We start from the raw sequence: 200,968 nt of genomic DNA on the forward strand, positions 1-200,968 counted from the left end.
AATTCTGCCGGGCAAAGAAAAGGTTGTGAAAGAACTCAAAGCCTTAGCCGAAAAAGCCGACACTGTTTATCTGGCAACGGACTTGGACCGCGAAGGAGAAGCTATTGCATGGCATTTGCAACAGATCATCGGCGGTGAAGAGCAAAAATTTAAACGGGTGGTGTTTAACGAGATCACTCAAAATGCCATTAAAAATGCTTTTGTTGAACCAGGTCAGGTGAATGTAGACCGGGTAAACGCCCAGCAAGCCCGCCGGTTTTTAGACCGGGTGGTGGGTTTTATGGTATCCCCGCTGCTCTGGAAAAAAGTGGCCCGTGGTTTATCAGCAGGCCGGGTGCAATCTGTTGCAGTACGGTTAGTGGTTGAGCGAGAACGTGAAATTAAAGCTTTTGTGCCGGAAGAATACTGGACAGTGGATGCACAAACGCTGTCGGCGTCCAAAGCTGCGTTAAACCTCGAAGTGGTGCGGCAAAACGGTAAAACCTTCAGACCGGAAAATAAAGCACAAACTGATGCTGCGGTTGCGCTTTTGCAACGCGCCAGTTATCAGGTGACAGAGCGCGAAGACAAACCGTCCAGCAGCAAACCACAGGCGCCATTTATTACGTCAACCTTGCAGCAGGCCGCCAGTACCAGGCTGGGTTATGGCGTGAAAAAAACCATGATGCTGGCGCAGCGTTTGTACGAAGCCGGTTACATCACTTATATGCGTACCGACTCGACCAACCTGTCGACCGAAGCTGTTGCTGCAGTGCGCGATTTTATTGAACAGCAATTTGGCAAAAAATATCTGCCGCCAGAGCCTTTAAGCTACGGCAGCAAAGCCAATGCTCAGGAAGCGCACGAAGCTATTCGTCCTTCAGATGTGAACATTCAGGCCAGCATGCTGGGGGATATGGAAGCTGACGCCAAAAAGCTGTACGAGCTGATTTGGCGCCAGTTTGTCGCTTGCCAGATGCCAAATGCTTTGTATGATGTCACCAATATTACAGTACAAGCCGGCGACTTTGAGCTTAAAGCCAAAGGCCGGGTATTGCGTTTTGACGGTTGGACCCGGGTGCAACCGGCGCAAAAACGCAAAGATGAAGAAGAAAAAGAATTACCTGATTTAAAAGTGGGTGAGCAGCTGTCGCTGGAACAGTTATTACCTGCGCAGCACTTTACCAAACCGCCGGCCCGTTTTAGCGAAGCCAGTCTGGTTAAGGAACTGGAAAAACGAGGTATTGGTCGTCCTTCCACTTATGCAGCCATTATTTCCACTATTCAGGAACGTGGTTATGTCAAGGTAGAGAACAAAAGGTTCTACGCCGAAAAAATGGGTGAAATAGTGACGGACCGGCTGGTGGAAAACTTCAGCGATCTGATGAACTACGATTTCACCGCCAATATGGAATTAAAACTGGATGATATTGCCCATGGCGAATTGTCCTGGCGTCAGGTGCTGGACCAGTTTTATGGCGATTTTTCCAGAAAGTTAAAAACAGCCGAAGCTGATGTTGAACATGGCGGCATGCGCACCAATCAGTTTGTGTTAACGGACATAGACTGCCCAAGCTGTGGCCGCAAAATGGGGATCCGCACCGCCAGTACAGGCGTGTTTTTAGGCTGTTCCGGTTATAACCTGCCACCCAAAGAACGTTGCACCACCACCATGAATTTAACGCCCGGTGATGAAGCAGTGTTAGTGGCCGACGAAGATGAGCTGGAAACCGAAGTATTGCGGCATAAAAAACGTTGTGCCAAATGTGGTACCGCCATGGATTCTTATCTGCTGGACGAGCAGCGCAAGCTGTATGTGTGTGGTAATAATCCGGGCTGTGATGGTTATCTGGTGGAAAGTGGCGCCTTTAAAATTAAAGGTTACGATGGCCCGCTGATCGAATGTGAAAAATGTGGCTCTGACATGCAGTTAAAGTCGGGGCGTTTTGGTAAGTATTTTGGCTGTACCAACAGCGACTGTAAAAATACCCGCAAACTGCTGAAAAACGGTGAAGCAGCGCCGCCAAAAGAAGATCCGGTACATTTACCTGAGCTGCCTTGTGAAAAGTCAGAAGCCTATTTTGTGCTGCGTGATGGTGCGGCCGGTTTGTTCCTGGCTGCCTCTACTTTCCCGCGCTCACGTGAAACCAGAGCTCCGTTAGTGGCTGAATTACAACGCTTTAAAGACAGATTAGTGCCGAAGTTTTTATATCTGACCCAGGCACCGGCCACAGATCCGGCCGGCAACCCAAGCATAGTGCGCTGGAGCCGCAAGACCAAACAGCAGTATGTGATGTCGGAAAAAGACGGCAAAGCAACAGGCTGGTCTTTATGGTTTAAAGACGGCAAATGGCAGGAAAGTAAAGCGGAAGCTTAAGCTGGCAAAGCACATAACAGCGACTTAAAAACAAAAAAACCACCTCCACAACAGGTGGTTTTTTTATTTGAGCAGCTTTTCTTTTGTGTTGCGAAGAACAGCCATAACGCCTTTTTGCTCAAATTGCCGATCATTTAAAGCAGAAAACGGCCTGCTGAACATCAGGCAGCAATATTCGTGAAAGTGCCGGGCTAACATAAAAAATGCCGCGTTAATTCAAATGAGCAGGGGGCAGAGGTGACGCAGAATAATAGGGCAGGTTTAGATTAAAACCGCCCTATGCTTGTTACCATTTGCGTTTAGGTGCAAATAACACATCGAGGTCGTTATTTTCCGCTTCGGCACGTTTTTGCCGGTCACGCAAATTACCTTCTTTGAGCTCTTCGGCAATTTCTGCTAATAACGAGGTCATTTCATTACGCCGTGCTGTGACATATTCATCAACATGACTGGCGTTGGATAAAGTGATCAGCGCTTTTTCATAACATTGACGTGCAGAACCGAGCATTTCACTGGCGCGGGCCTGATTGCCTCTTTTGATCTGGCTCTCAACATTAATCCGCAGTTGCAGGTTTTCCAGTCGTCTGTCTTCCTGCACCACCACCTGGGTATCAATATTGCCGCGGGCATGCTCAGCCCGCAAAATAGTCCTGAGCTTTTTAATGCCCTGGATCATGCCGATGATTTGTTTGTCGTTATCAGGCAGTGTGATATGTTCGCTGGGTGCTTGCATATTGCTGCCCATCTCTTCAAGCTTTTTTTCGGTGTCGGCCAGACGGCTTTTTAAATCGCGCGAACCTGGTTCCAGCTCCACCATGGCTTTGAGTGTGTAAGCAATACGTTTAAGCAGCATTTGAGAAGTGGCAGGGGTCAGAGGAACGTTTGCCGCGTTTAACAAAATTTCTTCGGTATCTTCCAGCATGCCACGCAACTTTGAGAACTCAGCACGTTTTAATGTAGCCAACCGCTCTTTATGTTGTTGTATGGCGTTCGAGATAACAGCAAAAACCACTAACGCTATTACCAGAACAATGATCATGGTCAAAACCATCTGAACCTCTGACTTGGTTTATCATCCGCATCTTAAACAGAAATTGGCAAAATTACCAATGTTCCGCTGCCCGTCAGGGCAGATACAACCGGAAAACTCCACCGCCAAACTGACCACCGTTGGCTAATTCAATCCGGCCGACCCGCCCTTGATTGCGGTGTGCTTTGGCAATTAAATGTGCAAAAAACAGGCCTAAACCCGTGCGTCCGGCCGATAAATTAAAGTGCATCATACTATTGTCGCTGTTTTCCAGCATATATTGCGGAAAACCTTCACCATCATCATGTAATTCAATACAAAGATAATCATCTACTACGCTGGCTTTGAGTAACAGCTGTGTGGTGCTGTAACGCAACGCATTGACAAACATATCATTAATCAGATTACCGACCAAATCGTTGTCAAAAAACCAACACAGATTGTGACTGGATTCCAGCTGCACCGCGATTTGTTTTTGTTGGCTGTACATCTCATTTTTGATCAGCACTTCTTCCAGTAAATCTTCAACAAAATATTCGTCCAGATGCAGTGGCAGTTGTTCTTTTTCAATACGGTATAACGACAATAACTGCATCAGGTTGCTGTTTAACCGCGAGGCTTCGTAGTGAATGCGTGCCAGTTCCTGACTGGCCGTTTCCGAGTGCGGAGCAAGATCCTGCTGTAATAAATCCATCGACTGGATCAGCATACAGAGTGAGTTTTTCATGTCATGTACGGCTGAAGCCAGCACAGTGGCAAAATCAATATCCGGTTGTTCCACGTTATTTAAAATCCTTCAGTGCTGCTTTGTCAGCATTGTCAGTAAAAAGAACTACTGCTTGGGCAGGTTTTTAGCTACTATTGGTTATACCAAACGCCAAAATTTGATTTGGCAGGAATAATCACATCATCCGCGCATATGGCTAATCATATGTCAATAACGGAAGCCTGACACATGAAATTACAACAGTTACGTTATATTGTCGAAGTGTTAAATCACAATCTTAACGTATCCGCGACAGCGGAAAGTTTGTACACCTCACAACCTGGCATCAGTAAACAAGTGCGGATGCTGGAGGATGAACTGGGTATTCAGGTGTTTGGCCGCAGTGGCAAACATTTAACCCACGTCACACCGGCCGGGCGGGATGTGATTGAAATAGCACAACAAATTCTGGCAAAAGTAGAAAGTATCAAAGCCGTTGCCAAAGAACACACCTTGCCGGATCAAGGTAAACTGAATATTGCCACCACCCATACCCAGGCCCGTTATGCACTGCCGGATGTGATTGGTGGTTTTATCAAGAAGTTTCCGAAAGTGTCGTTGCATATGCATCAGGGCACACCGCAACAAATTTCTGAAGCAGCGTCGCGTGGTGATGCTGACTTTGCCATTGCTACCGAAGCCATGCATTTGTTTTCTGATTTAGTGATGTTGCCTTGTTATCACTGGAACCGCAGTGTGATAGTGCGTCATGATCACCCGCTGGCGCAGCTGGATCACCGCATCGAAATTGAAGATGTGGCCAAACACCCGATAGTGACTTATGTATTTGGTTTTACCGGCCGTTCTGAGCTGGACCGCGCTTTTGGCGAAAAAGGCCTGGAGCCGAAAATTGTGTTTACCGCCACCGATGCCGACGTGATTAAAACCTATGTACGTCTGGGATTAGGTGTGGGTGTGATTGCGTCGATGGCGATGGATAAGGAGCTGGATAAAGATTTAGTGTCGATAGATGCCAGCCATTTATTTGCGGCCTCCACCACCAAAATCGGCTTTCGCAAAGGTTCATTCCTGCGTACTTATATGTATGATTTTATTGAACGTTTTGCACCTCACCTGACCAAGGAAGTGGTGGAAAAAGCCAATATGCTGCGAAATCAGGAAGAGATTGACCGGATGTTTGCCAAAATTGAATTGCCGGTTCGTTAAGCTGTTTTGCTGATAAAAAAAGACCGCCGCAGCGGTCTTTTTTTTGCGTATAAATAGAAGGGGCAACAGCCCGGACCTCTGCGAAGCAACAGGCTGCTGCAGTAACAGCCTGTGCCGGCAACAGACGCTTAAGCCAGTTCCTGCCTTAATTCACGGCAAGCCTGCACCATTTGGGCAAGAGCCGCTTCGGCTTCCTGCCAGCTGCGTGTTTTCAGGCCACAATCCGGATTCACCCACAACTGTTGTAGTGGCAGTTTGCCGGCCGCTTTATTAATCAACTGTTTGATCCAATCAAGCTGCGGCACATTGGGCGAGTGAATGTCATAAACACCGGGGCCTATCTGGTTTGGATAGGCAAAATCTTCAAAGGCCCCCAGCAGCTCCATGTTCGAACGTGAAGTTTCAATGGTGATCACATCAGCATCCATAGCGGCAATAGCGGCAATAATGTCGTTAAACTCGGAATAACACATATGGGTGTGAATTTGTGTACTGTGCTGCACTTTGCTGCTGCATCTTTTAAAGGCATCCACTGCCCAGTCAAGATACTGCTGCCACTGGCTTTGTTTTAACGGTAAACCTTCGCGAAAAGCCGGTTCGTCAATCTGAATGATCTGAATACCGGCCTGCTCCAGCGCTTTTACTTCATCCGCCAGTGCCAGACTAAGCTGTAGTGCAATATCAGCGCGGCTAAGATCTTCCCTTGGGAAAGACCAGGCCAGCATAGTGACAGGACCGGTCAGCATGCCTTTGACCGGCTTTTGGGTCAGCGACTGGGCGTAGCTTGTCCAGCTCACTGTCATATCCGCGCTGCGGCTGATATCCCCGATAATAATGGGCGGTTTGACACAGCGGCTGCCGTAACTTTGTACCCAGCCAAACTGACTGAACACATAACCTTGCAGTTGTTCGCCAAAATACTCCACCATGTCGTTGCGCTCAGCTTCACCATGCACCAGTACATCCAGCCCTAATTGTTCCTGCAGTGTGATGGCTTTGGCAATTTGCTGCTCGATCTGCTGCTGATACTGCTGCTCACTGATGCGGCCTGCTTTAAGGTCGAGCCTTAACTTCCTGATGTCGCTGCTTTGCGGGAAAGAGCCAATAGTGGTGGTGGGCAACAGGGGGAGTTGCAGCTGTTGTTGCTGTAGCTTAATACGTTTGGCAAAAGGCAAAGTCCGGTCCGCTTTTTCGGCTTTGGCGCGCTCACAGGCTTGTTGCACCGCTGAGTTATGCACCAAAGTCGAGTTTTTGCGATCTTTTAGCGGCAAGCAGTAGCTGGTAATGGCCTGGGTATCACCATTTTGCAGTGCTTGTTGTAATAACTTCAGCTCTTCACATTTTTGCCTGGCAAACGCGAACCAGCTTTTCACCTGCGGTTGCAGCTGTTGCTCCAGTGTTAAATCTACCGGGCAATGTAATAAAGAGCAGGAGGTGCCGAGCCAGAGTTTATCGCCTCTGCGATCAAACAAAGGTTTGAGCTGTTGATAGGCTTTGGTTAAATCGCCGCGCCAGATATTGCGGCCATTAATAATGCCGGCCGAAAGCACAAAGTGTGGTGGGATCAACAAATCAGCAGCTGCAAGGTCGCATGGCTCTGCGGATAAATCCAGATGAATACCATCCAGCGGTAAATCCACCAGCTGCGGTAAATAACCGGAAATATCGCCAAAATAGCTGGCAAGCAGTAGCTTGAGCTGGCCTTTTTGCAGGCTGCGGTAACTGGTCTGAATAGCCTTTTGCCAGGCTGGAGAAAGTTCCAGCGCCAGCACAGGTTCGTCGAGTTGCAACCACTGCACACCGGCGGCATTGAGCGCATCCAGCAGCTGCTGATACCCATTTAATAAAGCCGGCAGCAGGCTGAGTTTATCAACTCCTTCAGCCACTTTGCCACAATGCAGGTAAGTAACGGGGCCTGGCAGCACCAGTTTAAAATGAAGTCCCAGCGCTTTGGCTTCGTCAATCTGTTGGAACAAGCTCAGATCCGACAGTTGAAATTGCTGCTCTGCGTCAAATTCCGGCACCAGATAGTGATAATTGGTATTAAACCATTTGGTCATGTCGCTGGCAGCTGCCGCCGGGCCTGTAGGTGCGCGGCCGCGGCCAATGCGGAACTGACAGTCAAAATCTATCTTGCCATCGGCACTTTGATGCCGTTTTGGCACCACACCAAACAATAACGAGGTATTGAGGATATGATCGTAAAAAGCAAAGTCACCCACCGGCACTAAATCAATACCGGCTTGCTGTTGCAAGCGCCAATGTTCCGCTCTGAGTTTTTTGCCGGTTTGTTCAAGTTCTGACTGTGTGATATCTCCTTGCCAATATTGTTCTAAAGCACGTTTTAACTGGCGTTTATTGCCAATCCGCGGAAAACCAAGGCTATGTGTTGTTGACATATCTTCTCCTTATTTGGACGTCTGGATGTTGATATGTCTATTTTTGCCGGTTATGCTGTGGTGCCACAACTGAATAACGAGCCTCTGTTAATTGAGAAAAATTCATCATGATTGAGCTGAAACTACTGCGAACCCTCCAGGCATTACAACAAACCGGCTCCTTACAGGGCGCGGCCAGCCGGCTTTTTGTCACCCAATCTGCTTTGTCGCATCAACTCAAAGATGCCGAGCAGATGATGGGAGCCAGTTTGTTTGTGCGTAAGTCGCAGCCGGTGCAATTTAGCGCTCAGGGCAAATTATTGCTGGAATTAGCCGCCACTGTATTGCCGCAACTTGACGTGGCCTGGCAGCAGCTGAAAAGCGGTCAGTTACCGGCACAACAACTGCGTTTAACAGTGGAGTGTCATGCCTGCGTGCATTGGCTATTGCCAGCGTTAAAAGCATTTCGCCAGCAGTGGCCGCAGGTTCAGCTCAGCCTTGAAACCGATATTCAGCACCATGCTATTGAAGCCATGCTCCGGGATGAACTGGATTTAGTGCTGACCACTGACAGACGGCTGGAGCAGCAGGTGAGTTATCAGCCGTTATTTGAACTGGAGCTGTTTGCCTTTATGGCGCCTGAGCATTGTCTGGCGGCACGGCAGTTTGTGACTGCAGCTGATCTGGCCAAAGAAAAGTTGCTGGTTTACCCGATAGAACCTGAACGGCAGGATTTATTCCGCCATTTTTTGCAAAAAACGCCTTTTAGCGGTGAACTCAGGCAAGTGGCGCAGGCCAGTCAGATGTTGCAATTGGTGGCCGCTGGTGAGGGGATTGCAGTGCTGCCAGGCTGGCTGGCCGAGCCTTTTGTCAGCCAGGGGCTGATTGTAGTGAAAAAGCTCGGTGCCCATGGTTTGAAACGCCAGATGTATCTGGCAAGTCAACGTCATCAACACAGTTTGGCGCTCAAGGCTTTGTATCAGCAGCTGAGGCAGTATTCACCGGTCTCTGTGTCACAAACTCTGGCGGTGTAATGGTGCAGCAGGGGGGCAAGACGTTATCAAGAGGGTATCAAGCGTCGGCCAATAGTTCTGGCAGACGCTTAGGGCAGCAAGTACGGTTTTATTCGTAGGGCAGCGGATCTGTCACCTGATTTAATGCAAAAGCCTCCAGCCGTTCCTGACAGGAGCCACATTTGCCACAGGCTTTTTCGCGGCCGTTATAACAGGTCCAGGTTTTGCTGTAATCAAGACCCATCTGAAGACCGTCTTTGAGGATTTCAATTTTGGTCTGATGCAGGTAAGGGCTGATAATATCCACCGGCTCATAGTTGGCGATTTGGCAAACATCATGCATTTTTTGCACAAATTCAGGCCGGCAGTCCGGATAAATAAAGTGATCACCCGAATGTGCGCCGTAATACACCGCCTGTGCATCCAGCGACACCGCATAACCCACCGCCAGACTTAATAAAATCATATTGCGGTTTGGCACCACCGTTGATTTCATATTATCGGCAGCATAATGGCCTTCCGGTACTTCAATATCGTCGGTCAGAGATGAGCCGCCAATCAGTTGGTTAATGGCCGAGATATCAACAATTTTGTGATGAATGCCCAGCTCCTGACAGACGTTTTGTGCGCAAATCAGCTCTTTGACATGGCGCTGACCATAGTTAAAAGACAAGGCATACACTTGATGGCCGGCACGAATGGCATTGTGCAGCACGGTAAATGAATCCATGCCACCGGAATAAATCACAACAACTTTTTGCGGCATTCTTGCAGCTCCCGTTATAATGGTCAGCAATTTGGGGCGCGCATTGTACTGCATAATCGCCAAGGGCTAAAGGAAATCAACTCAGCGTGTATAAAGTTAACGAAATTTTTGAAACTATTCAGGGTGAAGGCAATTACACCGGCACACCATCCATTTTTCTGCGCTTGCAGGGTTGTCCTGTCGGTTGCTCCTGGTGTGATACCAAACATACCTGGGACATTCATCCTGATTTGTTAATACAGCTGGGCGAGACCACACAAAAAAAAGCCGATTCTGATCATTGGGCAAATACCGACGCCAAGGGCATTGTTGAGCTGTTTCGTGAGCGCGGTTACCGTGCGCGCCATGTGGTAATTACAGGCGGCGAGCCCTGTATGTATGACTTAAACCCGCTTTGCGAACTGTTGCATCAGCAAGGTTTCAGCACTCAGATTGAAACTTCCGGTACTTTTGAAATTCTGGCACCCGACAGCACCTGGGTGACTGTGTCACCCAAGGTGAATATGAAAGGGGGTTATCCGGTGTTAACCAGCTGCCTGGAGCGTGCCAACGAAATTAAACATCCTGTGGCGATGGAAAAACATGTCGAAGAGCTTAAAGAGCTGCTGCAGAACATCAACACCTCAGGCAAATATATTTATCTGCAGCCAATCAGCCAAAAAGCCAAAGCTACCAAACTCGCCATTGAAGCCTGTATGGCGAATAACTGGCGGTTAAGCGTGCAGGTGCATAAATACCTGGGTATTAACTAAGCACCTTTATTGTTTGCTGTGTAATCCTCAGCACAAGGTTCCAGCCATTGATGCAATGCCTCCAGTGTCGGGCTGGCATCCTCTGCAGCCATCAGCTGATATTTCAGTGGTGGTTGCATATTTAAAATTTCCAGCCAGCGCTGCGCCAGCCAGTTGCTGCAATGCCAGGCAGGTTCCGGGTATAAAGCTGCAAGTTGTGGGTTTTGCCGGAATACCGTTTGAAGCTCCGCAGCAATCAGGCTGTCTCTGTGCTGAAATGGCAACTCAGGCCAGACTGGCAATGTGCTGACTTTAGCCACATGCAGGCCATCCGGCTCCTGAAAACGCTGCTGGATCAACACGCGCTCTGTTCCAGTGATAGTGATCCCCAATAAACCATCTTCAAGCTGCTGAAAGTCGGTAACTTTCACTAAAGTTGCAACTTTAAAGATCCGATCCGGATGTTGCTGCGCCACATAAGGGTTTAGCAAAGCGCTGGCGAAGGGCCTGATGCCGGCACAAGCTTCTTTGACCAACCGGATATATCTGGCTTCAAATACCCGAAGTTGCATTTGCCCTTGCGGCAACACCACCTGACTTAATGGAAACAAGGCTATCTCAGACCACATTTTCAGACCACGTTGATTGTTCACGTTTTGATTGCTGTAACAGATTACGTGGCACCTTGCATTTCGGATTGAAAACTACTGTCACTGAAGGTGATTTTTGCTATGGTTAACCACAGGTTTGGCCTTTACAACAGCTGCCAGTGCTGGCTCCGTTGTGATGGTCTGTAGTCAGAGGTATATGCAGTTGATAAAAGCAATAGGGGTAAAAACAGCGTTGCTGTATGGTGCTGCATTGGCGCTGAGTTCATTGGCGCTGAGCCCACTGGTGCAGGCCAATGAAATTAAAGCCGTGGTGAGCGACACCAATCCTGTGCCCTATGCCATGTTTTCACAGGATGGCAAACTCAGTGGCGGTATCAGCAAACAACTGATTGATGAAGTTGGCAAAATCACCGCTCTGCCTGTGCTCTATCTGCCGTTAACCCGCGCCAGAGTAGAGCAGTGGATTGCATCAGGGAAGGCCGACCTTGGCTGTTTTATCAGCCCGGACTGGGTCAGCAAACCCGAAGATCTGCAGTGGGTTGGGCCTTTGTTTTATTCGGCGCAATATATAGTGCGGCGCAGCGACAGCAAACCCAACCGGCAACTCAGCGACTTATTTCACAAAAGAGTGGGTACCATCCGCGGTTTTGTCTATCCCGAGCTGGAACAGGCTTTTGCCGAAGAATTATTGGTGCGGGATGACGCCCATTCACTGGAAAGTAATTTAACCCGCCTGGCGCAGGGGCGGCTGGATGCAGTGATGACAGTGGATTTATCTTATGGTTATGTGATGGCGCGCCAGCAGTTTGGTGTGAGCTTAACCTACGATCCACTCTGGACCAAAGCTCCGGCTTTATATTGTGCGCTCAGTCCTAAATCCAGCCATTTGACGGCTATCAAACAAGCTTTTGAAAAGCTGCAACAGCAGCAGTTTATTGAAACTATTATGCGGCCCTACTTGCCTGCCGGCACATCGCCAAACGCATCATAAAACCAGCACAAGATTGATGTCAGAACAAAACGGCTTTATCAGCAATATAAAGTCGCTTAATAAAAAAGCTGTCCTACCTTGTTTTAAGCAGACTGTCAGACTGACATTTTACTGCATGCAACTGCACACAATCCCCATATGCCCGGCGGCAAGATGCAGACTGGGCTGATTATTGCCGTACCGGATCATCTTTCAGTTTCGGGATCTTTAACCCCAGTTCCTGACCACGATACTTAGCGTAATAGGTACAACCGGCAAACATCAGGCAGGCCGCCGCAAGCTCAGCAAGCGCCAGATAAAAAGTAGTGCCGCTGCTGATCCACAGGTGGGTCAGGCTGTGCACAAAATAAATCATCACAATAAAATTGGCCCAGGCAAAGGTGTAAGCCTTACCGCGTAAAATTCCCATCATGGGCAGCCATAATGGCCCCCATAACAGAGCTAACAATACTCTGCTACTGCCAAGTTCTGGCGGATCCAGCCATAACACCCAGGCGGGTATCAACAAAAATAACGCTAAAAAACCAGCTTGCCCTAACCGCAGATAACGGCGGGTGCGGGCGGCAAGCGGGATATGGGACGAAATCAACCAGGTCATTGTAATTTTCCGGCAACTAAAGCTAAACGTTTACCAAACTGAACAGCCAGTTGCTGTTCATGGGCTGTCAGGGCAGAGCTGTGTTCAGGGCCTGTAACATGGCTTGGGCCGTAGGGCGTACCGCCACTTTGGGTCTGATGCAACGCTGGTTGATCATAAGGCGTGCCGAGCAGCACCATGCCATGGTGTAACAGCGGCAGCATCATACCCAGTAAGGTGGCCTCATTGCCACCATGCATTGACGAAGAAGAGGTAAAAACGCCGGCAGCTTTGTCGATCAGCGTACCTTTTAACCAACAAGCGCTGGTGCTGTCCCAGAATGCTTTCATTTCGGCGCTCATCAGGCCAAACCGTACCGGGCTACCGACGGCCAGCGCATCCGCCTGTACCAGCTCTTCATTGCTGACCACCGGATGGCGGCTTAACTGAGGCGCAGGAGCAGCACCTTCCATTGCTGTGAAATGCAGCGCCGGTACTGTGCGCAGTAAGGCAGTGGCGCCTGCAGCTTCTACACCTATGGCAATTTTTTCAGCCAAAGCCGCCACAGAGCCGTGGCGGGAGTGATACAACACTAAAACAGTCACCGGCATTAAAACAGTTCCAGTAAACGGCTGGCCGGGCGGGCAATCACTGCTTTGTTGCCATGTACCACCACTGGGCGTTCAATCAGTTTTGGCTGGCTTAGCATCGCCTGAATAATGATATCGTCCGACAAATTTTCATTATCCAGCCCCATGCTTTTGTATTCGTCTTCTTTATTTCTGAGCAGTTCACGTGGTGACAATTGCAGCTGCTGCAACAAAGTGCGCAGTGCGGTTTCGTCCAGCGGTTCGTTCAGGTAATTCACCACCACAAAGGGGCGGCCCAGCTGTTCCAGCAGTGACAAGACTTCGCGGCTTTTGGAGCAACGGTTGTTGTGATAAATGGTCAGCATGGGCAAGTCCTCAGCTTAGTTTTAGTTTAATTTTTTCAATCGGCTAAATTCAGTGTGCAGCGCTTTTTTCTTGGCTTCAAGCCGGCGGTTTTCCAGTTGATCTTCCATTCCAAGCTCGTTGAGCGCCATATTAATATCGTCAATCGCTTTTTGATAATTGGCCATCTGGTAATACAGATCCGCACGGGCTTCATAATAACGCGCCATATCGCCCAAACCTTTGTAAGCCTGGGTCAGCATTTCATAGGCCAGAAAATTATCGTTTTTGTAATACAACAGGTTTTTCAGCAAGTGCAGCGCCAGCCGGTGGGAGTTGCCCTGCATCGCCGCGTTGGCGTAATTAAGGGTGATCACCTGATTATTGGGTCTGAGCAGGTATTGTTGCTCCAGCATTTCCAGCGCCTGTTTTACCCTGTTGGTGCTCAGATACACATCTGTCATGGCGTCTAAATAAAACAGGTTTTTGTCATCGCTGGCCCTGAGTTTGCTCAGCAACTGTTCGGCCCCCTGATAATCTTTACTGTCAAATAAAGCCAGTGCCAACCCATACTGATTGGCTTTGGTATTACCGCCAGGCTGTGCCAGTTTTTTCTGAAAATGGGCTATAGCAGCGGCGTTATCCAGTTGATATCTGGCCCAAATCCTTGCTTTGATATGGGCAAAGTCGGCGCTGTCCGGCACAAATTTTTGTTCAAACTGCTGCGCTCTGACTCTGGAATCGCTGATCCTTGCTCTGGACAACGGGTGGGTGTACAAAAACGCCAGCTGAGAGTTGGCAAATCGGGTTTTTTCACTGAGTTTATTAAAAAACTCCGGCATGGCATAAGGGTCATAACCTGCACTTGCCAAAAGCTGAATACCAATACGGTCGGCTTCCTGTTCATTACTGCGGGTAAAGTTAATGGCAGATTGTTGTGCCACCCCCTGTGACGCCATTAAACCCGCCATACCGGCCTCCGGATTGACCGCCGCCAGTAAAATAGAACCCAGTATTGATGCCATGGTCAGCGGTGCCGACTGTGAGCGGGCTTCAACAGAACGTGCAATATGACGTTGTGTCACGTGCACAATTTCATGCGACATCACGGAAGCAAATTCACTTTCGGTTTCGGCCACAGCCAGAGTACCGGTATTGGCCGCTATATGACCACCTAAAGTAGCAAAGGCGTTAATGTCCGGGTCATTGACCCAATAAAAATGGAATGGAAAACGAACACCTTCAGCTTTGGCAATCAGGCTCTGGCCAAGGTTGTTCAGGTATTCATCCAATAAAGGGTCGTTGACTATCGGCAATCTGGCGCGGGTCTGGCGCATCATCACATCGCCGATTTGTTTTTCTTTTTCCGGTGTTAAAGTTGAAAATGCGTTGCTGCCAAGATCAGGCAATTGAGTGTTATTGGCCAGGGCCGGAAAAGTTAACAGGGCTGTCAGGCTCAGAGCCTTCAGCCAACGGCAGTTTACACACATAAACTTCATTAATTCTCTGCTCTGATCGTACGGCTTTTTTCAGCCATTTTTACTGCATCTGTATCCGGTGCTGCTATCTGTTGTTGCGGCAAAAACCGGATGGATACGCCATTTACCTTGCACCTTTGCTGCTGTGGTTGCCACTTGACGGCAAAGGCAGCCCGCAACTGAAAGTTTCCCTGTCAGGCTTGGACAGGCCATGGCAGGGTAAATGTTGCCTTGGATCTGACCTGAATATCAAGCACAACCTTGTGATAGCCAGTTAACTGCTGCAAGTTACGGCAGCAGATTTATGGTGCAAGGTGTTTTCTTTGGCAGAGCTATGGTTGCGAAGTTCCATCTGAGAAGCAGAAGTCGGGAAAAAACAGTTTGATGGCTCAGGGGTGATTCAGACCGTACTTCACCCAGAGTGTGTCGAGCAGGCCTTGTCTGGCCTGTAATTGCAGTTCTGCCTCAAGCTGTTTTGCTATGGCAAAATTAGGCGACAATCTGGAAAACGCCAGGTAACCGTCAATATTCTGTTGCTGAAAATATGGTTGACGCTTCAGATCGGACACTTGTAAGCCTGCATCCTGAAAGGAGCCCAAGGCGGTTTTTTCCACGGTAATGGCATAATCCACCCGGCCCATTGCCACCATGTCCAAAGCCACACTTTCAGAGGGAACTTTCACCCTGGTAAAAATCTGGCTGTTATCAAAATCAGGGAAATACACAGCGTCACGCATCACGGCTACAGTCCGGCCTTTTAACTCAGCAAGTTGCGTCAGCTTAAATGGCGCTTGTGGGCGACTGTAAAACACAAAAGCCGAATGGAACTGCATCATAGGCGGAGATAAAAAATATAAAAACTTTTGCCGCTCCTGGTTATTGATTAAACCTGCCACTAAATCCAATTCCCCCTGTGCTGCCATTTTCAGGCAGCGCGGGAAAGGACAAGGCACCACTTCAAGCCGGTACCCCAGTGCGGCTACCACCGGCGTTAAAATATCCAGCGATAACCCTGCAGGCTTTTTCACATCTTCTGTGTGGTAATAAGGCGGTGAGTGGTACATACCAAGTTTGAGTACCCGCTGTTTCCGGGGTTGAGCGGGCGTGCTGCTGTTATCTGCCGCATAAGCAGGCGGCAGCAAGCAACAGAAGGTACTGAGCAACAACAAAAAAGAGGCTAACAACAATAAACTTTGTCTGAACTGCATTACAAAGCTCCGGCCGGAAGATGCCTTGGCTGCTGTTTATTCAGAGTCTGACTCAGCTGACTTAAAAAGCCAGCAGGCCATCACAACAGCAGCGCGCAGCATCACAACATCGCCCTAGTATAACGGGTACAGCTAATCTAACCTAGTCTGTCAGCAGTTGTACACGAAAACCGAGCTGAAATTGCCTTGGGGTACCGGGTTCAAAACTGCGGCCATTGGCCTGATTCACCACCACAGCGCCGGCATAATCCTGGTTGGTCAGGTTATCGATGGCCAGCCACCAGCTCCAGTTGCTTTGCCGCCAGTTGGTTTGCCAGCTGCTTTTGAGATCCAAAAGGGTGGTGCTGTCGGCCGCCATACTATTGTTATCATCAATCCAGAGTTTGCCACGGTAACTGAGTTGACTACTGAGCTGCCAGAAGGCGCTGGCAAAAGGGGCATAACTCAGACCAAGCTGATGTTGCACTCTGGCAACACCAGGCAGATTGTTACCTGCATTGCTGTCGGCTTTAAAACTGGCATCCAGTAAAGTGCTGCTCCATTGCAGTTCAAGCTTGTCACTAAAACGATGTAACAGCCAGACTTCAGCGCCTGTTCTTTGCATTTTGGCGGCATTACGATAACTGGTGCGCCCGCCCAGCGATTGCGCCACAACCAACTCGTCACGGCTTTGAATATAAAACCAGTCCAGTGATGCCTGGGTGTGTGGTTGCAGCCATTTCAGCCCCAAATCCAGCTGGCGGTTACGCGCCGGTTTTAACGCCAGATTTAAACCACTGCCATTGGGCTGATAGGCCATTTCGGTCAGGGTTGGTGTTTCAAAACCACGGCCGCTACTGACGTAAAAATGCAGCTGCTCAGTCAATGGATAAGAAGCGCCAAGCGCAAAAGCTGCCAGTTGTTCGCTGCTTTGGCCGCCATCATCCGGGTTGCCTGGCCGGATAAAATAATCGTCCACCTTAAACTTGATGCGGCTGAGTCTGGAACCCAGATGCAGTGCCCATAACAAGTCGGTCTGGTATTCACTTTGCCAGGCGATTTCGCTGTTTTGCACTTTACCGCTTTCGTCGCGGCGCAAGTCACCGGCAATGCCACGCAGATTGACATAACCCTGACGCTTGTCGGTATTTTCTTCCAGCTGGACCACAAACTGATGTTGCCAGTTGTTCCATTGCAGCAGCTGTTGGGCTTTGAGACCGCGATAGTGCCGGGTAAGCGCCACCACACCACCTGCCGCTGTCGGGCCATCCCCGCTAAAGGAAAGAAACTGGGTGATATCGCGCTCGCCTTGCCAGGCCGATAACTGCCAATTGTGATCATCAGGCGTTAACGTCATGCTGAGCTGGCGCTGTGCACTGCTTTTACGACTGTTAAACAAGGTGGCTACGGCTGCAGTCTGATTGGGATCCCGCTCAAACTCAGTTTTGGTCAGACCCAGTGGATCTTCCAGCAGCGGATCGTCGCTCCAGTCGTAACGCCAGTGCAGCACTATGTTGTCAAACTGGTAATTGCTGCGAAGAGCGGCCTGACGTTTTTCGGCGCTATTGTGCGCACGGTAACCGTCGTGATCCAGGGTTTTCAGATAAAGTTCGGTCTGACCGTCGCCGGCCTGCAGGCTGTGCTGGCGGTAATCACTGCTTTGCTGTGTCTGTAATGAAGCCCCCTCTATTGCGGCTTTGCTTTGCAGTGTTAACACCCCACCGGCGGCATTGCCATACAGCGCGGCAAAAGGGCCACGCAGCACTTCAACAGCGCTCAGTTGTTCAAATGGAATGCTGGAGGGTTGGCTTTGGCCATCGCTGGTTGACCAGGGAATGCCGTCAAACAACACTTCAATGCCGCGCACACCAAAGCTGCTGCGACTGCCAAACCCCCGCAGACTAATGCGGCTGTCCTGCGCAAAATTGGCGCGCTGATCGGCCTGCAGCCCCGGCATTTGTTTCAGTAAAGCCGCAATATCCAGTGCCGGGCTGGCGTCAAACTCAAGCCGGCTCACCGCAGCGACCGAACTTAACCAGGGTTTGGCCTGCTGCTGCACACTGACCACCAGCCGCTCCAGTTGCTCTTCCTCACTTGTTGTTGCAGTTTTGGCAGGCGCTTGCTGCTGGGCATGAAGCGTAAAACTGCAGCTTAGCGCGAGCAGAGGCAACAACGGCAACAAAATAGGGCAGCGCTTTGTGCGCGGGAACAGCGCCCTGGATAATGGGGTTTGGCGGGCAAGGTACATCAGATCCGTCCTCAATCAGGTTTTTAGGGTGTTGCAGCTGGAAGTTGGGTGCTGTCTGTTATTTTGGCGCTCTTTGCCGGCAAGGTGTTCACTCCACAACGGCTGCATAATAAAAAGCCGGTGCAGACACCGGCTTTTTAAAAGCCCCGCTTTATTATGGTTGCGGTGTCAGCCGTAAAATGGCACCGTTATCTTCATCCGTTAATAAATACACACTGCCATCAGGCGCCACTTCCACATCCCGTACTCTGCTGCCAATGCGGATACGCTCTTCGTGCACCACTTTGTCGTCTTTGATTTCAAGCCGTACCAGCTGACCAAATTTTAGTGAGCCCACCAGCAGGTTTTGCTGCCACTTGCTAAACAGAGGTTTGTGGTAAAAGGTCATGCCGCTTGGTGCAATGGAAGGCACCCAATAATGCAGCGGTTGCTCCAGCCCATCGGCTTTGGTTTTACCAATGACACCACCGCCATATTCTTCACCGTAAGTAATGAGCGGCCAGCCATAATTTTTAGCAGCCTGGGTGATATTTATTTCATCGCCGCCTTGTGGGCCATGTTCGTGGGTCCAGAGCCGGCCCTCTGTATCTAAAGTTGCGCCCTGAATATTACGGTGGCCGTTGGACCAAACTTCAGTTTTGGCGTTTTTATCCGCCAAAAACGGATTGCCAGGCGCTGCACTGCCATCCTGCATCACCCGCACCACTTTACCGATATGAGTGGACAGTGGCTGCACGTCTTCACGGCGACTGCCTCTGTCACCTAAAGTGATAAAAAGTGCACCACTGGCGTCTTGAACTAACCGGCCGCCAAAGTGGTATTTGCTGTTAAATTTCGGCTGCTGGCTAAACAATACTTTGCTGTCAGTCAGGCTGTTGCCCACCAGTTTGGCGCTCAGCACTGCAGTGCTGTTGGTGTCATCTTTGCCAGGTTCGGAAAAACTTAAATACAGTGTCTGGTTGCTGGCAAAATCTTTATCCAGCATCACGTCCAGCAAACCACCCTGGCCACCGACTGCCAGCGCCGGTAAACCTGTCACAGGCTCACCTAATTTGCCATTTGTGACGATACGCAGTTTGCCATCACGCTCAGTGACTAAGATGCGGCCATCGGGTAAAAACGCTATGCCCCAGGGGTGAGATAAACCTTCAGCCACAGTTTCAATTTTCAGATTGTGCTGCTCTGTTGGCAAAAATGACGGCTCAGCGCTCACCGCTGTAGTTGTGGTTAACAGCAAAGCCAGAGGTAAAGTTTGTCTGATTTTCATTGGTTATTCTCCATGCCTTAACAGGCCTTCTTCCTGCAATGCGTGACGCACCGCAGGGCGTTTGGCAATCCGCTCCAGATAAGCCTGAAGTTGGGGGTAAGGGGTTAAATCAAATTTCACCAGCCGTGCCCAGAGTGCCACGTTAAACAAATAGGCATCGGCCAGGGTAAATTGTTCACCGGTCAGAAACTGTGGGTTCACCAGCGTCTGCTCGAGCTGACCAAAACGCAGTTGCAGTTTTTGCACTGCCGATTGTTTGGTGGGCTCGGCTGCTGTTGGGTCGAATAAAGGTGAAAAGTTTTTATGCAGTTCAGTGGCAATAAAGTTCAGCATACTTTGTTGTTTATAACGGGCAAAACTACCATTGGCCGGCGCCAGATTGCTGGCAGGAGATTGATCGGCAATGTATTGCAAAATAGCCGGACATTCAGTCAGCACTTCGCCATTTTTTAACTGCAGCGCCGGCACATAACCCAGCGGGTTGATATCGGTAAAACTGCTGCCATCGGGCAATAGTTTGGTTTTTAAATCCACTTTAACGGGGGTGAATTTTAAACCTGCTTCAAACAAACAAATATGGGCGGCCAGTGAGCTGGCCCCCGGGGCATAATACAATTTCATCGGATAGAGCTCCTGACAGTTCGGCGGGTATACACCGGATTATGGCAGAGACTTTAGCACCACTTCATGATGATTGCTGGTTTTAAAGTCCTGATAAACCTGCACAATAACGCCATCTTGCCCAATGAGAAAACTGGTGCGATGAATACCATCGTACACTTTGCCCATAAACTTTTTTTCGCCCCATACACCAAAAGCTGCGGCAGTCTGATGTTCAGGATCGGACAGCAGGGTGAAATTCAGTGCATCACGCTCTGTAAATTTGGCCAGACTTTTTACCGCATCTGTACTGATGCCAACAATCTGCACCCCTTTGGCGGCGAAGTCTGCCTGATGGTCGCGCAGGTTGCAGGCCTGCACAGTGCAGCCTGGTGTCATGGCTTTAGGATAAAAATAAACCAGCACTGCGCCGGATTTTAATAGGTCAGACAGCACCACAGTGTTGCCATTCTGGTCCAGCAGTGAAAATTCAGGGGCCTTCTGGCCGGCAGTCAGCATATTCATCATGATTCCTTTTTATAAAAAACGTTTTCATAAAACCGGTTTATAAAAAAACCGGCGCAAAACAGAGTTGTGGCCGGTTTTTGCTGGATTGAACCTGAGTATGGGTTCACCAGAGCTTACCGCTGCTGCATAACAGCACGCAGGCATCGCTTGGGAAAGCTTAACTCTGCAATTCAAAACTACCTGTTAACGACATTTGCGCAAGCTTGTCCAGCACCAGACTGCGTACTGTCGCCGCATCAATAGAACCCGGCAGCTGCACTGTCATCTGGGTATGGGTGTGCGGTACACCGTCCAGCTGATGGGTTTCCGAGCGTAAAGCACCAATATAAATCTGATGGTCAGCCAATAAACTGGAAATCGCGCCCAGCGTGCCCACCTTATCGGGCCCTGTGTAAGAAAGCAGATAAGGCGCCGATAGCGGGGGCGGCTTGTGAGCAGATGTACGTTTGGTCATGGTGAGCAGATCAAGTTCAACACCGGAACTTGGCAGCAGATATTCGATTTTGCTGATGGCAGCCGCGTCGCCGGACAGCAACATAATAAAAGTAAATTCATTGCCAAAAATCGCCATTCTGCTGTCGACGATATTACAGTTGCAGTCACTGACCAGCCGGGACAGTTGACTGACGATACCGGTACGGTCGGCGCCTATTGCAGTCACCACCAGTTGTTGAGCCATCTTTACAAGCGACCTTGAACAGAAAAGGGGCGCCGAGTTTAGCACAGTTCGCCGAAAATTCATCAGCATAGTCAGCTGTTGCTTGTGTTTGTATGACGGCGTCATTACCATAGGCAGCCTGAAAATTACGGAGCAGTAGCCATGTTCAGAGGAAGTTACGTCGCCCTTATTACCCCGATGACAGAAACAGGTGAGGTGGATTACGCCAGCCTGCACACTCTGGTGGATTACCAGTTGCAAAACGGCACTGATGGTCTGGTCATTATGGGCACAACTGGCGAAGCAGCCACTATTCCTTTTAGCGAGCAGCTGGCCGTATTACAGGCCGTGATTGAACAGGTAGCCGGCCGTTGTCAGATTCTGGCGGGCAATGGCTCAAATTCAACAGCCGAAGCTATTGCCAAAACCGTGGCATTAAATGCTTATGCCATCGACGGTTTTTTGACCGTCACGCCTTATTACAACAAACCAACGCAAAAAGGCATGCTGGCACATTTTCAGGCCGTAGCTGCCGCCACCGACAAACCAGTGCTGCTTTACAATGTGCCGGGGCGCACCGGCGTTGACTTGCAAGCCGCTACAGTGGCTGAACTGAGTCAGGTGAAAAATATTGTCGGTATTAAAGAAGCGACTGGTTCGATGCTGCGGCTGGCAGAACTTAAAGCCAGCTGCAGTGCCGACTTTGATTTACTCAGTGGTGATGACGCCAGCGCCAAAGAATTTATTCTGCAGGGCGGCCATGGTGTGATTTCGGTCACCACCAATGTGGCGCCAGCAGGCATGACAGCAATGATAGCGGCGGCCCGTCAGGGTAATCGTCAGCAAGCGTCTGACATTGATGACTGCCTGCAAGCGCTGCATCGTGATTTATTTATTGAAAGTAACCCTATTCCAACTAAGTGGGCGCTCAAACGTATGGGGCTGATAGCCTCTGATTTTGCCCGTTTGCCGTTAACCCGGCTGGAACCAATTCATCAGGCTGTAATCGAACAAGCGCTACAACAAGCCAAAATTAATCTTTAGGAGTTTTTAGGTGCAATATTGGATCCCCGGCACTGTATTTGCCACCCTGCTGTTATCTGGCTGTTCGTTATGGACCGCACCCGAAACCACCAAGGCGCAAGCTGCGCCTACCGTTAAAGAACTGGCTGTTCCTGCCGGTTTAAAAGCGCCAAGAACACCGGCACAATATGATATTCCTGCCAGAGTGGCCGGTGGAGCCCGCGGCGAAGCCGTTGAGCTGCGCGCGCCTATGCAGGTGCTGGCGGTGGCTACCAACGCCCGGGTCGAAGAAGACGATAAAGAAGTGCGGGTGTTTTTTGAACGCACCGAATTTACCGGCGATCTGTTGCTGTTTTTAACCAGCAATATCACCGACTTTTTCACCGAACAGCAGATTGAACTGACAAAAACTTCAGACAACAGCTGGCAATCAGGCTGGGTGAGTGAATATGAGGAAACCGGCTGGTGGTGGTGGAAAGGGCAGAGTCTGACCCAACAAAGCCGTTTTAAAGTTGATTTTGAGCCGCGTCCCCATGGCCGTACCGTAGGGGTGAAGGTCCAGCTGACCGAGCATAAATATGCCGATTCTGCGGAAAGGATTACTCCTATAGCCCAGCGCCGTGAAGAAGTGCATTTTTTAAACCGCTTGATTGATAAAGTGGCCACTGTGGAGCTGGCGCGTATTCAGGAAGCCAAATCCAGACAGCCTGATGTGTTATTAACCCGTGCGACCAACGACAAAAACGAGGCTGTATTGTTAACCAGTCAACCTTTAGAAGTGGCATGGGCGCAGCTGGAATTATTGTTTGAACACTTATCTTTGGAAGTGACAGACTTAAACCGCACCGACTATGTGTATTACGTGACCTTCACTAAACCGGAAGCCGGCTTCTGGAGTGCGCTTTGGGGGGAAGAAGAGTTGCCGGTATTGCCTATCGCTGAAGGTGAATATCAGCTGGCGCTGAGTAAAACCGACAAAGGCACTGCGATTAAGTGGCGTGACAAAGAAGGCAATGCATTAGACCAGGCCACTATAGATGCGATTTACGAAGTGGTTGTTGCTGCTATCCGTAAGTCAAAAGTTGAGCTTTAATACCCGGCTCAGATAAAACCGGCACTTTGGCCTGATACCGTATGGCATTGGGTTAGAGCACGGCAGTACAAAGCCACCTGATGGTGGCTTTGTTATTTTGACAACCAGGATAAAAATCCTTGGCCATTCAGTAGGCCAAAGTCACTGATTAATAGTAGCAAGATGTTGAAATAAAACATTATTTTGTGATGATTGATTGCAGCTTTCAGGTTGTTGTTATTACACTAACCTCAGGTGAAATTATCAGCCTCTACAAAAGGCGGACAGCAAGGAAAACGCAGTGTTAGAAATCCAGGATTATCTGAAAATTTTTATCGGTATTCTCGCTATTCTGAACCCTTTGGGGGCGCTGCCGATGTATTTGTCACTGACGCAGCACCACAGCGAAACGGATAAAAAATATGTGGCCTTGACGGCAGCCAAAGGCGCCACTGTTATTTTGCTGGTGACGTTATTTTTTGGCGAAATGATCCTGAGTTTTTTTGGTATTTCGGTGAATTCATTCCGGGTGGGTGGTGGCATTCTGATTTTATTAATGGCCATTTCGATGTTACACGCCCAGACCAGTGGCGCTAAAAATACCGAAGCGGAAAGGTTAGAAGCCACCAAACGTGAGTCTATTGCCATAGTGCCACTGGCAATGCCGATGCTGGCAGGTCCTGGCGCCATTAGTTCTATTATTTTATACGGCAACAGAGCTGAAGGCTGGCAACATTATCTGATTGTTTCGGCAGAAATTATTGTTGTTGGCATAATTCTGGCCATTCTGATGCGGTTATCAGGTAAAATAGCCGGCAAACTTGGCCAAACCGGGATGAATATTATTACCCGGGTGATGGGCCTGATCCTGGCCGCCATTTCTATCGAATTTATTAGTCTCGGCCTTAAGGGCTTGTTCCCTGTGCTGGCCCGATGAGGACATAACCATGCGCTTTTTGCCTGCAGTTGTTTTGACTTTTATGATGTTGTTTCGCGGCGCGCCTCTGGCTGCAGCTGAATTAACGGATTTATATCAGGCCGAAGTGGACGCAAATCAAAGCCAGCAAGCCTGGCAGCAGGCGGCTTTTGCTGCAGTGCTACTGAAGCTGACCGGTAACGACGCTATTATGGCCAATGCTCAGGTACAGGCTGAGTTGAAACAGGCCGGCAACTATATCAAGCAGTATCAGATGGTGCAGCGTGAGGGCCGTCATCTGTTTGTGGTGAGTCTGGATCAGCAAAAAATCACCAGTTTATTGGCACAGCAACAAGTGCCAGTTTGGGGCAGTCGCCGTCCGGATGTGTTGTTATGGCTGAGCGAAAAAACGCTGTCAGAGCCTAAGTTTGTGCTGGAGCATCAACATCCGCTGCGTACAGCCCTGGCCGAGCAGGAGAAAAAGTACGGTTTAAGTTTTATTTATCCTTTTTATGATGTGGACGATTTGGCGCTGGTGAATGAAAGCAGCGTCTGGGCCGGTGACTGGACGTCACTTGGCAGTGCCTCGTTAAGATACAATGCCGAGCGTGTGCAAAACCTGCTGATTGAACAATTACAGGATGCCTCAGGCCAGTTGCAATACCGGCTGACCCGCCAGCAACAACAAAATGGCGAGATGGTGTTGCAGGAGTTTACTGCCGCTACCATGCCTGAACTGATGGCGCAATTTGCTAAAACCCTGGCGGGGGAGTTGTCGGCACAATATGCCATTAATTTACATCAGACCAGCAGCGCAGGCGGCGAAGCCGGACTGCAACTGACCATTTCCGGCGTGCAAAGCCTGACCGATCTGGTGCAGCTGCAGAAGATTTTTAGCTCTATGCTCACAGTACGCCAGCATCAGCTGGTGAGTTTTAGCCAGCAACAAGCGGTAATTGCGCTGCAACTGACTGCCACTGTGGATGATTTTTACCGGGCGCTGGCACTGGAAAAACAATTGCAGCCAGAACAGCCAGCAGATTTAAGTGCAACAAGCACAGCGCCTGCAGCGACGGATATTGCAGCGACAACGCCATCTGTTGCAGAGGTTACAGCGACAGAATCATCAGACAACGCAGACTCCGCCATCAGCGCTGCTGAGCTTGCGATGGAGCAAGCGCTGCAACAGGATGGTGCTGCCGCAGAGTTGCCAACAGATACAACCCTGGCGCTGCAAAATAACAGCGGCACTACATTGGCGCCCAAAAGCAGCCATTACCGTTATATCAAACCCTGATGCAGCCAACTCAATTTACCCTGGCGGTCACGCTGCCGGACGATGAAACATTGCAGAGTTTTTATGGTGCTGACAGCAGTCCGGCGGTGCAGTTTATTCGCCAGTATCTGAAGCCTCAGTCAGCAGCTTTGCCAGTGTATTTGTTCGGGGCCAGCGGCAGTGGTAAATCACATTTGTTATATGCAGCTTGCGTGCAGGCGCAGGAATTAGGCCTGACCAGTCAGCTGTTAGTACTGGATGATTTTCGCCAGTACAGCCCGCGTCTGTTTGATGGTTTAGAACAGCTGGATTTAGTCTGTCTTGATAATATTCAGGCCATTGCCGGGGACAGTCACTGGCAGGTTGCCTTGTTTGATTTATATAACCGTATGGTGGAGCAAGGCAAAAAACTGATTATTGTGGCCGATGAAGCGCCGACACAATTGGGCATCAGCTTGCCGGATCTGGTGTCGCGGCTGCAAGCCTGTACCAGTTTTCAGCTTAGGTTATTAAGCGACGACGATAAACAAAAGTTACTGCAACAAAAAGCCCGGCTGCGCGGCATAGAATTGCCGGATGAAGTGGCGCGTTATTTGTTTAACCGCCAGCAACGTGATTTACGTGCTTTGGTGGATATCCTCGATAAACTCGACAAAGCCTCGATGGTGCATCAGCGCAAACTGACCATTCCTTTTGTTAAAGATGTGCTGGCGGAATCGTCAGATTAATTTATTGTTGTCCTGCTGAGTCTGCACCTTGTCATCAACTTTGCCGGGCATTTTTTGTAGCCACCTGGCAAAAGCACGCCAAAGCTTCTGAAAAAGTCATTTCCCAAGAAAAAACCTCAGCAGAAACAGCCATTCTGCGCACTTTCTGGTGTATTATTGCCGGTTTAATCAAGTCACCATAATCAGGCTGGTCTGAGGATAACGATGAACCTAACTGCCATATTAGAAAACGCCTTAGCTGCCGTTGCTGCAGCGGCCGATGTACAAGCACTGGAAGATGTGCGTGTTGAATTTTTCGGTAAAAAAGGCAGCATTACTGAACTGTTAAAGTCGCTTGGCGCGATGGACGCTGAAACCCGCAAAGTGGCCGGTCAGCAAATTAACGATGTAAAACAACAGGTGCAGGATGCATTAAACGCCCGTCGTGATGCCATGCAACAAGCCGTGCTGGCGCAAAAGCTGGCGTCCGAGCAGATTGATATTTCTCTGCCCGGCCGCACGCTGGAAGCCGGCGGTTTACATCCGGTCACCCGCACTATCCGCCGTATTGAAAGCTTTTTTGGTGAACTTGGTTTTGAAGTCAAACATGGCCCGGAAATCGAAGATGATTTCCACAACTTTGATGCCCTGAACATTCCTGAGCATCATCCGGCCCGTGCTGATCACGACACTTTTTATTTTAACCCTAAGCTGATGCTACGCACCCAAACCTCTGGCGTGCAAATCCGCACTATGGAAACCCAACAACCGCCACTGCGGATTATTTCGCCGGGCCGGGTGTACCGTAATGACTACGATCAAACCCACACCCCGATGTTCCATCAGGTGGAAGGTTTGATGGTGGATAAAAACGTCAGCTTCACTGAACTTAAAGGTATTTTGCACGATTTTCTGAAAAACTATTTTGAAGAAGACTTGCAAATCCGTTTCCGCCCTTCGTTTTTCCCTTTTACCGAACCTTCAGCAGAAGTGGACGTGATGGGCAAAAACGGCAAATGGCTGGAAGTATTAGGTTGTGGCATGGTGCACCCGAACGTACTGCGCTCAGTGGGTATTGACCCTGAAGTGTACAGCGGTTTTGCATTTGGTATGGGCGTCGAGCGCTTAACCATGCTGCGTTACGGTGTGACAGATTTAAGATCATTTTTCGAGAACGACCTGCGTTTCTTGAAGCAATTTAAATAAGCGGGGAGTTTATTGATGAAATTCAGCGAATCCTGGTTACGTGAGTGGGTAAACCCACAATTATCCACATTGGAACTGTCTGAACAAATTTCGATGGCCGGTCTGGAAGTGGACGGCATCGACGCCATTGCTGGTGAGTTCAGCGGTGTGGTGGTGGGCCATGTGGTGGAATGTGGCCGCCATCCGGAAGCCGACAAATTACAAGTGACCAAAATAGACATTGGCACTGGCGAGTTACTGGACATCGTTTGTGGTGCTGCCAACTGCCGTCAGGGTTTAAAAGTGGCCGTTGCTACTGTTGGCGCTGTACTGCCGGGCGATTTTAAAATTAAAGCGGCCAAACTGCGCGGTCAGCCGTCCAATGGCATGCTCTGTTCTTTATCTGAGCTGGGTATGGCCGAAAGTTCTGATGGCATTATTGAATTGCCACAAGATGCACCACTCGGCGTCAATATCCGTGACTATTTAAAACTCGATGACAACGCCATTGAAGTGGATTTAACGCCAAACCGGGCTGACTGTTTAGGTTTAATGGGTCTGGCGCGTGAAGTAGGGGTGTTAAATCAACTGGACGTAAAAGTGCCGGTAATAAACCCTGTTGCCGCCACTATCAATGACAAACTGACGATTGAATTAGCAGCACCAAAAGCCTGTCCGCGTTATTTGGGTCGGGTCATTAAAAACATTAACCCGGCAGCCAGCACGCCGCTGTGGATGGTGGAAAAACTGCGTCGTAGTGGTATCCGCTCTATTGATCCTGTGGTTGATGTCACCAACTTTGTACTGCTCGAACTGGGTCATCCGATGCACGCCTTTGATTTAAGCAAAATTGAAGGTGGCATTGTGGTACGTCTGGCGAAACCTGAAGAAAAGCTGGTGCTGTTGGACGAAAGCGAAGTCACGCTGACGCCAGGCGCTTTAGTAATAGCCGACGAGAAAAAAGCACTGGCCATGGCCGGTATTTTTGGCGGCCTGCACAGTGGTGTGACCAATGCCAGCACCGATATTTTCCTGGAAAGTGCGTTTTTCTCTCCGGTGGAAATGGCGGGTAAAGCGCGTCAATACGGTTTACACACCGACGCCTCTCATCGCTACGAGCGTGGTGTTGACCCAGAGCTGCAACACAAAGCGATGGAGCGGGCAACCCAGTTACTGCTGGAGATTGTGGGGGGGGAAGCCGGCCCTGTGGTGGAAGCTAAGTCGGATGAACATTTACCAAAACCTGCCCATATCAGCCTGAGCCGGCAAAAGCTGGACCGTATTCTGGGTATTTCAATTGCCACTGAAACAGTGACAGAAATATTCCAGCGCCTGGGTTTTGCCGTGACTGCGGATAACAACAGCTGGCAGGTCACAGTGCCAACTTATCGTTTTGATATTCGTATTGGCGAAGATCTGATTGAAGAAGTGGCGCGGGTTTATGGTTACAACAACATCCCGAACGTGGCGCCCCAAGCCAGCTTAAAAATGCGCGACCATAAAGAAGCCGACATTTCAGTGCATAGCTTAAAAGATGTGCTGGTGGTGCGCGGTTATCAGGAAGCCATTACTTACAGTTTTGTTGACCCTAAAGTGCAACAGGCGTTATTCCCGGGTGTGGAAGCTTTAGTGCTGCCAAATCCAATTTCTGCCGATATGTCGGCGATGCGGTTAAATTTGTGGCCAGGCCTGTTACAGGCGGTGCAATACAATCAAAACCGTCAGCAAAACCGTATCCGTTTGTTCGAATTTGGTCTGAAGTTTGTACCTGATGCTGAAGCAGAAGGTGGCGTACGTCAGGTGCCGGTAATTGGTGGTGTGATTGTGGGTAGTTTTGGCAATGAACACTGGAGCATTGCCGAGCGTGCCGTTGATTTTTACGACATCAAAGGTGACGTTGAATCCTTAATTGCGATGACCTCAGCGAGCAGCGAATTCAACTTTGAAAAGGGCGAGCACAGTGCCTTACATCCGGGTCAGACTGCAGCTATCAGCCGCAATGGCCGTCAGGTGGGTCTGGTGGGTGCATTACACCCGGAAGCAGAGCGCAAACTCGGCATCAAAGGCAAAGCTTTCCTGTTTGAACTCGAACTTGAAGCTTTTGGCCCGAAACACATTGTTTTAGCTCAGGAAGTGTCAAAATATCCGGCAAACCGCCGCGATTTGGCAATAGTTGTAAAATCTGATGTGCGTTTTTCAGATATCCTTGCTACTATTAGAAAAGTTGGCGGAAATCAACTAGTTGACCTAAAGTTGTTTGATGTGTACACAGGGCAGGGCGTTGCTGAGGGCATGAAGTCTCTGGCAATTGCGCTGACGATGCAGGACAAGGCGCGGACGCTGGAAGATAAAGACATCCAACAGGTAGTTTCTTCAGTGGTGCAAGCGCTTGGTGATGAGTTCAACGCAACGTTGAGGGATTGAGAATGGCGCTTACCAAAGCCGATTTAGCAGAACGTTTATTTACCAAATTTGGCATCAGCAAACGCGACGCCAAAATGATAGTCGAAGCTTTTTTTGAAGAGATCCGAGTGGCTTTGGAAGCGGGCGACCAGGTGAAGCTGTCGGGCTTTGGTAATTTTGACCTGCGGGTTAAAAATCAGCGCCCGGGCCGTAACCCGAAAACCGGTGAAGATATTCCAATTTCCGCCCGTTGTGTGGTGACATTCCGCCCAGGCCAGAAACTCAAAAGCCGGGTTGAAGTAGGCACCGCCAAAAAATAAATTTCAGCCGATGCGCTGCAGCAGCTTGTTGCAGTGCTCTGCTGGCGCTGATGCCAATAGCCATGTCAGGCTGATTGCGTAAAGCAAAAAGGAGCAAACCTCAGGGAATGCTCCTTTTTTATTGGCTTATCGATTGACTTCCACAGCAGCTTATCTGCGAAAGCCAGACTCAGGCACGTTAACTTTGGTTTTACCCTGAGTTTTATTCAGACGTTTTATCTCAGTCTCAATGCAGCCAGATTCAGCATGTTTTTCTGCAATTCTCAGCTTCAGTATTTTTCAATAAATTTAATCAATCATTGATCCAAATTGCTGGTTAGACTGTAAAGCATTGTATCCGCGACAGTAATTAAAGAATCATTATGACTATTCAGATTGGCATCAGCGCCTGTGTACTGGGTGAAAAAGTGCGTTATGACGGCGGTCATAAAAATTCGCCATTTTGCTCCGATGTACTGGCCAACTTCGTATCTTATGTACCGGTATGTCCTGAGCTGGCGATAGGTCTTGGCTCACCAAGGCCAGCCATCCGCCTGATGCAAAAAGCGGATGGTGAAGTCCGCCTGGTGAACAATAAAGACAGCAGCATTGATTTTACTGAAAAAATGCACGCCTTCAGCGACGCTAAACTACCGTCTTTGCAGCAGCTGTCTGGTTATATTGTCTGTGCTAAGTCCCCCAGCTGTGGTATGGAGAGGGTGCGGTTGGTGAATGAAAAAGGTGAGTTACAGGGCAAAATTGCCACCGGATTATTTACCCGTCGTTTGATGCAGGCTTACCCCTGGTTGCCGGTGGAAGAAGATGGCAGGTTGCTGGACGTTGAGCTTAGAGAAAACTTTATCACCCGGGTTTATGCCATTCATGCCTGGCAACAGCAGATGCAGGATGGTTTTAGCATTGGTAAGCTGGTGAGTTTTCACAGCCAGTTTAAATTTTTGATCATGGCCCATCACCCGGGGGCTTACCGTGAGCTGGGCCGGTTGGTGGCCAATGCCAAACTATTCAGCCCGGATGAGCTGGCAAATCGTTATTTACTGGATTTTAGCCGGGCGCTGAAACAACAGGCTACGCGCAAACAACAAGCCAATGTACTAATGCACCTGCAGGGCTTTTTCAAACAGATGCTGTCAGCCGATGCCAAACAGGAATTGTTGCAGCTTATTCACCAGTACCGGCTGGGGCATGCACCTTTGCTGGCGCCACTGACTTTATTAAAACACCATCTGCGTCAGCATCCGCAGCCTTATCTGGCCGCGCAAAGATACCTGCAGCCGTTCCCGGCTGAGCTGGGTTTAAGAGCGTAACGTTATGTCTGGCTTTTCAATTTTATGGTTACGTAACGATTTACGTTGTTATGACAACGCCGCGCTGCACAGTGCTGTTGAGCTGGGACTACCGGTGCTTGCCGTTTTTATTGCCACGCCAAAAAGCTGGCAGCAACATCAGATGGCGCCGATCAAGCAGGATCTGATCCGACGCCGGGTAGAGGCGATGCAACAAGAGCTTGCCGCCTGTGGAGTGACTTTATGGGCGATTGAAGGCTCAGATTATCAGCACTGTGCCGGGCAGCTGGCCACTCTTGCCCGGCTTGGTGCTGTGGCTTTGTTTGCGCAAGCAGAATATGAACTGCGTGAACAGCAAAGAGATGCAGCTGTCAGTTCCAAACTGGCACAAATGGGGATCCCTTGTCATTTTGTTGATAGCCAGTGTTGTTTTGCGCCAGGCACAGTGCTGAGTAAAACTGCTGAAGTTTATAAAGTATTTACGCCTTTTAAGAAAACCTGGCTGCAAAAACTGCAGGCTGCGCCCGTGGTCTGTTTACCAAAACCCAAACACCTTGCCGCGCTGGCGCTGACTTTACCTTCCCCCCTTGCGCCTATGCTGCCTGGTGATAACAGCTCTGCTGCTTATCCGGTGCAGGAGCGGCAGGTGCTCGACATGCTCCGCAGTTTTTGTACTGAGCGGGTACAGGATTACCAGAAGCTTCGCGACTTTCCGGCTAAACCAGGCACTTCGGGTTTATCGCCTTATCTTGCTATTGGTGTGCTGTCGCCACGCCAGGCGGTCGCCAGATTGTTGCTGGAGCAAGGCGACAGCTGTTATCAGGAGGGCTCAGGTGCGGCTGTGTGGCTCAGTGAGTTGATTTGGCGCGAGTTTTATAAACATATTCTGGTCGCTTATCCAAAATTGATTAAACACCAGCCATTTCAGCAAGATACCGCAGCTATTGTTTGGGGCAACAATAAAAAATGGTTTCAGGCCTGGTGTGAGGGCCGCACTGGTTACCCTATTGTCGATGCGGCCATGCGCCAGTTGAATCAAACCGGCTGGATGCATAACAGGCTCAGGATGATAGTGGCCAGTTTTCTGGTAAAAGATTTACAAATCGACTGGCGCTGGGGCGAAGCTTATTTTATGTCCAGGCTGATTGATGGTGATTTTGCCGCTAATAATGGCGGCTGGCAGTGGGCCGCTTCCACCGGCACCGATGCTGCGCCTTATTTCCGTATTTTTAATCCGGTGACTCAAAGCGAAAAGTTTGATCCTAATGGCGATTTTATCCGTTGTTTTGTCCCTGAGCTGGCAAAGTGCAACAACAAAGAGGTGCACTGGCCTCATCCGTTGCCGAAGTCGGTCAATTACGTGAAACCTCTGGTGGACCATGCCAAAGCCAGGCTCAGAACCCTTGAGATCTTTAATGCGGTGAAAAAACCGGCAGGAGTGCTAAGCAGTGATTGATTTTGCCGAACATAACGCACAAAGCACGCAAACTTCGTTGCGTTTGCAGCAATTTGTCGATTTTTATAATGCGTTATCAGCCAATAATCTGAACCATTTAAGCCATTTGTATCATCAGGATGTAGTTTTTGTTGATCCTGTGCATCAGATTAAAGGGCTGCAGGGGCTGCGGAATTATTTTGAGCATGCTTATGAAAGGCTCAACAGCTGTCATTTTACGCCTGTGCAGCAAGCAGGCACGGTTGAGCATGGTTTTATCAGCTGGCGTATGAGTTTAAGTCATCCGGCTATCAATAAAGGCGAGCTGTTTGAAGTAGAAGGTTGCTCTCAGCTGCGCTGGCATCAGGATGGTCGCATTATTTACCATCGTGATTATTACGATTTAACCGACATGGTGTACCGGCATATTCCGCTGCTTGGCTGGCTGACAGCGAAAGTGAAACAAAAAATGGCGCAAGACTAAGGAACGAATTGATGCAAATTGCAGTAATAGGCGGCGGTATCGCCGGCATGATGAGTTGGTATTTATTAAAACCTGAGCATCAGGTGACCTTGTTTGAAGCCAATGATTACCTGGGCGGTCACACTGCCACTGTGGATGTGTGTGTTGGCGGAAGAGATTACGCGATAGACACTGGTTTTATCGTATTTAATAACTGGACTTACCCGCTATTTAACCGTTTCCTGGCAGCGCTGAAAGTACCGTTTCAGCCAACAGAAATGAGCTTTTCAGTAAAAAAACCAGCAGCAAATCTGGAATACAACGGCAATACCTTCTGGAGTTTATTTGCGCAAAAACGCAATCTGCTGCGCCCGTCGTTCTGGCGGATGCTCAGACATATTGTGCGTTTTAATAACACCTCCAAGCAGCTGCTGGCGGAAGATAGTCCGGATCTCGATTTAAAAATGGATGACTTTTTGCACAAATATGGTTTTGGTAAAGAGCTGAGGGATCATTATCTGTTACCGATGGGCGCAGCCATCTGGTCTTCAGGTCTGACCGAAATGCCGGAGTTTCCGCTCAGGTTTTTCCTGCAGTTCTTTAAAAACCATGGGCTACTGAATATCACAGACAGGCCACAGTGGGCGGTCATTAAAGGTGGTTCGCGCCGTTATGTCCAGGCCATGTTGCAGCAGCAAGGCTCGGACGGCATCAGGTTAAATAGCCCGGTGCGTGAAGTTCGTCGTTTTGAAGACAAAGTGGCTATTACGCTGGCAACGGGTGAAACCGAATATTTTGATCAGGTGATTTTTGCCTGTCACAGTGACCAGGCGTTAAAGCTGCTGGCAGATGCCAGCCTGGCTGAGCAGCAGGTACTGGGTGGCATTGCTTATCAGGACAATACTGTAGTGCTGCATACCGACAGCAGTATTTTGCCAAAACGCCGTGCCGCCTGGGCGTCTTGGAATTATCTGCTGGATGACAGTTCAAAGCAAAAAGCGACACTCAGCTACAATATGAATATATTGCAAGGCATTGAAAGTGAACATACTTTTGTTGTTTCACTGAATGCAGGCGATAAAATCGACGCAAAAAAAATACTGAGAACTTTCAGTTACGCCCATCCGGTGTATAACCATTTTACGATGCTGTCGCAGCAGCGCCGCCATGAAATCAATGGCCAGAACCGCAGTTATTTTTGTGGTGCTTATTGGTATAACGGTTTTCATGAAGATGGTGTGCGAAGTGCTGTCGATGTCGCTGCGATGCTCGGAGTGAAATTCTGATGCAGTCAGGGCACGCCTGGTATCAGGGCCGGGTTGGACATCAGCGTTATATGCCAAAATCACATGGTTTTGGCTATAACGTCAGCTATTTATGGCTTGATTTACAACAACTTGGCACATTGGCGGAGTTTGGGCGCTATTTAGGGCTGGAAAAGTTTGCGGCCTGGAGTTTCAGGCGCAGTGATTACCTGAAAGGTGCTGAGGATTTGGCGCAGGCGGTGAAGGACAAGGTGAAAGTGCTGGGCGGCGATAAAGAAGTGCAGCAGGTATTTTTGTTAAGTCCGCTGGCGAACTTTGGTGTTTTTTTTAGTCCTTTGACTTTGTATTACTGCTATGCTGATTCTAAGCCATTGTATTTACTTGCAGAAGTAAGTAATACCCCCTGGAACGAACGGCATTATTACCTGATCCCGTTAAATGATTCAGGTGATACCGAGTTTTGTCATGATAAAAACTTTCATGTGTCGCCCTTTAATCCGCTCGATATGCAGTACCAGTGGAAAATTGCCGCGCCTGATGTGGCCTGTCAGCTCGGTATCAGTAACTGGCGCCGCGGCGAGCGGGTGTTCAGTGCCTGGCTGGATTTGACCCGGCATGAGCTTAACCGCCGCAGTCTGCAACAGCAGCTGATCCGCACGCCATGGCAGAACGTACAAGTAGTGTTTCGAATATATTGGCATGCACTGAAGCTACTCGCAAAACGACTACCAGTGTATGACCACCCGCAGCCTAAGGAACCTTTGTTATGACATTATCAATTGCCGGATCCTCGGTACTGGCCAATCTGGGTATGCTGGATAAAATCTGCCGTAATCTGATGCTGAGTTATCTGGCCAGTCTGCAGCAGGGTTGTATTGAACTGGTTGAAGGCCACGACAAACAATTGCTGGGTGACCCTCATGCTGATTTACGCGTCACGCTCACTGTGGTTGATCCTGCTTTTTATCAAAAGCTGGTGCTGGGCGGCTCAGTAGGCGCAGGGGAATCTTATATTGAAGGGCACTGGCGCACCGATAATCTGACGGCGCTGGTGCAGATTTTTGCCCGCAATATGGCGTTGCTGGATAAGCTGGAGTCGGGCTGGGCCCGGCTCAGCAAACCGGCGCTGAAGTTATTAAACTGGCGTAACCGCAACTCAGTTGCGCAGTCAAAAAAGAATATTTCTGCCCATTATGATTTGGGTAACAGCATGTATCAGCTGTTTCTCGATAACAGCATGATGTATTCAAGCGCTGTGTACCCATCCCCTGAAGCCAGTCTGGCTGAAGCGCAGCAACACAAACTGAAGCTGATTTGCGACAAGTTACAGCTCAAAGCCTCGGATCATCTGATAGAAATTGGCACCGGCTGGGGCAGTCTGGCTATTTTTGCTGCCCGCAATTATGGCTGTAGGGTCACCACCACCACTATTTCACGTGAGCAGTTTGACTACGCCAAAAAACAAATTGAAGCGGCCGGTCTGTCTGAACAAATCACCTTGTTGTTTCAGGATTACCGTGAACTGAGTGGTCAGTACGACAAGCTGGTGTCGGTAGAAATGATTGAAGCCGTGGGCCACGAATACCTGGACGGTTATTTTGCCAAGTGTTCGTCTTTACTCAAACCAGAAGGTCTGATGGTACTGCAGGCCATTACCATTGCCGATCAGCGGTATGAGTTTTATCGTCGTGAAGTCGACTTTATTAAAAAGTTTGTGTTCCCGGGCGGATGTTTACCTTCGATGCTGCGGATGACTCAGGCCGCAGCTCAACATACCGATCTGGTGATCCGCCATGTGCAGGATATTGGTCTGGACTACGCCCGCACTTTAGCCGACTGGTGTAATAACTTTATGGCAGCCCGGGATGCAGTGCATCAGCTGGGCTATGACGACCGTTTTGTCAGGCTCTGGCACTTTTACCTGTGTTATTGTGAAGGTGGCTTTTTAGAGCGCGCCACCAGTGCAGTGCATCTGGTGTTGACCAAGCCGGGGCATCGTCAGCCGGTTTAAAACAGCTGATTTACCACTGGCGCTGAACTATGTTATAACTTTCTCAAGCTAAACAATTAGTTCGGTCCGGTGGGACCGTTACAGGTGGTTCTGTATTATGGATCCTGTACTATGACCCGCGCTATGGATGAGTGGTCTGCAGCCCAGCCTGCCGATGTAGCAGAGCTACAACAACAAAACAAAACCTTGTTGGCTCAACGCCATGAATTGTTGCAGCAAAACCTGCAGCTGCAACGTGAAACCTCTATTCTGCACCTGATCAACAAACTGGCGTTACAGCTCAATGAGTTGATGACTCCCGCCGATATTTATCCTTTTGTCGCGCAGCAAGTCGCCGCAGCCCTTGGTTTTGAAGATTGTGCTATTTTTGTCGCCGACGCCAAAAGCCGTACTCTGACCCGGGTGGCCGCTGTTGGGTCCAGAGACTTGCCGCATCATCAGGGCTTAGGCGTATTGTCTTATGGCCAGGGCATAGTCGGGCAGTGCGCGGTGCAGCAACAAAGTATTCTGGTGGCCGACACCAGACAGTGCCAGCATTATCTGAAGGATGTTTCAGAGCGGTTATCTGAGCTCGCCGTACCCGTACTGGAGCAAGGCGAATTATTGGCCGTGATTGACTGTGAGCAGTGGGACGCGCATTTTTTTAATGATCAGCATCAGCAGATCCTGGAGCATGTTGCCTCTATTCTCAGCAGCAGATTACGTAAATTGCAGGATTTGGCGGCCCTTGAGCTGTCCATTAAAAAGCTGGAATATGCTGAGCTGGTACAAAAGGCATTATTTAATATTGCCTCACTGAGTTACGACGCCGACGACTTTAATGCTTTTTACCAGCATATCCACCAGAACGTCAGTTCGTTAATTTACGCGCCAAATTTTTATATTGCTTTGTATGATGACAAAGACGAAGTGCTGCATTTTCCCTATTTTGTTGATACTACTGAACATATCAGCCCAACTACCATTTACCCCAAGGAAATTCTGGCCAATAGCCTGACCGGCTATGTGTTTCGCACCGATGAGCCGCTGTTGGCCGACAGGGCACTGCTGGAAGAGTTTGACCGCACTAAGGTGGTGACCGCCTATGGCTCAGCGCCCGAAAGTTGGCTGGGGGTGCCATTTCGCTCCGGCGACGCTGTGCGTGGTGTGGTGGTGGTACAAAGTTATGATCCCGGCATCAGTTATGATCAAAAAGATTTAGAGCTGCTGACCTTTGTGTCCCAGCATATTTCCAGTGCGCTGGAGCGGGCTTTTGTGCAGCAAAGACTGCGGCATCAGGCGCTGCATGACGCGCTGACTAATCTGCCAAACCGGCTGTTATTTATCGACAGAGTTAATCACGCTTTTAAACGGCGGTTTCGCTATCCGGATAAACTGGTGGCAGTGCTCTATCTGGATTTAGACAGATTTAAAATGGTCAACGACACTCTGGGTCATCAGGTTGGGGACGAGTTTTTAATCGCAGTGAGCGGAGCACTGAAAAGCTGTCTGCGGCAAAATGACACCCTGGCGCGCCTTGGCGGTGATGAGTTTGCCATTTTGCTGGAAGACGCCAAAACAGTGCCTGATGTGATTGAAGTGGCAGAGCGAATCGCAGCAAAATTGCAACAGCCCTTTGTGCTGAAGCAGCATCAGTTGCAAACCTCCACCAGCATTGGTATTGCGCTGGCGGATGTCACTACTGAGCAGATGGACACGGACGAGCTTATTCGCCGTGCGGACATTGCCATGTATCAGGCGAAACAGGATGGCCGGGGTATTTGGCGGCAATTTTGCAGTGAAATGGACTTTGCCACCACCGCCCACTATCAGCTGGAAACTGAACTCAAAGCTGCGCTGCAACAAAGCCAGTTTGTACTTTATTATCAGCCTATTATCGATTTATCCAGCGAAGAAACCTTAGGTTTTGAGGCGTTGATCCGCTGGCAACACCCGGAGCGGGGTCTGTTGTCGCCTGCCGACTTTGTGCCGCTGGCGGAAGAGCTTGGACTGTTAACCCAGATTGATTTATATGTTGTGCAGGCTGCGGTGAAACAGTTAAACGCATGGCGGCTTGATTTTGCCAACCCTTTTTATGTCAGTGTTAATGTGTCGGGTCGCAGTTTTTCCGATGCTGATTTTTCGCATAAGGTGCTGGATTTACTGGCGCAGGCAGGGGTGCAGCCGCATTATCTGGCGATTGAAATTACTGAAAGTGCGCTGATAGATAAAATGGCGCAGGCAAAAATCAGCATTGATTGTTTAAGAGAGGCCGGCGTGAAAGTGTTGCTGGATGACTTTGGCACCGGTTATTCCAGCTTAAGTTATCTGCACGAATTTCAGCTGGATGTGCTGAAAATTGACCGCAGTTTTATTGCCGGCATCCGCCCGAGAATTCAGGAAAATCCGGTCGTAAATACCATTATTACCCTGGCAAAAACCCTGTCACTGACCGTCATTGCCGAGGGCATTGAAACCAGCTTACAACGTAAATTGTTATCAGAACTTGGTTGTGACGCTGGTCAGGGTTATTGGTTTGCCAAAGCGCTGACGGCCAAAGAAGCCAGCAGCTGGCTGCGCTAATCAGTGGTTTCTGTTAAACATTTTTATCAATAAAAAAGGGCTGGGTTTTACCCGGCCCTTTTATGTAGATATTGCGCAAAACAGCCTTAAAAGCTTATTTTTTTCAATAGGATGCGGGTTGGCTCAATATCAATTTTGCCTTCTTTCATCAGGCCACCAATGGCTTGTTTAAACACTTTTTTACTAACGCCAAAAGCTGCATAAATGGCTTCAGGTTCACTTTTATCCGACAGGGGCAGTTCACCACCGGCGCTGCTCAGTTTTTCGATGATTTGCTCCGCAAAACTACTGGTTTTGGCATAACCGGGTTTGTCGAGCAACAAATCAATTTTGCCATCGTCCCGCACCTTGCCAATATAAGCTTTGCAGCGATAACCGCGGCGCAGTGGCTTAAACACCTGATCTTTATACAACACACCCCAATGAGCGTTATCCACCACGGCTTTGTAACCCAGATCTGTAGGTTCAGTGACGACAATCTCAACTTCATCACCACGCTGATAAGACGGCTGGGTTTTACCGATAAATTTATCCAGTTTGCTGGAGGCCACAATCCTGTTGCTGCGGTCGACATAACAGTACACCAGGTAGCTGTAATCCTGCTGCATCGGCACTGCCTGCTCGGAAAAAGGCACCAGTAAGTCTTTTTTCAGGCCCCAGTTTAAAAAGGCGCCCACTTTGGTGGTGGCCACGACTTTGAGCTGCGCCACCTGGCCCACCATCACCAGCGGTTTTTCAGTGGTGGCAATCAATTGATCTTCAGAGTCGAGGTATAAAAACACTTCCACTGAACTGCCTAAATCCAGATCTTTGGGCACATAACGGCGCGGCAGTAATATGTCGCCCCAGCTTTTGCCGTCCAGATACACGCCAAAATCAACCTGTTTTTTCATCACTAAGGTGTTGAGTTTGCCTAAAAACATAATTACTCCAGGGTAAAAAGAGGCGATGCTGCGGTTTTCAGCACGACGGGGTTGATCACCACAGATTGTTGATTGTCAGCAAACCACAGCTGACCTTCCTGAATGGTACATTGCAGCTGCATACTGCGCTGACAAAGTGTAGCAAGTGCGGCAGATTCATCCGCTTTGATGGCGACCACCGTCAGGTTACTGAGCTCCTGCGCACTTTTTTGTGCGTCTTTCCACCATTTATCCACCACAGTACCGCCATAAGCCAGCACCAAACCTTGTTTGGCTCTGTGGCTGGCGCGGCGCAGCAGTTTTTCATCCGGTAACCCGAGTTCAACCCAAAGCTCAATTTCGCCACTTAAGTTGTGCTGCCACAGATCCGGCTCGCTGTCCTCGGAAATGCCTTTGCCAAAGATCAGACGTTCATCAGCACAGAGGGTAAAAGCGACCAGCCGTAACATCATGCGCTCAATGGTTTCAGACGGATGTTGTGCCAGAGTCAGGCTGTGGGTTTGATAATAATGCCGTGTCATATCGGCAATCGCGAGTTCAGCTTTATAAATGGTTGCTTTGAGGGCCATGCGCCAGAAATCCTGCTTCCCGTGGCATCACGGGCTGGGTGTCGGAAAAAGGCGCTAGTGTAAACCTTTTTCAGCGCTGAAGGTATGGTATGTTGTAAATCAGAGCTGCGCGGCTGGCGTAAGTTTCTGTTGTTGCAGCCGCTGCCAGATTTTTTCGTGAAAAACATAACCTATGGTATTCACGGCAGGTTCCACCAACGCAATTAAACCGCCGATCAGCATGTCGCCGCTTAATAAATAAGCCACAGTGAAAGCAATGCTAAAGTGCATCAGGGCAAAAGTCAGGGTTTTTAGCATGGCAACAGCTCCGCTCAAAGTTGATAGGTAAATGCTAGTTATTCGCAATTAAAACCGCCAATGTGATTAATAACTTGTTGTTATCGGAAAAATTCATCAATGCCATTGGCGCGAGCGCTGTTAGTTATTAGTGCAGCTGCTTTGTTCTGTGCTGGCGTTCTAAGCGCAGGCTCGTGGCAAATAAAGCAGACAAAATCCGGGGCTTTGCCGAACGCCTGGGCATGGGCAGCAGCCTTTGCCGCAGGTAAACTAACGCAATAATGTGCAAGCAGGTGATAAATATGAGTATGGATTGCCGTGATTTTCTGGACGTAAAGCAGTATGAGTTTTTACTGAATTATTTTATGCGCCGGCAAAAAGAGCTGGGTCTGGCCGCTTTGGCGGAGCCTTTGTCGTATGATGGGGACAGTCAGTATGACCGGCTGGCGGCGCAGTTGATGGCTGAAGCAGCGCTGGCGTATAAAGAGCGTTTTGCCGAGGCTGCGCCGGCAATTGTATTTACCAATTTATTTCATCTGGCTGAGCTTGAATTAAGCGGCAAAAGGGTAGTCAGGCCCAAAGTCAGTAAAAACATGCAATAAAAAGCTGCAACTGCGGGCTGAGCCAACCTTTATTGCTGTTATTGTGAGGGCAAACGTTTCAGCGCATCAGTCAGCATCGGCACGTCGAGCCGCTGCTCCAGCCGCACAGCGGTACCGGCCGACCAGACGCTAAAACTGCCGTCTTCTTCTACCAGCAACATCTTGTCTTTACGGAAGCTATATAACTGATTATTGACAATATTCAGCTTGGTTTGGCTTTGTGGCTGCAACAAATTGTCGCCAGTCCAGTTTTGCTGGTTAAAACAGCCGAGTTCAGCCAGCAGGGTGGGTAAAATATCCAGATGCTGTGTCACGTCGCTGATGCGTTGATGCTGTAACTGTGGCCAGCGATACCAGAAAGCTGCTGCGCCCAACGCAAACTTGTCGCTGTGACCCGACAGCTCCAGCACCAACACTGTGCCTTCTGCTGCTTGCTGCACTCTGGTCGTCAGATCCGTGTCCTTATCCAGAAAATGCCAGTGTAACAGCGCCTTATTGTCTGAATAAGTGCTCAACCAGGGCAGCTGTTGTTGCCAGCTGGCCGTGGCTTCAAAGGCCACATAAGCCTCTGGTAACTGACTTAACCAGGTTGGTTGTTCTGCCGGTTTATTCGGAGCCATGTCGGCATATAACAAATTATTCAGTGCCTGGTCTGCGGCGACCGGAGCAAAATGAGTTTCCATCCTGCGCAGACCAAGCTGTTTCAGCTGCTGTTGTTGGACGCTGGTTAATGCGGGCAGCACCAACACATGCAACGGCGCTGTATTAGCCACTGCGGCGCAGCTTAATTGCACCGGCTTTTGACGCAGCGCGTCGGGTGCCAGCCAGTTTTGTTGTAACCCGCTGGCGGTAATTGCTGTGGCAGAATTATCCAGCAGATTATAACGCGCCAGCATAGTACGGGCTGTTGCCGGATAACTCAGCGGCAGAATATTGTCTTGCCGGGTAATGGTATCGTTCTGACTGGCATCTCCCCAGATATGCAACAGGTGGCTGAGCACAAAACAGCCAAGGAGGATCACCAGCGCCGGTTTGCCGCTACCCGAGTGGCTTAAGCGGGCGATTTTTTTCCAGCAAAAGTTACTGAGCACCAGTTGCACCGACAACAACAGCGTGCCCACTGCGGCTGTGATCAGCACAAAGTTGCGTAAATTAGTCACCACCTGCTGGCGTAATAAATCTAAGGTTTGTTCATAAGAGGCACTGCCTGCGTGATAACCCAGACTATGGTAGACGTAAGCATCAAAAATCAGAGCAACAAAACCACAGGTCGCCAGCACTGCGGCCAGGCCGCGGACATGGCGCTGATAAGGGAAAATCAGACTGACCGGAAAGATGGTGATAATAAAAAATAAAAAACATAAAAAGGCGGTATGACCCAGCCAGGTGACCAGCAGATAAGCCCAGCCTAACACCGACTGTGGCAGTGGATCGGCGAGGAAATAACTGCCGGTTACAACCAGCGCCAGCAATATATTAAAAAAGGTAAACCAGTGCCCCCAGCGTAACAAGCGGTCAATTTTATTGACGAGTGACAGGTTTTGCTCGAGCACCATAACGGCTTAGTGCGCCTTGCTGCTAACGGCGTCCTGTAACGCCTGGCTGAAGTGTCTGGCCACTTCACCCTGCTGCGCGGCAGGAACATTGGTTTTGATAATGTGGCTGATGGTATTGCCAAGGCACATCAGGCTTAATTCGGTGGTGGCGTTTTGTTGCCGCAAGGTTTCCAACAGAATGTTGACGAGGGTTTCGATTTGCTGGTTGGAATACTTGGATTGGATCGGCATGAATTACTCTGAAATTAACTGAATGAAACAGGTAGAATATTAACAGAAATCCATTTAAACAGGAAAACTTATGTCTGTCGATGTGCACTTGCTGGCCATTAATTATATCGAAGCCAATGAATCTGCTCAGTTAACCGCACATTTCCGTCAGGAACTGGTACCGGTCAGTCAGCATGTAGCTTTGTTAATTGAACAACTGCATTTGGCCTACAACGGCAAACCGGCCAAAGGTTATGCCGCCTTTAGCAGTGACAAAAATCCGGAGTTTTGTGAAGCCATTCATCAGTGGCAACAACAGGAACGAAATTTTGTCAGTCTGGCTGAACTGGCCACTGGTCAGCTGGTGGTTGAACTGACCAAACATCAAATTCCGGAAACCGGTTATTTTATGTTGTGCCATTACCGTTATCTGGCTAATGAGTATCTGTTTATTGCCCTGTTGGGTAGCAAAGAACATTTTTCGGTGTCGGCCGATTTACAACTGTCCAGTGCCAAACATCTGGATATTGCCCGCATGCAGCTGGCGGCACGGCTTGATTTAACGGAGTATCAACTGGCGCCTGAGCAGGGCAAATACATCAGTTTTATCCGCGGCAGAGCAGGACGCAAAGTTGCAGATTTTTTCCTCGACTTTTTAGGTTGTGAAGAAGGGGTGGACCCCAAACAAAGCAGCAAAATGGTGCTGGCGTCGGTGGAAGAGTATCTGGCCGAAGGCGACTATGACAGTGCGGAAAAACACGATGTACGCAAACAGGTGTACCAGTATTGTGAAGAACGCGCCAAACAAGGTCAGGATGTGACTTTGCAGGAGCTTTCTGCCACAGTTGACAGTTCAGACGACAACGCTTTTGCCCGTTATTGTGCTGAACGTGAACTGCCGGTGGCTGAGCAGTTCCCGGTGGATGTGAAAGAGTTAAAAACTCTGGTGAAATTCTCCGGTGCCGGTGCTGGTTTAAGTTTGAGTTTTGAGCAAAAACTGCTTGGCGACAGAGTGCAATATGACGCCGAACGTGATGTGCTGGTGATCAAAGGCACACCACCCAACCTGCGCGACCAGCTGCAGAAGTTTATCCGTGGTTATTCCAGTTTTGACCGCAATCAAAACCCATCTGAATAACAGAGGGGTTGAGCCTTGTAGCTGCTGTGGCTTTTTATCGCAGCAGCTTTACAACCTTTAGCTGTCGCCGCCGTCCGATCCGTCTGAGCTGTTCGCAGTGCTCTGCACGTCCTTGGATTTGGCCTCGTGATTTGTTTTGTCATTGTCATGGGTCACAGCAGGTGCCGTGCTGGCACTCGCCTGCACTTTTTGTTGCTGAGCCATGTTTTGCGCTTGTTTGGCGCGGGCTAACGGCCGTTGATTTTTTTTGCTGCCGTGTTTAAGTACAGCCAGATTGGCGGCGATTAATCCCACCACCAGCAATAACATGCCGATAAAAGTCCAGCTCACAGAGCCTCCTTATTGATGTTCAATACATAACGCTGAAAAATTTCCGGCAGATATTGCAGGACCAGCGCTTTTTCACAGAGTGAGCTGCCGGCAATAGCCTGCTGCAACATCTGTAGTTCAAATTGTTGCAGATACGCCTCTGCCAAAGGGCGGTAACTTAAATGCCAGGGTTCTGCGGCTACGCCACCCTGATAACTCCGGTAAGGCCGAAAAAAGCCAAAATCACCGGCATAACGGCTTAACCAGTGGCTCAGATGGGCAAAAGGGCCGCTGCTTTGATACTCAGTTTCCAACAGTTGCAGCTGATAATCAGCAGGCACAGCGGCGGCGTCAAACACATCCAGATCTGTACCCCAGTGATGCCGGCTGGCGCCTGGTAAAGCTGAATATAAAAGCACAGCTTCCAGTTTGGCAAAACCGCTGAGTTGTTTTATGTCGATCTGTTGTTGTGCCTGGTTATAAACGGCTCTTAAACCCTGCATTTTGCCATTCCAGATAACCGCCTGGCGGTCAAAATTGCGATAGGCCGAAACCGGCCTCAGTTCAATGCCATCCAGCCGTGCCGCCCGCTGCATCCTGATAAAAGCTGTGGCACTTTGCCGCTCGAGCTGCAGGCTATCAACAGCAACCAGATTTGGCTCAACGCGACCTGTCAGCAGCAGCGAGAGGTCCATCAGCACAACATCTCGTTGAGAATGGCTTCATACATATCCGTCAGAAGTTCCAGATCAGCCACGCTTACACATTCATTAATTTTATGAATGGTGCCGTTACAAGGGCCAAGTTCCAGCACCTGAGCACCTGTTGGCGCAATAAAACGCCCATCCGAAGTGCCGCCTGAAGTTTCCAGCGATGGGGTAAAACCCTGAATTTTCTCCACTGCATTGACGGTTGCAGCCACCAAAGCCCCGCTGTCGGTTAAAAACGGCAGGCCGTTCAGTACCCAGTCCAGTTGATAGCTCAGCTGGTGTTTATCCAGAATGGTCAACACTTGTTGTTGCAGCTGCTCCGCCGTCACTTCTGTGCTGTAGCGGAAGTTAAAAGTGAGGGTCATCTCACCAGGCACCACGTTTGTTGCCCCTGTACCGGCGTGAATATTCGAAATCTGAAAACTGGTAGCCGGGAAAAACGCATTACCATGATCCCAAACCTGCTGACTGAGTTCAGCCAGTGCCGGGGCGGCCAGATGAATAGGGTTTTTCACCAGATGCGGATAAGCCACATGGCCTTGCACACCTTTGATCGTCAGATAACCTGTTAATGAACCACGGCGACCGTTTTTAATCACATCACCCACAGCTTTGGTACTGGAAGGTTCACCGACCAGACACCAGCGGATTTTTTCCTGACGTGCTTCCAGCACTTCAATGACCCTTTTGGTGCCGTTGATAAAAGGACCTTCTTCATCACTGGTAATTAAAAAGGCGATATCGCCGCTAAGCTCTGGTTTTTTCGCCAGAAAGCGCTCAGTGGCCACTATCATGGCGGCCAGGCTGCCTTTCATATCAGCAGTGCCACGGCCATACATCATGCCGTCAATAATGGTGGGTTCAAATGGTGGGGTATGCCACTGCTCCAGCGGTCCTGTTGGCACTACATCAGTGTGGCCGGCAAAACAAAACAGCGGTTTGCCCTGGCCACGGCGTGCCCATAAATTTAAAGTGTCCTCAAAAAACATCGATTCAATCTGAAAACCGAGTTTGCTTAACCGCTGTGCCATCAGTTGCTGGCAGCCTTCGTCGGCGGGTGTGACTGAGGCACGGCGAATCAAATCGGCCGTCAGCGCCACGACCGGGCTCATTGTTGTTTCTGCTGTGCTCAAAGACGTCATTTTAAACCTGCCACAAGTTGCTGATATTGTTCGGCTTTAAAACCAAGATAAAAACGGCCATTGATATCCAGCAGCGGCCTTTTTATCAGTGCAGGCTGCGCCAGCATCAGCGCCATGGCTTTTTCAGCGGTCATATCGGCTTTTTGTTCATCCGGCAAAGCACGGTAGGTGGTGCCTTTGGTATTTAATAAAGCCTGCCAGCCAAGGTCAGCCACAAAATGTGCGAGTAGTTCCTGACTCAGACCATCGGCCCGGTAATCAATAAACTGATGCTCAACACCGGCCTGAGCTAAAAAAACGCGGGCTTTTTTCATGGTGTCGCAGTTTTTAATTCCATAAATTTTTATCATCGGTAGTCAGTATTCCGGGTTATACATCAACAAAAGCAGCTGCAGTAGCTTGCCCGCAGCGGGACGGTATGCAGCACAAGGTCAGGCGTTTTGGCCCTGACCTTGTACTGCCAGTTCAATAAAAAATAACGGGTCTTGCCCGGCCTGATGGTAACAACTGCGATACCAGATGGTGCCGAATCTGGCATGCTGTTTTAAGGTGATCAGGCAATACAAAGGTTGCACCCACTGACTAAGTAGCGCTGAGTCCACACAAAGCACGGGTTGTCCGGCTGCTACTTTGGCTATTTCATCAACAAGCCAATCAAATCCTTTGCCGTGCTGGTGGTAGCATTGTGGCGGAAAATGTATGTCCAGTTGCAGGCCATTGGCATGATGAAATCTCAGTTGTTGTCCGGCCTGATCCTGACGGCTACAAAGTCCGGCAAAGGGGGCAACCAGCTGATTTCCTTGCAAGTGCAGCAATACACCTTCACCAAGGTAACCGGCAGCAGCTGCAGGCTCCGGTGATTCGGACAATGGCAACACCAGACCGCTGGCCGGGCATTGGATCACAAGCCCTTTGCTGACAGGCAACACTGTGGTTTGTTGCATTCGGGAAAACGCCACCGGCATGTTGTTGTTTCTCCAACACAATAATGAAGCTGATAGTACCCAAACTCCGGGTGTAAAGGCTAGCGAACAATGGTGGTTTTTCGAAAGAAACAGCCACATAAAACAGCGCTGTAACTCAGACAAGCTGAGCATTGGCATTATTTTGCAGTTCTGAAAAAATGTAATTATGAGCATTTAGTGTGATTAATTCATGGTAGTCGGCATTTTTACCAGTCAACTTTCAGTGCCCTCCACTGTGGTGCCGGTTTTAATCAGAAAAAGTTGTCCACAGATTCTGTGGGTAACTTTGTGCATTTCTCTGTTTATGTTGTGTAAGTAATTGAAATTAAGGTATTAATGTGGATGGCATATTTTTTGTTATTTCGGCTCAGATGTAAAAGTGTGTGAAGAGGTTAAAAAATAACAATTTAGTCAGGTGTACAAAGGCAGCTGTGTATTTGTCCAGCTCTTTTCCGGCATGTAACCGCTGTTATTGTCGGGAAAACTTACATATCGTTGCAGTGCAGACTGTTTCCTTACAGCTTTTTTAGCCCTGAATGCACTGACAAACTGGCCGCAATCCCGGCAATTATGCTAAGGTAAAAGTCAGTACATCAGGTCGTGGGGTTCAGATGCAGCGCAGTTTAATTGCCACCCTGCAGCAGGGGGTTGTTTATAGTCAGACCTGGCCTTTGGTGAACGAGCTCAACAGTGTCTTTCCGGAAAATCAAATTATTCGTCTGACCAAAAGGGCGCAGCAGTTGTTGCCGGCCTTTAGTGTGATTTCGCTACTGGTACAGTTGCAATGGATGGGGCAAAGTTATCTGGCACCAGCCCTTGCCAGCACCTTATTTATGTTGTCATTACCGTTGCAAGGCTGGTACTGGCTGGGTAAAAGAGCCGATTCAGTGTTGCCGCCTGCCATGCTGCAATGGTATCTGGATATTGCCGATAAAATGCAGCAAAGCGGTGTTGCAGTGCCAAGACCTGCGGCCAAACCCTGTTATGCCGATCTGGCCACTTTGTTAAGCCTGGCTGTCAGGCAACTGGATAAAACTTTTATCCGTCAGTGTTTATAGTTACTTTAATCAGCAACTTGGTTTGTATAAAGAACCAGAGCGGTTTGCAGAACTGTCCGCTCTGTCAGCTGTGTTATTGTTCAGCATTCTGGCGATAAGTGGCTACCCATTCAGGGCGATATACCAGCAGCAGCGTGATGGCCATGCCATTTAAAATGGCTTCGGGCAGCGCCAATAAAGGCGATAACGCCAGATATTCACCAAGATCCAGTACAACATCTGGTTGCAATAGCCACAAAGCGCTGCTTTGCAGCAGCACAAAGCTGACTGTGCATAAAGCTGAGCCGATAAAAGCCGCGAGAAAAATATACACAAACAGGTGCTGACCAAATTGTCTGTGTACCAGATACAACTGCAGATAACTTTGTAAAGCAAGCACCGTCAGTACAGCCCAATCGGCCAGCCATAAAGTAGCTGAGCCCAGTTTAGCAGGGGCCACCAACCAGCTGGCGGCAACAGTGGTGAGTAATATTGCCGGGATCAGGCACAAACTAAGCCGAAGCCCAAGCAATAAGGTTACTGCTGTGATACCAAGAAAATGTAATGCCGGGCCTTGTGGCAGCTGAGCTTTCACCTGCCACAGTACCAGTAAACACAGGCCGCTCCCGGCAAACAGCTGACGCAAAAGCGGCTGTTGCCAGAGCTTCAGCAGCTTTTTATCCAGCGTTAAATAATAAAGCGGCAAAAGCCAGCACAACAGCCAAAGCATCCATCAGCTCCTGTAGTTATTTGCTGTGAAGCTGTGATCAGAATTCCGGCTGACGACACTGCGGTTGCAGTCACACTGGTGCACGTTGCTTGTCAGCGTTGCTTCAGAGGCTAAAGCTAGACCAAACCGGCGCATGATCCGAAGGTCTTTCCATGGCGCGCAGCTCATAATCAACATCCGACTCAACACATAAGGCGGCCAGCGGCGCTGTTGCCATCACCACGTCTATGCGCAGACCTCTGTTATCGTCAAAACCTTTGGAGCGGTAATCAAACCAGCTGTACCTTTCTGTACGCTCCGGGTGCAAAGCGCGGAAAGTATCCACCAGCCCCCAGTCTTTTAAACGTTGCAGCATGTCGCGCTCTTCTGGCAGGAATGAACATTTGCCTTCTTTTAACCAGCGTTTGCGGTTAGGTTCACCAATGCCGATATCCAGATCCAGCGGCGAAATGTTTATGTCACCTATCACTGCCAGTAGTTCGTCTGGTTTGTGGTTCTGTTCAAGATATTGCATTAAATCGGCATAAAACTTTTGCTTAGCCGGGAACTTGGTTGGGTGGTCGCGGTTTTCGCCCTGTGGGAAATAACCGTTTAATAACGTAAAGCTGCGGCCATCAGCCAGCGTCCAGCGACCAATCAGCATACGGCGCTGTGCGTCCGCTTCGTCGGTGGGAAAACCATACAACATAGTGTCGGCCGGAGATTTGCTCAGAATGGCCACGCCATAATGACCTTTCTGGCCAAAGTGATACACCGAATAACCCAGCGCTTTGACTTCATCCATTGGAAATTCATCGTCATGCACTTTAATTTCCTGCAGGCCAATAAAATCCGGCTGATGCGTTTGCACCAGAGCCGCCAATTGATGAGGGCGTGCACGTAGTCCGTTAATATTAAAAGAAATAATTTTCATAATGCCTGAGCCTGTCTGAAGTCAAAAATGCAATTGGCGCTCATCATAACATCAAGATTGCATGGCTGCTAAGGGGCAGTCTTGCCCGGATGAGGCTGCATCCGTTATGCTGCCGGGCCAAAAACAAGCCAGAGAATCCCATCCTTGTCTGAGATTTGCCAGTTTACCGCCATACCTTATCAGCTGAAGCCATCAGGGCGGCGGCGCAGTGTGGCACTTCAGATCCGCGATGGAAAACTGACAGTGCTGGCACCCACAGGTGTTGCCAAACAGCAGATCGATGGTTTTATATTACAAAAACAGCAATGGGTAGAGCGGCATTTACAGGTGCAGTTGCAGGCTGCTTTGCCGCCGGATTATTTATTGGCGGCTTTGTTACCGCTGCTTGATGAAAAACTGCAGTTAAAGGTGGTGAACGACAGCAGCAGTGCTGTGAGTCGTGATGGCCAGACCTTGTGGCTGCAATTATCTAACCGTGTGAGTACGGCAAGACGCCGGCAAAAACAGCTGGAGCTGCTAAGCGCCTGGTATCAGCAGCAGGCAGAGCTCTGGTTTGCAGCCAGAGTGACGTATTGGCAACAGCAAATGCAGGTTCAGGCCAGCGCAGTGCAAATCAAAAACTGGCAAAGTAAGTGGGGGAGTTGCACCAGCAAGGGGCAACTCAGTTTTAACTGGCGGCTGATGCTGGCACCTGGCTGGGTGGCCGATTATGTCGTGGTGCATGAACTGGCGCATTTAAGTCATATGGATCATTCCAGCGCCTTCTGGCAAAGGGTGGAGCGGTTTTACCCTGAGTTTAAACAGGCAAAACAATGGTTTAAACAGCATCAGCATTTGCTGCAGCTGGTGTAGCAACAAAAAAAGAGCTACAAAGGTTCATCCGTTTTATCTGCTGAAGTTTACTGCCTCCTTGGTGCCATCATGCAGTTGTCTGGGCTGTGGCGCAAATCTGGCGTGACGCCATCGCGCCATCCCTCCATCACGTCACCAAGCCGCCAGCAGGGTTATTTGTTGGTATTTCTGCGCTGCAGGGCTTTATTTGTGCCAACTATTTCTGCTTTAATCGCACACCCGACAAAGCGACTTAACAAGCCGGCACTCTTATAACAGCCAAAAGCCGGCCCGGATCCAGGACCTCTGCGATGACAAATCAACTCAAACTGCAGCAATTATTAAAGCTGCTCGATTTAACCCGTTTAACCGACAACGACAACAGCACTGAAATGGCCGCATGGTTGGCAGAGCACATGCTGAGCGCAAAATTGCCTGCTGCTTTTTGTGTGTATCCGGCGTTTTTAGGCCAGTGCCGTGCGCGGCTTGCGGAGCTTGGTGTACAAAGCACCCTGGCTACAGTGGTGAACTTTCCAACCGGCAATGCTGCGGCCGATATGGTGGTACAGGAAATTCAGCAGGCATTGGCACTTGGCGCCGATGAAATCGACTGCGTGCTGCCTTATCAGGCGTTGTTAGCCGGCGACACGGGCCGGGTAAAAAGCTTTTTGTATGATGTGCGTGAAGCCTGTGGTAAAGCTTGCCTGAAAATTATTATTGAATCTGGCGAGTTGGTCACTCCGCAACAAATTATTAAAGCCACTGAACTTGCTATTGAATGTGGGGCTGATTTTGTCAAATCGTCCACCGGCAAAGTACCGGTTGGTATTACCATGGAAGCGGCCCGTATTATGCTGACGGTGATAGCTGCGGCAAAACGTCCTGTTGGCTTTAAAGCCTCAGGTGGGGTTCGCACAGTGGCGCAGGCACTGGAGCTGATGGCGATGTATGAAGATATTACCGGTCGTCTGGCGCAGCCAGAGCTGATGCGTATTGGCGCCAGTGTGCTTTTTACTGAGTTATCTGCATTGTTGGCAGAGCCGCAAGCCTGATCTGCTTCGTTTAACATCAGCAATGGCGTTTTAGCTGCTTTGTTTTAATTCCTGACGGTAACCCTGATATTGCTGCTGTAACTCATTGTAACGCTGCTGGTGGTGTTCCATCAGTAGCGCCTGTTCGATGGTTCTAAACACCTGGCGGCAGCGTTGGTAAAGTGCCAGCGACTTATGTTTTTGCTGTGACTCCAGCACCTGTAGCATCGCCTGAATTAAGTTCAGTGCGGCGACCGTATTGGCGGGAGCCACCTGAAGTGCCTGCTCAAATAACTGCATCGCTTCCTGATATTTACCATCCTGATATCTATCCATTCCGGCTTTATTCAGCGTGCTCAGCTGCTGGCGTTTATCTTCAGATTGTTGCTGATGTTGCGCCAGCATATCGGCCAGCACCGGATCCGGCGTGGTGTGACTGCTGTATCTGGCAAAAAAATGGTCGGCGCCTTCAAATTCACCGATGTCCATTAGCAGCATCACCAGATCCGGCGTTTCGGCTTCAGTGCCTGTCATGGTGTCACACACCTTGTCGGCAGTTTTTTTCGCCTGATGAAAACGACCTTCAATGGCGTCCAGCCGCGCCATACAAAGTTGTTCAAAACGTTCAAAATCAACGTCTTTTAGTGCCAGTTCGTCTTTTTGACTGCGGTGCAATAACAGCAGGGTTTCCTGTTGTAATTTATTGCGTTTGGCTGGCTCATCCAGGCTACCGATGGCGTCGAGCATGGTTCTGATGTAATTGAGCAAATGCATCACATCTTGTTTGGCGGTGCGCCGGGTTAACTCGTAAATTTGTTTGCTGGCCTGTACCATATCCAGTGGGCTGGTGGCCTGACGGGCAACGCGCAGCAACAAATATTGGCGGCCAAGTTGAAAAGGTGCGATATCAATGGCCTGATTGATACTTTGCATGGCTCCGGCAGTATCGCCCTGTGCCAACTGACAATGGCATTTAATATCCAGCGCCTGGGCACAAAGCCGGTTGACCTCAATAATCTCATCACATAACTGAGTGCAGCTTTGATAATCCTGTTGTTGTAATCTGGCACGGGCGGAAAGTAGCAAGGCCCAGGTGGGGCGTCTTTGTTGCATGCTGTCGCCGAGCAGCTGCTCAAGTGCCGGGAAGTTTTGCTGATTTAATAAAGTTTCTGCCAGTACCCGCCGGCAATATTGTTCATAACGGCCATTGGCAGCAATTTCCTTCTCACATTCGGCAATCACATCCTCGCTTTGACGCTGATATAAAGCTTCATATAAAGCGGCTAAGTGCTGTTTTTTTTGTTGTAGTTTGAGCAGGCGGGTCTTGAGCAGGCTCTGTGAAAAAGGTTTGATTAAATAGTCGTCTGGTTCGGTTTCAACTGCACTCATCACCATGCTGACGGTGTTTTCACCTGTAACAATAATAAAAATGGCGCTGGGTTTGAGTAGTTGTTTTTCTCTTAAGTCTTCCAGTAACTGACGGCCGTTTTTACCGGCGCCAAGGTTATAGTCGACAAACAACAAATCAAATTCGGTTTGGCTGCATCTGTTTAGTGCCTGCTCGCCACTGTTGGCAAACTGGATGTTGGCCATGCCTAAACTTTTCAGAATACCTTTGAGCATCACCTGAAAAGGGCGCTGATCATCAACCACCAGTATATGAAGTCCAGACAGAGCTAATTTGTGCATGCGGCAAGCCGGCCAACTAAACCTGGTAAGATTGTGAGAAACAAAAGGTGAATTCGCAAGTTTGTAAACAGCTGAAATGTGTTGGTTTTATTTGTTTTGAACAGATGTAACTCAGAAGTGCTGAAGCAGCAGGAAGATGGTGGAGGGGGAAGGATTCGAACCTTCGAAGGCAGTGCCGGCAGATTTACAGTCTGATCCCTTTGGCCACTCGGGAACCCCTCCACGTGGCCGGCATCTTATCAAATCAAACGTCGATGTAAAGAAATAAACTCAAGAAAGCTGTTTAACTGCCGATAAAGTCAGCAGTTTTCATTAAAAATGCGTTTTTATGCTGCAGCTCGTCAACGAATGGCAATTACAGGGACAACTGAATCAGGCGCTATTACAGCATCAGCGCGCTGATTTTGCCTTGTGGCTGGCGATGTTATCGCCTGCTGTTGATGAAATGGCGGCTTTTTGTTTACCAACAGGTGAACCAGAGCCTGGCAAACAAAGTTTGTATCATCAGCTTGGCGTGCAACAACAGCGTGATTTTGCCATGCAGCAGCAAGATATCGGCTGTTTGACGGCACAGCATCAGGCGTTGATTCAGAGCGGTTTGGTCCAGTGCCGCTTGCAGCAACTACTGACTCCACCTCCTGCGGTAGTGCGTCACGACGCGAAAAAACTATCGGCCGAAGTGCTGGATAGTCTGGATTTTCATACCAGACGCCATCTGGCAAAACAAAAAGCCGATTTGATCACACCGGATCCGACGGCTTTATACGATATTTTGCAGGAAATGCACGCCTGAGTGAGTCAAGGTCGCTGATTAACTTTGTTGTGCGGACATCAGGTGCGGACGGCAAACTTTATATTTTTTGCCGCTGCCACAGGGGCAGGCATCATTTCGGTTAATTTTCTGACTGGCATGGGAAAATAAACAACCATCCAGATACCACCATTGCTGCTGCTCAAAGATAAATCTGGACTGTTCTTCCAGCTGTTGCAGTTTATCCTGCATGATAAAACGGGCGATAAAGTGCACATAATCGATACAGCCTTCAGCCGCAGCTGTTGTTGCTGTTTTGACGGTGTCGGGCGCGGCAAGGCTCAGTGTACCGGTGTAAGACTCCAGATAAGGGTTATCCGGCATCCGTTGTTGCAGCAGACTTTTATCGCTGATTGGCAAGACCGATAAACCCACAAAATGGGCCGAATCAGCAAAAGCGGCAATGTCTGTTTCAGCCTGATCAGATTGCTGGCTTGGATGATAGGTGTTTTTAATGTACTGAATATGGCCGGTGCAATAAGCGCTATATCTGGAACGCATCAGCTCTGGCGCAGTTTGTGGCAGTGCTGTGCCAATTAAAAAAGGCTGGCAGCAGCTGGCAAAAACCTGATCTGAGCCACAATAACACCCCATATTTTGCTCCTGTAGTTGCTGCAATTGCCGCTGTGTCAACAGCACGGGTCAGAGGCGGATAACAGGGGGCAGAGTGTAATGGGTTTTTCCAGGCGCCGGTAGTTGGTTTAGCTATCATCTTGCATAAAGACCGGGCTATGGAATAAAGCACAGCCTGCTTGCAGATTGCGATGAATGTTGAGCTCCAGGACGGCTCCTGGACGACTATCCAACAACCGCCAGCTAAAAGGTGACTTATTAATCGCTCGCTTATAAAACATCAGTGGTGTGGTTTGGGTCTCTTGCTGCCTTGCTCTTGCGGAAATCTGCGCAGCGGCTTTCAAATCAGTGCTATCTGGCGCAGGGCATATCCAGCTATTGGTGAACCATTAATGCGTCAGCTGCGGCAGTGCCATTGCATCTGTTGGCAGATTAACTAAGGGCGTGCCGTATTTAGCCGATAAATAACGATAATCTTCAAGTTCTTGCTGCTCGTCGGGTAAGAAGCTCACCACAGCACTGCAGGTAGAGCAGGTGAGCGCATCACGCATCAGGTTATCAAAACGGCCAATTTGTTTTTGTGGGATCAACAAAATGCGCTGGCTTTGAATACCGGCTTGTTCCAGCATTTGTTTGGTCAGCTGCCATGGTGGTGCAATCAATAATAACCAGCCATGTTGCAACCCTTGTTGTTGGGTAAGCGCAGCAAGAGTTGTTAATACAGCTTGTACATTCAGCTTTGTGGCTGTTTTTGCAGGCAAAGTAAAAGTCTTGCCAAAATGTACGCCGGATAAAGGTAACTGATAGCTGTGCTGGATCATAATAAAGCCCCTGACTGAACCAAATAACTGTGTCTATATACAGTGGATGTATATACAGTAATCAGGCTTCGTTTAAAAAGCAAGCGAAAACTGTGAAAATATACAGTGCTTTTGTGATTCCGGGCATTTTTGTGAAGATAAACAACAGCTAAGCCTTGTTATTGCTGTGCATACTGGTAAAACCATTGTATTGATACTGTTTTGTTACACTCCGCCTCTTGCGAACAGGATGAGAATTTTTGATGTTGTTACAGCCCTATGTAAATGTGCAGGGTGAAGAATTTAGTTTCAGCCGGGCACAGGCCAGCCAATTTGCCAAGCAAATTGCTTCAGACTTTAATCCGATCCACGATGAAGACAGCAAAAGATTTTGTGTGCCTGGCGATTTGTTGTTTGCTTTTTTGCTGCACAAATACGGTTTGTCTGAGCGTTTAAGCTGTACTTTTAATGGTATGGTTGGCTCTGATGTGTTGCTGCATTGCAGCGAAGAAGGCAACAGCGTTGAAGTGCTTGATCAGAACGATAAATCTTATCTGATGCTGGAGCAAAGCGGCAGCAAACAGCAGAATTGTCAGTTTATTGAAGCGCTGGTGCGAGATTATGTGCGTTTTTCCGGTCAGAACTTCCCGCATATTCTGCAGCCGTTGATGGAGCAGCATCAGGTGATGATTCACCCGCAGCGCCCGCTGGTGATTTATCAGAGTATGGCTTTGCAGTTCTTCCGTTTTAGTGACAATTGCCCGCAGTTAAAATTATCCGATTCGAGTCTGGAAATAGACGGTAAAAGAGGCAATGTGTTGCTGAAATTTGAATTGCTGGATGGTTCTGAAGTGATTGGTGCCGGTGAAAAACGCATGATCCTGAGTAATCTGGTGCCTTATGATGCGGAACAAATGCAGGGGCTGGTCGATATTTATAATGAACGTAAATTACGCCTGGGTGGCGACGTCACTGTCTGATCCCCTTTAATGATGCAAAGATAAGCAAAGCCAGCTCACCATGCTGGCTTTTTTTTACCCCGCAATGCCGCCTTGTCCTAAAGTCACAGCATTAAACTGTGGTATTGCACCAGGGCTCTGATGTCACCGGAGCTTTTATAAAAGCGGTTTGCCAGCCACAGAGCTGACACAGTGTGATGTGCAGAGTCAGGCGCAGTGCACAATGGAAAACAGGGCGGCTATCTGGTATCTTCGGCCAATAACTGAAGGGAAGTGCATGATGTATTACATGATTTATTCTGAAGACGTCGCTGATAGTCTGGCGCAGCGTAAAATCACCCGTCCGGCGCATTTAGCGCGTTTGGAGCAACTGGCCGCTGAAAACCGCTTGTTAGTGGCCGGCCCGTTACCTGCAGTGGATGCGGAAGATCCGGGCGAAGCCGGTTTTACCGGTTCATTGGTGGTGGCTGAATTTGCGTCACTTGAGGAGGCTCAGCAGTGGGCAGCGGCTGATCCTTATCTGGCTGCCGGTGTGTATAAACAAAGCACCGTCAAACCATTTCGCAAAGTATTGCCGTAAGGACACTCAGATGCCCGTTATTTTACTCACCGGCGGCGCCGGTTACATTGCCACTCATACAGCTATCTGCCTGCTTGAGGCTGGTTTTGAGGTGCTGGCACTGGATAATTTCAGCAATTCACAGCCGCAGGCGCTGGAGCGGGTGGCGCAAATTTGTGGTCGGCCAGTACCGCTGGTCAAAGCCGATATTCGTGATGAAGCAGCGCTGGAACAGGTGTTTTCTGAGCACAACATCAGTGCTGTAGTGCATTTTGCCGGTTTAAAGGCGGTGGGTGAATCAACAGAGCAGCCGCTGGCGTATTACGACAATAATGTGGCCGGTACTGTTACGTTGTGCCGGGTGATGGCGCGCCATGGTGTCAAACAGCTGGTGTTCAGCTCTTCGGCCACTGTGTATGGTGATGCACGGCAGATGCCGATCCGCGAGGATGCCCCACGCTCGGCCACCAATCCTTATGGTCAGAGCAAGCTGATGCTGGAATATATCCTTGCGGATCTGCAGGCCTCAGATCCTGCCTGGCGCATCGCGGTATTGCGTTATTTTAATCCGGTGGGAGCCCATCCCAGTGGCTTGATTGGGGAAAATCCCAATGGCGTGCCAAATAACTTAATGCCCTTTATCAGTCAGGTCGCTGTTGGCAAAAGAGCAAAGTTAGCGGTGTTTGGTGATGACTATGCAACTGCAGACGGCACCGGCGTGCGTGATTATATTCATGTGATGGATTTGGCATCCGGCCATTTAAAAGCGCTGCAGTATTTGCAGCAGCAACCAGGCTTAGTGGCGGTCAATCTTGGCACTGGCCGGGGTTACAGTGTGCTTGAAATGATCAAAGCTTTCAGTGACATTAATCAGGTGGCTGTGCCTTATCAGATAGTGGCAAGACGGCCAGGTGATATTGCAGAGTGTTATGCCGATCCGTCGCTGGCGCTTGAATTATTTGGCTGGAAAGCCGAGCGTGACCTGAAAGACATGGTGCGTGACGCCTGGCGCTGGCAACAACAAAACCCGGATGGTTACTGCAGTTAACAATCCGTTTTGGAGGTTTATTTGCGAAAACAACACCAAAGCGCCTGGTTATGGGCAAAGCACATCAAAAGCTGTTGGACTGGCATTGGTGTTTTGGTGTTGTGTACACAAAGTTTTCTGCTGCAGGCAGCAGATGCCCGGGCTTTTGATTCACTGATCCAGCGTCTGGATAACGGCGATCTGGTGTTTGCCGACCGCGCAGCCATTGACGATTATATGCAACAGCTCAAAGCGGCAGTACCGCCGGATGATGCCAAACGCCAGCGGCGGTTGCAGCGCGAGCAATGTTACGCCGACTTCTATGACAAGCCCGATCAGGGCATTGCTTACGCCAACCAGTTTTTACACCAGGTTGAAATGAATCAGGATCTGGTGAACCTGTCGCATTTTTATCTGTGCCGTGCTTATCACTATGGCAATAAAAACCAGCTGATAGAGCAGGATGCTGATCTGCAGCAGGCCGTTGCTTTGGCTGGTCGCAGTGAAGATCCGCTGACCAAAGCCCAGGCTTTGTCTTCATATGCCGAACTGCTTTCCAGTCGTGGGGACAACGGTGAAGCTCTGGTGCAGCTGTTTGAAGCCAATCAGTTATACAAAAAACTCGGTAACCGTTTTGGCATTGGCGACACAGTGGAAAGTATTGCCACGTCGCTGCGCCGCATGGGCGAGTACGACAAAGCGCTGGAATATCTGGAACTGTCTGAAAAGGAATTTGCCGCACCTGGTGATAAATACCGGCTCGGGTTTTTATGGCAGCAAAAAGCCTTTATTTATGGTGAAACCGGTAAACCGGAAATGGCCAGGCAAATGCTGGAACGCACCAAACAGTTGTATCTGCAAATTGGCGAACCATTATATGCCGCAGCGGCCGACGTGGACTTAATGTGGGTTGCCAATCAGCAGGAGCGTTTTGGCGAAAGCCTGGAAATTGCCGCCAAAGTTGAACAACAACTGCATCGTTATCAGCAGCAGGGCGGTGGTGAAAAGGTGGTCAATGCTGAGCTTTTTGTGTTGTATCAGGCCGAAGCGCTGGCAGGCACGGGCCAGATTGCGCCTGCACTTGAAAAATTCATCGAAGCAGAAAAGCTGATCACCGCACTTGAAAACCCACGTTATTCTATGTGGTTACATCGTTCCTGGTCCAAAGCCCTGGCGCAGGCCGGTGATTACAGCCGCGCTTATCAGCAGCTGGTGCAAGCGAATCTGCTGGAACAACAACTGAATTCACTGAGTAAAAAGCAGCGTGAGTCTTTATTGCGGTATCAGTTTGATACCGAATTAAAAGATGAAAAAAACAGTCAGCTGCAGGCGCAGAATCAGCTCACGTCTCAACAATTACAAGTGCTGGAGTCGGCACAGCGCTGGCAGTATATTGCAATAGCACTTTTTATTATTCTGGCGCTGATCGCGCTGTTTTATGCCATTTCACAAATTCAGCGCAACCGGCAGCTGCATCGTCTGGCCATGACAGACGAACTCACCAAAGTTGCCAACAGACGCAGTATTTTATGGTTTGCCGAAAATGTGCGTCAGCAGTCGCTGCAGCATCAGCAGCATTGGTGTTTGTTATTGATTGATATTGATTATTTTAAACAATGTAATGACAATTACGGCCACGATGCCGGCGACCAGGTGCTGGTGCAAACGGCGGCCATGTTAAAACAACAGCTCAGAGCGCAGGACAGGGTTGGCCGTACCGGTGGTGAAGAATTTCTGGTGGTGTTACCTCATACCGATTTGGCCGGCGCTACTGAAGTAGCCGAGCAGCTGCGTGTATCGGTACATGCGTTAAGTTTCAGCGGTTATCCTGGTATTCAAATCAGCATCAGTATTGGTGTAGCGCAGGCCGGAAGGCTGGAGGATGTGCGTGAAGTGATGAGCCGGGCTGACGCCGGGCTTTATCAGGCCAAGTCCAGCGGGCGGAACAGGGTGATTGTCAGTTAATCATTGTGTTTGTTGTGACAGCGGCAGCCGCGCTGTGATAAGTCGTTCTTTGCCAGATGCAGCGCCCAAAATTCAGTAGCCCAAAAACAGCGCCAGAAAATCAGCGTCAGCGCGCAAAAAAAGGACCTTCAGGTGAGCGCATTTTCCGACCAGCAAGCCCCGTTATTCACTGATGCCCCCCCACTGGAACCCGGATTTTTAGTGGTTCATGCCAATCAGCCGGAGCAACTGAGGGCTTTGGTGGTGCACTTTACCAAAGCTTATCCGCTTGGCGTGCTCGAAACTGAATTTGTGCTGGTGCAAAGTAACGGTATTGCGCAGTGGCTGAAACTGGCGCTTGCCGCCGACACTGACCCTGAGGATGGCAGTGAGGCGGGCCTTGGTATTGCCAGCTGCCTGAGTTTACAGATGCCCGGCCGTTTTATCTGGCAGCTGTATCGCAGTGTGCTGGGGGCTGAACATATTCCCGAACATTCAGTGTTTGATAAAGATGAGCTGTGCTGGCGGTTGTTTAAATTGCTGCCAGAACTTGCTGAGCAGGCCGAATTTCAAGCGCTGGCGGGTTATCTTGCCGATGATACTTTGCAGCGTAAACAACATCAGCTGGCGCTCAGGCTTGCCGACTTATTTGACCAATATCAGGTGTATCGCGCCGACTGGCTGCAAGCCTGGAGTGAAGGCAAAGATATACTGATTGACGCCAGAGGTGAGCAAAAAGCGCTGCCTGAGTCTGAACGCTGGCAAGCGGCGCTTTGGCGCGCTGTGCTTGCTGATGTGCCTGAAGCTGAAAAAACGTTAAGCCGCGCTTTATTGCATCACAAGTTTTTAGCTGCGGCCAAAAAGCTCAGTGCCCAAAGCAGACCCAAAGGCTTGCCGCGGCGGGTCATCGTCTTTGGTATTTCCAGTCTGCCGCAACAAATGCTGGAAGCCCTTGCCGCCATAGCGCCTTATACTCAGGTGCTGCTGGCGGTGCATAACCCTTGTCAGCATTATTGGGCCGACATAGTGGCCGACAAAGATTTGCTGCGCCGTGGCATTGGCCGGCAGCAGCCTAAACAAATGGCTTCAAACAGCACGCTGGCTGCAGACAGCCAAACAGCGCTGACACAACAGCAGCACGGCCATCCGCTATTGGCAGCCTGGGGTAAACAGGGTCGCGATTATATTGCGCTGCTCGACCAGTTTGACCAGACTCAGGCACATCGTCTGTTATTTGCCGGCCAAAGGGTGGATCTTTTTAGCAATGCGCCCGACAACACCCTGCTGGGTCAGCTGCAAAACGATATTCTGGAACTTCGGCCATTAGCCGAAACCAGGCAGCACTGGCCGGTATTAACCCTGCCACAGGCGCAAAGTATCTGTTTTGCCACAGCCCATAGTGCCATGCGTGAAATTGAAATTTTGCATGATGATTTACTGGCACAATTTTCCACGGATCCAGGTTTAAAACCTGCCGATGTGATGGTGATGGTGCCGGATATTAACCAGTATGCGGCTGCTATTGCCGCCGTGTTTGGCCGTTTTAGCCGGGATGATGCCCGTTATATTCCCTTTACCGTGGCCGATCAGAGTGCGCTGGCCAAAGAGCCTTTGCTGCAGGCGCTGCAAACCTTATTAAATCTGCAGCAGCAGCGTTTTACCGTCAGCACCTTGCTGGACTTATTACAGCTGCCAGCGCTACAACAAAAATTTGGCCTGACCGACGCCGATTTACCGCTGCTGCAACGCTGGATAGAAGCAGCTAATATCCGCTGGGGTTTGCATGAAAACCAGCGTGAAAGTCTGGGCTTACCGGGTGGGCTTTGGCAAAACAGCTGGCAATCCGGTGTACAGCGCATGTTATTAGGTTATGCGGTGGGCGACAGTGAAGCCTGGCTGCAGATAGCACCTTTACCTGAAGTGTCGGGGTTGTCGGCTGAACTTGCCGGTAAACTGGCCAGGCTGCTGGCGCTTTTGGAGCAATACTGGCAACAAAGTCAGTTGCAGCTTCCACCCAAAGACTGGGTATTGTGGCTTAAGCAGCTACTGGACGATTTTTTTCTGCCGGTGGATGAACATCAAAGCGAACTGCTGCTGAAGTTACAGCAAGGCTTGCATGACTGGCAGCAGCAGTGTCAGCGTAGTAGCCTGGATACCCCTTTGTGCCTGGCTGTGGTGGCAAAAAGCTGGCTGGACGGATTTGAGCGTCAGGGGCTGGCGCAGCGTTTTCTGGCTGGTGCCGTGAACTTTGCCACCTTAATGCCGATGCGCGCTATTCCATTTGCGCAAATTCATTTGCTTGGCATGAACGACGGTGATTTCCCGCGCAAAATGCTCCGGCAAGATTTTGATTTAATGGCCCATTCGTACCGTCCGGGCGATCGCTCGCGCCGGGACGATGACCGTTATTTGCTGCTTGAAGCGCTATTGTCAGCACGCAAGCGGCTTCGTATCAGTTGGGTGGGCCACAGTGTGCATGACAACAGCGAAAGGCCACCTTCGGTACTGATAGCGCAGCTTCGGGATCATCTGGCATCCGGCTGGCAGCTGCAGCTTGGGGACAACCCTGAGGACAGCATTGTCAGTGGTGATGCCTTGCTGGACGCTTTAACAGTACAGCATCCACTACAGGCATTTAGCCGCCGTTATTTGGGCTCTGCAACTTTAACAAGTTTTCAGCATGAATGGCTGGCGCTGCATCAGCCCAAAACCAGCGACACATCAACGCCGTCCGGCCAGGCTTATGCTGCTCTGGCGTTACCGGATGAACTGCCGGTGTGGGACATCGGCCGTTTAACGGCCTGGTTAAAAGAACCGGTGAAGTTCTTTTTCCGGCAACGACTGAAAATTCAGCTGGAATACGACGACAGCAGACTCAGTGGCAGTGAAGATTTTAGTCTGGATGCCTTGCAGCGCTGGCAGCTGCAACAGCGGTTGCAACAGCAGCTGATGCAGGCCATTGATGAAGGCAAAGCCTGGCAGCAGATATTGTCTTTGCAGCTGACCAGACTTTCGCAGGAAGGGCTGTTGCCGCTGGCCGGCGCCGGCGACATGCTCTGCCAGCAACTGGAAGAATTACTGACACCGCAGGCTGAGGCTTATCAACAGCTGTTGTTGAGTCAGCCTACCGAACTGATTGCGCCTTTGTATCTGGAGTTTGGCGCTGGTGGCCAGCAATGTGGCGACTGGCTGCGTGGCCTGCGCCGTACGCCCGATGGCCGCCTGCTGCAATATCAGTGGCTGGTGGGGGCTTTGTATAAAAACAAACAATTAAGATACAGCCAGTTGTTATCGCCCTGGTTGCAGCAGTTATTGTGTGCCGCCAATGGTTACCCGCTTTCTATTCAGCTGTTGGCGGTGGATGGACAAATTTGTTTGCCGCCACTGGAAAAAACAGTGGCCATTGCTGAGCTGACGCAGTTATTTCAGTGGCTAAGCCAGGCTTTATGCCGGCCTTTGCCGGTGGAGTTCAACACTGCGCTGTTGTATTTGCAGGCTGAGCTTGCCGCTGACAGCAGCCCCGATGCCAAACTGCTCGACAAACTCACCAGGTTATATCAGGGCGATGGTTTTAACAGTGGCCGTGTTGAGCAAAACCGTTATTTACAACGGGCTTATCCGGACTTTGCTGCTTTATGGCAACAAGGAGAAATGGCGGTGGTTGCCAAAGGGTTATACCAGGGGCTGAGGCAATATCTGAAAGACAATGGCATTTTGGAGCGTGGCTGATGACAGAGCTCAATAACAAGGCCGTGCCAATGACAGCTAATCAACAAATGACAGCTAGCCAGAAATTAAATTTATTCACTTTACCACTGCGTGGCAGTGCGCTGATTGAAGCCAGTGCCGGCACCGGCAAAACTTTTACCATCGCAGCTTTGTACTTGCGTGCTGTGCTTGGCCATAGCGGCGGTGAATATAAAGGCGCTGTTCAGGCTTTAGCGGGCATGGATGGGCAAAATGCTGATAGTGCTGATAGTGCCGATACTGGCGCTTTGCCGCCGTTATTGCCAAATGACATTCTGGTGGTGACTTTTACTGAAGCGGCCACGGCAGAGCTGACCGACCGCATCCGCGCCCGGCTGGCACATGCTGCCCGTTATTTTCGTGGTGAAGTCACAGAGGCTGATGCCATATTAACGGCGCTTGCGCAAAGTTTTGCAGCAGAAGCCTGGCCACAATGTGCCATGCGTCTGGAGCTTGCTAGTCAGTCGATGGACGAAGCTGCGGTGTCGACTATTCACAGCTGGTGTCAGCGTATGCTGGCAGAACATGCTTTTGATTCCGGTAGCAGTTTTGAGGAAAGTCTGAGCAGTGATCAGTCGGCGCTCTTGGCCGAAGTGGTGCAGGATTATTGGCGCAGTTTTGTTTATGCCTTAAATGAAAGCGAATTTTTCCGCTACCAGCAATGTTATGCCACCCCTGAGCAGCTACAAAAAGCGCTGCAGCAGGTATGGCAGGATGCCGGGATGCTGAGCTCAGAGCCTGCGACTGCCCGGCAAAACCCGGCGCAGCTTATCAAAACTGAACAGAAAGAGCGTCATGAAACACTGACGCGCCTCAAAGCCCCCTGGCCGGCCTGGCTTTTGGAACTTAGGCTGTTATTTGCAAAAGCGCGGCAGGAGAAACGCATTAACGGCAGTCAGCTGCGTGAAGATTATCTGCAAAACTGGCTGGGCGCGCTGGAGCGCTGGGCGACAGAGCCGCAGCTCATTCAACCTGAGCTCAGCGACAGTGCCTGGCACAGATTAAGCCCGGACGGCATCGCCCAGGCCAGTAAAGGCGAGGCGTTACAACATCCGGCTTTTGACGCTATTGCCAAACTTCAGGTTGAACTTGCCCGGATTGCCGACTGTCAGGAAGGGCTGCGCCAGCACGCCCTGTGCTGGTGCCGGCAGCGTTTTGCCAAAGCCCAGCTACAGCAGGGCGAATTTGGTTTTGACGATTTATTAAGCCGTTTTGCTGATGCACTTGAGGGCAGCAAGGGCGAACAATTGGCAGCGCGGGTGCGGGCGCAGTTTCCGCTGGCGCTGATTGATGAATTTCAGGACACAGATCCGGTGCAATACCGCATCTTCCGCCAGATTTATCAGCCGGAGCACAACCGGCAGGACAGTGCTTTGTTATTGATTGGCGACCCCAAGCAGGCCATTTACGCCTTTCGTGGTGCCGATATTTTTACCTATTTGCAGGCCAAACAAGCCACAGCGCCAAGGCATTATTCGCTGGACACCAATTTTCGTTCCACCAGCGCCATGGTACAGGTGGTCAATCAGCTGTTTTTGCAGCCGGAGCAGCGTGAAACGGGCGATGGCGCCTTTTTATTCAGACCCAGACAAAATCTGGTGGCCTTTAGCCCGGTGCAGGCGGCAGGTCGCAAGGAAATTTTTTATTGTGCACAAAAGCAGATGCCGGCGCTGCAGGTCTGTTATCTGGACGAGAGCGACAAAGCGCTCAGTAAAAGCAGTTATTTGGCGCAAATGGCGCGCGCCTGTGCCAATCAGATTTGCCGGTTATTAAATGCCGGGGCAACAGCGCAGGCCGGTTTTGTTATGCCCGGCAAGGATGAGCTAAAGCAGGAGCTCAGCCAGGAATTCAAACAAAAGCTCAGCCAAAACATCAGGCCACTGCAACCCGCCGATATCGCAGTGCTGGTGAATAATCAGCAGGAAGCGGATGAAATCCGCGGCGCTTTATTAGAAAGTGGCATTCGCAGTGTGTATTTGTCGGACAAAGGTTCGGTGTTTCAAACGGCTATTGCGCATGATTTATTGTTGTGGCTGGAGGCCTGCAGCGATCCTGGCCATGAGCTGAAACTGCGCTCGGCGCTTGGTGCCCAGAGCCTTGGCTGGAATTACGCTGAACTTGCCAGATTGCAGCAGGATGAATGGTTTTTTGCGCTGTGGCAGGACAAATTTATAGAGTTTTCAAAGTTGTGGCGCTCTCAGGGGGTATTACCTCTGGTGCGGCGTTTGCTGCAGGATTTTGATCTCGTCAGCCGTTTTGCAGGCAAAAAAGATGGTGAGCGCCAGCTGACCGACTTATTACATCTGGCCGAGCTGCTGCAACAGGCCAGTCGTGGTCTGGAGGGTGAACTGGCGCTGCTGCGTTATTTTAAAGATCATCTGGCCGGTGAGCTGGCGCTGGATGCCGATGCGCTGAAGCTGCGGCTGGAAAGTGACGAAGCGCTGGTGCGGGTCGTGACAATTCATAAGTCCAAAGGGCTGGAATACCCGCTGGTGTTTTTGCCTTTTATCGCAGCGGCTCGGCCGTTAGATCCGGCCAACTTGCCGTATCGCTACCACGACGATGCCGGCCAATTACAGCTTTGTTATCAAAAAGATGACACCATTTTTGCCAAAGCCGAACGCGAACGGCTGGGGGAAGATTTACGCAAACTTTATGTTGCGCTGACCAGGGCGCAGCATTATTGCTGGCTGGCGCTGGCGCCACTCAAAGACAGCTCGGCTATTGCGTATTTACTCGATGACAGTGCACTGTTGCCGCCCGGCGAGCTCACCAGGCTGCTCAGCCAATGGCAACATCCGGCCGTTGCACTGAGTGCCTTTGCCGATGAGCCTGCAGATTATTTTCAAGCAGCGGCAGAGCAGCCGGCGATACCAGCCCAGCCTTATGCCACTGTCAGTAAACGCAATTATCTGCCCTGGTGGACCGCCAGTTATAGTGCGCTTGCAGCCGGTGCAGGTGCTGGCGCTGATGATCACGAACATGCTCAGCCGGGCCCGAATGCAGTACAACAGAGCGCCAGCTTATTCCCCAGGTTTGATACCAGCGCCGATGGGCCTGAGCTTGCCAAAAATTCCGAGTTATACCGCGAGTTAAGCAAAGAGCAAGCAGACGGGGCAGCAGAAGCCGGGATCTATGCTTACGAATCTTACGGGCAGGCGCAGCAGCCTTCAGCTGCAACAATGCCGCTTATCAGCCAGCAGTTTTTACGAGGCGCTGCAGCCGGTACTTTTTTACACGATATGCTGGAATGGGCCGCGCTTGAGGGGTTTGCCACTGTGGCAGCTGCTCCTGAGCTGTTGACGGCGCAGCTGATAGTACAAAGCCAGAAGCTGCATTGGCTATGGCAGGATAAGCAAAGTTTGCGCTGGCAGCGGCGTTTACTGGTGACAGATGCGTTGGAGCAGCCGGAATTTCAATCCGCTGAAGAAGCGGTGGCTGAAGTTGCAAACTGGTTAAGCGGACTCTTGACTGCCAACTGGCGCTGCGGCAATGCCTTGTTGTCCCTTGCCAGCCTGACGCAGTATCAAAGCGAGCTGGAATTCTGGCTCAGCGCCCGTTTGGTGCAAACCAAAAACATTGATGCGCTGCTGCAGCAATATCTGTGGCCGGCTTTGGCGCGCCCTGCGTTACAGCCACAGCAACTGAACGGCATGCTCAAAGGTTTTATCGATTTAACTTTTAGTGCTGATGGCCGTTTTCATGTGGCTGATTATAAAAGTAATTATCTGCCGGATGGCCAGTATGACGAAAGCGCGTTGATCCACATCATGCTTGATCACAGGTACGACTTACAGGCCGCTCTGTATGGTCTGGCGCTGCACCGGCTGTTAGGCAGCCGTTTGCCCGGTTATCACATAGAGCAGCATCTGGGGCAGGCTTATTATTGGTTTGTGCGGGGTGGCGGCGATGGGCAGAGCGCCAATGCCGGCATGTTATGTTGTGAATTACCGCCTGCGCTGATCCTGGCGCTGGATAAGCTGTTTAGCGGTAACACCGCAGTGGAAGGAGCCGCACATGGAGTTTGTTAAGCCGGATCACAAGGCGTCAGATGACAAGGCGCTGTGGACAGAGCTGCAACTCTGGTTACAGCTGGGGCTTATCCGCCCGCTGGATTTGTCCCTGGTACAGATGCTCAAAGCGCAAATGCTCAAAGCGCAGATGTTTAAAGTGCAAATGTCAGAGCAAAAAGCACAGACGTTAAAACAAAAAACACCGGGGCCGCTCCCTGATAATGTCTGGCGCTGGCTGGCGCTTGGCAGTGCGCAGCTGGCGCAAGGCCATCTGTGTCTGGATCTGTCGCAGGTGCTGCAACAACCCGCGCTGCTGTTAAGTCCGGCGCAGTGCCACGGCAAAGCGCTGGCGCTGTTGCAGCAGTGGCTGTTGCCGCAACAGCTGGATGAAGTGCTGACACAGTTACGCCAGGCCGTGCCTGTGGTGGCCTCTATCGGCCAAAACGAGCAACAGCAGCAGAGCAGCCCTTATGTGCTGGAAGGTAACCGGCTGTATTTACGTCGTTACTGGCAGTATGAGCAGCAGATCAAAGCTTATTTACAGCAGAGTTTTCAGCGCACCACAGAACTTCGTCAGAGCTTGATTACCGCAGAGGTACAGCCGTTATTAAGCTGGCTCTTTCCGGGCACTGTGGCGCCAAATCCGGCGCAAGCTACAGCACAAAACAGTCCGGACTGGCAGATGCTGGGTTGTGCTATGGCCGCCGGCAGCAGTTTTAGTGTGATCACCGGTGGCCCCGGCACAGGCAAAACCACCACAGTGGTAAAACTGCTATTGTTATTGCAACAGTTGCAGCAACAACAGGGCAAAGCTTATCTGCAGATCCGGCTGGCGGCGCCGACAGGTAAAGCAGCGGCCAGACTCAGTGTGGCCATTACCGGCGCTTTAACCAAACTCACCCCCCAACTTGGTTTAACGCCGGAGTTATTAAAAGCAGTGCCAGCCCATGCCGAAACCCTGCACCGTTTGCTTGGGGTGCAGCCGCAACAGCAGGGTTTTAAATACCATGCCGGTTTTCCCCTGCCGCTGGATGTGCTGGTGGTGGATGAAGCCTCGATGGTTGATGTAGCGATGTTTACCGCCATGCTCAGTGCTTTACCGCCAGCGGCACGGCTGATTTTACTGGGTGATAAAGACCAGCTGGCGTCGGTCGAGGCTGGCGCTATTCTGGCCGAACTGTGTCGTGATGCCAGCAAGGGGGGGTACAGTGCGCAAACGGCAAAGTGGCTGGCGGCGATGAGCGGCCAACAGTTGCCTGAGGTGGTGCAAACAAATACACCTGGTGAGCTGGAGCAACAAATTCTGATGCTCAGAACCAGCCACAGGTTTGGTGCCGACAGCGGAATAGGGCAATTAGCGGCCGCAGTCAATGCCGGCGACGCTGCCACAGCTTTACAGCTGCTACAACAAGGCGGGCGGGCAGGATCAGAAGTTGCAGAAATAAGCTGGCTGGCACAAAGCCCGGTCAGTCAAAGTTTTCAGGCGCTGGTGCTGACCGGGCAGACGGCCGCTGAATCCGGCAAAGCCGTTGACGGTGGTTTTAGCCGTTATTTAAAACTAGTGCAACAAGGGCCGGCTGCAGATTTGGCCGCTGCTGCCACAGCTTATCCGGCGCAAGCACCCGTCGCAGCTAATTACGAGCAGTGGGGCGCAGCTGTGCTTGAGGCTTTTAGCGGTTTTGCGCTGTTATGTGCGCTGCGTCAGGGCGAATATGGTGTAGAGCAGCTGAATCAGCGTATCAGTCAGTTGTTGTATCAGGCAAGGCTAATTCAGCGCACCGACGGCTGGTATCCGGGGCGGCCTGTGATGATCACGCAAAACGACTATGCCACAGGGCTGATGAATGGTGATGTCGGTATTTGTCTGCCACGGCTGGAACATATTGATGGCCAGTTACAGCAGCGGCTACGGGTGGTATTTGCGCCGGCGCGTCATGGCGAGCCGCTGCGCTGGCTGATGCCAAGCCGGTTACCGGCACTGGAAACTGTCTATGCCATGACAGTGCATAAATCGCAGGGCTCGGAATTTCGTCATGCCGTGCTGGTGTTACCTGATAACCAAAGTGCCATTTTAAACCGGGAGCTGGTGTATACCGGCATCACCCGGGCGGTCAGTCAGTTTAGTTTAATCTGTCCGTCTGAGGCTGTGCTGTTGCAGGCTATCCAGAGTCGCACTGAACGCAGTGGGGGTTTGCGTTTATAACCAGGCCCAAAGCCAATCAAAAACAGCGCCGGATAAAAAACATGGCTTAGCCTGGTGTTTGTAATTCCACCAGCAGCGACGCTGCGGCCTGGGCCAGCAGCCACTGATTAAACACGGCAATTTCCTGACGGCTCAGTGAGTCCTGACGGTAATGCAGCTGATACTGGCCCCAGGGGAGCTGATAACGCCAGGGTGTCAGTGCTTTCAGTTGGCCCTGACGGATGGCGTCGCCGGCAATAAAACTGTTACTCAGCGCCAATCCACGGCCGCAGCTGACTGCTTTGGTGGCAAGTAATGCCAGGCTCACCTGCGACATTTCCACTTTGGCCGGCTCGCGCAGCTGCATTTGCTGGCGCCATAACTGCCAGTCTTCACCTTGCTCTGAGCTATACAGCGGATAGGCAAAAACCGATGCCGGGTTGGTTAAGTCCAACAGCTGATATTGTGCTGGGGCACAAACCGGAAACCACCATTCGGTGCGGATCCGCTGGCTGACAAAACCCGCAGGCGTGGGCCAGGTGCCTATCACCACATCAAAAGCGGCCGCATCCAGGCTGCTGGCGCTCGACTCCATATGCAATAAAGTCTGAATATGTGGATGTTGCTCAGTAAAAAGTGGCAGTCTGGGCGCCAGCCATTCCACCGCAATAGAGGTTTGCGCCACAATTTTTAACACTCTGTGGTTGGTTTTACGCAAATGATGGGTGACCGACTGCAGGCGGAAAAAACAATCGCCGACCACCGAATATAAGGTGGCGCCTGCTTCAGTCAGCGCTATGGGTTTATGCTGACGCAACAACAAAGGCATACCGATAAAATCTTCCAGAGCGCGGATTTGATGGCTGACAGCACTTTGGCTGACACAAAGCTCGTCGGCGGCACGGCTGAAACTGCACAGCCTTGCCGTGGCTTCAAAAGCCTGCAGCGCTTTGAGTGGTGGCAGTTGCACAGCGCTATGGCTAATAGCACTTTGGCTAAGAGTGCTTTGGCTAAGAACACTTTGGTTAAGCGTGCTGTGCCCCTGATCGCTTTGGCCTGAAGCGGTTTTCTCTGGCGCGGGCTTTGGCGGCTGTGTTGCGTCGGCCGGATCTAGTGTGTGATTTGCCATAAAAACCCTGTGGTGAGTCAGATTGATATGAATGTAATTCATCATTGTCTGAAATCATATCATTTTATTTCATGGTAATTGCGCGGGATACTCTCTGCATCAATCACTGGCAGTACATTGCTGAACAACAAATAGCCAAACAGGTTAAAGCCTAATAAGCAACACAAGGAGCTACAGATGACATTAGGTGTAGGCGGAAAAACGGCAGCAGAGGCGCTGGCCACTTTGTCGGATATGACAGCGGGTGTGCAGCCTATCGGCATTAAAGAGCATCAGGCACGTATTCAAAAAGCCTGCAGCCTGATGCAGCAACAGGGTATTGCCGCCATTTATTTAAATGCCGGTACCAGCTTAAAGTATTTTACCGGCACCGCCTGGTACGCTAGCGAGCGGCTGGTGGGTGCGTTGCTCACCGCTACAGGTGAGCTGCATTATCTGGCGCCGGTGTTTGAGCTTGGCACCTTAAAAGACTATTGGCTGATTGAAGGGCAGTTACATGGCTGGCAGGAAGATGAAAGCCCTTATGCATTATTTATCAGTGTGTTGCGCAAGCTTGGTATTAGCGACACCGACAAAGTGGGTCTGGATGAAAACACCGCATTTTTTATTGCCGATGGCTTAAAACAACAGGCGCCAACGCAGCAGTTTATCAATGCCAGCTGTATTACGGCTGCCTGTCGTCAGCAAAAATCAGCGGCTGAACTTGCGCTGATGCAACGCGCGATGGAGATGACACTTGCCGTACACCAGGCCACCGCCAGTATGTTGTATGAAGGCATCGACACCCGCGAGGTGGAAGCTTTTATTGCACAGGCGCATCAAAAAGTCGGCGCCAGTGGCTCTTATTTTGTCATAGTGCTGTTTGGTGTGGCCTCGAGTTTTCCGCATGGTGTGAAAGAGCCACAACAGCTGAAGAAAGGTGATGTGGTGCTGATCGATACCGGCTGTAAGCTGCATGAATATATCTCCGATATTACCCGCACCTATGTATTTGGCGAGCCCAACGAGCGTCAGCGCCATTTCTGGCAGCTGGAAAAGCAGGCACAAGCCGCCGCTTTTGCCAAAGCGCAGTTAGGTACTGCTTGTGGTGCTGTCGATGATGCGGCAAGAGCTGTATTAACAGCGGCCGGTCTTGGCCCGGATTATCAGCTGCCTGGTTTGCCACACCGCACTGGTCATGGCATTGGTTTGGATATTCACGAATGGCCTTATCTGGTACGTGGCAACAAACAGCCATTATTGCCTGGCATGTGTTTTAGCAATGAGCCGATGATTTGTGTGCCGGGGGAGTTTGGTATTCGTCTGGAAGATCACTTCTACATGACAGAGCAGGGCCCGCGCTGGTTTACAGAGCCTGCTTATAGCATTGACGATCCTTTTGGTTTAAATCGGGTTTAATGCTCTAAATCAGCTGTAAAACCTGCGCTCACAGCTCATATCAAAATAATGGCTTTGCCTTTGATGCCGGTTGCTGATGCAACCGGCATTATTTTTGGCTTTACTACATCTTTTCTGAAGGCGTGTTGCCAACAGCAACAGATACGACATTTCCCTTGCTTGTTGTCCAAAAGCCCCGATAATAACCGCCGTCTTGGTTTGTTGTTGGAGTGAACATGGATTGGTGGTTGTTATTTCAGGCTTTTATTCTGGGTATTGTTGAAGGTCTGACCGAGTTTTTACCTGTGTCCAGTACCGGGCATTTGATTGTGGTAGCCGATTTAATTGGTTTTCACAATGATGGCCGGGTGTTTGAAATTGCCATTCAGTTTGGGGCTATTTTGGCCATCGTCTTTGAATACCGACAGCGTTTTGTCGGTGTGGCTACCGGCATGTTTTCCGACAGCAAAGCGCAAAAGTTTATCCTGAATTTGTTGATTGCTTTTTTACCGGCCGCCATTATCGGTTTGTTGTTTATTAAAACCATCAAACTGTATTTATTTAACCCTATTACAGTGGCGGTGATGCTGGTGCTGGGTGGTTTGATTATTCTGTGGGCCGAGCGCCGTCAGCATCAGGTTCGGGTGCTGGATGTAGACGACATCAGCTGGAAAGACGCGTTAAAAATCGGTTGTGCCCAGGTGGTGTCTATGGTGCCTGGTACTTCACGTTCTGGCGCCACTATTATTGGTGGTTTGTTTATTGGTCTGGACCGCAAAGTTGCCGCCGAGTTTTCATTTTTCCTGGCGGTGCCAACCATGTTTGCCGCGACCTTCTACGATTTATTTAAACACCGCGATTTATTAGGGGCTGCCGATATTCCGATGTTTGCCGTGGGTTTTGTCACTGCTTTTGTGGCTGCACTGCTGGCGGTGCGCACATTAGTGAAGTTTGTGGCTAACCACAGTTATGAAATTTTTGCCTGGTATCGTATTGCCTTTGGTGGTTTTATTTTACTGAGCTGGCAATTAGGCTGGATTGATTGGGCCACTGCTGCCTTTTAATGCGCCGTGAAACCATCTTTTATATTGTGATGGTCAATAACCATAAAAAACCGAAGCCAGGCTTCGGTTTTTTTATGGTAAGGATAAATGGTACACCGGCGATGCAGCTGCAATAAGCCGGCGATACGCCTGCTGTGATTAACGCAGTGTGTCGTGTAGTTTTTGCCACATCAGCTGGTTTTTGGCTTTTAATGCCGCTGATCTCTCGGCAAGAACCGGCTGAATATTATTTTTTTCGGCCAGCAGCCGGGTGATTTTTTGCGTGAGCGTCAATGCCGATAACTCTTCAATACAATAATCGGCCATACCAAAGTCATCCATCATGGCGTGATATTTGTGACTCCAGCTGGTGGCAATACAAGGCACATTCTGGCTTAGTGCATTAATAGCGCCGTGAAAGCGGGAGCTGACACAAAGTTCGGCTTTGCCAATCAGGGCTTTCACTGCCAGAGGATCTTCAATGGTGATGATCTGGCAAGGCGTCAGTTTGGCAATTTCGGCACAAAGTGCGGCGTCTTCTTTGCCTTCATGATTGACCAGCACCACTTCCAGGCCAAGCTCGGTTAGTTGATTACCTGCTGCGGCAAAAGCCTCCACATAACGGGTGCGCTCAGCTTCAGCATTGGCGTGGTTAAATTTGGAAATCACTTTATTGTTGGGAATAAGGGCAGCAAAAGGGCCGTCAAATTCTGGCAGGGCAGTGCGGCTTTCACCTTTTAAACCCACGGTAAAATCCGGTGTTAAAATCACGTGCGAAGGCAGCTCCGCCATACAGGACTGCAAGTGGCCTAACGACACCGGGTCGCGCACAAAAATCAGTTTGGCGTGGTTGATAATATCGCGCATCGCTGCTTTGCTTTCTGCCGACTTAAATGGGCCAAAGGCTTGTGGCATAAAGATAAAAGCTTTGCCCGCTTCGCCAAAACGTTTTACTTCACGGGCGGTATTTTGCAAAAACAATAAAGGCCACTGGTCGCCATAAGCAAAACCTGAGGCTTCTAAAATCACATCCACTTCGCTTTCTGTCACTATGCCGTACCGGCGCAGGGTGTTCAGCATAAAGTTGGGCAATTTGCCAAACCAGGGGGTGAAGTCCAGACCTTTACGGCGCAACGACAATTTTTGCCAGGCACCGAGCATGGCGCGCTCGCGGTAGGGTAAATTCGGGCCTGGCGATAACACCAGTTCAAAAGGCCGGCCTAATTGCTCTAAACCTTTTAAACAGCCCAGCAACATCAGATAAGCGCCTTTGTTGCGAAACTGCACCCCTTTAATTTCTACTTTTAATGTGTGTTGCTTAGACATAACTCAGTAATCCGGCTGCGGTTTTTTTCTCGGAATGTGGGATCAAGGCTGTTGGCTCAGGGTATCCGACAGCAATCAGCATCACCACGCGTTCAAAAGGCTGAAGTTTCAAAAGCTTCGCTATTTTAATTTCGTAATTTTCAATATCAGGCCAGTTAATAGAGCAGGACGCCAATCCCATAGTTTCCAGCGCCAGCATCAGCTGCATATTGGCAAGGCTGGCATCGATATAAATCACGTGGCGGTCACGCTCAAAAGGGTAAGCACTTAAATCACCGACGACGGCCAGTACTGCAGGGAGTCCTTCAGCATAACCTACAGTGCCCATTGGCAAACTGGCCAGTTTACGCAGAGTTTCGCCCTGGGTGGCGGCAACATAGCGAAATGGCTGGCGGTTACAGGCACTGGGCGCCTGGGCTGCAGCGGCAACGGCACGCTGCAGTATTTCGGGCTCTACTGGTTTAGGCAAAAAGGTGCGCACCGAGCAGCGCTGCTGACAGAGTTTATAAAATTCATCATAACTAATGTCGGCTCTGGGCCTTTGCTGGTAAGGCGCTGGCGCTGCAGCGGCCTGCTGCTGTGTTTTGTTTAAAAGTGGCCGGATTTTGCCTGCTTGCTCAGCAAAAATACCAGGCTGAGTGGCCCCTTCAGGCCAGGTGGTCACGGCAAAATAACTCTCCAGCACATCATGGGCGTAATTGAGTAAAGTTAAATCCAGCTGATGGGCGGGCTCTTGCAGCATATTGTCAAAAGCTTTTAAGGTTTCGTCAATATAATCAAGCGCAAACAACGGTTTACGCGGCACCATCGACAGGCCTTTTTCCAGCCGGTGGATATTCCGGCGGATAATGACACTGGCAATAGTCGAGCTTTCTTCATGCAGCCGGTAATGCTGACGGCCAGATGCTGTTGCATGCATTTCACGGCGAAAATGCGGGTTAAAAAACGCATAATAAATGCCGGCAAATTTGCGGCTTTTGGCGGCATAAGGCAACAACCATAAATCCAGCCTGGCGTAGGTGGCTCGCAGCAGTTTTTTAATCACAACTAAGACTCCGGTTTGGCCGGTGGTTGTGGTGCCACCGCTTTTACTTTTAACAATTGCCAAAAATGCGCCCTGGTTTTGCCTGAGCAGAATAAAAAGAAAAATGACGCATAAGCATAAGAGATTAACGTGGCCCAGGCCGCGCCTTCAATGCCATAAATGGGTATTAGCCAAAGATTTAGCAGCACATTTAAAATAGCGCCGACACCATGACTTAATAAACTTAAGGGTTCATTACCGGTAATAATTAAATGTTGGCTGATCAGCGCCCGCACAAAAATAAAACAGCCGGCCCAGACATGAATTTGCAGTACAGTGGCAGAAGGCACAAATTTTTCGCCATAAGCCAGCCACATAATCCACTTCGCGCCCAAAGTCATAAAGATGGCAATGCCAAAGGCCATCAGAAAAAACTGCACACTGCGTTTTTTCAAAATGCAAAGGTAACTATCCCAGTTGTTGTTATAGGCTTTGAGTAAATCCGGGTAATAACGCGCTGCCAAAGTGACAGGAATGACATACCAAAGCTCGGATAACCGCGCCACCGCTGTGTATTGCCCTGTGGCCGCAACGCCAATCATCTGTTCAATCATAATGGTGTCGATTTTCAGATAAATCACCGACACCACACCGGATAACCAGAGCCAGCTTGAGCGTTTTAATAATTCTTTGCTGCTTTGCCAGCTGAAGTACTTAAAGCTAAGGCCTGGCTCGTCCGGTGCGTAACGGCGCTGCCAATAGTATTGCAAAGCGCCGGTCAGGAAAAATTCAATGCCTACCACCAACAGCAGCATATCGACATTTGCACCATAAATCAGCGCCACCACCCGGGCTGTCAGCGTCAGCATCGACACGACAATTTTTGACAGCGCTACTGCGCGAAAATGACCGCGGTAGTTTTGGTCGTATTCGCATAGCATCATGGCGCTGAAACTTTGCAGAATAAAAAGAGTACTGATGGCAACAGGGCCGATGGCAAAATAATGCGGGTAAAAAACAGCAAAACCCAAAATCATCAGCAGGGCAAAAAACAAACCGGCACTAAGCCGAAGCCACAGCGCGCTTTGTAAGATGGTTCTGCTTTGCTGCGGGTCGGTCTGACTGCTGGCCATTTTCTGCACCAGATTGTTCAGGCCCATGCTGCTGAGCGGCGTTAAAAATGCCGCCCAGACCATCACAACACCGTACACGCCGAGCGCTTCGTCGCCCAGCATGCGCGCCACCATAAAGGTGACAATGGCGCCTGCGCCCAAACGGAAAAAACGCTCCATCAGCATAATGATGGCGCGTGCTTCCAGCAGTTTACGGATTGTTTTTAGCACGTTGTTTTGCTTTATAACGTTTGATAAAACGGGTAATACGCCAGATATATTGCAAAGACAGTGAATAAAGACTGAATATCAGCAAAAACAACACCAGCATCACCAGATCAGGCACCATCAGATATTCACCGACAATACCAATGGTGGCGAGCATGCAGGATAAACTGGTAATAATCACCAGTGCCTGACGCGAGGTTAAGCCAAGACGCAGGAAGATATGGTGTAAGTGTTCGCGGTCGGCCATAAAAGGTGACTGACCTTTACGGATGCGGCGAATCATAATAGCCACCATATCCATCAAAGGCACAGCAATAACCCAAAGTGCGGTAACAGGGCGGAAGCTGGCGCTGTCGCTCTGGCTGCCGATTATCAGCAGCCAAATCACTGACAAGCCTATCAGCATACTGCCGGCATCCCCCATAAAAATTTTACCTTTGCCTTTGCCGATTAAATCCAGGTTAAACAGCAAATATGGGATCAGTGCAAACACCAGCACCATCGGCAGCACGGCATGCTCGAGCTGGCCGCCGATTCCCATCATCAGGGTTAAAGACACAAAACTGACACCGCTCAGCATACCCGCCAGACCGTCGATGCCGTCAATCATATTAAAAGCGTTAATAGCGGCAATGACGGCGATCAGTGTCAGCGGAATACCAACATAACCTAAGGTTACAGAGCCCAGGCCAAATAAGTTGCCCAGATCTTCAAGGTATAAACCCAGGCCATACACCATTACTGCGCCAATCAATAGCTGGGCGCACAGGCGTAGCTTCACACTTAAATCGAGGAAATCATCAAATACACCCAGCAGCACTATGCTGCCGCCACACAGCAGATAATACCAGTGGCTGTCCTGCGGTAAGCCAAAAATGGCCAGAGTGGCAGCAACACCGGTAAAAATGGAAATACCGCCAATTAATGGAATGGCGCCAACATGTTGTTTGCGGCCATGGGGCTTATCTACCAGGCCGATTTTATTGGCCACAGGGATAAGGATAAAAATAGCAATTAAGGTCAGGACAAAAGTGGTGGAAAACAACACAAAGTGTTCGCGCATAAAGGATCCGCTAAATCAATCAAGCTAATTATTGTTATAAAACAAAGGCGATTATAGGTGATGTTATGGTCAGTTACTATCCGCCCGCACAGAAAGCTGTTATTCCTGCTGATTTGTTGTGCAGTCTGTCCCCAGCGGCAAAAACACTGCATGTTACAGGGCGCAACCTGGGCAATTCAGCGCTTATTTTTCTGCTGGCTGGTTGTTGCGCTATGAAGTTCCAAAGTATGATCCGGCCACTTTGGCCAAAACAGGATGTGTCGTGAGTCAGCACAAAGCAAAAAAAGTATTGATAGTCACCAATATGGGACCTAAAGCCTCAGCACCTTTTCAGGGGCAATTTGTCAAAAATCAGGTGGATGCACTGTCATCTATTGCGCCTGCATATTGTTATATGCGCTGGCACAACAATAGTTTGCTGAATAAATTGCTGAAATATCCGGTACTGTGGCTGCAGTTTGTCTGGAACTTTGTGTTGAGCCGTACCCGTTACGACATTATTCACGTGCATTATTTTTACCCGACCATCTGGCTGGCGCTAACGTACCGCTGGCTTCGAAACCGCAAAGTTAAAATTGTGGTGACTTTTCATGGCAGTGACATTTATTTATATAAGCCAGAGCCAAAATTGTATAAATACGCAGCGAGGCAGGTGCAGCACTTTATTTTTACCAGCGAAAAGCTACAGCAGAAGTTTTTTGCAAAGCCTGCTGCTGCAGAAGTGTTGCCGGCTGGTATTCATCCGGCGTTTGCACAAACAGAATTAAAAGAGCGCACTGAAAAGCCGATTGATATTCTGTATGTTGGCAGCCTGGATTTGAATAAAGGCATGGACAGACTGCTGGCGATATTGCCCAAACTCAGTCAGTATCAGTTGACGGTGATTGGCCATGGGCCTTATCGGGAAAAGCTGGCACAGGCCGCAGCGCAATATCCGAATTTAACCTTGTGTGACCCTGCCAGTCCGGTGTTGCTCAAACAATTTTTTGAAAACAGTAAGTGTTTTATCAGCTTGTCGCGCAATGAGTCTTTTGGTTTGGTGATGACTGAAGCTATGGCTTGTTATACCCCGGTGATTGCCACTGAAACCGACGGCTCGCTGGCGCAAATTAAGCAAGGACAAAATGGTTTTTGTCTGTCGCAACAAGATGAGTCACAACTGCTGGATAGGCTGGTACAAACAATTCAGCAGTTATTAAGTTTGCCGGACGCAGAGTACCGCCAATTACAGCTGGTCGGACGAGAAATGGCCGAACCTTATCTGGTGGATAAAGTGGCGGATAGGCTGATACAGCTTTATCAGCGTTTATAACCAGCCCCGGGCTGAGCTATGCTGTAAGGCGATTTTGTCGCTTCACAATCAAAGATTTAACGAATTTAACAGGCAAGGTTCTTCATATATGGCGTTTCAACCAGATCAGGTGTCAGTCGGCGGTATCAAGGTAATGGCTTTTGCCAGTATGGCGCAGCTGGTCAATTTTATTATCCGGGATGATGGCTCTGTGTTTGCCGGTGCCGCTATTGCCATTAATCCGGAAAAAGTGATGAAAGCACAACAAGATCCGGCATTAATGCAAATTCTGAACAATGCCGAATTACGTTATGCCGACGGCATGGGCGTGGTGAAGGTGATGCAGAAAAAACTGCAAAAACCGGTAGAGCGGGTGCCTGGCTGTGAAACCTGGGAAGCCCTGATGCACAGAGCCGCTGAAAAAAAGGTACCGGTGTTTTTAATTGGAGCCAAACCTGAAGTGCTGCAGACGACCAAAAGCAAGCTGGAAGCGCTGGGCGTGCCCGTGGTTGGCGCCCAGGATGGTTATTTTAAAGATGAAGATGCGCTGATCTCGCAGCTGGTGCAAAGTGGCGCCAAAGTGATCACAGTTGCCATGGGCTCGCCCAAACAAGAATTGTTTATTGAAAAAGCAAAAAAACAGCTGCCGGACGCTTATTTTATGGGGGTAGGTGGTACTTATGATGTATTTACCGGCAACGTTAAACGGGCGCCTGAGCTTTGGTGCAAACTCAATCTGGAGTGGGCTTACCGTTTGTTGTCACAACCATCAAGAATTAAACGCCAGTGGAATCTGGTGGAATACCTCTGGTTGTATCTGCGCGGCAAGCTGTAACAGCAACACAGATGCGATATCGACTGTACTCAGTAAAAATAATATGACAAGAGACTGAAATTTTGGCCGAACATCAAATTGCCGGGCGCGACACTTACCCTCTGATCAGTGTGTACATGCCCACCTTTAACCGCAGTCAGATGATGCAACGTGCAGTTGCCTCAGTGCTGGCACAGGATTATCCGAATTTTGAATTATTGATTGTTGACGACTGTTCCAGTGACGACACCTGGGAAGTGCTGAACCGTCTTTATGGCGAAAACAGCCGGATCCGCTTGTTCCGGCAGGAAAAAGGTCAGGGCGCCTGTGCCGCCCGAAACCTGGCGATTAAAGCGGCGGCCGGTGATTTTGTCACCGGTATTGATGATGATGACGAGTTTTTACCCCACCGGCTGTCTGACATGATGGCAAATTATGACGATCAATACTCCTGCATCTGCACCAGTTATTTCTGGGACTATGGTTCAGTGCGTAAGCAATTGTATCCTGAACAAAAAATTGTCCGTTTACCCGAGCTGCTGGATGCCCATTGTTTGTCGAATCAGGCACTGGTACGCAAAAGCCGCATGCTGGCGCAGGGCGGTTTTGACGAACAGCTGGCGGCGTTTCAGGATTATGATATGTGGCTGCGGATGGTGGCGGCTTATGGTCCGGCATTACGTTTGTCCGATGCCAGCTATGTTGTGCATGTGGGGCATGAGCTGGGACGTATTACCACTTCGCCAAAACGGCTGAATGCGCAGGCGCAGTTTGTCGAAAAACACCGCGGTTTGATGAATGAGCGTAATCTGCATAATCAGGCTTTTTACCGGCGAACCATGCAAAACCTGCCGATGTCACTTGGTGAATTATTGTCGTCATGTCGTTATGGTCTGGTGGAAAGCAAAGTGCGTTATTACCTGAAGCACCGGCTGGCCTGGGCTATCAGATTGCGTAAACAAATTTTAAATAAAGGCATTAAAGGGCTGTTTGGGCACAAATGAATTCATCATTATTCAGTCAGGAACAGGATCTGGCCAATCAGATGCTGCTGGTATTACAGCGTTTTAAGTTATGGATCCTGGTAGCTGCCGCCGCTGGTGCTCTTGCTGCTGTGCTGTACAGCAAAACAGCGCCGAAATATGCCGAAGCGCGGGCAGTGTATACCCTGGCTCAGCACAAAGTGGCGCAGCTGGCTGCGGTCTACGACAAGTTACCGGCGCAAACGTCTCTGATGTTAGGCGCGCTGGAAGTCGATGAAATGGCGCGTTTTACTCTATTGCTGGATCATCCGCAGGTCTGGCAGCAGCTGTGGCAAGATGCCGCTTTGTGTCAGGCACAAAGCGCCTTATGTGCCGGTGGTGATACCAGCAAACAACAGCAGCTGACCGCAACCTGGCGCTCAAAATTTTCATATGATCATAAAAGACGGGGCAATCAGCTGACGGTAAAATGGCGCGCGCCAAAGTCCAGCGAAGCAGCGCTGTTGCTCAGCGCCATGATAAAAACTGCTGAAGCCGAGTACAAAGCTCAGGCAATAAGCCAGTATCAGGCGCGTCAGGCCGATTTGCAGCAGGCGCTGGACAAAGCGACCACAGTGGGAGAGCGCTCAGAACTGAGTGTGCAGCTCGATAAAATACAGGCAGAGCTGAATGTATTGCAGCATGGCCGTCAGATGGTGCTGCATGCAGTACAGCCTGTTACCGCAAAAGAGCCCGGACACAAACCCTTGCCCTTTATTGCTGTGGTTGGCGCGCTGTTGTCAGCCCTTGGCGCAACCTTGCTGGCTTTGGTGTTTAGCCGCCGATGAACGGACAAACTGCAGTTAAATTACCTTTGCTGGATCTTTTGATCATTCTGCTGGCCAAGTGGTATCTGCTGATTGATGCCGCCAATGGTGTGGTGCTGAGTCTGAGTGGTCAGAGTGTGCCACTTTCGGCGTTATATAAATCTGCGTTATTGCTGTTACTGTTTTGTGCTTTGTTGCGGGACCAGGTGCGTGGCTTGTTATTGCTGCTGGCCATGGTGTTGTTGTTATTGGCCGGGCCTTTTTACACTTTGCTGCAAACCGGTAACAACAGTGGATTTTCTTATGATGCCGGCATGGTGTTAAAACTGTTATCGCCTTTACTGGCCGCTTTGTACTTTTTCCATTTTGCCAAACGCTGGCCGGTGCTGGCGCGGCAGGCTTTACATCAAATCTTTTTATTTAGTTTTGCCATTCTGGTGGCGAATATGCTGCTCGGCCGCCTGGGTTTTGGTTTTAGTGCTTATTTACCCAATGATTATCTGCCGGATCTAAATCTGGGTACCAAAGGATATTTTAAAGCCACCAATGAGCTGTCGGCTTTATTGCTGGTGCTGAGCGGTTATTTACTGGCCTGTTATTGGCCTGTTGCCAAACTGAAGTTTGTGCTGGTACTTGGCCTGAGTTTATTTGCCGCCAGCTCCATGCTGACCAAAACCGGCATGGCCGGCGTGCTGCTGTTGGCCTTCCTGATCCCATTATTGCAGGAAAAAGACAGCTGGCTGAAGTATCGCCGGCAGTTGCTGGTTCTACCTGTGCTGCTGGTGATGGCTGTGCTGCTGTTGTGGTGGCAATGGCCGGTGCTGCTCGATAGCAGCGTCGGGCAAAAGCTGCAGTTGGTTTATCAGCAGCAGGGGCTACTAGGGGTGTTGTTGTCATCGCGCGACCAGTATGCAATTGATAACTGGCTCATCAGCAGCTGGTATTTTACCGACTGGCACCGGCTGGCCGGCATTGGCAACACCGGCCTTGAAATTTACAGCAGCAAAGCCCTGGCTGAAATTGACCCTGTGGATTTGCTGATGTGGTTTGGCATAGCGGGGCTTAGTTATTTTCTGCTGTGGTTTGCGCTTATTTTAAAACAAAGCTGGCATGTTTATCTGTTGGCGCCGCGTACTGCGGTGGCCGGCATTTTTGTGCTGAACCTGGTGTTGTTGCTGGTGGCCACTATGGCCGGCCATGTGCTGACATCCGGCATGCTTTGGATCCCATGGGGCATGCTAAACGGCGCTGTCTGGTTATATAGCCAAAATAGCCAGGAGCCACAGTCATGATCCGCAGTGATTTTGCCCGCAAAATGATGAGTAACAGTGTGGCGCAAGGGCTAAATTTTGGCTCGCGCTGGTTATTAAATCTGGCGCTGGCGCGGCATTTACTGGAAACAGAATTTGGCTTATTTAGTTTTGTTTATATGCTGGCCAATCTGTTTTTCCCGACCATTGCCTTTGGCGTGAATTTTTATTTGATTCATAATGCGGCAAAAGAGCGCAATATCAATACCTTAATCAGCAGTTTAACTATCAGTTTGCTGGTGTTTATACTGCTTTGTGCAGGCTTTTTTGGTTACAGCCTGCTGGCGTCTGATCCACTGCCTTACAGCCTTTATCTGTTAAGTCTGGCGATAGGGCTGGTGTGGGCGCTGAATCAGGCTATTTTCAGTTACCTCAAAGGGGCGCAGCAGTTTGCCATTGAAGTGAAAAGCCAGTTACTTGGCGCCAGCCTGATGCTGGTGCTGGTGGCTTTTGTCTGGTTTGAAGCCATTGATAACACGGCCACAGTACTTGGCTGGATCCTGCTTCTGAGTCTGGCGCCGCTGTGGGTTGGGCTTAGGGTGATCAAGCCGCAGTTACGCGAGGCGGCTTTGGTACCGGCGCAATTATGGCAGGCATTGTGGCAGGGCAAAACCTGGCGCGACAGATTCAGTTATGCCTGGCATGACGTTTTTGCTATTTACCTGACCAATATCCCTTTTATTTTTTTGGCGATGTTCAGTACCCTAACGGCGCTCGGCCAATTCCGTAAAGCTTTTATTTTGTTTATGCCGGTGACTTTATTGCCGGTGGTGTTTTCGCAGGTGTTGTTGTCGAAATTAAGTGCCAAAGCCGTATTGCAGGACAAAGTAGCGTTATTTAAACGTATTTTGCTGTTAAGCTTGCCGCTGTTGTCTGTGCCTTATCTATTGTTAATGTTGTTATATCCCTGGTTATATCCCTGGCTTTTGAATGAGCGGTTGACGCCTGATACTGATTTGGTGACTTTACTGGTGGTGATCACGCTGTGGCTAACGCTGGTGAAAACCTATTTTGAAGTCTGGATCACCGCAACAGGGCGCAGCGACTGGCGGGCAGCCAATGTCACCCTGGTGGCGTTGTTAAGTTCGCTGGCTTATTTATGGCTGAATAACGAGCTGGATTCTGTCAGCGCGGCCTGGGTTTTTATGTGGTCAAATTTGACTGCGGTGTTGTTTCTGCAGATTTTGTGTTGGCGCGGATATCAACAGGACAAAAAAGCTGTGATTAAAAAGAGCCCGACAGGCTAGGGCATCACGAGCGCATAATTAGACAGGGCTAAAGTCTGATGGGCCTGTTTCGATAAAAAAAGGAGCTGAATTCAGCTCCTTTTTTGTTGTGGTGTTTAGTCATTCTTATCAAAGAAAACTGCAAAAACCTTTATTCACCCACCACGTTAATCACTGTTTTACCGCTCAAATCAATGCCGTTGAAGGCTTTGTGTTTCACCAGGATCACAATAATATCCGCCGTTAAACCTTGCTCCAGGCTCACCAGTTCGGCATTGGCATGCAGTTTATTGGTGCTGTGAATATTTGGCTCTACCGCCATCACTTTACCGTTGTAGCTGTCGGCCAGCTTGTTGGTGATATGCAGCGCCGGGCTTTCGCGTAAGTCGTCGATATCCGGTTTAAAGGCCAGACCAAAACAAGCCACTGAAGGTTTGTTTAAGCTGTGGTTGGCGATGGTGGACAGTACTTTTTGCAGTACCCACTCAGGTTTAAAGTCGTTTACTTCACGGGCAGTGCGGATAATTTTGGCCTGCTCTGGCGCTGAGTGCACAATAAACCATGGATCTACCGCAATACAGTGGCCGCCCACGCCTGCACCCGGAGTCAGGATGTTGACGCGCGGGTGACGGTTGGCCATCCGGATCAGTTCCCACACATTGATGTTTAACTTGTCACAAATCAGCGACAGTTCATTGGCAAAAGCAATGTTGACATCACGGAAAGCATTTTCGGTCAGTTTGGACATTTCGGCAGTGCGGGCATCTGTTACCAGTAATTCACCGGCGACAAAAGTGTTGTACAGCGCTTTGGCTTTGGCCGAACAGGCGGCACTTAAACCACCGATAATACGGTCGTTTGAAATTAACTCATGTACCACTTTGCCTGGCAGCACACGCTCAGGGCAATAAGCCACGTGCAAATCCGGGGTGCTGGAGTCTGTTGGTAAAGTTAAATCCGGGCGGCTTTCTTTGATCCATTTACAGATGAGTTCTGTGGTGCCAACCGGGCTGGTAGATTCCAGCACCACCAGGTTGCCTTTGGCAAGCACAGGGGCAATAGATTTCACCGCAGCTTCAACGTAAGACAAGTCCGGTGATAAATCGTCAAAAAACGGCGTCGGTACCGCAATCATAAAAGCGTCAGCCGGTGCAGCTTTGGTTTGGGCCGACAAATAACCACCGGTTACAGCGGCATTAACCAGCAGATCAAGCTCTGGCTCGACAATATGAATTTTACCCTGATTGATGGTATCAACCGCGTGTTGATTGACATCAACACCAATCACTCTGAGTTTACGGGAGGCCAGCATGGCCGCTGTTGGCAAGCCGATATAACCCAATCCAATCACTGATACTGTTTGCAACATAGCGTCACTCCGATTGCTTGCTATTTTTGTGGCAGATAGTATCACAGCTTGCAACTAAGTAAGCGGGCGTCAAGCCCCGGCAATACAAAAATAGTTTGTGCTGGTATTTTTATTCTGGCTGGCGTCAGAACAAATGAGCTGTCATCATTGCGCATCTGCGGGAATTTTTAGTGCGGGCAGTTTAAGGAGTATGCTGTGAAAGATTTAATTGAGCCTTTTTTGTATCCTCACAATTTATTTTTATGGGGTCTGGTATTTGCGGCTGTCAGATATCGCAAAAAGGGGCTTTGGCTGTTGCTGTTATGGTTTTATGCTTTTGGCAATGGTTACCTTGGCAATCAGGTACGCGATTGGTATTACAACAACATCAGTGCCACAGCAGTGGCACCTGACTTTCAGGGCAACTACGTGGTGTTAGGTTGTGGCGGTAGCGAAAACAACTTACCCGATTGTGCCAAAAGCCGTTTGGAACAGCTCTCAGAAGTTTTGGCAGAGCGTCCGGCAGCAACAACAGTGCATATCACCACTTTATATTGTCAGCCTTATTTGGATTATTTACAGAAACAACTAAAACAGCAGGTAGAGCTGGATTGTTTCCATGGCGGTGCCACCACTTATCATGAGTTTTATCAGTTAAATAACCGGCTGGATAAAAGCGTCCCTTATATTTTTGTCAGCAGTGATTATCATGCGTTCAGAGTCAAACGCCTGGCTGAACAATATCAATTAAATGCCACAGTATTGTCGGCGCCCAGTTCAACTTTTAAACCTGTGAATTGTGGCACAGCCTGCTACCTGACGGTGAACTTATCGAATTTTGATTTATTCGCCAAACTGACCGCTGAGATCAGCAGTTATTATGTATATGCCATCACCAAAGGCTGGGTCAGCTGGTATAAAGAAACACAGCTTCAAAACTCGGAGCAGAAAATTGCAACACCCTGATTGTGTTGTGTTTTACCCTGCTTTTGCCGCTGCTATTCCGATATTTGCCAGCAACAAAAAACCGCAGCTCTAAGGCTGCGGTTTTTTGTTGCTGGCATTCAGTTGAATCTGATGATGTTGTTGCCTCCGATTCAGAGCGGCAGATAACGTTTTAAGAAAGTTTCCATTTCGGCAAATGCTTCGGTGCGCTCTTGCTCAGTATCAAAAAAGTGGGTGCCATCTTCCTGCTCCAGATAGCTTACCGGAATACCTTTGGCTTTTAATGCGCTATAAAGCTCTGCCGACTGTTTATAAGGCACCCGGGTGTCTTTTACACCGTGGATCAACAACAGTGGTTTTTTAATTTTATCCAGATGATGTATGGCTGACACCGCATCCAGAGTTTTAGCATCATTTTCATAATCGCCGATAGTGGCTATCTGAATAGCTTTTCTGGTGTCGTTGTTGGCACCGTCAGATCTGAGCATGGCTGTTAAGTCAGAAATGCCGGAGATCGAGACAAAACACTGAAATTTGTCGCTGTCTCGAAAACTGGCGACCAAAGCGGCATAACCACCATAACTGGCACCGACGATACAACTGCGTTTAGTGTCCAGATCCGGGTTGGCACTGACTGCTGCCAGCGCATCCATCAGATCATCCTGCATTTTTTGGCCCCATTGTTTGTAACCCGCAGTTTCAAACTGAGTGCCAAAACCGGCCGAACCGCGGAAATTCACCTGCAACACGGCGTAACCCATAGCACTGAAAAACTGCACAAAAGGGTCAAAGCTTTTGCTGTCACGGGAAATTGGGCCACCGTGCGGGAATAAAATCACCGGTGCAGCTTTTTCTTTTTGCAGTGGCATTGTCAGATAACCTTGCAACGGCAGGCCGTCTCTGCTGGTAAATGCAATAGAAGTAACCGAAGGTAAAGCTGTTTTTTCCAGATGTGGATACTGACTAAACCAAAAGGCGGCTTTTTTGGTATTAAAGTCCAGTGTCAGAAAACGACCTGGCTGATTGTCTTTTACGCTGTAAATGACCACCCGCTTGCCATCATCACTGTAGCTGGTGATGTAAGAATGCCTGTCGGGCATTAATGCTTTAATTTGCTGATTTTTCTCATGTTGATCTGAGTCGATAAACACCTGCTCATAAAAATCCTTAGTAAAACCATAACCAATCAGTTTACCGGCTTTGCTGTAGGTTGTGCTGATATCATGGCCTTCAACCTGATACACCGGGGCGCTGATTTCACCTGTTGCTAAATCAAAATAAGCCAGGTGGTTAAAGTTATTTTTGTAGTCGGTGTTCACCAGCACAGCTTTGCCATCCGCAGATAAACCCACAGGGAAAAAATCAATATCGCCTGTTAAATCAATAGTTTTTAGTTTTTTCCATGCTTGATCAGGGGCTGGTTTAAACTCGATACTGAGCAGCTGCTTATCAAGCACAGTAGAAAAAACAACATTGCCTTTGCGATCTGACACAAAGCCGGAGCGATCACCGGCAGCACTTTCAACTTTACTGAATTTGCTGTCATAAACATTGACTTTAAACACCGCATAACCCCGGTCACGCTCGTCATAAGCCCGCACTAACACATGTTCATCGTCTTCGGCTAAATCATTGAGCAGATGTGTACTTTGTAAACCTGCAACTCTGCTGTCTTCAGCTTTTTTATAAGTGGACTGGTTTCTGATTTCGAGCAGGTCTGAACCATCGCTATTCACCGCATACATGGTATGGATACGATAAAAGCGGCCGGCAATATATTTAGCGCGGCTGGCATTAATTAATAATCTTTTGTTGTTCACCCAATCGACCGATTCTATGCGGTCTGAGCTTGATTTTAAACTGACCAGAGCGGTGGTTTCATGTTGACCAAATGGGGCCGTCATCACAACGGCTTTGCCATCAATGTGAAAAGTGCCAGCCAGAGTTTCGCCGTCAGGCGATATCGACACATCCTGAACTAACGGCATTTTGCCAAACTTTTCGACAAGTTCAGAAGCTTGTAATGAAGGTTGCACAAAAATAACGAGCAGCAGGCTCAAGGCGCTGAGTGTTGGGAAATGTTTCATTTGGGTCATCCCTGATGTTGTGAATAAAGTCATAGTTCTGCTTCTGCAGACTCTGAAAATGTAGTATAAAAGTTAATTTATGTGATTTTTTTGTTTTATGTAGAGCTTTGTTGCACATTCAGTTTACAGCGTTTCAGGAATAAAAAAACCGCCATCTGGCGGTTTTTTTGACTAATTAACATACAGTTAATTGCGATAGATTATTTGCGACCGCGGGCAATAATTTCCTGCGCCATTAAGTCAGCAATAGCATTGGTTGGTTGTTGCTCGGCATCAGCACGTTGGAAGATATTCAGCAAAGTATGGTAAATCTCCATCACTTTTGCCGTAGATTCTGACTCGCTGTAACCTTCAGGACGCATTTCAAAAGAAACGTTAATGATACCACCGGCGTTAATTACATAATCCGGTGCATATAAAATGCCTTTTTGCCGTAATAACTCACCATGACGGGCTTCTTTAAGTTGGTTATTGGCACAACCTGCAATCACCTTACATTTGAATTGCTCAATGGTGTGGTCATTGATGGTGGCGCCTAAGGCACATGGTGCGTAGATATCGCAAGACTGGCTGTAAATTTCATCCAGACCAACAGCTGTGGCATTAAACTGAGCCACTGCGCGGCTGACTGCATCCTGATTAATATCAGTGACAATCAGTTTTGCGCCTTCTTTATGCAGGTATTCACACAGATAAAAACCAACACTGCCAAGGCCTTGTACTGCAACAGTTAAACCTTTTAATGAATCATTACCAAACTTGTGTTTAGCTGCCGCTTTTAAACCCTGATAAGAGCCAAGAGCGGTAAATGGCGCCGGGTTACCGCTTTTACCTTCCAGACCTGCGACATAAGGGGTTTCTTTATTGACAATAGAAATGTCTGCCGTGGTGATGTTCACGTCTTCTGCACTGACATAACTACCGCTTAAGCCATGGACAAACTTGCCGAACTTGCGGAATAAAGCTTCTGACTTAATGGTTTTGGCGTTGCCGATAATTACTGACTTGCCGCCGCCCAGCGGTAAACCTGCCATGGCGTTTTTGTAAGTCATACCGCGGGATAACCTTAATACATCAACCAGCGCATCTTCGTCAGCAACATAGTCCCACAGCCGGCAACCGCCAACCGCAGGGCCGAGTTTAGTGCTGTGGACGGCGATAATGGCTTTTAAGCCAGTTTCTTTATCGCTGCAAAATACGACTTGTTCATGGTTGTCAAATTCTGGGTGGTTAAATACTGCCACGTCTTATTCTCCGTTGTTATCAGCAGGTGCAAGGTTAAATTGCCGCCTGGCAGGGGACCGGTTTTTTCGCGGCGGAATGTACCACTTCAAACCGGTTTTCGCCATCAATCCCAAAAAATAATGTCTGGTCAGTCCAGCAGATTGTCGACAATTTATCTTGCTGCTTGTCAAAAAGCCTGCCCTGACTTAGAGTGCATTTTTTAGTTGTAGTGAAGAGAATCAGCATGACATCAAACAACCAGCAGCAAGCAACGGCCTTAACCGAAGACCAAACCAACGAATGGCTGCGTCAGCAATTTCAAAAAGCAAATTTGCATCTGGCCGAACAGGGCGTTGTGATGGACAACGTTGCGGTGAATGAATCCCGCTACGTGGCGCCTTATGTGGCGGTGTGGAAAATTAATGCATTAAACCGAAAAAGCTACTGGGTCATTTCCGGCGAAGTGCCGGTAGACTTTCTGGAGCTAAGTGCTGCTGCTGACGCCAGAGAGTCGTTACGCGCCTTTTCGTTGCGTTGGCAGATGAAAGCGCAGCAGCTGATTGATGCAGGTGTGCAGGATCAAACAGCTGCTGGTTACATCCAGTTGCTGGTCAATAGCGCCCATTCCTTATATGACCTGTTTGAAAGTGAAAAACTCTGGGGATCAGCCGTTTAAGATCTGCAGCAGATCAAAGCTGCCCTATGATTGCAGTCAGATTTCAGTCCTGCTGTGTGGTAACAGCAATAAAAAAAGCCACGGTTTATCGTGGCTTTTTTACAGCGGTTAATAACCGTTTATTCAATAAAATACCAATAACCCAGATTGATCAGCATGGTTAACAACTGCAGTTTTGCCGGATTGTCAGCAAAGCTGGCCGCAGTGGCCTGATCCAGTTGTACTTGTTCACAAAGTTGCTTAACTGTCGACAATTCTGTTGCCGGCAAGTTGATGGTATTGCCATTGATAAAAAGCAGAATGTCATCATTGGGCGATGGCTGAATATAACAACAACGTAAGCCACCCAGACGCGCCAATACCGAGCCTTCCTCTAAATATTCAGCAATTTCATCGGCCTGGTAATGTGGATCCGGCTCTGTAGCATCCAGTTCATGTTTGGCGTGAGTGATATAACTGCCAAAATAACGCGCCAGCAATTCAGGTTCATCAATCATTTGTTGCAGCAGGTTTTTTACCTTGCCAAGGTCTTTGGCACTGATTTCACCCACTGCGCTGGTGGCGGTGCGATCCGGATCAGTAAAACGGTCGCCACTGATTTCATTTTCAATCAGAAAATCAGCAAGGCCCGTGACTAAATCTTTTTGTGCCGGGGCGCGAAAACCAACCGAATAACTTAAACTGGCATCCACCGAAATACCGTCATGCGGACATCCTGGCGGAATATATAAAATATCACCAGGTTCAGTGATCACATCGATACAGTCGGTAAAAGGGCTCACCTGCAATAAACGCGGATGTGGGCAATGTTGTGTCAGGCTTTTGTCCGGCATACCTACACGCCAGTGCCGTTTCCCCATGCCCTGAATAATAAATACGTCGTATTGATCCAGATGAGGGCCGACACCACCACCTGGTGTGGAAAATGAAATCATTAAGTCGTCAATCCGCCAGTTGGGGATAAAACGAAAAGGTTCAATCAGCGCGGCAGACTCCGGATGCCAGTGGTCAACGGCTTGCACCAATAAGGTCCAGTTTTGTTCACCAAAGCTGCTGAAATCTTCAAAAGGGCCGGTTTCCAGCTGCCAATCGCCACCGGCATTACTGACAATACGGGATTCAATTTCTTCTTCACCGGCAAGACCAGCCAGCTCGTCAGGACTTATCGGATCAGCAAAGTTGGCAAAACCTTGTTTAATCAGCAGTGGTTTTTTTTGCCAGAACTCGGCCAGAAAACGCTCAATGGTTAAATCGTGCAGATTTAAAGTGTACATATCTGAATTCCTTCGTCAGAAAAAGGCACCGCCGGTAAAACCGGCGGTGCTGCGCTCTGAAGTGAGCCGCTGTTTTATGCCAGTGGCATAAGGCGCCACCGGTTGCTTCAAAAGTTCAGAGTCTGAGTTTAGTTCAGCGTATCGACCAGAGCGATAGCAGCACCGATATAGTTATCCGGCGTAAACTGTTTCATCTGGGCTTTGGCGTGCTCAGGCACATCCAGCGCGTCGATAAAACGGTGTAAATCAGCCGGTGTAATACGTTTGCCGCGCGTCAGCTCTTTTAATTTTTCGTAGGGTTTTTCCACACCATAACGGCGCATTACAGTTTGCACCGGCTCTGCCAGCAATTCCCAGTTCTGATCCAGCTCCTGCAGCAGGTTGGTTTCACTGACTTCCAGCTTGCTGATGCCTTTGAGCGTGGCATGGTAGGCAATTAAGGTATAACCAAAACCAATGCCAAGGTTACGCAGCACTGTAGAGTCGGTTAAATCACGCTGCCAGCGTGAAATAGGCAGTTTGCTGGCCAGATGCTGGAAAATAGCATTGGCAAGGCCAAGGTTGCCTTCTGAGTTTTCAAAGTCAATTGGATTGACTTTATGCGGCATGGTCGATGAACCAATTTCGCCGGCAATAGTGCGCTGTTTAAAGTGGCCTAAAGCTATATAACCCCAGACGTCACGGTCAAAATCGATCAGAATAGTGTTAAAGCGGGCGATGGCATCAAACAGCTCAGCAATATAATCATGCGGCTCAATTTGGGTGGTGAAAGGGTTCCAGTTTAAACCCAGGCTGGTCACAAATCGCTCAGAGATCTGATGCCAGTCTAAATCAGGATAGGCCGATAAATGCGCATTGTAGTTACCAACGGCACCATTAAATTTACCCAGCATCTGTACATTGGCAATTTGCTCACGCTGGCGCTGTAAGCGGATATAAACGTTCGCCATTTCCTTACCCAAAGTGGTAGGAGAGGCTGGTTGACCATGGGTGCGGGCCATCATTGGCACTGCTTTATAACGCACCGCCATGTCTTTTAACGCGCTTAACAGCTGATCGCACAGCGGTAACAGCACTTGATCACGGGCTGTTTTTAACATCAGACCGTGAGATAAGTTATTGATATCTTCAGAAGTACAGGCAAAGTGAATAAACTCGCTGACCGCAGCCAGTTCAGGCAGTACCGCCACTTTTTCTTTTAATAAATATTCAACCGCTTTTACATCGTGATTGGTGGTGCGTTCAATGTCTTTGACACGTTGTGCATCGGCCAGACTGAAATTGTCGACAATGTCGTTTAATAACTGATTGGCTGCTGCACTGAGCGCTGGAACCTCGGCAATGCCTGCAATACCGGCCATCTGTTGTAACCAGCGTACTTCGACGGTAACACGGTATTTGATCAAACCAAATTCACTGAAAATATCTCTCAGCTCATCAGTTCTGCTGCCATAACGGCCATCAACAGGGGAGATGGCTGTTAATGCGTTCAGTTCCATGGAAACTCCTATGCTTGCGCTAATTGTTGTAAAACAGTTTTGGCTTCCTGCAGCAGGGTTTTACGCTGCAGAATAAAATGATAACGACGACCACCGGCCTGACGCCACAATACCGCTGCGCGAATAGCACACAGCAATAAAGCGCGGATTTTGTTCTGTACTGCAGTTTGTTTTAGCTCGGCGGGTTTACCGGCAATCTGAATGCGGTTGCCCAGTGGGCTGATGTGCTCAACATAAATATCGGCGATGCTGGCGATGATAGTGTCGTCGCTGATTTGAAAATGCTGCAACTGCTGATTTAAACGCTCAATACGTTTACCAACTGCCTGCAAAGCCTGCGGATTTTTGCTCATTCTGCGTTCAAGCACCAGGACCGCCATGGCATAACGGGTGAGTTCCAGATCTTTTTGCGGATTGTCACCAAGCTGCGACAACAAAATATGATAACCCTGACTTAAATGTTCGAGTTTGCCGCCATAAATATCGATAGGTTCTTCTGCGTTTTGAATGGCCACACTTTGCAGCGCTATGGCAAGTTCTGAAGCTTCAGTGCTGTCGCCGCGGGCAATCTGCTGCACCAGGCGGATACTCTGACATAAAGCCGCCAGTGCTAAAGTTTGGGTCGTGTAAGAAAACTGCATAATTAACGTACCGCCCTGTCGATAATGCCGCCACCGAGGCAAACTTCATCCAGATAAAACACTGCAGACTGGCCCGGGGTCACCGCTTTTTGTGGTTCATCAAAGACTACAGTGACAGTACCGTCCTGATGTGGTGTTAAAGTGCAGGCGATATCCTGCTGACGATAGCGGGTTTTTACGGTGCAGCGCAGCACAGTTTGCGGTCCTTGACGATCAACCCAGTGCAGCTGGTCTGCAATCAGGCCTTTGGCAAACATACTGGGGTGGTCATGGCCTTGCGCGACAATTAAATGATTGTTCACTAAATCTTTTTCCACTACGTACCAGGGCTCATCAGCGCCATCTTTTAAGCCGCCGATACCAAGGCCTTTGCGCTGCCCCAAAGTGTGGTACATCAGGCCTTCATGGCGGCCAATCACATCACCATCCACAGTGACAATGTCGCCATGCTGAGCGGGCAGGTACTTTTGCAGGAAATCTTTAAATTTGCGCTCGCCGATAAAACAAATACCGGTACTGTCTTTTTTGGCGGCAGTGACCAGGCCTTGTTGTTCAGCAATAACACGCACCATAGGTTTTTCTAAATGGCCCACCGGGAATAAGGTTTGTGCCACATGCTCTGAGCTAATGGTGTAAAGGAAATAACTCTGGTCTTTGTTATTGTCTAAACCACGCAATAGCTGCCACTTACCGTCGACTTCACGGCGTTGTACATAATGGCCGGTGGCAATGTAGTCTGCGCCCAGCGCTTCGGCGGCAAATTCAAGGAAAGCTTTAAACTTAATTTCCTTGTTGCACATAATGTCGGGGTTTGGCGTGCGGCCAGCTTTGTATTCGGCCAGAAAATATTCAAAGACGTTGTCCCAATATTCCGCGGCAAAATTGACTTTGTGCAGTTTAATACCCAGAGTGTCGCACACTTGCTGTGCGTCTTTTAAGTCTTCGGCTGCAGCACAATATTCGTCGTTGTCATCTTCTTCCCAGTTTTTCATAAACAGGCCTTCAACCTGGTAACCTTGCTGAAGAAGTAAATAAGCCGACACTGACGAATCAACGCCGCCTGACATACCCACAATGACTTTTTTTCTGCTGTTATCCGACATTCTTGTAACTTCACGCCAAAAAAGAGGCGCGGATTATAGCACTTTATTTCTGAACTGGCACAGCACTGACCGGGCTTTTGATCAGCGACAACGCTAACTTGGGACCATGCAGAAAATCGTTGATGGCATCAAGCACCAGCTGACTACGCACCGGCAACGGGTGTTGCTGAAGTTCCGCAAGGCTTAGCCAGTGCAGCGCCAGAATATCTTTATCCAATGGTTGCTGCGGCTTTGGCTGTTCGACAAGGTCAAAATAAAAATTGGTTCTGACATAACGATGGCCATTGGCGGCCAGCAGCTGAGAAATACCAAGCCAGCCACAGGGACTGAGTTTGTGGCCTGTTTCTTCATAGAGTTCGCGGCACACCGCGCTATGTAAATCTTCATCTGCTTCGACATGGCCGGCAGGCTGGTTGAGCACTCGTTTGCCGCTTTGTTTGTCGATTTCTTCTACCAGCAGGAATTTGTCCTGATAACAAACCACAGCGGCAACTGTCAGGTGTAAATGGGATCGATCGGTCACTGTCGGCAACTCTCCATAGTCAGGTATGCCGATAGTACGTTGCTGCTGCCGTTTTGGTGTAGTTTTTTTCTGTTGTGGCAAAAATCAGCCCGAACTTTTGATTTTTGTCGCTTTTTTATCACTGGTCAGGCCACGAAAGGTTTTTCTCTGGTTTTGAAGTCTGTACTATGTGCAGGCTCAACAATCTGTCGTTAGTTCCAGAGCTAAAACCGGCACTCGAATATGTTGGTTTGAGTCTTGTGGTTGCGCCCCAGGCGCTATGGCCAGTGGAGCTAAACTGATAAACTTGTTCAACAATTCCGGCTGCGATCTGAATGTCACTGTGGTTTTTCATCACAGCTCACGCAGATGGTGGCGCCCTTGTTGCAGATCCAGGAAATTACATGACCACTTCAAAAATCATTTATACCCAAACAGACGAAGCACCGGCCCTTGCCACTTATTCTTTATTACCCATAGTGCAGACTTTTGCCAAAGCTGCCGGTGTGCAGGTAGAAACCCGTGATATCTCATTATCGGGCCGTATTATTGCCGCTTTCCCGGATTACCTGAAGCCAGAACAGCAACAATCAGATGCATTAGCTGAATTAGGTCAGCTGGCAACTCAGCCTGATGCCAACATTATCAAACTGCCAAATATCAGTGCGTCAGTGCCACAGTTAAAAGCGGCCATCAAAGAATTACAAGCCAAAGGTTATGCGCTGCCGGATTATCCGGAAGAAGCCGTAACTTCCGAAGAAAAAGACGTGAAAGGCCGTTATGACAAAATTAAGGGCAGTGCGGTAAACCCGGTACTGCGTGAAGGTAACTCAGACCGTCGTGCGCCTTTATCAGTGAAGCAATATGCCCGCAAAAACCCACATTCAATGGGAGCCTGGGCAAAAACTTCGTTATCTCATGTGGCTCATATGAGTGGCGGTGATTTTTACGGCAGTGAAAAGTCAGTGACAGTGCCAGCTGCAACTGCGGTGCGTATTGAACTGAAAAAAGCCGATGGTTCAGTACAGGTACTCAAAGAAAAAACCAGTCTGTCCGCTCTGGAAGTGATTGATGCTTCTGTGATGAGCGCGAAAGCGTTACGCGAATTTTTAGCCGCTGAGATCAAAAACGCCAAAGAGCAGGGCGTGCTGTTTTCTGTGCATTTAAAAGCCACCATGATGAAAGTGTCAGATCCGGTGATTTTTGGTCATGTGGTTACAGTGTTTTTTGCTGATGTGTTTGAAAAACATGCCGCTGTATTCAAAGATTTGGGTGTTGATGTCAATAACGGTTTTGGTGATTTACTGGCAAAAATTCAGCAGTTACCAGCTGAAAAACGCGCTGAAATTGAAGCCGATATTGCTGCAGTTTATGCCGCGCAGCCAGCTCTGGCTATGGTGAACTCAGATAAAGGTATTACCAACCTGCATGTGCCTAGCGATGTGATTATCGATGCCTCTATGCCTGCTGCTATCCGTACTTCAGGCCAGATGTGGGGCCCGGATGGCAAGTTAAAAGACACCAAGTTTGTGATCCCGGACCGTTGTTATGCCGGTGTTTACCAGGAAACTATCAACTTCTGTAAAGAACACGGCGCTTTTGACCCACGGACTATGGGTTCAGTACCAAACGTGGGTCTGATGGCACAAAAAGCAGAAGAGTACGGCTCACACGACAAAACGTTTGTTGTGCCTGCAGCAGGTGTTGTACAGGTTGTGGATGCTAGCGGTGCAGTGCTGATGTCTCATGAAGTGGAAGCCGGTGACATCTGGCGTATGTGTCAAACCAAGGACGCACCAATTCAGGATTGGGTAAAACTGGCGGTGAGCCGTGCCCGTCTGAGCAACACACCGGCAATTTTCTGGCTGGATTCTGCCCGTGCCCATGATGCTGAGCTGATTAAAAAGGTGAACACTTACCTGGCACAGCATGACACCGCGGGTTTAGATATCAAGATCATGACGCCTGAGCAGGCGACAAAAGTAAGTCTGGAACGCATTAAACAAGGCCTGGACACCATTTCTGTGACCGGCAACGTATTACGGGATTACCTGACCGACTTATTCCCGATTCTGGAATTAGGCACCAGTGCCAAGATGTTGTCTATCGTGCCTTTAATGAACGGTGGCGGTTTGTTTGAAACCGGCGCAGGTGGTTCGGCACCTAAACACGTTGAGCAGTTTGTTGAGGAAAACCACTTACGCTGGGATTCATTAGGTGAGTTCCTGGCGTTAGCGGCGTCGCTGGAGCACCTGAGTCAGGTTGCCGGTAACAAAGGTGCCAAAGTGCTGGCCGATACACTGGATCAGGCCACAGCCCGTTTCCTTGATAACGACAAATCACCCACCCGTAAACTGGGTCAGCTGGATAACCGCGGTAGCCATTTTTATCTGGCGCTGTACTGGGCAGAAGCGCTGGCAACACAAACTGCTGATGTGGCGTTACAACAGCGTTTTGCACCTTTAGCCAAAACACTGAGCGAAAACGAAGCCAAAATAGTGCAGGAGCTGAACACTGTTCAGGGGAAAGCAGTGGATATTGGTGGTTATTACCGTCCTGATGACAACCTGGCAAGTAAAGCCATGCGTCCAAGTGCTCTGTTTAATCAGGCGCTTGCTGCAGTTTAACTGCTGACATCGACAGCTTTTGTTACCTGCCAGGGGCTGAGCGAACAAAAGCGATGTTCATAAATATAGAAGGGGCTGAATTCAGCCCCTTTTTTCTGCTTTGACCCCGTGCTGGATAGCATTGACACTGTTTATTCTTCACTCTGGAGACTGTGTCCTGTCGTTCAAACTTCCCCTAAGTTTTGTTCGCTAACTTTTGCCGCAACCAGACCTTTTTTCATAACAAATTATTCCTGGAAAAAATCAGAATGATGACCTGATACAAATACTTATTTTGCCAGTACCTTCATTTGCAATGGGGTCTATTTGCTGGTCAGCGGCAGTCTGAATCTTTTTCTAAGCATTTAACAGAAAACAATAAAAGCAGATAAGAAGTAATAAAAGAAAAATTAATAAGAGTTTGGAACAGGTCCGTGAAATGAGTGTCAGGCAGGTCCCCCTGCATGGCTGCTGCCTGTCACTTCGATGATGCAGTGTTATTCGGTTTTGCCGTCTTCCGGCAGTGCGATATTCACAGCATGCAGGCCTTTTGGCCCTTCTGACAATTCAAAGGTCACATCCTGGCCGGCCTTCAGGGTACGGTAGCCGTCCATGTTAATGGTTGAGTAATGGGCAAAGATGTCTTCGTCACGACCATCTTCACGAATAAACCCAAATCCTTTGGCATTATTGAACCATTTTACTTTACCGGTAGCCATACTACATACTTCCTTCTCTTAGTTAGCTAATTTCTGTATTCTAAGCTTACAGCTTCAAAGCTTTTTCAAGCTCCATTAGTTACTGTAGATAATTTGTTCAGCTAGTCAAGTTTTTTACCGAACTAAACCTTATTGAAAAGCACTGAATTAACCTCCATATCCTTTGATGGATTAACCAGGCGTGACTATAGTTTATGAGCGGCAGCAAACAGACACAGGGACATGACGAAGGCTTGGCAGAACTGATCCGGCAACGGGTCGAACCTCCTCCAATGTACAAAGTGATTTTACATAACGACGATTACACGCCGATGGATTTTGTCATAGATGTGCTGACCCGGTTTTTTAATTTGCAATATGAAAAAGCCAGTGAAGTGATGTTAAAAGTCCATTATGAAGGTAAAGCCGTATGTGGTTTATTCACTGCAGAAATTGCAGAAACCAAAGTGCAACAGGTAACCACTTATGCCAAAGAGCACGAACATCCGCTGTTGTGTTCAATGGAAAGGGCTTAAGCCCAATGTGTCAGTAGGTAACTCAGGTGGATTAGGAGCAGTGCATGTTAAATAAAGATCTTGAGTTGACGCTGAATCTGGCATTTCGTTTTGCCAGGGAACGCCGCCATGAATATATGACTGTTGAACATTTGTTGCTGGCGCTGCTGGATAACCCGGCCGCCGGTGATGCATTGAAGTCCTGCGGGGCAAATATCGACAGACTGCGCATTGATTTATCAAGTTTTATTGATTCAACTACACCACTGATCCCAGACGGGGATTTAGACCGTGATACTCAGCCAACCCTCGGATTTCAGCGTGTGCTGCAAAGGGCGGTTTTTCATGTGCAGTCCTCAGGCAAGTCGGAAGTCACAGGTGCCAACGTGCTGGTTGCTATCTTCAGCGAGCAGGAATCACAAGCCGTTTATTTACTGAAGAAAATTGATATTAGCCGGCTTGATATTGTGAATTATATCTCGCATGGCGTGATTAAAGCCGACAAAATTGAGCCGAATGATGAGCAGCAGGATGACGTCGGAGATGTCGGCGTTGAAGACAACAAATATCTGGAAAATTTTACGGCCAATTTAAATGTGCTGGCGAAAAATGGTCAGATAGACCCTTTGGTTGGGCGTGACACTGAACTCGAACGCACCATTCAGGTATTGTGCCGGCGTAAAAAGAATAACCCGCTCCTTGTTGGCGAAGCCGGTGTTGGTAAAACTGCCATTGCTGAAGGCCTGGCTTACCGGATAGTGCAAAACCAGGTGCCGGAAGTTATTGCCAATGCCACTATTTATTCGCTTGATATGGGCGCTTTATTGGCCGGCACCAAGTACAGGGGCGATTTTGAAAAACGCTTAAAGTCACTGTTAAAAGAAATTGAAAAAGAAAAAGACGCAGTTCTTTTTATTGATGAAATTCATACTGTGATAGGAGCGGGTGCCGCTTCCGGCGGCGTGATGGATGCGTCTAACCTGATTAAACCGCTGCTGTCCAGTGGTCGTCTGCGTTGTATCGGCTCTACCACCTATCAGGAATTTAAAAGCATTTTTGAAAAAGACACTGCGTTAGTCAGACGTTTCCAGAAAATTGATATTACCGAGCCCAGCGTGGATGACACCACACAAATTTTGCTTGGCTTAAAAGAGCGTTACGAGCAGCACCACGGTGTGCGTTACACCAACAAAGCGCTGCGTGCTGCCGCTGAGCTGTCAGCTAAATATATCAACGAACGTCATTTGCCAGACAAAGCCATAGACGTTATTGATGAAGCGGGTGCCAGTCAACGGTTATTGCCGGTATCAAAACGTAAAAAAGTGATCAACGTGCCAGACATTGAGCATGTGATTGCCAAAATGGCGCGTATTCCGGAGCAGTCGGTTTCTGCTTCCGATAAAGATGTGCTGGCAAATCTCGACCGGAACTTAAAATTGGTGGTATTTGGTCAGAACGAGCCGATTGAAGTACTGACTTCTGCCATCCGGTTATCACGCTCAGGTCTTGGTAACGAGGAAAAACCGATCGGCAACTTTTTGTTTGCCGGCCCAACCGGAGTAGGTAAAACCGAAGTTACCAAACAACTGGCCAAAATTATGGGCGTTGAGCTGCTGCGCTTTGATATGTCTGAATATATGGAACGGCATTCCATCAGCCGGTTGATTGGTGCACCGCCGGGTTATGTCGGTTTTGATCAGGGTGGATTGTTAACAGATGCGGTGTCAAAACATCCATATTCAGTGGTGTTGCTGGATGAGATAGAAAAAGCGCATTCAGATATTTACAACATACTGCTGCAGGTGATGGATCACGGCACTTTAACCGACAACAATGGCCGTAAAATTGATTTCAGAAATGTGATTCTGGTAATGACAACCAACGCCGGTGTACAGGAAACTGTGCGTAAAACCATAGGGTTTAAGCAGCAGGATCACAGCCATGATGCCCTGGCTGAAATCAACCGGACATTTAGCCCGGAATTTCGCAACCGGTTGGATGGCATCATTTGGTTTAAACATTTATCACGCGACATTATTCTGCAAATCGTCGACAAATTTGTTTGTGACTTGCAGGTCCAGCTGGATAAAAAACAAGTGTCGCTGGAGCTCAGCGGTGCTGCACGGCAGTGGCTGGCTGACAAAGGTTATGATCAGGCCATGGGAGCAAGGCCAATGGGTCGGGTTATTCAGGAACAACTGAAAAAACCGCTAGCCAATGAAATTTTGTTTGGTCGCTTAACTCAGGGCGGTGATGTTCGTGTAGATCTGGTGGGTGACGAGCTGGTGTTTGACTACAGCGATGCCGCAGTGCCGGCTTGAACTATCAGGTTTAACCAAAAACAAAACCCGGTCTAACCGGGTTTTGTTTTATCAGGTGTTTCACCCTGCAGCAGACAACAATGTGATGTTGTACCGCTGATGCAACTTAACGTTGACGGAATACGATACGGCCTTTGGTCAGATCGTATGGCGTCATTTCTACAGTGACTTTATCGCCGGTTAGAATACGGATGTAGTTTTTCCGCATTTTTCCCGAAATGTGCGCGATAACCACGTGACCATTTTCGAGTTCGACCCGGAACATTGTATTTGGCAAGGTATCCAAAATTGTGCCTTGCATTTCAATCACGTCTTCTTTCGCCATGCAGCGTACGAGCCCCTTTAGAAAAAATTATTTAAACCGGAAAAAAAAGTGTGCAGATTGTGCCGAAATCACAAGGATAAGTAAAGCGACTCCGACCTTTTTAATCAAAAGACTGCCATTTACCGGCGATTAAACGCTGTTGCGGTCTGAATTTCGCTTTGTAAGCCATTTTTGTACAGTCTGCAATAAAATAGCCCAGATACAAAAATGGCAGCTGCTGTTGCTGACTATGAAACAATGTCGCAAGAATGGCGAGAGTCCCCAGCGCCAGTTCAGAGTGCGGCTTATAAAAACTGTAGACTGCAGAATAACCGTCCTGCATCGGGTCGAGCAAAATCACACCAACCAGTTCAGTCCCCAGATACTGCTCAATGACTGAGATATTGAGCCAGCTGCACTGCAATAACGAAGTAAGTTGTTCTTCAGAAGGCGGATACATCACACCATCAGTATGTATTTCACTGATGTACTGCTGATAAAGCGGATAATAAGTGGTAAGGGTACCAGGCGGGCAAAACTTCCAGTGCCATTTTGCTTTTTCAGCCTTTTTCAGCAGCTTACGTTGGCCGGTGCTGAGTTTAAATTGGTCAACCAGCACACGGCACGCCTGACAGGCCTGACACTGCAGGCAATATGGGCGGTACAGCTGATCGCCGGTACGGCGGAAATTATAATCCATCAGCTGCTGATATAAGTCAGTATCGAGCGGCTGCTCTGGCAGCGTAAACACCAACCGTTCCTGTTGCTGTGGCAAATAACTGCAAGGGTGCTCGGCGGTTAAGCCAAATAACAGTTGTTGTGGGCTCACAACTCAAACTCCAGAGCTTGCGCCAACCAGAACTGTGTCGGAACCTGTTGATATTTGAGCTGGTTTAGCAGCTGCAGATAATCGGCGCGAGGCAGCGGTTGTACACCCAGTTGCAGTAAAAAAGGGTTGGGCATCTGGCAATCAATCCAGCCGGCGCTATAACGCTGTAGCTGCTGTTGCAGCACAACCAATGCCAGCTTGGCGGTGTTGGCTTCGAGGTTAAACATCGACTCACCACAAAATAATCCACCTATGGTCAGACCGTATAAACCGCCCACCAGTTCGCTGTCCCGCCATACTTCGATACTTTGTGCTATACCGGCCTGATGCAGCGTCAGATAAGCCGCCTGCATCTGTGGCACTATCCAGGTACCTTGCTGGCTTGCCCTTGGTGCTGCACATAAACGCACCACATCGGCAAAGGCCTTGTTGCAGCTAAAATGATACTGCTGTTTTTTCAGATATTTTTTCAGACTACGGTTAAGTTGCAGCTGATGTGGTGCAAATACAGCACGGGTTGCCGGTGACCACCATAAAATGGGTTCATCTTCGCCAAACCAGGGGAAAATAGCCGATTGATAGGCAGCCACTAGCCGCTGCGGCGACAAATCGCCACCCATTGCCAGTAAACCATCAGGGTCGGTCAGGGCCTCTGAAAGCGGGGGGAACCAGCGTGGTTCCTCCCGCAATTCCGGCAGATAAATTGGCATTTAAGCCCGCTGATTATTTGCTTTGGGCATCAAGATAACGTTCTGCATCCAGTGCAGCCATACAGCCGGTACCGGCAGAAGTGATCGCCTGGCGATAAATGTGATCAGACACGTCACCGGCGGCAAACACACCTTCAATACTGGTTTGGGTGGCGTTGCCTTCGATACCACTTTTTACCACCAGATAGCCGTTTTTCATTTCCAGCTGTCCGGCAAAAATATCGGTGTTTGGCTTGTGACCAATCGCAATAAATACACCTTGCAGTTCCAGCTGCTCTTCCGGTTGACCATTGGTGGAACTTAACCGCACGCCGGTCACGCCCATATCGTCACCAAGCACTTCAGCCAGCTCACGGTGGGTATGCAGAATAATGTTGCCACTGGCGACTTTGGCATTTAAACGGTCAACCAGAATTTTTTCTGCTTTAAAGCTGTCGCGGCGGTGAATTAAATGTACTTCAGAAGCAATATTCGACAGATATAAAGCTTCCTCTACTGCAGTATTACCGCCACCAACAACTGCAACCTTTTGGTTACGATAGAAAAAACCATCACAGGTTGCACAGGCAGACACACCACGGCCACTGAATTTTTGTTCAGACTCAAGACCCAGATATTTGGCAGAAGCACCGGTTGCGATAATTAACGCATCACAGCTGTACACGCCGTTGTCACCGGTCAGGGTAAATGGACGGTTTTTCAGATCAACGGTATGAATATGGTCAAACACAATTTGGGTATTAAAAGTTTCAGCGTGTTCGCGCATCCGTTCCATCAAGGCTGGACCTGTCAAACCGTGTGGGTCGCCTGGCCAGTTTTCCACTTCAGTGGTGGTGGTCAGTTGACCGCCCTGTTGCATGCCGGTGATCAGAACAGGGTTCAGGTTGGCACGGGCGGCATAAACGGCTGCAGTATAACCGGCAGGACCAGAACCTAAGATCATTAAACGGCTATGTTGAGGATTTGACATAAAAACTCCGGTGGATTCAGCATAATAACAAGACATTGCTCATCGAGATGGGGGCGATTTTAGGGCATTGCAACTGCATCGCAAAGCGCTTTGGCGAAATTAATTCGCTTGCGCTGTAAACTGAGCTTTGCTGTGCTAAGGTGAAGGCGTTACCGCAGAAGCAGGTAGTGATTTGGAGCCGGAGGTTGTTCTGGAGCGCGGGTGGAGGAGTCGGCAACTGGCTGGCTGGTTAAGGATACTGATCTTATGCTGGGCTGCCGTCTGCAGCCACAGTGTGTTGAGCTATCACGACTTTAAACGTATTGGCGTCGATGACGGCTTGCCAAATGCCACTATTTACAGTGTGGCTCAGGACAAACATGGTTATATCTGGCTGACATCCACCAACTCTGGTTTGCTCAGATACGATGGTTATACCTTTACTGAATTTCCGCTGTTAGGTCCGGCCGAACACCAACAAGTTGGTAATCAGGATGTTGGTGTTTTATTAATTGGTCGCAACAACACGCTTTGGGCTGGCACCTGGGGTTATGGTTTAAGCCGCATCGACGGCGTCAGTGGCAAGTTGCGTCGTATCGTGGCTGATGAAAGTTCCGAAAACGCGCTGGCCGGTATGTATATTCAAACCCTGATGCAGGATAAAGACGGCGCTGTCTGGGTTGGCACTACGCTTGGCTTAAATAAAATAAATCCGGACGGCAGCATAATCCGCATTGGCAGCCCTACATCGGCGCAGCCTTTAATCAATCAGCGTATCTGGAGTCTGGCCCAGACTGAAGACGGCACTGTCTGGATAGGCACAGCGCAGGGGCTACACAGTTATCAGCAAAGTACGGGTTTAAGTCAGGCGTTTATGTTATACCCCGATGCTGATCCACAAAGCCGCGACAATGAAATCAGAGCCTTAACCACCCATAACAATGATTTATGGCTCGGCGGGCGCAATGCCTTGTTCCGGTTGCAACAAGGTAAACTGCAGAAAATTCCGTTTTTCCCGCAACAACAAACTCCCATTATTAACGTGCTGCGTTTTGATGCTGACAACAGATTGTTGGTCGGCACTTATAACGGCATGTTCAGGGTGGATCCTGAGCTATTGCAGTTCGTACCTTTTAGGGAACAACAGTCGTTATTGCCCAACGTCAATGTCAGAAGCATTTTTTTAGACAGAACCGGCGTGTTGTGGCTGGGGTCGCGAGAAAGCGGGTTATATTTTGCAAGGCACAACAAGTCTGCATTTTCTGCGTTAAAAAATCTGCTGCCCACTTTGCCGGCCGAACAGTTTAACTTTACCGTCACCAGCGTTTTTGCGGCAAATGGCATCATCTGGCTGGGTAGTGCCGACCATCTGTACCGGATTGACCGGCAGCAACAACAATTAAAGCGTTATGCCACAGGTGGCAGGGTAAACAGTATCAGGCTGGATCAACAAGGCCAGTTATATGCAGCCACTGATGTGGGTTTGTATCAGTACAATGCGAAGCTGGATGCCATCAGCAAGGTCACCACACCTTTTACGCTGGCAAAGAGCAGTGACGGCAACATCCGCGATTTACAGATCGAACACAATGGCCAGTTCTGGTTTGGTCTGTGGGGCGAAGGCGTACTGGCCTGGGATCCGGCATCGGACAAAGTGGTCAGTTATCTTAAAGAGGAAATGCGGCAAAAAGTTGGCGACGCAGTGCAGGCCATGCTGCTCAAAGACAAGATCCTCTGGGTGGGCAGTCGATATTCAGGTTTGTTGCGCATTGATACCAGCACAGGTGCAGTCCTGAAACAAGGTTTAGCCGGACTGAAACTGCCAAGCGACGACGTCCAGTGTGTGGAACCAGGCCCGGCAAACGCTGTGCTGCTTTGCACCTCAAAAGGACTGATTCTGTATCAGCCAGATAGTAAGACTCAGCAGCATTGGCACAGTGGCAATGGTTTGCCCAGTGACAATATTGTTGGTGCTTATACGGATCGCAGACAGAATATATGGCTGTTGTCGGCCAAAGGATTAACCTTAAGGCCAGCTGGCACGGAACGATTTATCACTTTCACCCGCCAGGATGGCATGGTGGCGACTGAACTGGCCTTTAAATCAATTTTTGAAGATCAGACTGGTCAGTTGCTGGTGGGCACCATCGGCGGTATAGCGCTGATTGAACCTGACCTGCTCTGGGTCAATGACAGAGTGCCGCAGGTGGCTATATCGCAGGTGCTGGTGAACAACAAAAGTTTACCGGCACGGCCCCATACCGCTCAATGGCCTCTGATTAAACTGACGCCTGCAGATAACAGCGTGGAATTTGTGTTTGCCAGCCTCGATTATCACGATGTCAGCCGTAATCAGTTTATGGTTAGGCTCAAAGGTTTTGACAAAGACTGGTTATTGCATTCGGGCAAAAACAGCGCTTATTACTCTAACTTACCTTCAGGCGAATATCTGTTTGAAGTGCGCGGTTCCAACAACCATGGTTTATTTAGTGCAGAGAACGCCACAGTGCGGCTGGTGGTTGAACCTCCGTGGTGGCAACACAGGCCGGTGCAGGGCGCTTTGTTATTCCTGGTTCTGATGATGATGCTCGGATTTCATCAGTACCGGCTGCGTCATATCAGGCAAATCAATAAGTTACTGCAAAACTCCGTACAGGAGCGGGCGAAAGCGCAGCTGATTCTGGAAACCAAAGTGGCGGAGCGCACCAAAGAGCTGGAGGACAGTTCACTAACCTTGTCGCTTCGCACTAAACAGCTGGAAAAAAGCTTGTTAGAGCTTGCCAAAACCAACAAAGAGTTAACCCGTCTCGACAAACTCAAAGATGAATTTATCTCCACAGTGTCGCATGAACTCAGAACCCCTCTGACTTCTATCCGCGGTGCTGTAGGCTTAATTGCGCAAAAAGTGGTGCAACCTGAATCTGAACCTTATCAGCTGTTGGTGCAGACGGCGCTGAATAATTGTGAGCGGTTATCAAATTTAATTAATGATTTGCTGGATGTACAAAAGTTTGATGCCGGCAAATTTGTGCTGCAACGGACCGAACTTGATTTGTTGGATGCAGTGCAACAAGCCGTCACCGCGATGAAAACCTACAGTGATAAATACCATGTCACCATGCTGGTTAACACAGATCAGCCAGCAGACGACGACTTTTCTGCAGCAACAGCAGCCGACAGCCGTTATCTGGTGATGGCTGATCCGCTTAGAATTCGTCAGGTGCTGGACAATTTATTATCCAATGCCATTAAGTTTTCCCATCCGGGTGGTCAGGTTGAAGTGATACTGTCCAGCAATGGCCGCGATGTCAGGGTGGCAGTGAAAGATGAAGGTGTGGGTATTCCGGCAGCTTTCCAGCACAGAGTTTTTGAAAAATTCAGTCAGGCTGATGCGTCAGACAGCAGGGCCAAAGAGGGTACAGGTCTTGGATTAACCATCTGCAAACGTATTATCGAAAGCCATGAAGGACAGATTGGTTTTCAGAGTGTTGAACAACAAGGCGCGACCTTCTGGTTTAGCCTGCCTGTCGCCAGCAAGAATGATTCGCTAATGTAATGTCGTCTAATGTATTGATTTCTAAAGTATCATTTTGTTGTCATTAAATTGTCAAAAAGATATCAGCGCCCCTGACTTGGAGGCGCAGACAGATGCCTTTAGTTTGATTTTTGCCCGTTGCACAGATTCACTGCGGCGGACATAACAACAATAAATCAACTATTTAAAGGCACTATCATGATGCAACCAATCCAAAAAATCCTGCCGCTGCTTTTTACCGTCACTGCACTGGCGCTGTCTGTGCAGCAAGCTGTTGCCAGCGACAATGAAGAGTTTATGCCGTTAAGCGGTGATGACACCCAGTACATGATCAAATTTAAACCAGGCTCAACGATTAAGGCATTAGGCCCAGAGGCCGACAGTTATTTATCGGCAGGCGAGCGTAAGCAGAAGTTTTCGCGTAAAGGTGCTATGGCGTTATTACGCCAGGCTCAGGTACAGGAAGCCAATCACCTGGATGCTTTTGGTGTCAGCGTGGCAAAACTAAACGCCCAGCAGCTGCAAGCGCTGAAAAATAATCCGATGGTGGATTATGTAGAAGAGGATCCAAAACGTTATTTACTCGCAGAGTCAGTGCCTTATGGTATTACCATGGTACAGGCACCTCAGGTCAGTGACGCTATGACTTCAAACATCAAAGCCTGTGTCATCGACACGGGTTACAACTATGGCCATCCGGATCTGCCAGGCAGCGGTGTCACAGGTTATGCTTTTAGCGGTCACGGCAGCTGGAGTACAGACGGCAACGGCCACGGTACCCATGTTGCCGGCACCATTGCTGCTATTGGCGGCAATAATATCGGGGTGGTCGGGGTAAACCGCTCAGCCAAGCTTGGCCTGCATATCGTCAAAATTTTTAACGACTCAGGCAAATGGACCACAGCCTCTAACCTGATTCAGGCCATTCAGAGCTGTAAAAATGCCGGTGCTTCTGTGGTGAATATGAGCCTTGGCGGCAGCAGCTCCAGTACCACTGAAAGTAATGCGATGACCAATTTTTATAATGGCGGCATGTTGTTAGTGGCTGCGGCCGGTAATGCTGGTACCAGCGCATTTTCTTACCCGGCATCGTACAGTGCCGTGATGTCGGTGGCAGCGGTGAACAGCAGTAAAGTGCGGGCCAGCTTCTCGCAATACAACAGTCAGGTTGAGATCTCAGGTCCTGGTGTCAGCGTAAACTCCACCTATAAAAACAGCACTTACGCCAGCTTAAGCGGCACTTCCATGGCATCTCCCCATGTGGCCGGTGTTGCAGCACTGGTCTGGAGTCAGCACCGCACCTGCAGTGCTGCCAAAATCCGGGCCGCGCTCAATGCCACCGCAGAAGACAGAGGCACTGCAGGCCGGGATACCCAGTATGGCTGGGGGATAGTGCGGGCAAAAGCGGCGGTGGATTATCTGAATGTCAACCGCTGCTAATCAAATCCGGCTGTTATAACGCATAAAAAACGCCCCAATCCGGGGCGTTTTGTTTTTGGCTGATGTTGTCATTACAACACAAAATAATATACCGAAATAAAGTGGCAGCTGCTGCCAGCCACCACCCACAGATGCCAGATTGCATGGTGAAATTTTAGCGCGTGCCAGACATAAAAAATCACACCAAAGGAATAACATAAACCGCCGGCCAGCAGCCACCACAAACCGGCCTCAGGCACATGCGCCAGCATAGGTTGAATGGCAATCAGTGCCAGCCAGCCCATCGCCAGATAAAGCACCAGACTGGTTTTTTTAAATTTCAGATGGGCGGCAAACTCGAGAATAATACCGGCAAAAGCAATGCCCCAGACCACAGCCAGCAACCAGAAGCCCCAGCTGTCACGCATGCTGATGAGGGTAAAAGGGGTGTAACTGCCGGCAATGAGCAGATAAATAGCGGCATGATCCAGCTTGCGCCAAAAGGCTTTGTGACGGGGATTTTTACTACCGTGGTACAAACTTGAACACAGATACAATAAAAACAAACTGACACCAAATGCCAGCGCAGCCAGTGTGACTTGCCAGTCATTTTGCTGCAGGCTTTTTTCCAGTAACAACAAACAACCCAGCAGGCTCAAAAGTGCCGCAAACGCATGGCTCAGCCAATGTAACAACTCTTCGGTTGGGTGATAAGGGGCCTTCACTTTGGTCATAACAGGTCCAACAACAAAATATCGGCACTCATCATACCACTAAAAAAGTGCGGTGCTGCAACAGCGGCAGACAAGGTTTGGCGCCTTACCGGATCAGGGTTACAATAACGGCCGTTTTTTCGGAGGTGCAGATGGCGTTATTAGTGGTATTGGGATACGTCTGGCCGGAGCCGGCCTCGTCTGCTGCCGGCTGGCGGATGTTAAGTTTGCTGGAAATGTATCGCGCTCAGGGCTGGCAGGTGATTTTTGCCAGTGCCGCTGAGCGCGGGCCACACCGTGCTGATTTAACAGCCCTTGGTATCCGCGAAGTGAATATTGCGCTCAATTGCAGCAGCTTCGACCACTGGATAGCAGAGCTGCAGCCCGATGTGGTGCTGTTTGACCGTTTTATGCTCGAAGAGCAGTTTGGTTGGCGGGTGGAAGCCGCTTGCCCCAATGCCTTAAGGCTGCTCGATAGTGAAGATTTGCATTTTTTGCGGGCAGCACGGCAACAGGCCTTTAAAGAAAAAAGGCAACTGCAACCTTTAGATCTTCATTCAGAGCTTGCGATGCGGGAAATTGCGGCCATTTTGCGCTCAGATCTGACACTCACCATTTCCGAATATGAAATGACGTTATTGCAGCAACAATTTCAGCTGCCCGCCAGCCAGTTGTTGTATTGCCCCTTTTTATTAACGCAGCAGGCAACCTTGGACCTGCCGGATTTTGATGAGCGAAAACATTTTGTTTTTATTGGAAATTTTCGCCATGAACCCAACTGGCAGGCGGTGTTATGGTTACAACAAATCTGGCCTGTGATCAGGCAGCAACTGCCGGGCGCTGAGCTGCATATTTATGGCGCTTATCCGCCGCCCAAAGCCACGGCGCTTCACAACAGCAAACAAGGTTTTTTCATCAAAGGCTGGGCCGATGATGCCCACAAGGTGCTGCGCGAGGCCAGAGTTTGTCTGGCACCTTTACCTTTTGGTGCCGGCCTTAAGGGCAAATTTATTGATGCGATGCAAAATGGCACCCCTTGTGTCACCACCGCCATTGGCGCTGAAGGGATGTGTTGGCATGGCGAGTTTGCCGGCCTGGTGGCAGAAGATAGCCAGTCTATCGCTCAGGCAGCGGTGCGGCTTTATCAGGATGAGATACTCTGGCGGGCATCACAGCAGCAGGGTTTTACTATTTTGCAGCAAAAGTTTGCTTACGAGGCACTGCAGCCCGGAGTCTGGCAACAACTGGAGCAGGTCAGGGCAAATCTGAGCTGGCACAGAGCACAACATTTTATGGGGGCCATGCTCAGACAACATCAATTTCGTAGCAGCAAGTTTATGGGCCAATGGATCGAAGCCAAAACCAAACTGGCCGCACTTGAACAATTATCCGGAGCAGCACCACAATGACGCAGCGAACACAGAGTATCAGCAGGCAACAACTGCAGCAATTGCTGGAGGAAAAACTGGGGGCCAGCCGTATCAAAGACTATTGCCCCAATGGTTTGCAGGTAGAGGGCAAAAGTCAGATCCAAAAAGTGGTCACAGGGGTCACCGCGTCACAAAAACTGCTGGATGCTGCAGTAGCAGCCGGAGCGGACGCCATTCTGGTGCACCATGGTTATTTCTGGAAAGGCGAAGATTATGTGGTGACAGGCATGAAAAAACGCCGGCTGCAAACCCTGCTGAACCACGATATCAATTTGTTGGCTTATCATTTGCCGCTTGATATTCAGCCCGAGCTTGGTAATAACGCCCGCCTTGGCCAGTTGCTGCAGCTTGAAAATGTGCGGCCTTTGACTGTAGCTGAGCCTTTGGGCGTTGTGATGCTGGGTGATGTGCCATCTTGCCATCAAAGCCGAAGTGCCAAAGACTGGGCCGCTGTTCTTGAGACCCTGTTACAGCGTCAGCCACTGGTGCACCCTGCCGGGCCTGCCACTATTAACACTATCGGCTGGTGCAGTGGTGGCGGGCAGGGTTATATCGAAGTTGCGGCACAAGCCGGTGCCGATTTATTTTTCAGTGGTGAAGTGTCAGAGCAAACCATTCATAGTGCAGACGAGTTAGGCATTCATTTTATTGCCGCCGGCCATCACGCCACCGAACGTTATGGCATACAAGCGCTGGGGCAGTGGCTTGCAGCACAAACCGGCATTGAAGTTGAGTTTATTGATTTGCCTAATCCGGCCTGAGCCGGTTTTGCGGATCAGATGAGCGCTTGTCCGGGCAGCTTTGTGGCCATCCGGTATTTTATTCCGGCTTGGTTAAATCTGCGTCCGGGCTGCCTTGTGCTACTGCCGAAGCTGTGTCGGCCGACATCTGCCATTGCTGCAGTACCAGCCCCAGATATTCGTAATGCACATAACTCAGCGCACTAAGAGCAGTGACAGTCGGAATAAAATGGCCAGGTTTAAGCTCGTGGTTTAACCGCCGGACGCTAAAGTCGGTAGGCGCCGCTATGATAAGTCCCCGTTTTGTTTGCTGTTGCTGATAAAAAGCCACCCAGCGCATGGTTCTTGGCATATGCATGGCAGATGTCACCAGCGCAACATTGTCCTGGCCGGTTGCGGCCAGCAGGCTTTGGATCTCTTCGCGGGTGTTGTGCGGCTGTTGATGCAAACGAATTTGCTCAGGCGCAACACCCATAGCGATGGCATAACGGCGCGCCACTTCGCTGTGTTCATTGATTCTGTCGTCGATTCGGCCGCTAAAATGCAGCAGCGCCGTTGGCTGCTGATGCCAAAGCCGGATCCCTTCACTGACTCTGGCCAGTGAACAAGGTGCCAGCTGGCTGGTCAAGGGTAAAAAGGGGCTGTCCTGATGATTACAGCCCAGCACCCAGATATGCTGCAGCGGCGCGGCGTTGGTTGTGTTGTTATAAGCCGGATATTGCAGCTCAAGCGGCGCGGCCAGCTGATCGACCAATGGTTTGGTGGTGCCTCCCCAAATCAACAGCAACAACAAAATGCTGCCGGCTTTGGCGGCGCCAGGGCGCAATTGATGTAACATAACCAGCAGCAGTGCCAGCAACAGCAGGATCACAGCGGGCGAGGCCAGAATTTTAACGGGAAATTCCATAACACCATGACAAAGAAAAAATCGGACCGCAATTTTGACAGTATCGCGGCGAAATTCCAGCAGAATATCTACCAAACCACCAAAGGCCGCTTAAGGCAGCTGGTGTTGCAGCGCGATCTAGCTGAGTGTGAGGCGTTACAACAGCCAAGCCGGGTGCTGGATGTGGGGGCAGGTCAGGGCCAGCTGGCGTTATGGCTGGCATCAATGGGCCATCAGTTGCTGCTGACCGATTTATCGGCTGAAATGCTGGCCATGGCCGCAGAAAGCGCCAAAGCGCAGGGGCTGTCTGAGCAAATCAATATATCAAACACCGGTCTTGCTGAACTTGCAGCTGGCGGGCAGCAATATCCTGTGGTGCTCTGTCATGCCGTGCTGGAATGGCTGGCAGAGCCTGAGCTGGCGATAGGGCAGTTGTGGCAGCTGCTGGAGCCGGGCGGCACTTTATCGCTGATGTTTTACAACCTGGACGCTAAAAGGTTTTCCAATATTGTCTATGGCAATTTTAATTATGTGCTGCGCGATTTGGCCTATAAGAAAAAAGTCAGTTTAAGCCCGCAACATCCGCTAAACCCGCTGGATGTAATGCGCTGGTGTCAGGCACAGGGATTTGAATTATTGAGTAAAACCGGGGTGCGTTGTTTCCACGATTATTTGCGCGACCGCTCAGAGCAGGAAACAGAGTTTGATAAATTGCTGGAAGTCGAGCTCAGATACAACCGCACCGAACCTTATGCATCGTTAGGGCGTTATCAGCATTTGTTGTTAAAAAAGCCACTGTAAGTACAAAATAAGACCAGCTACGGCTGGTCTTTTTTGCCGGGATGATGCTGATTTTTGTAGGTGTCTGTTTGTTAATGATCTTCGCTTAATCAAATTCAACTTTATACAACAGATCCACTGAGGTATTGACGCTTTTAACTGCCTCTAAATACAGCTTTTTCATCAGGCGGTAGCGCAGGGTAAATTCACCAAAGGGGGTAAAAATGCCCACTCCATACTTCACCTGCAATTTGGGTGATAAATAACCGCTCACCGTCACTTTGGAGTCAGTACCACTGCCGGCGGTGTCAAGGCTCAGCTCTTTTAAACCAAAAACTTCACCTAACTGGCCCACCAATTTACCGCTGCTGGCAATGCCAATACCAATCAGGCTGGTGGTCATGCTTTTATCTGAGCTGTTGCTGTTTAAATCCCGTCCCATTAGCAAATAGGCCAGCGCGTTGGCCTGGGGTTTGGCCGGTGTGGAAAAAACTTCCACCACAGGACTGTCGGCTAAACCACTGACTCTTAAACCGGCAATCACACCATCTTCGGTTTTTTCCGGATTGCGGATGGCTTCTATCGCCATCAGAGGCTCATCGGCCGGACCGTTAAAATTCAGCCGGCCTTTGCGCAGTTGTAAATCCTGACCGTAAGCACGGAAAGTACCGTTTTGCAGGTTTACCTGGCCATGTACTGTCGGTTGTTTGCCGTTTTGCCTTACTCTTAATTCCCCTTCCAGCCGGGTTTTTAAGCCAAAAGCGGCCAGCCGTACATCGTCGCCCAGCAGCACTTTTACATCAGAGCTCAGCTGCCATTGTTCAGCCGCCACATAATCCAGATCCTGGGTATTAATCAGAATTTCATCATCCGATACTTTAGTGGCATTTTGCGGCAGGTCATCCACCTCAATGTTGCCTTGTGGAACATGCACAACACCTGTTAAACGGCCGCCACCGGCATCGGCATTAAATTGTAAATCCGGTGATAAAGTCAGTGTGGTGTTGGGCAAATGCACACTGACCTGTTCGCCTTTGAGCGCCAGTTTGGCGTACCAGAGCGCTGATTGTTGCCAGTCGGCGTTCCCTGTCATCTTGAGTTGACCTGAAGGTGTCACCAGCTCTCCGGCGAGATTGCCTTCGAAACCATCGAGGCTTAGTTGCAGCCTGGCTTGCTGAATATCCATCGGGGCCTGCCGGCCGGTTAATGTCAAATTCTCAAGGGCCAGAGAGCCTCGTAGCTCAGGATGTTCAAGGGCGCCGGTGGCGCTGATATCGCCATTCAGCTCAGCCTGAAACTGGCTGTAGTCATTGAGTAAAGGCCGTAAAAACGACAAATCCATTGCGCTCAGCTGAAATCTGGCATCCATGGTTTTATCTTTACTATCAAGCTGTTGCAACCTGAGTGCGAGTCTGGCATCACTTTTTTCGGAGAAAATCAGCCGAAACTCAGATTGCAGTTCGTTGTTTTGTAAGCTTGCACTGAGGCTCAGCTGTTGCCAGGGCACTTCTAATAAACTGGTGCTCTGGTAATTAAATTGGCCGGCGCCACCTTGCAGACGCAGGGTAAAGCTGGGCAGTTGTTTCTGCTGCCAGCCTAAAGTGACGGCGCCATCCACCCGGCCATTCAGGCTTTGATGCTGCTCCAGCAGGGCACTGAGTGCCGCCAAATCAAGTTGTGTCAGCTCGGCGCTGATAGCGCCCGCTGTGGCTGATAGGGCTTGATCTGCCTTCAGGCAAAGCTTCGCTTGATTGTCATGCCAGCAGGAGGGGCTTAAGGTCAGCGTCTGTTGTTGCCGCTGCCAGCTTGTTTGCATGCTCTGCTGCAGCTGCCAGTCGCCCATATCTGATTTCAATCTGGCTTCCTGCCAGTTAACTTGCCAGCTTTGGCTATCGAGGCTGCCTTCCATTGCTATTGCCGCCTGCAGCTGATGACTGTCCAGCTGCAGATGGCTCTGATGTTGTTGGGCGGTGCCGGTCAGTTGCCAGTCCAGCTGTTGCAGCTGAATGCCAGGTGCCTGACCTTCTTTGGCACTGAACGACAATGAAGAGTTTTGCTGACCCAAAGCCGCCAGAGTGCCGCGCAGCGCAAAAGTGGCCAGCGCATAATCGTCCTGATAATTCAACTGTTCACCTGTTAGCTCCAGTTGTAAGTTTGGGTTTTTGGCGGCGCCTGTCAGCCTGATCACACCGCTGAGACGGCCTTCACTTTGCGCCACACTTTGTGACAGATCCGGTACTTGTAGCACCACTTCTGCATCCCACTGTTCGGTCAGCAGGCCTTTGGCCGACAGCTGATTCGGACCGTGGCTCAGTGTCAGCACCGGGCTTTGCAGCGCCCAAAATTCATTTTGTTGCTCAAGGCTTAAACGGCCTTTTAGTTGCAGCGGCAGATCGCGTAAATCACCCTGTAGTTCAATCACCGGCAAATCGAATTTGACTGCAGCGGGTTGCATATTGGCATTGAGGCTAAGTTTGCCCGACAAGCTGCCCGGATAATCCGCCCAGAATAAACCGGGTTGCAGTTGATGCAGCAGTAACTCTGTTTGTAGCTGCTGCCTGGCTAAATCCACAGTGGCAGTTGCCTGCAGATCGCCGCCTAAGGTTTGGATATCAAGCTGCTTAATTTTTACAGTGCCTGGTGTTGCCTGATAACGGGCGGCGAATTTCAGTTTGGCTGTGGGTAAATCCGGCAGCTGCAGCTGACTGTCAGCCAATAAATCAACAGCTGCAGTGGAGCCCTTGAGGTGCAGCTGCAGATTGCCAAGGCGATATGTTTTTGATTCTGTCGCCCCGGCTTTGGCTTTTGCATCCGTGTTTTGTGCCGGCGGCACGGTATATTGCAGTGCATCTGAGCGCAGTTTGAGATCAAATTCAGGCTGGGTTTTGCTGATATCCAAAGTACCGCTCAGTGTTGCCTGTTGCGGCCCCAACAGCTTTGCATCAAGCGCAAGTGATGCAAGCGGCCCTTGCAGACTCAGTTCAAGCTGTTGTTCCAAAAGCCAGGGTTGTTTGCTGATCTCTAGCTGCAACTGAATCGCTTGCTGCTGTTTGGGTTTGATATCCAGTTCACTGCGAAACCGGAATAAAGGCGTTTTTGCGTCAAAGTCCGCAATAGCCAGTTGCCAGCGCTGGTGGCTGAAATTAGCCTGTAACTGCGCTTTGCTCAGTTGCAGCTGGGGTTGGTCAGCGTCCAGCAGCTCGATGTTATCAAGCGTCAGGCTTTTAACACTCAGCTGCAGGGGCAGCTGAATGCTGCTCAGGTCCGGCAATGCCGGCACAGGCGGCAGTTGCCAGCCTTGGGTGGCGGCGATGCTGGTTTTGGCTTTAGGTTTTAGTTTGGTATTTTGCGTCGCAGGCAGTTGCTGCGCTGTATGTTTCTGCACTGTATGTTGCTGCGCTGTATGTTTCTGCACTGTATGTTGCTGCGCTTTAAATTGGCGGATCAGGCTATCGCCAAGTGCCAGCTTGTCCTGTTGCCAGCTGAGGCTGCTTTGCAGTACGCCCAGTTGCAGCTGAAGGTGCGGCTGTTGCAGATGGACGTTTTGAAGCGAAATCTCATCAATGCGGATGGGGAAGGGCGCAGCAGGCACTGTGACTACAGTGTTTGCCTCGTTCTTTTCCGGTGCCGCTTCGATCTGAATGGCTGCACCTTCCAGCTTCAGATAATGCAGGCAAAGCGCGGAATGGCTAAAACAGCGCCAGTCGAGCCTGCCTTGCAGACTTTGTAGTTTGAGCTGTTGCTGTTCGTCCTGATAGTGCACATCGTGTAGGCTGAAACCACGCCACAAGTCGCCGTTGATGCTGCCAATACTTAAAGATGGCAGGTACCACTGTGCAACCAAAGCGCCCAGTTGCAAACTTAAGTTGGTGCCAACAAGCGCGAGGCTGATCAGTAAAATGGCCAGCAGGCTTAATAAAAATCTTTTAAGCAGATACCAGCTGAGCTTCATAATTCGGGCCCAAGGGTAAAGTGAATACGAAAGTCGGTGCCGGGTTTGGAATCGAGGCCAAAAGCAAAATCAAGCCGCACCGGGCCAATAGGTGATGCCCAGCGAATACCTGCGCCAACGCCTCTTTGCCAGTCCGGGTTTTGGTTCCAGACACTGCCGTAGTCGGTAAATACCGCCAACCACCAGTCGCCTTTGACTCTGTGCTGATATTCCATCGTGGCAACCGCCATATGCAGGCCGCCAATATAAAGGCCTTGCGCATCCTGGGGCGCTACAGTGCGATATTGATAACCGCGCAGGCTGTTATCGCCGCCGGCAAAAAAACGTAATGAGGACGGAATACTCTCAATGCTTTCCTGCAAGATAGTGCCGGCGTCCAGACGCAGCAGCCAGCGCTCGTCCACACTCCAGCTGCCAATCCAGCCTGCCCGGCCACGTAAGCGGATAAAGTCTGTGTCGGAGCCCCAGCTTTGGTCGGCAATTTCTGCACCAATCAAATAATAATCAGCCTGTTGCGGCATGCTGCCACCGCTGTTGCTGCCTTTACTAAAACTAATGCCTGGCATTAAAAGGGTCGAGGTCGCCTGTTGGCTACCCTGCAAATAATCTTCATATAAAAAACGCATGGAAAGGTTGCGGTTCCAACCGTTTTTCAGTAACCAGTTGCGCTCAGCCAAAAGGTTAAATTCCTGACTGACGGTATTGAGTTTATCGAGGTTCTTATAACCCAGCACAAACTGGTAATAGTCGTTCGTCACATCCCGCAGTGGCATTTTGTAGCGGGTTTCCAGTAGTTGTTCCGGGTTGGATAAAGCTAAGTCTGCGCCCAGACTATGGCCTTTGTCGTTCAGCCAGGGTTTTTCCCATTTGGCTTTAAGCCGGCCATGTACGTCAGTTTCATAACCCACACCGGCCTCGACGTTATTTTTCAGTGCTGGTGTGAGTTCGATGCGAAGTGGCAATTCACCGTTTTTACGGTTGTCGACATCGGCTTCGAGGTTAATGCTGCTAAACCAGTTGGTAGTGGCAAGTGATTGATTGAGCTCGCCAAGCAGGCGGGCAGAATAATGGTCGCCTTTGCGGAATTTTAATAGGGATTTCAGTCGGGCTTGTCTGATTTGCGAGCCATGAAAACTGATGTCGCCAAATTTGTATCTTTGGCCCGAATCAAAATACAACCTTACTGTGCCACGCCTGTCGCCGGGTTTGACATAAAGTTCGGTGCGGGTGAATTTGGCGTCAAAAAAACCTTTGCGGTTGGCCAGGCTCATTAACTCACTTTTGAAGTTTTCATATTTGCCATGGTGCATCCTTTCGCCTTTTTTGGGAGCGGCGTTTTTCAAAAGCTGCAAAAACTGGGTGTCGTTGGCGGCGCCACCATAAATGCGCAAATCATTGGTTTGAATATACACATACTTATTGGCAGTAATTTTGGCGGTGAGGATATAATCATTGCCGTCTTTTTTATCAATAAAATCAACAACAACCTGATAGTAACCTAAACCTCTGAGCGCTTTTTTAATGTCGCGGCTGACCCGGTTTTTAAAGCGGGCTGAGCTGTTAATTTCAGCTTCTGCAATAGAAGACAGATAAAGCTCAATATTTTCCTTGCGCTCGCCTGTGACCCCAACAAGCTCAATCCGATTGGCAGCATCAGCCTGAGCCGGTGTGAGACCAAGCCACAACAGCATCAGCAGCAGAAAGACAGTGTGAAAACTCAGTCCGCGAATGACCCAACTCCTTGTCCGGATAAAAAAACAACCGCCGCCAGCTTTGGTTAAAGCGCCTGCTGCGGTGTGTTGGCTCTGAGTAAAACTACAGCGATAAGTTCAGCGGCAACAACTTAACTGTCTGATTTTTCATCAGAACAGCAGTTGTTGCCACCAGCTGCCCGCAAAGTCTGAGAAAGTTGCAACCAGGGCTTAGCCAGCCAGCTCAGCCTCGTCATTGACTTGATCTTTTGTTAACAAAGGCTCAGTACTGCCAATTTGTTCACAAAGGATCCAGTCTTTTTCATCCACCCAGTTTTGCGCACCATTTTTCACAGTGCGGATAGGCACTATATAACGGCAGCTGGTTTGTGGTTTGACCGAGGCAAAAATTGGGACAAAACCAAAATTCAGTGCAGTTTCAATCAAAGCCTGCTGGTTATGCGGGTCAATGTCGGCCGCTTCGTCGATATAAATAGGAATACGGTATTTACCCCGTTCCCGTTCAGCCAATAATTGACGAATAAACAACATGCCACACAATAACTTAATGGTAATACGGGTGCCGTTGGAACCTGCTGAGTCTATTTTGTCAAAATACTCCACTTCACCGGCGCGATTCACCACTTTAAACCGGATATCAAATAAATCCGACAGCGTCAGGCCCGATTTTTCGCTGGCGGCCTGAATAAGATAATCTTTGGCCGCATTAATTTCGCGCTCATCTGTGGTGACACCCGGCGCTAATAAATCCAGCGTATCGCCTTGCTGATAAGCGTCTGAGGTGGTCAGAATGGTATCGATATGGCCGACCAGCAGTTTGCGGTCGACAATCTCAATTTTAAAATCCTGCAAATTAGAGATTTGATGACGCCAGATGCCGCGGTTAAAGCTATTGAGTTCACGGTGCAGGCGGTCTAAGTCTGATCTTAAGCCTTTGAGTGTGGATGCTACTTCGGTCAGTGCCACCCGGGCACGGCGTTCAATGGCTTCACGCTCTTTATCCAGATGGTGAAAGGCCTGAATAAGCTTCTGGTATTTAGCGTCTTCATCAGTTTCAGCTTCAAACTTGCTGATACCGGCATTAAAAATAAACAAATAGGTATTTTTAATGTTGATATCTAAAAGCTTCAGCTCCTGACAATGTTTATTGTAAGAGCGCAGCTCGTCGGCCAGATTGTCATATTCAAGGTTTATCTCAATTGGATAAGGTGTAATACGGCCGCTGTAAAAATCGAGCTGGAAATCTATCCGCTCTTTTTTCTCGTGTTCAATACGTTCAAGCTGACGTTTCAGTTGATCCTGCTTGTTGGTGACCAGATTACGCCGATCCGACAAACTGCTGGCTTTGTGCTGCACTTCAGATAGTTGCTCGTGCAGAATTTCTTCTTCACGGTCGAGCTCGTCCACTAAATCCTGCTGCTGCTCGCGCAAATCCCGCATTTGCTCAAAACGGGCAAAACGTTTTAAATCTTCTTCGGCTTGCAGCATATCGGCGTATAACCGCTCTTTCTCGCGGGTTTTGCCGGCTAAATCCTGAGCAACTTCTTCTTGTTGCTCCAACGTCGCCAAAGTTAACTGCAAAGCTTCAATCTGTTCTTTCAGCTGAATTTTGCCTTCAACACCCGTCATATCGGGCGCAGATAAATGCGCTAAATCAATGACAGCGCCTTTGAGGTGCAATTTACCCTGACGGAAACAATCAGCCAGCGCACTTAATTGCTCGCCAAAAGCATCGTCATCTGTAATGTGTACATCACCGCCTGTTGCGGTCGACAGTGACAATAAGTCCGGGTTCAGCGCTTTAATCAGCTGCTGCACTTCAGGTAAAGACAAATCTTCGCGCAAACGGGAATACAGGTTATATTCCAGGTTTTTCAGCTGCAGCTTTAAGCTTTTCAGCTGCTTCTGCGTTTGTGCCTGCTGATGCGCCAAAGTCGTTGGGTTTAAGTTGGCGGCACCTTGCAGGCTGTGGCTTAACGACTCATAACTCTGGCGGATATTGGCAAGATTGGATTGCAGCGTGGCTAAGTTGGTCAGGCCAAAACGCAGTGCCAGAGTGTCGTGCTCACTAAACCATTGTTGCAGCTCAATTTTACGGCCAGACAACTCTTTGATTTGCCCCACATATAAACGCTGTTTTTCTTCCAGCTGACTTTTTTCGCGGTGCAGCTCTTCGAGGTTATTCGAAAGCTCGCCCTGTTGATCTTCTAAATAACTCTGAAATTCCACCAAAGCTTTATCGAGTTTGGGTGCATAAGCGCCCAACCTGCCTTTGAGTACAGCGCGGTTATCCAGCAGGTTTTCCAGTGCTTCCACCGCTTGCTGCTGGTTTTCTAAAGCTTTTAGTTCACGCCTGTCGCGGTTTACTTTTTCAAAAGCATTGTGCCAGACAGTGTAAAAATCGACTTTTGGGTCGCTTAAATGGCGGGCAAACACCGGCAACAATAACCGTTTGACGTCCTGCGCTGTTAAACGGTGCAGGTTTAAAATACGGCGGAAAATGTCTTTATAGACAGGCGCATCGCTCACGTTGGTCAGCGGGATCATGCGCAGGTTTATTTTGCTGTCATAAGGGGTGGCGCCGCCGGTTAAAAGGGCATTGAGCTCAGCAGGTTTTAGCTCCAGCGGGTCAAAACCCAGCTCACGCAGGTGATGATCCAGCTTGTTGTATTTCACAATGCTGTTATTGACCAGGTAATGATCCAGGTTCAGCTTGCCGTTGTAGCAAAAATACTGGTACTGATAACCGGCAATTTTGCCAAGACCTGCCACACCAATGACCACGGGGCCGTTCGGTAAGTTGGCTTCCAGCAGAATATAACTCTGGTCGGTGCCAAAATAAAACTTCCGGGTTTCGTCTAAATCGTGGCCGTCCCATTCGGTTAAGCGTAAATCGTTAATCAGTGGAAACTGTAAAGCGTTGATGACCGAACTTTTACCTGTGTTATTCGGCGCGCAGATAGAGGCGGCATCATCGAGCGGGATCACACACTTGGCGTAACCTGCGGTATTTAATAAAGCGAGCTTGGTTAAGCCGTATAACTCAGACATCGGCCTGCTCCTCTGTGTTAGTTTCTTCGGCCAGCTGGTCGACTGCCATTAAGGCGTCCAGGTAACGGTAGATGGGGGAGAGCAGCTTAAATTGTTCACCCTGGGCTTTGGCAAAACCGTAACGTAACATGCGGTTCATCACTTCACGTTTGAGGTCGGTGGCCGAATACACTTCGAGCTGTTCAAATAGGTGATATTGCTGCTGCAAAATGCTGGCAAGAATTTCGTGGCTGATTTCTTCGTCAAATAAAGCCCGCAGTGGATCCTGGCCTTTGTCTGCAAAAAACTCCACCAGAGCATAAGTGGTGAGCGCAAATAACCGGGAAATTTTGCCCATATTGACGGTGGCATCGTCCACTTCAAAATGGAAAAAACCACGGCTGTCACGTTTCAGTTGATTACCCAGAGCGGTAAATAACGCGCTGTAGGCCTCTTCGTTGTTGTCGAGCTCCTGCCAGAGGGCAAAATCCTGCTCGCTGATATGAAAACCAGTGCTGAGTTTTTTATAAATGTCAGCCAGTTGGCTCAGTTGTTCCAGTTCAATCTGCATCAGTTAATTTCCTGACTGTGCTGTAGGGGCAAAAGGGTGAAGCGTCAGGCGGTAACCATTGACTTCAAGCTCGGTGAGCTGCTCTAAATGTTGCAGTTTCAAACTTGGAGCGCGGCTTAGTTCCTGATACAAAAATAACATTTCATCTACCGGCAACTGCGGATAACTCTTCGCAAGCCAGAGTGATAAATCGGTATTGGCTTTTTGTGTGCGGGCAAATTTGAGCACATCAGCAAGCTCAGGCACGCGGATATTGTGATGCGCGGCCTGGTCGACCTGCTGTGGCATCTGATACAGCTCGTCCTGATAGTCCACCAGTTCTGCCATATAACTGGTGATTTGGTTGGCCGAGCCCAGGCTGAATTTTTGATGATCTGAGCTGAATTTGGGCACTAATTGCTCCAGCGTTGGCTCCAGACCTTTTTTGCGCAACAGCGCCAATAAAGCGCTGGCGTTGCGAGACAACAAAGTGTTTTTCCGAAGCTCTTCACGCAGTGGCATCAGCACGTCTGTGCTGCGGATCAGCGACTCGCGGCCCAGCTGGTTCATTTCCAGCAAACGGGTGCGCAGCTGCACTAAAGGCTCTTTTTCACCCTGTAAAAAACCGGTTTGTTCAATATGGATAATTAAGTCGCTGAGCAGCAATTCCAACGCAGCAATGCTGTGCTGGAAAGGGCCATTGATATCAATCATCTGCAGCACTGGCTCGATGTATTCATCAAAAGCTTCCATCACAGCGCTGTATCTTTTGGCCAGGCTTAATTTGCTTTCGTCGGCTTTGGCTTGTTCCACCAAATGCAAAATGGCACTTTCGTTTTTACGGAAGTGTTTCACCACTTCGCGCACCCGTTCATCCATTAGGCGGATAAAACGGCGCATCTCGCTGACATCTTTGCCATCGGCGGCGGTTTTTAGTTTGCCACGCAGCCGGTCTAAATCTTCAATCCGGCTTTGAATATCACCAACAGTGCCTAGCTGATGCTCCTGCGTCAGGAACTGAATAAACTCAAGCACAGCACGGTTCAGTTCCAGCTGACTGGATTTGGCCAGTGGGATCAGCACTTCCTGTTGCAATAACCTTTGGGCTTCACGAAACACCTGCTCGCTGCCAAAACCAGGCGAGTGGCGCTGGATCAGTGCCTGCACATCCTGAAAACTGAAACTGCCAAGGGCACTGCGGCTTGCCAGTGTTTCCAGAACAGGCCAGTGGTCGTCGAGGCACTTAATGATTTTTTTTGCTGATAGCATGAACTCGTAACTTTTTGTTAAAAAATTAAGGGGTATAGACCAATGTATGCCCAGTTGTGGATGGTGATAACTGCCTGACGATGCTAGAATGCCGCCCCGCAAATTGGTCACTTCCACTGTCTACAATCTGGTGAAAATATATGTTAACAGCCGTAATACTGGGCCTGGTTGCCCTAGCTTTTGTGCTCATCGTTATAGAGGATATTATCCACGTAAACAAGGCAAAAACGACACTTTTTTTCGGTACTCTGTGCTGGATTTTAGCATTTATTTTTCCAATGCATGGTGCTACAAGTGCCGAAGTTAGCGAGCAGTTAAACCATAACCTGTTAGAAATAGCCACTTTGTGGTTGTTTTTGATGTCAACTATGACTTTTGTCGCTTATCTCAATAGCAAAGGTTTTATTTCGCAAATGGTGCAGCGCATGTTGCCGTCCGAGTTATCGGAACGTCGGTTGATGTTTATCATCGCCGCTTTTGCCTTTGTGTTTTCATCTTTTGCCGACAACGTCACGGCCACTCTGGTGTCAATTGCGGTGATTGCCAGTTTAAAAATGGATGTGAAAAAACGCATCAAATACGCCACCCTGATTATTTTTGCGGTGAACAGTGGTGGTGTGTCGCTTATTACCGGTGATGTGACCACGCTGATGTTTTTCCTGGCCGGAAAAGTGACTATCGGACATTTATTATTGCTGGTTATACCGGCATTTTTTGCTGTTGCCGTGCTGGCCATTTTGTTATCGCGCGGCATGAAAGACCGGATTGTCATTGAAAAATCAACCAAACCTATTGAAAAAGCCGATGCCATTATTGCCGGTATTTTTGCCGCCACCATCGGCTCAACCTTGCTGTTTAATATTCTGTTCCAAATCCCACCGGTATTAACCTTCTTGTTTGGCCTTGGCATTATGTTCTTAAGTGCACAGTATTTATTACGCAAAAAAGCCACTCAGAGCATTCTGAATTATGTGCGGGAAGTGGAGTTTGAAACTCTGTTGTTTTTCTTGGGTGTGTTGTTGCTCGTTGGTATTTTAAAAGAAGTCGGTTTCCTGGCTAACTTTACTAACCTGTACAACGTATTACCGCCACTGCAGGCCAACTATCTGATGGGCATATCGTCTGCACTGATTGATAACGTGCCGCTGACGGCTGCGTTGTTAAAAGCCGATTTAACCATGAATACCTCTGAGTGGTTGCTGTTAACCTATGCCACAGGTGTGGGGGGGTCTATGTTAATTATCGGCTCTGCCGCCGGTATTATTGCTATGAGCAAAATTAAAGAACTGACTTTTGGCAGCTACTTTAAAATGGCTGGTTATCTGCTGTTTGCTTATTCACTCGGTTATAGCGGCGTTTATATTTTTGGCCAGTTCGCCAATTAAAACTCACACCAAAAAAACGGAGCTGATGCTCCGTTTTTTTTGCGCTTTTTATTTAAAAACAGGGAGTGACAGCGGTTTAGATTGGACAGAAACAAAGGCTTGCAGTGCGGGTTACTCCGCGTGGGTTAGATATAGACATCTAAAAGTCTGTTGCCTTTTGTAACAAACTGCAGTATCTTGGCCGCGTCAATCATATTCGATAGACCAGAAGAGGAGCGTTCACCAGGTAGTTCAGGCTAGGTAGCTATAAACCTTAACCTGAATAATGGGGATGAACGCCGAGGATAAGCTGCCATAGCAACAGCTTGTCCGGTCAAAAGGGTTGAATCCCTGCGACTGTCACCTGCAACCCGGTGGAGAGCTTCTGGCCTTTGTTCGTCTGTTATCAGGCTGCAACACATAGCTTTTGGCTGTGGTCGCAGCCTGGTGATCATGCTGCAAATGCCATGCTCTGCTTATGTTTTTTATAAGGAGAGAAACCTTGTTAAATCCGCAAAATACCTCTGCAGCAGCCGCTGCGCCAGTCGTAAACCCTGACGCTTTTATCGTTGCCAAATTCGGTGGCACCAGCGTGGCCGATTTTACTGCCATGTCGCGTTGTGCAGACATTATTCTGGCTGATCCTAATATCAAACTGATAGTGGTCAGCGCCAGCTCAGGCGTCACCAACTTATTGGTTGATATTGCCAAAACATCCGACATCGGCCTTCGGCTTGCGCATTACAGTGGCATAGAACGTATTACCTACAATGTGCTGCGCCAGTTACAGCAACAACATCTGGTGGGCGCAGCCATCGAACAACTGCTGCTGGAGTTAAAAACTCTGCTGCAGTTTGAGCGTGAATTCAGCGATGCCGAAAAAGACTTATTGTTGTCTTTTGGTGAGCGGTTAAGTTCTGTGTTGTTTGCCCAGGTGCTGGCCGAACGCGGCGCAGCGGTCAGCAGTTTTGATGTACGCCGGGTGATGCGTACCGATTCGCGTTTTGGTAAAGCCGAACCACAGATTGAAGCCATTGCCGGCTTAACAGTCCAATATCTGTTGCCGCTGTTAAAACAACAGCTGATTGTAACCCAGGGGTTTATTGGTGCTGATGGCAGCGGTCAGACCACCACTTTAGGCCGGGGTGGCTCAGATTATAGTGCCGCTATTTTAGGTGAAGCCGTGGGAGCGCGGGTGGTGCAAATCTGGACTGATGTGGTGGGTATTTTTACCACAGATCCAAGACTCACAAGTGCTGCCCGTTGTATTCCGGAAATCAGCTTTGATGAAGCAGCCGAAATGGCAACTTTTGGCGCCAAAGTATTGCACCCGGCCACTCTTATTCCGGCAATGCGACAGAATATTCCGGTGTTTGTTGGCTCCAGCCGCGAGCCAGAGGCGGGGGGAACCTGGATCTCCAAACAGGTTGATACCAAACCTTCCTACCGTGCTATTGCTCTACGTAAAGCCCAGACTTTGATCACGGTAAAAAGCCCTGCCATGCTGCATGCAGCCGGTTTCCTGGCGCGGGTGTTTGATATTTTAAGTCGCCACCAGATCTCGGTGGATTTAGTCACCACCTCAGAAATCAGTGTGGCCTTAACCCTGGACGATGCGCCGGGCAGTGCTTTTAGCCATTCGATTGAACCGGCTTTGGCCGAGCTGAAAACTTTTTCAGAAGTGACGGTGGAGCAGGATTTAAGCCTGATTGCAGTGATTGGTAACCATCTGCACAGCACCCGTGGTGTCACAGGCTCGCTATTTCAGGCACTGGAAAAAATTAATATGCGGCTGATTTGCCACGGTGCCAGCCGGCATAATTTGTGTTTTCTGGTGGAAGATAAAGAAGCGGCCACTGTGGTGAAAGAGCTGCATCAGGCACTGTTTTAAACCAAATAAAAAACCGCCGGTTGGCGGTTTTTTTATCACTACTTTTTGTAAAGCGAACTTTCTTAAGCAAACTTTTATTAAGCAAACTTTTTTTAGGCAAATAATGTTTTGATTTCGTTAAACCGTGCCACAAAATCCGGTGAGCGGTAGAAATCGGTCGAAGGGATCAACCCAAGTTCAACATAAGGTTTCAGCAGTTGTGCTGTTTCACCTTCACCATGGAAGCGGTTTTGTTTTATGGCAGAGATACGGATAAAGTCCACGTATGAAGGGTGGGCTGGCTGATAGGCCGGCACATCCCACTGCTCAGCCACTTCAATCAGTTCGTTCGGGAAACCCCAGGTGCGCAAAATAGTCGCGCCGATTTTGCCGGAAATATTGGTGATAGCACCTTTGATAAAGTTCTCATCACCAAAAATATCCAGCTGTCTTTCCGCCTCGGTCAGAATGGGTAAAGCACCGATATTGTGCACTAAACCGGCCAGTGTCATGGTGTCGAAGTTTAATGCCGGGTTTTTAAAATTGGCATTATGTTGTGCCATGGCGGTCAGGGCAAAAGCGGTTAGCTCCAGAGTTTCAGACCAAACCACATCCATTTGTTTTTTGATAAATGCAGTTTTTGATACAAACAGTTGTTCCATTGCCATGGCTGTCACCACGTTTTTGATATAACGCAGCCCGATACGGGTGGTGGCCTGATGCAAAGAATTCACATGGATACCACGGCCGACAAAAGCGCTGTTGGCAATTTTCATAATACGCGCCGACAACGCCGGATCATGGGAAATCATGTCGGCCATCTGGTTCAGATTTACATTCGGATCATCCGCCATCTTGCGGATTTTTAACGCAATTTCCGGAAGGCTGGGTAAGACTAAACTATCGTTGCGGATTTTTTCGACGAGAATGGTTAATAAAGCATTTTGCGCAGTCATATCAGAACCCTGTAACAGCTTGTTGTTATTGGAAAGAGACTTAGTGTTGTTTGATTATTGTCTATTCTTTCTTGCTTTCACAGCAGGATGATTAAAAAAACAGCCTGGCTAAAAAAATATTTTTATATTCAGGAACAGAGAGTTAGCTTTGATATGTTAAATTTACTTTTGTCCCTGAAATGGCTTTTCCAACTTAGAATTTATCCAGCAGGCTACGCTGATATTGGCCAGGGTCCAGTTTCAGGCCTGCCTGACGGATCTTATCTTCCAACTGAATCAACTCCAGCTCCAGTTCCTGCAAATTCAGTACGTTATCATCCAGCTGCCATAACTGTCTGGAGCCATGGTAGTTGTATAACATAATAATCATGGCATCGACATTGCCGCTGTTGCAGGCCTGCTTCAGGTGGGTCAGCTTACGGTTAATCAGATTCAGCTCTTGTTTTAAATCCCACACATAAGCCACTTCATAAAAATAAGGGGTGTGTTTTAACTTTTTTAAGCAGGCGGCGGCAATAAAACCACCAATGCTGACTCCCAGCAGGTTCCAGATAAAGTTGTCACCTTGCGGCCCGCCAAAATAGTGGATCAGCAAACTGGAGATACCAACGCCGAGCGCTGCAAAAACCGCTATAGCCGCCACAATAATGACATTCAGGTGACTGCGGTAAGTATCTTTGTTGATGTCTTTAATTTGCATAACAGATGTACATCCAAAGCTCAGTTGTTGTTCTGACTGCGAGGTGTCAAGCCAAGCGCAAAAATGATGCAACGAGACAGTAGCTTGTTGTCAGCCATGGGCTTCGCGCCGGGCTTGAGGTTTTGGCTTAAAGGCCAACAACCTGACAACATGCGGTGTTCCTTCACTGCTGATAAGGTGTTTCATTTTTGCTTAACTACCGGCCGTTGTAAAGCAATGCTTTGGTGATTAATTTTTAAAAACAATACTTTGCAACCAGCTGTCAGGCTGTTGTTGTACTGCCTTTTGTTGTACCGGGCTGGGTCTGGATTTCTGCATTGCCAACCGAACTTAACTGAAATAATTTATCCCTCAGTCGCCAGAAACGGCCGTCTTTACGCGCTATCACTGCTGCAGGTGGTTGTAATCTGTGTTGCTGCGCCAGAATAGCTTTGACTGAGCTGGTATCAAAAGGCCGGTGGCGATCGGTTAAATGGGGCGGCACAAAAATGCGGCCAAAACGCTGACGCTGTGCTTTGCTCGCAAGAGGCCAGAACTCATGCAGCTGTTGTCCCTGTGTATCAACATAACTGACTTTTAATCTGGTGTGGCCTTTGTTGTCCTGTTGGGCACTGAGCGTCATTTGCTGCGGATACAGGATCAACGCATCTTTGAGCTTTAATGCTTCCTGCAGTTTTTTATCCGGATCAACCAGCACTGTCTGGCACTGATTGCAAAACCTGGCGGCAATATCCTGGTCGGCGCCACATTCAGGGCAAAATTTGGCTTTAAAACGATAACCACAAGGCTGAATATGTTGTAAGTCGCTGCGATCAAAACCCTGACAACGGCGGCCATAATGTTCCAGTACCAGGCCGTTGACATCGGTTTTGCCCCAGAAGGTATTGGCAAAATTGCACAGCGGGCAGGGCACTGTGACCAGTTCGGCGCCAGCGACCGGCGGCGGTGTGCCTACTTCAGGCAAATGCAAATCATACATATTGCCGGCATAATCCAGCACCAGACAATCGGTTTTGCCGGGCGCTAAACGTAAGCCCCTGCCCACGATTTGCTGATACAGGCTGACCGACTCGGTTGGGCGCAAAATGGCAATCAGATCAACATGAGGCGCATCAAAACCTGTGGTCAAAACCGCCACATTCACCAGATATTTCAGCTGTTGCTGTTTAAAAGCCTGAATAATAGCCTGGCGTTCACTGGCGGGGGTTGACGCTAAAATAAGCGCCGCCTGATCTGCAGGCAAATACGACAACACTTCACGGGCATGCTGACTGGTGGCGGCAAAAATCATCACACCATTGCGCTCTTTGGCGTAATGTTTCACCTGTTCAATAATTTGTGGTGTGACTCTTTTGGCGCTGTTGATCACTGCCGCCAGTTCGTCTTCCCGAAAATAACCGGCAGCTGTTGGTTTTAACTCGGAAAAGTCGTAACTCAAAAGCGGCGCATCCAGCACAGTTGCAGGCGTTAAATACTGCTGCTCCAGCAAATAGCGTAAAGGCAGTTCAAAAATACAAAACTTAAAAAAACGCGGTTCTTCAGTGCGCACCAAACCACGGCTATGATACTGATAAATAAAACCCTGCCCGAGGCGATAGGGCGTTGCTGTTAAACCGAGAATTTTAATGCCCGGGTTTTGTTCACGCAGGTGGCTAATCACCTGACGGTAACTGCTGTTGTCGTCGTCCGGCACTCTGTGACATTCGTCGATGACCAGCAGGCTAAAACTGGCACAAAAGTCGTTGAGGTTACGCGCCACTGACTGAATAGAGGCAAACACCACCTGACTGCTGGTTTCTTTACGACCCAGACCTGCGGCGTAGATACTGGCGGTCAGGCCATATTGTTGGTATTTCTGATGATTTTGCTCAACCAGCTCTTTGACATGAGCCAGCACCAGTACCCGTCCACGGGCAATACGCGCCAGCTCAGCAATCACCAGACTTTTGCCGGCTCCTGTGGGTAGCACCACCACGGCGGGCTCGGCATGGGCGCGAAAATAGTGCAGCACCGCCTGTACTGTTTGTTGCTGATAATCCCGCAGCTGATACATCACAACCCTGATTATTTGCTGGTTTTGATACAAAAGGGGCCGGTAAGGCCCCGGTTGTGGACAAGTCTGGTTTGATAAACGATCGTGCCGTTGACGTCTGTTAGTTCAGACCTTTATGGCTAAATAACATGGCTTTTTCCGCCAGAAAAGCCGCTTTGATTTGTTTTTTGTCATCGCCCCACAGACAGGTGCGGGTACCCAGTGCTTCTTCACAGCTCTCAGGCTCACCAATAATGGCGGTGACTTCGTTATAACTCATACCGGTTTTTAATTGCTGGTAGTTGTCCATTGATAATTTACTGCAGGCAACCAGTGTCAACAGCAGCGCGGCGGTGATTATTTTTTTCATTAAAACTCCTTAAAGCAACATTTATCGGCTGGCAAGCGGCGTCATTGCCGTGTCAGCCAGAGGGGGCGTAAAACGACGGATCTGCAGCACCAGTCCAAGATGCGGATGATCCAGATAATGAATATTGCCAATCAGCAAGCGGCTTTGATCTTTGCTGTAAAAAGTCTGCAGCCTTTGGCCATCAGCCGACATTTTGCGCAGGTTAAATTCAGTTTCAGCAAACAACATACGTTCACTGTAAAGCCGCACTAAACCATCCAGTTGCCAGACCGCGCCAGGCATTGATGGCAGGCTGTTGTCCTCAGCCAGTGGCAGCTTAGGCCCGGCGATCAGCTGTTGCTCCAATTTTGTGATATCAGCGAGCAGACGCTGCTCGGGGCTTTGGCTCAAATCAGGCTGGCTGCTGGCTTGACGGCCGGCATAATCAAAAGCCGGTGCAAAGTTGCGACCACCAAACCAGCGGCTTGGCACCGACTGACGTTTGCTGCCAAGCTGCTGGCGCCACACAGTGTGCAACAGCAGCTGATGACCGGCACGGTGTTTGAGCTGATAGGCAAGGTCGGTCAGCGCCAATGCGGTTTCAGGCGCCAGATAAGGGCTGCTCTGATGTTGCTCACTACCGGCCGGCGTTAAAGGCACAGCCTGTGGGGATGCCAACAGTGGTGCGCTCATCAGCTGATAATCCGGTTTTTTTACTGTGGTTGCAGCAAGAGGCTGCTGCGTCAGTGGGCAAAGCTGTGGTAACAACGCCGGATGAAAATCAAAAGCGCTGAGGCTCTGGCGAAAGCTGTATTCAGCAAGTTGCGCCTGTTCAGCCATAAAAACAGGAGTGGTAAAAACGGCAAGATCAATTTGCAGCTCAGGCGCTTTGCTCAGAGCTGGCGCTGTAGCAAAAGCCGGTTGCATATCAGCTGCAAAACCTGCTTTTAAGCCTGCTGCTGCGCTGCTGCAGCCTGGTAAAGCCAAGGCCAGTGCGGTTAAATCGGGCTGATATACCGGGCTTAATAAATCCAGCGCTCCGGCGAAGCTTATCGGGGTCACTTTGGCCGGAAATTTTTCCAGTAACGGCTGGATATCACCCCGGCTAAAGGCCAGCAGCTCAATTTCAAACCATGAGCTTTCAATACTCTGGGCTTTAGATGCAGGCGTTGTCAGCGCGAAGCTCAGCAACACAGAGCTAAAAAGCACAAGTTTTTTCATGAATTTAGTGTCCACTTCAGATTGTTTGGTAAGTCTGGCGCCGGCATCTGCAAACATCCGGCGCCATATTTATTCGCTTGCAAAGGCTGGCCTTTAACGGCCTGTTGCCTGAGTGCCTTTGAGCTGCATATCCGCAAGCATGGCCCTGACCAGCTCCAGCCGTTCCTGACTGTTGTTGCTGGCAATACTGAATTTCAGTTTATTGCCACCTTCAAGCTTATAAATCCGCGACTGGCTTTGGATAAGGCCAATAATATAACCAGGCTGCACCAGGGTTCGTTCGGCAAATTCTATGCTGCCGCCTTTCGGGTTGACCTCCAGCCGTTTAATACCAAGCGCCTGTGCCTGCTGTTTAAAGCCGGTAATGGCCACCAGATTTTTTGCAGCGTCCGGTAATAAACCAAAACGGTCAATCAGTTCCACCTGGATTTCGTCCAGCTCGTCGAGGTCGCGGCTGCTGGCCAGTCGTTTGTAGAATGATAACCTTAAGCTGACATCCGGAATATAACTATCCGGCAGTAAAGCCGGAATTTTCAGATCAAGTTCTGCCTGACTGCTCAGCATACTATCCAGGCTTGGCTCGCGGCCTTCTTTCAGTGCCTGCACTGCTTCTTCCAGCATTTCCATATACAAAGTAAAACCTATGGATTCAATCTGGCCACTTTGATCATCGCCCAGCAACTCACCGGCACCGCGGATCTCCAGGTCGTGACTGGCCAGTGCAAAACCAGCGCCTAAATCTTCCAGTGCTGAAATGGCTTCCAGCCGTTTTTGTGCATCCGGGGTGAGTCTTTTTGGCGGTGGTGTTAATAAATAAGCGTAAGCCTGATGATGCGAACGGCCGACCCGGCCCCGTAACTGGTGTAACTGTGCCAGACCAAAGTTATCTGCCCGCTGAATAATAATGGTATTGGCAGTAGGTACGTCGATGCCGGTTTCAATAATGGTTGAGCAAAGCAGCAGGTTAAAACGCTGATGGTAAAAATCTGCCATGATGCGTTCGAGCTCCCGCTCCGGCATCTGACCGTGGGCTATGCCTATCAAAGCTTCCGGCAATAACTCTGCTAAATCGGCCGCAGTTTTTTCAATACTGGCCACATCATTGTGCAGATAATACACCTGACCACCGCGCATAATTTCCCTAAGTACCGCTTCGCGGATCAGGCCTGGTTCGTTTTCGCGCACAAAGGTTTTCACCGCCAGCCGTTTGGCTGGTGGCGTAGCAATAATGGATAAATCCCGCATGCCGGATAACGACATATTTAAGGTGCGTGGGATAGGGGTGGCGGTGAGCGTCAAAATATCGATGTTGGCTCTGAGCGCCTTGATTTTTTCTTTCTGGCGTACGCCAAATCTGTGTTCTTCGTCCACAATCAGCAGCCCAAGCTCGCGGAATTTAATATCGTCTTGCAAGAGCTTATGGGTACCAATCAGAATGTCCACTTTGCCCGCTTCCACATCGGCCAGAATGGCTTTTTGCTCTTTGGCGCTGATAAAACGCGACAACACTTCGACCCGAACCGGCCAGTTGGCAAAACGGTCGCGGAAGTTGTCAAAATGCTGTTGTGCCAACAGCGTGGTCGGCACCAGAATCGCCACCTGATGGCCATCATCTACGGCCACAAAAGCGGCTCGCATCGCCACTTCGGTTTTACCAAAACCCACATCACCACAAACCAGCCGGTCCATCGCCTGCGGCTCTTGCATATCTTTCAGTACTGCGGCTATTGCATCCTGCTGATCGGCAGTTTCTTCAAAGGGGAAACCATCGGCGAATTTCTGATAACTTTCTTCATTAATTTGAAAGGCATAACCTTTTTGTGCGGCGCGCATGGCGTACACATCTAACAGTTCTGCCGCCACATCACGGATTTTTTCTGCCGCTTTGCGCCGCGCTTTTTCCCACTGGTCGTTGCCGAGTTTATGTAAAGGCGCGTGTTCAGCATCGGCGCCTGAGTAGCGGCTTAGTAAATGTAAACTGGACACTGGCACATAAAGTTTGCTGCCACCGGCATATTCGATGGTGACAAACTCGGCGCTGATGCCGGCCGCTTCGAGCACCTGTAACCCCTGATAACGGCCGACGCCATGCTGCAGGTGCACCACAGGGCCGCCCGGATTTAATTCGGCAAGGTTACGGATAATGGTATCGCTCGATACCTGCTGGCTGTGTTTGCGCCTTCTGCGCTGGCGGATTTTTTGGCCAAATAACTCGTTTTCACTGATGATGGCAACATTAACGCCATCTTTGAGCCAAACGCCTTGCTCCAGAGCGCCAATGGCGATGGCAACATCTTCGTTACTGCCAAGAAACTCAGAAAAACCGGCCACCTGCGGCAGCCGGATGCCGGCTTTTTGCAGCAGCTGCAATAAACTTTCGCGCCGGCCTTCAGATTCGACCCAAAACAGGCAGCGGCCCTGCTGCTGTTTTTGCGCCAGCACAAAATTGCGCAGCAAAGCCAAAGGCTCTGCCTGCTGATGATTCACCGTTAAATCAGGCAGCAGTTCGGCTTTTAGGTTACTGACACCGGCTTTGGCCGGCAAAAATGCTGCCGATAAGCGCAGTCTGGGCCTGGATTTAAGCTCGGCAAACAGCGCATCGACCGGGAAATATAACTGAGTGGGTTTTAAGATAGGACGCAATAAATCGATGGCTCTGTCCTGATAACGCCGCTCCACGTCTTGCCAGAAACGCTGTGCCGCCGCTTCAATATCCCCAAATTGTAAAACCACTGTGCCGGGCTGAAAATAACTCAAAAGCGATACAGTTTCGGCGGCAAACAGTGGCAGATAATATTCGATACCTGCAGGTAATAAACCCTGACTAACCTGCTGATATAAAGACTCTTTTTCATTTCGTGCCGGAAACAGCTCGCGGTATCTGCTTCTGAAACGTTCAATGGCGGTTTTATCGAGCGGAAACTCGTGTGCCGGTAATAGTTCTACCTGGCTAACTTTGTCGACAGTTCTTTGATTGTCGGGGTCGAAGGTGCGTAAACCGTCAATTTCATCATCAAGAAAATCAATACGATAAGGCAAAGTGCTGCCCATAGGGTAAAGATCAAGCAAGGAACCGCGCACCGAAAACTCGCCATGCTCCATCACCTGATCCACGGTACGGTAACCCACCTGGGCCAGCTGACGTTTTAATGCTGTTAAATCCAGTTGTTGACCTTGTTTGAGTACCAGACTGTTTTGTTGCAGATGGCTTTGTTCACAAAGCCGTAGCATTAAAGTGCTGACCGGCACTATCACCAACCCCTGTTTTAACGAGGGCAGCTGATACAGAGTGCGCAGGCGCTGGGAAATAATATCCTGATGCGGTGAAAACACATCGTAGGGCAGAGTTTCCCAGTCGGGGAAGGTGTAAAGCTGACTGCTGTCAGCTAAAAATACCGCCAGTTCCTGCTCTATCCGAAGCGCCGTTGGCGTGTCGGGCACCAGCAACAAATAGAGGCCCCTGTGCTGCTGTAACAGTTCAGCCAGCACCAGCGGTAACGCAGCCCCACACAAATTACCCAGTTGTTTGATGTCCTGTGGGCCGGCAGGCAAAGGTAAGGATAAATTCAAACGCATAACAAACCCCGCGGCAACTGCAGCATGGCTGCAGAAAAAATGCCGTATTGATAACTTTGAGCAAGGCAATTAATGCCTTGCCGCTGATAGTTTGGAAAAGTGAGCACTGCAGTTTCAGCTGCAATCCTATCTGTGAATAACCCCTTGCAGCCTGCCTGATGTGGTAGGGAAAAAAGCAGGGCATCCTGCTGCGTCCTTGCGACAGGCAGAGCATACGGCGACAATTAACGCTTTCCTTCCAGAGTGCGTTGTTGTTCCCGTTCTTGTGCTTTGCGCTTTAACTGCCTGGATTGTTCATGCAAAGTGGCGCGTACCAACACTTCTCTGTCTTCATCCCGAATACGGCTGACCGCTGCCCGTACCAGATAAGCCGGCGATTGTGTTGCTGACGGCTGGTGCTGTGCCGCAATGGCCGAAACCTCAATATCCGGTTCTGCAGATTGATAAACTTCGTTTTCAAGCACAGTTGCCAGGAAATACACTGCACCATCAGCGCCAGTTAAAAACAATTTCACTTCCAGCGTCTGACCTTCCGGCAGCGGTGCTGTGGATATAAAATTCAGCGCAGAACCGCCAAAACTATGAGTATGCTGACGGTAGTTGGCATCGTCTTGTTGCATCAGCACGTAACGCATCATCATATCGAGTTTTTTTGCCTGGGTTTTGAGGTAAGCCGCCAGTTCTTCAGCCAGCTCCCCAAGCTTAGACAGTGCTTTGAGTGCTGAACGATCCAACACCGCCTGTTCACTGGCCATTAAAAAAGGCTCGGGGATCATCTGCAAAAATTCCTGTTCGTCTGGCAGTGACTGTGACAGTGGCCTGATATTGGCCAGCACCGACTGCTCTATCGAAAAATAGTCGTGGTATTGCACACGCAGCTGCTCAAGTTGGGCCTTGTCCATCTTTAACCTCGGCAGGTGGCTTGTAAGCGCCACTGTTTATCTCTATGATCCCGCTACTTTATCATTATCATTCAATGAAGTCCTGAGAAAAGGATGCAGCTACCAATCCCACTTTTTATTGGTTTACGTTATAGCCAAAGCCGCAAAGGTCATGCCTTTTTATCTTTTATTACGTTGTTTTCAGTCACCGGGATCTTTTTAGGGGTGATGGCGCTGACGCTGGTGAGCTCGGTGATGAACGGTTTTGAAGGTGAGCTGAAAAAACGTATTCTGGGTGTACTGCCGCATCTGGTGGTGTCAACCGACAAAACAAAGCCGGAGTCCTGGCCAGAACTGTTACAAGCTCAGGATGAACGGGTGCTGCAGGTCAGTCCCTTTGCCCAGTCTGAAGCCCTGATCCAATCCAGTAAACAATTAAGCGGTGCCTTATTACAAGGGGTGTCGGTCGATGCTTTACCGCAATTTTTAAAAGATTCATTACAAATTGGCGACTGGCAGGATTTTGGCCAGAGCCGTTATCAGGTGATGTTAGGTGCAGCTCTTGCAGACAAACTGCGGGTGCAGGTGGGGCAGAAAGTACGGCTGTTATTGCCATCGGGTGGCAGTTATACGCCGATGGGCTGGATGCCACGGCAACGGGTTTTTACTGTGGCCGGTATTTTTAACAGTGGCTCTGAAGTGGACAAAGTGGTGGCTGTGGTGCTTTTGGGCGATTTACAAAAGCTGGCCCCTAAACCTGAGCTCGAGTGGCGCATCAGCTTAAGTGATGCTTTTAGCTCAGTGGCGATAGCGCCAAAACTGGCGGCGCTACCGGGCGTTACTCAGGTGGTGGACTGGCGGGTGAGCCATGGCAAGTTGTTTTCCGCTGTGGCGATGGAAAAAGCCATGATGTGGCTGATGTTGCTGCTGATAGTGGCAGTGGCGGCTTTTAATATAGTGTCAGCGCTGGTGATGATGGTGACCGACAAACAGCGGGAAGTCGCCATTTTAAAAACCCAGGGCATGACCAACAGCCAGCTGTTTCTGGTGTTTGCAGTGCAGGGCATGAGCCATGGTGTGGTTGGCGCTTTTGCCGGTGCTCTGGTGGGTGTATTGCTGTGCTGGCAGTTAAATCCTTTGATGGCGTTGCTTGGCCTGCAGCTGTTGCCTGGCATGGCCTTGCCTATTGACTTACAGCCACTGCAGCTGCTTTTTATTGTATTGTCGGCTTTAGCGTTAACGGCGCTGGCGGTGATTTATCCGGCCTGGCGTGCGGTGCAAATTGAACCTGCCGAAATTTTACGGGATGAATAACTGATGTTGCGTTGTATTGATATTTGTAAAAGTTACCGTGACGGTGCTCATGTCACACCAGTGCTGCATCAGGTGAATTTGTCGCTGCCAAGCCATCAGATGCTGGCCATTGTTGGCAGCTCAGGCTCGGGTAAAAGTACTTTATTACATATTCTCGGCACTTTAGATCAGCCCGACAGCGGCGAATTGTGGCTGGCCAATCAGAATGTCGCCACGTTATCTTCGGCAGAAAAAGCCAAACTTCGTAATCAGCAGCTTGGCTTTATTTATCAGTTTCACCATCTGCTGATGGATTTTACCGCTGTTGAAAACGTGATGATGCCGCTGCTTATTCGTGGTGAAAACAGTAAAAATGCCAAAAGCCAGGCCGAACAAATGCTGGTACGGGTGGGGCTTGGGCACAGAACCAGTCACAGACCGGGTGAGCTTAGCGGTGGTGAACGGCAAAGGGTGGCTATTGCCCGGGCTATGGTGGGCAAACCTGCGCTGGTGCTGGCCGACGAGCCGACCGGTAATCTGGATCATCAAACTGCAGAAAGCATTTATCAGCTGATGCGTGAGCTGAATCAGGAGCTTGGCACCAGCTTTGTGGTGGTGACGCACGATCAGCAACTGGCAAGCAGGTTAGACCGGCAGCTTTTTATGCAGGATGGCCGTTTGGGTGAGCCGCAAACAAAAGTTCTGAGTCTTTAGTATGTTGCACAAACTTCCTATTTTCACCGCAAGTTTGTCCTGGCAACTGGCGCGCCGTTATCGCCATACCCGCAACAGCAGCGCTTTTATCCGTTTTATTTCGGCGTCTTCCACCTGGGGCATAGGCCTTGGTGTGGCCATTCTGATTTTGGCTTTGTCGGTAATGAATGGCTTTGAAGCGGCGCTGAAAAACAAATTATTGTCGGTGATCCCGCATGTGGAATTGCTGGCGGTGGATAAGCCTATCAGTCACTGGCAACCCAAGCTGCAACAACTGGTCAAAACACCGGGTGTGGCGGCGGGAGCGCCTTTTATTCAGTCCGACGGCATGTTGCGTTTGGGCAGCAAAGTAAAAGCTGCCTCGGTGCGCGGTATTCATCCGCAATTTGAACATGGCATCAGCCGGCTCGGCGATTTTATTCAGCAAGGCGAGTTCAGTCGGCTTGGCGCCAGTCAGATAGTGCTGGGGCAGGGTATTGCCACTGAACTGTCAGCCAAAGTGGGTGACACAGTGCAGCTGATGTTGCCGCAGTTATCTGAACAAGGCGAGCTCGCCAGTCAGAAAAACGTCAGTTTGGAAGTGGTGGCCATTGCCGGTATCGGCGGCCAGCTGGATTATCAACAAGTCTGGGTGGACCTGGATGCACTGGGCGAATGGTTAAGCTTATCGCCCGGGCAAGTGGAAGGATTTGCTTTTAAAATTCAGGATATTTTTCAGGCCGGTAATATAGCGCGTGAGCTTGGCAATCAGGCTGAAGATTATGTCTATATGCTCGATTGGTTTCGCACTCAGGGCCACTTGTATCAGGACATTCAGATGGTCCGCAGCATTTTGTATCTGGTGCTGGCGCTGGTCATCGCTGTGGCCTGTTTTAATATAGTGGCCACTTTGGTGATGGCGGTGCGGGAAAAAGAAAGTGACATTGCCATTTTGCTGACTATGGGCACTGAGCCCGGGGTGATAGTGCGCGCTTTTATGTGGTTGGGCTGGCTTAATGGCGTCAAAGGTACGCTGGTGGGCGCTTTGGTTGGTCTGGTTCTGGCCTGGCAAATTGAACACATCTACGCTGTGGCCGGAAAGTTGTTTGGTTTACAGCTCTTGGACCCGACCATTTATTTTATTGATTATCTGCCCTCCGAGCTGCATGCACAGGATGTTCTGTTGACTGTTGGTATCGCCTTGTTGTTAAGCCTGATTGCCACTTTATATCCGGCATCGCGTGCTGCTTATGTCGATCCTGCCCGGGTATTGGGGCAACGTTAACCATGCCGGCGGGGACGCCGGCAGTTGATTCCCGGCAATAGGTCTGAACCATCAACCGCAACAAAAGACTCGTCAGACTTGCTTTGCCATGATGATTTCATGACTGTGCGCTTTGTTTCATAGCTATCGGCTTTGGCTTAATGTCTGCGGGCTCTTGCCGCCCAGCGCCTTTTTAAACCTAAACGCCAGCAAAAATCCAGCAGCAATGCGCCCGTTAATCCAAGCAATAAGCCCAGACTGACACTACCAAGCAACAGTGGCAGGCCAATGTCGGCCAGCTGTGTCCATAACCATTCTGTACTGAGTTCAAATTGAATGTCTTTGGGGCTGGTCCCCAGCATCCAGCTGCCAAGCTTGTAACCTGCATAAAAAATTGGCGCTATGGTAATGGGGTTATTCAGCCACACCAGCGCAATAGTGAGCGGCAGATGGCCGCGCAGCCAAATGGCTAAAAACGCCGCTAATAACATCTGTACCGGAATAGGCAGCATGGCGCAGAATAAACCCACAGCAACGGCAGCGCGGGCTGAACGTCTGGACAACTGCCATAACGATGGATGTTGCAACGCCGGGCCAAATCGCTGTAGTGACGGATGTTGCTGCAGTGTGCTGCTGTCGGGAATAAAAGATTTATACCAGGGTTTTGCCATCAACAGGCTCTTTAACTGCAATGCTGCAGTGGATGTTCATACAAGCAGGCGCCTGGCCTGCTTTGGTTAGGTCTTCAGGATTTATCTGTTTTATCTGCGCTTTTTCCTAAACGCTGTTCAGCTCTTTTACGCCAGGCTCTGGCCACACCGAGGCGCCACAACGTATCAATAGTGAACCAGGACAAGGCTGAGACAAAAGCTGCAAAAATCAGACTGCCAATCAAAAAAGGTTTGCCGACAGTATTGATACTTTCAATCAGCCATTCGGTGGTCACTTCAAAATGAATGTCGTGCGGCGGTTGACCCAGTACAAATGTTCCAATGTTGTAACAGATGTAAAAAATTGGTGCCATAGTAAAGGGGTTGGTTACCCAGCACAGCGCCACGGCAATAGGGATATTCACCCGGAATAAGATGGCCAGTGCGGCAGCCAGCACTGTTTGGCCCGGCATTGGCATCAGGGCGGCAAATAAACCAGCGGCAAAGGCTCCCCGTGCTGAGCGGCGGTGCAGGTGCCATAAATTACCGTCGTGCAGCAGCTTGCCAAAAATCTGCATCGATTGATGATTTTTGATCGAGTCCGGATCTGGTAAGTATTTTTTTATAAAGTTTTTAGCCATTACAACTTTGTTACCAAATTAGTTACCAACTATGAAGATGGAATCATGCTGTGTTGGGATCCTGGCAGGAAGCCTTATTACTTTGTTGTTACCTGCAATCCCTGACTGGTACTGGCCCTTGAGCCTGTTATTCATTTGCATCCCGCTTCGTTGCTGGTTTGGGGCCGGCCTGTGCCTTTTTCTTACCAGTCTGAGTATCCAGCTGCAGCAGTACAGCACGACCAGTCAGCAGGTGCTGGCGCAGCATAGCACAATAGTGGCCGGAACTGTTGTCAGTATTCCACAGCACTATGACGGTGGCAGCAGGTTTATATTACAGCTCAGTGAAACTGTAAAGGATAAAGCACAGCCTGGTGCTGGCGCTTTACTGCTGGTGCGCTGGTTTCAGGCACCGGTGAAGCTACAGCAAGGTCAGCATTGGCAGCTTCCGGTAAAACTTAAAGTGATCAGAGGTTTAGCTAACCCTGGAAGCGGCTGGGCCGAAGCTCAGGCTCTGGTATCAGGCCTGGTGGCGCAGGCAACGGTGCAATCTTCGGATGCATTGGCGGAACTGAAGTTACTCGGTGCCGACATTACTTTGCGCCAGCAGCTGTTTAATCAGCTGGATGTTGCGCTTGGCGATTTTCAAAGCAAGGCGTTGATGCTGGCGCTGACGCTGGGCGAGCGGCCTTTTAGCGATGAGTTATGGCTTGGGCTGCAGGCCACAGGTCTTGGTCATCTGATTTCAATCTCCGGTATGCATATAGCGCTGGTGTTTGGTTGGGTGTTGCTGAGTCAGCATGGCTGGGCATTGCTGACGAAGCGCTGGTGGTGGCGTTTTAGCCTGGCGCTTGGCACAGCGCTCATGGCAGCCTGGCTTTATAGTGCCATGGCCGGTTATGCGGTGCCGACAGTACGTGCTTTACTGGCGCTGGTGCTTTTGGTGTTGCTGAAATTATGCTGGCGGCGCAGTTCCGGTCGTCAGTTTTGTCTGCTGGTGGCGGCACTGTTGTTATTGCTGCAACCATTCTGGTTGTTAAGTTTAAGCTTCTGGCTGTCGGTGCTGGCGGTGGCGCTGGTGTTTTATCTGGGCTGGCGTTATCCGCCGGCAAAAGGCATGCGCTCCATGTTGCTGGGTTTTTTGCGCTACCAGCTGATTTTTTCCTTATTGATGCTGCCGCTTGGCTTATTGTTTTTTCAGGGCATAGCGCCGCTTTCTTTGTTGTCGAACCTGCTGTTTGTGCCCTGGTGCAGCGTGCTGGTGATCCCGCTGTTGTTGCTGGTGTTTTTTTTACAGTCTTTCAGCCCCTGGCCACTCACCCTGTTATGGCAGCTGGTTGATGGGCTGCTGCAACCTTTGCTGCTTTGGTTATATTATTGTGCAGAAGCGAACTGGTGGTGGACTGTGCCGCAATCAGGAGTTGTATTCACCTTGCTGTTGATGGCCGCTCTGTTGTTATTGTTGTTACCGGAAAGACGCCGCAGCCTGCCGCTGTTGATGGTGTTGTCTTTGCCTTTGTTATTCACCACCAACCTCAAACCACCAGCGCAGCTGCATCTGATAGATGTCGGGCAGGGCACAGCCCTTTTATTGCAGCAGGGCGAGCATGGCTTGCTGTATGATTTTGGCCCGCGTTATGGCAGTTACAGTGCCACTGAAGCAGCGGTACTGCCATATTTACGCTATCAGGGCGTGCGGCAGCTGGATTATCTGATCCTCAGCCACAATGACAGTGACCACAGCGGACATCTGGCGTTATTACGCCGCGCTTATCCAGGCGCCAGGCTGGTGACAGACGTGGGTGCAGTTATGCCTGAACTCAATTGCCGGCAGCTGCCAGCTGTGTGGCAGCAGTTTTCACTGCAGGTGCTGTGGCCGCCCGGGCCCGCGGTATCTGATGTAAAAAATGACCAGTCCTGTGTACTGAAGCTGGAAATTGAGGGCTGGTCAGTGCTGCTGACCGGCGATATCAGTAGCGCCATAGAGCAGCAACTACTGGCCCTCAACCCTTTTCTTGGTACCGATGTGCTGCTGCTTTCCCACCATGGCAGCAAAAGCTCCAATCAGTTGAGGTTTTTACAGCAGCTTGCACCCAGGCTTGCCCTTAACAGTGCCGGTTTTGCCAACCCTTATCAGCATCCATCAAAAGAAGTGCAAGCCCGGTTGTCGTTATTACAGGTTCCGCTTTATAACAGCGCCGACATGGGCGCAATGCAGCTTCGTTTTAGCAAAGAACAGTTAGAGCTTCGGGCCGTCAGGCCAGCAAGGCTGGTAAAATGGCTGGAAAATCTACCCTTTGGTGCTGAAACCGCTGCAACAACAAGGTAGAATGCAATTGTCTTTCATTGTCAGGATGTTATTTTGTCTACTCATCAGAGCTCTGCTTCGACCTTCCGGCGTCTGCTTGGTTATTTAAAACATTATCGGTTTGGCTTTTTGGTCGCCATTTTGGGCATGATTGGTTATGCCTCAGTTGATGTATTTTTCCTGTCACAATTTGACCAGTTTATTGACCGTGGTATTACGCAGCGGGATATGGATTATCTGGCGCTGGCACCTGTAGCCGTAATAGTGCTGTTTTTATTGCGCGGTGTGTTTCATTTTATTGCCAGTTATTGTCTGAATTGGTCGGGTACCCATATAGTCAAAGACTTACGCCAGCAGCTGTTCGAAAAAATGCTGGCTTTACCTGTCAGTTACCATGATCAGCACTCCACCGGCGAGCTGATTTCCCGTATTACCTACGATGCCGAACAAATTAAACAAGCGTCCAGTAAAGCGCTGGTGGTGCTGATCCACGAAGGTGCTTTTGTCATCGGTCTGCTGGCTTTGATGTTTTATAACAGCTGGCAGTTATCGGCGATTTTTCTGGTGATAGCCCCTGTGATAGCGCTGATTGTGTCGCATGTGTCGCGCCGTTTTCGTCAGATCAGTAACAATATGCAAGGTGCCATGGGGCAGGTGACGTCCAGTGCCGAGCAGATGCTGAACGGCCATAAAGTTATTTTATCTTTTGGCGGCAAAAGCTTAGAAGCCAAACGTTTTGAAGAAGTGAATAACTCCAACCGCCGGCTGGATGTGAAACTGGAGGCCACCCGGGCGCTCAGTGTGTCGGTGATTCAGGTGATCGCCTCTTTTGCGCTGGCTTTTGTGATTTATCTGGCCAGCTTTCCGGAAATGCTCGATACCTTAACGCCTGGCATGTTTACCGAAATTATCACTTCGATGATGCTGCTATTAAAACCGTTAAAACAGCTCACCACGGTCAACAGTGATTTCCAAAAAGGCATGGCGGCAGCGGCGACAGTGTTTTCTGTGCTGGATGAAACGCCGGAGCGCGACACCGGAACCAAGGTGCTGGACAGAGTGCAGGGCAATATTGAGTTTCGCCACCTGAGTTTTAACTATCCTGGCCATGACAAACAGGTGCTCAAAGACATCAATTTCAGTGTGACCGCAGGCCAGACGGTGGCGCTGGTTGGCCGCTCCGGCAGTGGCAAAACCACTATTTCCAGTTTGTTGCCGCGTTTTTATGAAGTCGAGCAAGGTGAAATTCTGCTCGATGGCATCAACACCAAAGACTGCACTTTAGATTCGTTGCGCCGCCAGATAGCGGTGGTGTCGCAGCATGTAGTGCTGTTTAACGACACTATCGCCAATAACATTGCTTACGGTTTTCAGGGTGAATTAACGAAAGAACGTTTACTGGACGTGGCGGAAAAAGCGCATGTGATGGAGTTTGCCGGTCAGATGCCCAAAGGGCTGGACACTGAAATTGGCGAAAATGGCGTGACTTTATCCGGTGGTCAGCGCCAGCGTATTGCCATTGCCCGTGCTTTATTGCGCCAGTCACCTGTACTGGTGCTGGATGAAGCCACTTCGGCTTTGGATACCGAGTCGGAGCGCAAAATTCAGGCGGCGCTGGATGAATTACTGAAAAACCGCACCAATCTGGTAATCGCGCACCGGTTATCCACCATCGAAAATGCCGATCTGATTCTGGTGATGGATCAGGGCCAGATTGTGGAGCGTGGTAATCACAGTGAACTTCTGGCACAAAATGGCTATTACGCCAGCCTGTATAAAATGCAGTTTGGAGAAAGTGCATGACAGCACTAGAGCGCAGCTGGTATCAGCCTTATGGCTGGAGCTGGTTGTTATGGCCTTTGAGTGTGCTGTTTGCGCTGATTAGCGCGCTTCGCCGTCAGCTGTTTAAAACCGGTGTGCTCAAAACCAGTAAATTGCCGGTGCCAGTGGTGGTGGTTGGTAATATTTCGGTGGGAGGTACCGGCAAAACGCCGGTGACTTTGTGGTTGTGTGACTACCTGCGCCAAAAGGGCTGGAAACCCGGTATTGTCAGCCGCGGTTATGGCGTCACAATTAAAGCGCCAAAGCTGGTGGATGTACAACATGACAATCCGTCCACTGTGGGGGATGAACCTTATTTACTGGCGAGCAGAAGCAGCTGCCCTGTGGTGGTATGCCCCGACAGAGTGGCGGCAGCACATTATTTGCTGGCGCAAACTGACTGCAACATTATTGTGTCGGATGATGGCCTGCAGCATTATGCGCTTTATCGTGACTTAGAAATTATTCTGCTGGACGGCAGCCGTGGTTTGGGCAATGGCTTGTTATTGCCGGCCGGGCCTTTACGCGAAGGTGCCTGGCGGTTAAAGAACGCAGATCTGGTGTTGTCAAACGCTTTGCCCAACAGCCACACTCCTTATACTTTTGAGTTGCAGCCAGCACAGGCCAGGGCTTTGCTGGATGAACAACAGAAACTTTTGCCAGGTGCTCAAGTGACCCTGGTAAGTGGTATCGGTAATCCGCGCCGTTTTACCCGAAGTGCCGCACAAATGGGTTATCACACTGACAAAGCACATTTTTTTCCCGATCATCATGCCTTTAGCGCTGATGATCTGGCAGATCTTACCGGACCCTTATTAATGACGGAAAAAGATGCGGTGAAATGCCGGCCTTTTGCCAAAACCGATTGGTTTTATTTACCGGTGAGTGCCCGTGTCCCTCAGGCAGCGCAGGATTTGCTTGCCGCCAAACTATCACAGCTGTGGAGTCGTTATGGCCTTTAATATTGCATTGTTAGACATTATTGCCTGTCCTTTATGTAAAGGCAGACTGAAGCTGGACAAAACCAATCAGCAGCTGATTTGCACCTTTGACCGGCTGGCTTATCCGATCAAACAGGATATTCCGGTGTTATTAAGTTCAGAAAGCCGCGAACTCAGTGCCGCAGAGGTGGAACCATGGCTTTTGTAGTGGTGATCCCGGCGCGTTTTGCCAGTAGCAGATTACCGGGCAAACCACTGGCCGATATCGGCGGTAAACCGATGGTCCAGTGGGTATGGCAACAGGCGCAGCAAAGTGGCGCCGCCAAAGTGGTGATTGCCACTGATCATCCGCAGGTGGCGGACGTTGCCCGTGCTTTTGGCGCAGAAGTGCTGATGACCCGCGAGAGTCATAATTCAGGCACTGAACGTTTGGCCGAAGTGGTGGAGTTACTGCAACTGAGCCCGGATACTGTGGTGGTGAATGTGCAGGGCGATGAGCCCTTTATTCCGCCAGAAATTATCCATCAGGTCGCGACCAATCTGGCGCAGCAAACAAAAGCGCGGATGGCCACTTTGTCGGTGCCCATCAGTGCGCAGCACGAAGTGGATAACCCCAATGTGGTGAAAGTGGTCACAGATAAAAACGGTTATGCGCTGTATTTCAGCCGCAGTGTGATGCCTTTTGACCGTGATGGTGCCTACAGCGCTAAAACGGCACAAATTTACCGCCGCCATATTGGTATTTATGCTTATCGCGCTGGTTTTATTCAGGATTATGTGCGCTGGCCTGTGTCAGAGCTGGAGCAGATTGAATGCCTGGAACAGCTGAGGGTGTTGTGGCAGGGCGAAGCCATCCATGTCGCACAAGCAAGCGCAGTGCCGCCTGTTGGCGTGGACACTCCGGCTGATTTGGCTCATGCCAATTTGCATGCAAAAGAGCTTTTGGCGTGACAGGAAATTCAGCCCCCTTTGTGACTGCAGCCAATAACGCAGCCACGCATAACGCAGCCGCGCATAGCACAGCAGAGGCTGCGCCTGCTTTTACCCTGGTGTTTAACCATGATGATTTTGTGGTGCTGAATAAAGCACCCGGCGTCAGCTTTCACTCAGAGCAGGGCGCGGGTTTGGTGGTGCAGGCCGAACAAGCGCTGGGCTTTGCACTTTACCCGGTGCACCGGTTGGATAAAGTCACTTCAGGGCTGATTTTATTTGCCAAAACTGCAAAAGTGGCGGCCCGCTTATCTGCGTTATTTCAACAGCAGCAAATTCAGAAATTTTATCTGGCGCTTAGCGCCGGTAAAGCACAAAAAAAACAAGGCTGGGTGAAAGGCGATATGGCGCCGGCGCGGCGTGGTGCTTATAAACTGCTCAGTAGTCAGCAGAATCCGGCGGTCAGTTATTTTATCTCAGCAGGTTTTGATGCTGCTCAGAGCAAAGTTGCTGAAACTCAAGAGCTAAACGAACAGGCTAATGCCTTGCCAGCCGGACTCCGGCTCTATCTGATTAAACCCTTTAGCGGCAAAACCCATCAAATCAGGGTGGCGCTCAAGTCGGTGTCTGCGCCCATATTAGGTGACGAGTTGTACCAGGCCGTTGCTGCCGACCGGGTGTATCTGCATGCGTATGCTTTGTGTTTTAAAGATGGCGGCAGCGAGTGGCAATTTGTGCAAAAGCCCGATGCCGGGCAGTATTTTTTAACCCAAGCCGTGCAACAGCAGTTGGCAATTTGGGGTAAACCCTGGCGGTTAAGCTGGCCACAGTATCAAATGCCGGCAGTAAAAAAGCTCTCCGGCATAGAAAGTCATTTATTCAGTCAGCCGGATTGTTGTTCTGAAAACAACGCTCTGGATGAAGGTTAACCGTAACAACAAGCCGAATTTTTAAGGTGTAAAACACAACAGATGTCAGATTATTTATTACGTTTTGCCGGTATCGGCCGTTTATATGGTGTCAAGGCGCTGGATGCTTTTGCCAAAGCCCATGTTTGTGTGGTTGGCATTGGTGGTGTGGGCAGCTGGGCGGCAGAAGCGCTGGCGCGCTCAGGCATTGGTGAAATTACCTTAATTGATTTAGATGATATCTGTATCAGTAACGTCAATCGTCAGCTGCATGCACTCACAGAGACCATAGGGCAGGATAAAGTGGCAGTGATGGCACAGCGTATTTTGCAAATTAATCCAGCTTGTGTGGTGCATCAGGTGACGGATTTTGTTGCCGCCGACAATATGTTTGAATTAATGACAACAGATTTTAGTTATGTCATTGATGCCATTGATGCGATCAAAGCTAAAACGGCGCTGATTGCCCATTGTAAACGCAATAAAATTCCGCTGGTCACCATAGGCGGCGCCGGTGGTCAGACAGATCCAACCCAAATTCAGCTGGCTGATTTAAGTCAGACCATCAATGATCCGCTGCTTGCCAAAGTACGCAATAACCTGCGCCGTGACTACAAATACAGCCGCAACGTAAAACGGCGTTTTGGTATTGATGCGGTGTATTCCACCGAGCAGCTGACTTATCCGGCAGCCGATGGCACAGTTTGTTTGGCCAAACCCGAAGTGACGGGTGAACAACCAACAGCCATGCGGCTCGACTGCAGTGGTGGTTTTGGTGCTGTGACTGTGGTAACCGCCAGTTTTGCCTTTGTCGCTGTGTCCAGAGTGCTGAGAAAGCTGGCTGATAAAGCTAACCTGGCGGCAAAAGAAGCAGCTTTGGCTGCCAAAGCACAATAGCGAAGCCTAAAAAATTAGGCCTGAAAGCGAAAGCTGCAATACAAAACCAATAAAATATTGGCAGGGCACAGTCTGATGCCGTGCTGCTGCTTTTGCTGTTGTGGGCTAGCCCGTAGCCTTGATTTGACTTGCCATTTTATCAAGTACAGCCTGTAAACCACTTTGTCTGGACGGGCTGATATTCTGATAAAGACCAAGTGGCTTGAGCAAAACCGTGAAATCCAGTTGCGCTAACTCGTTGTTAGACAAACCGTTTAACTGGCAAATGGCCAGTGCAACCAAACCTTTAACCACCCTGGCTTCACTGTCAAAGGCCCAATAATGTTTTTGTGTGATGCCATCGTATTGATGTAATAACCAGGCTTTGCTGTCACAGCCGGCAATTAAAAACTCGTCACGTTGAAGATCGTTGCTGAAAACCGGCAGTTGTTTACCCAGATTCATCAAAATACGGTATTTGTTTTGCCAGTCGCTGCTTGCCGCAATGGCGGGCAGTTCCTGCGCTGCAATGGCGGTGTAGGGCGCTTTACTTTGTAAAATAAGCTCATGGGCGGTCATTGTAATAACTCCACTGTCTGTTCAAGTGCCTGCAGCGTGCGCTGAATGTCATGGTCGTTGTTGTAGGCTGCCAGCGATAAACGCACGGCGCCTGGCAGTTGCAGTGCCTGAAACAGCGGCATAGCGCAGTGGGTACCGGCGCGCAGCGCAATTTTTTGCTCATTCAAAAGCGCAGCTACATCTGTTGGATGTTCAGCATTGATATTCAGCGAGAGAATGCCGGCGTTTTGTGTGGCAGGAGACAGCAGAGTGATGCCTGAAATCGCCTTACAGCCTTGATAAAGCGCCTGAAAAAGTTGTTGTTTGTGTGATTTCAGAGCTGCGCTGTCAAACTCTGCTAACCAGTTAAAAGCAGCGGCAAGGCCGATGGCGCCGGCAATATTCGGCGTGCCTGCTTCAAGACGGTACGGCAGCTGGTTTAAGGTTGTACCGGCAAAACTCACTGCTTTTATCATTTCGCCGCCATAACGCAGCGGCCTGAGGTTGTTAAGCAGTTCGTAACGGCCGTACAGCACACCAATGCCGGTAGGACCGTACAGTTTATGGCCGGAAAATACGTAAAAATCTGCATCCAGTGCCTGCATATCCGGCCGCTGCCAGACGATACCCTGGGCACCGTCAATCACAGTAATAGCGCCAGCTGCTTTGGCCAGTTTTACCAGCTGCGCTATCGGCGCAATAGTGCCAAGTACGTTGGACACTTCAGCCATCGCCACTACTTTGGGTTTAAGCTCAAGCAGCTGTTGAAATACTGCGATATCGAGCTCAAGTTCAGTCGTCAGTGGCACTACATCAATAAACACGCCGTGCTGCTGACAATAAAATTGCCAGGGCACAATATTGGCGTGATGTTCAAGGCAGGTTAACAGAATGCGATCGCCCGGTTCTAACACTGTGCCCATCAGGCCGGCAGCCACAAGATTAAGCGCCTCTGTGGCGCCGCTGGTCCAGATAATTTCTTCCCTGCGTCTGACATTGAGCGCTAAAGCGACTGCGTCGCGGGCCTTTTCAAATAACCGGGTTGCCTGTTGGCTTAACTGATGGGCGCCACGATGGACGTTGCTGTTATGCTGTTGATAAAATTCAACTTCAGCTTTGATCACCGCATCAGGTTTATGCATAGTCGCGGCGCTGTCCAGATAAACCCAATCCGGATGCTGTTGAAAAAACGAAAATTCGGCGCGAAAGGCCTCTACATCAAAACTCAAAACACACCTGACAAGCCGTTATGCAAAGGCGGATTTTGCCTTGTTTTGCCTGATGCGGCAAGCTTGCTGCTGGGGATAACGAGCTTTGAGAACGGACACAATGATGTGACGACACAGCTTTAAAAAATCACAGACATAAAAAAAGCGCCCGCAGGCGCTTTTTCCAAAAACCAAACTTAACGCTTGGTAATATCGACAAAATCACGGCTGGTATAACCGGTATACAGCTGACGTGGACGGCCGATTTTGTGGCCTTTGTCGGATAACATTTCATCCCAGTGCGAAATCCAGCCAACAGTACGGCTCATCGCAAAAATCACGGTGAACATGCTGGTTGGAATGCCAATGGCTTTTAAGATAATGCCAGAGTAGAAGTCGACGTTCGGATACAGTTTCTTCTCAATGAAGTACGGGTCTGACAGCGCAATACGCTCCAGCTCCATTGCTACATCCAGCAGTGGATCTTTGATATTCAGCTCTTTTAACACTTCGTGGCAGGTTTCGCGCATCACTTTGGCGCGTGGGTCAAAGTTTTTATAAACACGGTGACCAAAACCCATCAGGCGGAAAGAGTCGTTTTTATCTTTAGCACGGGCAACAAACTCAGGAATACGGTCAACAGAGCCGATTTCCTGCAGCATCACTAAACAGGCTTCGTTGGCGCCGCCATGAGCCGGGCCCCATAAAGAAGCAATACCAGCAGCAATACAGGCATAAGGGTTTGCGCCTGAAGAACCGGCTAAACGTACTGTTGAAGTTGAAGCGTTTTGTTCATGGTCTGCATGCAGCATAAAAATGCGATCCATGGCTTTAGCCAGGATAGGGCTGACTTTGTATTCTTCGGCTGGCACAGAAAACATCATATGCAGGAAGTTTTCGGCGTAGCTTAAGTCGTTACGCGGATACACAAAAGGCTGACCAATGGTGTATTTGTAAGCCATGGCTGCAATAGTCGGCAGTTTGGCAATTAAACGATGAGCAGAACGTTTACGTTGCTCAGGGTCGTTGACGTTTAAATCTGAGTGGTAAAAGGACGACATAGCGCCAACCACACCACACAACATCGCCATTGGGTGCGCGTCTACGCGGAAACCCTGGAAGAATGACGCCAGTTTTTCGTGCACCATAGTGTGACGGGTGATCACGTGAGTGAAGTTGTCATACTGAGCTTTGGTTGGCAGCTCGCCTTCCAATAACAAATAACAGGTTTCCAGATAGTCCGACTTCACCGCCAGCTGCTCAATCGGGTAACCACGGTGTAATAACACGCCGTTGTCGCCGTCGATATAAGTGATTTTTGATTCACAAGAGCCTGTGGACATAAAGCCCGGATCGAAGGTGAAGTAACCATGCTGACCCAAGGCGCGTACGTCGATCACATCTGTGCCTGCCGTGCCCGAGTAAATTGGCAGTTCGATAGGCGCCAGGCCTTCGATATGCACGACAGCTTTTTTATCTGCCATTGGATTTCTCCTGTGTTGTTATTGGTTTAACCGGTAGGAATTCTTATTCTACCCGCAACTGGGGCATAAAAGTCAATTTTAATGCTTAACTGCACAATAAGTATTCGACTCTAGTCGTATTGCCAATTCTGTCAAAAGAGATACCGTGACTGCGGTGGATTTTCTTCAACAAAATTAAACATAAATTGTAATCCCGACTCGTGAAATATATACTGTCGCGGGTTCTGAATCAGTTCACCGACCGATAGATAAAAAATTGGGCTGAACCACTCCACGCTGTAGCCTGTATATCCATTGGGTGTTGACTGTTTATGCAGCAACGTATAATGACAACAAAGCTCAGAATAGGGCGTCGATAGGCAAGAAACTGTGAAAAAGCAAAGACCTGTAAATCTTGATCTAACCACTATATCCATGCCGGTAACGGCAACTGCATCCATCCTGCATCGTGTAACCGGCGTCGCAATGTTTTTTGCGCTGATTTTCGTGATCTGGGCTTGGGCTGTATCTCTGTCTTCTGCCGAGGGTTTTGCACTGGTTAAAGAAGTGATGACTTCTTTTATCGCCAAGTTCATTGCCTGGGGTACCATCACAGTGCTGATTTATCACCTGGTCGGCGGCTTGCGCCACCTGATCATGGATATGGGCCATTGGGAAGAATTAGAGTCGGGCAAACTCAGCGCTAAAGTTGCTTTAGCTCTGTGGGTTGTATTGGCCGTATTAGCTGGAGTCTGGTTATGGTTCTGAATCAAGCATCGTTAAAACGTGATGGCGTACAAGATTATGTGTCATTGCGCGCTACAGCAGTCATTTTAACGCTGTACACCTTTTTTATCCTTGGTTATTTCCTTTGCACCCCGGAAATTACCTATGAAGGCTGGAAGGCCTTGTTTTCTAATGTTCTGGTGAAAGCCTTCACCTTACTGGCACTGGTTTGTATTGCTGTTCACACCAAAATTGGTCTGTGGCAGGTGCTGACTGACTATGTAAAATCATCGACATTACGTGCTGTGCTGCAATTTGTGCTGTACACCATCGCTTTTGGTTATGTCGCTGTTGGCCTGTTTGTTCTGTGGGGTGCTTAATTGAATATTCCAGTTCGCGAATTTGATGCCGTGGTAATCGGCGCTGGTGGTGCAGGTATGCGCGCTGCTCTGCAAATTACTGAATCAGGTTTAACCTGTGCTTTGTTATCCAAAGTGTTCCCAACCCGTTCTCACACTGTATCTGCGCAAGGTGGTATTACTGTCGCGTTAGGTAACTCTCACCCGGACAACTGGGAATGGCACATGTTTGATACCGTGAAAGGTTCCGACTATATCGGTGACCAGGATGCTATCGAATATATGTGTAAAACCGGCCCTGAAGCCATCACTGAACTGGAGAACATGGGTTTACCATTCTCCCGTTTTGAAAACGGCCGTGTGTATCAGCGTCCTTTTGGTGGTCAGTCGAAGAATTTTGGTGGTGAACAGGCCGCCCGTACTGCAGCTGCTGCAGACCGTACCGGTCACGCTTTATTGCACCTGCTGTATCAGCAAAACGTAAAAAACAAAACTCAGGTTTTCTCTGAGTGGTATGCCCTTGATCTGGTGAAAAACCAGGATGGTGCTGTGGTTGGTTGTACTGCCATTGACATCGAAAGCGGCGAAATTGTTTATTTCAAATCCCGTGCTGTAGTGCTGGCTACCGGTGGTGCAGGCCGTATTTTTGCGTCCACCACCAACGCGCACATTAACACCGGTGACGGTGTAGGTATGGCGCTGCGTGCCGGTGTGCCACTGCAGGATATGGAAATGTGGCAATTCCACCCGACAGGTATTGCCGGTGCCGGTGTACTGGTAACCGAAGGTTGTCGTGGTGAAGGTGGTTACCTGCTGAATAAAGACGGCGAGCGTTTTATGGAGCGTTATGCACCAAACGCCAAAGACTTGGCAGGCCGCGACGTGGTTGCCCGTTCTATGATGACGGAAATCCGTGAAGGCCGTGGTTGTGATGGTCCATGGGGCCCGCATATCAAGTTGAAACTGGACCACTTAGGTGAAGAAGTTTTAGAAAGCCGTTTACCTGGTATCTGTGAGTTGTCCCGTACTTTCGCTCACGTTGATCCGGTAAAAGAGCCAATTCCGGTGATCCCAACCTGTCACTATATGATGGGTGGTATTCCTACCAACGTACATGGCCAGGTGATTCATCCAAAACCGGATGGCTCTGAGGCTGTAGTACCAGGTTTATTTGCCTGTGGTGAAATTGCCTGTGTATCTGTACACGGTGCCAACCGTTTAGGTGGTAACTCCTTATTAGACTTAGTTGTATTCGGTCGCGCTACAGGTTTACACCTGGGCGAAGCACTGGCTGCAACTTCTGAATACCGCGACGCTTCTGACTCCGATCTGCAAGCTGCTTTAGCCCGTACTCAACGTTGGGAAGATAGCAAAGCAGGCCAGGGTGAAGATCCGGCGCAAATCAAAAAAGACTTACAGCAATGTATGCAACTGAACTTCTCGGTATTCCGTGAAGGTAAGGCAATGGCTGAAGGCTTAGAGCAGTTAAAAGTGATCCGTGAGCGGCTGAAATATGCCCGTCTGGACGACAAGAGTGCTGAGTTTAACACCCAGCGTATCGAGTGTCTGGAACTGGACAACCTGATGGAAACCGCATTCTCAACTGCAGTTGCTGCCAACTACAGAACTGAGAGCCGTGGCGCCCACGCTCGCTTTGACTTCCCGGACCGTGATGACGACAACTGGTTATGCCACAGCGTCTACTCACCGGACACTGAGTCTATGTTTAAGCGGAAAGTGAATATGGAACCTAAGTTCCGTCCGGCTTTCCCACCTAAAGCCCGTACTTACTAAGAGGGATACAGAATGACGAAGTTAGAATTCTCTATCTACCGTTACAACCCTGATGTCGATAAAGCGCCACGGATGCAGGACTATGTGCTGGATAATCCGGAAGGCCGCGACATGATGGTGTTAGACGCACTGTTGAAATTAAAAGAGCAAGACCCAACCTTATCTTTCCGTCGCAGCTGCCGTGAAGGTGTTTGTGGTTCAGATGGTCTGAACATGAACGGTAAAAATGGTCTGGCTTGTATCACACCTTTATCTGCCTTAGGCAAAGGTAAAGGCGGTAAGTTGGTGATCCGTCCGCTGCCAGGTTTACCTGTAGTGCGTGATTTAGTGGTTGATATGTCTCAGTTTTACACTCAGTACGAGAAAGTAAAACCTTACTTAATCAACGACGATTTACCACCTGCCGGTGAATACCTGCAGTCACCGGAAGAGCGCGCCAAGCTCGACGGTTTATACGAATGTATTCTGTGTGCCTGCTGTTCAACGTCGTGCCCATCATTCTGGTGGAACCCTGACAAGTTCATCGGCCCGGCTGGTTTGTTACACGCATACCGCTTCCTGGCGGACAGCCGTGACACAGCAACAGAACAACGGTTAAACGATTTGGACGATGCATTTAGCGTATTCCGCTGCCACGGTATTATGAACTGTGTCAACGTATGTCCAAAAGGGTTAAACCCGACCAAAGCCATTGGTCAAATCAAATCGATGTTATTAAACCGGGCGCTGTAAAGCGCCCCTTTTCTGACAGCTGATGTAACACAATGAACGGCGGCCAGCTCAGTCAGTGACCGCCAACCAGGAAAAAATAGCCATCAAACCTGTTCCATGGCTATTTTTTTGCTACTTTTTTCCAGGTGCTTCGAGATAAGGGAAAGTAAATGCACGAAGGTGTAATGAAGGCGTGGTTGGAGTCTTCTCATCTTGGCGGTGGCAACATGGCCTATGTAGATGAACTCTATGAATCCTACTTAGCTGAACCTACCAGTGTTGGTGATGAATGGCGCGAGTTCTTCGCAAAATTACCAAAAATTGATGGTGTAGAACTGGAATCCCGGCATTCCGAGATCCGTCAGCAGTTTGCTGAACTTGCCAAAAATAAACACCGCGAAGTGGTGGTGGCAACAGGTGGCGGTGACAGCCGTCAGGTTAAGGTTCTGCAACTGATTAATGCTTTCCGTTTCCGTGGCCACCAACATGCCAAACTGGATCCGCTGGAGCTGTGGAAACGTCCACGGGTGCGCGATTTAGAATTATCTTTCCATGATTTAAGCCAGGATGACTTTGACACCGAGTTTAATGTCGGCTCTTTTGTTGCCGGCTCTGAAACGATGAAACTGGGTGAACTGGTGAAAGCGCTGGAAACTACTTATTGTGGTTCTATCGGTGCTGAATATATGCATATTGTTTCCACTGATGAAAAACGTTGGATCCAACAACGTTTAGAGTCGGTGCGTTCAACGCCAAATTATGACAAAGCGACCAAAGCACAGATCTTAAAAGGTTTGGTGGCCGCGGACGGTTTAGAGCGTTATTTATCTGCCAAATTCCCGGGTGCCAAACGTTTTGGTCTGGAAGGCGGCGACGCTATGGTGCCGATGATCAAAGCGATGATCCACCGTGCCGGTGAGCAGGGCGCTAAAGACTGTATTATTGGTATGGCACACCGCGGTCGTTTAAATACCTTAGTTAACGTGTTAGGTAAAAACCCAAGCAAGCTGTTTGATGAGTTTGCCGGTAAATATGAAGTGGTTGGTGCCGGCGACGTAAAATACCATATGGGTTTTTCGTCTGACTTTGCCACCAAGGGCGGTGATGTGCATTTAGCGCTGGCCTTTAACCCTTCGCATTTAGAAATTGTTAACCCTGTGGTGATGGGCTCAGTGCGTGCCCGTCTGGATCGTCGTGGTTGTACCGATGGTTCTTTGGCGCTGCCAATTACCATTCACGGTGACTCAGCTTTTGCCGGTCAGGGCGTAGTGGCTGAAACCTTTAACATTTCCCAAACCCGCGCCTTTAAAGTGGGTGGTTCTATCCGTCTGGTGATCAACAACCAGGTGGGTTTCACCACTTCTAATCCGGAAGACACGCGTTCAACCGAATATTGTACTGACATCGCAAAAATGGTGCAGGCGCCCATTTTCCATGTGAACGGTGATGACCCTGAAGCTGTGGTTTTTGTAGCCCAGCTGGCAGTGGATTACCGCAACACCTTTAAGCGTGACGTGGTGATTGATCTGGTGTGTTACCGTCGTAACGGTCACAACGAAGCGGATGAGCCGAATGCAACGCAGCCGCTGATGTACCAGAAGATCAAAAAACACCCGACACCACGTGAAATTTACGCTGACAAGCTGATCAAAGCCGGTTTATTTACCGCTGCTGAAGTTCAGGCAATGGTTGACGACTATCGCAACGCGCTGGACAAAGGCGACTGTGTGGTTGAAGAGTGGCGTCCAATGAGTGAAGTGGCTGTTGACTGGACACCTTTCTTAGGTCACGACTGGACTACAGCTTACGATGCCAGCATGAGTGTTGCCGACTTAATTGCGCTGGGTGAAAAAGCCATTCAGGTACCGGCCGAACATACCTTGCAACGTCAGGTTGGCAAAGTGTATGAAGACCGCGCTTTAATGCTCAAAGGCGAGAAAAAAATCGACTGGGGCTTTGCCGAAATTCTGGCTTATGCTGCAACAGTGGGTTCTGGTGCCCGTATCCGTATTGTTGGTCAGGACTCTGGCCGTGGTACTTTCTTCCACCGTCATGCGGTATTACACAACCAGAACGACGCCAGCACTTATACACCGCTGGAACACTTAAGCCCTACACAAGGCCCGTTCCAGGTATACGACTCTGCTTTATCTGAAGAAGCGGTGCTTGCCTTTGAATATGGTTATGCCACAGCTGAACCACGCGCTTTAGTGATTTGGGAAGGCCAGTTTGGTGACTTCGCCAACGGTGCTCAGGTAGTGATTGACCAGTTCTTAAGTTCAGGCGAACAAAAGTGGGGCCGTCTCTGTGGTCTGACACTGTTACTGCCACACGGTTATGAAGGTCAGGGCCCTGAACACTCTTCAGCCCGTTTAGAGCGTTTCCTGCAACTTTGTGCTGATCACAATATGCAGGTGGTGGTGCCAACCACACCAGCTCAGGTGTTTAACATGATCCGCCGTCAGATGGTGCGCCCAATGCGCCGTCCGCTGATTGTGATGTCACCAAAATCCTTGTTGCGTCATCCGCTGGCCACATCAACGTTGGAAGAGCTGGCGTCAGGTCAGTTCCACAACGTCATTGGTGAAATTGATGATATCAATGCCAAAGACGTCAAACGTGTGGTGTTCTGTAGCGGTAAAGTATATTTCGACCTGCTGGAAGAGCGTCGCAAACGTGGCCTGAACAACATCGCTATTGTGCGTGTGGAACAGTTGTATCCATTCCCGCAGGAAGAGATGGCCAAAGTATTGGCGCAATATCAGCACGTGACCGATTTTGTCTGGTGTCAGGAAGAACCACAAAACCAGGGCGCCTGGTACTGCAGCCAGCATAATTTCTGGGCAGCTATTCCAAATGGCGCCAAATTAACTTACGCCGGTCGTGATGCTTCATCATCACCAGCTGTTGGTTATTTATCGGTACACAACAAGCAGCAGCAGGCGTTAGTTAATGCCGCGCTGACGCTGGGGTAAACAGACAAAACCTAAATACCCATCATCGTCGAGGATGTTGGGTATTGAACGATTTTTTATGGTCAGTGTGGGTTTATACCCAAAATCATTGAAGTTGCAGGTAGGCGCCGAGTGAGTGAGACCCCAGGAGCATAGTTGTCTATGTGACTGGGGCGAGCGAATGAAGGCAACACCCCTGTAACTTCAAGGATGAAGGGTATAACGACACTGGCTTTGGCTTTGTAAGACTGAACACAAACGCAGACCAATCTGTAAAAAGGTGACAAAGTGGAAATTAAAGTCCCAGTACTACCCGAATCTGTTGCTGATGCAACTATCGCTACCTGGCATGTAAAAACAGGTGAAGCCGTCAGCCGCGACCAGGTTCTGGTTGATATCGAAACTGACAAAGTTGTTTTAGAAGTTGTGGCACAAGCTGATGGCGTGATGGGCGAAATCATCCACGCTGAAGGTGCAACTGTGCTGGCCGAGCAGGTGATTGGTCATCTGAACGCCGGCGCAACTGCTGCTGCAGCCCCAGCTGCTGCCGCTGCTCCTGTTGCTGCAGCCCCGGCTGCCGCCAGCGACGCTGATGAAGTGTTAACACCTTCTGTACGTCGTATGATTGCTGAAAAAGGCTTAGATGCCAGCAAAATCCAGGGTTCAGGCAAAAACGGCCGAGTGACCAAAGAAGACGTGGAAAAATTCCTGTCTGGCGCGCCGGCAGCTCCTGCTGCTAAAGCCGCCCCTGCCGTTGCAGCACCAGTTGCTGTGGTCGGTGACCGTTCACAAAAACGTGTGCCTATGACACGTCTGCGTAAAACTATCGCTAACCGTCTGCTGGAAGCGAAAAACTCTACAGCCATGCTGACCACTTTTAACGAAGTGAACATGAAGCCAATTATGGATCTGCGTAAACAATACGCTGATGTGTTTGAGAAAAAACACGGTATCCGTTTAGGTTTTATGTCGTTTTATGTAAAAGCCGTGACCGAAGCGCTGAAACGTTACCCTGAAGTGAATGCTGCTATTGATGGCGACGATATTGTGTATCACAACTTTTTCGACGTTAGTATTGCAGTGTCAACTCCACGTGGTCTGGTCACCCCGGTGCTGCGCGATTGCGACAAAATGAATCTGGCTGAAATTGAAAAAGCTATCAAAGATTTAGCCATCAAAGGCCGTGACGGCAAACTGGCGATGGACGACCTGATGGGCGGTAACTTCACTATCACCAACGGTGGTGTGTTCGGCTCTCTGATGTCAACGCCAATTATCAACCCGCCACAATCGGCAATTCTGGGTATGCATAAGATCCAGGACCGTGTGATGGTGGTTGATGGCAAGATGGAAATCCTGCCAATGATGTATTTAGCACTGTCTTATGATCACCGTATCATCGACGGTAAAGAATCTGTGGGCTTCCTGGTCACAGTGAAAGAATTATTAGAAGATCCAACCCGTATTTTGTTGGATATCTGATATTACCCTAAGCCACTGAAAACCCGGCCAGACAACACAAAGTTCTGGCCAGGTCTGAAGTTGCAACCGGGAAAATAGAGCGGAAGGGCTGCGTTAAAGCAGCCTTTTAAATCATCTGGATATAGCCACAAGGCATTATCCAATGGGTCAGGCCGCACCGAAAGGGCGGCTACAATCAATAGAAAAACGGAAAGAAGCCATGAATTTGCACGAATATCAGGCAAAACAGCTTTTTCGCGAATACGGTTTACCTGTATCTGAAGGTTATGCGGAAGAAACTCCACAGGCCGCAGCAGAAGCAGCAGATCGTATTGGTGGAAACAAGTGGGTAGTGAAAGCTCAGGTTCACGCTGGTGGTCGCGGTAAAGCGGGCGGTGTGAAATTAGTTTCTTCTAAAGAAGAAATCCGTAACTTTGCTCAAAATTGGTTGGGTAAAAATCTGGTTACGTACCAAACTGACGAAAAAGGTCAGCCTGTCAGCAAGATCCTGGTTGAAACCTGTACAGATATCGAAAAAGAGCTGTATCTGGGTGCCGTGGTAGACCGTTCAAGCCGTCGCATTGTATTTATGGCGTCGACTGAAGGTGGTGTGGACATCGAGAAAGTCGCTGAAGAAACACCAGAAAAAATTATCAAGATGGCGATTGACCCGCTGGTAGGCGCTCAGCCGTTCCAGGCGCGTGAAATCGGCTTCAAGCTGGGCTTAAACGCCACGCAAATCAAACAGTTCACTAACATCTACCTGGGCCTTGCCAAGATGTTTGTTGATCTGGACATCGCGCTGATCGAAGTAAACCCTCTGGTGATCACTTCTCAGGGCAACCTGCACTGCTTAGACGCCAAACTGGTTGCTGACAGTAATGCACTGTACCGCCAGCCAAAACTGCGCGCTTTCCATGACCCATCACAGGAAGACGAGCGTGAAGCCCGTGCTGCCCAGTGGGAACTGAACTATGTTGCTTTAGAAGGTAACATCGGTTGTATGGTAAACGGTGCCGGTTTAGCAATGGGTACTATGGACATCGTGAAATTAAGCGGTGGCCAGCCAGCAAACTTCCTGGACGTTGGCGGTGGCGCAACCAAAGAGCGCGTAACCGAAGCATTCAAAATCATCCTGTCTGACTCAGCTGTAAAAGCCGTATTCGTCAATATCTTCGGTGGTATCGTGCGTTGTGACATGATCGCTGAAGGTATCATCGGTGCCGTTGAAGAAGTGGGCGTGAGCGTGCCAGTTGTGGTTCGTTTAGAAGGTAACAACGCTGAATTAGGTGCTCAGAAGCTGCAAAGCTCTGGCCTGAACATCATCGCTGCCACTTCATTATCAGAAGCTGCTAAAGCTGTAGTGAAAGCCGCGGAGGGCAAATAATGTCTATTATCATCAACAAAGACACTAAGGTCATCTGTCAGGGTTTCACCGGTAGCCAGGGTACTTTCCACTCAACTCAGGCGCTGGAATACGGCACCAAAATGGTTGGTGGTGTAAGCCCGGGTAAAGGCGGCACTACGCACATTGGTTTACCAGTGTTCAACACAGTAAAAGAAGCTGTTGCCGCCACTGGCGCAACTGCCACTGTGATTTATGTTCCGGCACCATTCTGTAAAGATGCAATCATCGAAGCTGCTGATGCAGGTTTAGAGCTGATTGTATGTATCACTGAAGGTATCCCGACTATCGATATGCTGTTTGCCAAAGAATACGTAGACCGTAAAGGCGTACGTATGATTGGTCCAAACTGCCCTGGCGTTATTACTCCAGGCGAATGCAAAATCGGTATCATGCCAGGCCATATCCACAAGCCAGGTAAAGTAGGTATCGTATCGCGTTCAGGTACTCTGACTTATGAAGCTGTAAAACAAACTACAGACGAAGGTTTTGGTCAGTCTACTTGTGTTGGTATCGGTGGTGACCCGATCCCTGGTTCTAACTTCATCGACATCCTGAAATTATTCCAGGAAGATCCACAGACTGAAGCCATCATCATGATCGGTGAAATCGGTGGTACTGCTGAAGAAGAAGCTGCTGCTTATATCAAAGCTCACGTGACTAAGCCTGTGGTTTCTTACATTGCCGGTGTAACTGCACCAGCTGGTAAGCGCATGGGCCACGCCGGCGCCATCATCTCTGGTGGTAAAGGTACAGCTGATGACAAATTCCGTGCTCTGGAAGATGCTGGTGTTAAAACTGTGCGTTCTCTGGCCGACATCGGTAAAGCACTGCGTGAACTGACTGGCTGGTAATAGCTTTTTAGTTTTGAGTGTGTAAAAAACCCGCCTTGTGCGGGTTTTTTTATCGGTATACAGAGCCTTGTATGAAAAGGTTGTAGTGCAAGTGCGATCCTATTGAAGCGCCGCAGGATTTAAGTCTGGTCCGGCCCGCGCTTGGGATCCGTTGTCGCCAATAGTTGATTGGGTAAACGGCACACCAGCGCAAAACCTGAACTGACGGCAAGGGCCTCAATTTCTCCTTCCAGTGCAACTGTGACCAGGTTATACACCAGATTTAAACCCAAACCCGTGTGGCCGCTGTGCCGGCTGGTGGTATAAAAAGGCTCAAACACTTTGTCGGGCGATGAGGCTGAAAAACCAACGCCGTTGTCTTCATAATGCAGCTCCCAGTGCTCGGGCAGGCGTTTGACCCAAAGCCGGATCTGGCCGGTTTTGCCTTCGGGAAAGGCGTGCAAAATGGCGTTATCAATCAGTTCAACCAGCAGCAGCTGAAAACTCTGTGCATCGGCATATAACATCAGCTCTGTCTGCTGATAGTCGATACTAAGCTGTTGCCGGTCAAAGCGGGACGACAATAACGACATCACATCGCTGACTAACTGCAGCAGGTTAAAGCTGCTGTAGTGGTCACTGCGCTGCACAGCCAGTTGTTTAAAATGTTGCACTAAACGGGCACAACGTTCGACATTTTGTGCCGATAATTGTTGTGCTTCACGGCTGTTGTCCAGATAAAGCTGCAGATCCTGTTTGGTCAGGCCTGTGGCCAGTTTTTGCTGGAACTCGCTGGTTTTTTCCTGTAATAAACTCACTGCCGTGGTCAGTATGCCAAGCGGCGTATTCAGCTCATGCGCCAAACCAGCCACCATGCCCGCTGTTGCAGTCATTTTTTCTGAAGCAATTAAATGCCGTTGGGTCAGTTGTAGTTGTTGATAAGAGGCGGCTAATTGTTTGGAATAAAGTTCGGATTGCTGGCGTTTTTTCTGTTGCAACCTGACAAGGAATAACAGCAGCAGAATAATGGCCAAAGCAGCGCAGCCACTTAACCAAAGTGTACGGCGCTGATGGCTGGTTTTAAGGTTTCTGACTGTCAGCTCTTGCTCTAAATTTTTGATTTGTTGCTGTTTTCTTAAGTTTTCTATCTGGTTCTGCAATTGCAGTAACTGCTGCTGAGCCTCTTCATTGTGGTACTGCTTGTAATAGAGTAAATGTTGTTGCATGGCTTCCAATGCGGAGGCACTTTGCTGCTGTTGTTGCAGCAGCTTGCTTTTTAATAAATAAGCATCAGAGAGTTGGCGCGTCAGCTGCTGCGCGGCGGCCAGGGTTAAGGCCTGCTCCAGATAATGCTGTGCCTGCTGAAGATGTTGCTGATGCTGCGCTATCTCTGCCAGCATCAATAACACCACACTCTGATAATAGGGATCTTCGCGCTGCTGATAACCCAAAAGTGCAGCTTCGGCATAAGGCAGAGCGGTATCATGTTGTTTCAGCGCCAGATAACAGCGTGCCAGACTCATTTTGACATAAATTAAATCAGCTTCCTCGTAGGCCGGATTGTCAAGCGCAGCCAATAAACCGGTAAGAGCTTGCTGGTACTGGCCCATTTCTATCAGCAAGTTACTTATATTGCTCTGAATATTCACTGTTAAATAATCAAACTTATATTGCTCATTGAGGGCGCGGGCAGCCAGGAACAATTCCAGTGCAGTTTGATTTTGTCCGGTGTGCACTGCCTGAATAGCGGTATAAATCCGGCTGGTGATCTGGCGCTCCGGCTGGTGGTGCTCTGTCGAGAGTTGCAGCGCTTGCGCCAGTAAATTGCTGGCTTTGATATGGTCACCACGGCGCATGGCGATATAACCGAGAATTTCCAGTGCTCTGGTGGTTCTGGCCGGGTGCTGTTGCTGCACTTCAGTAAGCCAGGCGTCCAGCAGCTGCACCGACGCATCATTTTCTGACAACACCATCAGATTAAAGGCTTTGGTGGTGATAAGCTTTTCGCGTAATTCAAGATCCTCTGCTGGAACTATGGCTAGCCACCGATCAATGTCGGTGTTGGCCTCACGCGGTTTGGATTTACTCTTGAGATTTATTTGCTCAAATCTGTCGGCGTTGTTTTGTTGCTGCTCCTGCTCCTGCTCCTGCTCCTTTTGGCCTGCAGAATTGCCTGTGTTGTTGCTTTCAGCGCAACAGGGGCTGACCCACAACAACAGAAAAAACATCATCCGTGGAAGCCAAGTTGTTTGCCCTGACATCATGCTGTTCCACCTCTAACTACCCAGAGCTGAGTATGACTTATCTGTGACAGGACATAGCTGTCAGCCTGCAGTTTTAGCAAATAAATGAGCAAAATCTGAAGCAGTGCCAGCGCTGCACAGTTAAACACTTTAGCAATACCCCACAAATTTTCTGACTTAAGGTTGTTTTAAGTATCAGCGGCCAGAATCACTACCATAGCCTCAAAGCAGGAGTTGATGATGGTGGCACTGCAGTTTCAGTTGAGTTCCGAGTTAAGTCCTGAGTTAAGCAGACCACAGGGGCAGGTTTTGCAGCCGCGCCTGTCAGATCAAACCACAACAGGCTCAGGTAATGACAAAGCAGCGCAACTCTTGTTACTGAACAAGGATGCTGCGCAGCGCCATTCGTTACAGCAGTTTATTGCCGATGGTTTTCACCAGGCTTACGGCGCCAATGTGCAGACTTTTATGCCGGATCTCCTGGCGGTGCAGGCCAGAGGTCAGTGGCAGGCCGTCCTTGGCGTGCGCAGTGGCCAGAATCAGTCCTTGTTTGTTGAGCAGTATCTGGATGCTGATATTTGCACTGTATTGCGCTCGGCCGGTATTCAATGCAGCAGAGATAGCCTGGTTGAAATTGGCAATCTGTATTCGGCCAATCGCCAATACACTCTATTGCTGTTTGTGGTGCTGGCTTATGCGTTGTATCAGCTGGGTTATCGCCAGCTGGTATGTTGCGCCACCACTCAGGTGCAGGATTTATTACAGCGCCATGGTCTGGAGCTGACGTTTCTGGCCGAAGGTGACGCCAGTCGCCTTGGTGACAGCGCACTTTCCTGGGGCAGTTATTATCAGAGTCATCCTAAAGTCTGTGCGCTGGATTTAACCCAGGCCATGGCGCTTATCAGCAGCTCGCCAAGGCTACTGGCTTTACCCCATCAATACTGGCCATCTTTGCACGCCACTGTAACTGGCCTCAGCCTTGAACAAAAATCTGCAGCCCCGGTAACAACAACGCCGGTGCATGATCTTTCAACTATCAGCAAAGGCAAATGTGCATGAAACTGAATTTCCCAGCCACGGCCAAACTAACCGACGCCATCAGTGGTGAAAGTCTGGATTTGAATCAGTTGAGCGCCAGAGTGACAGAGTGGCAACAACAACTGCAGGCATTCGCTGCCAAAAGAGTATTGTTGCTAAGCCCCGGCAATCTGGAATGGGCACTACTGGATTTAGCTTGCCTGGATAGCAACACCTTGCTGGTGCCAGTGCCCACTTATTTAAGTGAGGCGCAGCTGCAGCATATTCTGAATTCCGTAAAACCTGATTTGATTTTCAGCAGTAACGAGCTTTTCCTTGATGGTTTCCGGCAGGTGGGCAAATTCCATAATTTATATGCTTATCAGTATCAGAAGGCCTTGCAGCCACTGCAGTTGCCAGCTGATTGCCAGAAAATCACCTTTACCTCAGGCTCTACCGGTACACCAAAAGGAGTGTGCTTATCGGCTGCTACCCAGCTGCAGGTAGCACAAAGCCTGGTGGAGCGTATTGCCATCAAAGCGCCGCGTCATTTGTGTTTACTACCATTGAGTACCTTACTGGAAAATATCGCCGGAATTTATGCACCTTTGCTGGCTGGTGGCGAAGTACTGCTGAGCGATGAATTCCAGCGTGGTTTTCATGGCAGCAGCCTGGCAGAGCCGAAAAAATTATTAGACCTGATCAGCAGTACCCAACCACAAACGCTGATTTTAGTGCCAGAGCTGTTACAGCTGTTAGTGCAGGCTTGTCAGCAAGGCTGGCAGCCGCCGGCAAGCCTGTTATTTATTGCAGTGGGCGGTGCTGTGGTGGCGCCACAACTGCTGGCTCTGGCTGCCAAAGCCGGTTTGCCGGTGTATCAGGGTTATGGCTTAAGTGAATGTGGCTCTGTGGTTGCCTTATCAGAAGTCAATGCTGCAACGGCCAGCCTGGAAGATTTGGCCAGTGTGGGCAAGCCGTTATCGCACCTGCAGGTAAAACTTGTTGCCGGCGAACTTTGGGTCAAAACGCCGTTTTTAGGTTATTTGTCGGACTTTACCGGACAGACGGATGCTCAGCCTGATGTTTTGCCAGGGGAGCAGCCACAAGCCCGGCAACAAGCAATGGCCGCAGATGAAACACAAGGCTGGGTAGCCACAGGTGATTTGGCCCTGATGCTGTCTGATGGCCGCTTGCAAATTAAAGGCCGCAAGAAAAATCTGCTGATTTCAAGTTTGGGCCGCAATATCAATCCGGAATGGGTGGAAGCCGAATTGTTAAAAAATGGCTTGTTGCAACAAGCGGTGCTGGTCGGCGACGCCCGGCCTTATTGCAGTGCTTTGTTGTATTGTGCAAACCCTGCCATCAACAACAGTCAGATAAAAAACTGGCTGGCCCAGGTGAATGAAACTTTGCCTGATTATGCCCGGGTGCAGCGTTTTTACCGCCTCAGCACGCCTTTATCTGAAACAAACGGCACCTTAACTGCCAATCAAAGACCAAAACGTTCCCAAATTGCCGAACTGTATCAAGCGCAAATTGCCGCGCTTTATACCAATGATGCTGTTACCGACAGCGTTCAATCCGATTTAGTTGCGCCAGCATCAGCTGCTTGTTGAACCCAGGAGTTGTTTATGAGTTTTCATCAGAAGTTAATTGAAGCCACTGCCACAGAACGTGACTATTTACTCAGTGCTCCTATTATCCACCGCTGTTTTTATGGCGACATCACACATGATGATTATGTGGCCTTTTTGCAGCAGGCTTATCACCATGTTAAACACACTATTCCGCTTTTGATGTCAGTGGGCGCTTTATTGCCCGAATCCAAAGAATGGTTGCGTGAAGCAGTGGCCGAATATATTGAAGAAGAGCTGGGGCATCAGGAATGGATCTTAAACGACATCGCCCGTTGTGGTTATGACAAAGAACAGGCGCGTGGTAGCAAGCCGTCTTTTGCCACTGAAATGATGGTGGCTTATGCCTACGACTCAGTGCGCCGCATTCATCCACTGTGTTTTTTTGGCATGGTGCTGGTGCTGGAAGGCACGTCCACTGCACTTGCCGACCAGGCTGCCGGTGTAATTGCTGAAAAGCTGCAACTGCCGAAAAAAGCCTTTAGTTATTTAAGCTCGCACGGCGCTTTGGATCAGGAGCACATTAAGTTTTTCAAAAGTCTGATGGACAAAATTGATGATGAACAGGAGCAGCAGCTGATCATCCATGCCGCTAAAAGGTTTTACCGCCTTTATGGCGACATTTTCTTCAGTCTGGACGCCAATCACGGCATCAGCAAAATGCCACAAGCGCAAGCGGCGGAGCTTTGAAGATGAATATTCAGGATAAAACCATAGTCCTCACAGGCGCCACCGGCGGCATTGGCCGTGCCATTGCTGCACAGCTTGCCGCCAGGGGCGCCAGATTGATTCTGGTCAGCCGTGACAGTGAAGCGCTGCTTCGGCTGCGTCAGCAACTGCCGGGCCAGCACAGAGTGTTCAGCGCTGATGTCACGGACTTGCAGGCGCTGCAAAAACTGCAGCATTTTTGCCAGCAGCAGGGCGCTGTGCATGGCCTGATTAACAATGCCGGTATCAGCCAGTTTGCACTTTGTGCTGAGCAGGATTATGCCGCGCAAATCAAACTGAACCTGCTGGCACCTATGCAGCTGTGCCAGCTGTTATTGCCGCAGCTGAAACAACAAAACGACGCTTTTATTGTGAATGTCGGCTCAGCTTTTGGCAGCATAGGTTACCCGGGTTATTCAGGTTATTGCGCCAGCAAATTTGGCCTGCGGGGTTTTACCGAAGCGCTTAGGCGGGAGCTTGGCGCAACAAAGGTGAAGGTGCTGTATTTTGCCCCCAGAGCCACCAATACCGCTATTAACAGTGCGGCAGTGGTAGCGATGAATCAACAACTGGGTAATCAGATGGACAGCCCTGAGCTGGTGGCCAAAGCCTTGTTAAAACAGCTGGAAACAGCACAAAGCCGGCGTTTTTTAGGCTGGCCCGAGCAACTTTTTGTCAGGCTGAATGCAATTTTCCCGGCGCTGGTTGATAAAGCGCTGCAGAAAAAACTCGCGGTGATTGAAAAGTACGCCAGCGGCCGGACTTAACCGCAGAGCCAGATACTTGCATACAACAGATTTTAACTGGTTTTAACAAGGCTCAATGACTGGGCAAAGAGGTAACAATGAATACTGTAAACAACAAAAGCCGGGTGAATTCCCTGTATGGTCGTTTGAATAAAGGTTTAAGTGCGCTGTTGTTGGTGGCATCTGTGCTGGGAAGTCCGGCGCTTTGGGCTGATGTGCTGAGCGATATTGCACCTTTGCAGCAACGCTGGGCCGAAATTAACTATCAGCTGGATGAAGACAAACGCGAAAAAGCTTTTACTGAGTTAGTGGCTAGTGCCGACCAGGTGGTGGCTGCCAATGCCGATAAAGCCGAAGCTTATATCTGGCGTGGCATTATTAAATCCAGTCTGGCCGGTGCCAAAGGTGGCCTTGGCGCTTTAGGCGTGGCCGAAGAGTCTAAAGCCGACTTTGAAAAAGCGCTGGCGCTGGACGCCAATGCGTTACAGGGCTCGGCTTATACCAGTTTAGGTGTGTTGTATTTTAAAGTGCCAGGCTGGCCTATTGGTTTTGGCAGCAATAAAAAAGCGGCGGAGCTTTTAAATAAAGCATTAACAATTAACCCGCAAGGTATTGATCCAAATTACTTTTATGCGGAATTATTAGCAGATAAACGCGACTATTCCAAAGCAATGCGCTATCTTGAACAGGCTAAACAGGCACCAAAACGGCCGGGCCGTGAGAGTGCCGATGCCGGTCGTCAGCAGGAAATTGCCGCACTGATGGCCAAGGTGGCGAAAAAAATAAAACACTAAAAGTTGTAAGGTAAAGTTGATGCGGATATTGCTGGTTGAAGATGACATGGATTTAGCGCAGGGCCTGCAACTTGCGCTGCGTGAGCAGGGCTTTACCGTCAATCAGGTGTCACTGGGCCAGCAGGCGCTGGCCTCTATCCGCAGTCAGGACTGTGATGCCGTGGTGCTGGATTTAGGTTTGCCCGATATCGACGGCCTGGATGTATTAAAAATCACCCGGCAAAAATACGCCAAGTTGCCGGTTTTGGTACTCACAGCGCGCGATGGCGTGGATGACAGGATCCGCGGCCTGGATTTAGGCGCCGATGATTATCTGGTAAAACCCTTTGCCATGTCTGAGCTTTTTGCCCGCCTCAGAGTCATTGAGCGGCGGTTAGGCACGGCCAGCTCGCACCTTATCCGTTTGCAAAACGTCGAGCTTGACGCCACAGCCCATCAGGTCGCGGTGGATGGCGCTGTGCTCAGTTTATCCAGACGCGAATATATGCTGCTCAAAGTGCTGATGGAATCGGCCGGTCGCATTAAAACCCGCGAACAACTCGAAGCCAGTTTGTATGCCTGGGGCGAAGAAGTGGCCAGCAATGCACTTGAAGTGCATATCTCCAACCTGCGGAAAAAACTGCCCAAAGACTTTATTAAAACTGTACGTGGTGTGGGTTATAGCGTGAGTCCGGCATGAGTTCGATTCGCCGTTATCTGGTGACTATGTTGATTGCGATGCTGACGCTGACCAGTTTTATGGCGGCGCTGCATAGTTATCGCGAAAGTATCAGCCGGGCGGACCAATTATTTGATGATGATTTACAAATGCTGGCGGCGAGCCTGTTGCCATCTTTTGCCGATACCACCACTGATAGGGGGCAGCCTGAAACACAGGTCAGCAGTGTGGTGCAAATCTGGCGTGGCAATACACTTTTGTACCGCTCTGCCAATGCGCCCGAATACAAAATTCAGGCCCCTGAAGGTTACAGCGAACAAAATTTTTCCGGTCAACGCTGGCGCACCTATCTGCAGCTGGTACAAAACGCCGCTAGCCCGGAAGCCGCTGCCGGTGCCGGAGTCTCTGCAACAGCCCTGACTGCGACTGAGCCCCTGACGGTGTTGGTGGCACAGCCGCTCAAACAGCGCCAGCAACTGGCAGAAGAAGTGGTGCTGGCGTCTATTTATCCGGTAGTGCTGAGTTTACCGCTGCAGGCACTGTTGATTTGGTTGGCGGTCAGCAAAGGTTTGTCACCGCTGTTAAAATTTGCCGAGCAGCTATCGGGTAAAAAAGCTGACGATTTAACGCCGGTACAACTGGCGCAAGTGCCAGCTGAACTGTCGCAGGTGCTTGGTACCACCAATCAGCTGCTGGTCAAACTCAGTGATGCATTTGCCCGGGAAAAACGTTTTGCCTCTGATGTGGCGCATGAGCTGCGTACACCGCTCAGTGTATTGCAGGTAAACCTGCACAATGCCATTGCACAGTGGCAACAGGCCGGTGTTGCTGATCCACAAGGTTTAATGCCGGCGCTCCAGGATGGTGTGCAGCGCATGAGTCAGCTGATTGAACAAATTATGTTGCTCAACAGAACCAATCCGGAGCATTTTAAAGCCAAGCTGCAAAGGATGGATTTGGCGGCCTTATGCCGTGAGGTCATTGCCGAGCTTTATCCACAAATTCTGCAAAAAAATCAGCAGGTGGAACTTTGTGGTGAGGTTCATGTGCCATTGATGGCTGACACTTTTGCACTGCGCTTAATGCTGGTGAATCTGCTGGGCAATGCCATTAAATACACACCTGCCGAAGGCGAGATCAAGCTGACGCTGGCAACAGAGCACAGGCTGGTAAGACTCACCCTGGAAGATTCCGGCCCTGGCATAGATCCAAGTGAATATCAGCGCGTATTTGATCGTTTCTACCGGGTAGGCGGCGACCGGCATCAGTCTGGACAACCAGGCTCAGGTTTGGGGCTGGCTATTGTGAAAGAAATTGTGGCATTGCATGCTGGCAGCTTAACCCTTGGACCGTCGGATTTTGCTTCAGGACTTAAAATAACAGTGGAATTGCCTCAGTGAAGCCAGAGCGTAAAAGCTTAGTGCACAAACTTTATCTATTCGGGCTTTATTCGCTCGCCATATTCGGCTTGCCTGTTTATGCCGAACTTTTGGTATTGCAACTGCAGCTTAAAGATCATCTGTTTAGTCCCACCACCCTTTATGTGCCAGAGGGCGAGAAGGTCAAACTGGTGATCCATAACCAGGACAGTACGCCGGAAGAATTTGAAAGTTTTAGCCTCAACAGGGAAAAAGTCATTTTAGGCAACAGCAAAGGTGTGGTGTTTATCGGCCCGCTGCAACCGGGTGAACATGCTTTTGTCGGTGAATATCACCCCGACAGTGCCCGCGGCACCCTGATTGTGCTACCCAAAGCACAATGGCAGGCGCAGCAACAGGTCAAGGAGAGCGGCGGTGCTGATTAACACTGTGGTGATGTTTTTACAGGAGTTGCTGCCGGCCTTGTTATTGCTGAGCACATTGTTGGTGTGGCAGGGCGCAAGGTTAAGGTTTTTATTGCCAGTGCTGCTGGTGGCAACTCTGTTTGGTTTGCTGCTGATTGCCAGCCAGTTTAGCCGCATTTCAGATTTTGCCTCGGGCTCAGGCCTGGAGCTTTTATATATCTGCTGTTATCTGCTGACTTTTTTCCTGTTGCTGCTCAGTGTGGCTTGTGCAGAAAAACCACATTGGTCGGCACGGCTGGCAGGTTTGGCTGTGGCGAGTTTGCTTTGGGTCAACGGCAGTAATCTGGTGTTGTTTTTATTTGTCTACGAGCAAAACCTGTTTGCCTCGCCGGCGCTGTTGCTGGGAGCCGCCCTGGGGCTTGGTATTGGCCTGAGTGTGGCCGTGCTTTGGTATCAGCTGCAGTTTGAACTGGCAGGGCGCTGGCGTGTTTTTTACCAGCTGAGTTTATCCTTGCTGGCTGCCCGGCAAATCAGCATGGCGGTGATGTTGCTGGTGCAAACAGATTGGCTACGCAGTGGGCCGCAACTTTGGAATAGCGAATGGTTGCTGTCTGAGGAGTCGGAGTATGGCCACTTTTTTAATGCGTTATTGGGATATGAAGCAACACCCGGCCTGATGCAACTGGCGGGATTTGTGGCTGCTTTTTTGCTGCTGTTGTGGCAAAGCCGTCACCTGGAGGTACAAAAATGAGACTGGGACTGGGATTACTGTTGCTCCTTTGCGCCGTGCCGGCCTGGGCTGATGGTCGGGTGGTCGACAAAGTGTATCATCCTTATGTGCAGCCGCTGGAACGCGAATTTGAATACAGATTTGCCTATCAGAAACAAGCTGAACATCCGGACAATAACGCCATGGCACAAAAACTTGGTTATGGTTTTTCCATCGCTGAACGGATGGCGTTTGAGTTTTATGTGATTGCCGACCGGGTAAGCCCGGAAGATTACAAGCTCAGCGGTTATGAACTTGAATTGCGCTGGATGCTGACAGAGCAGGGCCAATACAGTGCGGATTGGGGCATGTTGTTTGAGCTGGAGCGGCAAAATAACTCGGATAATTATGAATTTACCAGCGGCTTGTTGATGGAAAAAGAGTTTGGCCCTACCAGCTTGACGCTCAATGGTTTACTCGTGTACGAATGGGGGCAGAGCTTAGAGTCTGAGCTTGAGACCGAATTTCGTTTGCAGTATCGCTACCGCTGGTTGCCGGCTGTGCAGCCTGCCATCGAATTTTATGCCGGCGAAAATTACCGGGGGGCGGGCCCATCGATGATGGGGGTACACAAATTCAGTGGTTTAGAGCAGTTAAAATGGGAATTTGCGGTGATTTTTGCCATTGATGCTTCCACTGTGAATAACACTTTGCGTTTTGCGCTGGAGTACGAGTTTTGAGAAAAACCCTACCCGGATCTAACCTTGTGCAGCCTTAAGAAATTGTTAAGGTAAAACACGCAAACTCCAAAAATAATAAAAATATCGGGGTTGTTATCTTGTCTGAGTTGTTATCTGCCGGCGCGGCTGCGCCTGGTGCCGTCGCTTTATCCAACACTGCTTTAGCCGCAGCACATCCATCTTTATCCTTCTGGCAGCGTGTTATCGGGCCTTACCTTTTGTATCTGAGATTTATCTTGCTGGCGCTGGCGTTTTTATCTTTGAGCCGGCTGGTGCTTTTTGCCTGGCAATGGCAGCGGGTTGAACAAAGCGGCGCGCCACTGTGGTTATTGTTGCAGGGGCTGCGGGCTGATTTGATTTTGCTCGGGCTGATGCTGGTTGTGCCAATATTGCTGGCGCCTGTGCTGGCGCGTAAGCAATGGCAGGGACTGTGGCAAGGTTTTAGTTTGTGGTGGCTGATGCTGATGCTAAGCCTGCTGCTTTTTGTGGAACTCTCCACGCCGGCTTTTTTGCTGCAATATGATGTCAGGCCAAACCGGCTTTATCTGGAATATCTGAAATACCCCAAAGAAGTGTTCTCAACCCTGTGGTATGGCTTTCGCGCACCGCTGCTGCTGGGCGTCAGTGCCACAGCAGTGCTGTTATATGGTGGCTACCGTTATTTACGCTCTGGTCTTGGCAGCACAAAGTGCTCCTGCAACAAAACCTTGTGGTTAAGCTGGCCTTTGGTGGTATTGCTGGTATTTATTGCCATTCGTTCCACCACCCAGCACAGGCCGGCCAATCCGGCCATGTTCGCCATCACAGGCGATGCTATGGTCAATTCGCTGGTGATAAGCTCGCCCTATTCGGTACTTTATGCCGCTTACAGCATGCGCCATGAAGCCAGCTCCAGCGCGATTTATGGTCAGTTAACCACAGATGAGATGCTCAGGCGTGCGCTTGGCTGGCCCTGGCATCAACAGTTGCAGTTTCACGATGCCACACTTCCAACCTTACATCAGCAGCAGGCCACGGCAATCCGGCAAAAACCGCTGAATATTGTCATCGTACTGCAGGAAAGTATGGGCGCCACTTTTGTTCAATCCTTAGGCGGCGAGCCGGTGACGCCAGAGCTTGAGCAACTGAAAGCGCAGGGCATCTGGTTTGAACAAATGTACGCCACAGGCACCCGCTCGGTGCGGGGCATTGAAGCCGTAGTAGCTGGTTTTGTGCCCACACCGGCACAAAGCACAGTCAAACTGTCCAATAGCCAGCATAATTTCAGTACCCTGGCCTCTGTGTTAAAAAAACAGGGGTACCACACTCAATTTATTTATGGTGGCGAGGCGCATTTTGACAATATGCGCAGTTTTTTCACTGGCAATGGTTTTAGCGACATTGTCGATTTTTCCAGAATCAACAAACCACAATTTGTTGGCAGTTGGGGCGCCAGTGATGAAGATTTATTCCGCAGCGCGCATCAGCAGTTGCAGCAGTTACACCAGCAAGGCAAACCCTTTTTCAGCCTGATTTTTACCTCGAGTAATCATGAGCCTTTTGAGTTTCCGGATGGCCGTATAACCTTGCATCAGCAGCCTAAAGCGCAGGTGAATAACGCAGTCAAATATGCTGACTGGGCCATGGGGCAGTTTTTTCAAGCCGCGCGGCAATCTGACTATTGGCAGGATACGTTGTTTTTAGTGGTGGCCGATCATGACAACAGGGTGTATGGCAATAACCTGGTGCCAGTAGAGAAATTCCGTATTCCGGCGTTGATTTTAGGTGGGGCAGTAAAGCCTGAGCAAATTCAGCCGCTGGCCAGTCAGATTGATTTGGCGCCCACTTTGCTGTCGCTTGCTGGCGTGTCGGCTTGTCATCCATTCACCGGACGTGATTTTAGCCGTGACAGCCAAAGTCCTGGCCGCGCTTTATTGCAGTTTGATCAATATTTTGCCCTGCTGGAGCAAGATAAAGTGGTGGTACTGAAACCGAATCAGCAGGCGGTCAAAGGCCGTTATGATGCCAGCAATAAAAGGTTGGAGCTGGTGAGTGACGCTGTGACTATTGATGAGAAAAACCGCGCTCTGGCTGAGGTGCAACTGGCATCTTATTTGTACCGGGAACAAAAATATCAGGACAAACTAAGCTGCAATAAAGGTTAAACCGCGCCATCCGACCTGTTTTGCAGCAGATAGTCTCAACTCTTTTGTTGTTCCCGGTAAACTTCAGTTAAATAACAAGCTGATGACCCAAGGGCCCGGTGCTAAGCCGGGAGAACAACAAACCAGAGATAGATCCCGGACTCAGATGAAAACAAAACTTTTAATATTAAGCGCTTGCTGGTTTTTGGCGCTGCCGGCAACGGCTAAAAGCGAAAGTGCTGCCAGCAACGATCGGCAAATTGCCGCCGATGAAGTGGTGGTGACCCAACATAAAACCACAGTGAATGACAATTCTTTTCCTTACAGCGCCACCACAGGCACCCAGCCGGTGTGGAATGACGAGGGCAAAGCCGTCGCTACTGTGTTTTACACTTATTACCAGCGCACTGACATTAAAGATAAAAGCAAAAGGCCGTTATTAATTTCCTTTAATGGTGGCCCGGGCTCAGCCTCGGTCTGGATGCAGATTGCTTACACCGGCCCTAAAGCGCTGAATGTCGATAGCGAAGGTTATCCGCTGCAGCCTTATGGCACCAAACAAAACCCTTATTCTGTGCTGGATACTGCCGACATCGTGTTTGTGAATCCGGTGAATACCGCTTATTCACGGGTGTTGCCAGGTAAAGACGGCAAGATGATGAGTAAAGACGAGCAGGCCAAAATGTTTTTTGGTGTGAATGCCGACGTCAAATATCTGGCTGAGTGGATCAATACTTTTGTCACCCGCAACGAGCGCTGGCAGTCACCTAAGTATCTGATTGGTGAAAGCTACGGCACCACGCGGGTTTCTGGCCTGGCACTGGCGCTGCAAAATATGCAGTGGATGTATTTAAACGGTGTGGTGCTGGTCTCCCCAACCGAAATTGGTATTAAACGTGAAGGTCCGGTGGATGTGGCCAACCGTTTACCTTATTTTGCCGCCACCGCCTGGTATCACAAAAAGCTTAGCCCTGAGCTGCAGCAGCTGGATTTAATGGATTTACTGCCGAAGGTTGAAGATTTCACCATCAATCAGTATCTGCCAGCCCTGGCTAAAGGTGCTTTTATCAGCGCTGAAGAAAAAGACCAGATTGCCCGTCAGGTAGCGCAATATGCCGGTTTATCACTGCAAGCTGTGCTGCAGAATAATCTGGATATTCCAAACGACTTTTTCTGGAAAGAGCTGCTGCGTGACCGCGGTCAAACTGTTGGCCGGTTAGATTCACGTTATATCGGCATCGACAAACGTGATGCAGGGGATAGTCCGGACTTTAATGCGGAGCTGACATCCTGGCTGCACTCTTTTACCCCGGCCATAAACCATTACCTGCGCACTGAGCTCAATTATAAAACCGACGTCAAATACAATATGTTTGGCCCGGTAAGGCCATGGGATAACAGCGACGACAACACAGGTGAGAACTTACGTCAGGCCATGGCACAAAACCCTTACCTGAATGTGATGATCCAGTCGGGTTATTACGACGGCGCCACCAACTATTTTGACGCCAAATACAGCATGTGGCAGTTAGACCCTAGCGGTAAAATGAAAAACCGCCTGAGTTTTAAAGGTTATCGCAGCGGCCATATGATGTATCTGCGTTATGAAGATTTAAAACAGTCGAATCAGGATTTACGCGACTTTATTAACGCCACTTTGCCGGCCCCTGATCAAGCAGCAAAATATTAAGCCACTTTAATTGGCTGAATAGACCAGGGCTGCCATTCGGGCAGCCCTTTTTATTTGCTGCAGCTGTAAACTGTGCTAACAAAAAACGGCAAAGGCCAATACGCTACTGGTCAGCGCTTTTGTTGCTGTTATAATGCGGCCAACTGATTTTTTTCTTCCTTTATTTTTGTCGACACACAAGGATCTGATTTATATGGCGGACATCGAAACACGCCCCACCAATTTTATCCGGCAAATTATTGATGCCGATTTAGCTTCCGGCAAACACAACACAGTGCAAACCCGCTTTCCGCCTGAGCCAAATGGTTATCTGCACATTGGTCATGCCAAGTCGATTTGTTTAAATTTTGGTATTGCTGAAGATTATCAGGGCAAGTGTAACCTGCGTTTTGACGACACCAACCCGGAAAAAGAAAACATCGATTTTGTAAACTCTATTCAGAACGACGTGAACTGGCTGGGTTTTCAGTGGGATGGCGTAGTACGTTATTCTTCTGATTATTTTGACGCTTTGTATGGTTATGCCGTTGAGCTGATTAATAAGGGTCTGGCTTATGTCTGTTTTTTAAATGCCGAAGAAATGCGCCAGTACCGTGGCAGCTTAACTGAGCCAGGCAAACACAGCCCATACCGAGACACTTCACCTGCTGAAAACCTGGCGCTGTTTGAAAAAATGCGGGATGGTGGTTTTAAAGAAGGTGAGTGTTCGCTGCGCGCCAAAATTGATATGACATCACCATTTATCTGTATGCGCGACCCGGTGATTTACCGCGTCAAGTTTGCCCATCACCACCAGACTGGTGACAAGTGGTGCATTTACCCTATGTACGACTTCACGCACTGTATTTCGGATGCGCTTGAAGGCATTACCCATTCACTTTGTACACTGGAGTTCCAGGACAACCGCCGTTTATACGACTGGATTTTGGACAACATCACCATTAACTGCCACCCGCAGCAAATTGAGTTTTCCCGTCTGAACCTGGAATATCAGGTGATGAGTAAACGTAAGCTGCACACCCTGGTAGACGGCGGTCATGTGTCTGGTTGGGACGACCCGCGCATGCCAACCATTGCCGGTTTACGCCGCCGTGGTTATACACCTGCGTCTTTACGTGAATTTGCCAAACGTATTGGTATCACCAAACAAGACAATATGATTGAAGCCAGTGCGCTCGATGCCTGTATCCGTGAAGACTTAGATGCGCATGCGCCACGTGCTATGGCGGTGATTGACCCGCTGAAAATTACTTTAAGCAACTATCCGGCCGACAAGATTGAATGGCTGGAAGTGCACAATCACCCGAAAGAAGAAGCCATGGGCAGCCGCAAGGTACCCTTTGGCAAAGTGATTTATATCGACCGTGCTGATTTCAGAGAAGAAGCCAACAAAAAGTACAAACGGATGGTGACAGGCGGCGAAGTGCGTTTGCGTGGTGCTTATGTAGTGCGGGCAGACGAAGTGATTAAAGATGAAGCCGGCAATATTGTTGAGCTGATTTGTAGTTACGACCCGGACACTTTAGGCGTGAACCCGGCCGATGGCCGTAAAGTACGGGGTGTGATTCACTGGGTGGAAGCAAGCCAGGCCAAGCCGGCAGAGTTTCGCGTCTACGATAAACTCTTTACCGTGCCCAATCCTGCGGCGGAAGAGGACTTTATCAGTGTAATTAACCCGGCGTCTCTGACCATCAAACATGGTTTTGTCGAGCCAAGTCTGGTTGATGCCAAGCCAGAGCAGGCCTATCAGTTTGAGCGGGAAGGTTATTATTGCGCCGACAATAAAGACTTCAGCAAAGACAAGCTGGTGTTTAACCGCACTGTAGCACTGCGTGATACCTTCTTCGAAGATTAAAGCGCACAGCTAAACCTGATAAAAAAACCAGCGTATTGCTGGTTTTTTTATGCCTTTGCTCTGAAGAAGCCGTCGGCGCTGCACTGTAGCAACATGTGCTGGGGATTTTAGGGCCGAAGCACAGTGGCTTGCTGAATAATGCGTGTAAGATACCGGCAAACCTTGCCAATCGCCGCTGGCGGGCATTACCATGGCTGTCTCAGGCAGAACCATAAGAGCGCATCAGGTGGACGTATTTTTTGCCGTGTTATTTTTTGCTTTTTCCAGCACCATCACCCCAGGGCCCAATAACATCATGATGATGAGCTCCGGCGTTAACTATGGTGTGAAAGCCAGTTTGCCGCATTTATTTGGCATCTGTATTGGTTTTCCGCTGATGGTGCTGATGATTGGGCTGGGTTTTGGTGTGGTGCTGAGCAATCAGCCCTGGTTACATCTGACGATTAAAGTGCTCGGCGTGTTGTATCTGTGCTGGCTGGCCTGGAAAATTGCCAGCAGTAAACCCACTTCACTTGAAGGTAGCAATAGCAAACCTTTTAGTTTCCTGCAGGCGGCCGCTTTTCAGTGGGTCAATGGCAAAGCCTGGGTGATGGCATCGGGGGCAGTGGCGGCTTTTACCACCATGCAGGGCCAGTTTTATCAGGATGTGATGCAAATCACCCTGGCTTTTTTACTGATGAGCCTGCCTTGCGTGGGCAGCTGGTTATTATTTGGTGCTTTGCTCAGGCGCTGGCTGAACCAACCAACCACACAACGCGGTTTTAATATTTGTATGGCGTTATTGTTATTGGGCTCAGTCTGGCCTGTGCTGCTGGAAATAGTGCAGCAGCTCAACTCGAATTAAGCCGTCACTGAGCAGACTTTTTAACAAACAACTTTTTGGAGCATCAAATGGATAAATTATGGGTTCAAACATCGGGTCGGGCTTTGGTGATGCCGGCACTGTTTTTCAGTTCAGCTTTACTGGCCGGGCAGGCCGCGGCGGCACAGCCTGAGGCAAAAGCACAAACTGAGCAACAACAAACAGTTACAGCAGAAAAAGCCGGCACTGCCATCTGGATAGATGTGCGCACTGCGGATGAGTTTAACGCCGGTCATCTGGCCGGAGCCCTGCATATTCCGCATGAACAAATTGCGGCCAGGATTGCTGCTGTGACAGAGGATAAAAACGCTGAAATTTATCTGTATTGCCGCAGTGGCCGTCGCTCTGGCCTGGCACTTGAAGCTTTGCAGGCCATGGGCTACAGCAAGGTCACTAATGCCGGCGGTTATGAAGCGCTGAAACAGCAGGCTGCGCAGGCAAAATAGCCGAAGTTCTCATCATGTTGGTCAGATAAACCGGCGTGCCCCGGATTTTATCTGTTTTGACTGACTTGGTTTGAACCGGAGTTTTTGTCAAAAAAACCGCGAAGGAGCAGTACGACAATGCACGGGCAGCAGTTAGAAAAAATTAAGCTTGAGCATGATGCCGCCCGGCTATTTATGCGGTTATATGAGCAGAAGTACCAACTGCCGATGCGGCATATCTGGCATAACGAGCCGGCCAAACCTGATGTGTCCTGCTATCTGGCGGATGAACGGCTGGATCTGGAAATCGCCCACTTATACGGCAGCGAAGCCGAAGCCATGCAGATCTTAGGCAGATCGTTAAGTTTGCAAACACATCAGGAATTGCTGGCTTTGCAGCAGGTGCCGGCAGAAGACCGGCTACTGGAAGCACTGAACCGGCTGATTGCACAAAAAGGCCGCAAAAGTTATGACAGCAGCAGGGTGTGGCTGGTGATCCGTAATGCCAACCCACACTGGCGCAGTCAGGATCTGCAACAGCACAGGCCACGTTTATTGTTACCCAGTCAGCATCCTTTTGAACAAATCTGGTTGGTCGGCGATTTATTTGGCTTATCCGGCATAGTGCCGTTATTCCCGCAACAATTGTGGCAACAGGCCCGGAGCCCCGGTTGATCGGCTTTTACCGCCGTTATTTGCAGTTTTTGCAGCGTATCGCACAGCGCCGGCTCTGGTCTTCATTGCTCTGGTGGGGGCTGCTGGTGCTGATGGTACTGCTCAGTGCCCTGCAACTGGGGCAGCAAGTTCCGGACACCTTGTTATTGTTACCGGTGTTAGTGCTGCTTTGGCTGTTGTTATATCTGTTGATCCGCGCCGGTTTTACCGTCCGGACCCCGCAGCGAAAAGGCCAGCCGTTTCGTGATAAACTGCGCGCCTTTGTGTTTGGCCTCAGGCTACATAGCCTGGCACTGGCCACCTTGCTGCTGCTGGCCATCAGCCTTTATGCAACAGTCAAGCTGTTGTCGGTTGTAGCCAGAACGCTTTTCTAAATAGGAATTTTTTCATGACGTCCGCGATTGAGCGCTGCGATATTTTTTGCAGTGTGATTGATAATTTTGGTGATATTGGTATTTGCTGGCGGCTGTCGCGGCAATTGGTGGCAGAGCATCAGCTGGATATCACCTTGTGGGTGGACGACCTGCACAGTTTTGCCAGAATTTGCCCGCAAGTTCAGCCGGACAATACAAGTCAGCGGATTGAAGGGGTGCTGGTGCGCTATTGGAGCTCGCCGCTGCCTGAGCTTGAGGCGAAAGAGTATCCGCAGCTTGTGATTGAAGCTTTGGCTTGTACTATTCCCACGGCTTATTTACAGGCGCTGGCACAGCACCAACCACAAGCGCTCTGGCTGAATCTGGAGTATTTGTCGGCCGAAGATTGGGTGCATGGCTGTCATGGCCTGGCGTCGCCACAGCAGGGGCTGGCACTTCACAAATACTTTTTTTTCCCGGGTTTTACCGGCCAAACCGGCGCTTTGTTAAGAGAGCGCAATCTGGTGGCCACACTGGATGCTTTTGCCACTGACACAAAAGCGCAGCAACAATTCTGGTTGCAGTTGGGCCTGTCTCATGTGCCAGAGTTTGATATCAAAGTATCGTTATTTGCGTACGATCAGCCTGCTATCGGCAGCTGGTTAGAGCAGCTGAGTCAGGCTCACACCAGCACAGTGTTGCTGGTGCCTGAAGGTGTGCTTGCCAACAGGTTAAAAACGCTGTGGCCTGAACTTAGCAGTCAGAGTTATGCACAGCGCGGAAATCTTCGCATTGATATTTTGCCTTTTATGCCGCAGCAGCAATACGACTATCTGCTTGCTGCCTGTGATATTAACTTTGTCCGCGGTGAAGATTCTGTGATCCGTGCGCACTGGGCTGGCAAAACATTTATCTGGCAAATTTACCGCCAGCATGAGCAGGCGCATCAGGTAAAGCTGGACGCCTTTTTAACGAAGTATCTGCAGCAGGCGCCGGCGCCTTTGCAGCAACTGTTACTTGAAGTGCACCGGCGTTGGGATCTGGAGTTACCTCTTGCGGAACTCTGGCCGTTATTGCTTGAAAATAAACAAGAAATTGCGCTTTATAACAAGGCGTGGCGCGCATTTTTAATGACACACGAAGATCTTGCCAGCAACCTCGTGCGTTTTGCTGAAAATAAATGTAAAATGCCCCGCAATTTTTCCTAACAAGAAGATATTTCAATTATGATGAAGACTGCTCAAGAAGTACGCGCTGGCCAGGTGATCATGGTCAACAACGAGCCAATGGTTGTTCAGAAAGCTGAATTCAACAAATCTGGCCGTAACGCTGCTGTAGTAAAAATGAAGTTAAAAGGCCTGTTGTCTGGTCAGGGTTCAGAAACTGTATACCGTGCTGACGACAAGTTTGAACAAGTCATGTTAGACACTAAAGAAGTGACTTACTCTTACTACGCCGACCCAATGTACGTATTCATGGATGCTGAGTACAACCAGTACGAAATCGAAGCTGAAAACATGACTGACGCACTGAAATACTTAGTGCCGGATATGCAGTGTTCAGTTGTTTTCTACGGTGAGCGCGCTATTTCTGTTGACCTGCCAACTATCGTTGTACGTGAAGTTGTGTACTCAGAACCAGCTGCCCGTGGTGACACTTCAGGTAAAGTAATGAAACCAGCTAAACTGGACACCGGCTTCGAGCTGATGGTTCCTGCTTTTGTTGAAACTGGTGACATGATTGAAATCGACACCCGTACTGACGAATACCGTGGCCGTGCTAAATAATTTTTAGCCGTACCCAGTGTTAAAAAAGCCAGTCATTGACTGGCTTTTTTGCATTTTAGCTGTAGTGAAATTCTCGTGTTGAGTGGAGCGAACAGCAAAGTAATGCTGATTGTTCTGCCAGGGGTTGTTAACCCCGGCTGAGTGCGGTCAGCTCGCCCAGCGTCATCTGGTGATCCCGGCTTTTTTTCAGCTGGCTAAGCAGCAATAAAGCGCAGCTAAAGGCATCTTCTAACGCATGATGATGCTGATTGTGTGGCAGATGGTGGCGGCTCAGGCAGGCTGGTAAACGCAGGTCGCGTTGATGCACGACTTTGCCGCGATTTAATAACCTTTGCCACTCCAGTTGCATAGTGTCGATAAACTTAAATTTGGGTGAGCGGCCATACAAACGCTGACAAGCCATGGTTAAAAACTTCTGCTCAATGCTGGCATGATGGGCAACAAAAACGGCGCCGGCGTAATGCTGCAACAGCTCTGTCATCACATCGGCTAAATCCTGCGCCCTGGATAAATCCTTGTCATGTAAACCATGAAACACTGCACTTTGCCCGACGCTCACCGGCGGTTTTACCAGCAGGTGCCGTGCTTTGGCCAGATTGATTTCCTGCTGTTCAATCACCACCCAGCCAAGGCTGACGATATGGTCATTTTTGGCGTCAAGGCCTGTGGTCTCAAGATCGATCACCAGAAACCGGCACTGCGACACAGGTGTGTCGAAGCTTGGCCAGGCCACAGCTTCAAACTGCTGCACTATGGCGTTCACCGGCTCTTTGTGCAGTTTTAACCAGCCAAACATCTACAGCTCCCGGCTAAAACGGTAGCGCATCGACGACTGCGCTTCATTGATGACGGCAAAACAGTCTTTGAGCTGATGACGTTGCAGTGCCGACAGCTGCGCCGGATCTAACAGGTTGGTTACATCATGGCCTTGTTGTAGTTCCTGCAGATGTTTATCCCAGCGTAATTGCGCCAGCACATCAAAAGCGTCCAGCAAATTCTGCACATCACGGCTGTCCATCACCTGTGCCTCGGCTAAGGCCTTGAGTCGCAGTCTGGTATTAACCTCACTGATGCCAGCCGATAGCGCATAAACCCGTGTCAGATCAGTAATGAGGCTAATACCGCGCTTTTTCAGATCCAAACCTTTTTTGTGTTTGCCATCCTGCTCCAGAATAAAATTTTTCAAAAAACCAAGCGGGGCAGTGCGCTCCTGCGCAGTTTTTGATAAATGCAGTAAAAACAGATCGTTATTTGCAGTTTTGGCCAGAATGTCCTGTTGCAGTGCATTAAATAAACCGCGGCTGCCTTCAATCACACGCAGGTCAAAATAGATGCTGGCGTTCAGCAGCGCCTGGGGGGTTGGTGTGGTGATCCAACGGGCAAAACGACCGGACCAACCTTTTAAACTAAGGCGAAGCTCCGGATTGCTGGCCATAATATTGCCCGGGCAGAGTTTGATACCACAAAGTGCCAGCCCCTGGCAGACAAAATCGGCCAGCGCAGCAAAATAGGTTTCAATCTCACCAACCGGCTCTTTTTCCAGCAGCAGCGCGTTGTCCTGATCAGCATTTAAGCTTTGATCCATCCGTGCCTGTGAGCCAAAAGCCAGCCAGGAAAACACACAAGGTGGATCGCCCAATTGCTGAATAGCCAGTTTGATCAGGCGTTGTGTCAGGGCGTCCGTGATGGTGGTAATAATGTGACCGGCTTCATGGGCCGGTACCTGCTGTTTGCCCAGGGTTTGCGCCAGCTCCTGAATATGCAGACTGCATTGCTCCAGCCCATCCACCGATTGCTGGCGGTGAATTTCGCCAATCAGATAGACCGGGTGATCCTGCTGTGCGCGGATAATATCGGTGGCGGTGATCATGCTAAAACATACACCCTGCTCGGTCACCGGCAAATGATGGATATTAAAACGGCTCATCAGCTGTACTGCTTCGTACAAATAGGCATTTTTGTCGATGGTGTGCGGCTGGCGCGTCATAATGGCGGCAACCTCAGTGTTCGCCGGCAGCGCCTGGGCCAGTACTCTGCTGCGCAAATCGCGGTCTGTCACTATGCCAACCAGTTTTTGTTCCTGCTCAACCAACAACGACGACACCCGTTTTTCCGTCATCAGCAAAGCGGCCTGTTGTACTGTCTGCTGTGGCGTAATGGAAATTTTATGCGCCTGCACCACATCATGCAGTTTCAGGGTAAAACGGGAATTTTGTTGTTGTTCTTTGTACTGGTGCAACCGGCGGCTGAATAAACGCTGGAAAAACAAATCGACGTTTTTAAATTGATGGCGCAGCTGATGAAACATCTGAGCGTCCAGCCAATACACCAGACCATCTTCTTCACAGGTTAAAATGTCGGCGTCGGTTAAATCAGTTAATAACTGCTGATAACCATAAAAATCACCTTCCTGCAGTTTGGCCAATAATTGCTGCTGGTCGCTGTAGAGGGCAAAAACGCCGGTACGGACTATCAGTAAACGGCGGCCATTGATGGGGACCTTGTCCTCAGCCTGGTAATAATAGACCGCAATATGTTTGCACAGCTGGTTGAGTTCGGCCGTCGACAAATGGTTAAAGGGTGTGGTTTTGGCAAGAAATTTAATTACTTCGCTGATTTCCATCACTGCTCCTTTGCAGCTTCAGTGCAGTTGTGAGAAGGGCATCAACAGCACTGCAACTGTAGCAACAGCGATGGGAGGGCGAAAGTCTACTTTAGTCGGTAGTTAGCCCTGAGCTTATGCCAAAGGCTTGAGCTGGAGCCGCAGAATTGCTCAGGTTTTGTTTTCTGCAGTGCAGACTTGCAGCAAGGCATTCTCATCGGCTGCGATGGCGATAAATTCTGTACCTGGCATTTCGCCCCGTGCGGGCAGTACCAGCTGTTCGGTAAAATTGGCTCTTTGTTGACTCGGGCAGTGCACCACCAGCTTCACATTAATGGCGGCCTGACGACGTTCAAACAAATACAGATTGGCTAATACCAAGTCCGGATTATTGCTGTTGGCTGCTGAGTTATTTACATCCAGCGCCATAAAACGGGTGATTTGGGGTTTAACGAAAGTCCAGGGCCGCCAGCTGATTTTTTCTTCCACCGCTTTGACTACCACAACGCCCTGGGGTAACAGACTCAGCTGATGGGGGTACCAGTTGTATTCGCTGTGGATTTGAAAGCCCAGCATACCGACACCGGCGAACACCGGCACCAGATAGCGGGGTAATTTTTGTGCTGATAATTTTCGGAGCATTAAGGCAATACCAGCAGCACCTAAACCTGCAAAAACTGTGGCAACAAGTTCCCAGAACATCATATTTTCCTTGAAATAAAACGGGCTTTAGCATCAACCATCGCTAAAGCCCGTGAGTTAAAAGTGGCTTAAGGTCAGAGCCTTATGCTACTTAATGATCAACCGCAGTACCAGCGCCACGTGGGAAACGTACGCTTTCTACCAGATCCTGAATATGCACTGGTGGTTTTTCGGTAACAGCCGACACCGCAAAGGCCACGGTAAAGTTAATCATCGCACCCACAGCACCAAAAGACAGCGGGGAGATGCCGAAGAACCAGTTGGCCGGAATATTTTCATAAGAAGCAGTGCCCGGGATAAAGAACCAACCCAGGAACAGGAAAATATACACAGTGGTTGAGATTAAACCCGCCAGCATGCCGCAAATTGCGCCTTTGCTGTTAATCCGTTTGGAGAAAATGCCCATCATCAGTGCCGGGAAGATGGACGCTGCCGCTATACCAAAGGCTAGTGCGACCGTTTGAGCGGCAAAACCAGGCGGATTCATACCCAGGTAGGTAGCCACCACAATCGCCACTGCCATCGAAATCCGCGCAGCGCGTAGTTCGCCTTTTTCACTGATATTGGGGTTAATGGAGCCTTTGATCAGGTCGTGACTGACCGCGGACGAAATGGCCAATAACAAACCTGCTGCTGTAGATAATGCCGCAGCCAGACCGCCGGCAGCAATTAAACCTACAACCCAGCCCGGCAGATTGGCAATTTCAGGATTTGCCAGTACCAGAATGTCATTGTTCACCGTCAGCTCATTGCCTTTCCAGCCACGCTCAGCCGCTTTTTCAGCAAACTGTGGGGTGTGGTTGTACAGCTGAATACGACCGTCGCCATTTAAATCTTCAAACTTAATCAGACCGGTTTTTTCCCAGTTTTTGATCCAGTCCGGACGCTCAGCATACTGAATGGCGTCAGCGGTTGGGCCTGCAGGGTAAATGGTGGTCATCAGGTTTAACCGGGCCATTGAAGCAACAGCAGGCGCAGTCAGATATAAAATGGCAATAAACACCAGGGCCCAGCCAGCCGACCAACGGGCATCAGCAACTTTTGGTACTGTGAAAAAACGGATAATAACGTGTGGTAAACCGGCAGTACCGATCATCAGTGACAGGGTGAATAACACCATATTCAGTTTGTTATCAACATCAGCGGTGTAATCAACAAAACCAAGTTCACGCACCACTTCGTCAAGTTTTTGCAGTAGCGGCACACCAGATTGGGTATGTTCAGAAAACAGACCAACAGGAGGTAATAAAGTGTCAGTTAACTGCAGGGAAATAAACACAGCCGGAATGGTATAAGCCACAATCAACACGACGTATTGAGCGACCTGAGTGTAGGTGATGCCTTTCATGCCGCCTAATACCGCGTACATAAAGACCACTACAGCGGCGATAATTAAACCCATATCGCTGCTGACTTCTAAAAAGCGCGAGAAGGCCACACCGGCACCTGTCATCTGACCGATAACATAAGTCACAGAAGCGATAATTAAACAGGCCACCGCCACTAAACGGGCGCCGGAGCTGTAAAAACGGTCACCGATAAAGTCTGGCACTGTAAACTTACCAAATTTGCGTAAGTAGGGTGCCAGTAACATCGCCAGCAGCACATAACCGCCAGTCCAGCCCATCAGGTAAGTTGAGTTGGCATAACCGCCCACCGAAATTAAACCAGCCATCGAAATAAAAGAAGCCGCAGACATCCAGTCGGCGGCCGTTGCCATACCGTTCATCACAGGGTGTACACCACCACCGGCCACGTAAAACTCTTTGGTGGAACCTGCTCTGGCCCAAATCGCAATTGCGATATAAAGCGCAAAAGAGCCGACCACAAAGATCATATTAATTGCAAACTGACTCATCTGAGTTACTCCTCGTCCACGCCATATTCTTTATCGAGCTTATTCATTCTCCAGGCGTAGAAGAAAATCAGCGCGATGTAAGTCAGAATTGAGCCTTGTTGTGCAAACCAAAAACCCAAGTCAGTGCCGCCGACTTCAATACCTGCCAGCAAAGGTCTTAATAAAATGCCAAAGCCATAGGACACGACGGTCCAGATGACGAGGCTGATGATGATCAGGCGCAAGTTGGCTTGCCAATAGGCCTGAGCGTTGTGTTTGTCGTCCGCCATAGTTGTTTCCTCTAGTTATTTTTCTCGAGCCAACTTAATCTAGCAGTTGCCTTGTCAAGCGATAGCCCGACTTTAGTCGAAGAGAAAGGCACCTGGCTTGACTTCAGGGCCTTGCCTGCGAAGATGGGTATCAATGTATTGAAGTGGTTTTTAAGGAGAAGGGCGTGGCAGCGTGGATTGTAGCGGTATTAGCACTGCTGTACGTCGGTGGTTTATTCAGTATTGCCAACTGGGCCGAGCGTCATGCTTCTGATCAGCTACTACGAAAGTATGGGGGGCTGATCTACAGCCTGGCGCTGGCGGTGTATTGTACCTCCTGGACTTACTACGGCGCCGTCGGCTCTGCCATCAGTTCCGGCTGGGACTATGTGCCTATTTACCTTGGGCCTTTACTGGTATTTGTGTTTGGCCAGCGCGTACTTCGTAAGCTGCTGCATGTGGCAAAAAAACATAACGTCACCTCTATTACCGACTTTATCAGCGCCCGTTATGGTAAACGTCACACTATTGCCACGCTGACCGCCTTGTTATGTTTAGTTGTGGTGGTGCCTTATATCGCATTGCAGCTCAAAGCTGTAGCTGTGTCTTATCAGGTGCTGCTTGGGCGCAGCGAAGATGCAATGCAGATTTGGTGGCAGGATTCAGCGCTGTTAAGTGCACTGGCCATGACATTATTTGCCATTTTATTTGGTACCCGTAAAGTTTACCTGACCGAGCAAAACCGTGGTGTGATGGTGGCCATTGCTTTTGAATCGGTGATTAAACTGGCCGCTTTATTAACCCTGGCTTTGGCGGTCAGCTGGTTTGTGCTGGATAAACCCTGGCAGATGGTGACAGATTTTACCCTTTATGCCCAAAGTCACAGCGAAAGTGATTCGGGTTCGCTGCTGGCTTTTATCACCAAAACCGTGCTGGCCATGGCTGCCATTTTTCTGTTGCCCAGACAGTTTCACGTCACCTTTGTTGAAAACACCCATATTGAACATTTAAAACAGGCTAAACGCTGGTTTGGCAGTTATCTGCTGCTGGTGACGTTGGTGGTGCTGCCTATTGCGCTGGCTGGTTTACAACTGTTCCCGGACAAACTGGCACTTGCCGATAGTTTTGTATTGTTGCTGCCGGCCAGTCAGGGCTGGGAAAGTATCAGTGCCCTGGTGTTTATTGGTGGTTTTTCCGCCGCTACTTCGATGATTATTATCGCCACTCTGGCGCTCAGTAACATGCTCAGTAACGACGTGGTGATGCCCACTTTATTACGCGGCCGCACTGTGGAGCAGCTGGAAAAAGACTACAGCCCGTTAATTTTACGGGTACGCCGGTTAATGATTGTCGCTGTAATGGCGCTTTCTTACGGCTATTACAGTTTATTTGCCCGTAACTATGAGCTGGCAGAAACCGGATTGCTGGCCTTTGCGCTTATTATCCAGCTGGCGCCTGCTGTGCTCGGTGGTTTGTACTGGCGCCGTGGTCATGCTTTGGGTGTTTATGCCGGTGTCAGTGTAGGTTTTGCCTTGTGGTTTTATTGTTTGATGCTGCCGCAGCTGGTCAGTGTTGGTGTGCTGGGGCACGAGTGGCTGCAGTCCGGCGCCTTTGGCCTGAGTTGGCTTAAACCTACCGCTTTGTTTGGTTTAGAGCTTGATCAGCTCAGCCACGGCGTGTTCTGGTCTTTGGGGCTCAATATCCTGTTTTATGTGGGGATTTCGTTGCTGCATAAAGCCGACTTGCATGACAGATTACAGGCGGTCGCTTTTGTAAAACCCAATTTGCCGCTCGATGAAGATAAATCCATTCGCCGCACCCGGGTTTATGGTCAGGATTTAAAAACCTTACTGGAACGTTTTGTCGGCACCCAGCGCGCCAGAGAATCTCTGGCGGAGTTCAGCCGCCGCCAGCCGCAGCCGTTGCAGTTGGATGAAACGCCGGTGCCTGCGCTGGTGCGTCATGTCGAGCGTGAACTGGCCGGTGTCATTGGCTCCTCCAGCGCCGCAGCTATGGTGAACGCAGTGCTGGATGGCCGTCAGCTGGCCTTTGAAGATGTGGTGACGCTGTTTGACGATACCCGCCAGGCCATTCAGTTCTCGCGCAAAATTTTGTTTTCCACCCTGGAAAACTTAAGTCAGGGCGTCAGTGTGGTGGATAGAGACTTGCAGCTGGTGGCCTGGAATAAACAATATCTGGAAATGTTTCAGTATCCCGAAGGCATGGTGCGGGTTGGCCGTGCCATTGCCGACATAGTGCGTTTTAATGCCGAACGTGGCTTGTGTGGACAAGGCAGCGCCGATGAGCATGTGCAAAAACGGCTACAACATATGCAACGTGGCACCGCCCATGTGTTTCAGCGGGTGCGCCCTGACGGCACTGTGATTGAGATGCGCGGCAATCCGATACCGGGCGGCGGTTTTGTCACCAGTTTTACCGATATCACCGAGCACGTGCGTGCTGTACAACAACTGGCTGAAGCCAAACAACATCTGGAGCAGCGGGTGCTGGAGCGCACCGCAAAGATAAGTCAAATCAACGAAGAGCTCAGAGATGAAATTGAGCTTCGCCGTACCACAGAACAGCAATTGCTGCTGGCAAAAGCAGAAGCTGAAGCGGCTAATGCCTCAAAAACCCGTTTTCTGGCGCTGGCAAGCCACGATATTTTGCAGCCGTTAAATGCTGCCCGGTTATTTACCGCCGCGTTGCAGGAACAAACTGAACCTGCCAGACAGCAGGAAACGATTCGCCAGCTGGACAGTTCACTCAAAGCCACGGAAGAGCTGATTTCTACCTTGCTGGAAATTGCCAAACTGGATGACGGTAAAATGGAGCCGGAAATCAGTACTTTGCAACTGGCGCCAATGCTGGCGCAGCTGGGTGACGAATTTGCGCTTTTGGCCAGTCAGAAACAGCTGAAACTTAAAGTGCGGCAGGCGCCTTATCTGGTGCGCAGTAACCCCACGTATTTAAGGCGGATTTTGCAGAATATGCTGTCCAACGCCATTAAATATACCCAAGCTGGTCAGGTACTGCTTGGTTGCAGGCGCAGAGGCAGTCAGCTGCTGATTGAAGTCTGGGACACAGGCCCTGGCATCAATGATGCCGATGTACAGCATATTTTTGACGATTTTTACCGGGTGGACGCGACTTCACGGGGCCAGCAGGGCGTTGGTCTTGGCCTTGGCGTTGTGCAGCGGATGGCCAAAAGTCTGGGCCATCAGGTTAGTGTGAGCTCAAGGCCAGGTCGGGGCACGGTATTTCGGTTAACAGTGCCTTTTGTGGCGCTACAACAGCCGTCTCACGGCGACACTGCTGCTATGCCTATACAAACTGAAGCCGGACCTTTTGCTGATTTTTCAATATTTTGTGTAGATGACAATAGTACCAATCTGGCGGCGCTAACTACTTTATTGGCGCAGTGGCAGGTGGGGCGGGTGCAAAGCGCCGACAACACGCAAGAGACTCTGGCTTATGCCGCCAGCCATCCGGCACCGGATCTGCTGATTGTGGATTATCAGTTGAGCAATCAGCAGGATGGCCTGAGTTTGTACCTTGAGTTACAGCAGTATTGGCCTCAGGTGCCGGCCATTTTAGTGTCGGCGGCGCCTGAGCCGGATTTGCCGGCCAAAGCCCGGGCGCTTGGTCTGATCTTTCTGGCTAAACCTATTAAAGCGGCGGCACTTAGGGCCTGTTTAAATTCGGTGAAACTGGCCAGAGGCCGGGGTTAACTGCATCGGACCAGGCAACTAGTGCGCAAATGACAGAGTTACAGTGCAGCGAGCCTGGTTTATTGTGGGGCGACGGCCTAATCCCCGGCAGAATGGCGCGCGTCGTGGTAGGCTAACAAGAGTTTAAACAAGGAGATAGCTACAATGCGGGCACAGCTCGAACGGCGTTTTTTTCTGATCTTACTGGTGGCTGTCACCATTGCTTTTGGTCTGGTGCTGGAGCCCTTCTGGGGAGCGATTTTCTGGGCCTGTGCCCTGACGGTTATTTTTTATCCGCTGCAAAGCCTGCTAACACAAAAACTGGGTGACAAACCCAACCGCATAGCGCTGCTCACCTTGCTGATTTGTATGGTGATGGTGGTGTTGCCTATTCTGGCCATTGGCTTTTCTTTTGCGCAGGAAGGTGTGGCTTTTTACCAGCGTATTCAAAACGGTGAGCTGAACCCGGCCGCCACTCTGGATAAAATTCGCGGTGCCTTTCCAACTGTTTCTGCCACTTTGCATGAGTTTGGCGTCAATACCGACAATCTGCGCCAGCAGTTATCTGACGCTGCAGTGGAAGGCAGCCGTTTGCTCGCCCGTGAAACTCTGGCGATTGGCCAGAATGCCGCAGGTTTATTTTTAAATATTGGTTTAATGCTGTATCTGGCGTTTTTCCTGCTGCGGGACGGTGCCAAACTGGTGGAGCTGCTGGTAAAAGCGCTGCCGCTTGGGGATGCTCGGGAGCGGTTATTATTTGCCAAATTTGCCGAAGTGACCCGTGCCACGGTAAAAGGCAATATGGTAGTGGCTGTGGTACAGGGCACTTTAGGTGGTTTTATTCTGTGGGTGTTAGATATTCCGGCGCCGGTGCTTTGGGGGGTGGTGATGACCTTTTTAAGTTTATTACCGGCCATAGGCGCAGCTCTGGTCTGGTTTCCGGTGGCGTTATACCTTTATGCCAGCGGCCAGTGGTGGCAGGCGACAGTGCTGATTGCTTATGGGGCGCTGGTGATTGGTCTTGCCGACAATATTCTGCGGCCGTTATTGGTTGGGCGCGACACTAAACTACCGGATTATATTGTGCTCTTTTCTACCTTAGGTGGCATTACCTTGCTTGGCATTAATGGTTTTGTGCTGGGGCCTTTAGTGGCTGCGTTATTTATGGCGTTCTGGCAGATATTTATGACTGAATTTAACCAGCATAAGCTGCTTGAAGATGATGAGTTACAACAGCCTGCTCAGCCGGATGCACCAGATCAGGCACCGATCGTCCAGGCCAGGATGTCATCAGGCGCCATGACAGATGACAACAGCCAACCTTGATGTATTAAATGCGCTGCTGTCGCAGCTGGAGTTAAAGTCTTTGCCCGCTGTGATTGGCATCAGCGGCGCTCAGGGCTCGGGCAAATCCACGCTGGCGGCACTTTTAGTGGCGCATTTTGCAGCAACGGGTTTAAAAGCAGCGACAGTGTCGCTGGATGATTATTATTTGTCTGGTGCAAAAAGGGCACAATTGGCAGCTGATGTGCATTCGCTGCTGCGCCAGCGTGGTGTGCCGGGCACCCATGATATTCAGGCCGCAATTGATGATGCCACTGCAGTGCTGGCTGGCCGGCCAGTGGCTTTGCCGCGTTTTGACAAAGCCCTGGATGAACCCACAGCATCTTTGCCATCGCAGCAGCTTGATGTGCTGGTGGTTGAAGGCTGGTGTGTTGGGCTTCAACCACAAAACAGCCAGGAGCTCGCCACGGCCATCAGCGTTTTTGAAAGCCAGTTTGATGCCGATGGCCGCTGGCGTAACTTTGTTAATCAGCAGCTTGGTGGTCAATACCAGCAATACTGGCAATTGCTCAAACCGCTGATTTGGCTTCAGGCTCCCGGATGGGCACAAGTTTGTCGCTGGCGGGCACAGCAAGAGCAAGAATTAATTGCCCGAACAGGCATGGGCATGGATCAAAACGCCTTACAGCATTTTATGGGAAGTTTTGAGCGCCTGACGTTGGCAGGTTTTAGTGCTCTTGCTCAGGTTTCTGACATACAGCTGCAGCTTAACAGCGCCCATCAGGTGAGCCGTATCAGCAGAAAACCGGCTTAAGCCGGTTTTTTAGCAAAGTGTGCGGCAAAAAATGCTATTGAGCAGGAGCTTTCAGGCGTCCTGCTGCTGGGCTAAAGCCCGGTCTACCGGTGCTTCAAGTTGTAACCGCTGCGCCTGGATCACCACCTGCGTTCTGTTGGTTACTCCGAGCTTTCTGAAAATAGCCGTCAGGTGAGCTTTGACTGTGGCTTCAGAAATATGTAAATCGTAGGCGATTTGTTTATTCAGCCAACCTTCGGTCAGATAATACAGCACCTTATATTGCTGATTGGTCAGCTGCGCCACTTTAGCGGCTAAATCCAAATCGTTCAGATTATTCGGATCAGGTTTAAATAGTTGCTGCATATGTTGTGGCAGCCAGACATCACCATTCATCACAGCCGTCAGCGCTTTACCAATCTCCACCGGATGTGCCGATTTGGGCACATAAGCCGAAGCACCAAATGTCATGACACGGCGGATGACGTCCGGATCGTCACTGGCGGAAATCACCACTATTGGCAAAGCCGGGTAGTTTTTTCGCAGCTGAATAAGGCCGAGAAAACCGCAGTTGCCTGGCATATGTAAATCCAGCAGCAATAAGTCGGTGTCCGGATGTTGCTCCAGCGCCTGACAGGTGGCTTCAAAACAATCGGTTTCAATGGTGGCTTTGGTGACAAAAGTATTACTGATGGCATTGATCAGGGCGTTACGAAACAGCGGATGGTCATCCGCAACTATCAGTTTGGCCATACTGGACTCCGGTGCGACAAGGCGGCGCAAAAATAAGCACGCCGTGTTTATGACCCCAGCATAATCAAGACATTGCTGACTGTCTATGCTTTTACCGGAGCATAAACCATGGATTGGTTTATGCTCCGCTTTGGTAGTTACTTATCAAGCTGATTATTTATTCAGACGGTTTTCTATCAGATGCTCAACGACAGACGGATCGGCCAGTGTCGAGATGTCGCCTAACTGGTCGTATTCGTTGGCGGCAATTTTACGCAAAATACGACGCATAATCTTGCCGGAGCGGGTTTTGGGTAACCCTGGTGCCCACTGAATAAGATCCGGACTGGCGATAGGGGAAATTTCGCGCCGTACCCATTCTTTCACCGCTTTGGTTAAGTCGTCACTCGGCTCAACACCAACGCGCGGTGCAATAAACACATAAATACCCTGGCCTTTTAAGTCGTGTGGATAACCCACCACTGCAGCTTCGGCAATAGCTTCGTGCGCCACCAGACAACTTTCAATTTCGGCAGTGCCTAAACGATGGCCCGATACGTTTAATACGTCATCAACGCGGCCCGTTAACCAGTAATAACCGTCTTCGTCACGTTTGGCACCGTCGCCGGTAAAATACATGCCTTTATAAGTAGAAAAATAGGTTTGTTCAAAACGGTCATGGTCACCGTACAAAGTACGCATTTGGCCCGGCCAGCTATCGAGGATCACCAGGTTGCCTTCACAGGCACCTTGTTGCAGATTGCCTTCATTATCCACAATGGCAGGTTTTACACTAAAAAACGGCCGGGTGGCTGAGCCTGGTTTAAGCGCGGTCGCACCTGGTAGAGGCGTAATTAAAATGCCGCCGGTTTCAGTTTGCCACCAGGTATCGACAATTGGGCAGTTGCCTTTGCCCATCTGCTGGTGATACCAGTGCCATGCTTCAGGGTTAATCGGCTCACCGACACTGCCAAGAATTTGCAATGACGATAAATTACAACCTTCCACCGCAGCTGTGCCATGCGCCATCAGGGCGCGAATAGCGGTTGGCGCAGTGTAGAGAATATTCACGTGAAATTTATCGACAATCTGCGCTATCCGTTTGACGTTAGGGTAAGTAGGCACCCCTTCAAACATCACGCTGGTCGCGCCGTTTGCCAGCGGCCCGTAGACAATATAAGTGTGACCTGTAACCCAGCCAACGTCGGCAGCACACCAGTACACGTCACCCGGATGGTAATCAAATACATATTGGTGGGTCATTGAAGCCCACACCATATACCCCCCCGTGGTATGCAGTACACCTTTAGGTTTACCTGTGGAGCCTGAGGTATACAGAATAAAGAGTGGATCTTCAGCATTCATGACTTCAGGTGCACACTCTCTGCTCTGGTTTGCCAATAAGTCGTGGTACCAGATATCGCGGCCAGCGTGTTCATCAATATTCTGACCCACATGTTTGACGACGATGACGTGTTTTACAGGATTGGCTTTGCCAAGGTGGGCAAGTGCCTGGTCGGTGTTGTCTTTGAGTGCAGTCACGCGCGAGCCGCGCAGGGCCTGATCGGCGGTGATCACCAGTTTAGAGTCGCAGTCGACAATGCGACTACCCAGTGCATCAGGCGAAAAGCCGGCAAAAACCACAGAGTGCACAGCACCAATGCGGGCGCAGGCTAATAAGGCCACAGCGGCTTGTGGGATCATCGGCAGATAAATAGTTACGCGGTCACCTTTTTGAATGCCGAGACTCTTCATACCATTGGCCAGCTGACACACTTCATCATACAGCTGCTGGTAAGTCACGGCTTTATCAACGCCAGGCTCATCACCTTCCCAATAATAAGCAACCTGGTTGGCTTTTTCCGGCAAATGGCGATCCAGACAGTTGTAGCTGGCATTGAGAGTGCCGTCGCTAAACCAGTTTACATGCACCTTACCAAGCTCAAAGCTGGTGTCTTTCACTTGAGTAAAAGGCTTAAACCAGCTGATGCGTTTACCGTGTTCTGCCCAGAATTGTTCTGGTGCATCGACAGACTGTTGGTACATTTTCAGATAAGCATCATTGCTCAGCAAGGTTCGGGCTTTGGCAGCCGCACTCACCGGATAAAGTTGTTGTGACATGATTTGTCTTCCCCGTAGGCGCTATGCACCTGATGTTTTTAATAAAGCTGTTCTACCGCAAAGGTGTGGCAGCGCAAATTAGACATTAGTCTAGCTGCTGGCCGTTGTTTATTTAGTGTTCGACTAAAGGCTAATTGAGGACTTTGTATTCCTGCACCACAGTTAGGTTGTAATCGAATGATGACAGCTATTTATAACAACGATAACCGACAAGGCGAACGGAGCAGCAAGATGCAACATGCAAAAACAACTCAGACACATAAATTAGTCCCGGTGGCGGCATTGATGCTGACACTGTTCTGCAGCCAGCACGCATACGCTGGTTTTAAAATGGGTGATAACACCGAAATTGGTATTGGTGGTTATCTGAAACTTGATGCTATGGTGACTGACACTTCAGACGGCACTATTGCCACAGGTATTGGCCGTGATTTTTATGTGCCAAGCCTTATTCCGGTTGGCGGTAATTCAGAGTCGGCTAAATGGGATATGCATGCCCGCCAGTCGCGCTTTTTTATCACCAGCGATACCATGCTTGAAAACGGCAAAAAAATCAGCGGTCGTTTTGAATTTGACATGATGGCCACCACCATTGGCGATCAACGGGTCAGTAACGGTTATGCACCTGAAATCCGGCACGCCTTTATTGCCTATGACGGCTGGTTGTTTGGCCAGACCTGGTCCACTTTCATGGATGTGAACGCGCTGCCGGATAGTCTGGATTTTGTTGGCACCACAGATGGCACTATTTTCGTACGTCAGGCGCAAATCCGTTACACCACAGGTGGTTTCCAGTTTGCGATTGAAAACCCTGAAACCACAGTAACACCGCTCAATGGTGGCACCCGTTTAGTCACAGATGATAATTCAACACCGGATTTAGTTGTTCGTTATAACCACACAGCTGACTGGGGTGGGCTCACAGTCTCCGCCTTGTCACGTCAGTTATCCTATGAAAATGGCCTGATAGATGATCAGGTGCAGGGTTATGGCCTGTCTTTTAGTGGCAAAGTGAATCTGTCTAAAACCGACGACATCCGTTTTGCCGTGAACTATGGCGACGCGCTTGGGCGTTATATGAGCCTGAACACCGGCAACGATGCGGTGCTTCGCGGTGATAACAAACTCGAAGCGATTAAAAGTGTCGGGTATACCCTGGCCTATAAGCATGCCTGGAATGACAAATTGCGCTCCAGCATTTTTTATTCAGCACAAAAAATTGATAACCCTGTGCAGTACACCGGGCAAGCGCAAACAGAAAGCACTCACAGCTACAGCGCCAACCTGATTTATCAGCTGGCCAGCAAGGTTTCGGTAGGTGTTGAGTTCCGCCACGCCAACAGAGTACTGGAATCAGATCTGGAAGGTGATTTAAATCGCCTGCAATTTTCGGCTAAATACGACTTCTGATTTGTCAGCGTTGTGAACTAAAAAGAAGTGTCAGTAACTAGGCGGATGAAAACGACGGTTGTTTTCATCCGTTTTTATCTTCAGGCCGTAATGTTCCTTATATAAAGAGGAGCATCATCGCATGGCATTCACCTTAGTCTCACTTAACACACCTGGTACCTCTATTAACGAGCTGACAATCCATTCTTTTGAAATGGGACTTTATCTGGCAGAAGTGCAGTGTCAGGGACAAACAGGTTTTATTTTGCAGGCCGACTTGCTGCAAAAAGGTCAGCGCCGACCACAAAGGTTCAAAAGTGTGACCGAGGTATTACAACTGCTGGACAAAGCGCAGGTAAAAAACGCGGTACTGTTACACCAGTCGGCTTATGATGAAATGGTCGGGCAGGGAGGGAAAGTAGATAATAGCCTCAGACTGGTGCTTATCTGACCGGAATGGGCGTTAAAATATACATTTTGTCTATTAACTGTGCAGTTGAATGCAAAAAGGCATATTTCTTTAAATTCGCGCTTGCGCCATTTCAAAAACGCCCTATAATGCGCGCCATGCC

Annotated in this window: 170 protein-coding genes, 1 tRNA gene and 1 riboswitch (1 of these 172 running past the window's edge); of the genes, 95 read left to right on the forward strand and 76 right to left on the reverse strand. The window is 49.6% G+C overall.

The features are described 5' to 3' along the window. Window positions 1–2,356, forward strand: the 3' portion of a protein-coding gene (gene topA / locus N3Z11_RS08275; protein ID WP_260656695.1) for a type I DNA topoisomerase. 242 nt of this gene lie to the left of the window's left edge; 2,356 of the gene's 2,598 nt are visible here — the last part of the coding sequence; the start codon falls outside the window, past its left edge; it ends in the stop codon at window positions 2,354–2,356. A gap of 286 nt (window positions 2,357–2,642) precedes the next feature. On the opposite strand, the gene N3Z11_RS08280 is transcribed toward topA, so the two are convergent. Continuing rightward, the gene (locus tag N3Z11_RS08280) at window positions 2,643–3,395 is read right to left on the reverse strand and encodes a hypothetical protein (RefSeq protein ID WP_260656696.1); all 753 of its coding nucleotides are present in this window, start codon (window positions 3,393–3,395) and stop codon (window positions 2,643–2,645) included. 85 nt (window positions 3,396–3,480) lie between these two features. Then, window positions 3,481–4,167 (reverse strand): sensor histidine kinase, encoded by a 687-nt coding sequence (locus N3Z11_RS08285; protein WP_260656697.1) that lies wholly within the window; start codon window positions 4,165–4,167, stop codon window positions 3,481–3,483. A gap of 174 nt (window positions 4,168–4,341) precedes the next feature. On the opposite strand from N3Z11_RS08285, the gene cysB reads away from it, so the two are divergent. Further along, on the forward strand, window positions 4,342–5,319 hold the full coding sequence (gene cysB / locus N3Z11_RS08290) for an HTH-type transcriptional regulator CysB (RefSeq protein ID WP_260656698.1): 978 nt from the start codon (window positions 4,342–4,344) through the stop codon (window positions 5,317–5,319). A 128-nt stretch (window positions 5,320–5,447) separates the two neighbouring features. Here cysB and metE read toward each other — a convergent pair whose 3' ends face one another. After that, window positions 5,448–7,718: a 5-methyltetrahydropteroyltriglutamate--homocysteine S-methyltransferase gene (gene metE / locus N3Z11_RS08295; RefSeq protein ID WP_260656699.1), complete on the reverse strand. Its 2,271-nt coding sequence runs from the start codon at window positions 7,716–7,718 to the stop codon at window positions 5,448–5,450. A 107-nt stretch (window positions 7,719–7,825) separates the two neighbouring features. Between metE and N3Z11_RS08300 the strand changes: the two genes are divergently transcribed. Then, window positions 7,826–8,731: a LysR substrate-binding domain-containing protein gene (locus tag N3Z11_RS08300; protein ID WP_260656700.1), complete on the forward strand. Its 906-nt coding sequence runs from the start codon at window positions 7,826–7,828 to the stop codon at window positions 8,729–8,731. An 88-nt stretch (window positions 8,732–8,819) separates the two neighbouring features. Here the strand turns inward: N3Z11_RS08300 and queC are convergent, their stop codons facing one another. Further along, window positions 8,820–9,476, reverse strand: coding sequence for a 7-cyano-7-deazaguanine synthase QueC (gene queC, locus N3Z11_RS08305; RefSeq protein WP_260656701.1), 657 nt, complete (start codon window positions 9,474–9,476; stop codon window positions 8,820–8,822). Between the two features lie 86 nt (window positions 9,477–9,562). On the opposite strand from queC, the gene queE reads away from it, so the two are divergent. Beyond that, a complete protein-coding gene (gene queE, locus N3Z11_RS08310) occupies window positions 9,563–10,228 on the forward strand; it encodes a 7-carboxy-7-deazaguanine synthase QueE (protein WP_260656702.1) in 666 nt (221 codons plus the stop codon). Here queE and N3Z11_RS08315 read toward each other — a convergent pair. Further along, window positions 10,225–10,860, reverse strand: coding sequence for an LON peptidase substrate-binding domain-containing protein (locus tag N3Z11_RS08315; RefSeq protein ID WP_260656703.1), 636 nt, complete (start codon window positions 10,858–10,860; stop codon window positions 10,225–10,227). The genes queE and N3Z11_RS08315 overlap by 4 nt on opposite strands. 154 nt (window positions 10,861–11,014) lie before the next feature. Here N3Z11_RS08315 and N3Z11_RS08320 point away from each other — a divergent pair, with 154 nt between their 5' ends. Then, entirely contained in the window at window positions 11,015–11,809 is a 795-nt protein-coding gene (locus N3Z11_RS08320; protein WP_260656704.1) for a substrate-binding periplasmic protein, read from the forward strand. Window positions 11,810–11,978: 169 nt separating this feature from the next. On the opposite strand, the gene N3Z11_RS08325 is transcribed toward N3Z11_RS08320, so the two are convergent. The 10 genes from N3Z11_RS08325 to N3Z11_RS08370 all read right to left on the reverse strand — a co-directional run bounded on the left by N3Z11_RS08325 (window position 11,979) and on the right by N3Z11_RS08370 (window position 21,305). Further along, window positions 11,979–12,407 carry a DUF2069 domain-containing protein gene (locus N3Z11_RS08325; protein ID WP_260656705.1) on the reverse strand — a complete coding sequence of 143 codons (429 nt, stop codon included), beginning with the start codon at window positions 12,405–12,407 and terminating at the stop codon, window positions 11,979–11,981. After that, window positions 12,404–12,997, reverse strand: a complete 594-nt coding sequence (gene wrbA / locus N3Z11_RS08330) for an NAD(P)H:quinone oxidoreductase (protein ID WP_260656706.1) — start codon at window positions 12,995–12,997, stop codon at window positions 12,404–12,406. Before wrbA ends, N3Z11_RS08325 begins: the two co-directional genes overlap by 4 nt. After that, the gene (arsC, locus tag N3Z11_RS08335) at window positions 12,997–13,341 is read right to left on the reverse strand and encodes an arsenate reductase (glutaredoxin) (protein ID WP_260656707.1); all 345 of its coding nucleotides are present in this window, start codon (window positions 13,339–13,341) and stop codon (window positions 12,997–12,999) included. Before arsC ends, wrbA begins: the two co-directional genes overlap by 1 nt. A 21-nt stretch (window positions 13,342–13,362) precedes the next feature. Further along, window positions 13,363–14,817, reverse strand: coding sequence for a M48 family metalloprotease (locus N3Z11_RS08340; RefSeq protein ID WP_260656708.1), 1,455 nt, complete (start codon window positions 14,815–14,817; stop codon window positions 13,363–13,365). Between the two features lie 368 nt (window positions 14,818–15,185). Beyond that, window positions 15,186–16,004: a substrate-binding periplasmic protein gene (locus N3Z11_RS08345; RefSeq protein WP_260656709.1), complete on the reverse strand. Its 819-nt coding sequence runs from the start codon at window positions 16,002–16,004 to the stop codon at window positions 15,186–15,188. A gap of 142 nt (window positions 16,005–16,146) precedes the next feature. After that, window positions 16,147–18,231 (reverse strand): TonB-dependent receptor family protein, encoded by a 2,085-nt coding sequence (locus tag N3Z11_RS08350; RefSeq protein ID WP_260656710.1) that lies wholly within the window; start codon window positions 18,229–18,231, stop codon window positions 16,147–16,149. Window positions 18,232–18,385: 154 nt separating this feature from the next. After that, the gene (locus N3Z11_RS08355) at window positions 18,386–19,498 is read right to left on the reverse strand and encodes a PQQ-dependent sugar dehydrogenase (protein WP_260656711.1); all 1,113 of its coding nucleotides are present in this window, start codon (window positions 19,496–19,498) and stop codon (window positions 18,386–18,388) included. Window positions 19,499–19,501: 3 nt separating this feature from the next. Further along, on the reverse strand, window positions 19,502–20,119 hold the full coding sequence (gstA, locus tag N3Z11_RS08360) for a glutathione transferase GstA (RefSeq protein WP_260656712.1): 618 nt from the start codon (window positions 20,117–20,119) through the stop codon (window positions 19,502–19,504). 39 nt (window positions 20,120–20,158) lie between these two features. Next, window positions 20,159–20,623 carry a thioredoxin-dependent thiol peroxidase gene (gene bcp, locus N3Z11_RS08365; RefSeq protein WP_260656713.1) on the reverse strand — a complete coding sequence of 155 codons (465 nt, stop codon included), beginning with the start codon at window positions 20,621–20,623 and terminating at the stop codon, window positions 20,159–20,161. 160 nt (window positions 20,624–20,783) lie between these two features. Then, entirely contained in the window at window positions 20,784–21,305 is a 522-nt protein-coding gene (locus N3Z11_RS08370; protein WP_260656714.1) for a glycine cleavage system protein R, read from the reverse strand. 141 nt (window positions 21,306–21,446) lie between these two features. Between N3Z11_RS08370 and dapA the strand changes: the two genes are divergently transcribed. From dapA to N3Z11_RS08445, 15 genes are all read left to right on the forward strand, one after another. Further along, window positions 21,447–22,328 (forward strand): 4-hydroxy-tetrahydrodipicolinate synthase, encoded by an 882-nt coding sequence (gene dapA, locus N3Z11_RS08375; protein ID WP_260656715.1) that lies wholly within the window; start codon window positions 21,447–21,449, stop codon window positions 22,326–22,328. A 10-nt stretch (window positions 22,329–22,338) separates the two neighbouring features. After that, the gene (gene bamC, locus N3Z11_RS08380) at window positions 22,339–23,400 is read left to right on the forward strand and encodes an outer membrane protein assembly factor BamC (RefSeq protein WP_260656716.1); all 1,062 of its coding nucleotides are present in this window, start codon (window positions 22,339–22,341) and stop codon (window positions 23,398–23,400) included. A gap of 280 nt (window positions 23,401–23,680) precedes the next feature. Then, on the forward strand, window positions 23,681–24,316 hold the full coding sequence (locus N3Z11_RS08385; protein ID WP_260656717.1) for a YchE family NAAT transporter: 636 nt from the start codon (window positions 23,681–23,683) through the stop codon (window positions 24,314–24,316). A 10-nt stretch (window positions 24,317–24,326) separates the two neighbouring features. Continuing rightward, window positions 24,327–25,592 (forward strand): DUF2066 domain-containing protein, encoded by a 1,266-nt coding sequence (locus N3Z11_RS08390; RefSeq protein ID WP_260656718.1) that lies wholly within the window; start codon window positions 24,327–24,329, stop codon window positions 25,590–25,592. Next, the gene (gene hda / locus N3Z11_RS08395) at window positions 25,592–26,299 is read left to right on the forward strand and encodes a DnaA inactivator Hda (RefSeq protein ID WP_260656719.1); all 708 of its coding nucleotides are present in this window, start codon (window positions 25,592–25,594) and stop codon (window positions 26,297–26,299) included. The genes N3Z11_RS08390 and hda overlap by 1 nt, the downstream gene beginning before the upstream one ends. Window positions 26,300–26,503: 204 nt before the next feature. Beyond that, the gene (gene pheS / locus N3Z11_RS08400; protein WP_260656720.1) at window positions 26,504–27,484 is read left to right on the forward strand and encodes a phenylalanine--tRNA ligase subunit alpha; all 981 of its coding nucleotides are present in this window, start codon (window positions 26,504–26,506) and stop codon (window positions 27,482–27,484) included. Between the two features lie 15 nt (window positions 27,485–27,499). Continuing rightward, on the forward strand, window positions 27,500–29,887 hold the full coding sequence (gene pheT, locus N3Z11_RS08405; RefSeq protein WP_260656721.1) for a phenylalanine--tRNA ligase subunit beta: 2,388 nt from the start codon (window positions 27,500–27,502) through the stop codon (window positions 29,885–29,887). A gap of 2 nt (window positions 29,888–29,889) precedes the next feature. Further along, window positions 29,890–30,186 carry an integration host factor subunit alpha gene (ihfA, locus tag N3Z11_RS08410; RefSeq protein WP_068063602.1) on the forward strand — a complete coding sequence of 99 codons (297 nt, stop codon included), beginning with the start codon at window positions 29,890–29,892 and terminating at the stop codon, window positions 30,184–30,186. A 362-nt stretch (window positions 30,187–30,548) separates the two neighbouring features. Beyond that, window positions 30,549–31,490, forward strand: a complete 942-nt coding sequence (locus N3Z11_RS08415; protein WP_260656722.1) for a YbgA family protein — start codon at window positions 30,549–30,551, stop codon at window positions 31,488–31,490. Between the two features lie 4 nt (window positions 31,491–31,494). Continuing rightward, a complete protein-coding gene (phrB, locus tag N3Z11_RS08420; RefSeq protein ID WP_260656723.1) occupies window positions 31,495–32,925 on the forward strand; it encodes a deoxyribodipyrimidine photo-lyase in 1,431 nt (476 codons plus the stop codon). Next, window positions 32,918–33,388: a nuclear transport factor 2 family protein gene (locus tag N3Z11_RS08425; protein WP_260656724.1), complete on the forward strand. Its 471-nt coding sequence runs from the start codon at window positions 32,918–32,920 to the stop codon at window positions 33,386–33,388. Before phrB ends, N3Z11_RS08425 begins: the two co-directional genes overlap by 8 nt. 11 nt (window positions 33,389–33,399) lie before the next feature. Further along, entirely contained in the window at window positions 33,400–34,653 is a 1,254-nt protein-coding gene (locus N3Z11_RS08430; RefSeq protein WP_260656725.1) for an NAD(P)/FAD-dependent oxidoreductase, read from the forward strand. After that, window positions 34,653–35,402 (forward strand): DUF1365 domain-containing protein, encoded by a 750-nt coding sequence (locus N3Z11_RS08435; RefSeq protein ID WP_260656726.1) that lies wholly within the window; start codon window positions 34,653–34,655, stop codon window positions 35,400–35,402. Before N3Z11_RS08430 ends, N3Z11_RS08435 begins: the two co-directional genes overlap by 1 nt. Continuing rightward, complete coding sequence (locus N3Z11_RS08440; protein WP_260656727.1) at window positions 35,399–36,643, forward strand: SAM-dependent methyltransferase; 1,245 nt, start codon at window positions 35,399–35,401, stop codon at window positions 36,641–36,643. Before N3Z11_RS08435 ends, N3Z11_RS08440 begins: the two co-directional genes overlap by 4 nt. 111 nt (window positions 36,644–36,754) lie before the next feature. Then, window positions 36,755–39,205, forward strand: coding sequence for an EAL domain-containing protein (locus tag N3Z11_RS08445; RefSeq protein WP_260656728.1), 2,451 nt, complete (start codon window positions 36,755–36,757; stop codon window positions 39,203–39,205). Between the two features lie 86 nt (window positions 39,206–39,291). Here the strand turns inward: N3Z11_RS08445 and N3Z11_RS08450 are convergent, their stop codons facing one another. The 3 genes from N3Z11_RS08450 to N3Z11_RS08460 all read right to left on the reverse strand — a co-directional run bounded on the left by N3Z11_RS08450 (window position 39,292) and on the right by N3Z11_RS08460 (window position 40,994). Continuing rightward, window positions 39,292–40,128 (reverse strand): S1 RNA-binding domain-containing protein, encoded by an 837-nt coding sequence (locus N3Z11_RS08450; protein WP_260656729.1) that lies wholly within the window; start codon window positions 40,126–40,128, stop codon window positions 39,292–39,294. Between the two features lie 2 nt (window positions 40,129–40,130). After that, entirely contained in the window at window positions 40,131–40,697 is a 567-nt protein-coding gene (locus N3Z11_RS08455; protein WP_260656730.1) for a YaeQ family protein, read from the reverse strand. 99 nt (window positions 40,698–40,796) lie between these two features. Next, entirely contained in the window at window positions 40,797–40,994 is a 198-nt protein-coding gene (locus N3Z11_RS08460) for a DUF2061 domain-containing protein (protein ID WP_260656731.1), read from the reverse strand. Between the two features lie 281 nt (window positions 40,995–41,275). On the opposite strand from N3Z11_RS08460, the gene N3Z11_RS08465 reads away from it, so the two are divergent. Next, the gene (locus N3Z11_RS08465; protein ID WP_260656732.1) at window positions 41,276–41,575 is read left to right on the forward strand and encodes a hypothetical protein; all 300 of its coding nucleotides are present in this window, start codon (window positions 41,276–41,278) and stop codon (window positions 41,573–41,575) included. Between the two features lie 38 nt (window positions 41,576–41,613). On the opposite strand, the gene N3Z11_RS08470 is transcribed toward N3Z11_RS08465, so the two are convergent. Next, on the reverse strand, window positions 41,614–43,131 hold the full coding sequence (locus N3Z11_RS08470) for a DUF3413 domain-containing protein (protein ID WP_260656733.1): 1,518 nt from the start codon (window positions 43,129–43,131) through the stop codon (window positions 41,614–41,616). A 6-nt stretch (window positions 43,132–43,137) separates the two neighbouring features. After that, window positions 43,138–43,362 carry a DUF1414 domain-containing protein gene (locus N3Z11_RS08475; RefSeq protein ID WP_260656734.1) on the reverse strand — a complete coding sequence of 75 codons (225 nt, stop codon included), beginning with the start codon at window positions 43,360–43,362 and terminating at the stop codon, window positions 43,138–43,140. A gap of 70 nt (window positions 43,363–43,432) precedes the next feature. On the opposite strand from N3Z11_RS08475, the gene yejK reads away from it, so the two are divergent. Next, window positions 43,433–44,479, forward strand: coding sequence for a nucleoid-associated protein YejK (yejK, locus tag N3Z11_RS08480; RefSeq protein WP_260656735.1), 1,047 nt, complete (start codon window positions 43,433–43,435; stop codon window positions 44,477–44,479). 57 nt (window positions 44,480–44,536) lie between these two features. Here yejK and N3Z11_RS08485 read toward each other — a convergent pair whose 3' ends face one another. The 5 genes from N3Z11_RS08485 to N3Z11_RS08505 form a co-directional block, all read right to left on the reverse strand. Continuing rightward, a complete protein-coding gene (locus tag N3Z11_RS08485) occupies window positions 44,537–44,809 on the reverse strand; it encodes a DUF2897 family protein (RefSeq protein ID WP_260656736.1) in 273 nt (90 codons plus the stop codon). Continuing rightward, window positions 44,806–45,483 carry a M15 family metallopeptidase gene (locus N3Z11_RS08490; protein ID WP_260656737.1) on the reverse strand — a complete coding sequence of 226 codons (678 nt, stop codon included), beginning with the start codon at window positions 45,481–45,483 and terminating at the stop codon, window positions 44,806–44,808. The genes N3Z11_RS08485 and N3Z11_RS08490 overlap by 4 nt, the downstream gene beginning before the upstream one ends. Further along, window positions 45,483–46,610: a succinyl-diaminopimelate desuccinylase gene (gene dapE, locus N3Z11_RS08495; RefSeq protein WP_260656738.1), complete on the reverse strand. Its 1,128-nt coding sequence runs from the start codon at window positions 46,608–46,610 to the stop codon at window positions 45,483–45,485. Before dapE ends, N3Z11_RS08490 begins: the two co-directional genes overlap by 1 nt. A 26-nt stretch (window positions 46,611–46,636) precedes the next feature. Continuing rightward, on the reverse strand, window positions 46,637–46,990 hold the full coding sequence (locus N3Z11_RS08500; protein WP_260656739.1) for an ArsC family reductase: 354 nt from the start codon (window positions 46,988–46,990) through the stop codon (window positions 46,637–46,639). A gap of 81 nt (window positions 46,991–47,071) precedes the next feature. Continuing rightward, the gene (locus N3Z11_RS08505) at window positions 47,072–47,584 is read right to left on the reverse strand and encodes a PTS glucose transporter subunit IIA (protein WP_260656740.1); all 513 of its coding nucleotides are present in this window, start codon (window positions 47,582–47,584) and stop codon (window positions 47,072–47,074) included. A 632-nt stretch (window positions 47,585–48,216) separates the two neighbouring features. Between N3Z11_RS08505 and yfbV the strand changes: the two genes are divergently transcribed. Continuing rightward, window positions 48,217–48,663, forward strand: coding sequence for a terminus macrodomain insulation protein YfbV (gene yfbV, locus N3Z11_RS08510; RefSeq protein ID WP_260656741.1), 447 nt, complete (start codon window positions 48,217–48,219; stop codon window positions 48,661–48,663). Between the two features lie 73 nt (window positions 48,664–48,736). Here the strand turns inward: yfbV and N3Z11_RS08515 are convergent, their stop codons facing one another. Then, the gene (locus tag N3Z11_RS08515) at window positions 48,737–49,372 is read right to left on the reverse strand and encodes an energy-coupling factor ABC transporter permease (RefSeq protein ID WP_260656742.1); all 636 of its coding nucleotides are present in this window, start codon (window positions 49,370–49,372) and stop codon (window positions 48,737–48,739) included. Between the two features lie 103 nt (window positions 49,373–49,475). Beyond that, window positions 49,476–50,285 carry an exodeoxyribonuclease III gene (gene xthA, locus N3Z11_RS08520; protein WP_260656743.1) on the reverse strand — a complete coding sequence of 270 codons (810 nt, stop codon included), beginning with the start codon at window positions 50,283–50,285 and terminating at the stop codon, window positions 49,476–49,478. A gap of 144 nt (window positions 50,286–50,429) precedes the next feature. On the opposite strand from xthA, the gene N3Z11_RS08525 reads away from it, so the two are divergent. Further along, window positions 50,430–51,137, forward strand: coding sequence for a M48 family metallopeptidase (locus tag N3Z11_RS08525; RefSeq protein ID WP_260656744.1), 708 nt, complete (start codon window positions 50,430–50,432; stop codon window positions 51,135–51,137). Window positions 51,138–51,427: 290 nt separating this feature from the next. Beyond that, window positions 51,428–52,168 carry a deoxyribose-phosphate aldolase gene (gene deoC / locus N3Z11_RS08530; protein WP_260656745.1) on the forward strand — a complete coding sequence of 247 codons (741 nt, stop codon included), beginning with the start codon at window positions 51,428–51,430 and terminating at the stop codon, window positions 52,166–52,168. A gap of 30 nt (window positions 52,169–52,198) precedes the next feature. On the opposite strand, the gene N3Z11_RS08535 is transcribed toward deoC, so the two are convergent. Continuing rightward, window positions 52,199–53,836: a tetratricopeptide repeat-containing response regulator gene (locus tag N3Z11_RS08535; protein WP_260656746.1), complete on the reverse strand. Its 1,638-nt coding sequence runs from the start codon at window positions 53,834–53,836 to the stop codon at window positions 52,199–52,201. A gap of 137 nt (window positions 53,837–53,973) precedes the next feature. Then, window positions 53,974–54,058, reverse strand: a tRNA-Tyr gene (locus tag N3Z11_RS08540). Between the two features lie 106 nt (window positions 54,059–54,164). On the opposite strand from N3Z11_RS08540, the gene N3Z11_RS08545 reads away from it, so the two are divergent. Beyond that, window positions 54,165–54,629 (forward strand): VC2046/SO_2500 family protein, encoded by a 465-nt coding sequence (locus tag N3Z11_RS08545; RefSeq protein WP_260656747.1) that lies wholly within the window; start codon window positions 54,165–54,167, stop codon window positions 54,627–54,629. Window positions 54,630–54,647: 18 nt separating this feature from the next. On the opposite strand, the gene N3Z11_RS08550 is transcribed toward N3Z11_RS08545, so the two are convergent. Together N3Z11_RS08550 and N3Z11_RS08555 are read right to left on the reverse strand one after the other, a co-directional pair. Next, a complete protein-coding gene (locus tag N3Z11_RS08550) occupies window positions 54,648–55,241 on the reverse strand; it encodes a YchJ family protein (protein WP_260656748.1) in 594 nt (197 codons plus the stop codon). A 368-nt stretch (window positions 55,242–55,609) separates the two neighbouring features. Beyond that, the gene (locus N3Z11_RS08555; protein ID WP_260656749.1) at window positions 55,610–56,041 is read right to left on the reverse strand and encodes a SulA-like leucine-rich domain-containing protein; all 432 of its coding nucleotides are present in this window, start codon (window positions 56,039–56,041) and stop codon (window positions 55,610–55,612) included. Window positions 56,042–56,283: 242 nt separating this feature from the next. On the opposite strand from N3Z11_RS08555, the gene N3Z11_RS08560 reads away from it, so the two are divergent. From N3Z11_RS08560 to recD, 7 genes are all read left to right on the forward strand, one after another. Further along, window positions 56,284–57,000: a DUF3581 domain-containing protein gene (locus N3Z11_RS08560; RefSeq protein ID WP_260656750.1), complete on the forward strand. Its 717-nt coding sequence runs from the start codon at window positions 56,284–56,286 to the stop codon at window positions 56,998–57,000. Between the two features lie 259 nt (window positions 57,001–57,259). Continuing rightward, window positions 57,260–57,559 carry a YciI family protein gene (locus N3Z11_RS08565; RefSeq protein ID WP_260656860.1) on the forward strand — a complete coding sequence of 100 codons (300 nt, stop codon included), beginning with the start codon at window positions 57,260–57,262 and terminating at the stop codon, window positions 57,557–57,559. Window positions 57,560–57,569: 10 nt separating this feature from the next. After that, window positions 57,570–58,586 carry a UDP-glucose 4-epimerase GalE gene (gene galE / locus N3Z11_RS08570; RefSeq protein ID WP_260656751.1) on the forward strand — a complete coding sequence of 339 codons (1,017 nt, stop codon included), beginning with the start codon at window positions 57,570–57,572 and terminating at the stop codon, window positions 58,584–58,586. Between the two features lie 21 nt (window positions 58,587–58,607). After that, entirely contained in the window at window positions 58,608–60,530 is a 1,923-nt protein-coding gene (locus N3Z11_RS08575) for a sensor domain-containing diguanylate cyclase (RefSeq protein WP_260656752.1), read from the forward strand. A gap of 132 nt (window positions 60,531–60,662) precedes the next feature. After that, window positions 60,663–64,238, forward strand: coding sequence for an exodeoxyribonuclease V subunit gamma (recC, locus tag N3Z11_RS08580; protein WP_260656753.1), 3,576 nt, complete (start codon window positions 60,663–60,665; stop codon window positions 64,236–64,238). A 47-nt stretch (window positions 64,239–64,285) separates the two neighbouring features. Beyond that, the gene (recB, locus tag N3Z11_RS08585) at window positions 64,286–68,287 is read left to right on the forward strand and encodes an exodeoxyribonuclease V subunit beta (protein WP_409566862.1); all 4,002 of its coding nucleotides are present in this window, start codon (window positions 64,286–64,288) and stop codon (window positions 68,285–68,287) included. Beyond that, window positions 68,274–70,472, forward strand: a complete 2,199-nt coding sequence (gene recD / locus N3Z11_RS08590) for an exodeoxyribonuclease V subunit alpha (protein ID WP_260656755.1) — start codon at window positions 68,274–68,276, stop codon at window positions 70,470–70,472. Before recB ends, recD begins: the two co-directional genes overlap by 14 nt. 46 nt (window positions 70,473–70,518) lie before the next feature. Here recD and N3Z11_RS08595 read toward each other — a convergent pair whose 3' ends face one another. Then, window positions 70,519–71,580 (reverse strand): LysR family transcriptional regulator, encoded by a 1,062-nt coding sequence (locus tag N3Z11_RS08595; RefSeq protein WP_260656756.1) that lies wholly within the window; start codon window positions 71,578–71,580, stop codon window positions 70,519–70,521. A 177-nt stretch (window positions 71,581–71,757) separates the two neighbouring features. Between N3Z11_RS08595 and N3Z11_RS08600 the strand changes: the two genes are divergently transcribed. Beyond that, entirely contained in the window at window positions 71,758–72,978 is a 1,221-nt protein-coding gene (locus tag N3Z11_RS08600; protein ID WP_260656757.1) for a M24 family metallopeptidase, read from the forward strand. A gap of 215 nt (window positions 72,979–73,193) precedes the next feature. After that, entirely contained in the window at window positions 73,194–74,021 is an 828-nt protein-coding gene (locus N3Z11_RS08605; protein WP_260656758.1) for an undecaprenyl-diphosphate phosphatase, read from the forward strand. 138 nt (window positions 74,022–74,159) lie between these two features. Here the strand turns inward: N3Z11_RS08605 and N3Z11_RS08610 are convergent, their stop codons facing one another. The 4 genes from N3Z11_RS08610 to wecA are packed head-to-tail and all read right to left on the reverse strand — an operon-like array spanning window position 74,160 to window position 78,753. Next, entirely contained in the window at window positions 74,160–75,326 is a 1,167-nt protein-coding gene (locus N3Z11_RS08610; RefSeq protein WP_260656759.1) for a polysaccharide pyruvyl transferase family protein, read from the reverse strand. Beyond that, window positions 75,319–76,371 carry a nitroreductase family protein gene (locus N3Z11_RS08615; protein ID WP_260656760.1) on the reverse strand — a complete coding sequence of 351 codons (1,053 nt, stop codon included), beginning with the start codon at window positions 76,369–76,371 and terminating at the stop codon, window positions 75,319–75,321. The genes N3Z11_RS08610 and N3Z11_RS08615 overlap by 8 nt, the downstream gene beginning before the upstream one ends. 2 nt (window positions 76,372–76,373) lie before the next feature. Further along, window positions 76,374–77,693, reverse strand: coding sequence for a flippase (locus N3Z11_RS08620; RefSeq protein ID WP_260656761.1), 1,320 nt, complete (start codon window positions 77,691–77,693; stop codon window positions 76,374–76,376). Beyond that, on the reverse strand, window positions 77,674–78,753 hold the full coding sequence (gene wecA, locus N3Z11_RS08625; protein ID WP_260656762.1) for a UDP-N-acetylglucosamine--undecaprenyl-phosphate N-acetylglucosaminephosphotransferase: 1,080 nt from the start codon (window positions 78,751–78,753) through the stop codon (window positions 77,674–77,676). Before wecA ends, N3Z11_RS08620 begins: the two co-directional genes overlap by 20 nt. Window positions 78,754–79,015: 262 nt before the next feature. Between wecA and N3Z11_RS08630 the strand changes: the two genes are divergently transcribed. The 6 genes from N3Z11_RS08630 to N3Z11_RS08655 all read left to right on the forward strand — a co-directional run bounded on the left by N3Z11_RS08630 (window position 79,016) and on the right by N3Z11_RS08655 (window position 85,204). Further along, window positions 79,016–80,065, forward strand: a complete 1,050-nt coding sequence (locus tag N3Z11_RS08630) for a glycosyltransferase family 4 protein (RefSeq protein WP_260656763.1) — start codon at window positions 79,016–79,018, stop codon at window positions 80,063–80,065. 88 nt (window positions 80,066–80,153) lie between these two features. Beyond that, entirely contained in the window at window positions 80,154–80,879 is a 726-nt protein-coding gene (locus tag N3Z11_RS08635) for a WecB/TagA/CpsF family glycosyltransferase (RefSeq protein WP_260656764.1), read from the forward strand. 62 nt (window positions 80,880–80,941) lie between these two features. Beyond that, window positions 80,942–81,862 carry a glycosyltransferase gene (locus N3Z11_RS08640; RefSeq protein WP_260656765.1) on the forward strand — a complete coding sequence of 307 codons (921 nt, stop codon included), beginning with the start codon at window positions 80,942–80,944 and terminating at the stop codon, window positions 81,860–81,862. Next, window positions 81,859–82,668, forward strand: a complete 810-nt coding sequence (locus N3Z11_RS08645; protein ID WP_260656766.1) for a hypothetical protein — start codon at window positions 81,859–81,861, stop codon at window positions 82,666–82,668. The genes N3Z11_RS08640 and N3Z11_RS08645 overlap by 4 nt, the downstream gene beginning before the upstream one ends. Then, complete coding sequence (locus tag N3Z11_RS08650; RefSeq protein WP_260656767.1) at window positions 82,665–83,939, forward strand: O-antigen ligase family protein; 1,275 nt, start codon at window positions 82,665–82,667, stop codon at window positions 83,937–83,939. The genes N3Z11_RS08645 and N3Z11_RS08650 overlap by 4 nt, the downstream gene beginning before the upstream one ends. Continuing rightward, window positions 83,936–85,204 (forward strand): lipopolysaccharide biosynthesis protein, encoded by a 1,269-nt coding sequence (locus N3Z11_RS08655; RefSeq protein WP_260656768.1) that lies wholly within the window; start codon window positions 83,936–83,938, stop codon window positions 85,202–85,204. Before N3Z11_RS08650 ends, N3Z11_RS08655 begins: the two co-directional genes overlap by 4 nt. A gap of 130 nt (window positions 85,205–85,334) precedes the next feature. On the opposite strand, the gene wecC is transcribed toward N3Z11_RS08655, so the two are convergent. Then, window positions 85,335–86,552 carry a UDP-N-acetyl-D-mannosamine dehydrogenase gene (gene wecC, locus N3Z11_RS08660; protein ID WP_260656769.1) on the reverse strand — a complete coding sequence of 406 codons (1,218 nt, stop codon included), beginning with the start codon at window positions 86,550–86,552 and terminating at the stop codon, window positions 85,335–85,337. Window positions 86,553–86,747: 195 nt separating this feature from the next. Here wecC and N3Z11_RS08665 point away from each other — a divergent pair, with 195 nt between their 5' ends. After that, window positions 86,748–87,497, forward strand: a complete 750-nt coding sequence (locus N3Z11_RS08665; protein ID WP_260656770.1) for a hypothetical protein — start codon at window positions 86,748–86,750, stop codon at window positions 87,495–87,497. A 131-nt stretch (window positions 87,498–87,628) separates the two neighbouring features. Here the strand turns inward: N3Z11_RS08665 and N3Z11_RS08670 are convergent, their stop codons facing one another. Together N3Z11_RS08670 and N3Z11_RS08675 are read right to left on the reverse strand one after the other, a co-directional pair. Then, window positions 87,629–89,563, reverse strand: coding sequence for an alpha/beta hydrolase family protein (locus tag N3Z11_RS08670; RefSeq protein ID WP_260656771.1), 1,935 nt, complete (start codon window positions 89,561–89,563; stop codon window positions 87,629–87,631). 200 nt (window positions 89,564–89,763) lie between these two features. Continuing rightward, window positions 89,764–90,807 (reverse strand): amino acid dehydrogenase, encoded by a 1,044-nt coding sequence (locus tag N3Z11_RS08675; protein ID WP_313771346.1) that lies wholly within the window; start codon window positions 90,805–90,807, stop codon window positions 89,764–89,766. 224 nt (window positions 90,808–91,031) lie between these two features. On the opposite strand from N3Z11_RS08675, the gene N3Z11_RS08680 reads away from it, so the two are divergent. Next, window positions 91,032–91,463: a DUF4826 family protein gene (locus tag N3Z11_RS08680; protein WP_260656772.1), complete on the forward strand. Its 432-nt coding sequence runs from the start codon at window positions 91,032–91,034 to the stop codon at window positions 91,461–91,463. A gap of 119 nt (window positions 91,464–91,582) precedes the next feature. Here the strand turns inward: N3Z11_RS08680 and N3Z11_RS08685 are convergent, their stop codons facing one another. From N3Z11_RS08685 to N3Z11_RS08705, 5 genes are all read right to left on the reverse strand, one after another. Further along, entirely contained in the window at window positions 91,583–92,737 is a 1,155-nt protein-coding gene (locus tag N3Z11_RS08685; protein ID WP_260656773.1) for a cupin domain-containing protein, read from the reverse strand. 128 nt (window positions 92,738–92,865) lie between these two features. Next, window positions 92,866–94,236 carry an adenylosuccinate lyase gene (gene purB / locus N3Z11_RS08690; protein WP_260656774.1) on the reverse strand — a complete coding sequence of 457 codons (1,371 nt, stop codon included), beginning with the start codon at window positions 94,234–94,236 and terminating at the stop codon, window positions 92,866–92,868. 8 nt (window positions 94,237–94,244) lie between these two features. Continuing rightward, complete coding sequence (gene hflD, locus N3Z11_RS08695; protein ID WP_260656775.1) at window positions 94,245–94,877, reverse strand: high frequency lysogenization protein HflD; 633 nt, start codon at window positions 94,875–94,877, stop codon at window positions 94,245–94,247. Window positions 94,878–94,879: 2 nt separating this feature from the next. Continuing rightward, window positions 94,880–95,980: a tRNA 2-thiouridine(34) synthase MnmA gene (gene mnmA / locus N3Z11_RS08700; RefSeq protein WP_260656776.1), complete on the reverse strand. Its 1,101-nt coding sequence runs from the start codon at window positions 95,978–95,980 to the stop codon at window positions 94,880–94,882. Between the two features lie 43 nt (window positions 95,981–96,023). Continuing rightward, on the reverse strand, window positions 96,024–96,584 hold the full coding sequence (locus N3Z11_RS08705; protein WP_260656777.1) for an NUDIX domain-containing protein: 561 nt from the start codon (window positions 96,582–96,584) through the stop codon (window positions 96,024–96,026). 302 nt (window positions 96,585–96,886) lie between these two features. Here N3Z11_RS08705 and N3Z11_RS08710 point away from each other — a divergent pair, with 302 nt between their 5' ends. Continuing rightward, the gene (locus tag N3Z11_RS08710) at window positions 96,887–99,109 is read left to right on the forward strand and encodes an NADP-dependent isocitrate dehydrogenase (protein WP_260656778.1); all 2,223 of its coding nucleotides are present in this window, start codon (window positions 96,887–96,889) and stop codon (window positions 99,107–99,109) included. Window positions 99,110–99,585: 476 nt separating this feature from the next. Here N3Z11_RS08710 and cspD read toward each other — a convergent pair whose 3' ends face one another. Further along, window positions 99,586–99,807, reverse strand: a complete 222-nt coding sequence (cspD, locus tag N3Z11_RS08715; protein WP_260656779.1) for a cold shock domain-containing protein CspD — start codon at window positions 99,805–99,807, stop codon at window positions 99,586–99,588. A gap of 194 nt (window positions 99,808–100,001) precedes the next feature. On the opposite strand from cspD, the gene clpS reads away from it, so the two are divergent. Next, window positions 100,002–100,322 (forward strand): ATP-dependent Clp protease adapter ClpS, encoded by a 321-nt coding sequence (gene clpS / locus N3Z11_RS08720; protein ID WP_260656780.1) that lies wholly within the window; start codon window positions 100,002–100,004, stop codon window positions 100,320–100,322. Window positions 100,323–100,366: 44 nt separating this feature from the next. Further along, window positions 100,367–102,622 (forward strand): ATP-dependent Clp protease ATP-binding subunit ClpA, encoded by a 2,256-nt coding sequence (gene clpA, locus N3Z11_RS08725; protein ID WP_260656781.1) that lies wholly within the window; start codon window positions 100,367–100,369, stop codon window positions 102,620–102,622. A 106-nt stretch (window positions 102,623–102,728) separates the two neighbouring features. Here the strand turns inward: clpA and infA are convergent, their stop codons facing one another. From infA to trxB, 4 genes are all read right to left on the reverse strand, one after another. After that, a complete protein-coding gene (gene infA / locus N3Z11_RS08730; protein WP_260656782.1) occupies window positions 102,729–102,947 on the reverse strand; it encodes a translation initiation factor IF-1 in 219 nt (72 codons plus the stop codon). 100 nt (window positions 102,948–103,047) lie between these two features. Next, window positions 103,048–103,755 carry an arginyltransferase gene (locus tag N3Z11_RS08735; protein ID WP_260656783.1) on the reverse strand — a complete coding sequence of 236 codons (708 nt, stop codon included), beginning with the start codon at window positions 103,753–103,755 and terminating at the stop codon, window positions 103,048–103,050. Then, window positions 103,752–104,465, reverse strand: coding sequence for a leucyl/phenylalanyl-tRNA--protein transferase (gene aat, locus N3Z11_RS08740; RefSeq protein WP_260656784.1), 714 nt, complete (start codon window positions 104,463–104,465; stop codon window positions 103,752–103,754). Before aat ends, N3Z11_RS08735 begins: the two co-directional genes overlap by 4 nt. Window positions 104,466–104,478: 13 nt before the next feature. Continuing rightward, a complete protein-coding gene (trxB, locus tag N3Z11_RS08745) occupies window positions 104,479–105,435 on the reverse strand; it encodes a thioredoxin-disulfide reductase (RefSeq protein WP_260656785.1) in 957 nt (318 codons plus the stop codon). A 274-nt stretch (window positions 105,436–105,709) separates the two neighbouring features. Here trxB and N3Z11_RS08750 point away from each other — a divergent pair, with 274 nt between their 5' ends. Together N3Z11_RS08750 and N3Z11_RS08755 are read left to right on the forward strand one after the other, a co-directional pair. Continuing rightward, the gene (locus N3Z11_RS08750) at window positions 105,710–108,970 is read left to right on the forward strand and encodes a sensor histidine kinase (protein ID WP_260656787.1); all 3,261 of its coding nucleotides are present in this window, start codon (window positions 105,710–105,712) and stop codon (window positions 108,968–108,970) included. Window positions 108,971–109,147: 177 nt separating this feature from the next. Continuing rightward, the gene (locus N3Z11_RS08755) at window positions 109,148–110,389 is read left to right on the forward strand and encodes a S8 family peptidase (RefSeq protein WP_260656788.1); all 1,242 of its coding nucleotides are present in this window, start codon (window positions 109,148–109,150) and stop codon (window positions 110,387–110,389) included. 71 nt (window positions 110,390–110,460) lie between these two features. On the opposite strand, the gene trhA is transcribed toward N3Z11_RS08755, so the two are convergent. Continuing rightward, window positions 110,461–111,102: a PAQR family membrane homeostasis protein TrhA gene (trhA, locus tag N3Z11_RS08760; protein ID WP_260656789.1), complete on the reverse strand. Its 642-nt coding sequence runs from the start codon at window positions 111,100–111,102 to the stop codon at window positions 110,461–110,463. A gap of 131 nt (window positions 111,103–111,233) precedes the next feature. On the opposite strand from trhA, the gene N3Z11_RS08765 reads away from it, so the two are divergent. Both N3Z11_RS08765 and N3Z11_RS08770 read left to right on the forward strand, forming a co-directional pair. Further along, window positions 111,234–112,490, forward strand: coding sequence for a glycosyltransferase (locus tag N3Z11_RS08765; protein ID WP_260656790.1), 1,257 nt, complete (start codon window positions 111,234–111,236; stop codon window positions 112,488–112,490). Then, window positions 112,487–113,272, forward strand: a complete 786-nt coding sequence (locus tag N3Z11_RS08770; protein ID WP_409566861.1) for a Nif3-like dinuclear metal center hexameric protein — start codon at window positions 112,487–112,489, stop codon at window positions 113,270–113,272. Before N3Z11_RS08765 ends, N3Z11_RS08770 begins: the two co-directional genes overlap by 4 nt. 58 nt (window positions 113,273–113,330) lie before the next feature. Here N3Z11_RS08770 and N3Z11_RS08775 read toward each other — a convergent pair whose 3' ends face one another. Then, entirely contained in the window at window positions 113,331–114,158 is an 828-nt protein-coding gene (locus tag N3Z11_RS08775; protein ID WP_260656791.1) for a YdcF family protein, read from the reverse strand. Between the two features lie 6 nt (window positions 114,159–114,164). Here N3Z11_RS08775 and N3Z11_RS08780 point away from each other — a divergent pair, with 6 nt between their 5' ends. Continuing rightward, entirely contained in the window at window positions 114,165–114,938 is a 774-nt protein-coding gene (locus N3Z11_RS08780; protein ID WP_260656792.1) for a methyltransferase domain-containing protein, read from the forward strand. 85 nt (window positions 114,939–115,023) lie between these two features. On the opposite strand, the gene N3Z11_RS08785 is transcribed toward N3Z11_RS08780, so the two are convergent. The 5 genes from N3Z11_RS08785 to N3Z11_RS08805 all read right to left on the reverse strand — a co-directional run bounded on the left by N3Z11_RS08785 (window position 115,024) and on the right by N3Z11_RS08805 (window position 125,430). After that, entirely contained in the window at window positions 115,024–118,869 is a 3,846-nt protein-coding gene (locus N3Z11_RS08785; RefSeq protein ID WP_260656793.1) for a translocation/assembly module TamB domain-containing protein, read from the reverse strand. Continuing rightward, window positions 118,866–120,554: an autotransporter assembly complex protein TamA gene (locus N3Z11_RS08790; RefSeq protein WP_260656794.1), complete on the reverse strand. Its 1,689-nt coding sequence runs from the start codon at window positions 120,552–120,554 to the stop codon at window positions 118,866–118,868. The genes N3Z11_RS08785 and N3Z11_RS08790 overlap by 4 nt, the downstream gene beginning before the upstream one ends. A gap of 237 nt (window positions 120,555–120,791) precedes the next feature. Beyond that, entirely contained in the window at window positions 120,792–123,632 is a 2,841-nt protein-coding gene (locus N3Z11_RS08795; protein WP_260656795.1) for an ATPase, read from the reverse strand. After that, window positions 123,625–124,182 (reverse strand): condensin complex protein MksE, encoded by a 558-nt coding sequence (locus N3Z11_RS08800; RefSeq protein WP_260656796.1) that lies wholly within the window; start codon window positions 124,180–124,182, stop codon window positions 123,625–123,627. Before N3Z11_RS08800 ends, N3Z11_RS08795 begins: the two co-directional genes overlap by 8 nt. Window positions 124,183–124,185: 3 nt before the next feature. Further along, on the reverse strand, window positions 124,186–125,430 hold the full coding sequence (locus N3Z11_RS08805) for a hypothetical protein (protein WP_260656797.1): 1,245 nt from the start codon (window positions 125,428–125,430) through the stop codon (window positions 124,186–124,188). A 140-nt stretch (window positions 125,431–125,570) separates the two neighbouring features. Between N3Z11_RS08805 and nhaD the strand changes: the two genes are divergently transcribed. Continuing rightward, window positions 125,571–126,815, forward strand: a complete 1,245-nt coding sequence (nhaD, locus tag N3Z11_RS08810; protein WP_260656798.1) for a sodium:proton antiporter NhaD — start codon at window positions 125,571–125,573, stop codon at window positions 126,813–126,815. Window positions 126,816–127,015: 200 nt separating this feature from the next. Then, a riboswitch (Lysine riboswitch) is annotated at window positions 127,016–127,187 on the forward strand. A gap of 109 nt (window positions 127,188–127,296) precedes the next feature. Next, on the forward strand, window positions 127,297–128,685 hold the full coding sequence (gene lysC / locus N3Z11_RS08815; protein WP_260656799.1) for a lysine-sensitive aspartokinase 3: 1,389 nt from the start codon (window positions 127,297–127,299) through the stop codon (window positions 128,683–128,685). A gap of 92 nt (window positions 128,686–128,777) precedes the next feature. Here the strand turns inward: lysC and N3Z11_RS08820 are convergent, their stop codons facing one another. The 7 genes from N3Z11_RS08820 to N3Z11_RS08850 all read right to left on the reverse strand — a co-directional run bounded on the left by N3Z11_RS08820 (window position 128,778) and on the right by N3Z11_RS08850 (window position 138,400). Further along, window positions 128,778–129,620 carry an HDOD domain-containing protein gene (locus N3Z11_RS08820; RefSeq protein WP_260656800.1) on the reverse strand — a complete coding sequence of 281 codons (843 nt, stop codon included), beginning with the start codon at window positions 129,618–129,620 and terminating at the stop codon, window positions 128,778–128,780. 193 nt (window positions 129,621–129,813) lie between these two features. Then, window positions 129,814–130,320: a DUF3087 domain-containing protein gene (locus N3Z11_RS08825; RefSeq protein ID WP_260656801.1), complete on the reverse strand. Its 507-nt coding sequence runs from the start codon at window positions 130,318–130,320 to the stop codon at window positions 129,814–129,816. A 262-nt stretch (window positions 130,321–130,582) separates the two neighbouring features. Beyond that, on the reverse strand, window positions 130,583–132,373 hold the full coding sequence (locus tag N3Z11_RS08830; RefSeq protein WP_260656802.1) for a DEAD/DEAH box helicase: 1,791 nt from the start codon (window positions 132,371–132,373) through the stop codon (window positions 130,583–130,585). A gap of 100 nt (window positions 132,374–132,473) precedes the next feature. Then, window positions 132,474–132,722, reverse strand: coding sequence for a DUF3862 domain-containing protein (locus N3Z11_RS08835; protein ID WP_260656803.1), 249 nt, complete (start codon window positions 132,720–132,722; stop codon window positions 132,474–132,476). A gap of 21 nt (window positions 132,723–132,743) precedes the next feature. Beyond that, entirely contained in the window at window positions 132,744–133,922 is a 1,179-nt protein-coding gene (locus N3Z11_RS08840; protein ID WP_260656804.1) for a peptidoglycan binding protein CsiV, read from the reverse strand. 93 nt (window positions 133,923–134,015) lie between these two features. Further along, window positions 134,016–137,498 (reverse strand): transcription-repair coupling factor, encoded by a 3,483-nt coding sequence (gene mfd / locus N3Z11_RS08845; protein WP_260656805.1) that lies wholly within the window; start codon window positions 137,496–137,498, stop codon window positions 134,016–134,018. Between the two features lie 224 nt (window positions 137,499–137,722). Continuing rightward, window positions 137,723–138,400 carry a PilZ domain-containing protein gene (locus N3Z11_RS08850; RefSeq protein WP_260656806.1) on the reverse strand — a complete coding sequence of 226 codons (678 nt, stop codon included), beginning with the start codon at window positions 138,398–138,400 and terminating at the stop codon, window positions 137,723–137,725. A 93-nt stretch (window positions 138,401–138,493) separates the two neighbouring features. Between N3Z11_RS08850 and N3Z11_RS08855 the strand changes: the two genes are divergently transcribed. The 3 genes from N3Z11_RS08855 to N3Z11_RS08865 are packed head-to-tail and all read left to right on the forward strand — an operon-like array spanning window position 138,494 to window position 141,650. Further along, entirely contained in the window at window positions 138,494–139,693 is a 1,200-nt protein-coding gene (locus tag N3Z11_RS08855; RefSeq protein WP_260656807.1) for a lipoprotein-releasing ABC transporter permease subunit, read from the forward strand. Between the two features lie 3 nt (window positions 139,694–139,696). After that, window positions 139,697–140,386, forward strand: coding sequence for a lipoprotein-releasing ABC transporter ATP-binding protein LolD (gene lolD / locus N3Z11_RS08860; protein ID WP_260656808.1), 690 nt, complete (start codon window positions 139,697–139,699; stop codon window positions 140,384–140,386). 1 nt (window position 140,387) lies between these two features. Further along, the gene (locus tag N3Z11_RS08865) at window positions 140,388–141,650 is read left to right on the forward strand and encodes a lipoprotein-releasing ABC transporter permease subunit (RefSeq protein WP_260656809.1); all 1,263 of its coding nucleotides are present in this window, start codon (window positions 140,388–140,390) and stop codon (window positions 141,648–141,650) included. Window positions 141,651–141,787: 137 nt separating this feature from the next. Here N3Z11_RS08865 and N3Z11_RS08870 read toward each other — a convergent pair whose 3' ends face one another. Together N3Z11_RS08870 and N3Z11_RS08875 are read right to left on the reverse strand one after the other, a co-directional pair. After that, window positions 141,788–142,300, reverse strand: coding sequence for a DUF2062 domain-containing protein (locus tag N3Z11_RS08870; RefSeq protein ID WP_260656810.1), 513 nt, complete (start codon window positions 142,298–142,300; stop codon window positions 141,788–141,790). Between the two features lie 74 nt (window positions 142,301–142,374). Continuing rightward, on the reverse strand, window positions 142,375–142,857 hold the full coding sequence (locus tag N3Z11_RS08875) for a DUF2062 domain-containing protein (RefSeq protein WP_260656811.1): 483 nt from the start codon (window positions 142,855–142,857) through the stop codon (window positions 142,375–142,377). A gap of 100 nt (window positions 142,858–142,957) precedes the next feature. Between N3Z11_RS08875 and N3Z11_RS08880 the strand changes: the two genes are divergently transcribed. Genes N3Z11_RS08880 through tcdA form a run of 7 tightly spaced genes read left to right on the forward strand, consistent with a single transcriptional unit; the run spans window position 142,958 to window position 150,704 of the window. Next, entirely contained in the window at window positions 142,958–145,228 is a 2,271-nt protein-coding gene (locus tag N3Z11_RS08880; protein WP_260656812.1) for a DNA internalization-related competence protein ComEC/Rec2, read from the forward strand. Window positions 145,229–145,261: 33 nt separating this feature from the next. Further along, window positions 145,262–147,010, forward strand: coding sequence for a lipid A export permease/ATP-binding protein MsbA (gene msbA, locus N3Z11_RS08885; protein ID WP_260656813.1), 1,749 nt, complete (start codon window positions 145,262–145,264; stop codon window positions 147,008–147,010). Continuing rightward, window positions 147,007–147,990, forward strand: coding sequence for a tetraacyldisaccharide 4'-kinase (gene lpxK / locus N3Z11_RS08890; RefSeq protein ID WP_260656814.1), 984 nt, complete (start codon window positions 147,007–147,009; stop codon window positions 147,988–147,990). Before msbA ends, lpxK begins: the two co-directional genes overlap by 4 nt. Beyond that, window positions 147,980–148,177 (forward strand): Trm112 family protein, encoded by a 198-nt coding sequence (locus N3Z11_RS08895; RefSeq protein ID WP_260656815.1) that lies wholly within the window; start codon window positions 147,980–147,982, stop codon window positions 148,175–148,177. The genes lpxK and N3Z11_RS08895 overlap by 11 nt, the downstream gene beginning before the upstream one ends. Further along, window positions 148,165–148,920, forward strand: a complete 756-nt coding sequence (gene kdsB, locus N3Z11_RS08900; protein ID WP_260656816.1) for a 3-deoxy-manno-octulosonate cytidylyltransferase — start codon at window positions 148,165–148,167, stop codon at window positions 148,918–148,920. Before N3Z11_RS08895 ends, kdsB begins: the two co-directional genes overlap by 13 nt. Continuing rightward, complete coding sequence (locus tag N3Z11_RS08905; RefSeq protein WP_260656817.1) at window positions 148,917–149,828, forward strand: pseudouridine synthase; 912 nt, start codon at window positions 148,917–148,919, stop codon at window positions 149,826–149,828. Before kdsB ends, N3Z11_RS08905 begins: the two co-directional genes overlap by 4 nt. A 42-nt stretch (window positions 149,829–149,870) precedes the next feature. After that, window positions 149,871–150,704 carry a tRNA cyclic N6-threonylcarbamoyladenosine(37) synthase TcdA gene (gene tcdA, locus N3Z11_RS08910; protein ID WP_260656818.1) on the forward strand — a complete coding sequence of 278 codons (834 nt, stop codon included), beginning with the start codon at window positions 149,871–149,873 and terminating at the stop codon, window positions 150,702–150,704. A 105-nt stretch (window positions 150,705–150,809) separates the two neighbouring features. Here the strand turns inward: tcdA and N3Z11_RS08915 are convergent, their stop codons facing one another. The 3 genes from N3Z11_RS08915 to gltA form a co-directional block, all read right to left on the reverse strand. Next, window positions 150,810–151,262 carry a SufE family protein gene (locus N3Z11_RS08915; protein WP_260656819.1) on the reverse strand — a complete coding sequence of 151 codons (453 nt, stop codon included), beginning with the start codon at window positions 151,260–151,262 and terminating at the stop codon, window positions 150,810–150,812. Next, window positions 151,259–152,470 (reverse strand): aminotransferase class V-fold PLP-dependent enzyme, encoded by a 1,212-nt coding sequence (locus N3Z11_RS08920; RefSeq protein ID WP_260656820.1) that lies wholly within the window; start codon window positions 152,468–152,470, stop codon window positions 151,259–151,261. The genes N3Z11_RS08915 and N3Z11_RS08920 overlap by 4 nt, the downstream gene beginning before the upstream one ends. Before the next feature lie 176 nt (window positions 152,471–152,646). After that, a complete protein-coding gene (gene gltA, locus N3Z11_RS08925) occupies window positions 152,647–153,933 on the reverse strand; it encodes a citrate synthase (RefSeq protein WP_260656821.1) in 1,287 nt (428 codons plus the stop codon). 369 nt (window positions 153,934–154,302) lie between these two features. Here gltA and sdhC point away from each other — a divergent pair, with 369 nt between their 5' ends. The 8 genes from sdhC to sucD all read left to right on the forward strand — a co-directional run bounded on the left by sdhC (window position 154,303) and on the right by sucD (window position 164,176). Then, entirely contained in the window at window positions 154,303–154,680 is a 378-nt protein-coding gene (gene sdhC / locus N3Z11_RS08930; protein WP_260656822.1) for a succinate dehydrogenase, cytochrome b556 subunit, read from the forward strand. After that, entirely contained in the window at window positions 154,671–155,018 is a 348-nt protein-coding gene (sdhD, locus tag N3Z11_RS08935; protein ID WP_260656823.1) for a succinate dehydrogenase, hydrophobic membrane anchor protein, read from the forward strand. The genes sdhC and sdhD overlap by 10 nt, the downstream gene beginning before the upstream one ends. Continuing rightward, on the forward strand, window positions 155,019–156,791 hold the full coding sequence (sdhA, locus tag N3Z11_RS08940; RefSeq protein WP_260656824.1) for a succinate dehydrogenase flavoprotein subunit: 1,773 nt from the start codon (window positions 155,019–155,021) through the stop codon (window positions 156,789–156,791). 12 nt (window positions 156,792–156,803) lie between these two features. After that, window positions 156,804–157,523 carry a succinate dehydrogenase iron-sulfur subunit gene (locus N3Z11_RS08945; protein WP_260656825.1) on the forward strand — a complete coding sequence of 240 codons (720 nt, stop codon included), beginning with the start codon at window positions 156,804–156,806 and terminating at the stop codon, window positions 157,521–157,523. Window positions 157,524–157,672: 149 nt separating this feature from the next. Beyond that, entirely contained in the window at window positions 157,673–160,477 is a 2,805-nt protein-coding gene (locus N3Z11_RS08950; RefSeq protein ID WP_260656826.1) for a 2-oxoglutarate dehydrogenase E1 component, read from the forward strand. A 267-nt stretch (window positions 160,478–160,744) separates the two neighbouring features. Further along, complete coding sequence (odhB, locus tag N3Z11_RS08955) at window positions 160,745–161,938, forward strand: 2-oxoglutarate dehydrogenase complex dihydrolipoyllysine-residue succinyltransferase (RefSeq protein WP_260656827.1); 1,194 nt, start codon at window positions 160,745–160,747, stop codon at window positions 161,936–161,938. Window positions 161,939–162,137: 199 nt separating this feature from the next. After that, complete coding sequence (sucC, locus tag N3Z11_RS08960) at window positions 162,138–163,304, forward strand: ADP-forming succinate--CoA ligase subunit beta (RefSeq protein ID WP_260656862.1); 1,167 nt, start codon at window positions 162,138–162,140, stop codon at window positions 163,302–163,304. After that, complete coding sequence (gene sucD, locus N3Z11_RS08965; protein ID WP_031570684.1) at window positions 163,304–164,176, forward strand: succinate--CoA ligase subunit alpha; 873 nt, start codon at window positions 163,304–163,306, stop codon at window positions 164,174–164,176. The genes sucC and sucD overlap by 1 nt, the downstream gene beginning before the upstream one ends. A gap of 119 nt (window positions 164,177–164,295) precedes the next feature. Here sucD and N3Z11_RS08970 read toward each other — a convergent pair whose 3' ends face one another. Next, window positions 164,296–166,386, reverse strand: coding sequence for a sensor histidine kinase (locus N3Z11_RS08970; protein WP_260656828.1), 2,091 nt, complete (start codon window positions 166,384–166,386; stop codon window positions 164,296–164,298). Between the two features lie 249 nt (window positions 166,387–166,635). On the opposite strand from N3Z11_RS08970, the gene N3Z11_RS08975 reads away from it, so the two are divergent. The 19 genes from N3Z11_RS08975 to efp all read left to right on the forward strand — a co-directional run bounded on the left by N3Z11_RS08975 (window position 166,636) and on the right by efp (window position 184,957). Continuing rightward, on the forward strand, window positions 166,636–167,457 hold the full coding sequence (locus tag N3Z11_RS08975; protein ID WP_260656829.1) for a thermostable hemolysin: 822 nt from the start codon (window positions 166,636–166,638) through the stop codon (window positions 167,455–167,457). Further along, window positions 167,454–169,031, forward strand: coding sequence for an AMP-binding protein (locus N3Z11_RS08980; protein ID WP_260656830.1), 1,578 nt, complete (start codon window positions 167,454–167,456; stop codon window positions 169,029–169,031). The genes N3Z11_RS08975 and N3Z11_RS08980 overlap by 4 nt, the downstream gene beginning before the upstream one ends. Before the next feature lie 15 nt (window positions 169,032–169,046). After that, entirely contained in the window at window positions 169,047–169,739 is a 693-nt protein-coding gene (locus tag N3Z11_RS08985; RefSeq protein ID WP_260656831.1) for a TenA family transcriptional regulator, read from the forward strand. 2 nt (window positions 169,740–169,741) lie between these two features. Then, entirely contained in the window at window positions 169,742–170,524 is a 783-nt protein-coding gene (locus tag N3Z11_RS08990) for an SDR family oxidoreductase (protein ID WP_260656832.1), read from the forward strand. Between the two features lie 77 nt (window positions 170,525–170,601). After that, complete coding sequence (locus N3Z11_RS08995) at window positions 170,602–171,297, forward strand: tetratricopeptide repeat protein (protein ID WP_260656833.1); 696 nt, start codon at window positions 170,602–170,604, stop codon at window positions 171,295–171,297. A 19-nt stretch (window positions 171,298–171,316) separates the two neighbouring features. Continuing rightward, complete coding sequence (locus tag N3Z11_RS09000) at window positions 171,317–171,976, forward strand: response regulator (protein ID WP_260656834.1); 660 nt, start codon at window positions 171,317–171,319, stop codon at window positions 171,974–171,976. Then, complete coding sequence (locus tag N3Z11_RS09005) at window positions 171,973–173,355, forward strand: sensor histidine kinase (protein WP_260656835.1); 1,383 nt, start codon at window positions 171,973–171,975, stop codon at window positions 173,353–173,355. The genes N3Z11_RS09000 and N3Z11_RS09005 overlap by 4 nt, the downstream gene beginning before the upstream one ends. Continuing rightward, window positions 173,352–173,759, forward strand: coding sequence for a cupredoxin domain-containing protein (locus N3Z11_RS09010; protein WP_260656836.1), 408 nt, complete (start codon window positions 173,352–173,354; stop codon window positions 173,757–173,759). The genes N3Z11_RS09005 and N3Z11_RS09010 overlap by 4 nt, the downstream gene beginning before the upstream one ends. Next, window positions 173,749–174,489: a hypothetical protein gene (locus N3Z11_RS09015; protein ID WP_260656837.1), complete on the forward strand. Its 741-nt coding sequence runs from the start codon at window positions 173,749–173,751 to the stop codon at window positions 174,487–174,489. The genes N3Z11_RS09010 and N3Z11_RS09015 overlap by 11 nt, the downstream gene beginning before the upstream one ends. Beyond that, window positions 174,486–175,187, forward strand: coding sequence for a hypothetical protein (locus N3Z11_RS09020; RefSeq protein ID WP_260656838.1), 702 nt, complete (start codon window positions 174,486–174,488; stop codon window positions 175,185–175,187). The genes N3Z11_RS09015 and N3Z11_RS09020 overlap by 4 nt, the downstream gene beginning before the upstream one ends. Before the next feature lie 98 nt (window positions 175,188–175,285). Next, window positions 175,286–177,331, forward strand: a complete 2,046-nt coding sequence (locus N3Z11_RS09025; RefSeq protein ID WP_260656839.1) for an LTA synthase family protein — start codon at window positions 175,286–175,288, stop codon at window positions 177,329–177,331. A 145-nt stretch (window positions 177,332–177,476) separates the two neighbouring features. Further along, window positions 177,477–179,000 (forward strand): S10 family peptidase, encoded by a 1,524-nt coding sequence (locus tag N3Z11_RS09030; protein ID WP_260656840.1) that lies wholly within the window; start codon window positions 177,477–177,479, stop codon window positions 178,998–179,000. 193 nt (window positions 179,001–179,193) lie between these two features. Then, on the forward strand, window positions 179,194–180,855 hold the full coding sequence (gene glnS / locus N3Z11_RS09035) for a glutamine--tRNA ligase (protein ID WP_260656841.1): 1,662 nt from the start codon (window positions 179,194–179,196) through the stop codon (window positions 180,853–180,855). A gap of 190 nt (window positions 180,856–181,045) precedes the next feature. Continuing rightward, window positions 181,046–181,699 (forward strand): LysE family translocator, encoded by a 654-nt coding sequence (locus N3Z11_RS09040; RefSeq protein WP_260656842.1) that lies wholly within the window; start codon window positions 181,046–181,048, stop codon window positions 181,697–181,699. 47 nt (window positions 181,700–181,746) lie between these two features. Beyond that, window positions 181,747–182,163 carry a rhodanese-like domain-containing protein gene (locus tag N3Z11_RS09045; RefSeq protein WP_260656843.1) on the forward strand — a complete coding sequence of 139 codons (417 nt, stop codon included), beginning with the start codon at window positions 181,747–181,749 and terminating at the stop codon, window positions 182,161–182,163. A gap of 117 nt (window positions 182,164–182,280) precedes the next feature. Then, on the forward strand, window positions 182,281–182,817 hold the full coding sequence (locus N3Z11_RS09050; protein WP_260656844.1) for a hypothetical protein: 537 nt from the start codon (window positions 182,281–182,283) through the stop codon (window positions 182,815–182,817). Further along, entirely contained in the window at window positions 182,814–183,191 is a 378-nt protein-coding gene (locus tag N3Z11_RS09055; protein WP_260656845.1) for a hypothetical protein, read from the forward strand. Before N3Z11_RS09050 ends, N3Z11_RS09055 begins: the two co-directional genes overlap by 4 nt. Before the next feature lie 14 nt (window positions 183,192–183,205). Continuing rightward, window positions 183,206–184,378: an elongation factor P maturation arginine rhamnosyltransferase EarP gene (gene earP / locus N3Z11_RS09060; protein WP_260656846.1), complete on the forward strand. Its 1,173-nt coding sequence runs from the start codon at window positions 183,206–183,208 to the stop codon at window positions 184,376–184,378. 21 nt (window positions 184,379–184,399) lie between these two features. Further along, window positions 184,400–184,957, forward strand: coding sequence for an elongation factor P (gene efp / locus N3Z11_RS09065; protein ID WP_260656847.1), 558 nt, complete (start codon window positions 184,400–184,402; stop codon window positions 184,955–184,957). A 127-nt stretch (window positions 184,958–185,084) separates the two neighbouring features. On the opposite strand, the gene N3Z11_RS09070 is transcribed toward efp, so the two are convergent. The 5 genes from N3Z11_RS09070 to N3Z11_RS09090 form a co-directional block, all read right to left on the reverse strand. Beyond that, window positions 185,085–185,753 (reverse strand): exonuclease domain-containing protein, encoded by a 669-nt coding sequence (locus tag N3Z11_RS09070; RefSeq protein ID WP_260656848.1) that lies wholly within the window; start codon window positions 185,751–185,753, stop codon window positions 185,085–185,087. After that, window positions 185,754–187,580 carry a DUF294 nucleotidyltransferase-like domain-containing protein gene (locus N3Z11_RS09075; RefSeq protein ID WP_260656849.1) on the reverse strand — a complete coding sequence of 609 codons (1,827 nt, stop codon included), beginning with the start codon at window positions 187,578–187,580 and terminating at the stop codon, window positions 185,754–185,756. 150 nt (window positions 187,581–187,730) lie between these two features. Further along, entirely contained in the window at window positions 187,731–188,261 is a 531-nt protein-coding gene (locus tag N3Z11_RS09080; protein WP_260656850.1) for a hypothetical protein, read from the reverse strand. Window positions 188,262–188,352: 91 nt separating this feature from the next. Next, entirely contained in the window at window positions 188,353–190,119 is a 1,767-nt protein-coding gene (locus tag N3Z11_RS09085) for a sodium:solute symporter family protein (protein WP_260656851.1), read from the reverse strand. Between the two features lie 5 nt (window positions 190,120–190,124). Further along, window positions 190,125–190,388, reverse strand: coding sequence for a DUF4212 domain-containing protein (locus N3Z11_RS09090; protein WP_260656852.1), 264 nt, complete (start codon window positions 190,386–190,388; stop codon window positions 190,125–190,127). Window positions 190,389–190,552: 164 nt separating this feature from the next. Here N3Z11_RS09090 and N3Z11_RS09095 point away from each other — a divergent pair, with 164 nt between their 5' ends. From N3Z11_RS09095 to N3Z11_RS09105, 3 genes are all read left to right on the forward strand, one after another. Then, the gene (locus N3Z11_RS09095; RefSeq protein WP_260656853.1) at window positions 190,553–194,098 is read left to right on the forward strand and encodes a PAS domain-containing hybrid sensor histidine kinase/response regulator; all 3,546 of its coding nucleotides are present in this window, start codon (window positions 190,553–190,555) and stop codon (window positions 194,096–194,098) included. A gap of 144 nt (window positions 194,099–194,242) precedes the next feature. Beyond that, window positions 194,243–195,403, forward strand: a complete 1,161-nt coding sequence (locus N3Z11_RS09100; protein WP_260656854.1) for an AI-2E family transporter — start codon at window positions 194,243–194,245, stop codon at window positions 195,401–195,403. After that, window positions 195,384–196,175: a kinase gene (locus N3Z11_RS09105; protein ID WP_260656855.1), complete on the forward strand. Its 792-nt coding sequence runs from the start codon at window positions 195,384–195,386 to the stop codon at window positions 196,173–196,175. Before N3Z11_RS09100 ends, N3Z11_RS09105 begins: the two co-directional genes overlap by 20 nt. 51 nt (window positions 196,176–196,226) lie before the next feature. Here N3Z11_RS09105 and N3Z11_RS09110 read toward each other — a convergent pair whose 3' ends face one another. Together N3Z11_RS09110 and acs are read right to left on the reverse strand one after the other, a co-directional pair. Next, complete coding sequence (locus tag N3Z11_RS09110; RefSeq protein ID WP_260656856.1) at window positions 196,227–196,907, reverse strand: response regulator transcription factor; 681 nt, start codon at window positions 196,905–196,907, stop codon at window positions 196,227–196,229. Between the two features lie 153 nt (window positions 196,908–197,060). After that, window positions 197,061–199,010, reverse strand: a complete 1,950-nt coding sequence (gene acs / locus N3Z11_RS09115) for an acetate--CoA ligase (protein ID WP_260656863.1) — start codon at window positions 199,008–199,010, stop codon at window positions 197,061–197,063. Between the two features lie 228 nt (window positions 199,011–199,238). Between acs and N3Z11_RS09120 the strand changes: the two genes are divergently transcribed. Together N3Z11_RS09120 and N3Z11_RS09125 are read left to right on the forward strand one after the other, a co-directional pair. Then, window positions 199,239–200,417: a porin gene (locus tag N3Z11_RS09120; protein ID WP_260656857.1), complete on the forward strand. Its 1,179-nt coding sequence runs from the start codon at window positions 199,239–199,241 to the stop codon at window positions 200,415–200,417. A 121-nt stretch (window positions 200,418–200,538) separates the two neighbouring features. After that, entirely contained in the window at window positions 200,539–200,847 is a 309-nt protein-coding gene (locus N3Z11_RS09125; RefSeq protein ID WP_260656858.1) for a DUF6482 family protein, read from the forward strand. Window positions 200,848–200,968 lie beyond the last annotated feature (121 nt).

It is taken from the genome of Rheinheimera sp. 4Y26 (genome assembly GCF_025245835.1).
Classification (GTDB): domain Bacteria; phylum Pseudomonadota; class Gammaproteobacteria; order Enterobacterales; family Alteromonadaceae; genus Pararheinheimera.

Bases quoted from the DNA above. Each gene is read 5' to 3' on its own strand.
- tcdA (WP_260656818.1), top strand. From the start codon at position 149,871: ATGTCAGATTATTTATTACGTTTTGCCGGTATCGGCCGTTTATATGGT.
- N3Z11_RS08875 (WP_260656811.1), bottom strand. From the start codon at position 142,857: ATGCAGATTTTTGGCAAGCTGCTGCACGACGGTAATTTATGGCACCTG.
- kdsB (WP_260656816.1), top strand. From the start codon at position 148,165: ATGGCTTTTGTAGTGGTGATCCCGGCGCGTTTTGCCAGTAGCAGATTA.
- N3Z11_RS09050 (WP_260656844.1), top strand. From the start codon at position 182,281: ATGCACGGGCAGCAGTTAGAAAAAATTAAGCTTGAGCATGATGCCGCC.
- N3Z11_RS08515 (WP_260656742.1), bottom strand. From the start codon at position 49,372: ATGCTTTGGCTGTTGTGCTGGCTTTTGCCGCTTTATTATTTAACGCTG.
- N3Z11_RS08455 (WP_260656730.1), bottom strand. From the start codon at position 40,697: ATGGCCCTCAAAGCAACCATTTATAAAGCTGAACTCGCGATTGCCGAT.
- N3Z11_RS08450 (WP_260656729.1), bottom strand. From the start codon at position 40,128: ATGTTTTTAGGCAAACTCAACACCTTAGTGATGAAAAAACAGGTTGAT.
- N3Z11_RS08795 (WP_260656795.1), bottom strand. From the start codon at position 123,632: ATGTCTGAGTTATACGGCTTAACCAAGCTCGCTTTATTAAATACCGCA.
- N3Z11_RS09040 (WP_260656842.1), top strand. From the start codon at position 181,046: ATGGCTGTCTCAGGCAGAACCATAAGAGCGCATCAGGTGGACGTATTT.
- N3Z11_RS08915 (WP_260656819.1), bottom strand. From the start codon at position 151,262: ATGACCGCCCATGAGCTTATTTTACAAAGTAAAGCGCCCTACACCGCC.
- N3Z11_RS08415 (WP_260656722.1), top strand. From the start codon at position 30,549: ATGACTATTCAGATTGGCATCAGCGCCTGTGTACTGGGTGAAAAAGTG.
- N3Z11_RS09080 (WP_260656850.1), bottom strand. From the start codon at position 188,261: ATGTTCTGGGAACTTGTTGCCACAGTTTTTGCAGGTTTAGGTGCTGCT.
- efp (WP_260656847.1), top strand. From the start codon at position 184,400: ATGAAGACTGCTCAAGAAGTACGCGCTGGCCAGGTGATCATGGTCAAC.
- N3Z11_RS08865 (WP_260656809.1), top strand. From the start codon at position 140,388: ATGTTGCACAAACTTCCTATTTTCACCGCAAGTTTGTCCTGGCAACTG.
- N3Z11_RS08680 (WP_260656772.1), top strand. From the start codon at position 91,032: ATGACATCAAACAACCAGCAGCAAGCAACGGCCTTAACCGAAGACCAA.
- queC (WP_260656701.1), bottom strand. From the start codon at position 9,476: ATGCCGCAAAAAGTTGTTGTGATTTATTCCGGTGGCATGGATTCATTT.
- N3Z11_RS09020 (WP_260656838.1), top strand. From the start codon at position 174,486: ATGAGACTGGGACTGGGATTACTGTTGCTCCTTTGCGCCGTGCCGGCC.
- wrbA (WP_260656706.1), bottom strand. From the start codon at position 12,997: ATGCCGGTGACTGTTTTAGTGTTGTATCACTCCCGCCACGGCTCTGTG.
- N3Z11_RS08995 (WP_260656833.1), top strand. From the start codon at position 170,602: ATGAATACTGTAAACAACAAAAGCCGGGTGAATTCCCTGTATGGTCGT.
- N3Z11_RS08990 (WP_260656832.1), top strand. From the start codon at position 169,742: ATGAATATTCAGGATAAAACCATAGTCCTCACAGGCGCCACCGGCGGC.
- N3Z11_RS09030 (WP_260656840.1), top strand. From the start codon at position 177,477: ATGAAAACAAAACTTTTAATATTAAGCGCTTGCTGGTTTTTGGCGCTG.
- N3Z11_RS08435 (WP_260656726.1), top strand. From the start codon at position 34,653: ATGCAGTCAGGGCACGCCTGGTATCAGGGCCGGGTTGGACATCAGCGT.
- dapE (WP_260656738.1), bottom strand. From the start codon at position 46,610: ATGAGCCCGGTCGTGGCGCTGACGGCCGATTTGATTCGCCGTGCCTCA.
- metE (WP_260656699.1), bottom strand. From the start codon at position 7,718: ATGTCAACAACACATAGCCTTGGTTTTCCGCGGATTGGCAATAAACGC.
- pheT (WP_260656721.1), top strand. From the start codon at position 27,500: ATGAAATTCAGCGAATCCTGGTTACGTGAGTGGGTAAACCCACAATTA.
- N3Z11_RS08850 (WP_260656806.1), bottom strand. From the start codon at position 138,400: ATGGACAAGGCCCAACTTGAGCAGCTGCGTGTGCAATACCACGACTAT.
- N3Z11_RS09005 (WP_260656835.1), top strand. From the start codon at position 171,973: ATGAGTTCGATTCGCCGTTATCTGGTGACTATGTTGATTGCGATGCTG.
- sucC (WP_260656862.1), top strand. From the start codon at position 162,138: ATGAATTTGCACGAATATCAGGCAAAACAGCTTTTTCGCGAATACGGT.
- N3Z11_RS08825 (WP_260656801.1), bottom strand. From the start codon at position 130,320: ATGCAAATTAAAGACATCAACAAAGATACTTACCGCAGTCACCTGAAT.
- phrB (WP_260656723.1), top strand. From the start codon at position 31,495: ATGTCTGGCTTTTCAATTTTATGGTTACGTAACGATTTACGTTGTTAT.
- clpS (WP_260656780.1), top strand. From the start codon at position 100,002: ATGAGCGGCAGCAAACAGACACAGGGACATGACGAAGGCTTGGCAGAA.
- N3Z11_RS08300 (WP_260656700.1), top strand. From the start codon at position 7,826: ATGATTGAGCTGAAACTACTGCGAACCCTCCAGGCATTACAACAAACC.
- N3Z11_RS08350 (WP_260656710.1), bottom strand. From the start codon at position 18,231: ATGTACCTTGCCCGCCAAACCCCATTATCCAGGGCGCTGTTCCCGCGC.
- N3Z11_RS09075 (WP_260656849.1), bottom strand. From the start codon at position 187,580: ATGGAAATCAGCGAAGTAATTAAATTTCTTGCCAAAACCACACCCTTT.
- N3Z11_RS08465 (WP_260656732.1), top strand. From the start codon at position 41,276: ATGAGTATGGATTGCCGTGATTTTCTGGACGTAAAGCAGTATGAGTTT.
- lpxK (WP_260656814.1), top strand. From the start codon at position 147,007: ATGACAGCACTAGAGCGCAGCTGGTATCAGCCTTATGGCTGGAGCTGG.
- arsC (WP_260656707.1), bottom strand. From the start codon at position 13,341: ATGCTGACCATTTATCACAACAACCGTTGCTCCAAAAGCCGCGAAGTC.
- N3Z11_RS08780 (WP_260656792.1), top strand. From the start codon at position 114,165: ATGACAAAGAAAAAATCGGACCGCAATTTTGACAGTATCGCGGCGAAA.
- N3Z11_RS09125 (WP_260656858.1), top strand. From the start codon at position 200,539: ATGGCATTCACCTTAGTCTCACTTAACACACCTGGTACCTCTATTAAC.
- nhaD (WP_260656798.1), top strand. From the start codon at position 125,571: ATGTTAACAGCCGTAATACTGGGCCTGGTTGCCCTAGCTTTTGTGCTC.
- trhA (WP_260656789.1), bottom strand. From the start codon at position 111,102: ATGACCAAAGTGAAGGCCCCTTATCACCCAACCGAAGAGTTGTTACAT.
- N3Z11_RS08505 (WP_260656740.1), bottom strand. From the start codon at position 47,584: ATGCAACAAACCACAGTGTTGCCTGTCAGCAAAGGGCTTGTGATCCAA.
- bcp (WP_260656713.1), bottom strand. From the start codon at position 20,623: ATGAATATGCTGACTGCCGGCCAGAAGGCCCCTGAATTTTCACTGCTG.
- wecA (WP_260656762.1), bottom strand. From the start codon at position 78,753: ATGCGCGAACACTTTGTGTTGTTTTCCACCACTTTTGTCCTGACCTTA.
- N3Z11_RS08475 (WP_260656734.1), bottom strand. From the start codon at position 43,362: ATGCCGATCCAATCCAAGTATTCCAACCAGCAAATCGAAACCCTCGTC.
- N3Z11_RS09120 (WP_260656857.1), top strand. From the start codon at position 199,239: ATGCAACATGCAAAAACAACTCAGACACATAAATTAGTCCCGGTGGCG.
- N3Z11_RS08555 (WP_260656749.1), bottom strand. From the start codon at position 56,041: ATGATCCAGCACAGCTATCAGTTACCTTTATCCGGCGTACATTTTGGC.
- N3Z11_RS08755 (WP_260656788.1), top strand. From the start codon at position 109,148: ATGATGCAACCAATCCAAAAAATCCTGCCGCTGCTTTTTACCGTCACT.
- N3Z11_RS08650 (WP_260656767.1), top strand. From the start codon at position 82,665: ATGAACGGACAAACTGCAGTTAAATTACCTTTGCTGGATCTTTTGATC.
- N3Z11_RS09045 (WP_260656843.1), top strand. From the start codon at position 181,747: ATGGATAAATTATGGGTTCAAACATCGGGTCGGGCTTTGGTGATGCCG.
- hflD (WP_260656775.1), bottom strand. From the start codon at position 94,877: ATGCAGTTTTCTTACACGACCCAAACTTTAGCACTGGCGGCTTTATGT.
- cspD (WP_260656779.1), bottom strand. From the start codon at position 99,807: ATGGCTACCGGTAAAGTAAAATGGTTCAATAATGCCAAAGGATTTGGG.
- gstA (WP_260656712.1), bottom strand. From the start codon at position 20,119: ATGAAATTGTATTATGCCCCGGGGGCCAGCTCACTGGCCGCCCATATT.
- N3Z11_RS08595 (WP_260656756.1), bottom strand. From the start codon at position 71,580: ATGGCAAATCACACACTAGATCCGGCCGACGCAACACAGCCGCCAAAG.
- N3Z11_RS08490 (WP_260656737.1), bottom strand. From the start codon at position 45,483: ATGGACCTCTCGCTGCTGCTGACAGGTCGCGTTGAGCCAAATCTGGTT.
- aat (WP_260656784.1), bottom strand. From the start codon at position 104,465: ATGCCAATTTATCTGCCGGAATTGCGGGAGGAACCACGCTGGTTCCCC.
- N3Z11_RS08320 (WP_260656704.1), top strand. From the start codon at position 11,015: ATGCAGTTGATAAAAGCAATAGGGGTAAAAACAGCGTTGCTGTATGGT.
- N3Z11_RS08655 (WP_260656768.1), top strand. From the start codon at position 83,936: ATGATCCGCAGTGATTTTGCCCGCAAAATGATGAGTAACAGTGTGGCG.
- lolD (WP_260656808.1), top strand. From the start codon at position 139,697: ATGTTGCGTTGTATTGATATTTGTAAAAGTTACCGTGACGGTGCTCAT.
- N3Z11_RS08445 (WP_260656728.1), top strand. From the start codon at position 36,755: ATGACCCGCGCTATGGATGAGTGGTCTGCAGCCCAGCCTGCCGATGTA.
- N3Z11_RS08950 (WP_260656826.1), top strand. From the start codon at position 157,673: ATGCACGAAGGTGTAATGAAGGCGTGGTTGGAGTCTTCTCATCTTGGC.
- N3Z11_RS08805 (WP_260656797.1), bottom strand. From the start codon at position 125,430: ATGCTATCAGCAAAAAAAATCATTAAGTGCCTCGACGACCACTGGCCT.
- N3Z11_RS08895 (WP_260656815.1), top strand. From the start codon at position 147,980: ATGGCCTTTAATATTGCATTGTTAGACATTATTGCCTGTCCTTTATGT.
- yfbV (WP_260656741.1), top strand. From the start codon at position 48,217: ATGCAGCGCAGTTTAATTGCCACCCTGCAGCAGGGGGTTGTTTATAGT.
- N3Z11_RS09070 (WP_260656848.1), bottom strand. From the start codon at position 185,753: ATGTTTGGCTGGTTAAAACTGCACAAAGAGCCGGTGAACGCCATAGTG.
- N3Z11_RS08460 (WP_260656731.1), bottom strand. From the start codon at position 40,994: ATGCTAAAAACCCTGACTTTTGCCCTGATGCACTTTAGCATTGCTTTC.
- N3Z11_RS08980 (WP_260656830.1), top strand. From the start codon at position 167,454: ATGAAACTGAATTTCCCAGCCACGGCCAAACTAACCGACGCCATCAGT.
- N3Z11_RS08340 (WP_260656708.1), bottom strand. From the start codon at position 14,817: ATGAAGTTTATGTGTGTAAACTGCCGTTGGCTGAAGGCTCTGAGCCTG.
- N3Z11_RS08830 (WP_260656802.1), bottom strand. From the start codon at position 132,373: ATGTATCAGCTGCGGGATTATCAGCAACAAACAGTACAGGCGGTGCTG.
- N3Z11_RS09100 (WP_260656854.1), top strand. From the start codon at position 194,243: ATGCGGGCACAGCTCGAACGGCGTTTTTTTCTGATCTTACTGGTGGCT.
- cysB (WP_260656698.1), top strand. From the start codon at position 4,342: ATGAAATTACAACAGTTACGTTATATTGTCGAAGTGTTAAATCACAAT.
- pheS (WP_260656720.1), top strand. From the start codon at position 26,504: ATGAACCTAACTGCCATATTAGAAAACGCCTTAGCTGCCGTTGCTGCA.
- N3Z11_RS08440 (WP_260656727.1), top strand. From the start codon at position 35,399: ATGACATTATCAATTGCCGGATCCTCGGTACTGGCCAATCTGGGTATG.
- N3Z11_RS08820 (WP_260656800.1), bottom strand. From the start codon at position 129,620: ATGACTGCGCAAAATGCTTTATTAACCATTCTCGTCGAAAAAATCCGC.
- mfd (WP_260656805.1), bottom strand. From the start codon at position 137,498: ATGCGTTTGAATTTATCCTTACCTTTGCCTGCCGGCCCACAGGACATC.
- hda (WP_260656719.1), top strand. From the start codon at position 25,592: ATGCAGCCAACTCAATTTACCCTGGCGGTCACGCTGCCGGACGATGAA.
- N3Z11_RS08565 (WP_260656860.1), top strand. From the start codon at position 57,260: ATGTATTACATGATTTATTCTGAAGACGTCGCTGATAGTCTGGCGCAG.
- N3Z11_RS08975 (WP_260656829.1), top strand. From the start codon at position 166,636: ATGATGGTGGCACTGCAGTTTCAGTTGAGTTCCGAGTTAAGTCCTGAG.
- N3Z11_RS09085 (WP_260656851.1), bottom strand. From the start codon at position 190,119: ATGAGTCAGTTTGCAATTAATATGATCTTTGTGGTCGGCTCTTTTGCG.
- purB (WP_260656774.1), bottom strand. From the start codon at position 94,236: ATGGAACTGAACGCATTAACAGCCATCTCCCCTGTTGATGGCCGTTAT.
- N3Z11_RS08880 (WP_260656812.1), top strand. From the start codon at position 142,958: ATGGAATCATGCTGTGTTGGGATCCTGGCAGGAAGCCTTATTACTTTG.
- trxB (WP_260656785.1), bottom strand. From the start codon at position 105,435: ATGTCAAATCCTCAACATAGCCGTTTAATGATCTTAGGTTCTGGTCCT.
- N3Z11_RS08635 (WP_260656764.1), top strand. From the start codon at position 80,154: ATGGCGTTTCAACCAGATCAGGTGTCAGTCGGCGGTATCAAGGTAATG.
- mnmA (WP_260656776.1), bottom strand. From the start codon at position 95,980: ATGTCGGATAACAGCAGAAAAAAAGTCATTGTGGGTATGTCAGGCGGC.
- N3Z11_RS08835 (WP_260656803.1), bottom strand. From the start codon at position 132,722: ATGAAAAAAATAATCACCGCCGCGCTGCTGTTGACACTGGTTGCCTGC.
- gltA (WP_260656821.1), bottom strand. From the start codon at position 153,933: ATGGCAGATAAAAAAGCTGTCGTGCATATCGAAGGCCTGGCGCCTATC.
- infA (WP_260656782.1), bottom strand. From the start codon at position 102,947: ATGGCGAAAGAAGACGTGATTGAAATGCAAGGCACAATTTTGGATACC.
- N3Z11_RS08470 (WP_260656733.1), bottom strand. From the start codon at position 43,131: ATGGTGCTCGAGCAAAACCTGTCACTCGTCAATAAAATTGACCGCTTG.
- recB (WP_409566862.1), top strand. From the start codon at position 64,286: ATGACAGCTAGCCAGAAATTAAATTTATTCACTTTACCACTGCGTGGC.
- N3Z11_RS08870 (WP_260656810.1), bottom strand. From the start codon at position 142,300: ATGGCAAAACCCTGGTATAAATCTTTTATTCCCGACAGCAGCACACTG.
- N3Z11_RS08430 (WP_260656725.1), top strand. From the start codon at position 33,400: ATGCAAATTGCAGTAATAGGCGGCGGTATCGCCGGCATGATGAGTTGG.
- N3Z11_RS08710 (WP_260656778.1), top strand. From the start codon at position 96,887: ATGACCACTTCAAAAATCATTTATACCCAAACAGACGAAGCACCGGCC.
- wecC (WP_260656769.1), bottom strand. From the start codon at position 86,552: ATGTTGCAAACAGTATCAGTGATTGGATTGGGTTATATCGGCTTGCCA.
- N3Z11_RS08325 (WP_260656705.1), bottom strand. From the start codon at position 12,407: ATGACCTGGTTGATTTCGTCCCATATCCCGCTTGCCGCCCGCACCCGC.
- N3Z11_RS09000 (WP_260656834.1), top strand. From the start codon at position 171,317: ATGCGGATATTGCTGGTTGAAGATGACATGGATTTAGCGCAGGGCCTG.
- sdhD (WP_260656823.1), top strand. From the start codon at position 154,671: ATGGTTCTGAATCAAGCATCGTTAAAACGTGATGGCGTACAAGATTAT.
- N3Z11_RS08560 (WP_260656750.1), top strand. From the start codon at position 56,284: ATGTTGTTACAGCCCTATGTAAATGTGCAGGGTGAAGAATTTAGTTTC.
- N3Z11_RS08390 (WP_260656718.1), top strand. From the start codon at position 24,327: ATGCGCTTTTTGCCTGCAGTTGTTTTGACTTTTATGATGTTGTTTCGC.
- N3Z11_RS08945 (WP_260656825.1), top strand. From the start codon at position 156,804: ATGACGAAGTTAGAATTCTCTATCTACCGTTACAACCCTGATGTCGAT.
- N3Z11_RS09105 (WP_260656855.1), top strand. From the start codon at position 195,384: ATGACAACAGCCAACCTTGATGTATTAAATGCGCTGCTGTCGCAGCTG.
- N3Z11_RS08670 (WP_260656771.1), bottom strand. From the start codon at position 89,563: ATGAAACATTTCCCAACACTCAGCGCCTTGAGCCTGCTGCTCGTTATT.
- earP (WP_260656846.1), top strand. From the start codon at position 183,206: ATGACGTCCGCGATTGAGCGCTGCGATATTTTTTGCAGTGTGATTGAT.
- N3Z11_RS08985 (WP_260656831.1), top strand. From the start codon at position 169,047: ATGAGTTTTCATCAGAAGTTAATTGAAGCCACTGCCACAGAACGTGAC.
- N3Z11_RS08610 (WP_260656759.1), bottom strand. From the start codon at position 75,326: ATGTCTAAGCAACACACATTAAAAGTAGAAATTAAAGGGGTGCAGTTT.
- deoC (WP_260656745.1), top strand. From the start codon at position 51,428: ATGACAAATCAACTCAAACTGCAGCAATTATTAAAGCTGCTCGATTTA.
- N3Z11_RS08685 (WP_260656773.1), bottom strand. From the start codon at position 92,737: ATGTACACTTTAAATCTGCACGATTTAACCATTGAGCGTTTTCTGGCC.
- N3Z11_RS08280 (WP_260656696.1), bottom strand. From the start codon at position 3,395: ATGATCATTGTTCTGGTAATAGCGTTAGTGGTTTTTGCTGTTATCTCG.
- xthA (WP_260656743.1), bottom strand. From the start codon at position 50,285: ATGAAAATTATTTCTTTTAATATTAACGGACTACGTGCACGCCCTCAT.
- N3Z11_RS08500 (WP_260656739.1), bottom strand. From the start codon at position 46,990: ATGATAAAAATTTATGGAATTAAAAACTGCGACACCATGAAAAAAGCC.
- N3Z11_RS08535 (WP_260656746.1), bottom strand. From the start codon at position 53,836: ATGCACAAATTAGCTCTGTCTGGACTTCATATACTGGTGGTTGATGAT.
- recD (WP_260656755.1), top strand. From the start codon at position 68,274: ATGGAGTTTGTTAAGCCGGATCACAAGGCGTCAGATGACAAGGCGCTG.
- N3Z11_RS08355 (WP_260656711.1), bottom strand. From the start codon at position 19,498: ATGAAAATCAGACAAACTTTACCTCTGGCTTTGCTGTTAACCACAACT.
- galE (WP_260656751.1), top strand. From the start codon at position 57,570: ATGCCCGTTATTTTACTCACCGGCGGCGCCGGTTACATTGCCACTCAT.
- N3Z11_RS08550 (WP_260656748.1), bottom strand. From the start codon at position 55,241: ATGGGGTGTTATTGTGGCTCAGATCAGGTTTTTGCCAGCTGCTGCCAG.
- N3Z11_RS08800 (WP_260656796.1), bottom strand. From the start codon at position 124,182: ATGCAGATTGAACTGGAACAACTGAGCCAACTGGCTGACATTTATAAA.
- clpA (WP_260656781.1), top strand. From the start codon at position 100,367: ATGTTAAATAAAGATCTTGAGTTGACGCTGAATCTGGCATTTCGTTTT.
- N3Z11_RS08545 (WP_260656747.1), top strand. From the start codon at position 54,165: ATGCTGCAGCTCGTCAACGAATGGCAATTACAGGGACAACTGAATCAG.
- dapA (WP_260656715.1), top strand. From the start codon at position 21,447: ATGTTCAGAGGAAGTTACGTCGCCCTTATTACCCCGATGACAGAAACA.
- N3Z11_RS09090 (WP_260656852.1), bottom strand. From the start codon at position 190,388: ATGGCGGACGACAAACACAACGCTCAGGCCTATTGGCAAGCCAACTTG.
- N3Z11_RS08970 (WP_260656828.1), bottom strand. From the start codon at position 166,386: ATGATGTTTTTTCTGTTGTTGTGGGTCAGCCCCTGTTGCGCTGAAAGC.
- N3Z11_RS08765 (WP_260656790.1), top strand. From the start codon at position 111,234: ATGGCGTTATTAGTGGTATTGGGATACGTCTGGCCGGAGCCGGCCTCG.
- N3Z11_RS08775 (WP_260656791.1), bottom strand. From the start codon at position 114,158: ATGGAATTTCCCGTTAAAATTCTGGCCTCGCCCGCTGTGATCCTGCTG.
- N3Z11_RS08345 (WP_260656709.1), bottom strand. From the start codon at position 16,004: ATGCAGTTCAGACAAAGTTTATTGTTGTTAGCCTCTTTTTTGTTGTTG.
- N3Z11_RS08840 (WP_260656804.1), bottom strand. From the start codon at position 133,922: ATGAAAAAACTTGTGCTTTTTAGCTCTGTGTTGCTGAGCTTCGCGCTG.
- N3Z11_RS08605 (WP_260656758.1), top strand. From the start codon at position 73,194: ATGGATTGGTGGTTGTTATTTCAGGCTTTTATTCTGGGTATTGTTGAA.
- ihfA (WP_068063602.1), top strand. From the start codon at position 29,890: ATGGCGCTTACCAAAGCCGATTTAGCAGAACGTTTATTTACCAAATTT.
- N3Z11_RS08600 (WP_260656757.1), top strand. From the start codon at position 71,758: ATGACATTAGGTGTAGGCGGAAAAACGGCAGCAGAGGCGCTGGCCACT.
- N3Z11_RS08645 (WP_260656766.1), top strand. From the start codon at position 81,859: ATGAATTCATCATTATTCAGTCAGGAACAGGATCTGGCCAATCAGATG.
- glnS (WP_260656841.1), top strand. From the start codon at position 179,194: ATGGCGGACATCGAAACACGCCCCACCAATTTTATCCGGCAAATTATT.
- sucD (WP_031570684.1), top strand. From the start codon at position 163,304: ATGTCTATTATCATCAACAAAGACACTAAGGTCATCTGTCAGGGTTTC.
- N3Z11_RS09110 (WP_260656856.1), bottom strand. From the start codon at position 196,907: ATGGCCAAACTGATAGTTGCGGATGACCATCCGCTGTTTCGTAACGCC.
- yejK (WP_260656735.1), top strand. From the start codon at position 43,433: ATGTCTGTCGATGTGCACTTGCTGGCCATTAATTATATCGAAGCCAAT.
- N3Z11_RS08770 (WP_409566861.1), top strand. From the start codon at position 112,487: ATGACGCAGCGAACACAGAGTATCAGCAGGCAACAACTGCAGCAATTG.
- N3Z11_RS08785 (WP_260656793.1), bottom strand. From the start codon at position 118,869: ATGAAGCTCAGCTGGTATCTGCTTAAAAGATTTTTATTAAGCCTGCTG.
- N3Z11_RS08370 (WP_260656714.1), bottom strand. From the start codon at position 21,305: ATGGCTCAACAACTGGTGGTGACTGCAATAGGCGCCGACCGTACCGGT.
- N3Z11_RS08855 (WP_260656807.1), top strand. From the start codon at position 138,494: ATGCAGCTACCAATCCCACTTTTTATTGGTTTACGTTATAGCCAAAGC.